The organism is Thermus sp. H19.2 (genome assembly GCF_054979525.1).
The window spans coordinates 2,061,658-2,263,014 of record NZ_CM143429.1; the positions used below are offsets into that span (position 1 = coordinate 2,061,658).

Annotated in this window: 213 protein-coding genes, 9 tRNA genes, 1 other RNA gene and 2 pseudogenes (1 of these 225 only partly in view); 97 read left to right on the top strand and 128 right to left on the bottom strand. The window is 68.7% G+C overall.

The genetic code is table 11. The annotated features are described in order from the left end of the window. Together ACY5J6_RS11145 and ACY5J6_RS11150 are read left to right on the top strand one after the other, a co-directional pair. On the top strand, positions 1-436 hold the 3' end of the coding sequence (locus ACY5J6_RS11145) for a hypothetical protein (protein ID WP_462846529.1). The gene continues 692 nt to the left of window position 1, outside the view; only the last 436 of its 1,128 coding nucleotides appear in the window; the start codon falls outside the window, past its left edge; its stop codon occupies positions 434-436. Between the two features lies 1 nt (position 437). Continuing rightward, positions 438-2,198 (top strand): ATP-binding protein, encoded by a 1,761-nt coding sequence (locus ACY5J6_RS11150; protein ID WP_462845220.1) that lies wholly within the window; start codon positions 438-440, stop codon positions 2,196-2,198. A gap of 104 nt (positions 2,199-2,302) precedes the next feature. On the opposite strand, the gene ACY5J6_RS11155 is transcribed toward ACY5J6_RS11150, so the two are convergent. The 13 genes and pseudogenes from ACY5J6_RS11155 to ACY5J6_RS11215 all read right to left on the bottom strand — a co-directional run bounded on the left by ACY5J6_RS11155 (position 2,303) and on the right by ACY5J6_RS11215 (position 10,458). Next, the gene (locus tag ACY5J6_RS11155) at positions 2,303-3,172 is read right to left on the bottom strand and encodes an NAD(P)-dependent oxidoreductase (protein WP_462845221.1); all 870 of its coding nucleotides are present in this window, start codon (positions 3,170-3,172) and stop codon (positions 2,303-2,305) included. Positions 3,173-3,181: 9 nt separating this feature from the next. Further along, entirely contained in the window at positions 3,182-3,541 is a 360-nt protein-coding gene (locus tag ACY5J6_RS11160; RefSeq protein WP_462845222.1) for a DUF3054 domain-containing protein, read from the bottom strand. After that, complete coding sequence (gene lipA, locus ACY5J6_RS11165) at positions 3,538-4,509, bottom strand: lipoyl synthase (protein ID WP_462845223.1); 972 nt, start codon at positions 4,507-4,509, stop codon at positions 3,538-3,540. The genes ACY5J6_RS11160 and lipA overlap by 4 nt, the downstream gene beginning before the upstream one ends. Then, on the bottom strand, positions 4,493-5,152 hold the full coding sequence (gene lipB / locus ACY5J6_RS11170; protein WP_462845224.1) for a lipoyl(octanoyl) transferase LipB: 660 nt from the start codon (positions 5,150-5,152) through the stop codon (positions 4,493-4,495). Before lipB ends, lipA begins: the two co-directional genes overlap by 17 nt. Positions 5,153-5,208: 56 nt before the next feature. Then, positions 5,209-5,493, bottom strand: a pseudogene (locus ACY5J6_RS11175) (corticosteroid 11-beta-dehydrogenase); the annotation flags it as partial. Between the two features lie 69 nt (positions 5,494-5,562). Beyond that, positions 5,563-6,006 carry a 50S ribosomal protein L9 gene (gene rplI / locus ACY5J6_RS11180; protein ID WP_462845225.1) on the bottom strand — a complete coding sequence of 148 codons (444 nt, stop codon included), beginning with the start codon at positions 6,004-6,006 and terminating at the stop codon, positions 5,563-5,565. A 10-nt stretch (positions 6,007-6,016) separates the two neighbouring features. Continuing rightward, entirely contained in the window at positions 6,017-6,283 is a 267-nt protein-coding gene (gene rpsR / locus ACY5J6_RS11185) for a 30S ribosomal protein S18 (RefSeq protein ID WP_054638193.1), read from the bottom strand. After that, positions 6,280-7,074 carry a single-stranded DNA-binding protein gene (locus ACY5J6_RS11190; protein WP_054638192.1) on the bottom strand — a complete coding sequence of 265 codons (795 nt, stop codon included), beginning with the start codon at positions 7,072-7,074 and terminating at the stop codon, positions 6,280-6,282. The genes rpsR and ACY5J6_RS11190 overlap by 4 nt, the downstream gene beginning before the upstream one ends. Positions 7,075-7,083: 9 nt before the next feature. After that, complete coding sequence (gene rpsF, locus ACY5J6_RS11195) at positions 7,084-7,389, bottom strand: 30S ribosomal protein S6 (RefSeq protein ID WP_054638196.1); 306 nt, start codon at positions 7,387-7,389, stop codon at positions 7,084-7,086. Between the two features lie 99 nt (positions 7,390-7,488). After that, a tRNA-Asn gene (locus tag ACY5J6_RS11200) sits at positions 7,489-7,564 on the bottom strand. 112 nt (positions 7,565-7,676) lie between these two features. Then, positions 7,677-9,029, bottom strand: a complete 1,353-nt coding sequence (locus ACY5J6_RS11205) for an NAD(P)(+) transhydrogenase (Re/Si-specific) subunit beta (protein WP_462845226.1) — start codon at positions 9,027-9,029, stop codon at positions 7,677-7,679. After that, positions 9,029-9,331: a proton-translocating transhydrogenase family protein gene (locus tag ACY5J6_RS11210; RefSeq protein WP_462845227.1), complete on the bottom strand. Its 303-nt coding sequence runs from the start codon at positions 9,329-9,331 to the stop codon at positions 9,029-9,031. Before ACY5J6_RS11210 ends, ACY5J6_RS11205 begins: the two co-directional genes overlap by 1 nt. After that, a complete protein-coding gene (locus ACY5J6_RS11215; RefSeq protein ID WP_462845228.1) occupies positions 9,331-10,458 on the bottom strand; it encodes an NAD(P) transhydrogenase subunit alpha in 1,128 nt (375 codons plus the stop codon). Before ACY5J6_RS11215 ends, ACY5J6_RS11210 begins: the two co-directional genes overlap by 1 nt. 106 nt (positions 10,459-10,564) lie before the next feature. Between ACY5J6_RS11215 and ACY5J6_RS11220 the strand changes: the two genes are divergently transcribed. The 4 genes from ACY5J6_RS11220 to ACY5J6_RS11235 are packed head-to-tail and all read left to right on the top strand — an operon-like array spanning position 10,565 to position 14,890. Then, complete coding sequence (locus tag ACY5J6_RS11220) at positions 10,565-11,452, top strand: DMT family transporter (protein WP_462845229.1); 888 nt, start codon at positions 10,565-10,567, stop codon at positions 11,450-11,452. Next, complete coding sequence (locus tag ACY5J6_RS11225) at positions 11,449-12,261, top strand: DMT family transporter (RefSeq protein WP_462845230.1); 813 nt, start codon at positions 11,449-11,451, stop codon at positions 12,259-12,261. The genes ACY5J6_RS11220 and ACY5J6_RS11225 overlap by 4 nt, the downstream gene beginning before the upstream one ends. Before the next feature lies 1 nt (position 12,262). Further along, positions 12,263-13,396, top strand: a complete 1,134-nt coding sequence (locus ACY5J6_RS11230) for an MFS transporter (RefSeq protein ID WP_462845231.1) — start codon at positions 12,263-12,265, stop codon at positions 13,394-13,396. 9 nt (positions 13,397-13,405) lie between these two features. Next, positions 13,406-14,890 (top strand): YifB family Mg chelatase-like AAA ATPase, encoded by a 1,485-nt coding sequence (locus tag ACY5J6_RS11235; RefSeq protein WP_462845232.1) that lies wholly within the window; start codon positions 13,406-13,408, stop codon positions 14,888-14,890. On the opposite strand, the gene mgsA is transcribed toward ACY5J6_RS11235, so the two are convergent. Further along, entirely contained in the window at positions 14,887-15,261 is a 375-nt protein-coding gene (gene mgsA, locus ACY5J6_RS11240; RefSeq protein ID WP_054638051.1) for a methylglyoxal synthase, read from the bottom strand. The genes ACY5J6_RS11235 and mgsA overlap by 4 nt on opposite strands. A gap of 22 nt (positions 15,262-15,283) precedes the next feature. Between mgsA and ACY5J6_RS11245 the strand changes: the two genes are divergently transcribed. Both ACY5J6_RS11245 and ACY5J6_RS11250 read left to right on the top strand, forming a co-directional pair. After that, positions 15,284-16,315, top strand: coding sequence for a M20/M25/M40 family metallo-hydrolase (locus ACY5J6_RS11245; protein ID WP_462845233.1), 1,032 nt, complete (start codon positions 15,284-15,286; stop codon positions 16,313-16,315). 2 nt (positions 16,316-16,317) lie between these two features. Next, entirely contained in the window at positions 16,318-16,638 is a 321-nt protein-coding gene (locus ACY5J6_RS11250; RefSeq protein WP_462845234.1) for a nucleotide pyrophosphohydrolase, read from the top strand. A 139-nt stretch (positions 16,639-16,777) separates the two neighbouring features. Here ACY5J6_RS11250 and ACY5J6_RS11255 read toward each other — a convergent pair whose 3' ends face one another. Beyond that, positions 16,778-18,313 carry a carboxypeptidase M32 gene (locus ACY5J6_RS11255; protein ID WP_462845235.1) on the bottom strand — a complete coding sequence of 512 codons (1,536 nt, stop codon included), beginning with the start codon at positions 18,311-18,313 and terminating at the stop codon, positions 16,778-16,780. 68 nt (positions 18,314-18,381) lie between these two features. On the opposite strand from ACY5J6_RS11255, the gene ACY5J6_RS11260 reads away from it, so the two are divergent. From ACY5J6_RS11260 to ACY5J6_RS11270, 3 genes are read left to right on the top strand one after another with little or no spacing between them, the layout of a single operon-like run. After that, positions 18,382-19,446 carry a prepilin peptidase gene (locus ACY5J6_RS11260; RefSeq protein ID WP_462845236.1) on the top strand — a complete coding sequence of 355 codons (1,065 nt, stop codon included), beginning with the start codon at positions 18,382-18,384 and terminating at the stop codon, positions 19,444-19,446. A gap of 36 nt (positions 19,447-19,482) precedes the next feature. Beyond that, positions 19,483-19,986 carry a DUF2939 domain-containing protein gene (locus tag ACY5J6_RS11265; RefSeq protein ID WP_462845237.1) on the top strand — a complete coding sequence of 168 codons (504 nt, stop codon included), beginning with the start codon at positions 19,483-19,485 and terminating at the stop codon, positions 19,984-19,986. A 13-nt stretch (positions 19,987-19,999) separates the two neighbouring features. Beyond that, entirely contained in the window at positions 20,000-20,920 is a 921-nt protein-coding gene (locus tag ACY5J6_RS11270) for a nitroreductase family protein (protein ID WP_462845238.1), read from the top strand. On the opposite strand, the gene ACY5J6_RS11275 is transcribed toward ACY5J6_RS11270, so the two are convergent. Continuing rightward, positions 20,874-21,695, bottom strand: a complete 822-nt coding sequence (locus ACY5J6_RS11275) for a C40 family peptidase (protein WP_462845239.1) — start codon at positions 21,693-21,695, stop codon at positions 20,874-20,876. The two genes, ACY5J6_RS11270 and ACY5J6_RS11275, sit on opposite strands and share 47 nt — an antisense overlap. Positions 21,696-21,836: 141 nt before the next feature. Further along, on the bottom strand, positions 21,837-22,790 hold the full coding sequence (locus tag ACY5J6_RS11280; protein WP_462845240.1) for an IS110 family RNA-guided transposase: 954 nt from the start codon (positions 22,788-22,790) through the stop codon (positions 21,837-21,839). Positions 22,791-23,125: 335 nt separating this feature from the next. Between ACY5J6_RS11280 and ACY5J6_RS11285 the strand changes: the two genes are divergently transcribed. Continuing rightward, positions 23,126-23,201: transfer RNA gene (locus tag ACY5J6_RS11285), tRNA-Trp, on the top strand. 44 nt (positions 23,202-23,245) lie between these two features. After that, positions 23,246-23,944, top strand: coding sequence for an FAD-dependent oxidoreductase (locus ACY5J6_RS11290; RefSeq protein ID WP_462845241.1), 699 nt, complete (start codon positions 23,246-23,248; stop codon positions 23,942-23,944). Here ACY5J6_RS11290 and mutY read toward each other — a convergent pair. The 15 genes from mutY to ACY5J6_RS11365 form a co-directional block, all read right to left on the bottom strand. Next, on the bottom strand, positions 23,861-24,838 hold the full coding sequence (gene mutY, locus ACY5J6_RS11295; protein ID WP_462845242.1) for an A/G-specific adenine glycosylase MutY: 978 nt from the start codon (positions 24,836-24,838) through the stop codon (positions 23,861-23,863). The two genes, ACY5J6_RS11290 and mutY, sit on opposite strands and share 84 nt — an antisense overlap. Position 24,839: 1 nt before the next feature. Beyond that, entirely contained in the window at positions 24,840-25,262 is a 423-nt protein-coding gene (locus tag ACY5J6_RS11300) for a CoA-binding protein (RefSeq protein ID WP_462846530.1), read from the bottom strand. Continuing rightward, complete coding sequence (locus ACY5J6_RS11305) at positions 25,262-25,909, bottom strand: nuclease-related domain-containing protein (RefSeq protein ID WP_462842821.1); 648 nt, start codon at positions 25,907-25,909, stop codon at positions 25,262-25,264. Before ACY5J6_RS11305 ends, ACY5J6_RS11300 begins: the two co-directional genes overlap by 1 nt. 9 nt (positions 25,910-25,918) lie before the next feature. Further along, positions 25,919-26,764, bottom strand: coding sequence for an NAD+ synthase (locus ACY5J6_RS11310; RefSeq protein WP_462845243.1), 846 nt, complete (start codon positions 26,762-26,764; stop codon positions 25,919-25,921). Continuing rightward, on the bottom strand, positions 26,751-27,629 hold the full coding sequence (locus ACY5J6_RS11315; protein ID WP_462845244.1) for a nitrilase-related carbon-nitrogen hydrolase: 879 nt from the start codon (positions 27,627-27,629) through the stop codon (positions 26,751-26,753). Before ACY5J6_RS11315 ends, ACY5J6_RS11310 begins: the two co-directional genes overlap by 14 nt. Continuing rightward, on the bottom strand, positions 27,629-29,191 hold the full coding sequence (locus tag ACY5J6_RS11320) for a 1,4-alpha-glucan branching protein (RefSeq protein ID WP_462845245.1): 1,563 nt from the start codon (positions 29,189-29,191) through the stop codon (positions 27,629-27,631). The genes ACY5J6_RS11315 and ACY5J6_RS11320 overlap by 1 nt, the downstream gene beginning before the upstream one ends. 4 nt (positions 29,192-29,195) lie before the next feature. Next, entirely contained in the window at positions 29,196-30,005 is an 810-nt protein-coding gene (locus ACY5J6_RS11325) for a [LysW]-aminoadipate kinase (RefSeq protein WP_462845246.1), read from the bottom strand. Positions 30,006-30,035: 30 nt separating this feature from the next. Next, positions 30,036-31,073: an N-acetyl-gamma-glutamyl-phosphate reductase gene (argC, locus tag ACY5J6_RS11330; RefSeq protein WP_462845247.1), complete on the bottom strand. Its 1,038-nt coding sequence runs from the start codon at positions 31,071-31,073 to the stop codon at positions 30,036-30,038. Continuing rightward, positions 31,063-31,434 (bottom strand): HEPN domain-containing protein, encoded by a 372-nt coding sequence (locus ACY5J6_RS11335; protein ID WP_462840915.1) that lies wholly within the window; start codon positions 31,432-31,434, stop codon positions 31,063-31,065. The genes argC and ACY5J6_RS11335 overlap by 11 nt, the downstream gene beginning before the upstream one ends. Then, positions 31,406-31,726 carry a nucleotidyltransferase domain-containing protein gene (locus ACY5J6_RS11340; protein ID WP_428715925.1) on the bottom strand — a complete coding sequence of 107 codons (321 nt, stop codon included), beginning with the start codon at positions 31,724-31,726 and terminating at the stop codon, positions 31,406-31,408. Before ACY5J6_RS11340 ends, ACY5J6_RS11335 begins: the two co-directional genes overlap by 29 nt. Then, on the bottom strand, positions 31,723-32,565 hold the full coding sequence (gene lysX / locus ACY5J6_RS11345) for a lysine biosynthesis protein LysX (protein WP_462845248.1): 843 nt from the start codon (positions 32,563-32,565) through the stop codon (positions 31,723-31,725). The genes ACY5J6_RS11340 and lysX overlap by 4 nt, the downstream gene beginning before the upstream one ends. 71 nt (positions 32,566-32,636) lie before the next feature. Continuing rightward, on the bottom strand, positions 32,637-32,801 hold the full coding sequence (lysW, locus tag ACY5J6_RS11350) for a lysine biosynthesis protein LysW (RefSeq protein ID WP_011229005.1): 165 nt from the start codon (positions 32,799-32,801) through the stop codon (positions 32,637-32,639). Further along, positions 32,795-33,109: a TFIIB-type zinc ribbon-containing protein gene (locus tag ACY5J6_RS11355; protein ID WP_462845249.1), complete on the bottom strand. Its 315-nt coding sequence runs from the start codon at positions 33,107-33,109 to the stop codon at positions 32,795-32,797. Before ACY5J6_RS11355 ends, lysW begins: the two co-directional genes overlap by 7 nt. Positions 33,110-33,118: 9 nt before the next feature. Beyond that, on the bottom strand, positions 33,119-33,610 hold the full coding sequence (locus tag ACY5J6_RS11360) for a LeuD/DmdB family oxidoreductase small subunit (RefSeq protein ID WP_462845250.1): 492 nt from the start codon (positions 33,608-33,610) through the stop codon (positions 33,119-33,121). Then, positions 33,603-34,853 (bottom strand): 3-isopropylmalate dehydratase large subunit, encoded by a 1,251-nt coding sequence (locus ACY5J6_RS11365; protein ID WP_462845251.1) that lies wholly within the window; start codon positions 34,851-34,853, stop codon positions 33,603-33,605. Before ACY5J6_RS11365 ends, ACY5J6_RS11360 begins: the two co-directional genes overlap by 8 nt. A gap of 39 nt (positions 34,854-34,892) precedes the next feature. Between ACY5J6_RS11365 and ACY5J6_RS11370 the strand changes: the two genes are divergently transcribed. Beyond that, entirely contained in the window at positions 34,893-35,120 is a 228-nt protein-coding gene (locus ACY5J6_RS11370) for a type II toxin-antitoxin system HicB family antitoxin (RefSeq protein WP_347240559.1), read from the top strand. Further along, positions 35,110-35,316, top strand: a complete 207-nt coding sequence (locus tag ACY5J6_RS11375; protein WP_024119512.1) for a type II toxin-antitoxin system HicA family toxin — start codon at positions 35,110-35,112, stop codon at positions 35,314-35,316. The genes ACY5J6_RS11370 and ACY5J6_RS11375 overlap by 11 nt, the downstream gene beginning before the upstream one ends. A gap of 2 nt (positions 35,317-35,318) precedes the next feature. Here the strand turns inward: ACY5J6_RS11375 and lysS are convergent, their stop codons facing one another. From lysS to pgi, 11 genes are all read right to left on the bottom strand, one after another. Then, entirely contained in the window at positions 35,319-36,449 is a 1,131-nt protein-coding gene (gene lysS / locus ACY5J6_RS11380; protein ID WP_462845252.1) for a homocitrate synthase, read from the bottom strand. 145 nt (positions 36,450-36,594) lie between these two features. After that, positions 36,595-37,386, bottom strand: a complete 792-nt coding sequence (locus ACY5J6_RS11385; protein WP_462845253.1) for an isoprenyl transferase — start codon at positions 37,384-37,386, stop codon at positions 36,595-36,597. 47 nt (positions 37,387-37,433) lie between these two features. After that, on the bottom strand, positions 37,434-38,555 hold the full coding sequence (locus ACY5J6_RS11390; RefSeq protein WP_462845254.1) for an acyl-CoA dehydrogenase family protein: 1,122 nt from the start codon (positions 38,553-38,555) through the stop codon (positions 37,434-37,436). Positions 38,556-38,592: 37 nt separating this feature from the next. Next, positions 38,593-39,159: a UbiX family flavin prenyltransferase gene (locus ACY5J6_RS11395; RefSeq protein WP_462845255.1), complete on the bottom strand. Its 567-nt coding sequence runs from the start codon at positions 39,157-39,159 to the stop codon at positions 38,593-38,595. Between the two features lie 96 nt (positions 39,160-39,255). Further along, positions 39,256-39,331: transfer RNA gene (locus ACY5J6_RS11400), tRNA-Lys, on the bottom strand. Positions 39,332-39,354: 23 nt separating this feature from the next. Next, the gene (locus ACY5J6_RS11405; protein ID WP_462845256.1) at positions 39,355-40,056 is read right to left on the bottom strand and encodes a hypothetical protein; all 702 of its coding nucleotides are present in this window, start codon (positions 40,054-40,056) and stop codon (positions 39,355-39,357) included. Between the two features lie 59 nt (positions 40,057-40,115). Then, the gene (gene ctaD / locus ACY5J6_RS11410) at positions 40,116-42,491 is read right to left on the bottom strand and encodes a cytochrome c oxidase subunit I (protein ID WP_462845257.1); all 2,376 of its coding nucleotides are present in this window, start codon (positions 42,489-42,491) and stop codon (positions 40,116-40,118) included. 11 nt (positions 42,492-42,502) lie between these two features. Next, the gene (gene coxB, locus ACY5J6_RS11415) at positions 42,503-43,516 is read right to left on the bottom strand and encodes a cytochrome c oxidase subunit II (RefSeq protein ID WP_462845258.1); all 1,014 of its coding nucleotides are present in this window, start codon (positions 43,514-43,516) and stop codon (positions 42,503-42,505) included. An 11-nt stretch (positions 43,517-43,527) separates the two neighbouring features. Further along, entirely contained in the window at positions 43,528-45,345 is a 1,818-nt protein-coding gene (locus ACY5J6_RS11420) for a heme o synthase (protein ID WP_462845259.1), read from the bottom strand. Between the two features lie 189 nt (positions 45,346-45,534). Beyond that, positions 45,535-47,124, bottom strand: a complete 1,590-nt coding sequence (gene pckA / locus ACY5J6_RS11425; protein WP_462845260.1) for a phosphoenolpyruvate carboxykinase (ATP) — start codon at positions 47,122-47,124, stop codon at positions 45,535-45,537. 43 nt (positions 47,125-47,167) lie between these two features. Beyond that, positions 47,168-48,433, bottom strand: coding sequence for a glucose-6-phosphate isomerase (gene pgi, locus ACY5J6_RS11430; protein ID WP_462845261.1), 1,266 nt, complete (start codon positions 48,431-48,433; stop codon positions 47,168-47,170). 125 nt (positions 48,434-48,558) lie between these two features. Between pgi and ACY5J6_RS11435 the strand changes: the two genes are divergently transcribed. The 5 genes from ACY5J6_RS11435 (at position 48,559) to groL (ending at position 54,557) form a co-directional block, all read left to right on the top strand. Then, complete coding sequence (locus ACY5J6_RS11435) at positions 48,559-49,506, top strand: DUF4129 domain-containing protein (RefSeq protein WP_462845262.1); 948 nt, start codon at positions 48,559-48,561, stop codon at positions 49,504-49,506. A 4-nt stretch (positions 49,507-49,510) separates the two neighbouring features. Beyond that, positions 49,511-51,757: a GNAT family N-acetyltransferase gene (locus ACY5J6_RS11440; protein WP_462845263.1), complete on the top strand. Its 2,247-nt coding sequence runs from the start codon at positions 49,511-49,513 to the stop codon at positions 51,755-51,757. Next, entirely contained in the window at positions 51,745-52,512 is a 768-nt protein-coding gene (locus tag ACY5J6_RS11445; RefSeq protein WP_462845264.1) for a TrmH family RNA methyltransferase, read from the top strand. The genes ACY5J6_RS11440 and ACY5J6_RS11445 overlap by 13 nt, the downstream gene beginning before the upstream one ends. 96 nt (positions 52,513-52,608) lie before the next feature. Beyond that, positions 52,609-52,914 carry a co-chaperone GroES gene (groES, locus tag ACY5J6_RS11450; RefSeq protein WP_054638118.1) on the top strand — a complete coding sequence of 102 codons (306 nt, stop codon included), beginning with the start codon at positions 52,609-52,611 and terminating at the stop codon, positions 52,912-52,914. Between the two features lie 11 nt (positions 52,915-52,925). Continuing rightward, complete coding sequence (gene groL, locus ACY5J6_RS11455; RefSeq protein WP_462845265.1) at positions 52,926-54,557, top strand: chaperonin GroEL; 1,632 nt, start codon at positions 52,926-52,928, stop codon at positions 54,555-54,557. A gap of 313 nt (positions 54,558-54,870) precedes the next feature. Here the strand turns inward: groL and dnaE are convergent, their stop codons facing one another. Next, positions 54,871-58,536 carry a DNA polymerase III subunit alpha gene (dnaE, locus tag ACY5J6_RS11460; protein WP_462845266.1) on the bottom strand — a complete coding sequence of 1,222 codons (3,666 nt, stop codon included), beginning with the start codon at positions 58,534-58,536 and terminating at the stop codon, positions 54,871-54,873. 54 nt (positions 58,537-58,590) lie between these two features. Between dnaE and ACY5J6_RS11465 the strand changes: the two genes are divergently transcribed. Next, on the top strand, positions 58,591-58,731 hold the full coding sequence (locus ACY5J6_RS11465; protein WP_462845267.1) for a hypothetical protein: 141 nt from the start codon (positions 58,591-58,593) through the stop codon (positions 58,729-58,731). Continuing rightward, entirely contained in the window at positions 58,728-59,291 is a 564-nt protein-coding gene (locus ACY5J6_RS11470; protein ID WP_462845268.1) for a 5-formyltetrahydrofolate cyclo-ligase, read from the top strand. The genes ACY5J6_RS11465 and ACY5J6_RS11470 overlap by 4 nt, the downstream gene beginning before the upstream one ends. Here the strand turns inward: ACY5J6_RS11470 and ACY5J6_RS11475 are convergent. The 5 genes from ACY5J6_RS11475 to dnaX all read right to left on the bottom strand — a co-directional run bounded on the left by ACY5J6_RS11475 (position 59,288) and on the right by dnaX (position 64,559). Beyond that, entirely contained in the window at positions 59,288-60,202 is a 915-nt protein-coding gene (locus ACY5J6_RS11475) for a 2-oxoacid:ferredoxin oxidoreductase subunit beta (protein WP_462845269.1), read from the bottom strand. The two genes, ACY5J6_RS11470 and ACY5J6_RS11475, sit on opposite strands and share 4 nt — an antisense overlap. Before the next feature lies 1 nt (position 60,203). Then, positions 60,204-62,054 carry a 2-oxoacid:acceptor oxidoreductase subunit alpha gene (locus ACY5J6_RS11480; RefSeq protein WP_462845270.1) on the bottom strand — a complete coding sequence of 617 codons (1,851 nt, stop codon included), beginning with the start codon at positions 62,052-62,054 and terminating at the stop codon, positions 60,204-60,206. A 69-nt stretch (positions 62,055-62,123) separates the two neighbouring features. Beyond that, on the bottom strand, positions 62,124-62,591 hold the full coding sequence (locus ACY5J6_RS11485; RefSeq protein WP_462845271.1) for a phosphohydrolase: 468 nt from the start codon (positions 62,589-62,591) through the stop codon (positions 62,124-62,126). A 107-nt stretch (positions 62,592-62,698) separates the two neighbouring features. Further along, positions 62,699-62,980, bottom strand: coding sequence for a metal-sensitive transcriptional regulator (locus ACY5J6_RS11490; RefSeq protein WP_054638838.1), 282 nt, complete (start codon positions 62,978-62,980; stop codon positions 62,699-62,701). Between the two features lie 7 nt (positions 62,981-62,987). Beyond that, entirely contained in the window at positions 62,988-64,559 is a 1,572-nt protein-coding gene (gene dnaX, locus ACY5J6_RS11495; RefSeq protein ID WP_462845272.1) for a DNA polymerase III subunit gamma/tau, read from the bottom strand. A 17-nt stretch (positions 64,560-64,576) separates the two neighbouring features. Between dnaX and ACY5J6_RS11500 the strand changes: the two genes are divergently transcribed. After that, positions 64,577-65,068, top strand: a complete 492-nt coding sequence (locus tag ACY5J6_RS11500; protein WP_462845273.1) for a hypothetical protein — start codon at positions 64,577-64,579, stop codon at positions 65,066-65,068. Further along, a complete protein-coding gene (argB, locus tag ACY5J6_RS11505) occupies positions 65,061-65,816 on the top strand; it encodes an acetylglutamate kinase (protein ID WP_462845274.1) in 756 nt (251 codons plus the stop codon). Before ACY5J6_RS11500 ends, argB begins: the two co-directional genes overlap by 8 nt. Here the strand turns inward: argB and ACY5J6_RS11510 are convergent. Genes ACY5J6_RS11510 through ACY5J6_RS11550 form a run of 9 tightly spaced genes read right to left on the bottom strand, consistent with a single transcriptional unit; the run spans position 65,797 to position 71,580 of the window. Next, positions 65,797-66,297, bottom strand: a complete 501-nt coding sequence (locus ACY5J6_RS11510) for a type 1 glutamine amidotransferase domain-containing protein (protein WP_462845275.1) — start codon at positions 66,295-66,297, stop codon at positions 65,797-65,799. The two genes, argB and ACY5J6_RS11510, sit on opposite strands and share 20 nt — an antisense overlap. Continuing rightward, positions 66,260-66,730, bottom strand: a complete 471-nt coding sequence (locus tag ACY5J6_RS11515; RefSeq protein WP_462845276.1) for an NUDIX hydrolase — start codon at positions 66,728-66,730, stop codon at positions 66,260-66,262. Before ACY5J6_RS11515 ends, ACY5J6_RS11510 begins: the two co-directional genes overlap by 38 nt. Positions 66,731-66,759: 29 nt before the next feature. Beyond that, complete coding sequence (locus ACY5J6_RS11520; RefSeq protein WP_462845277.1) at positions 66,760-67,356, bottom strand: MazG family protein; 597 nt, start codon at positions 67,354-67,356, stop codon at positions 66,760-66,762. Further along, on the bottom strand, positions 67,331-67,774 hold the full coding sequence (locus ACY5J6_RS11525) for a hypothetical protein (protein ID WP_462846531.1): 444 nt from the start codon (positions 67,772-67,774) through the stop codon (positions 67,331-67,333). Before ACY5J6_RS11525 ends, ACY5J6_RS11520 begins: the two co-directional genes overlap by 26 nt. 15 nt (positions 67,775-67,789) lie before the next feature. Continuing rightward, on the bottom strand, positions 67,790-68,539 hold the full coding sequence (locus tag ACY5J6_RS11530) for a hypothetical protein (RefSeq protein WP_462845278.1): 750 nt from the start codon (positions 68,537-68,539) through the stop codon (positions 67,790-67,792). Next, a complete protein-coding gene (locus ACY5J6_RS11535; protein ID WP_462845279.1) occupies positions 68,536-69,057 on the bottom strand; it encodes a nitrous oxide reductase accessory protein NosL in 522 nt (173 codons plus the stop codon). Before ACY5J6_RS11535 ends, ACY5J6_RS11530 begins: the two co-directional genes overlap by 4 nt. A gap of 3 nt (positions 69,058-69,060) precedes the next feature. Further along, on the bottom strand, positions 69,061-69,759 hold the full coding sequence (locus tag ACY5J6_RS11540; protein WP_462845280.1) for a nitrous oxide reductase accessory protein NosL: 699 nt from the start codon (positions 69,757-69,759) through the stop codon (positions 69,061-69,063). Further along, entirely contained in the window at positions 69,743-70,420 is a 678-nt protein-coding gene (locus ACY5J6_RS11545; protein ID WP_462845281.1) for an ATP-binding cassette domain-containing protein, read from the bottom strand. Before ACY5J6_RS11545 ends, ACY5J6_RS11540 begins: the two co-directional genes overlap by 17 nt. Then, entirely contained in the window at positions 70,396-71,580 is a 1,185-nt protein-coding gene (locus ACY5J6_RS11550) for a NosD domain-containing protein (RefSeq protein ID WP_462845282.1), read from the bottom strand. Before ACY5J6_RS11550 ends, ACY5J6_RS11545 begins: the two co-directional genes overlap by 25 nt. Before the next feature lie 82 nt (positions 71,581-71,662). On the opposite strand from ACY5J6_RS11550, the gene ACY5J6_RS11555 reads away from it, so the two are divergent. The 3 genes from ACY5J6_RS11555 to ACY5J6_RS11565 are packed head-to-tail and all read left to right on the top strand — an operon-like array spanning position 71,663 to position 72,998. After that, positions 71,663-72,079, top strand: coding sequence for a copper chaperone PCu(A)C (locus tag ACY5J6_RS11555; RefSeq protein WP_462845283.1), 417 nt, complete (start codon positions 71,663-71,665; stop codon positions 72,077-72,079). Continuing rightward, a complete protein-coding gene (locus ACY5J6_RS11560; RefSeq protein WP_462845284.1) occupies positions 72,076-72,660 on the top strand; it encodes an SCO family protein in 585 nt (194 codons plus the stop codon). Before ACY5J6_RS11555 ends, ACY5J6_RS11560 begins: the two co-directional genes overlap by 4 nt. Before the next feature lie 8 nt (positions 72,661-72,668). Then, on the top strand, positions 72,669-72,998 hold the full coding sequence (locus ACY5J6_RS11565) for a dolichyl-phosphate-mannose-protein mannosyltransferase (protein ID WP_462845285.1): 330 nt from the start codon (positions 72,669-72,671) through the stop codon (positions 72,996-72,998). Positions 72,999-73,055: 57 nt separating this feature from the next. Here the strand turns inward: ACY5J6_RS11565 and ACY5J6_RS11570 are convergent, their stop codons facing one another. Then, on the bottom strand, positions 73,056-73,823 hold the full coding sequence (locus tag ACY5J6_RS11570) for a ZIP family metal transporter (RefSeq protein ID WP_462846533.1): 768 nt from the start codon (positions 73,821-73,823) through the stop codon (positions 73,056-73,058). 108 nt (positions 73,824-73,931) lie between these two features. Between ACY5J6_RS11570 and ACY5J6_RS11575 the strand changes: the two genes are divergently transcribed. From ACY5J6_RS11575 to ACY5J6_RS11585, 3 genes are all read left to right on the top strand, one after another. Next, the gene (locus tag ACY5J6_RS11575) at positions 73,932-74,942 is read left to right on the top strand and encodes a transposase (protein ID WP_462844384.1); all 1,011 of its coding nucleotides are present in this window, start codon (positions 73,932-73,934) and stop codon (positions 74,940-74,942) included. A 164-nt stretch (positions 74,943-75,106) separates the two neighbouring features. Then, positions 75,107-76,171, top strand: a complete 1,065-nt coding sequence (prfA, locus tag ACY5J6_RS11580; protein WP_462845286.1) for a peptide chain release factor 1 — start codon at positions 75,107-75,109, stop codon at positions 76,169-76,171. After that, positions 76,171-76,638 carry an NUDIX hydrolase gene (locus ACY5J6_RS11585; RefSeq protein WP_462845287.1) on the top strand — a complete coding sequence of 156 codons (468 nt, stop codon included), beginning with the start codon at positions 76,171-76,173 and terminating at the stop codon, positions 76,636-76,638. Before prfA ends, ACY5J6_RS11585 begins: the two co-directional genes overlap by 1 nt. On the opposite strand, the gene ACY5J6_RS11590 is transcribed toward ACY5J6_RS11585, so the two are convergent. Further along, positions 76,635-77,300, bottom strand: coding sequence for a hypothetical protein (locus ACY5J6_RS11590; protein ID WP_462845288.1), 666 nt, complete (start codon positions 77,298-77,300; stop codon positions 76,635-76,637). The two genes, ACY5J6_RS11585 and ACY5J6_RS11590, sit on opposite strands and share 4 nt — an antisense overlap. Before the next feature lie 43 nt (positions 77,301-77,343). Beyond that, positions 77,344-80,328 carry a glucodextranase DOMON-like domain-containing protein gene (locus ACY5J6_RS11595; protein WP_462845289.1) on the bottom strand — a complete coding sequence of 995 codons (2,985 nt, stop codon included), beginning with the start codon at positions 80,326-80,328 and terminating at the stop codon, positions 77,344-77,346. Positions 80,329-80,360: 32 nt separating this feature from the next. Between ACY5J6_RS11595 and ACY5J6_RS11600 the strand changes: the two genes are divergently transcribed. Next, positions 80,361-81,410, top strand: coding sequence for an NADH:flavin oxidoreductase/NADH oxidase (locus ACY5J6_RS11600; RefSeq protein ID WP_462845290.1), 1,050 nt, complete (start codon positions 80,361-80,363; stop codon positions 81,408-81,410). A 65-nt stretch (positions 81,411-81,475) separates the two neighbouring features. Here the strand turns inward: ACY5J6_RS11600 and ACY5J6_RS11605 are convergent, their stop codons facing one another. The 3 genes from ACY5J6_RS11605 to ACY5J6_RS11615 are packed head-to-tail and all read right to left on the bottom strand — an operon-like array spanning position 81,476 to position 82,715. Further along, positions 81,476-81,775 carry a winged helix-turn-helix domain-containing protein gene (locus tag ACY5J6_RS11605; protein WP_462845291.1) on the bottom strand — a complete coding sequence of 100 codons (300 nt, stop codon included), beginning with the start codon at positions 81,773-81,775 and terminating at the stop codon, positions 81,476-81,478. After that, entirely contained in the window at positions 81,751-82,302 is a 552-nt protein-coding gene (locus ACY5J6_RS11610; protein ID WP_462845292.1) for a hypothetical protein, read from the bottom strand. The genes ACY5J6_RS11605 and ACY5J6_RS11610 overlap by 25 nt, the downstream gene beginning before the upstream one ends. Beyond that, positions 82,299-82,715 (bottom strand): hypothetical protein, encoded by a 417-nt coding sequence (locus tag ACY5J6_RS11615; protein ID WP_462845293.1) that lies wholly within the window; start codon positions 82,713-82,715, stop codon positions 82,299-82,301. The genes ACY5J6_RS11610 and ACY5J6_RS11615 overlap by 4 nt, the downstream gene beginning before the upstream one ends. 90 nt (positions 82,716-82,805) lie before the next feature. On the opposite strand from ACY5J6_RS11615, the gene ACY5J6_RS11620 reads away from it, so the two are divergent. Beyond that, the gene (locus ACY5J6_RS11620) at positions 82,806-83,765 is read left to right on the top strand and encodes a quinone oxidoreductase family protein (RefSeq protein ID WP_462845294.1); all 960 of its coding nucleotides are present in this window, start codon (positions 82,806-82,808) and stop codon (positions 83,763-83,765) included. Here the strand turns inward: ACY5J6_RS11620 and ACY5J6_RS11625 are convergent. Beyond that, positions 83,754-84,662 carry a carbohydrate kinase family protein gene (locus tag ACY5J6_RS11625; protein WP_462845295.1) on the bottom strand — a complete coding sequence of 303 codons (909 nt, stop codon included), beginning with the start codon at positions 84,660-84,662 and terminating at the stop codon, positions 83,754-83,756. The genes ACY5J6_RS11620 and ACY5J6_RS11625 overlap by 12 nt on opposite strands. 107 nt (positions 84,663-84,769) lie before the next feature. Here ACY5J6_RS11625 and ACY5J6_RS11630 point away from each other — a divergent pair, with 107 nt between their 5' ends. Continuing rightward, complete coding sequence (locus ACY5J6_RS11630; protein ID WP_462845296.1) at positions 84,770-86,593, top strand: aldehyde ferredoxin oxidoreductase family protein; 1,824 nt, start codon at positions 84,770-84,772, stop codon at positions 86,591-86,593. 57 nt (positions 86,594-86,650) lie between these two features. Continuing rightward, positions 86,651-87,160, top strand: coding sequence for a ubiquitin-like small modifier protein 1 (locus ACY5J6_RS11635; protein WP_462845297.1), 510 nt, complete (start codon positions 86,651-86,653; stop codon positions 87,158-87,160). A gap of 171 nt (positions 87,161-87,331) precedes the next feature. Here the strand turns inward: ACY5J6_RS11635 and ACY5J6_RS11640 are convergent, their stop codons facing one another. Together ACY5J6_RS11640 and ACY5J6_RS11645 are read right to left on the bottom strand one after the other, a co-directional pair. Beyond that, positions 87,332-88,687 (bottom strand): alanine/glycine:cation symporter family protein, encoded by a 1,356-nt coding sequence (locus ACY5J6_RS11640; protein WP_462845298.1) that lies wholly within the window; start codon positions 88,685-88,687, stop codon positions 87,332-87,334. A gap of 2 nt (positions 88,688-88,689) precedes the next feature. Next, positions 88,690-89,472: a DUF4388 domain-containing protein gene (locus tag ACY5J6_RS11645; RefSeq protein ID WP_462845299.1), complete on the bottom strand. Its 783-nt coding sequence runs from the start codon at positions 89,470-89,472 to the stop codon at positions 88,690-88,692. A gap of 55 nt (positions 89,473-89,527) precedes the next feature. Between ACY5J6_RS11645 and ACY5J6_RS11650 the strand changes: the two genes are divergently transcribed. Next, entirely contained in the window at positions 89,528-90,220 is a 693-nt protein-coding gene (locus tag ACY5J6_RS11650) for an alpha/beta hydrolase (protein ID WP_462845300.1), read from the top strand. 10 nt (positions 90,221-90,230) lie between these two features. After that, positions 90,231-90,977 carry a ZIP family metal transporter gene (locus ACY5J6_RS11655; RefSeq protein WP_462845301.1) on the top strand — a complete coding sequence of 249 codons (747 nt, stop codon included), beginning with the start codon at positions 90,231-90,233 and terminating at the stop codon, positions 90,975-90,977. On the opposite strand, the gene ACY5J6_RS11660 is transcribed toward ACY5J6_RS11655, so the two are convergent. The 4 genes from ACY5J6_RS11660 to ACY5J6_RS11675 all read right to left on the bottom strand — a co-directional run bounded on the left by ACY5J6_RS11660 (position 90,925) and on the right by ACY5J6_RS11675 (position 93,433). Continuing rightward, the gene (locus ACY5J6_RS11660; RefSeq protein ID WP_462845302.1) at positions 90,925-91,689 is read right to left on the bottom strand and encodes a DNA/RNA nuclease SfsA; all 765 of its coding nucleotides are present in this window, start codon (positions 91,687-91,689) and stop codon (positions 90,925-90,927) included. The genes ACY5J6_RS11655 and ACY5J6_RS11660 overlap by 53 nt on opposite strands. A 58-nt stretch (positions 91,690-91,747) precedes the next feature. Then, positions 91,748-91,840: transfer RNA gene (locus ACY5J6_RS11665), tRNA-Ser, on the bottom strand. Positions 91,841-91,847: 7 nt separating this feature from the next. After that, positions 91,848-91,937 (bottom strand) — tRNA-Ser (locus ACY5J6_RS11670). 77 nt (positions 91,938-92,014) lie between these two features. Further along, positions 92,015-93,433, bottom strand: coding sequence for an SWIM zinc finger family protein (locus tag ACY5J6_RS11675; protein WP_462845303.1), 1,419 nt, complete (start codon positions 93,431-93,433; stop codon positions 92,015-92,017). A gap of 36 nt (positions 93,434-93,469) precedes the next feature. Between ACY5J6_RS11675 and amrS the strand changes: the two genes are divergently transcribed. Genes amrS through ACY5J6_RS11690 form a run of 3 tightly spaced genes read left to right on the top strand, consistent with a single transcriptional unit; the run spans position 93,470 to position 95,859 of the window. Then, positions 93,470-94,519, top strand: a complete 1,050-nt coding sequence (gene amrS, locus ACY5J6_RS11680; protein ID WP_462845304.1) for an AmmeMemoRadiSam system radical SAM enzyme — start codon at positions 93,470-93,472, stop codon at positions 94,517-94,519. Continuing rightward, positions 94,507-95,298: an AmmeMemoRadiSam system protein B gene (amrB, locus tag ACY5J6_RS11685; RefSeq protein WP_462845305.1), complete on the top strand. Its 792-nt coding sequence runs from the start codon at positions 94,507-94,509 to the stop codon at positions 95,296-95,298. The genes amrS and amrB overlap by 13 nt, the downstream gene beginning before the upstream one ends. A 6-nt stretch (positions 95,299-95,304) precedes the next feature. Next, positions 95,305-95,859 carry a Uma2 family endonuclease gene (locus ACY5J6_RS11690; protein ID WP_462845306.1) on the top strand — a complete coding sequence of 185 codons (555 nt, stop codon included), beginning with the start codon at positions 95,305-95,307 and terminating at the stop codon, positions 95,857-95,859. On the opposite strand, the gene ACY5J6_RS11695 is transcribed toward ACY5J6_RS11690, so the two are convergent. The 5 genes from ACY5J6_RS11695 to ACY5J6_RS11715 are packed head-to-tail and all read right to left on the bottom strand — an operon-like array spanning position 95,856 to position 98,348. Beyond that, entirely contained in the window at positions 95,856-96,245 is a 390-nt protein-coding gene (locus tag ACY5J6_RS11695; RefSeq protein ID WP_462845307.1) for a hypothetical protein, read from the bottom strand. The genes ACY5J6_RS11690 and ACY5J6_RS11695 overlap by 4 nt on opposite strands. Positions 96,246-96,289: 44 nt before the next feature. Next, the gene (locus ACY5J6_RS11700; RefSeq protein ID WP_462845308.1) at positions 96,290-97,039 is read right to left on the bottom strand and encodes an HAD family hydrolase; all 750 of its coding nucleotides are present in this window, start codon (positions 97,037-97,039) and stop codon (positions 96,290-96,292) included. Beyond that, a complete protein-coding gene (locus tag ACY5J6_RS11705; RefSeq protein WP_462845309.1) occupies positions 97,039-97,401 on the bottom strand; it encodes a hypothetical protein in 363 nt (120 codons plus the stop codon). Before ACY5J6_RS11705 ends, ACY5J6_RS11700 begins: the two co-directional genes overlap by 1 nt. Beyond that, positions 97,398-97,913: an LOG family protein gene (locus tag ACY5J6_RS11710; RefSeq protein WP_462845310.1), complete on the bottom strand. Its 516-nt coding sequence runs from the start codon at positions 97,911-97,913 to the stop codon at positions 97,398-97,400. Before ACY5J6_RS11710 ends, ACY5J6_RS11705 begins: the two co-directional genes overlap by 4 nt. Further along, complete coding sequence (locus ACY5J6_RS11715; RefSeq protein ID WP_462845311.1) at positions 97,914-98,348, bottom strand: universal stress protein; 435 nt, start codon at positions 98,346-98,348, stop codon at positions 97,914-97,916. 50 nt (positions 98,349-98,398) lie between these two features. Here ACY5J6_RS11715 and rlmB point away from each other — a divergent pair, with 50 nt between their 5' ends. The 5 genes from rlmB to ACY5J6_RS11740 are packed head-to-tail and all read left to right on the top strand — an operon-like array spanning position 98,399 to position 101,515. After that, positions 98,399-99,115 carry a 23S rRNA (guanosine(2251)-2'-O)-methyltransferase RlmB gene (gene rlmB, locus ACY5J6_RS11720; RefSeq protein ID WP_462845312.1) on the top strand — a complete coding sequence of 239 codons (717 nt, stop codon included), beginning with the start codon at positions 98,399-98,401 and terminating at the stop codon, positions 99,113-99,115. Between the two features lie 4 nt (positions 99,116-99,119). Continuing rightward, positions 99,120-100,190: a M20 family metallopeptidase gene (locus tag ACY5J6_RS11725; protein WP_462845313.1), complete on the top strand. Its 1,071-nt coding sequence runs from the start codon at positions 99,120-99,122 to the stop codon at positions 100,188-100,190. Next, positions 100,175-100,411, top strand: coding sequence for a putative signal transducing protein (locus ACY5J6_RS11730; RefSeq protein ID WP_462845314.1), 237 nt, complete (start codon positions 100,175-100,177; stop codon positions 100,409-100,411). Before ACY5J6_RS11725 ends, ACY5J6_RS11730 begins: the two co-directional genes overlap by 16 nt. Beyond that, positions 100,408-101,316, top strand: a complete 909-nt coding sequence (locus ACY5J6_RS11735) for a glucokinase (RefSeq protein ID WP_462845315.1) — start codon at positions 100,408-100,410, stop codon at positions 101,314-101,316. Before ACY5J6_RS11730 ends, ACY5J6_RS11735 begins: the two co-directional genes overlap by 4 nt. Continuing rightward, positions 101,303-101,515: a DUF2905 family protein gene (locus tag ACY5J6_RS11740; protein ID WP_462845316.1), complete on the top strand. Its 213-nt coding sequence runs from the start codon at positions 101,303-101,305 to the stop codon at positions 101,513-101,515. Before ACY5J6_RS11735 ends, ACY5J6_RS11740 begins: the two co-directional genes overlap by 14 nt. Here the strand turns inward: ACY5J6_RS11740 and ACY5J6_RS11745 are convergent. Continuing rightward, complete coding sequence (locus ACY5J6_RS11745; RefSeq protein ID WP_462845317.1) at positions 101,477-103,120, bottom strand: hypothetical protein; 1,644 nt, start codon at positions 103,118-103,120, stop codon at positions 101,477-101,479. The two genes, ACY5J6_RS11740 and ACY5J6_RS11745, sit on opposite strands and share 39 nt — an antisense overlap. A gap of 155 nt (positions 103,121-103,275) precedes the next feature. Between ACY5J6_RS11745 and ACY5J6_RS11750 the strand changes: the two genes are divergently transcribed. The 6 genes from ACY5J6_RS11750 to ACY5J6_RS11775 are packed head-to-tail and all read left to right on the top strand — an operon-like array spanning position 103,276 to position 110,266. Then, on the top strand, positions 103,276-104,109 hold the full coding sequence (locus ACY5J6_RS11750) for a hypothetical protein (RefSeq protein WP_462845318.1): 834 nt from the start codon (positions 103,276-103,278) through the stop codon (positions 104,107-104,109). Positions 104,110-104,159: 50 nt separating this feature from the next. Then, positions 104,160-104,999, top strand: coding sequence for a hypothetical protein (locus ACY5J6_RS11755; protein WP_462845319.1), 840 nt, complete (start codon positions 104,160-104,162; stop codon positions 104,997-104,999). Continuing rightward, a complete protein-coding gene (locus ACY5J6_RS11760) occupies positions 104,996-105,484 on the top strand; it encodes a hypothetical protein (protein ID WP_462845320.1) in 489 nt (162 codons plus the stop codon). The genes ACY5J6_RS11755 and ACY5J6_RS11760 overlap by 4 nt, the downstream gene beginning before the upstream one ends. A 1-nt stretch (position 105,485) precedes the next feature. Next, entirely contained in the window at positions 105,486-108,590 is a 3,105-nt protein-coding gene (locus tag ACY5J6_RS11765; protein ID WP_462845321.1) for a hypothetical protein, read from the top strand. 21 nt (positions 108,591-108,611) lie between these two features. Beyond that, positions 108,612-109,781, top strand: coding sequence for a hypothetical protein (locus ACY5J6_RS11770; protein ID WP_462845322.1), 1,170 nt, complete (start codon positions 108,612-108,614; stop codon positions 109,779-109,781). Positions 109,782-109,834: 53 nt separating this feature from the next. Beyond that, a complete protein-coding gene (locus ACY5J6_RS11775; RefSeq protein WP_462845323.1) occupies positions 109,835-110,266 on the top strand; it encodes a hypothetical protein in 432 nt (143 codons plus the stop codon). Between the two features lie 108 nt (positions 110,267-110,374). Here ACY5J6_RS11775 and folE read toward each other — a convergent pair whose 3' ends face one another. Genes folE through ACY5J6_RS11795 form a run of 4 tightly spaced genes read right to left on the bottom strand, consistent with a single transcriptional unit; the run spans position 110,375 to position 112,929 of the window. Further along, positions 110,375-110,983 carry a GTP cyclohydrolase I FolE gene (folE, locus tag ACY5J6_RS11780; RefSeq protein ID WP_054638682.1) on the bottom strand — a complete coding sequence of 203 codons (609 nt, stop codon included), beginning with the start codon at positions 110,981-110,983 and terminating at the stop codon, positions 110,375-110,377. Between the two features lie 38 nt (positions 110,984-111,021). Then, positions 111,022-111,714 (bottom strand): gamma carbonic anhydrase family protein, encoded by a 693-nt coding sequence (locus ACY5J6_RS11785; protein ID WP_462845324.1) that lies wholly within the window; start codon positions 111,712-111,714, stop codon positions 111,022-111,024. Beyond that, on the bottom strand, positions 111,695-112,075 hold the full coding sequence (locus tag ACY5J6_RS11790; RefSeq protein ID WP_462845325.1) for an NUDIX hydrolase: 381 nt from the start codon (positions 112,073-112,075) through the stop codon (positions 111,695-111,697). Before ACY5J6_RS11790 ends, ACY5J6_RS11785 begins: the two co-directional genes overlap by 20 nt. Then, positions 112,066-112,929, bottom strand: coding sequence for a DUF1028 domain-containing protein (locus tag ACY5J6_RS11795; protein WP_462845326.1), 864 nt, complete (start codon positions 112,927-112,929; stop codon positions 112,066-112,068). The genes ACY5J6_RS11790 and ACY5J6_RS11795 overlap by 10 nt, the downstream gene beginning before the upstream one ends. Positions 112,930-112,980: 51 nt before the next feature. On the opposite strand from ACY5J6_RS11795, the pseudogene typA reads away from it, so the two are divergent. Continuing rightward, positions 112,981-114,743 (top strand): annotated as a pseudogene (gene typA, locus ACY5J6_RS11800) (translational GTPase TypA). A 393-nt stretch (positions 114,744-115,136) separates the two neighbouring features. Here typA and ACY5J6_RS11805 read toward each other — a convergent pair. After that, a complete protein-coding gene (locus ACY5J6_RS11805; protein ID WP_462845327.1) occupies positions 115,137-115,820 on the bottom strand; it encodes a hypothetical protein in 684 nt (227 codons plus the stop codon). A gap of 39 nt (positions 115,821-115,859) precedes the next feature. Between ACY5J6_RS11805 and ACY5J6_RS11810 the strand changes: the two genes are divergently transcribed. After that, positions 115,860-117,116: a replication-associated recombination protein A gene (locus ACY5J6_RS11810; RefSeq protein WP_462845328.1), complete on the top strand. Its 1,257-nt coding sequence runs from the start codon at positions 115,860-115,862 to the stop codon at positions 117,114-117,116. Here the strand turns inward: ACY5J6_RS11810 and ACY5J6_RS11815 are convergent. Together ACY5J6_RS11815 and ACY5J6_RS11820 are read right to left on the bottom strand one after the other, a co-directional pair. Next, positions 117,067-117,636: a hypothetical protein gene (locus tag ACY5J6_RS11815; protein WP_462845329.1), complete on the bottom strand. Its 570-nt coding sequence runs from the start codon at positions 117,634-117,636 to the stop codon at positions 117,067-117,069. The two genes, ACY5J6_RS11810 and ACY5J6_RS11815, sit on opposite strands and share 50 nt — an antisense overlap. Positions 117,637-117,763: 127 nt before the next feature. Beyond that, the gene (locus ACY5J6_RS11820; RefSeq protein WP_462845330.1) at positions 117,764-118,549 is read right to left on the bottom strand and encodes a carbohydrate ABC transporter permease; all 786 of its coding nucleotides are present in this window, start codon (positions 118,547-118,549) and stop codon (positions 117,764-117,766) included. Positions 118,550-118,579: 30 nt separating this feature from the next. Here ACY5J6_RS11820 and ACY5J6_RS11825 point away from each other — a divergent pair, with 30 nt between their 5' ends. Next, complete coding sequence (locus tag ACY5J6_RS11825) at positions 118,580-119,788, top strand: CaiB/BaiF CoA transferase family protein (protein WP_462845331.1); 1,209 nt, start codon at positions 118,580-118,582, stop codon at positions 119,786-119,788. 85 nt (positions 119,789-119,873) lie between these two features. Here the strand turns inward: ACY5J6_RS11825 and ffs are convergent. Continuing rightward, positions 119,874-119,968: signal recognition particle sRNA small type (gene ffs / locus ACY5J6_RS11830), an RNA gene on the bottom strand. 19 nt (positions 119,969-119,987) lie between these two features. Here ffs and ACY5J6_RS11835 point away from each other — a divergent pair. The 3 genes from ACY5J6_RS11835 (at position 119,988) to ACY5J6_RS11845 (ending at position 122,758) form a co-directional block, all read left to right on the top strand. Then, positions 119,988-120,866, top strand: a complete 879-nt coding sequence (locus tag ACY5J6_RS11835; protein ID WP_462845332.1) for an ABC transporter ATP-binding protein — start codon at positions 119,988-119,990, stop codon at positions 120,864-120,866. Next, on the top strand, positions 120,859-121,629 hold the full coding sequence (locus ACY5J6_RS11840; RefSeq protein ID WP_462845333.1) for an ABC transporter permease: 771 nt from the start codon (positions 120,859-120,861) through the stop codon (positions 121,627-121,629). Before ACY5J6_RS11835 ends, ACY5J6_RS11840 begins: the two co-directional genes overlap by 8 nt. Positions 121,630-121,783: 154 nt before the next feature. Beyond that, positions 121,784-122,758 (top strand): E3 binding domain-containing protein, encoded by a 975-nt coding sequence (locus ACY5J6_RS11845; RefSeq protein WP_462845334.1) that lies wholly within the window; start codon positions 121,784-121,786, stop codon positions 122,756-122,758. Positions 122,759-122,761: 3 nt separating this feature from the next. Here ACY5J6_RS11845 and uvrB read toward each other — a convergent pair whose 3' ends face one another. Both uvrB and ACY5J6_RS11855 read right to left on the bottom strand, forming a co-directional pair. Further along, on the bottom strand, positions 122,762-124,759 hold the full coding sequence (uvrB, locus tag ACY5J6_RS11850) for an excinuclease ABC subunit UvrB (protein WP_462845335.1): 1,998 nt from the start codon (positions 124,757-124,759) through the stop codon (positions 122,762-122,764). 89 nt (positions 124,760-124,848) lie between these two features. Further along, a complete protein-coding gene (locus ACY5J6_RS11855; RefSeq protein ID WP_462845336.1) occupies positions 124,849-127,683 on the bottom strand; it encodes an S-layer homology domain-containing protein in 2,835 nt (944 codons plus the stop codon). A 467-nt stretch (positions 127,684-128,150) separates the two neighbouring features. On the opposite strand from ACY5J6_RS11855, the gene glmS reads away from it, so the two are divergent. After that, a complete protein-coding gene (glmS, locus tag ACY5J6_RS11860) occupies positions 128,151-129,965 on the top strand; it encodes a glutamine--fructose-6-phosphate transaminase (isomerizing) (protein WP_462845337.1) in 1,815 nt (604 codons plus the stop codon). On the opposite strand, the gene ACY5J6_RS11865 is transcribed toward glmS, so the two are convergent. The 6 genes from ACY5J6_RS11865 to ACY5J6_RS11890 all read right to left on the bottom strand — a co-directional run bounded on the left by ACY5J6_RS11865 (position 129,952) and on the right by ACY5J6_RS11890 (position 134,138). Continuing rightward, positions 129,952-131,535 (bottom strand): HD domain-containing phosphohydrolase, encoded by a 1,584-nt coding sequence (locus ACY5J6_RS11865; RefSeq protein ID WP_462845338.1) that lies wholly within the window; start codon positions 131,533-131,535, stop codon positions 129,952-129,954. The genes glmS and ACY5J6_RS11865 overlap by 14 nt on opposite strands. A gap of 6 nt (positions 131,536-131,541) precedes the next feature. After that, positions 131,542-132,759, bottom strand: coding sequence for a DUF4127 family protein (locus tag ACY5J6_RS11870; protein WP_462845339.1), 1,218 nt, complete (start codon positions 132,757-132,759; stop codon positions 131,542-131,544). A 15-nt stretch (positions 132,760-132,774) separates the two neighbouring features. Next, positions 132,775-133,770: a thioredoxin-disulfide reductase gene (gene trxB / locus ACY5J6_RS11875; protein WP_462845340.1), complete on the bottom strand. Its 996-nt coding sequence runs from the start codon at positions 133,768-133,770 to the stop codon at positions 132,775-132,777. Between the two features lie 117 nt (positions 133,771-133,887). Beyond that, positions 133,888-133,963 (bottom strand) — tRNA-Glu (locus ACY5J6_RS11880). Positions 133,964-133,983: 20 nt separating this feature from the next. After that, positions 133,984-134,058, bottom strand: a tRNA-Glu gene (locus ACY5J6_RS11885). Between the two features lie 6 nt (positions 134,059-134,064). Further along, positions 134,065-134,138 (bottom strand) — tRNA-Gln (locus ACY5J6_RS11890). 71 nt (positions 134,139-134,209) lie between these two features. On the opposite strand from ACY5J6_RS11890, the gene ACY5J6_RS11895 reads away from it, so the two are divergent. Both ACY5J6_RS11895 and ACY5J6_RS11900 read left to right on the top strand, forming a co-directional pair. Further along, positions 134,210-134,803: a hypothetical protein gene (locus ACY5J6_RS11895; RefSeq protein WP_462845341.1), complete on the top strand. Its 594-nt coding sequence runs from the start codon at positions 134,210-134,212 to the stop codon at positions 134,801-134,803. Further along, positions 134,800-136,473 (top strand): hypothetical protein, encoded by a 1,674-nt coding sequence (locus tag ACY5J6_RS11900; protein WP_462845342.1) that lies wholly within the window; start codon positions 134,800-134,802, stop codon positions 136,471-136,473. Before ACY5J6_RS11895 ends, ACY5J6_RS11900 begins: the two co-directional genes overlap by 4 nt. A gap of 63 nt (positions 136,474-136,536) precedes the next feature. Here ACY5J6_RS11900 and fmt read toward each other — a convergent pair whose 3' ends face one another. The 7 genes from fmt to zapE are packed head-to-tail and all read right to left on the bottom strand — an operon-like array spanning position 136,537 to position 141,925. Then, positions 136,537-137,451 carry a methionyl-tRNA formyltransferase gene (fmt, locus tag ACY5J6_RS11905; protein WP_462845343.1) on the bottom strand — a complete coding sequence of 305 codons (915 nt, stop codon included), beginning with the start codon at positions 137,449-137,451 and terminating at the stop codon, positions 136,537-136,539. Beyond that, positions 137,448-138,023 (bottom strand): peptide deformylase, encoded by a 576-nt coding sequence (gene def / locus ACY5J6_RS11910; protein WP_462845344.1) that lies wholly within the window; start codon positions 138,021-138,023, stop codon positions 137,448-137,450. Before def ends, fmt begins: the two co-directional genes overlap by 4 nt. Positions 138,024-138,028: 5 nt before the next feature. Then, positions 138,029-138,844, bottom strand: a complete 816-nt coding sequence (locus tag ACY5J6_RS11915; protein ID WP_462845345.1) for a CdaR family protein — start codon at positions 138,842-138,844, stop codon at positions 138,029-138,031. Then, on the bottom strand, positions 138,837-139,550 hold the full coding sequence (gene cdaA, locus ACY5J6_RS11920) for a diadenylate cyclase CdaA (RefSeq protein WP_462845346.1): 714 nt from the start codon (positions 139,548-139,550) through the stop codon (positions 138,837-138,839). Before cdaA ends, ACY5J6_RS11915 begins: the two co-directional genes overlap by 8 nt. A gap of 3 nt (positions 139,551-139,553) precedes the next feature. After that, on the bottom strand, positions 139,554-140,696 hold the full coding sequence (locus ACY5J6_RS11925) for a phosphopentomutase (protein ID WP_462845347.1): 1,143 nt from the start codon (positions 140,694-140,696) through the stop codon (positions 139,554-139,556). Beyond that, positions 140,693-140,944, bottom strand: coding sequence for a hypothetical protein (locus ACY5J6_RS11930; protein WP_054638002.1), 252 nt, complete (start codon positions 140,942-140,944; stop codon positions 140,693-140,695). The genes ACY5J6_RS11925 and ACY5J6_RS11930 overlap by 4 nt, the downstream gene beginning before the upstream one ends. Positions 140,945-140,953: 9 nt before the next feature. Continuing rightward, a complete protein-coding gene (zapE, locus tag ACY5J6_RS11935; RefSeq protein WP_462845348.1) occupies positions 140,954-141,925 on the bottom strand; it encodes a cell division protein ZapE in 972 nt (323 codons plus the stop codon). 119 nt (positions 141,926-142,044) lie between these two features. On the opposite strand from zapE, the gene ACY5J6_RS11940 reads away from it, so the two are divergent. After that, complete coding sequence (locus tag ACY5J6_RS11940; RefSeq protein ID WP_462845349.1) at positions 142,045-142,302, top strand: glutaredoxin family protein; 258 nt, start codon at positions 142,045-142,047, stop codon at positions 142,300-142,302. Here the strand turns inward: ACY5J6_RS11940 and ACY5J6_RS11945 are convergent. Further along, positions 142,278-142,790 (bottom strand): DinB family protein, encoded by a 513-nt coding sequence (locus ACY5J6_RS11945; protein ID WP_462845350.1) that lies wholly within the window; start codon positions 142,788-142,790, stop codon positions 142,278-142,280. The two genes, ACY5J6_RS11940 and ACY5J6_RS11945, sit on opposite strands and share 25 nt — an antisense overlap. Before the next feature lie 140 nt (positions 142,791-142,930). On the opposite strand from ACY5J6_RS11945, the gene ACY5J6_RS11950 reads away from it, so the two are divergent. The 4 genes from ACY5J6_RS11950 to ACY5J6_RS11965 are packed head-to-tail and all read left to right on the top strand — an operon-like array spanning position 142,931 to position 147,377. Further along, a complete protein-coding gene (locus tag ACY5J6_RS11950) occupies positions 142,931-143,716 on the top strand; it encodes an enoyl-ACP reductase FabI (protein ID WP_462845351.1) in 786 nt (261 codons plus the stop codon). 35 nt (positions 143,717-143,751) lie between these two features. Continuing rightward, positions 143,752-144,972: a flavodoxin-dependent (E)-4-hydroxy-3-methylbut-2-enyl-diphosphate synthase gene (gene ispG / locus ACY5J6_RS11955; protein ID WP_462845352.1), complete on the top strand. Its 1,221-nt coding sequence runs from the start codon at positions 143,752-143,754 to the stop codon at positions 144,970-144,972. Continuing rightward, on the top strand, positions 144,972-146,129 hold the full coding sequence (gene tgt / locus ACY5J6_RS11960; RefSeq protein WP_462845353.1) for a tRNA guanosine(34) transglycosylase Tgt: 1,158 nt from the start codon (positions 144,972-144,974) through the stop codon (positions 146,127-146,129). Before ispG ends, tgt begins: the two co-directional genes overlap by 1 nt. Before the next feature lie 12 nt (positions 146,130-146,141). Continuing rightward, a complete protein-coding gene (locus ACY5J6_RS11965; RefSeq protein ID WP_462845354.1) occupies positions 146,142-147,377 on the top strand; it encodes a uracil-xanthine permease family protein in 1,236 nt (411 codons plus the stop codon). A 106-nt stretch (positions 147,378-147,483) separates the two neighbouring features. Here the strand turns inward: ACY5J6_RS11965 and ACY5J6_RS11970 are convergent, their stop codons facing one another. The 3 genes from ACY5J6_RS11970 to rpmB all read right to left on the bottom strand — a co-directional run bounded on the left by ACY5J6_RS11970 (position 147,484) and on the right by rpmB (position 149,723). Then, the gene (locus ACY5J6_RS11970) at positions 147,484-148,581 is read right to left on the bottom strand and encodes an AI-2E family transporter (protein WP_462845355.1); all 1,098 of its coding nucleotides are present in this window, start codon (positions 148,579-148,581) and stop codon (positions 147,484-147,486) included. Between the two features lie 4 nt (positions 148,582-148,585). Next, a complete protein-coding gene (locus tag ACY5J6_RS11975) occupies positions 148,586-149,281 on the bottom strand; it encodes a M23 family metallopeptidase (protein ID WP_462845356.1) in 696 nt (231 codons plus the stop codon). Between the two features lie 145 nt (positions 149,282-149,426). After that, on the bottom strand, positions 149,427-149,723 hold the full coding sequence (gene rpmB / locus ACY5J6_RS11980; protein ID WP_462845357.1) for a 50S ribosomal protein L28: 297 nt from the start codon (positions 149,721-149,723) through the stop codon (positions 149,427-149,429). Positions 149,724-149,782: 59 nt separating this feature from the next. Between rpmB and lspA the strand changes: the two genes are divergently transcribed. After that, positions 149,783-150,232, top strand: coding sequence for a signal peptidase II (gene lspA, locus ACY5J6_RS11985; protein ID WP_462845358.1), 450 nt, complete (start codon positions 149,783-149,785; stop codon positions 150,230-150,232). 188 nt (positions 150,233-150,420) lie between these two features. Here the strand turns inward: lspA and aspC are convergent, their stop codons facing one another. After that, a complete protein-coding gene (gene aspC / locus ACY5J6_RS11990) occupies positions 150,421-151,572 on the bottom strand; it encodes an aspartate/prephenate aminotransferase (RefSeq protein WP_462845359.1) in 1,152 nt (383 codons plus the stop codon). Between the two features lie 30 nt (positions 151,573-151,602). Here aspC and ACY5J6_RS11995 point away from each other — a divergent pair, with 30 nt between their 5' ends. Both ACY5J6_RS11995 and ACY5J6_RS12000 read left to right on the top strand, forming a co-directional pair. Then, positions 151,603-151,908, top strand: coding sequence for a nucleotidyltransferase domain-containing protein (locus ACY5J6_RS11995; protein ID WP_011174309.1), 306 nt, complete (start codon positions 151,603-151,605; stop codon positions 151,906-151,908). Beyond that, on the top strand, positions 151,886-152,275 hold the full coding sequence (locus tag ACY5J6_RS12000) for a nucleotidyltransferase substrate binding protein (protein ID WP_462845360.1): 390 nt from the start codon (positions 151,886-151,888) through the stop codon (positions 152,273-152,275). Before ACY5J6_RS11995 ends, ACY5J6_RS12000 begins: the two co-directional genes overlap by 23 nt. On the opposite strand, the gene ACY5J6_RS12005 is transcribed toward ACY5J6_RS12000, so the two are convergent. Continuing rightward, positions 152,272-153,189 carry a diacylglycerol/lipid kinase family protein gene (locus ACY5J6_RS12005; protein ID WP_462845361.1) on the bottom strand — a complete coding sequence of 306 codons (918 nt, stop codon included), beginning with the start codon at positions 153,187-153,189 and terminating at the stop codon, positions 152,272-152,274. The genes ACY5J6_RS12000 and ACY5J6_RS12005 overlap by 4 nt on opposite strands. 17 nt (positions 153,190-153,206) lie before the next feature. Between ACY5J6_RS12005 and ACY5J6_RS12010 the strand changes: the two genes are divergently transcribed. Together ACY5J6_RS12010 and ACY5J6_RS12015 are read left to right on the top strand one after the other, a co-directional pair. Next, on the top strand, positions 153,207-153,845 hold the full coding sequence (locus tag ACY5J6_RS12010; RefSeq protein ID WP_462845362.1) for a histidine phosphatase family protein: 639 nt from the start codon (positions 153,207-153,209) through the stop codon (positions 153,843-153,845). A gap of 20 nt (positions 153,846-153,865) precedes the next feature. Further along, positions 153,866-154,720: a GNAT family N-acetyltransferase gene (locus ACY5J6_RS12015; protein WP_462845363.1), complete on the top strand. Its 855-nt coding sequence runs from the start codon at positions 153,866-153,868 to the stop codon at positions 154,718-154,720. Here the strand turns inward: ACY5J6_RS12015 and ACY5J6_RS12020 are convergent. Genes ACY5J6_RS12020 through ACY5J6_RS12030 form a run of 3 tightly spaced genes read right to left on the bottom strand, consistent with a single transcriptional unit; the run spans position 154,690 to position 157,613 of the window. Beyond that, entirely contained in the window at positions 154,690-155,574 is an 885-nt protein-coding gene (locus ACY5J6_RS12020) for a histone deacetylase family protein (RefSeq protein WP_462845364.1), read from the bottom strand. The two genes, ACY5J6_RS12015 and ACY5J6_RS12020, sit on opposite strands and share 31 nt — an antisense overlap. A 47-nt stretch (positions 155,575-155,621) precedes the next feature. After that, the gene (locus ACY5J6_RS12025; RefSeq protein ID WP_462845365.1) at positions 155,622-156,071 is read right to left on the bottom strand and encodes a tRNA (cytidine(34)-2'-O)-methyltransferase; all 450 of its coding nucleotides are present in this window, start codon (positions 156,069-156,071) and stop codon (positions 155,622-155,624) included. A gap of 3 nt (positions 156,072-156,074) precedes the next feature. Further along, the gene (locus tag ACY5J6_RS12030) at positions 156,075-157,613 is read right to left on the bottom strand and encodes an ATP-binding protein (protein ID WP_462845366.1); all 1,539 of its coding nucleotides are present in this window, start codon (positions 157,611-157,613) and stop codon (positions 156,075-156,077) included. A 206-nt stretch (positions 157,614-157,819) separates the two neighbouring features. Here ACY5J6_RS12030 and ACY5J6_RS12035 point away from each other — a divergent pair, with 206 nt between their 5' ends. Genes ACY5J6_RS12035 through rlmN form a run of 7 tightly spaced genes read left to right on the top strand, consistent with a single transcriptional unit; the run spans position 157,820 to position 162,895 of the window. Further along, positions 157,820-159,163, top strand: coding sequence for an ammonium transporter (locus ACY5J6_RS12035; protein WP_462845367.1), 1,344 nt, complete (start codon positions 157,820-157,822; stop codon positions 159,161-159,163). Then, positions 159,160-159,510 (top strand): P-II family nitrogen regulator, encoded by a 351-nt coding sequence (locus ACY5J6_RS12040; RefSeq protein ID WP_462845368.1) that lies wholly within the window; start codon positions 159,160-159,162, stop codon positions 159,508-159,510. The genes ACY5J6_RS12035 and ACY5J6_RS12040 overlap by 4 nt, the downstream gene beginning before the upstream one ends. Positions 159,511-159,514: 4 nt before the next feature. Next, on the top strand, positions 159,515-160,417 hold the full coding sequence (locus tag ACY5J6_RS12045; protein WP_462845369.1) for an HrcA family transcriptional regulator: 903 nt from the start codon (positions 159,515-159,517) through the stop codon (positions 160,415-160,417). Beyond that, a complete protein-coding gene (locus ACY5J6_RS12050) occupies positions 160,407-161,078 on the top strand; it encodes a molybdenum cofactor biosynthesis protein (protein WP_462845370.1) in 672 nt (223 codons plus the stop codon). The genes ACY5J6_RS12045 and ACY5J6_RS12050 overlap by 11 nt, the downstream gene beginning before the upstream one ends. Next, positions 161,075-161,302, top strand: a complete 228-nt coding sequence (locus ACY5J6_RS12055; protein ID WP_462845371.1) for a hypothetical protein — start codon at positions 161,075-161,077, stop codon at positions 161,300-161,302. Before ACY5J6_RS12050 ends, ACY5J6_RS12055 begins: the two co-directional genes overlap by 4 nt. Before the next feature lie 7 nt (positions 161,303-161,309). Beyond that, the gene (locus ACY5J6_RS12060) at positions 161,310-161,849 is read left to right on the top strand and encodes a Uma2 family endonuclease (protein ID WP_462845372.1); all 540 of its coding nucleotides are present in this window, start codon (positions 161,310-161,312) and stop codon (positions 161,847-161,849) included. After that, complete coding sequence (gene rlmN, locus ACY5J6_RS12065) at positions 161,846-162,895, top strand: dual-specificity RNA methyltransferase RlmN (RefSeq protein WP_462845373.1); 1,050 nt, start codon at positions 161,846-161,848, stop codon at positions 162,893-162,895. The genes ACY5J6_RS12060 and rlmN overlap by 4 nt, the downstream gene beginning before the upstream one ends. Here rlmN and ACY5J6_RS12070 read toward each other — a convergent pair. Then, the gene (locus ACY5J6_RS12070) at positions 162,864-164,027 is read right to left on the bottom strand and encodes an acyl-CoA dehydrogenase family protein (protein WP_462845374.1); all 1,164 of its coding nucleotides are present in this window, start codon (positions 164,025-164,027) and stop codon (positions 162,864-162,866) included. The two genes, rlmN and ACY5J6_RS12070, sit on opposite strands and share 32 nt — an antisense overlap. 131 nt (positions 164,028-164,158) lie before the next feature. On the opposite strand from ACY5J6_RS12070, the gene ACY5J6_RS12075 reads away from it, so the two are divergent. Next, positions 164,159-164,860: a Clp1/GlmU family protein gene (locus tag ACY5J6_RS12075; protein WP_462845375.1), complete on the top strand. Its 702-nt coding sequence runs from the start codon at positions 164,159-164,161 to the stop codon at positions 164,858-164,860. On the opposite strand, the gene leuS is transcribed toward ACY5J6_RS12075, so the two are convergent. The 4 genes from leuS to proB form a co-directional block, all read right to left on the bottom strand. Then, positions 164,838-167,474: a leucine--tRNA ligase gene (gene leuS, locus ACY5J6_RS12080; protein WP_462845376.1), complete on the bottom strand. Its 2,637-nt coding sequence runs from the start codon at positions 167,472-167,474 to the stop codon at positions 164,838-164,840. The genes ACY5J6_RS12075 and leuS overlap by 23 nt on opposite strands. Before the next feature lie 126 nt (positions 167,475-167,600). Then, the gene (locus ACY5J6_RS12085) at positions 167,601-168,383 is read right to left on the bottom strand and encodes a YhjD/YihY/BrkB family envelope integrity protein (protein WP_462845377.1); all 783 of its coding nucleotides are present in this window, start codon (positions 168,381-168,383) and stop codon (positions 167,601-167,603) included. Between the two features lie 3 nt (positions 168,384-168,386). Further along, positions 168,387-169,625, bottom strand: a complete 1,239-nt coding sequence (locus ACY5J6_RS12090) for a glutamate-5-semialdehyde dehydrogenase (RefSeq protein WP_462845378.1) — start codon at positions 169,623-169,625, stop codon at positions 168,387-168,389. Further along, positions 169,622-170,734 (bottom strand): glutamate 5-kinase, encoded by a 1,113-nt coding sequence (gene proB / locus ACY5J6_RS12095; RefSeq protein ID WP_462845379.1) that lies wholly within the window; start codon positions 170,732-170,734, stop codon positions 169,622-169,624. The genes ACY5J6_RS12090 and proB overlap by 4 nt, the downstream gene beginning before the upstream one ends. Positions 170,735-170,792: 58 nt before the next feature. Between proB and ACY5J6_RS12100 the strand changes: the two genes are divergently transcribed. Further along, positions 170,793-173,231, top strand: a complete 2,439-nt coding sequence (locus ACY5J6_RS12100) for a PKD domain-containing protein (protein ID WP_462845380.1) — start codon at positions 170,793-170,795, stop codon at positions 173,229-173,231. On the opposite strand, the gene ACY5J6_RS12105 is transcribed toward ACY5J6_RS12100, so the two are convergent. Further along, entirely contained in the window at positions 173,199-173,411 is a 213-nt protein-coding gene (locus ACY5J6_RS12105) for a hypothetical protein (protein ID WP_462845381.1), read from the bottom strand. The two genes, ACY5J6_RS12100 and ACY5J6_RS12105, sit on opposite strands and share 33 nt — an antisense overlap. Before the next feature lie 52 nt (positions 173,412-173,463). On the opposite strand from ACY5J6_RS12105, the gene ACY5J6_RS12110 reads away from it, so the two are divergent. Both ACY5J6_RS12110 and ACY5J6_RS12115 read left to right on the top strand, forming a co-directional pair. Then, positions 173,464-173,540: transfer RNA gene (locus ACY5J6_RS12110), tRNA-Arg, on the top strand. A 53-nt stretch (positions 173,541-173,593) separates the two neighbouring features. Then, positions 173,594-174,157 carry a cob(I)yrinic acid a,c-diamide adenosyltransferase gene (locus ACY5J6_RS12115; RefSeq protein ID WP_462845382.1) on the top strand — a complete coding sequence of 188 codons (564 nt, stop codon included), beginning with the start codon at positions 173,594-173,596 and terminating at the stop codon, positions 174,155-174,157. Here the strand turns inward: ACY5J6_RS12115 and ACY5J6_RS12120 are convergent. Then, on the bottom strand, positions 174,154-174,429 hold the full coding sequence (locus ACY5J6_RS12120; RefSeq protein WP_462846535.1) for a hypothetical protein: 276 nt from the start codon (positions 174,427-174,429) through the stop codon (positions 174,154-174,156). The genes ACY5J6_RS12115 and ACY5J6_RS12120 overlap by 4 nt on opposite strands. Positions 174,430-174,508: 79 nt before the next feature. On the opposite strand from ACY5J6_RS12120, the gene ACY5J6_RS12125 reads away from it, so the two are divergent. Genes ACY5J6_RS12125 through ACY5J6_RS12165 form a run of 9 tightly spaced genes read left to right on the top strand, consistent with a single transcriptional unit; the run spans position 174,509 to position 181,509 of the window. Beyond that, a complete protein-coding gene (locus ACY5J6_RS12125; RefSeq protein WP_462845383.1) occupies positions 174,509-175,225 on the top strand; it encodes an ATP-binding cassette domain-containing protein in 717 nt (238 codons plus the stop codon). Further along, positions 175,225-176,403 carry an ABC transporter permease gene (locus ACY5J6_RS12130; protein ID WP_462845384.1) on the top strand — a complete coding sequence of 393 codons (1,179 nt, stop codon included), beginning with the start codon at positions 175,225-175,227 and terminating at the stop codon, positions 176,401-176,403. Before ACY5J6_RS12125 ends, ACY5J6_RS12130 begins: the two co-directional genes overlap by 1 nt. 10 nt (positions 176,404-176,413) lie before the next feature. Then, positions 176,414-177,277: an SPFH domain-containing protein gene (locus ACY5J6_RS12135; RefSeq protein ID WP_462845385.1), complete on the top strand. Its 864-nt coding sequence runs from the start codon at positions 176,414-176,416 to the stop codon at positions 177,275-177,277. Between the two features lie 54 nt (positions 177,278-177,331). Next, positions 177,332-177,526, top strand: a complete 195-nt coding sequence (locus tag ACY5J6_RS12140; protein ID WP_022797540.1) for a type II toxin-antitoxin system antitoxin — start codon at positions 177,332-177,334, stop codon at positions 177,524-177,526. Next, entirely contained in the window at positions 177,492-178,010 is a 519-nt protein-coding gene (locus ACY5J6_RS12145) for a hypothetical protein (protein WP_462845386.1), read from the top strand. The genes ACY5J6_RS12140 and ACY5J6_RS12145 overlap by 35 nt, the downstream gene beginning before the upstream one ends. Beyond that, a complete protein-coding gene (locus tag ACY5J6_RS12150; protein ID WP_462845387.1) occupies positions 178,007-178,774 on the top strand; it encodes a lysostaphin resistance A-like protein in 768 nt (255 codons plus the stop codon). The genes ACY5J6_RS12145 and ACY5J6_RS12150 overlap by 4 nt, the downstream gene beginning before the upstream one ends. A gap of 8 nt (positions 178,775-178,782) precedes the next feature. Beyond that, positions 178,783-179,604 carry an RNase adapter RapZ gene (gene rapZ / locus ACY5J6_RS12155; RefSeq protein WP_462845388.1) on the top strand — a complete coding sequence of 274 codons (822 nt, stop codon included), beginning with the start codon at positions 178,783-178,785 and terminating at the stop codon, positions 179,602-179,604. A 52-nt stretch (positions 179,605-179,656) separates the two neighbouring features. After that, positions 179,657-180,805 carry a gluconeogenesis factor YvcK family protein gene (locus ACY5J6_RS12160; protein WP_462846536.1) on the top strand — a complete coding sequence of 383 codons (1,149 nt, stop codon included), beginning with the start codon at positions 179,657-179,659 and terminating at the stop codon, positions 180,803-180,805. 8 nt (positions 180,806-180,813) lie between these two features. Beyond that, positions 180,814-181,509, top strand: a complete 696-nt coding sequence (locus ACY5J6_RS12165) for a glucodextranase DOMON-like domain-containing protein (RefSeq protein ID WP_462845389.1) — start codon at positions 180,814-180,816, stop codon at positions 181,507-181,509. Positions 181,510-181,670: 161 nt separating this feature from the next. Here the strand turns inward: ACY5J6_RS12165 and ACY5J6_RS12170 are convergent, their stop codons facing one another. Genes ACY5J6_RS12170 through ACY5J6_RS12180 form a run of 3 tightly spaced genes read right to left on the bottom strand, consistent with a single transcriptional unit; the run spans position 181,671 to position 185,187 of the window. Next, the gene (locus ACY5J6_RS12170) at positions 181,671-181,991 is read right to left on the bottom strand and encodes a DUF3208 domain-containing protein (RefSeq protein ID WP_462845390.1); all 321 of its coding nucleotides are present in this window, start codon (positions 181,989-181,991) and stop codon (positions 181,671-181,673) included. Positions 181,992-181,996: 5 nt separating this feature from the next. Further along, complete coding sequence (alr, locus tag ACY5J6_RS12175; protein ID WP_462845391.1) at positions 181,997-183,076, bottom strand: alanine racemase; 1,080 nt, start codon at positions 183,074-183,076, stop codon at positions 181,997-181,999. After that, entirely contained in the window at positions 183,076-185,187 is a 2,112-nt protein-coding gene (locus ACY5J6_RS12180; RefSeq protein ID WP_462845392.1) for a primosomal protein N' family DNA-binding protein, read from the bottom strand. The genes alr and ACY5J6_RS12180 overlap by 1 nt, the downstream gene beginning before the upstream one ends. A 17-nt stretch (positions 185,188-185,204) precedes the next feature. On the opposite strand from ACY5J6_RS12180, the gene ACY5J6_RS12185 reads away from it, so the two are divergent. The 5 genes from ACY5J6_RS12185 (at position 185,205) to ACY5J6_RS12205 (ending at position 190,884) form a co-directional block, all read left to right on the top strand. Continuing rightward, the gene (locus tag ACY5J6_RS12185; RefSeq protein ID WP_462845393.1) at positions 185,205-186,254 is read left to right on the top strand and encodes an MFS transporter; all 1,050 of its coding nucleotides are present in this window, start codon (positions 185,205-185,207) and stop codon (positions 186,252-186,254) included. 9 nt (positions 186,255-186,263) lie between these two features. After that, on the top strand, positions 186,264-186,923 hold the full coding sequence (locus ACY5J6_RS12190; RefSeq protein WP_462845394.1) for a DUF5639 domain-containing protein: 660 nt from the start codon (positions 186,264-186,266) through the stop codon (positions 186,921-186,923). 86 nt (positions 186,924-187,009) lie between these two features. Continuing rightward, positions 187,010-188,062: a phenylalanine--tRNA ligase subunit alpha gene (gene pheS, locus ACY5J6_RS12195; RefSeq protein WP_462846537.1), complete on the top strand. Its 1,053-nt coding sequence runs from the start codon at positions 187,010-187,012 to the stop codon at positions 188,060-188,062. Next, positions 188,059-190,413 (top strand): phenylalanine--tRNA ligase subunit beta, encoded by a 2,355-nt coding sequence (pheT, locus tag ACY5J6_RS12200; RefSeq protein WP_462845395.1) that lies wholly within the window; start codon positions 188,059-188,061, stop codon positions 190,411-190,413. The genes pheS and pheT overlap by 4 nt, the downstream gene beginning before the upstream one ends. A 9-nt stretch (positions 190,414-190,422) precedes the next feature. Beyond that, positions 190,423-190,884 carry a hypothetical protein gene (locus ACY5J6_RS12205; RefSeq protein ID WP_462845396.1) on the top strand — a complete coding sequence of 154 codons (462 nt, stop codon included), beginning with the start codon at positions 190,423-190,425 and terminating at the stop codon, positions 190,882-190,884. Here the strand turns inward: ACY5J6_RS12205 and pfkA are convergent. Genes pfkA through ACY5J6_RS12230 form a run of 5 tightly spaced genes read right to left on the bottom strand, consistent with a single transcriptional unit; the run spans position 190,861 to position 194,319 of the window. Beyond that, positions 190,861-191,829, bottom strand: a complete 969-nt coding sequence (gene pfkA, locus ACY5J6_RS12210) for a 6-phosphofructokinase (protein ID WP_462845397.1) — start codon at positions 191,827-191,829, stop codon at positions 190,861-190,863. The genes ACY5J6_RS12205 and pfkA overlap by 24 nt on opposite strands. Further along, positions 191,826-192,614: a 16S rRNA (cytidine(1402)-2'-O)-methyltransferase gene (rsmI, locus tag ACY5J6_RS12215; protein WP_462845398.1), complete on the bottom strand. Its 789-nt coding sequence runs from the start codon at positions 192,612-192,614 to the stop codon at positions 191,826-191,828. The genes pfkA and rsmI overlap by 4 nt, the downstream gene beginning before the upstream one ends. 1 nt (position 192,615) lies before the next feature. Beyond that, positions 192,616-193,104, bottom strand: a complete 489-nt coding sequence (locus ACY5J6_RS12220) for a TFIIB-type zinc ribbon-containing protein (RefSeq protein ID WP_462845399.1) — start codon at positions 193,102-193,104, stop codon at positions 192,616-192,618. 47 nt (positions 193,105-193,151) lie between these two features. After that, positions 193,152-193,679: an inorganic diphosphatase gene (locus ACY5J6_RS12225; protein WP_462845400.1), complete on the bottom strand. Its 528-nt coding sequence runs from the start codon at positions 193,677-193,679 to the stop codon at positions 193,152-193,154. 10 nt (positions 193,680-193,689) lie between these two features. Then, a complete protein-coding gene (locus ACY5J6_RS12230; protein WP_462845401.1) occupies positions 193,690-194,319 on the bottom strand; it encodes a glycerophosphodiester phosphodiesterase in 630 nt (209 codons plus the stop codon). 22 nt (positions 194,320-194,341) lie between these two features. On the opposite strand from ACY5J6_RS12230, the gene ACY5J6_RS12235 reads away from it, so the two are divergent. The 3 genes from ACY5J6_RS12235 to ACY5J6_RS12245 are packed head-to-tail and all read left to right on the top strand — an operon-like array spanning position 194,342 to position 197,258. After that, positions 194,342-194,947, top strand: a complete 606-nt coding sequence (locus ACY5J6_RS12235) for a YcxB family protein (protein ID WP_462845402.1) — start codon at positions 194,342-194,344, stop codon at positions 194,945-194,947. Then, positions 194,920-195,228, top strand: coding sequence for a ComEA family DNA-binding protein (locus ACY5J6_RS12240; RefSeq protein WP_462845403.1), 309 nt, complete (start codon positions 194,920-194,922; stop codon positions 195,226-195,228). The genes ACY5J6_RS12235 and ACY5J6_RS12240 overlap by 28 nt, the downstream gene beginning before the upstream one ends. Further along, positions 195,225-197,258, top strand: coding sequence for a DNA internalization-related competence protein ComEC/Rec2 (locus ACY5J6_RS12245; protein WP_462845404.1), 2,034 nt, complete (start codon positions 195,225-195,227; stop codon positions 197,256-197,258). Before ACY5J6_RS12240 ends, ACY5J6_RS12245 begins: the two co-directional genes overlap by 4 nt. Here ACY5J6_RS12245 and ACY5J6_RS12250 read toward each other — a convergent pair. The 4 genes from ACY5J6_RS12250 to mnmG are packed head-to-tail and all read right to left on the bottom strand — an operon-like array spanning position 197,246 to position 201,322. Continuing rightward, positions 197,246-198,052: a ParB/RepB/Spo0J family partition protein gene (locus tag ACY5J6_RS12250; protein ID WP_462845405.1), complete on the bottom strand. Its 807-nt coding sequence runs from the start codon at positions 198,050-198,052 to the stop codon at positions 197,246-197,248. The two genes, ACY5J6_RS12245 and ACY5J6_RS12250, sit on opposite strands and share 13 nt — an antisense overlap. Further along, entirely contained in the window at positions 198,036-198,770 is a 735-nt protein-coding gene (locus ACY5J6_RS12255) for a ParA family protein (RefSeq protein ID WP_462845406.1), read from the bottom strand. The genes ACY5J6_RS12250 and ACY5J6_RS12255 overlap by 17 nt, the downstream gene beginning before the upstream one ends. Positions 198,771-198,777: 7 nt before the next feature. Then, a complete protein-coding gene (rsmG, locus tag ACY5J6_RS12260) occupies positions 198,778-199,506 on the bottom strand; it encodes a 16S rRNA (guanine(527)-N(7))-methyltransferase RsmG (protein ID WP_462845407.1) in 729 nt (242 codons plus the stop codon). A 25-nt stretch (positions 199,507-199,531) separates the two neighbouring features. Further along, positions 199,532-201,322, bottom strand: coding sequence for a tRNA uridine-5-carboxymethylaminomethyl(34) synthesis enzyme MnmG (gene mnmG / locus ACY5J6_RS12265; protein WP_462845408.1), 1,791 nt, complete (start codon positions 201,320-201,322; stop codon positions 199,532-199,534). Between the last annotated feature and the right edge of the window lie 35 nt (positions 201,323-201,357).

The window sequence follows — 201,357 nt, forward strand, 5'->3', positions numbered from 1 at the left end:
GATGGCGAGGCTTTTCGCCGAAGCCGGGGGAACCTTCCTGCTCCAGGTCCCCCAGGATCTCATGGAGAAGGCTTACCGCTACGAGCGCCAGTGGAACGCCGACCTCGAAGGAGCCTTCGTCATGGGCAGGCGTTACGTGGCGCGCCTCCTTGAGGACACCTTTAGACCCCAGGAGGGGGTGGTCATCTTTGACCTCCCCCCCTACTTGGGGGAGGAGGATGCCGTTAAGGTAGCCCGAAGCCTAAGGGCACACCGGAGCGTCCTCTATGGGGGGAGTGTGGGAACGGTGGTAGAGGCCCACGGGAGGGCCTCCGTGGCCAGGTCCATCCCTCGCAGGATGGAGGAGGAGATCCTCGCTCGGTTCAGAAAGACCTTCGGTGAAGATCTCGCCAAGAAGCTCGCCGAATGGCTCAGGCTGGCAGACAAGGAGGGTTGAGATGGCCGAAAGCCCCATCGGCGTGGTGGTGTCTTCCAGGCGGAACGGCCCTTGGGCGGAGCTCACCTTAGTGCTCACCCCCCAAGAGCTGGACCAAGGCAAACGCCTTCTCCTGGGCGAGCTCGTTCGCGTCTCTTCCGGCGGGAAAGACTACGTGGGCATGGTCTTAGACGGCTACTACGAACCTGTGGGCCGCGGCGACCCCACCTATACCCTTGCTCTGGCCCACATCAATCAGGTGGACCTTGAGAAGGAGGACCCTTGGGCGCGAAAGGAAGTCAACTTCTACCACCACCGGATCGCCCTCCTAGGGCGGGTCGTGGAGGGGGGGCTCTTCGCCCCCTCCACCCGCCTGCTTCCCCCCGTGGTGGAGGCTCGGGTCTACCGCATGACGGAGGAGGAACTCCAAGGGTTGCTCACCGCCGAGGTGGGAGTTCCAGGGAGCGTTAAGGCCGAGGGGAAGAGGAGGTACGCCTTCGGCCACCTGGCCTACGGCCTAGAAGAAGGTGGGGAGTACCCGGAGGTGGTAAAGGAGGTGGACCCCGCCCTCTTCGTGGGCAGAAGAACGGCTAACTTCGGCAAGACGGGCTTCGGGAAGAGCAACGAGAACAAGGTCATCCTCGCCCTTTTGGCCTACGCCTTTCCCCAGGTAGGGATGTTGATCCTGGACCAGAACGCCGAGTATCTCCTCCAGACGGAGGCCACCACCTCCCCAGGCCTTGCCCAGGCCTTCAAGGTACTGGGGATTCGGGGCCGGATCCGCTTCTACACCGCCAGGGAGGAAGCCTGGGCAAGGAGGTTGGAGGAACACCTAGGGACGGAGTGGAGGGAGTACGTGGAGGTCTTTCCCCTTAAAGTGGACTTCTACCGCTTCCCCGACCTGGCTGTGGCCCTCGCCTACCAAAGGCGTCGCCTCCAGGGGGAAGAGCCTCCCCAGTACCTGGAGAACGCCTTTTACAACATCGAGGACTGGAGAAAAGTTCCCGACCGCATGGCCTACGTCTACGGAGCTCTTCGGAAAGCAGGGCTCGTTCCCCCCAACGAATTCAAGATAAAATACAAAAACACAGATTACGATATATCCAAAGAAAGGCCTTGGGCTCACCTTCAGGAGTCCATGGAGAGTGGCAGCCAGCAGGGGGAAGGTAAGGGAGGGGCGAGGGAACTCTACAACCGAGCCAAGGTCTTCTCTTTTCTTCGCGCGTTCCATGCACCTGGAAAGGAGACGAACTTCCTCGAGGCCATCAGAGAGGACCTCCTTGGAAAGGGAACCGAGGGAAAGGGTAAGGTGGTCATCCTTGACCTTCCTTCCCTGGGCGAGGCCGCCGACTTCTTCACCTTGCGCCTCATGGACCTTCTCTTTGAAAGAGCTGTAGAGCTCTACGGCAGACGCCAGGCCAACTTCCTGGTGGTCCTGGAAGAGGCCCACAACTTCCTGGAGGACAAGGCCGGAATCTTCTACCGCGTGGCCAAGGAAGGGAGGAAGTACGGCATAGGAATGCTGTACTCCACACAGTCCCCTGCCAGCATTCCCATGGAGATCCTTTCCCAGACGGAAAATTTTCTAGTGAAGCATCTCTCTAGCGAGGAGGACGTGAAAGTCCTCAAGAGGGCTAAAGCCCCTTTTGCCTTTGTGGCCGATTTTCTCCTCTCCGAGCCCATAGTAGGCTATTCCTACGTTTACTTTGAGCCTTATCAGCCTTTCGTAGTCCCACTGCGGGTCAAACTCCTGGAGCATGTCCTCAAAAGCCTCGGCTCGTGACGAATACCCTTTTCCCCTGTCTCGTTCGCTCGCCTGCCACAGGAAGTCTCCGTAAGGCTTTTCCCCAGGTCCCCCGTGCGGGCTTGCGCCGGCATGGGATGGTCTCAGCGGATCTCCACCCCGCCCCAGCGCTCTAAAAGCCTCAGGGCCTCCACGTGGTCCGCATCCGGGCCCAGCTCCCGCTTGGCCATTTCATAAACCTCCCGGGCGAGGCGGAGGAGGGGGCTTGGGGCTTTCTCCCCGTCCAGAACCCCCATGGCGATCCCCAGGTCCTTCACCAATAGCCCCAAGGCGAAGGTCTTGGGGAAGGCCCGGGTGAGGACCCTTTGGGGGATGAGGTTCTCCGTGGCGTTGGAGCGGCCCGAGGAGGCGTTGATGACCTCGAGGGCCTTCTCCGCGGAAACCCCCTGCTTCACCAAGACCACAAGCCCCTCCCCCGCCGCCCAAAGGTTCACGGCGAGGAGGGCGTTGTTGATGGCCTTCACCGCGTGCCCCGCCCCCACGGGGCCCACGTGGACCACCTTCTTGGCGTAGGCCAGGTAGGGCCGCACCCGCTCCACCGCCTCCTCGGGGCCCCCCAGGATCACCGTGAGGGTGCCCGCCTCCGCCCCCGAGGTGCCCCCGGAGACGGGGGCGTCCAGGTAGGTGACCCCCTTCTCCCGTAGCCTCTCCGCAAGCCTGCGGCTCGCCTCGGGCTCCCCGCTGGTGGCGTCCACCCAGTAGGTGCCCTCCCGGAGGTAGGGGTAGAGGGCCTCGGCCACCTCGTAGACCTCCCGGGTGGTGGGCAGGCAGGTGAAGATCACCCGGGCCTCGGCCACCCTCTCCAGGGGCACGGCCTCGGAGCCGAACTCCTCTTGGTGCCTAAGGGCCTTGGCGAAGGTGCGGTTCCAGACCAGGGTGGGGAAGCGCCGCGCCAGGTGCCCCGCCATGGGGTAGCCCATGGCCCCAAGACCGAGGAAGGCCACCTTTTCCATGGCTTCTTTTTACCAGAGGCGAAGCCCCTTGGCGAGGCCCCTTAGGAGAAGGAGGAAAAGGAGGCTGAACCCCATGGCCACGCCCAAAAAGACGAAGAACCCCACCCCAAAGCTTCCGCCCAGGGCCATCTGCCGAAGCCATAGCCCTGCGGGGAAGGCCAAGAGCCAGGTGAGGAGGAGGTTTTGCCAGGTGGGGTGGCGGTAGGTGCCGAGGAAGGGGCTTAGGAGGAGCCAGACGAAGAGGACGGGGAGGACGTTCCGGGCGAGGCCCCCCAAGGAGAGGGGCAGCCCGTGGGAAAGGAGCCCCGCCCCGGCGAAGAGGAGGAGGGCGAGGAGGTCCAGGAGGAAAAGGGCCGTCCCTCGGCTCATCTTTGGGTCGCCTCCAGGAAGACCCGGTCCGCCCGGTAGGAGCTTCGCACCAAGGGCCCGGCGAAGACCTCCCTAAAGCCCAGCTCGTACCCCCAGGCCGCGTACTTCTGGAAGTCCTCCGGGGGGACGTAGCGGGCCACGGGGAGGTGGGCGGGGGTGGGCCTCAGGTACTGGCCCAGGGTGAGGATGTCCACCCCTGCGGCCCTGAGGTCCCGCATGGCCTCGAGGATCTCCTCCTCCGCCTCCCCCAGGCCCAGCATGAGGCTAGACTTGGTGAGGATGTCGGGCCGGACCTTCTTGGCGTGGGCGAGGACCTTTAGGGTCTGCTCGTACCCCGCCCGGGGATCGCGGACCTTGGGGGTGAGGCGGCGCACCGTCTCCAGGTTCTGGGCGTAGACCTCGGGGTTCGCGGCGAGGACCGTCTCCACGGCCTTCAGGTCCCCCTGGAAGTCGGGGGTCAGGGCCTCCACCAAGACCCCGGGGGCCTTCTCCTTGATGGCCCGGATGGTGGCGGCGAAGTGGCTGGCGCCGCCATCCTCTAGGTCGTCCCGGTCCACGCTGGTGAGGACCACGTACCGCACCCCCATGCGGGCGATGGCCTCGGCCACCCTCTCTGGCTCCTCCGGGTCCACGAGGCCCTTGGGGTTCCCCGTGTGGACGGCGCAGAACTTGCAGGCCCGGGTGCAGATGTCCCCCAGGATCATCACCGTGAGGGTACCGTGGGTCCAGCACTCCCCGATGTTGGGGCAAAGGGCCTCCTGGCAGACGGTGTGGAGCCTAAGCTCCTGCACCATCTCCTTCAGGGCCTGGTATCTGGGCCCGGTGGGCAAAGGGGCCTTGATCCAGGCGGGCTTGTTCCGGTCCACGGGCTCGGGCCGGGCCTGGGCCAGGCCCCGCTTCACCACCTTGAGCTCAACGACCTCCCCCGTGGGGGAGAGGAGCTCTACCGTCTCAAACTTGGGCTTCATGTGGGCTCCCTTCTACGGGCCTCAGGCCGAAGACCTCGGCGAAGGCCGCCACCACCCTGGCCTTGGCCTCCTCCATGGGGACCTTCCGGCCCAAAAGCTTCTCCAAGGAGGTGACCCCCTTTCCCTTGAGGCCGCAGGGGACGATGACGGTGAAGTCGTTGAGGTCGGTGTTGACGTTCAGGGCGAAGCCGTGGAAGCTCACCCCCTCCTTCACCGCCACCCCGATGGCGCAGAGCTTGTCCTCCCCCACCCAGACCCCGGCGTAGCCCGGGGTGGGGTAGGCGGAGATCCCGTAGCCCGCAGCCACCCGGACGATGGCCTCCTCGATCTGCCTTAGGAAGCGGCGCACCTCCCGGCCCACGGGGAAGATGGGGTAGCCCACCAGCTGCCCGGGGCCGTGGTAGGTCACGTCCCCACCCCGCTCCACCCAGTAGAGCTCAAAACCGTTCTCCCGGTACCAGCTCTCGGGGAAGAGCAGGTTCTCCCCCGTGGCCTTCCGGCCCAGGGTGATGACCCTAGGGTGCTCCAGGAGGAGGAGGGTGGGGGGACGGTTTCCCGCCGCCACCTCCCGGTGCACCCGCTTCTGGTACGCCCAGGCTTCCCCGTAGGGCACCAAGCCGAGGTCCTCCACCAGGAACTCCACGGCCTAAGCATACAAGACCCCGCCCGAAGACAGGGTAAGCCCGGGAAGCCTTTTCCCTAGACCCCGAGGAAACGGGCGATGCCCCGGTCCCGCAAGGAGGCGGGAAGAAACCGGAGAAGAAGGGTTTCCCGGGCCCGGGCCGGGGGGGCCACCAGGTACCGGGCCTTGGGCCCGGCCTCGGCGAGGGCCCGGTAGACCGCCTCCGCCACCCACTCCGGGGGAAGCCCCCTCCTGGCGTTCCCCTCGGCAAGCCTCCGGGCCACCTCCACATAGCGGCCGTAGACCCCCTCGGTCCCGGGGGGCGGGGGCTCCAAATACCCCTGGGCCCGCCGCAAGGGGCGGCCCCCACCTCCTCGCCCAAGAAAACCCCCCGCCCCAGGAGGGCGGGGAGCGGCCTGCCGGTCCCCCGCTTACTGGGCCACCACGCTCACCTTGAGCTGGATGGGCACCTCGGGGTGGGGTTTGTAGGGCACCACGTACTCCCCAAGCTCCTTGATGGGCTTGGAAAGCTGCAGGCGCTTGGGGTCAAGGGTGATGCCGTGCTGGCGGGAAAGGGCCTCGGCGATGTCCTTGGCGGTGACGGAGCCGTAGATCTTGTTCTCCCCCGCCCGCACCGGGATGGTGAGGGTGAGGTTTTCCAGGATCTCCTTCAGCCTTTCCGCCTCGGCCTTCCGCTCCGCCAGGCGCTTGGCCTGGGCGCGGATCTTGGCCTCGAGGGCCCGCATGTTGCTCTCCGTGGCCAAGACGGCGAGGCCCCGGGGCAGGAGGTAGTTCCTGGCGTAGCCCGGCTTCACGTCCACCACCTGGCCCACGTCGCCCAGGTTCTCCAGGGGTTCCAAGAGGATGACCTTCACCGTTCACCCCCTACTTGCGCACCAGCTTTTCCGTGAAGGGCAGAAGCCCCAGGATCCTGGCCCGCTTGATGGTTTTGGCCAGGATGCGCTGCTCCTTGGCGGAAAGCCCCGTGCGGCGGCGGGGAAGGATCTTCCCCGTCTCCGACAGGAACCGCTTCAGCACCTCCACGTTCCGGTAGTCCCTCAGGTCAAACTCCCCCAGGGTGGCCTTGACCTTGGCCCTCCTGGAGGGGCGCTTCTGCGCCTCCTTCTTGGGTTTGGCGTCCTTTGCGCTCAAAACGGCAAATCCTCCTCCGGCGGGAAGTCTTCCAGTCCTTCGTCTATGTCCACCCCACCCGTCTGGACAGGTTGGGGCCTGCTTCCGCCGGCTTGGGCAGGCCCACGGGTGGGTCGCTCCAGCCTGAGGGCTTCCACACGGGTCTGGAAGCGCCTCTCCCCACTGGAGCTGGTCCAGGAGTCGTTCACCAGACGGCCGATGACCAAAAGCCCATCGCCCTTCCTAAGCTCCCCGGCCCACTCGGCCAGCTCGCGCCAGGCCTGAACCTCTATGAAGTGGGTTTTCTCCTCCCCCGTGCGGGGGCGGCGCTCGTTCACCGCCAGGCCCAGGCGCACCACCGCCGTCCCCTGAGGGGTGTAGCGGAGGTCGGGGTCGCGGGTGAGGTTGCCCATGAGGAGGACCTGGTTCAGGGCCCGGCGAAGCCTGGGCTGGCCCCGGGCGTCCTCCACGGTCTCCCGATGGCGGGCCTCCAAGGGGTCGATGAACTCCCCCCGCACCTGGAGCTCGCTCCGCTTCTCCCCGTCCTTCTCCCACTGGCGGTACTCCAGCCGCCCTTCCACGAAGAGGGGCTGGCCCTTCTCCAAGACATCCCCCCACATTTCCGCCTGGCGGCCCAGGAGGCGCACCCGGTGGTACCAGGGGACCTCCTTCTCCTGGCCGGCCTCGTCTAGAAGAAGGTCCTGGCCCGCCAGGCTGAGGTCCAAGACAGCCAGCCCCCCCTGGGTATAGCGCATGTCCGGGCGGGCGGTGAGGGTGCCGATGAGGAATACTTGGTTCAGGCCTCTGGCCATGAGAACAGTTTACGCCTTGGAGAGGAAGGGCTCGGCGGCCTTGACCACCATAACCCGGCGCACGTTGTCGCGGATGCGAAGCTCCCGGGCCAGGTCGTTTACCCGGTCCTCGGGCATCTCCACCTGGTAGAAGAGGAAGTAGCCTTGGGCGTCCTTGGCGATGGGGTAGGCCAGGCGGCGCATCCCCCACTCTTCCACCTTCCCCACCTTGGCCCCGTGGGCCTCGAGGGCCTTGGCGATGATCTCCTTCTCCAAGGCAAGCTGGCTCTGGTCCAGGTTGGGGTTCAGGATGACGTTCACCTCGTACTTGCGCATCTCCACCTCCCTTCCGGGCCCGGCAGGCCGCACGAAGTAGGATTATACCCCCTTCTTCCCCCAAAGAAAAGACCCAGGGGGCCCCTTGGGGCCCCCACCTGGCTCCGCGGGCAGGACTCGAACCTGCGACCAACCGGTTAACAGCCGGCCGCTCTACCTGCTGAGCTACCGCGGACCGACCGCAGAGAGCACTATACCAAAAGGTCTAAGGAAGCGTCAAGAAATCCCCAGGGGAAAACCCCACCGCAAGGCCTGCTTGCGGTGGGGCCGCCAAAGAGGAGGGGGGCTCAGAGCTTCTTCAGGGTCTGGGCGAGCTCGGTGAGGACCTTCTGGGCGTCCCCGTAGAGCATCCGGGTGTTGTCGGCGTAGAAGAGCTCGTTCTCCACCCCGGCGAAGCCCTTCCCCTGTCCCCGCTTGATGACGATGACGTTCTTGGCCTTGTCCACGTCCAGGATGGGCATGCCGTAAAGCGGGCTTCCCGGACGGCGGGCCGCGGGGTTCACCACGTCGTTGGCCCCGATCACCACGGCCACGTCCACGGTGGGGAACTCGGGGTTGATCTCCTCCAGGTCCTTGAGCTTATCGTAGTCCACCCCGGCCTCGGCCAGGAGGACGTTCATGTGCCCGGGCATCCGCCCCGCCACCGGGTGGATGGCGAACTTCACCTCCACCCCCCGGGCCTCGAGGAGGTCCGCGAGCTCCTTCACCTTGTGTTGCGCCTGGGAAAGGGCCATGCCGTAGCCGGGGACGAAGACCACCTTGCCCGCGTAGGCCAGCATCACGGCGGCGTCCTCCACGTCGATGGGCTTGAGGCTCCCCTTGACCTCGGAAGCCTCCTGCTCCACCCCAAAGCCCCCCACCAGCACGCTCCACACCGAGCGGTTCATGGCCTTCGCCATGAGCACCGTGAGGAGGGTACCCGCCGCCCCCACCAGGGTGCCCGCCACCATGAGGGCCGGGTTGCCCACGGCGAAGCCCTCAAAGCCCACGGCCATCCCCGTGAAGGCGTTGTAGAAGGAGATGGCCACGGGCATGTCCCCGCCGCCGATGGGGAGGGTCATGAGGACGCCGAAGGCCAAGGCCAGGAGGAAGAACAGGACGATGCTCGCCGTGGCGTCGTTCCAAAGGAGGGAAAGCCCCAAGAGGAAGGTCACGGCCAGGACCAGGGCGTTCAGCGCCTTCTGCCCCGGGAAGAGGATGGGGCGGCTTCGCATAATCCCCTGGAGCTTGGCGAAGGCGATGAGGCTTCCCGTGAAGGCCACGCTGCCGATAAGCCCCCCCAGGATGGCCAGGGCCATGAGCCCCGGGTTTTCAAAGGCCCCCTTCAAGAGCTCCACCGCAGCGATGGTGGCGGCGGCCCCACCCCCCATGCCGTTGTAGATGGCCACCATCTGGGGCATGTCCGTCATGGCCACCTTCACCGCCGCCCACCAGGCCACCGCCGAGCCCAGGAGAAGGGCCAGGAGCATCAGGGCGAAGTTCCCCATCCCCGGCCAGAAGAAGGTGGCGAGCACGGCCAGGACCATGCCCCACCCTGCCCAGACGATGCCGCTTTTGGCGGTGGTGGGGTGGGCCATGCGCTTCAGGCCCACGATAAAGAGGATGGCCACCACGAAGTAGGCCGCCTGGATGAGGTCCATCACTGACCACCTCCCTTGCCGGGCTTCCTTTCAAACATCTCCAGCATGCGCACCGTGACGGCGTAACCGCCCGCGGCGTTGGCCGCTCCCAGGATCACCCCCAGGAAGCCGATGGCCTTCTCCAGTCCGGTTTCCGCGTGGCCCAGGACCACCATGGCCCCCACCACCACCACCCCGTGGATGAAGTTGGAGCCCGACATCAAGGGGGTGTGGAGGATCACGGGCACCCGGGTGATGAGCTCGTAACCCAAGAAAGCCGTGAGCACGAAGATGTAAAGGGCAGACCAGAAGCCAAACTCCATCACGCACCTCCCAGAAGGGCCTTGGTGGGCCCGTGCAGGACCTCGCCCTCTTTCATGAGGAGAGCGGCCTGGACGATCTCGTCCTCCCACTTGGGGGCGAACTCGCCTTTCTCCACAAGGAGGCCGGAAAGGTTCAAAAGGTTCTTGGCGTACATCTCCGAGGCGTGGATGGAGAGCTCGCTCGGCAGGTTCAAGGGGCCATAGACCCGTACCCCCCGGACCTCCACCACCTCCCCCGGCCGGGTGAGGACGCAGTTGCCCCCACTTTCGGCGGCCAGGTCCACCACCACGGTCCCGGGCTTCAAGCGCTCCACCATGTCCTCGGTGAGGAGGATGGGAGCCCGGCGGCCCGGAACCTGGGCCGTGGTGATGAGGACGTCCATCCCCGCCACGTGGTCGCGGAGGGCCTCGTGCTGGATGCGCTTCTCCTCCTCGGTGAGCTCGCGGGCGTAGCCCCCCTCCCCCTCGGCGCTGATGGGAAGCTCAATGGGCTTGGCCCCCAAGGAGAGGGCTTGTTCCAAAGCCGCCCTCCGCACATCGTAGGCGTAGACCTGGGCCCCCAACCGCTTGGCGGTGGCGATGGCCATGAGCCCCGCCACCCCCACCCCCATAACCATCACCTTGGCGGGGCGGATGGTGCCCGCCGCCGTGGTGAGCATGGGGAAGAAGCGGGGGGAAAGCCGGGCCGCGTGGACCGCCGCCAGGTACCCCGCCACCGTGGCCTGGCTGGACAGGGCGTCCATGCTCTGGGCCCGGGTGATGCGGGGGATGAGCTCCATGGCGATCACCGTGGCCTTCTTCGCCTGTAGGGCCCGCACCAGCTCCAGGTTCTTGTGAGGCTGGACGAAGCCCACCACGATGGCCCCGGGCTCCAGGGCCTGGATGAGGTCCTCCGGGGGCGGCTGGACGGTGAAGAGGAGGTGGGCGCCTTTTAGAAGCTCCCCTCGCTCCACCACCTCGGCCCCGGCCTCCCGGTAGGCCTCGTCGGGGTGGTAGGCGCCCTCCCCCGCCCCCCTTTCCACCCGCACCCTAGCCCCCTGCTTGACCAGGCGGGCCACCACCTCGGGCACCAGGGCCACCCTGCGCTCCCCCGGTGCCCTCTCCTTAGGAACGGCGATGGTCACCATAGGACCTCCTTCCGCGCCAGTATACCAACGGGTCCACGGGCATTTGCCCCTGGGGGGTAGGCCTGACCCACTGGTCACTTCCCCGGCCCTGTGGCAGAATGCCGCCATGCGGCCCTCCGGCCTAAAGATTGCCGCCGTGCTCCTCTTGGGCATCCTGGCCATCAGCTTCGGTAGCATCCTGGTGCGCCTGGCCCTGGCCGCCTCGGGGGACAGGAGCCTGGCCTTCAGCCTGGTGATGAGCGCTGGGCGGATGGGCCTGGCCGCCCTCCTCCTGGCCCCGGGCTGGCGCAGGCCCTTGGGAAACCGGGCGGGGCTTCCCTGGGCGGTGGGGGCGGGGGCCTTCCTCGCCCTCCACTTCGCCTTTTGGATCACCTCCTTGTCCTACACCTCCGTGGCGGCGAGCACCGCCCTGGTCACCACCAACCCCATCTGGATCACCCTTCTGGGCTGGCTTTTCTTCCGGGAAGGGCCCTCCTCCCTCACCCTCCTGGGGGTAGGGGTGGCCTTCCTGGGAGGACTTCTCATCGGCCTGGGAGACGCGGGAGGAGGCGGGGGTACGAACCCCCTCCTGGGGGACGCCTTGGCGGTGCTGGGAGCGTGGGCCGCTTCGCTGTACCTCCTTTTGGGGCGGGAGGCGCAAAGGCGGGGGTTTTCCCTCTTGGAGTACGTGCGGGTGGCCTACACCGCCGCGGCCCTCCTCCTCCTGCCCCTGCCCTACCTCTTCGGCGGAGGGTACGGGGGGTACCCCTGGTCGGTCTACCTGTACCTATTCCTGATGGCCCTCCTGCCCCAACTTTTGGGCCACACCAGCTTCAACTGGGCCACCCGGCACATCCCTCCGGTCCTGGTCACCCTGGCCATCCTCTTTGAGCCGGTGGGGGCGAGCCTCCTCGCCTTCCTCCTCTTCGGGGAGGTTCCCGGAAGCCGGGTCCTCCTCGGGGCCTTGGTGCTCCTCCTGGGCGTGGCCTTGGCGGTGGTGGGGGGTAGGCGGTGATCCCCGTGGCCCTGGCCGCCCTGCTTTGGGGCCTGGGAGGGGCCCTGGCCGGGCGGTTCATGCGGGAGATCCCCCCAGAGGTCCTCATCCCCCTGCGCTTCCTCCTGAGCTTCCTCCTCCTCCTGCCCCTCCTCCTCGCCCGCCCCCCCCACCCCGCCGAAGGGCGGCGGCTCCTTGGGGTGGGCCTTGCCCTCTCCGGGGCCCAGGCCTTTTACTACCTGGCCATCCACGCCACCACGGTGGCCACGGGGATTTTCCTCCAGTACCTCGCCCCCTCCCTCCTCACCCTCTACGCCCTTCTCAAGGGGGAGAGGCTTCCCGGGAGGGCCCTTTTTGGGGTGGGGCTCGCCCTTCTTGGGGCCTACCTCCTGGTGGTGGGGCCCGAGGGGCTTCAGGGAGGGGCCTTGGGCGTGGCCTACGGGCTCCTTTCCGCCGTTTCCTTCGCGGCCTACGCCGCCCTCGCCCACGGCCTCCGCACGCCTGCCTTCGTGGCCCTCGGGGCCGCCACGGGGGTGGGAGCCTTCCTCTCCCTGTCTGTCCTCGGCCTTCACGGAGAGGAAGTGCTGGCCCTCGGCCCGGCCCAGTGGGGGGCGGTGGCCTACCTGGTCACCCTGGGCACGGTGGTCCCCTTTGGCCTCTTCCTCCTTGGGGTGCGGACCCTCCCCGCCCGCACCGCCACTTTAGTGGCCATGCTGGAGCCCCTGAGCGGGGCCCTCTTCGCCTGGCCCCTGGCGGGGGAGCCCTTGAGGCCTGGAGCCCTTCTTGGAGGCGGTATGATCCTTTTGGGCGTGTGGCTCAACCGGAGGTGATATGGCGGTCCGGGTTTTCCTTCTCTTCACCTTAGGGTATTTCCTCTCCTACTTCTACCGCTCGGCGAACGCGGTGCTCGCCAAGGACCTCTCCCAGGAGCTGGGTTTGGGGCCGGCGGAGCTGGGTTTCATGACGAGCCTCTTCTACCTGGCCTTCGCCTCGGTGCAACTCCCCTTGGGAGGTCTCTTGGACCGCCTGGGGCCCCGCCTGGTCACGCCGAGCCTCCTCCTGGTGGCCGCCCTGGGGAGCCTGGTCTTCGGCCTGGCCCAGAGCTTCCCTGTCCTGGCCCTGGGACGGGCCCTGATCGGGGTGGGGATGGCCGCGGCCCTCATGGGCTCCCTGAAAGCCTTCAGCCTGTGGTTTCCCAAGAACTACGCCACGGTCTCCACCCTCCTCGTGGGCCTCGGGGCCACGGGAGGGCTCATGGCCGCCACGCCCCTCGCCCTCCTCAAGGAGGCCTTGGGCTGGCGGGGGGTGTTCCTCCTGGGGGCAGGGGGGGTGGCCCTGGTGGCCCTCGCCCTCTACCTGGGGGTGCGGAACACCCCCCCGGGGGTGGCCTGGCCGGGAGGACAGCGGGAAGGCGGCCTCGGGGAAGTCTTCCGCAACGGGAGGCTTCTCCGGGTGGCCTTCCTGGCCTTCGCCTTCGCCGGGAGCTTCCTCGCCTTACAGACCCTTTGGGCCGGGGCCTACGCCTACCACCTGGGCCTCGAGGCCGTCCAGGTGGGGAACTTCCTCTTCCTCTACTCGGGGATGGCGGTCCTGGGCTTCCTCGTATCCGGCTACCTGGCGGACCGCTTTGGGACGGCCCGGGTCCTCCTCGCTTCGGCCCTCCTCTTCGCCCTGGGCCTCGCTTTGCTCCTCCTTAAGCTCCTGGCCCCCGCCTACGCCCTCCTCGGCTTCTTCGGGGCCTTCAACATCCTCACCCTCACCCAGGCCCGGGAGCTGGTCCCCTCCCACCTGGTGGGCCGGGGCACCACCCTGGTGAACCTCTTCGGCATCGGGGGCACCTTCCTCCTGCAGTGGGGCATCGGGGTGGCGGTGGGGGCCTTGGGGTACGGCCCGGCCTTCAGCGGGCTTCTCGCCCTCCTCCTTCTCGCCCTCGCCCTGTACCTACCCCTCCTCCGCCGGTGGTAAACTCCTTCCATGCTGGCCCAGGTGCGAAGCTACGCCCTCTTCGGCCTGGACGCGGTTCCCGTCACCGTGGAGGTGGACGTAAGCCCCGGGCTTCCCACCTACGCCCTGGTGGGCCTGCCCGACAAGGCGGTGGAGGAAAGCCGGGAGCGGGTCCGGGCGGCCCTGAAGAACGCGGGCTTCCCCTACCCCCAGGCCCGGGTGGTGGTGAACCTGGCCCCGGCCGAGCTCCGGAAGGAGGGGAGCCAGTTTGACCTGCCCATCGCCCTGGGCCTCCTGGCCGCCCAGGGGGTGGTGCCCCTCGAGGCCCTCTCGCCCTTCGCCCTCGCCGGGGAGCTCGGCCTGGACGGGAGCTTGCGGCCCATTCCGGGGGCGGTGAACCTGGCCCTGGGGGCCATGGCCGAGGGGAAGAAGCTCCTCCTGCCCGAGGAGAGCGCCAAGGAGGCGGCCCTGGTGGAGGGGGTGGAGGTCTACGGGGCGAAGGACCTTCAGGAGGCGGTGGCCTTCCTCAAGGGGGAGGAGGTCTTGGGAAGGGCCCGGCCCGAGGATCCCGTGGAGGCCCTGGAGGTCCTGGACCTCCGGGACGTCAAGGGCCAGGCCAAGGCCAAGCGCGCCCTGGAGATCGCCGCCGCCGGGTACCACCACCTCCTCATGGTGGGGAGCCCGGGCTCGGGGAAGACCATGCTGGCGCGGCGGCTTCCCTTCCTCCTCCCGCCCCTTCCCCGGGAGGCCGCCTTGGAGGTGACCCGCATCCACTCGGCGGCGGGGCAGCCCGTGCGGGGCCTCCTGAAGACCCCCCCTTTCCGCGCCCCCCACCACACGGTGAGCTACGCCGGGCTCATCGGGGGCGGGGCCATCCCCAAGCCCGGGGAGGTCTCCTTGGCCCACCGCGGGGTCCTCTTCCTGGACGAGTTCCCGGAGTTCTCCCGGGAGGCCCTCGAGGCCCTGCGCCAGCCCCTGGAGGACGGGGTGGTGACCGTGGCCCGGGCCCGGGCCAGCCTCACCTTCCCCGCCCGCTTCCTTCTGGTGGCGGCCATGAACCCCTGCCCCTGCGGCTGGCACGGGGACCCGGAAAGGGCCTGCACCTGCACCCCCCAGGCCCAAAGGCGTTACGTGGGCAAGATCTCCGGGCCCCTCCTGGACCGCTTTGACCTGGTGGTGGAGGTCCCCCGCCTCACCCCTTTAGAACTCGCCCGCACCCCCGAGGGAGAAGGCACCGAGGCGGTGCGGGAGCGGGTCCTAAGGGCCCGGGAGAGGATGCTCGCCCGCCAGGGCCGCCCCAACGGGGAGCTTTCCGGAAGGGCCCTGAGGGAAGAGGCGCGGCTCACCCCCGGGGCCGAGGCCCTCTTGCAGGCCGCCGCCAAGAAGATGCTCCTCTCCGCCCGCTCCTACGACCGCCTCCTCCGGGTGGCCCGCACCGTGGCCGACCTCCAGGGAGCGGAAAGGGTGGAGGAAGCCCACGTGGCGGAGGCCCTGGCCTACCGCAAAACCCTTTAGCCCAAAGAGCTCAGCCAGGGAACCAGGGCCTCGGCGGCGGCCAGGTTGGTCACCAGGGGCACCCCGTGCACGTTGCACACCCGCATCAGGGCCTGGATGTCGGGCTCGTGAGGCTTGGCCGTGAGGGGGTCCTGGAGGAAGACCACCGCCAGCACCCGGCCCTCCGCCACCCGGGCTCCCACCTGCAGATCCCCCCCCAAGGGCCCGGAAAGCACCCTTTCCACCTTAAGCCCCGTGGCCTCCTCTATGCGCCCCCCCGTGGTGCCCGTGGCGAGGAGGGGGAAGCGGGAAAGGAGCTCCCGGTGCCTCTGGCAGAAGGCCACCATCTCCTCCTTCTTGGCGTCGTGGGCGATGAGGGCCAAAGACCTCATGGGGGCATTGTAAGCTTGGGGCATGGACTACGCGCCCAACCTGGAGTTTCTGGAAAGGCTCCTCCTCGCCATGGGGCCCTCGGGCTTTGAGGAAGAGGCGACCCAGGCCTTCTTGGAGGAGGCCCGCGCCTTCGCCGAGGCCGAACGGGACCGCCACGGCAACGTCTACGCCCGCATCCACCCTGGGGGCAAGCCCAAGGTCCTCCTCCTGGGGCACCTGGACGAGATCGGGGTCATCGTGAGCCACGTGGAGGAGAAGGGCTTCCTGCGCCTGAAGCCCCTGGGGGGGTGGGACCCCCAGGTCCTCGTGGGCCAGCGCCTGCGCTTTCTGGGAAAGCAGGGGCACGTGCTGGGGGTGGTAGGGCGGAAGGCCATCCACGTGCTGAAGGAAGGGGAGCGCAAGAAGGCGGTGGAGCTTTCCGACCTCTTCGCCGACATCGGGGCGAGGAGCCGGGAGGAGGCCCTGGAGCACCTGGAGGTGGGGGCGGTGGGGGTCCTGGACCAGCCCCCCCGGCGGCTTCTCGGGGAGAGGCTGGTCTCCAAGGCCCTGGACAACCGCCTGGGGGCCTTCGTGGTCCTCGAGGCCCTCCGCCTCCTGAAGGGAAAGACCCCCGCCGAGGTGGTGGCGGTGGGCACCGTGCAGGAGGAGATCGGGGCCTACGGGGCCAGGACCGCCGCCTTCCGGGAGAACCCGGACCTGGCGGTGGTGGTGGACGTGCACCACGACGGCGCCACCCCCGGCATGGACAAGGCCCAGGTGGGGGAAGCGGAGCTGGGCCGGGGGGTGGTCCTGGACATCGGCCCCTTCGTGGACAAGGGGGTCTTCCGGGCCCTGAGGCGGGCGGCGGAGAAGGAGGGCCTCCCCTACGTCCTCCACGCCCACGGGCGCTGGTCCGGCACCGACGCCGACGAGGTGGCCAAGGCGCGGGAGGGGATTCCCACGGGCATCGTCTCCATCCCCTTGCGCTACATGCACTCCCCCGTGGAGATGGTGGACCTAGGGGACGTGAAGCGGGCCGTGCGCCTCCTGGCGGCCTTCGTGGAGGGGGTGTAGCCGTGGCCCTCACCTTCAAGGAGGCCCAGGCCCAGGTGGACGCCTGGATCTCCTCCTTCCAGGAGGGCTACTTCCCTCCCCTCCTCATGCTGGCCCGCCTCGCGGAAGAGCTTGGGGAGGTGGCCCGGGTCCTGGCCCACCGCCACGGCAAGAAGCCCAAGCCCGGGGAAGAGGAAGGGGACCTGGCCCTGGAGCTCGCCGACCTCCTCTTCGTCCTCATCTCCCTGGCCAACCGGGAGGGGATTGACCTGGAGGAGGCCTTCCTCAAGGCCATGGAGAAGTACCGCTCCCGGGATAGCGGGCGCTGGACCAGGAAGGGCTGATACCGCCCCATGCTGGCCCAAGCGTGGGGTGGCATTATACCCCTTTGGCGTGAATCCTTCGCCTAAGCCCAAGTACGGAAGCCCTGCGGGCCTTTTTGACCGGGGCCCCCATGCTGGCGCAAGCCAGCATGGGGTGGCATTAGAGGCCGTAGAGGGCGGTAAACTTCCGCTCCAGGTAATCCAGGAAGGGCCTGGCGCTTGGGGCCTCCCCGGTGGTCCGCTCCACCAGGGCCTTGGGGCGGAAGCGGCTCCCCTCGGCGTGGATGCGCTTGCGGCCCCACTCCAAGAAGGGCCGGAACTCCCCTTGGGCGAAGAGGGGCTCCAGGGGGCCCAGCTCGGCCTCGGCCTTCCGGAAGAACTGGGCGGCGTAGAGGTTCCCCAAGGTGTAGGTGGGGAAGTAACCGAAAAGCCCTCCGGACCAGTGGACGTCCTGCATGACCCCGTCCTTGTAATCCCTGGGGGCCACGCCCAGGTAGGCCCGGTACTTCTCCTCCCAGGCCCCGGGGAGGTCCTCGAGGGAGAGCTCCCCGCGGAAGAGGGCCAGCTCCAGCTCCAGGCGCACCAGGATGTGGAGGTTGTAGGTGACCTCGTCCGCCTCCACCCGGATGAGGGAGGGCTCCACGGCGTTGATGGCGAAGTGGAAGTCCCTAAGGGCCACGTCCTGCAGGCTGGAAAACAGCTCCCGGGCCCTGGGGAAGAAGCGCTCCCAGAAGCCCAGGGAGCGGCCCACCAGGTTCTCCCAGGTGCGGCTTTGCGACTCGTGGACGCCCAGGGAGACCGCCTCACCCCTGGGAGTGCCCCAGTGCTCCTTGGGCAGGCCCTGCTCGTAGAGGGCGTGCCCCATCTCGTGGAGGGTGCCGAAGATGCCCGCATTGAAGAAGTCCTCGTAGTAGCGGGTGGTGATGCGCACGTCCCCGGGGCCGATGGCGATCTCAAAGGGGTGGGCGGTGGGGTCCAGGCGGCCGGCCTCGAGGTCGTACCCACAGGCCCCAAGGAGCTCCAGGGCGAAGCGCCTTTGGGCCTCCACGGGGTAGGGACGGTGGAGGAGGGAGGTGTCGGGCCGCTTCCCGCTTCCCAGGATCCGGTCAAGAAGGCCCTTGAGGCCCTCCTTGAGCTCGGCGAAGAGGGGAAGGAGCTCCCGGGCCCGCATCCCGGGCTCGTACCCGTCCAGGAGGGCGTCGTAAAGCTCCCCGTAGGGGGGGTCCCCGGGGGCGGGGGGGAGGCCTTGGAGGATCTCCGCCTTCTCCTTGGTGAGGGCGTAGACCCGCTTCAGGTAGGGCAGGAAGCCCCGCCAGTCGTCCTTGGGCCTGGCCTCCTCCCAGAAGCTCTCCGCCTCGCTTTCCGCCTGGGCGAGCTCCACGGCGAGCCTTTCCGGGATGGCCCGCGCGCGCTCGTAGGCCTGGCGCCACTCCCGGACGTTCACCGCGGCGTCGGAGAAGGGGTCCTGCACCAGGGGGGAGCCTTCCACCTTCTCCAGCCACTCCCCGATCCTGGGGTCGGTCATGCGCTGGTGGAGGAGCCGGGCCAGGGCGGCCATCTGCCGGGCGCGGTGCTCGTGCCCCTTTTTGGGGATCATGGTGCGCTGGTCCCAGGCGGCCAGGGCCCCCAAGGAGGCCAGGTAGGCGGTTTCCCTCTGGAACTCCAGGAGGTTTTGGTAAGCGGTTTCCGGCGTCACGGGGCCATCTTACACCTCCCCTGTGAAAGGCCGATGGAAGGGAGGCGGCTTCCCCGTAAAATGCCCCCATGTGGCCCCTTTTCGCCCTCCTCCTTGGCCTCGCGGTGGGGTCGTTTCTGAATGTGGTCATCCACCGCCTGCCCCGGGGGGAGTCCGTGGCCTACCCCCCCTCCCGCTGTCCCCAGTGCGGCCACCGCCTGGGGCCTTTGGACCTGGTCCCCGTCCTCTCCTACCTCGCCCTAAAGGGGCGGTGCCGCTACTGCCATAGCCCCATCTCCCCCCGCTACCCCCTGGTGGAGGCCCTCACGGGGGGGCTTTTCCTCCTGACGAGCCTCTTCTATCCCCCTGGGGTAGAGGCCCTCCTGGTCTTCCTCTTCCTGGCCTCTCTGGTGGCCCTCTCCTTCATCGACGTGGACACCTTTGAGCTTCCCGACCCCCTTACCTACGGCCTCCTCTTTTTGGGGCTTCTCTCCTCCTGGCTCCTCGCCTTCCCCCTCCCCTTTAGGGAGAGCCTGGACGGGGCCCTCCTCGCCGCCGGGGGGCTTGCCCTGGTGGCGGGGTACGGGAACCTTTTCCTGAGGCGCTTCAGGGAGGGTAGGCCCGAGGTCCCCGTGGGGCCCCACCAGGTCCACATGGCGGCCCTCTTCGGGGCGCTCCTGGGGGCGGGGGTGGGGATGGCCCTGGCCTTCCTCGCCTGGGCCCTCTCCGCCCGCGCGGGGCGGGCGGTGGTCCTCCCCGACCGGCTCACCCTGCCCCTTTGGCCCCTTGCCCTTCTCCTCGCCCCCGCCTTGGGCCTTTCCTTCCTGGAAGCCTTAAAGGGAAGCCTCCTCGCCGCCGGGGGGGTGGCCCTTGCCGGGGGGCTCTACTGGGCCTTCCGCCCCGCCCCAGAGGAGGACGAGGAGCCCGTGGCCATGGGCTACGGGGACGTGAAGCTTTTGGGGGCTTTGGGAGCCTGGCTTGGGCTTTACGCCTTCCTCGCCCTCTTCCTCGGGGTCTTCGCCGGGGCCCTCTTCGGCCTTCTCCTGGGCCAGAGGAAGCTCCCCTTCGGCCCCTACCTCGCCCTCGGGGGGGTGGTGGCCTTCTTCTACGGGGAGGCCATCTGGGGGGCGTACCTGCGCTTCCTGGGCCTTTGAACCCGGAAGGGGAACCTTCTTTGCTATAAAGCGTTTATGGGACGCTCTGCCAAAGTGGCCCTTGCGGTCCTGGCCCTGGGGCTTTCGGCCTTCGCCCTTTACCTCTTTGCCTCCCCCTACCTCTTCCTCCGCGCCCTCCAGGGGGCGGTCCTCGAGGGGGACCGGGCGCGGCTGGAAAGGCTCGTGGACTTCCCCCGGGTCCGGGAGGGGCTCAAGGCCCAGGTCCAGACCAGGCTCCTCCAAGAGGTGGTCCGGGAGGCGGAGCAAAACCCCTTCGCCGGCCTCGCCTACCTCTTCGCGGCCGGGATGGCGGACCCCCTGGTGGACGCCCTGGTCTCCCCCGAGGGGCTCGCCGCCTTGGGCACGGGGCTGAGCCCCGGGGAGGCGCCCAAGGAGGCGGCGCAGGGCTGGAGGCTCGCCTACCGGGACTTCCGCACCGCCTACGTCTACAACCCCCAGGACCCCAATAGCCGCCTCTACCTGGAACGGCAGGGGCTTTTCGGTTGGAAGGTGGTGCGGATGGAGCTCCCCTTGGAGTAGTATCCTGGCCCCCGTGGAACTCCTAGACGTCTTGGCAAGAAGGCGGAGCGTGCGCCGCTTCAAGCCCGTGCCCATCCCCGAGGAGGACCTGGAAAGGCTCCTCTTCGCTCTCCAGCGGGCCCCCACCGACGCCAGCGCCCAGCTTTACTCCGTGGTCCGGGTGCGGGACCCTAGGCTTCGGGACGAGGTGGCCCGGCTTTCCGGGGACCAGGAGCACATCAGGCAGGCGGCGGAGTTCTTCGTCTTCCTGGCGGACGTCCACCGCCTGGAGCGCCTCCTCGCCCACCGGGGGCAGAGGATGGCTTTCTGGCCCCGGACCGCCCTTCACTTCGCCATCCTGGACGCGGGGATCGCCGCCTCGTACCTCGCCCTCACCGCCGAGGCCCTGGGCTACGGGGTCTGCTTCATCGGCGGGGTCTTGAACGGGGTGGAGGCCCTCACGGACCTCCTTGGGCTCCCCCCGGGGGTCCTCCCCGTGGTGGGGCTCGCCGTGGGGGTGCCCGACGAGGAAGGCCCCCCCAGGCCCAGGCTTCCCCGGAGGCTCGTGGTCCACGAGGACCGCTACCGCCCCTACGCCCCGGAGGACCTCGAGGAGGCCTACCGGGCCATGGCCCCCTACAGCCGGGTAGGGGACTGGAACCGGGTCCTGAGGCGCTACTTCGCCGAGGGGGGCACGATGGAGGCCAGGGAAAAACCTTACGGGAAGGTCCTTTCCCGGCAGGGGTTTGACCCGGATCTGCCCCAAGGGGCCCCCTTCTACTCCCTGGGGGCCCTCTTGGAGGAGGCTTTGGCGGAGGCCCGAGGGGTGCTTTTCCGCAAGGGGGAGGTCTGGCTGGAGGAGGAGGCCCGGGCCTTCCGGGGCGAGGGGAGGCCGGGGGAAGCCCTTCTCACCGCCCTGCGGAAGGCCCGGGGGGAGGTTCCGGACTGGCCATGACCCGCCGCGCCCCCCGGTAGGCCTTTTGGTAGAAGGGAGCCTCGAGGCTCTCAATCACCACCCGGCTCCCGTAGCTAGAGGCGTGGGCGAAGACCCCCCGGCCCAGGTAGATCCCCACGTGGTCCACCTCCTTGCCCCCGAAGCTGAAGAAGACCAGGTCCCCGGGGCGCGGGGCCTCCACCGGGGGGAAGGCCTGGTACTGCTCCTTGGTGGTCCGGGGAAGGGCCACCCCCAGCTCGGCGTAGACCTGGGCCACGAAGGCGGAGCAGTCCAGGGCCAAGGGGGAGTTCGCCCCGTACTTGTAGGGCACCCCCAGGTAGCGGAGCACGGCCTTTAGGAAGGGGCTTTCCGGGTCGTAGTCCTCGGGAGGAGGGGACGGCGGGGAAGCCTCGGGGGAAGGCCCCGGCGGGGCATGCGGGGCGCTTTCGCCCCCGGGCTGAGCCCCAGGGAGGAGGAGCCTCTGGCCCACCTTGAGTTCCGCCGAGGCGAGGCCGTTTAGGCGCATGAGCTCCTCCACCGTGGTGCCGTAGCGCCGGGCCAGGGAAAAGAGCGTGTCCCCCGGGGCCACCACGTGCACCCGGGCCCTCTCGGGCAGCCTGAGCACCTGCCCGGGCTGGAGGAGAAAGCTTTCCAAGCCGTTTAGGCGCATGAGCTCCTCCACCGTGGTGCCGTAGCGCCGGGCGATGGAATAAAGGGTGTCCCCAGGGGCCACGGTGTGGCTGGACTGGGCCAGGGCAAAACCCAAGGCCAGGAGCAGGGCCACCGCGCGGGGCATGGTCCCATTCTATGGCGGCCAGCTTGGGCTCACCCCCCGTTGCCAGAAGGGCCATTTGACACGACGGCGATGGGCCTTTTTCTCGCTTTCAAAAGTTGCAAACCACTTAGCCCCGTAAGGGGATTGATACTGTCTTGAGCGTCAAGCCACCCCCTGGGCTAACCGAGCGGCGTAGTACTCCCTGAGCCTCCCCATCATCCGCCTGAGGAGCTTGTGGGCCACGGCCACCAGCGCCTGCTTCTTCGTTTTTCCCCGCGAGAGCAGGCGGTGGTAGAAGGCCCGCATCTCCGGGTCATGGCGCACCGCCACCAGGGCCCCCATGTACAGCTTCCGCCGCAAGAGGGGAGGCCCTTTCTTGGAGAGGCGGCTCCTCTCCACGCTCTTTCCCGACTCCTCCCGCTCAGGGATGAGCCCCGCGTAGGAGGCCGCCCTCTTCGCCCGGCCCCAAAGCTCCGGGGGCAGGAGGGCCAGCACCGCCGCCGCCACCTGGGGCCCCACCCCGGGCAGGCCCATCAGCACCTCCGCCTCGGGGAGGGCGGCGAGGAGGGCCTGGACCCTGGCCTCCACCTCCCCAAGGAGCCCCTTCACGCACGCCAGCTCCCTCTGGAGGAGGGCGAGGACCTCCTTGCTCCCCGCCCATTCCGCCGCCTCCAGCTGGTTGAGGATGGCCCGCTCCCGCCCGGCCAAATCCTCCCGGTAGCCCACCAGGGCCTTGAGCTCCTGGAGGGCTTCTGGGGGGAGGGTGTAGGCCCGGAGGCTTTCCCGGTAGACCCGGGCGTAGTGGGCGAGGAGGAGGGCGTCCTGGCGGTCGGTCTTGTGGCGCTCTCCCGCGGCCCGGCGGAAGGCGGCCAGGTGGTAGGGGTTGACCAGGGCCACCTGGAGGCCCTTCTCCGCCAGGAGCTTGAGGAGGGGGAGGTGGTAGGCGCCGGTGGGCTCCAGGGCCACCCAGGCGGGGCGGAGGTGGGCGAGGGCGGCGAGGAGGGCTTGGCGGCCTTCAGGGGTGTTGGGGAAGCGGAAGCGGATGGGCTTGGCGGTGCCGGAGACTAGGGCCAGGTCCAGGTGGGGCTTGCTGACGTCAATACCTGCGCAGAGCATGGTCTTTCTCCCTTGGGTAGACTGAGGGAGGTGGCCACCCGGCCCCGTGGGCCTTCCATGTGGATGCGGTCTTTGACGACCGGGATACTGTGCGGCGGGGAGGCCGGGGCGGGTGGCTACCCATCAATCCCGCGGGCGTGGTGGCCCGGCGACCGGAGCGGTAGGGCCTCCCTCAGGGGGCAAGATACATGCGACATGAACTCCAGGGGCGCGACCGTTGCGAGGACGGCGACCCCGGTTGCAAACCACTTAGCCCCGTAAGGGGATTGATCCATCCCTTTCGGCCCCACCCCTTGGCCTAGGGGGCAAGGTGTGCTACAATTCCTGGGGAACGGGGGCCGTTAGCTCAACTGGCAGAGCACCGGTCTCCAAAACCGGGGGTTGGAGGTTCGAGTCCTTCACGGCCCGCCAGAACACCCCCCAGGCCTTGGCCTGGGGGGTTAGGCTTTTAGCGTATGGCGGCGTACCAGGTCCTCATCGTGGGCGCGGGGTTCTCCGGCACCGAGGCTGCCTTCCGCCTGGCGCAAGCGGGGGTGCGGGTGGGCCTCCTCACCCAGAGCCTGGACTCGGTCATGATGCCCTTCCTGCCCCCCAAGCCCCCCTTTCCCCCGGGAAGCCTTCTGGAGAGGGCCTACGACCCCGAAGACCCCCGGGGCTGGGCCTTCCACGCCCGGGCCAAGTACCTTCTGGAGGCCGAGAAGAACCTCCACCTCTTCCAGGCCACGGCCACGGGGCTTCTGCTGGAAGGGGGCCGGGCGGCGGGGGTCAGGACCTGGGAGGGCCCCCCGGCCCGGGCGGAGAGGGTGGTGCTCGCGGTGGGAAGCTTTTTGGGGGCGAGGCTCCACGTGGGCGAGGTGGTGGAGGAGGCGGGAAGGCTTTCCGAGGCCAGCTACCCCGACCTCCTGGAGGACCTCTTGCGCCTGGGCTTCCGCTTCGTGGAGCGGGAGAGGGAGGTGCCGGAGACCCCCTCCACCCCCGGCTACCGGGTGCGCTACCTGGCCTTCCACCCCGAGGAGTGGGAGGAGGCCACCTTCAGGCTCAAGCGCCTGGAGGGGCTTTACGCCGTGGGGCTATGCGTCCTCGAGGGGGACTACGCCCGCATGAGCCAGGAGGGGAAGCGCCTTGCGGAGCACCTTCTCCATGAGCTTGGGTAGGGGCCTCTTCCAGGGGTCCTCCCCCTCCCCCGGCCAAAGGGCCCCCCACACCTCCACGAAAAGCCTCCGGTGGGTGAGGGCGTGGCGCACCTCACCGAGGCGCCTAGACCTCACCCCGAAGGCCGCCTCCCTTAGGGGAAGCTCCTCTGGAGGGAAGAGGGGGACGCCGTAGAGGCCCGAAAATCGCCCCTCGAGCCTCTCCAGGTGCACCCCCTTCCGCCCGAGGAGGACGAGGGCGACGAGCCTTTCCTCCTTCACCTGGCGCCTTCTGGGCCCGGGGTAGCGCCCGGGGTTTTCCCTACCCTGGCAGAAGGCCGCTAGAGGACAGGCTTCGCAGAGGGGGTTCCGGGGCAGGCAGACCGTGGCCCCGAGCTCCATGAGGGCCTGGTTCCACATCCCCGGGTCCTCGCCCTCGGGAAGGAGGCGCTGGGCCAAGGCGAAAAGCTCCTTCTCCTTGGGGGTTTCCCGGGCGAAGAGGCGGGCGAGGACGCGGCGCACGTTCCCGTCCACCGCCGCCACCCGTTCCCCGAAGGCCATGGAGGCCACCGCCGCCGCGGTGTAAGGCCCGAGGCCGGGAAGCCCCTTAAGCTCGGCGAAGCTTCGGGGAAGCTCCCCCACGCTTTGGGCCAGGCGGTGAAGGTTTGCCGCCCGCCGGTAGTAGCCCGCTCCCTGCCAAACCCTCAGGACCTCCTCCAGGGAGGCCGCGGCCAGGGCCTTTAGGGTGGGAAAGCGCTCCAAAAAGCGGTGGTAGTAGGGGATGGCTTGCGCCACCCGGGTCTGTTGCAGGAGGACCTCGGAGACCAGGAGGCGGTAGGGGTCCTTCTCCCCCCGCCAGGGAAGGGGGCGGGCGTGCCGGCGGTACCAGGCCAGGAGGACTTCCTGCCAGGCTTCCACGCTAGAGGGGGAGGGGGCCCCGGAAGAGGCGCTTGTGCTCCACCATGAGGCAGCGGTCGGCCACCACGGGGATGCCCGCCTCTTCCAGGGCCCTTTCAAACTCCGGGTGGCGGATCCCCAGCTGGAGCCAGACCAGGCCGGGCCTCAGGGCGAGGACCTCCGGAAGGTGGTCCATGAGGGCGGACGAAGGACGGAAGACGTCCAGGATGTCCACGGGGCTCTGAAGCTCCAAAAGGCTCGCCACCGCCTTTTCCCCGAAAAGCACCTCCCCTTGGAACCTGGGGTTCACGGGGAGGACGCGGTAGCCCTGCTCCCGAAGGTATTGGGGCACGTAGCGGGCGGGGCGGGAGGGGTCCTTGTGGGCCCCGAGGACGGCGATGGTCTTGGCCCGGGCCAGGCGCTCCTTGAGCCAGGCGTCCTCCATCATCGCACCCTCCTCTCCAAAACCGCCATCAGCTTACGGGCCTCCTCAAAGGCCAAGCGGTGGGGCTGGGCTTTTAGGTAGCCCAAAAGCTCCTCCTCCCCCAAAACGGGGAGGCGGCCCACCGCCCCCTTCAGCCGCTTCCCCACGAACACCAAGACGGGCTGGACCTCCACGCCTAGGAGCTCTTTGAGCTTGTGGGCCTGGCGCCAGGCCTGGCGTACAAGGTCGTCCCGCCTGCTTCCCCGGACCCAAAGCCCATCGGGGCGCACCTCTATGGGGCCACTATAGTTTTTCACCTCCACGTTGAAGACACCGGGAGGGCCCACCACCACGTGGTCGGCGTTCTCACCCCCTAGGTCCACGTCGTGGAAAATCCGCCAGCCCATAGGTAGGCCAGCGAGGACCTTGCCCACCCGTGACTCGCCCCGGTAGCCCCGCGCCTTGGCCACCACCTCGCGCTCCACGTCCCTGTCCTGAAGCAAACGCGCCACGGCCAAGAAGGCGAGGGGAAGGGCCAGGGCCCCCATCCAGGGGACGAAGAGCTTGACCAAGAGCCAGACCACGAAACCGAAGCCCAAGACCACGGCGGCCAAGCGCCAAAGCTTCCGGGAAAGGGTCTTGCCTGCCTTACCCACCTCCCGCGCCATACTGCCTCCTCAAGGGCGGTAGTCCAAAGGCCTCAGGTAGAACTCCCCTACGCCTGTGGAGGAGAGGAGGGCCACGGTGGGGAGGGCCCGTTTCCAGTGGGTGCGGTTCACCCGCTCCTTCACCCGCCTAAGCTCCTCCTCGCTGAAGCCCAGGCCCAGAATGTACTGGTCGGAGTAGCCCTTTAGGTAGTGCTCCAGGATCACGTCGGCCCGGAGGTAGCGCACCCCGAGGTCGGCCTCGTCCGTCTGGCCGGGGATGAGGTCGGCGGTGGGGGGCTTCCTCACCACCTCCTCCGGCACCCCCAGGTGCTCGGCGAGCCGCCAGACCTGGGTCTTGTAGAGGTCCCCCAGGGGGTTCACGGGGGGCGTGTCGTCCCCGTGCCAGGTGAAGTAGCCGAAAAGCCTTTCCGTCTTGTTGCCCGTGCCCAAAGGAAGGGCCCCGTAGGCCTGGGACTTGTCAAAGAGGACGATCATCCGCGCCCGGGCCATGACGTTTCCCTTGCGGTGGGGGGTGAGGTCCGGGGTGAGGGCGGCGTAGGCCTCCACCATGGGGGTGATGTCCACCTCCTCCAGGGCCACGCCGAAGGTCTCGGCCACCAGGTAGGCGTGCTCCCGGGAGGTGGGGCTACTCTCCCGGTGGGGCAGGAAGAGGGCGTGGACCCCTTCCCTCCCCAGGGCCCGCACCGCCAGGGCCAGGGTGGTGGCCGAGTCCACCCCGCCGGAGACGGCCACGAGGGCCTTCTCGTAGCCCCGCCAGGAAAGCTCCTCCCGGATAAACCGGGTGAGGAAGTCCACCACCAGGGGCCAGTTGAGCTCCAGAACCTCCTGGGCCTTGGGCGCCTCAAGAATCCGCATCCCGCCTCCCTAAGACCCTTTGCAAATCGGGCAGAAGCAGGGGCAGGCCCGCCTCGAGGTCGGAGAGGAGGGGGCTGTCGTAGCGCACCGGGGGGATCCGCTCCCGGTCCAAGGCGAAGAGGAGGGCCGCCTCCTCAAAGAGGGGGGCCTCGGCGAGGACCCGCCCGTCCGGCCCCACCACCAGGCTCCCCCCGCTCATCCCCTTCCCCCCCTCAAACCCCACCAGGCTCGCCACCACCACGTAAAGCCCGTGCTCCGCCGCCACCGCCTGGGCCAGGGTGCGCCACCTCTCCACGTTCTCGGGCCGCGCCCCCTGGAAGCCCCTAGCCGGGCTCGCCGCGGGGATGTAGATCACCTCCGCCCCGTCCAGGGCGGCGATGGTGGCGGTGAGGGAGTGCCAGAAGTCCTCGCAGATGAGGAGGGCCGCCCGGCCGAACCGGGTCCTAAAGGCCTCCACCCGCCTCCCCCGGGCCAGGTAGCGTTCCTCGTCGAAGACCCCGTAGGTGGGCAGGAAGACCTTGCGGTGGACGTGGACCACGCGGTGGGGAAGCTCCAGGTAGGCGGCGCTGTTGTAGTAGGCCCCCTCGTCCCGCTCGTAGAAGCCCACCACCACGTCCAAAAGCCCTTCCCATCCCACCTTCTCGTACACCCCCGCCAAAAGCTCCAAAAGCTCAAACCGGGTGAGGGCGAGCTCCCTTACCCCCCCTTGCAGGAAGTAGCCGGTGAGGGCGGCCTCGGGCAGGACCACCACCTGGGGGGCGTGGGAGCGGAGGGCCTCGAGGTGGGCCTTTAGCCGCTTCAGGCTCTCCTCAAGCCGGCTCTTCTCGGGGCGGAACTGGAGGACGGCGTGGCGCACCTCCTGCATCAAGCCTCCTGGGGAAGGTAGAGGCGGGGGTTGGCCTCTGGGAAGGGGTTGTCCCGCTCCTCCAAGGCCCTAAGCTCCTCCGGGGAGACGCCCTTGAGGAGGTGGAAGAAGGCCCGGGCGTGCTCCTCGTACCGCTCCTTGGCGTAGGCCTCCGCCTGCCCGGTGTCCATGAGGAAGGGCCAGTCGGAGGCCTCCAAAAGGAGAAGCTCCCGCATGGCCTGCTGCAACACCCCTGGGGGGAGGACCCCCTGCCGCACCGCCTCCCGCATGGCCCCCTCCGCCCGGTAGACCTTTTCCCAGTAGTCCAGGGTCTTCTCGTTGAGCCAGACCCGGTGGTCCCCGCCCCGGCCCCAGGAGCCCTCAGGCAAGGCGGTCCGCACCGCGGGGCCCTGCACCGCCTCCCGCGCGGTCACGGGCCGCACCTTGGGGCTTTGGGCGAGAAGCCTCAGGACGGCCTCGAGCCAGGCCACCCCCTCGTACCACCAGTGGCCGAAGAGCTCGGCGTCGTAGGGGGAGAGGATCACCCCCTCGGGGTGCCGCTCGGCGAGGCGCTCCACGAGCTCCAGGAAGTGGCGGGCGTGCTCCTCCGCCTTGGCGAAGGCCGCCTCGGGGTCGTAGGGGGCCTTCTCCGCGAGGTCGGCCTTGCGGTGGGTCACCCGCCAGTGGTGGAGGCCGGAGAGGGGGTCCTTGCGGTGGAACTCCCGGTAAAGCCCCTCCCCCGGGTAGCCGTAGTCGGCGCTCCACACCTGGAGGGCGGTCTCCGGGTTGCGGGCGAGGACCCGAAGGCCCGACTCCAGCTCGTGGACGTGGTAGGTGGCCTCCTGGCTCTCCACGGGGCCCAAGGCGGCCTCCCCGTAAGGGGAGAGGGGCTCGCCCCCCTGGACCAGGTGGGCGTCCACGAAGGTGTAGCGGATCCCGGCCCGCATCAAAAGCTCGTCCACCCCGGCCCTAAGGCCTTCGGGAGGGCCCGCCACCGGGGGCTTCCAGAAGCCTTTAGGCCGGTAGGCCATCTCGGGAAGCCAGAAGCCCGTGGGGTCCTTGGCGAAGTGGCGGCGGTAGGTGGCCACCCCGGTCTTGATCTGGGCCCAGAGGGCCTCCTCGTAGCCCAGAAGGGGGGAGTAGCCGTGGGTGGCGTTGGAGGTGAGGAGCTCTATCTGCCCCCTTTCCTGGGCCCGCCGGAAGGGGCCCAGGAGGTCCCCTCCCAGGTGGTGGAAGTGGTCCAGGGTGAGCTCAAAGAAGGCCACCTGGTGGCGGGCGCTCTTTTCCAGCTCGGTTCCCCGGTAGCGCAGGTAGTCCCTCTGGGCCCTTTCCAGGCGGTCCCTGGCGTAGGCCAGAAAGCCCTCTCGGACCCGGGCGTCGGCCAGCTGCTCTGCCAGGATGGGGGTGATCCCCAGGGTGAAGCGGGCCTCCACCCCCTCAGCGTGAAGCCGCTCCAAGACCCGGAGGAGGGGCAGGTAGGTCTCGGCCATGGCCTCGTAGAGGGTCTCCTCCCCAAAGGGCCACATCCCGTGGGCCCGCACGTAGGGGAGGTGGGCGTGGAGGACCAGGGCGAAGCGCGCCATGGCCCTAGCGTACCACGGTGCCTTCCCCGGAAAGGGCCCGCCTTATGGGGTTTTCCACCCGGGCGTCGGCGAAGACCACCCGCTTGACCCCGCCCCGCACCGCCTCCACCGCTCCCATGACCTTCCGCTTCATCCTCCCTTGGGCCAGGGCCAGGTACTCCGGGTCCTCCACCCTGTCCACGGGGATCTCCCGCACCAAGGAGGCCTCGTCGGGGTAGCGGGCGAGGAGGCCGGGGACGTTGGAGAGGTAGACGAGGGCCTCGGCCCCGTAGGTCCGGGCGAGGAGGGCGGCGATCTGGTCCCCGTCGGTGTTGATGGCCTCGTTCTCGTAGCTTAAGGCGGGCGGGGTCAGCACGGGGAGGTAGCCCGCCTGAAGGAGGAGGTCCAAAAGGGCCTTGTTCACCTCCTCCACGGTCCCGGTGTAGTCCCCCCGGTGGATCTTGACCTTGCCGTCTTCCACGTACTTGACCGCCGTCTTCCTCCGGCCCAAAAAAAGCCTTCCGTCCAAGCCGGAAAGGCCGATGGCGTTCGCCCCCTCCTTTTGCAGAAGCTCCACCAGGCGCTTGTTCACCAGGCCGCAGTAGACCATCTCAAAGATCTCCAGGGTCCTCCGGTCGGTGAGGCGGCTCACCTGCCCCCCGGGGTGGGTGAGGAAGCGGGGCGGGTGGCCCAGGGCCTCGGCCACCTTGTTGGTTTCCGCACTCCCCCCGTGAACGAGAAGGAGCCTCACCCCCTCCTTCCACAAGGAGGCCGCGTCCTTGGCCACGGCCTCGTAGTTGATCCCCTCGGCGCCTCCCACCTTGACCACGATCACAAGCTCACCTCCCCTGCCAAGCGGTTGGCCTTAGGGGTGAAGCCCCGGGAAGTCCAACCCCAGGGTCTCGGGCCAGCCCATGCGGAGGTTTAGGGCCTGGAGGGCGTGGCCCGCGGTGCCCTTCACCAGGTTGTCAATGGCCGTCATGACCACGAGCCTACCCGTGTCCTCCTCCAGCTCAAAGCCGATGTCGGCGTAGTTGGTGCCCTGGACAAACCGGGGGTCGGGGTAGCGGTGGATGCCCTTCTTCTGCTTGACGAGGCGGACGAAGGGCTCCCCGGCGTAGACCTCCCTGTAGGCCTGCCAGACGTCCCTTTCGCTCCAGCCGTCCTGGAGGAAGCACTGGGCGGTCATGAGGATCCCCCGCACCCGGTCGGTGGCGATGGCGGTGAGGTGGACCTCGGGGCGGCCCGGGAGGTTTTCCACCACCTCGGCGGTGTGGCGGTGGCCCGTGGGCTTGTAGACCCGGATGGACCCGGCCCTTTCGGGGTGGTGGCTCGCCGGGCTGGCCTCGGCCCCCCCCGCCGAGGTGGAGATGAGGAGGGTGACGAAGATGGGAGCGGGCTTCAGGACCCCGGCCTTGAGGAGGGGGTAGAGGCCGAGGAGGGTGGCCGTGGCGTTGCACCCGGCCCCGGCGATCCAGTCCGCCCCCTTAAGGGCCTCCCGGTAAAGCTCGGGCACGGCGTAGACGAAGCGGCCAAGGAGGTCGGGCCGGGGATGCTCCCCGTAGTACCTGCGGTAGAGCTCGAGGTCCTTCAGGCGGAAGTCGGCGGAGAGGTCTATGAGCACCGGGGCGAGGGCGCTGTAGCGGTCAAACTCCCGGGCGAAGACCCCGTGGGGCAGGGCCAGGACCAGGATGTCCGCGGGCTCCAGGGCCTCGGGGGGGACGAACTTGAGGTTCGTGCGTCCTCGGAGGTTGGGGTGGACGAAGTGGACGGGCTCGCCTGCGAAGCGCCTCGAGGTCACCTGCTTCACCTCCAGATGGGGGTGGGAAAGGGCGAGCCTTAAGAACTCCCCCCCGGCGTACCCCGAGGCCCCCACGATGGAAAGGGTTTTCTTACCGGTCATGGAGCCACCTCCTAAGCTCCTCCACCAGGGCTTGGGCCAGGGAAAGGGCTTCCCGGGCCTCTTCCGGCCGAACTTCCAGGTCAGGGTAGCGGGCCTGGACGCCAAAGCGGGTCAGAAAGTCCAGATGGTCGGGGTTCAAAGACGCCTTCACCCTATCCTCCACCTCTTCCCAAAGGTAGGCCAGGTCGTGGGTGCGGGGTGGAAGGAGGCCAAGCTCTACCCAGACGGCCTTCAGCGCCTTTTCCACCGCCTGTTGCGCCAGAAAGGCCAGGACATCGGGGTGGCGGGAGGCCTCCAGGGAGAAGGCCGCGTCCAGGTCCTCGAGGGCCCGACTAAGCCACCTTTCCGCTTCCCCGCGCATAGAGGCACCGCCCCTCCCGGAAAATCTCCCGGAGAAGAAGGCTCCCCTCCCCGAGCCTCTGCTCCACGAGGGCACGGGGGTAGACCAAGAGGTCCAGGGGAAAGCCCCGCCCCCTCAGGACCCTGTACCCCCGGAGGGTGAGCTCCTTGGGATCCCCTTCGTAGGGCACCACCACCAGGAGGTCCACGTCCGAGTCCGGCCCGGCCTCCCCCCGGGCCCAAGAGCCGAAGAGCCAGACCTCCTCGGGGGCCAAGGCCGCCACCAACCGCTCCACCGCTTCCCGCAAGGTCATGAGGCCAGGCTCCAGGTGTACTTCAGAATTTCCCCGGGGATGTCCACCCCGGTGGTGTGCACGGAGTTCTTGAACTCCATGGTGTGGTTCACCTCGTTGACGAGGAGGCCCCTCGGCGACTCCAAGAGGTCCACGGCCACCACCCCGCCCCCCACGGCCTCCGCCGCCCCCACGGCAAGCCGGGCGATCTCCTCGGTGAGGGGGCAGTTTTCCGCCTCTCCGCCCCGGGCGGTGTTGGTGATCCAGTGGGGGCTTTTCCGGTAGATGGCGGCGATGGCCCTCTTCCCCACCACGAAGACCCTTATGTCCCGCCCGGGCTTCTCCACGTACTCCTGGATGTAAAAAAGCTGGTGCTGGAACCCCCCCAGGACCTCCTTGTGCTCCAGAAGGGCCTCCGCCGCAGCCCGGTCCGTGACCTTGGCGAGGAGGCGGCCCCAGCTCCCGATCACGGGCTTCAGCACCACGGGGTAGCCGAAGGCCTCCATGAGCCTTAAAGCCTCCTCCCGGTCCGTGGCCAAGGCGGTCCTTGGCTGGGGAAGGCCCGCCCGGGCCAAGGCCACGCTCGTGGCCCACTTGTCCCCGCAGACCTCCATGACCTCGGGGCGGTTCACCACCGGGATGCCCAAGGCGGTGAGGTAGCGGGCGGCGGCGAGGCCCCGGCTTTGGCTCACGCACCGTTCCAGGGCCACCGTGACCCCCTCCAGCTCCTCGGGCCTCTCCCCCAGGACCATGGGCAGGGCGGGGACGTAGACCTTCTTGTAGGGGAGGCCCAGGGCCTCGGCCCGCTCAAAGAGCATCCGCTCATCGGGGCGGATGCGGTCGTAGAGGATGGCCAGCATCTAACCTCCAGAAAAGGGGTACTAGGCCCTGCCAGGAGCCCTCATACCCACCAGGCCGGCGTGGGGCGGTATTACTCCCCCCAGTCTTCTGCCTCCTCGGGGGCGGGCTCGAGCCTCAAGGGGTCAAGCCCCACCACCTCCAGCTCCGCGCCGCAGTCCTCGCAGACCACAAGTTCGCCAAGCTCTGGGTTTTCCAGCCGAAGCTCCGCGCCGCACTCAGGACAGGTCCCTACCATTCCTCATCCTCCTCTACCTCGCTCCAGTCGGGGACAAAGCGGAAGCCGCACTCGGGGCACTCCACCTCCTGGCCCTGGTCCTCCTCGGAAACCTCAAAGGTGTGGCCGCAGCGGGGGCAGTCCACGAAGAAGCCCTCCAGGCCCTCCTCCGTCACCTCCACCTCCAAGGGGTCCAGGGAGACCACCTCCAGGAAGGCCCCGCAGGCCTCGCACTCCAGCACATCCCCGACCTCCAGGGTCTCCAGGTCCTCCGCCAGCACCAGGCTGGCCTCGCCGCACACCGGACAGACGATCTCCAGGTCCTCCATGACTAGAGTCTACTCCCCCGGGAAGCGCCCGTGCTTCTTGTAGTAGTCCAGGAGGGAGCCCTCCTTGAGCGCCTCCAGGAGGAAGGGGGGCGGGGGACGGAGGGCAAAGCGCTCCTCCCCCCGGGTGAGCACCCCGCTTTCCAGGTCCAACTCCACCTCGTCGCCGTCTTTTAGCGCATCCACCACCTCCTCCGACTCAAAGGGGACGATCCCCAGGTTCACCAGGTTGCGGAAGAAGATGCGGGCGTAGCTTTTGGCGATGACGGCCCGGACGCCGAGGCGCTTTAGGGCCTCGGGGGCGTACTCGCGGCTAGAGCCGAGCCCGGCGTTCCGCCCGAAGACCAGGATGTCCCCGGGGCGCACCTCCTCCGCGAAGCCGGGCCGTAGGTGGGCGAAGGCGTAGAGGTGGAACCGGTCCTCCCCCACCATGAAGGGGGCGTACTTTCCGGGAAGGATGTCGTCGGTGTTGATCTGGTCGCCGAACTTCCAGACCCTAGGCATGGGCCTCCTCCAGCTCTTCGGGGGTGGTGAGGTAACCCGCCACGGCGCTGGCCGCCGCCACGCGGGGGCTTGCCAGGTAGATCTCGGCGTCCGGGGCTCCCATGCGACCCCGGAAGTTGCGGTTGGAGGTGGAGACGCACACCTCTCCGGGGGCCAAGACCCCCATGTGCCGCCCCATGCAGGGGCCGCACCCCGGGGTGCCGAGGGTGGCCCCGGCCTCGAGGAGGGCGAGGAGGGTGCCGTCCCTGGCCGCCTCCTCCAGGACCTGGGCGCTCGCCGGGACCACCAGAAGCCGCACCCAAGGGGCCACCTTCCTCCCCCTTAGCACCTCCGCCGCCGCCCGGAGGTCCTCAATGCGGCCGTTGGTGCAGGTGCCGATGAAGACCTGGTCCACCCGCTTGCCCTTGACCTCGGCCACCTCGTGGACGTTGTCCACGTAGAAGGGGACAGAGACCCTGGGGGTGAGGGCGGAAAGGTCTATCTCCACCTCCTTGGCGTAGCGGGCGTTGGGGTCGGGGTAGAGCCAGTCGGGCACCCGGTACATCTCCAGGATCTCCCCGCTCGGCACCACGAGCCCCGCCTTGGCCCCCGCCTCCACGGTGAGGTTGGCGAGGGTCATGCGTTCGCCCCGCGTGAGGGCCTCCGCCCCGTCCAAGAGGTGGATCTCCACCGCCATGTAGGTGGCCCCTTCGGCGGTGAGGAGGCGGACCATCTCCAGGGCGGCGTCCTTGGCCGTGACCCCCTTGGGGAGCCTTCCCCGGAAGACCACCTTGACGCTCTCGGGCACCCGAAGCCAGGTGCGCCCGCTCGCCGCCGCCAAGGCGATGTCCGTGGCCCCCATCCCCGTGCCGAAGGCCCCCACCGCCCCGTAGGTGGTGGAGTGGCTGTCCGAGCCCACCACCACCCACCCCGGCTGGGCCAGGCCCTCCTCTATGAGGACCTGGTGGCACACCCCCCTCCCCACGTCAAAGACCCGGATGCCGTGCCGCTTGCCCCACTCCCGGATCTCCTTCTGCGCCTTGGCCACCTCCAGGTTCGCCGCCGGGGCCACGTGGTCTATGACGATGGAGACCCTTTCCGGGTAGCGGGGGGTGGCCTGGAGGTACTCCAGGCGCTTGAAGAAGCTCCCGGCGATGGAGTCCACCACCATCACCTGGTCCACCTCCACCACCACAAGCTCCCCCGCCCCCACGGGCCTTCCCACCTTGTGGGAGAGGATCTTTTCCGCTAAGGTTTGGGGCATCTTCGTCCTCCCTTACCTTCCTTTGCCTATAATGCGGCTATGGGCCGGTATTGGATCCGGGTTTACCCTGATCCCGAGGAGCCCGGGGTTTGGCTTGCCGAGGTCCCTGCGGTACCCGGGGTGCGCTCGGACGGGGACACGCGGGAAGAGGCCATCCAAAACGTCCGGGAAGCCCTCGAGGCCATGTTGGAAGCCCTTCGGGCCAGAAACCTCCCCATCCCCGAACCCGACGAGGAGTGGGTGGAAGTCCAGGTGAATGCCGCCTAGACCCGAAGAAGTGGTGCGCAAGCTGAAGCGCTTGGGTTTTGAAGAGGCCGGGGGGAAAGGTAGCCACCGCGTCTTCCTGCACCCCGACGGGCGGCGCACCGTGGTCCCCTTCCACCGCAAGGAGCTTAAGAAAGGCACTTTTCTAGGCATTCTCAAGGACATCGGCCTCACCGAGGAGGAGTTCCGGAACCTCTAGCCTCATGCCGTGATCCACTCCCTAAGGATGCGGTCCAGCTCCTCCAGGGTGAGCTGGCCCCGGTCGGCCAGGGCCTTGATGTGCTGGGTGACCCGGTGGAGCTCCTCCTCCCCGTAGTGGAGGCCGAGCTCCTCCGCCCGCGCCTTGATGGCGTGCCGCCCGGTGAGCCTCGAGGCGATGATGAGCTTCCGCCGCACCCCGAAGACCTCCGGGGGGTAGGGCTCGTAGGACTCGGGGTTGATGTAAATGGCCTTCAGGTGCATCCCCGCCTTGTGGCTGAAGGCCGTCTCCCCGGTGATGTAGTTGTTGAAGGGGATCTCCACCCCCACCATCCTGGCCACCATCCGGTCCAGCTCGGGGAGCATCTCCAGCCTGTACTTCCCGCGCACGTACTCGGGCTGGAGGGTGTACATGCGGGCGAGGAACCCCCCTAAGGGGGTGATGCCGTTTCGCTCCCCGATCCCCAGGATGGTGGTGTCCACGTGGGTGGCCCCGGCTTCGATGGCCTCAAAGGCGTTGGCGACGGCGCACCCGGTGTCGTTGTGGCCGTGGAACTCGATGTCCACCCTGGGCCCCACCACCCGCCGCACCTCCCGCACCAGGGCGTAGACCTGCCGGGGCGTGGCCACGCCCACGGTGTCCGCCAGGCCCACCCGGTCCACGTAGGGAGCGATGGCCTGGTAGATGGCCAAAAGGTCGTGCTCGTCCGAGCGGAAAGTGTCCTCGGCGGAAAAGCGCACCTCCACGTGGGGGGCGTTTTCCCGGATGTATTGGATCACCTCCTGGGCCTCGGCGATGATCCGGGGAATGTCCCGCCCGTGGGCGGCCCTTAGGTACTTGCTGGTGCCGAAGAGGAGGTCAATCCCCTGCACCCCGGTCTCCACCGCCACCTTGGCCGCGTCCAGGCGGGTCTGAATGTGGGTCACCACCTTGGCCTTGAGGCCCAAGGAGGCGAGGACCTCGGCGTCCCTGCGGGACTGCGGCGAGGCCACGGGGGTGGTGACCTCGATGTACTCGATGCCGAAGGCGTCCAGGGCCTTGGCGATCTCTATCTTGTCCTGGGTGGAGAAGTTGGCCCGTTCAAACTGCTCCCCTTCCCGTAAGGTGGAGTCTATGATCTTCCATTCCCGCATACGCCCCTCCCCTAAAAGAAAACCGGCCCGAACTCGGGCCGGGGGATAAGGAACCCTTAAGAGGGCTATCCTACCCCCCGGCGGCCGAGTTTTTTCTCGCGGGCCAGCATCTTGTCCGTAAGGGTATACGAAAACCCGCAACTTGTCAACGCCCAAACCGCCTTTCGCGGGCCTGGTAGCTCCTTAGGGCGCGCAGGAAGTCAATCTTTCGGAACTCGGGCCAGAGCACATCGGCGAAGTAAAACTCCGAGTAGGCGGACTGCCAGAGGAGGAAGCCGGAAAGCCGGATCTCCCCCGAGGTGCGGATGATGAAGTCGGGGTCGGGAAGCCCGGCGGTGTAGAGGTGGCGGGCGATGTCCTCGGGGGTGAGGCGTTCGGCCACCTCCTTGGGGGAAAGGCCCTGGGCCTCCGCCTCCAGAAGAAGCCGCTTTACGGCGTCCACGATCTCCTCCCGCCCCCCGTAGCCCAAGGCGATGTTGAGGAACATGCCCTGGTGGGCCCGGGTGCGCTCCTCCAGGCGCTCCAAAGCCCGGAGCACCTCCTCGGAAAACCCTTCCCGTCGGCCGATCACCCGCACCCGCACCTGGTTCTCCAGGATGCGGTGGTCCTGGGCCATCCTCTCCGCCTCGCGCACGAAGAGGCCCATCAGGGTCTCCACCTCCTCGGGGGAGCGGCGGAAGTTATCGGTGGAGAAAACCCATACGGTGACGGTCCGGATGCCCATCTCCAGGCACCACTCCAGGACCTCGTAGGCCTTCTGCACCCCGAACTCGTGCCCCTTGGTGGGGGAAAGGCCCAAGGCGCGGGCGTAGCGGCGGTTTCCGTCCAGGATGAGGCCCAGGTGCCGGGGCATGGGGCCCCGCTTCACCTCCTTCAGGAGGCGCTTCTCGTAGAGCCAGTACAGGGGCCGGGAGAGGGAGAGGAGGCGGCGGACCATACCCTTCCCACCCTAAGGAAGAGGCATGAGAAAAGGAAGGGGTGGCCTCAAGAGGAGTAGAGCTCCCGGGCGATGACCAGGCGCTGAATCTCCGAGGTCCCCTCGTAGATCTCCGTCACCTTGGCGTCCCGGTAGTAGCGCTCCACCCGGTAGTCCCGGTGGTAGCCATAGCCTCCTAGGACCTGGACCGCCTCCCGGGTCACCTCCACGGCCACCTGGCTCGCGAAGAGTTTGGCAGCGCTGGCCTCGAGGGTGAACCGCTCCCCCCGGTCTTTCTTCCTGGCGGCCTCGAGGACCAAGGCGCGGGCGGCGGCGATCCTCACGTGCATGTCGGCGATCTTGAAGGCGATGGCCTGGTGCTCGCGGAGCTTCTTCCCGAACTGCTCCCTCTGGTCGGCGTAGGCCTTGGCGATCTCGTAAGCCCCGCGGGCGATGCCCACCGCCTGGGCCGCCACCCCCACCCGCCCCGAGTCCAGGCCCGCGAGGGCATAAGCCAGGCCCCGCCCCTCCTCCCCCAGGAGGTTCTCCTCGGGGACGAAGACCTCCTCGAGGCGCACCTCGGCGGTGTGGGCCGCGTGGAGACCCATCTTCTCCTCGGGGCGGCCGAAGGAAAGCCCCGGGGTGCCCTTCTCCACCAAAAAGGCGCTGATCCCCTTCTCCGTGCGGGCCATGACCACGTAGAGGTGGGCGTGGCCCGCGGAGGTGATCCAGCTCTTGACCCCGTTCAGCACGAACCCGCCCTTGACCCGCCGCGCCTCGGCGCGGAGGCTTTTGGCGTCGGAGCCCGCCTGGGGCTCGGTGAGGCAGAAGGCCCCGATCCACTCCCCCCGGGCCAGGGGGACGAGGTAGCGCCGCTTCTGGGCCTCGCTCCCGAAACGGAGGAGCATGTACTGGGGGAGGCCGCTGGTCACGGAGACGATGACGGCCACGCTTGGGTCGGCGGCGGCGATCTCCTCCAGGGCCAGGACCCAGGTCACGGAGTCCAGCCCCACCCCGCCCCACGCCTCCGGGGTGGTCATGCCGAGGAAGCCGAGCTCCGCCAAGGCCCGAAGCTGGGGCCAGGGGTACTCCCCCTTGCGGTCGTACTCGGGGGCCAGGGGATAGAGGATCTCCTTGGCCACCTGGCGCACCGTGTCCAAGACCAGCTTCTGTTCCTGGGTGAGGGTCATCGGCCCTATCGTATCACCGCAGGTCGGTAAAAAAGCGTCATTCCTCACCCCACCTCTTGGCGCGCTTTCCGGGAAGGCCCAGGTGGTCCAGGATGCGCTGGGTGATGAAGCCCAGGAGCTCGGAGATCTCCTTGGGGCGGTGGTAGAAGCCGGGGCTCGCCGGGAGGACGGTGGCCCCGGCCTCCGCCGCCTGGACCATGGCCCTGAGGGTGGGGAGGGAGAGGGGGGTCTCCCGGGGCACCAGGATCAGGGGGCGGCGCTCCTTCAGGTGCACGTAGGCCGCCCGGGTGAGGAGGGTGTCGGCGAGGCCATAGGCCACCTTGGCCAGGGTGGTGGCGGAGCAAGGGACGACCACCATCCCCCGGGTGGGGAAGGAGCCCGAGGCGATGGGCGCCCCTAGGTCCTGGTCCTTGTAGACCCGGGCCGCCAAGGGGTAGAGGTCCTTGGGGCTTAGGCCCATCTCCTCCCAAAGCACCCTCTTGGCCCCCTGGGAGATCACCAGGTGCACCTCCGCCACCCCCCTCAAGGCTTCCAGGAGGTCCAGGGCGTAGGGCATGCCGCTCGCTCCCGAAAGCCCCACCACCACCCGCGCGGGCTCCGCCATGCCCTCCATCCTAAGGGCCCGCACCGGGTTCCGCAGCCCGATACCACCCCATGCTGGCAAAACCCCCTCCGGCCGGGAAGCCGGAGGGGGCAGGTCTGGTGGGCCGTGCAGGATTCGAACCTGCGACCTACCGATTAAAAGTCGGTTGCTCTGCCAGCTGAGCTAACGGCCCAAAGCCTTCCCGATTATAGGGGGCTAAAAGGCCCTGCGCAAGCTTTCCATGATGAAAAGGCCCAAGGCCTCCTCCCCCGCCCGCCGCCTCAGGGCCTCCAGGTCAAAGGGCCGGGGAGAAAGGGCCTCGAGGGCCCGCTTGAGGAGGGGTGCCTCCTCCAGGAGGGCGAAAAACCCGGGGTCGGCCCAAGGGGGCACCCAGGCCCCGCTCCGGCAGAGGAAGACCCGGTGGAACTCCCCCGGAAGCTTCCCCCCGGGGTCCACCTCCCGGGCCAGGGGCACCTTTGGCTCGGGCTCTAAGGAGGGGTCCCGCCAGGGGGGGTAATAGACCCGAAGCCTTACCCCCTGGCGGTGGTAGAAGACCATCCAGTCGTCGCAGGCGGGGACTTCCCCCAAGGGGCGGTAGCCCGCGTCGTGGTGGGCGTCCAAGAGGACCACCTCCTCCACGCCCCGGCGCACCTCGGGGTGGAAGGCGAGGGCGTTGCTTTCGGCGTAGTAGAGCACCGCCCCCGGGGCGAAGGCGAAGCGCCCCCAAAACCCCTCCCACCCCCGGGCCTCGGGCAGGGGAAGCCCCCGGAGGAGGAAGGCCAGGGCCCTTTCCTCCCAGGCCTCGAGGAGGTAGTAGGGGGTCTCAAAGTGGGCCCAGGCGAAGAGGGGCGCCAGGGGGTCCTTGGGGTCCTGGGGCACGGGGAAGAAGTAGTCGAAGTCCACCACCAAGAGCCGCATCCCCTACTTATCTATAGCCAAGGCCCCCGCCCGCAGGCAGGGGCCCTGGGCAAGAAGGGCTACCAGAGGTAGAAGATGGTGACGATGAAGAGCCAGACGGCGTCCACCAGGTGCCAGTACATGCTGGCGGCCTCGAGGGTGCCGTGGTGGTGCGGGGTGATCTTGCCCCTGAGGGCCTGGAGGTAGGCGAGGACAAGGCCAAAGCCCCCGATCACCACGTGCAGGCCGTGGAGGCCCACGACGGTGAAGAAGGCCGCCGTCCACAGGTTCTCCTGCCAGCTGGAGTGGTGGTGGAACTGGTAGAACTCCCAGGCCTGGAAGAGGAAGAAGAGCACCCCGAGGAGGATGGTGACCAGAAGCCCGAAGCGGAAGGGGTTGAACCGGCCCCGGCGGAGGTCGTGGTGGGCGAAGTGCACGGTGAAGGAGGAGCTCACCAGGAAGAAGGTGTTGAGGAGGGCGAGCCACAGGGCGGGCCTTTCCTCAGGGGGCGTGGCCGCCCCGGAGAGGCGCAGGTAGAGGTAGCCGGCGATGAGGACGGCGAAGAGGCCCACCTCGGAGACGATGAACCAGGCCATCCCCATCCAGGCGTTGGACTTGCCCGTGACGGTGTGGTGCTCCACCGGGTGGCTGTACTCGTCCTCCAGGGCCCAGCGCACGAGGCCGTAGGCGAAGAGGGCCAGGAAGACCCACATCCAGACGTTGGGCACCGGCAATGCGGCCACGCTCACGAAGAAGGCGAAAAGGGTGGCCGCCGCGTAGAAGGGCCAGAAGGAGCTGTTGGGCAGGTGGATGTGGCCCGGGTCCTCGGGCTTGAGCTCCACCCCCTTCTTCTTCCAGTCGTAGAGGGGCCTTTCGGAGGGGAACTCGGCGGGAAGCTGGGCGTCAAAGTTGTGGGCCTTGGGGGGCGAGGCGGTGAGCCACTCCAGGGTGTAGCCGCCCCAGGGGTTCTCGGGGGCCTTGGGGCCAGAGCGCAGGCTCTTCCACATGGCGTAGATCCAGACCAGGCCGCCCAGGCCCAGGATGTAGGCCCCGAGGGTGGAGAGGAGGTTGAGCTCGGGCCAGCCGGCAATGTCGGCGTTGTAGGTGTAGTAGCGCCGGGGCATGCCCAGGTAACCCAAGACGTACTGGGGCAGGAAGGTGAGGAGGTAGCCCACCAGGAAGAGCCAGAAGTGGAGCCGGCCCAGCCTCTCGTCGTACATCCGGCCCGTCATCTTGGGCCACCAGTAGTAAAGCCCGGCGAAGGCCCCGAAGCCCGAACCCGCCATGAGGACGTTGTGGAAGTGGGCCACCACGAAGTAGGAGTCCTGGAAGTGGTAGTCCAGGGGGGTCATGGAGAGCATGACCCCGGTGATGCCCCCCAGGAGGAAGTTGAAGATGAAGCCCAAGACCCAAAGGAGGGGGGTCTTCATCTGGAGGTGCCCGCCCCAGAGGGTGCCGATGATGTTGAAGAGCTTCACCCCCGTGGGCACGGCGATGAGGGCGGTGAAGAAGGCGAAGGCGATCTGGAAGAGGGTGCTCTCCCCCACGGTGAACATGTGGTGGGCCCAGACCATGGTGCCCAGGACCACGATCCCCATCTGGGCCCAGACCATCTGCCGGTAGCCGAAGAGGGGCTTCCTGGCGAAGGTGGAGGCCACCTCGGCGAGGATGCCGAGGTAAGGGAGGAGCATCACGTAGACCGTGGGGTGGGAGTAGAACCAGAAGAACTGCTGGAAGAGGACGGGGTCCCCGCCGATGTCCGGGTTGAACCAGGTGAGGCCGATCTTCCGGTCCAGGAGGACGAGGAGGGTGGCCGAGGTGAGCCCCGCCAAGGAGAAGAGGTTGAGGACGCTGGCGGCGAAGACGCTCCAGACGTAGATGGGCATCTTCCAGAGGCTCATCCCCTGGGCCCTCAGGTTATAGATGGTGGCGATGAAGTTGGCGTTGCCCAGGAGGCTGGAGAAGCCCAGAAGGAGGATGGCCGCCATGTAGAAGCTCACCCCGCTTCCCGACTGCACGGAGAAGGGGTAGTAGAAGGTCCAGCCCACCGCCGGGGCCCCGCCGGGGAAGAGGTAGCTCATCAGGGCGAGGAGGATGGCCCCCAGGAAGGCCCAGTAGCTGAAGGCGTTCACCCGGGGGAGGGCCACGTCCCTCGCCCCCAGCATCAGGGGCACCACGAAGTTGCCGAAGCCGGTGAGCCCGGCCTGGATGATGAAGAAGAAGAGCATGGTGGCCCCGTGGAGGGTGAGGATCTGGTTGTACTGCTCCCCGGTGAGGAAGTGGTTGTTGGGCACCGCCAGCTGGGTGCGGATGAGGAGGGAGAAAACCCCCGCCAGGGCGAAGGCGAAGAAGGCGGTGGCCGTGTACATGAGGCCGATCTTCTTGTGGTCTACCGTGGTGAGCAGGTCCCAAAGGAGCGCCCAGAAACCGGTCTTTGGCTTGGTGGCGATGGCCATCTCCTAACCTCCTAGAACTTGGGAAGGGCCTTGAAGTCCACGCCCTCCACCTTCAGGCCCTCGAGGTAGCGCACCAAGGCGTCCAGTTCGCCTTCGGAAAGCTGAGGGAAGCCGGGCATCTTCGCCCCGGGCTTCAGGGCGGTGGGATCCTTGATCCAGGCCTTGAGGTTTTCCGGGGTGTTCTCCACGATGCCCGCCGCCAGACTGGTGCGGTTTCCGAAAAGCCCCAGCTCGGGTCCGATGACCGCAGGGGGCATGCTCCGGGCCACGCCGTGGCAAGCCGCGCAGTTCTGCTGGAAGACTTCTTGCCCCTTGGCGTCGGCCACCGGGGCTGGGGAGGCCTTGGCCGCCTCCACGAAGCGGTCAAACTCCTCCTTGGGGAGGACCACCACGCGGAAGAGCATGCGGGAGTGGCTTGGCCCACAGAGTTCGGCGCAGAAGCCGTAGTAGTTGCCGGGCTCCTTGGGGGTGAAGTGAAGAAGAGTCTTTTGTCCCGGAATGGCGTCCCGCTTGCCGGCAAGCCCCGGCACCCAGAAGGAGTGGATCACGTCCTTGGAGGTGATCTCCAGCTCCACGGGCACCCCGGCGGGGAGGATGAGCTCGTTGGAGTTTCTAAAGCCGAGCTCAGGGTAGTTAAAGTCCCACCAGAACTGGTAGCCCGTGACCTCCACCTTGAGGCTGCCGGGGATGGGCCGGTTCACCTGGACGAGGGCCTTGGCCGTGAGGCCGAAGAGGACCAGGATGATGGCCAAGGGGATCAGGGTCCAGACCACCTCGAGGCGGTCGTTCCCGTGGATCTGGGGAGGCTCCCCTTCCTGGCCCGGCTTCGCCCGGAACTTGAGGACCACATAGGCCAGGGCCCCGGCCACCACCAGGAAGACCAAGAAGGAGAAGAAGTAGACCCAGGGGTAGAGGAAGGCCACCTCCTGGTTGTAAGAACCACCGGGATGGGTGATGGCCACCCGGTGGGCCTCCTGGGCCAGGGCCAAACCCCCTAGACTGAGCGCCGCAAAACCTCTCTTCATCCACTCCCTCCCTATACCACCCGATCCACCGCCATGGCCGCGAAGAGGAGGGCCAGGTAGAGCATGGAGTATTTATACAGCGAAACCGCCGTCCTCCGCTCGGGCTGGCGGTAGAGGGCAAGGCTCTTAAAGATAAGCAAGCCGTTAAGGAAGAGGCTCGCCACCAGGTACAAAAGGCCGAGCTCCCCCAGGGCCAAGGGCATGAGGGAGATGAGGGCGGTGAGGAGGGCGTAGAGGGCGATCTGCATCACCGTCACCCGCTCGCCCAAGACCACGGGGAGCATGGGCACCCCCACCGCCCGGTAATCCTCCTGGATCATGAGGGCCAGGGCCCAGAAGTGCACCGGGGTCCAAAAGAAGATGAGGGCGAAGAGGTACCAGGCGAAGAGGCTGAGCTCCCCGGTCACCGCCGCCCAGCCCACCAGGGGCGGGAAGGCCCCGGCGGCCCCGCCGATGACGATGTTCTGCCAGGTGCGCCGCTTGAGGTAGAGGGTGTAGACCAGCACGTACCAGATGAGGCCCATCAGGGCCAGGGTGGCGGCGAGGAGGTTCGCCCCCCAAAAGAGGACGGCGAACCCTAAGACGGCAAGGGCCAAGGCGAAGAGGAGGGCGTCCCGGCTGGAGACCCTCTGGGTCACGGTGGGCCTCTTGGCGGTCCGCTTCATGCGGGCGTCGATGTCGCGGTCCACCACCATGTTGATGGCGTTGGCCGCCCCCGCCATCATGTACCCTCCTAGGGCCACCACCAAGAAGAGCTCGAGGCCGGGCCAGCCCCGGGCGGCGATGAAGGTGGCGAAAAGGGCGGTGAAGAGGAGGAGGCTGATGACCCTGGGCTTGGTGAGGGCCAGGTAGTCCCGCCAGGTGGCCCCGCCCGTGCCCCGGTGGACCTCCGCCCCCCCTTCCCCCAGCTCCACCCGCCTCGCCCCCCGCGCCAAGGCGGAGGCGGCGAGGAGGACGAAGAGGAGCCACACGGCGTAGGCCAGGAAGAGGTGCAGGATCTGCATAAAGACCGGGGCCTTGAGGAGCACGTTCAAAAGCCCCGCCAGAAGCTGCGCCCCGTAGAGGTAGGCCAGGGCGTGGGCCAGCCGCCGGGTGAGGGAGGAGGGGCGCAGATGGGCCACCAGATACCCGGCGAAGACCACGTAAAGCCCCACGCTCACGGCGATCAAGGGGTGGAGGACCCTGAGGCGCACCAGGAAGTGCTCTCCCGGGGTCAAGGAGCGCTCCAGGGCCTCGAGGGTGTTCCGCACCGGGAAGAGGAGGTCGCCCAAGGCGGTGACCGCCCCGCTCATTCCCAGGAAGAGGAGGGCAAGAAGCCCAAGGAGAAGGGCGAGGCCCACGGCTCCCTGCCCCTTTAGGCGCAAGGGCGCCCCCCCGGAGGCCCACCAGGCGGTGAGGGCCAAGGCGGCCAGGAGGAAGTAGGTGTTGGCCAGGTGGACCATCTGGACCACGGCCCGCTCGGGGCTCACGTTGTGGGCCGTCCAGCCGAAGAGAACCAGGGAGGCCCCCACCAGGCTCTCCGTGACCATGAAGAAGAGGGCAAGCCCGGCGCCGAAGCGGGCCGGGTGCCCCTTGGGGAGGAAGCGGAGAGCGAGAAGGAAAAGGCCCAACACCGAGAGAAAGGCGAGCCCCGAGGTGGCCCGGTGGGTGAACTCGATGAGGGTCTCCACCTGGGGCGCGCGGGGGAGGATCTCCCCGTTGCAGGTGGGCCAGTGGGAACCGCACCCGGCCCCCGCCCCCGTGGCCCGCACGTAGGCCCCCCAAAGGGCCACCAGCACGTTCCAGAGGAGCACCCCCCAGGCGTAGCGGCTAAGCGAGGTCTGGCTCATAGAAAACCCGTCCCCCAGACGGTAACGCCTACCATTCTGCCAAAGGAACCCCAAAGGAGGCAAAGTACATTTGTCCCTTCCGTTTCCACCAGTTAGGAGCCTAATACCCCCGGCCCCTATTTGGCAAGGCCCGGGCCTGGCCTAAGTACCCCGCCGCGGCTTTCGCCGCGGCGGGAGCGCGCCTCAAAACTACCCTACCCGGGGCCCCGCCTGGCGCACGGCTTCCGAGACCCCGTCGGCGTACTTCTGGAAGTTTTCCTGAAAGAGCGCCGCAAGCTTTTGCGCCTGGCGGTCGTAGGCCTCCTTGTCCGCCCAGGTTTCCCGGGGATCCAAAAGCTCTTTGGGGACCCCGGGGGCCTCGAGGGGCACCTCAAAGCCGAAGAAGGGGTCCTTCCGGTAGGCCACCCCCTCCAGGGCCCCGGTGAGGGCCGCCCTCAGGAGGGCCCGGGTCACGGATAGGGGGAAGCGGTGCCCTACCCCGTAGGGCCCCCCGGTCCAGCCGGTGTTCACCAGGTAGACCCGGGGACCGTGCCTCTTGATCTTTTCCCCCAGCATTCCGGCGTAAACCCCGGGGTGCATGGGCAAGAAGGGCGCCCCGAAGCAGGCGGAGAAGGTGGCCCTGGGCTCGGTGATGCCCCTTTCCGTCCCCGCCACCCGGGCGGTGTATCCGGAGAGGAAGTAGTACATGGCCTGTTCCGGGCTTAGGCGGGCGATGGGGGGAAGGACCCCGTAGGCGTCCGCCGAGAGGAAGAAGATGGCCCTGGGGTGCCCCGCCATCCCCGACTCCACCACGTTCTCCAGGTGGGCGATGGGGTAGGAGGAGCGGGTGTTTTCGGTCTTGGAGTCGTCGTCCCACTCCACCCGGCGGCTTTCCGGGTTCACCACCACGTTTTCCAGGATCGCCTCAAACTGGTTGGAGGCCCGGTAGATGAGGGGCTCGTGCTCCGGGGAGAGGCGGATCACCTTGGCGTAGCACCCGCCCTCAAAGTTGAAGACCCCCTCCTCGCTCCAGCCGTGCTCATCGTCGCCGATGAGGGGGCGCTCGGGGTCGGTGGAGAGGGTGGTCTTGCCGGTGCCGGAAAGGCCAAAGAAGACCGCCACGTCCCCGTCCTTCCCCACGTTGGCCGAGGCGTGCATGGGGAAGACCCCCCGCTTGGGCATGAGGTAGTTCATGACGGTGAAGATGCTCTTCTTGATCTCCCCGGCGTACTTGGTGCCCACGATGAGGACAAGCCTCCTCTGGAAGCTGATGCCCACGAAGACCTCGCTCCTCGTCCCGTCCCGCTCGGGGTCCGCCTGGAAGTGGGGGGCGTGGACCACGGTGAAGCCCGGCTGGAAGCGCTCCGCCTCGTCGTCCTCGGGGAAGCGGCGGGGCAGGAGGAACATGTTGCGGGCGAAGAGGGCGTGCCAGGGGCTTTCCGTCACCACCCGCACCCCCAGGCGGTAGCGCCGATCCGCCCCGGCGTAGAGGTCCTGGACGTAAAGGTCCCGCTCGGAGAGGTACTGGACCACCCGCTGGTAGAGGGCCTGGAAGGCCTCCGGGGAAAAGGGCTGGTTCACCTCGCCCCACCAGATCTCCCCCTCCACCTCGGGCTCCCGCACCACGAACTTGTCCTTAGGGCTTCTCCCCGTGTAGGGGGTGGTGTCCACCACCAAGGGCCCCTTGTGGGCCAGGAAACCCTCTCCCCGGGCCAGGGTGTGCTCCACCAGGATGGGAGAGGCGGTGTTCCAGAAAACCTGCTTTTTCGGCGTTATACCCAGATAGCTCAGGCGGTCCATAAGGCCCTCCTCCCGCCTATCATAAGGGATTTCCACGCTTCCATTAGCCCTCCCCGTAGCCGGGGCGGCCGAGGAGGGCGAAGGTGAGGCGCTTGCCCAGCTCTACCCCGGGCTGGTCAAAGGCGTTTACCTCCCAAAGCTCCCCCAGGAAGGCGGTCTGCCACATGAGGTGCTGCATGAGCCAGCCCACGGCGTAGGGGGAGATCTCGGGGAAGAAGAGGGCGTAGACCCTCTGCCCCGCCTCGGCCAAGGCTTGGTAGGTGGCCTCGGCCTCCGCCTTCAGGAGCTGGAAGAGGGTCTTGCCGAAGAGGTAGGAGGCGGCCTCGAGGCCCTCCACTTCCGGGATCTCCACGTCCTCGAGGGAGGCCTCGGGGATGACCAGGGCGAGGAGCTTGTCCAGGGGGCCCTCGCGGAAGAGCTGGACCTGGGCGTGCTGGTCCTTGGGGCCCAGGGCGGGGACCGCGGTGGTGCCCACCCTTTGGCCTTGGCGGTCCACCTTCCCCAAGGACTCGTCGTGAAGCTGGACGAACCAGCTGGGGAGGTGGCTTAGCCTCTCCGAGTAGACCATGAAGACGTGGACGGGGAGGTGGCGGTGGAGGTGGAGGAGGAGGGCGGTCTTCAGGGGAAGGCTCTCCTCGAGGGGGGCGAGGGCGGTCTCGTTGGCCTTACGGGCCCCCATGAGGAGGGCGTCCAGGTCGGCGCCGGCGAAGGCCAGGGGCAGAAGCCCCACGGGGGAGAGAACGGAGAAGCGCCCGCCCACCTCGGGGGGGATGGCGAAGGCCTTGAGCCCCTCCCGCTCGGCGAAGGCCCGCAAGGGGCCCTCCTTGGGGTCGGTGGTCACCACCAGGTGCCGCCGCCAGGCCTCCCCCAGGTGCGCCCTAAGCCACTTCAGGAAGACGGCGAGGCCCGCCAGGGTCTCCGCCGTGGACCCCGACTTGGAGACGGCGTTCACCAGGGTCTTCCTGGGGTCCAGGGTTCGGAGGAGCCTGAGGACGGGCTCGGGCTCCACGTGGTCCAGGTAGTGGAAGCGCACCCCGCTCTCGTTGAAGGCGGCCTCGAGGGCCTTGGGCCCCAGGGCGCTTCCCCCGATGCCGATGAGGACGAAGTCCTCCACCCAGGGGTTCGCCTCCCGGTAGCGGCGGACCTCCCTTAGGGTCTCCGTGTCCTCGGGGAGGTCCATCCAGCCGAGCATGCTCCCGGGGGTCTTGCGCTTGGCGAGGAGGCGCCCCCGGGCCTCTTCCAAAAGGGAGGCGTGCTGGCGCAGGGCCTCGGGAAAGCCCTCTAGGAAGCGGATGTCCAGCCGGAGCATGGAGTGCAGTTTACACCCTTGCGGAGCTTCCTCTACCGGAGAAAACTAGGCCTTAGCCCACGCCCGTTCGGGCGCCCAGGCAGAAAGGAGGGCACCTTCTGAGGTACGCCTTATTCGGCTTTCTCTTGGGCTGGGCCCTTCTCCTCCTGGCCCTGGGGACCGGCCTTCCCGCCCTTCTCGGCCCTCCCCTCCTCCTCCTCGGGCGGAGGCTTTACCCGGAGGGCTTCCTGTGGCTCGCCTTCCTGCCGGGCTTCCTCCACGCCCCCCAGGCGGGCTGGCCCCTTCTTTGGGCCAAGACCTCCTTGGCCCTTCTCCTCTTCGGGCTCTACCTGGGCCGGGAGAAGGGCCTCTGGACGACCCTTTGGCTCCTCCCCTTGGCCCTTTACCTAGGACCTTGGGGCCTCGGCCTCTTGGGCCTCCTCCACGGGTTCCACCTCCTGGCCCGGGCGGAGGGGGTGGGGCTCAGGCCCCTCCTTCCCCTTCTCCTCGCCGCCTTGGGGTTCGGGCTCGGCCACCTCTCCGTGCCGGGCCTCCCGGCGCTTTCCCTTTCCGCCCCCGCGCCCACCCTCCGGGCAAATCCCGGGGAGGCCGGGGGGGCGGAAGGAGGCACGGTCTACGCGCCCCCCGAGGAGGGCTTTCCCCTCTGGGTGGAGGTGGTGGACCGCCTCCTGGCCTACGCCTTTCCCCTGGCCCTCCTTCTCCTCTTCTCCCTGGGGGTCCTCCTTTGGGGACGGGGGCGCAAGGGCCTCCCCCTCTTCCGCGGCCTCCACCTCCTCCCCCTCCTCCTCGCCCTGCCCCTCCTCCTCGGCCTCTTCTTCCTGCTGGGAAGCCTGGGGGGCGGGGAGGGGGCTGGAGGCCAAGGGGGAAGCCCTCCCTCGCCTTCGCTCCCACCCCAGGGCCCCGTGGAGAGGGTGCCCGGGCCCAGGGCCCTGGGGGAGGTGGGGGTGGCCTTGGCCGGGCTTTCCGCCCTCTTCACCCTGGCCCTCCTCCTCGCCCTGGCCCGCTTCCTCCGAGGGCGGGAGGGGGTGCGGCTTAAGGTGGTGCGGGGGCACGAGCCCTTTGGGGGAAAATGAGGGCATGGGCTACGTCCCGCCCCCCACCCCCCAGCACGGCCTCGAGGAGGGCCCCGTCCTCCTCAAGGACGGGCGCACCGCCCTCCTCCGCAGGGCCTCCAAAAAGGACCTCCCCCTTTTCGTGGAGTTCCTGAGGCGCCTTTCCCCCACCTCCTTGCGCATGCGCTTCTTCTCCCCCATCTCCCCGGAGAAGGCCGCCGAGCTCCTTCTCTCGGCTAAGCCCGAGGAGGAGAAGGTGACCTTGGTGGTCCTCCTGGGGGAGCCCCCCAGGATCGTGGCCACCGGGGAGTACGTGCGCGTCAAGGGGGAGGACACCGCCGAGGTGGCCTTCCTGGTGGACGACGCCTACCAGGGGAAGGGCCTCGGCACCCTCCTCCTGGAAAGGCTCGCCCTCCTCGCCGCCAAGCGGGGGGTGCGCCGCTTCCAGGCCTTCGTCTTGGCGGAGAACAAGCAGATGCTGAGCGTCTTCCAGGAAAGCGGCTTCCGCGTCCGGGCCCACCGGGAGGGGGGGGAGGTGGAGGTGGAGTTTGAGATCCTCATGGAGGAGGAGACGGCCCGGCGCTTTGAGTGGCGGGAGAAGGTCTCCACCCTGGCCAGCCTCCACCCCTTCTTCTTCCCCCGGGGGGTGGGGGTGGTGGGGGCGAGCCGCGACCCGGAGAGCATCGGCTACCGCGTCCTGGAAAACCTCATCTTCGGCCGCTTCCAGGGGCCGGTCTTCCCGGTGAACGAGGCCATCGGGAAGGAGGGGGGCACGGTGGGGCCCCTCCTCGCCTACCCTGGCCTCGAGGCGGTGCCGGGCCCGGTGGACCTCGTGGTGGTGGCCGTGCCCAAGGAGCGGGTCCCGGAGGCCCTCGAGGCCGGGGGGCGCCGGGGAGCGCGGGGGGCCATCGTCCTCACCACGGGCTTCACCCAGCAAGAGGCCCAGGCCCTGGCGGACAAGGCGAGGCGGCTAGGGATGCGCCTTTTGGGCCCGGGCTCCTTGGGCTTCGTCCACACCCACCCGGGGGTGCGCCTGGCGGCGGGCCTTGCCCCCTTGCCCAAGGAAGGCCCCCTGGCCCTCTCCAGCCAGTCGGGCACCCTGGGACGGGCGGTCATGGCCTACGCCGAGGGCATGGGCCTGGGGATCTCCAGCTTCGCCTCCTTGGGGGCCAAGGCGGACATCTCCTCCAACGACCTCCTGCAGTTCTGGGAGGAGGACGAACGCACCGGGGTCATCCTCTTGTACCTGGAAAGCTTCGGCAACCCCCGGCGCTTCTCCCGCCTGGCCCGCAGGATCGGGAAGAAAAAGCCCATCCTGGCGGTCCACCCCTCCCGCGACCCCCTGGTGCGCACCCTCTTCGCTCAGGCGGGGGTGGTGCGGGCCAACAGCCTGGAGGAGGCCTTTGACGTGGCGGCCCTCTTCGCCCTGGGGCGCCTTCCGGAGAACGGGCGGGTGTGCCTGGTCTCCAACGCCTCCGGCCCTTCCAACCTGGCCCTCGAGGCCCTGAAGGAAGGGGGCCTGGAGGTGGAGCACGTGGACCTGGGCTCGGAGGCCCGGGAGGAGGACTTCCGTAACGCCCTGGAAGAGGCCCTTAGGGGAGAGGCGGGAAGCGTCCTTCTCCTTTACGTGCCCATGGGCTTTGCCCGGGAAGAGGCGGTGGTGCGCCTGGTCCAGGAGGCCAGGGCGGAAAAGCTCCTCCTCGCCTGCTTCATGGGCCAGGAGGGGCCCCGGGCAAGGCTTCTGGGCCAGGCGGTCCTCTACCGCTTCCCCGAGTCGGCGGCCATCGCCCTCGCCCGGGCCTGGGCTTACCGGCGGTGGCGGGAGGAACCCCTCCTCTTCCCCGACTTCCAAGACCTAAGGCTGGAGGAGGCCCGGAGGCTCCTGGAAGGGAAAAGGGCCCTGAAGCCCGAGGAGGCCGAGGCCCTCTTACGGGCCTTCGGCCTGCCCCTGGGAAGGGAAGACGGCCTCCACCTCAAGCTCCACGCCGCCCCCCACCCCCTCTTCGGCCCCGTCCTCACCCTCCTCCTCCCTACCCCCCTGGGGGACCAGACCCTGGGCCTCCGCCTCACCCCCCTCACGGAAGGGGACGCCCGGGAGCTCCTGAGGCCCCTGGAGGGCCATGGGGACCCGGGGCCCTACCGGGAGATCGTCCTCCGGGTTTCCCGCCTGCTGGAGGAGTTCCCCCAGGTGGAAACCTTAGAGCTGGAGCTCCAAGGTCCCAGGGTGGCCCGCCACCTCCTGGTTCTGGCGGAGGGCGCATGGAGATCCTGAGCCCCAAGAACCCCCGGGTGAAGGCCTGGGCGGCCCTGAAGGAGCGCAAGGAGCGTGAAAGGACGGGGCTTTTCCTGGTGGAGGGAAGGCGCGAGGTGGAAAGGGCCCTCGAGGCCGGGCTGGAGCCCGTGGCCCTGCTCCTTGGGCCCAAGGCGGGCCCGGAAGCCATCCCCTCGGGGAAGGCCGAGGTGGTGCGCCTGGGGGAGGCCGCTTTGGAGCGGGTATCCACCCGGGAGAACCCGGCCCAGGTCCTGGGGGTCTTCCGCATCCCCCGGAAGGACCTCTCCCGGGTGCCCCTTCCTCCCCATCCCCTGGTCCTGGTCCTTCTGGGGGTGGAAAAGCCGGGGAACCTAGGGGCCATCCTACGGAGCGCCGATGGGGCCGGGGCGGACCTCGTCCTGGTGGCCGAGGGGGTGGACCTCTTTAGCCCTCAGGTCATCCGCAACTCCACAGGGACGGTCTTCTCCCTCCCCGTCTTCCCGCTCCCCCAAGAAGAGGCGGCCCGCTTCCTGGAGGAGAAGGGCCTCTTCCTGGTGGCCGCTACCCCTCAAGGGGAGAAGGTCTACTGGGAGGAGGACTACCGCAAGGGGGTGGCCTTCCTCCTGGGCGCAGAGGACGAGGGCCTTCCCCCAGGGTGGCTGGCCCGGGCCCACACCCGGGTGCGCGTCCCCATGCGGGGGGTGGCGGACAGCCTCAACGTCTCCGTCACCGCCGCCCTCCTCCTCTACGAGGCCCTGCGCCAGCGCTCCTTATAAGGGTCCCCTCAACCCCCTTGACAAAGGCCCACCCGGGCAGAATAATGACCCTTGGTTGACACTCTCGCCCTTTGAGCGTCAAAGGAGGGAGTGCGTATGGCTGCGGAGGTGAAGACGGTGATCAAGCCCCTAGGCGACCGGGTCGTGGTGAAGCGGATCGAAGAGGAGCCCAAGACCAAGGGCGGCATCGTCCTGCCGGACACCGCCAAGGAGAAGCCCCAGAAGGGCAAGGTGATCGCGGTGGGCACGGGCCGCGTCTTGGAGAACGGCCAGAAGGTGCCCCTCGAGGTCAAGGAGGGGGACATCGTGGTCTTCGCCAAGTACGGCGGCACCGAGATCGAGATCGACGGCGAGGAGTACGTGATCCTCTCCGAGCGCGACCTCTTGGCGGTCCTGCAGTAAGGAGGTGAACCATGGCGAAGATCCTGGTATTTGACGAGGCGGCCCGTCGGGCGCTGGAACGCGGCGTGAACGCGGTGGCCGATGCGGTGAAGGTGACCCTTGGCCCCCGGGGCCGGAACGTGGTCCTGGAGAAGAAGTTCGGCTCCCCCACCATCACCAAGGACGGGGTGACGGTGGCCAAGGAGATTGAGCTGGAGAACCACCTGGAGAACATCGGGGCCCAGCTCCTCAAGGAGGTGGCCTCCAAGACCAATGACGTGGCCGGGGACGGGACCACCACCGCCACCGTATTGGCCCAGGCCATCGTGCGGGAGGGCCTGAAGAACGTGGCCGCCGGGGCCAACCCCCTCGCCCTGAAGCGGGGCATCGAGAAGGCGGTGGAGGCCGCGGTGGAGAAGATCAAGGCCCTGGCCATCCCCGTGGAGGACCGGAAGGCCATCGAGGAGGTGGCCACCATCTCCGCCAACGACCCCGACGTCGGCAAGCTCATCGCCGACGCCATGGAGAAGGTGGGGAAGGAGGGGATCATCACCGTTGAGGAGTCCAAGAGCCTGGAGACCGAGCTGAAGTTCGTGGAGGGGTACCAGTTCGACAAGGGGTACATCTCCCCCTACTTCGTCACCAACCCCGAGGCCATGGAGGCGGTCCTGGAGGACGCCTTCATCCTCATCGTGGAGAAGAAGGTCTCCAACGTGCGTGAGCTCCTCCCCATCCTGGAGCAGGTGGCCCAGACCGGCAAGCCCCTCCTCCTCATCGCCGAGGACGTGGAGGGCGAGGCCCTCGCCACCCTGGTGGTGAACAAGCTCCGGGGCACCCTGAACGTGGCCGCGGTGAAGGCCCCCGGCTTCGGTGACCGCCGCAAGGAGATGCTCAAGGACATCGCGGCCGTCACCGGCGGCACCGTGATCTCCGAGGAGCTCGGCTTCAAGCTGGAGAACGCCACCCTCTCCATGCTGGGCCGGGCCGAGCGGGTGCGCATCACCAAGGACGAGACCACCATCGTGGGCGGCAAGGGCAAGAAGGAGGACATCGAGGCCCGGATCAACGGCATCAAGAAGGAGCTGGAGACCACCGACAGCGAGTACGCCAAGGAGAAGCTCCAGGAGCGCCTGGCCAAGCTGGCGGGCGGGGTGGCCGTGATCCGGGTGGGCGCCGCCACCGAGACCGAGCTCAAGGAGAAGAAGCACCGCTTTGAGGACGCCTTGAACGCCACCCGGGCGGCGGTGGAAGAGGGCATCGTCCCGGGCGGCGGCGTGGCCCTGCTTCGGGCCATCAGCGCCGTGGAGGAGCTCACCGCCAAGCTGGAAGGGGATGAGGCCACCGGGGCCAAGATCGTCCGCCGCGCCCTGGAGGAGCCCGCCCGCCAGATCGCCGAAAACGCCGGCTACGAGGGCTCCGTGGTGGTGCAGCGCATCCTTTCCGAAACCAAGAACCTCCGCCTGGGCTTCAACGCCGCCACCGGGGAGTACGTGGACATGGTGGAGGCCGGGATCGTGGACCCCGCCAAGGTGACCCGCTCCGCCCTGCAGAACGCCTCCTCCATCGGCGCCCTCATCCTCACCACCGAGGCGGTGGTGGCCGAGAAGCCCGAGAAGAAGGAGTCCACCCCCACTCCCGCGGGCGCCGGGGACATGGACTTCTAATACCACCCCACGCTGGCCTACGCCAGCGTGGGGGCCCCGGTACCATGCCTGGGCTTGGACAAAGGGTTCACGCATAGGCCGCTGGAGGCCAAGGGGCCGGGCAAGCCCGGCCCCTTTTTATACCACCCCATGCTGGCTTGGGCCAGCATGGGGGCCCCGGTCCAAAAGGCCCGCAGGGCTTCCGCACTCGGGCTTAGGCGAAAGATTCACGCCAAAGGGGTATTACGCACCTCCGTTTCGCAGCGTGGGCGCCTGAACCCGGGCCAGGAGAAGGCTCTCTTGGGGCCCCCACCGCGGTGGGGTACTTCGGGCCCTAAAAGGGCACCGCCTCTTCCCTTCCTCCTCCATTCCCCCCTTCCAGGAAGGCCTCCCGGTCGGGCAGGAGGTAGGCCCGGAACCCCTCGGCCTCGAGGGCCCCCAAGGCGCCCTCCCCCACCCGGGCCTCCCGGAGGGCGAAGAGGGCCTCCCCGAAGGGACCCTGGACCCGCACGTAGAGGGGCAGGGGCCCGGGGTGCTCGTCCAGGAGGCTCTTGAGGAGGGCCACCCCCTTTTCGTCCAAGAGGGCGTGGTCCACCTCCACCTCCAAGGCCCTAGGGGCCTCCGCCACCTCCTCGTAGGTCCACACCGCCTGGGCGATGACCCGAAGCCCGCCTTCCTCCCGCTCCACCTCGGCCAGGACCAGGAGGGGAGTGTCCTCCTTGAGCTTGGGGGAGACCCCCTCGTAGGCCCGGCCAAAGGCCACCGCCTCCAGCGCCCCGGTCTCGTCGGAGAGGGTGAAGCGGGCCATCATGCCCCCCGAGCGGGTGGGTTTGCGCACCACGTCCTCCACCATCCCCGCCAGGAGGACCCGGGAACGGGGAGGAAGCCCCCGGACGAAGTCTTCCAGCTCCTCCAGGATGCAGCTCGCCGCTTCCCTCAGGCCCGGGTAGCGGAGCACGGGATGGCCGGAAACGTAGATGCCCAAGGCCTCCTTCTCGTAGCGGAGCCGGGTGATCTCGTCCAGAGGCTCCGCCTCCAGGAGGGGCGGCTCCTCCACCTCGGCGAAAAGCCCCCACATCCCCGAGCGCTCCCGTTCCCGGACCCCCGCGGCCCAGCGGAGCAGGGGGTCCAAGGAGGCGAGGAGCCGGGCCCGGTCCCCGAAGGCGTCCATGGCCCCCGCCTTGATGAGGGACTCCAGGGTGCGCTTGTTCACCACCTTTTCGTCCAGGCGCTTGAGGAAGTCCCCAAGGCTCTTAAAGGGGCCGCCCCGCTCCCGTTCCTCGAGGATGGCCAAGGCCGCCCCCTCCCCCACGTTCTTCACCGCCGAAAGCCCAAAGAGGATCTCCTCCCCCACCACCTTGAAGTCAAAGCCCGAGCGGTTGATGTCGGGAGGAAGGACCTCTATGCCCATGGCCCGGGCGTCCCGGATGTACTCCGCCACCTTGTCGGAATCCTGCCGCTCCACGGAGAGGAGGGCGGCCATGAACTCCACGGGGTAGTGGGCCTTCACGTAAGCCGTCTGGTAGGAAAGGAGGCTGTAGGCCGCTGCATGGCTCTTGTTAAAGCCATAGTTGGCGAAGGCCTCCAGCGTGTCAAAGAGGCGGTTGGCCTCCTCCTCGGGCACACCCCTTTCCTTGGCCCCCCGGACGAAGCGCTCCCGGTGCTTCTGCATCTCCTCCAGCTTCTTCTTCCCCATGGCCCGGCGGAGAAGGTCCGCCTCCCCCAAGGAGTACCCCGCCACGGCCGAGGCGATCTGCATGATCTGCTCCTGGTAGACGGGGATGCCGTAGGTCTCGTCCAGGATGGGCCTCAGGTACTTCTCGGCGTGGGGGAACTCGCCGTAGCTCACGGGCTCCAGCCCGTGGTGGCGGCGGATGTAGGTAGGGATGTGCTCCATGGGGCCCGGGCGGTAAAGGGAGACCAGGGCGATGATGTCCTCCACGCGCCTGGGCTTTAGCCCCCGCACCGTGGCCGTCATCCCTCCCGACTCCAGTTGGAAGACCCCCTTGGTCTCCCCGCGGGAAAGGAGGGCGAAGGTCTTGGGGTCGTCCAGGGGGAGGGCGTCGTAGTCCAGCTCCACCCCCCGGGACTCCTTGACGATGCGCTTGGCCTCGTCTAGGAAGGTGAGGGTGCGGAGGCCCAGGAAGTCCATCTTCAAAAGCCCCAAGGCCTCCACCGCCCCCATGTCGTACTGGGTCACGGGCCGCCCCTCCTGGTCCCGCATGAGGGGGACGAGGTCCGTGAGGGGCTCGGCGGCGATCACCACCCCGGCGGCGTGGACGGAGGCGTGGCGGTTCAGGCCCTCCAGGCGCATGGCCACCTCGAGGACCTCCCGCACCTTGGGGTCCTTCTCCATCTCCGCCCTAAGCTCCGGCACCGCCTGGATGGCCTCCTGGAGGGGCTTGGGCTTGCCGAACTGCACGGGGATGAGCTTGGCCAGCTCCTCCGCCTTCTTGTGGGGGATGCCGTAGACCCGGGCCACGTCCTTGAGGGCGGCCTTGGAGGCAAGGCTTCCCAGGGTGCCGATCTGGGCCACCTTGTCCTCGCCGTAGCGCTCCCGCACGTACCCGATCACCCGGTCCCTTTCCCGGTCGGAGAAGTCGGTGTCGATGTCGGGCATGGAGACCCGCTCCGGGTTCAGGAAGCGCTCAAAGAGGAGGCCGAAGCGCAGGGGGTCGATGTTGGTGATCCCCACGGCGTAGGCCACCAGGCTCCCGGCGGCGCTCCCCCTGCCGGGCCCCACGGAGACGCCGTTTTTCCGGGCCCAGTTGATGTAGTCCTGCACGATGAGGAAGTAGCCGGGAAAGCCCATGCGCTCTATCACGGAAAGCTCGTAGAGGGCCCGGTGGAGGATGGCCTCCGCCCCCCACTCCCGCACCCCTTCCAAGGGGGGAAGCCCGGCCCTCAGACCCGCCCAGGCCCCCTCCTCCACCTGGGCCAAGGCCTCGGCCAAGGCCTCCCCGTCCCCGTGGGGCGGGAGCTTCCCGAGCCTCCGGAAGACCTCCCGGTAGAAGCCCTCGGTGATGCGGTCCGGGTAGCGGCGGAGGAGGCCCTTGAAGGTGAGCTCCCTGAGGTACTGGGCCTCGGTCCGCCCCTCGGGGAGGGGAAAGCGGGGGATGCGGTAGACCATCCGGTCCCCGATGGGGAGGTCCACGTTGCAGAGGCGGGCGATCTCCACGGTGTTGTCAAAGGGCTCGTCCCCCCACTCCGCCTCGGGGAGCATGGCCCGCATCTCCTCGGGGGTCTTCACGTAGAACTCGTCGCAGGGGAAGCGCCAGCGCTCGGGGTCGTCCAGGGTGCTCTTGGACTGGATGGCGAGGAGGACCTCGTGGGCGCGGGCGTCCTCCTTCCTCACGTAGTGGCCGTCGTTGGTGGCCACCATCCCCAGGCCGTACTTTTTGGCGAACTCCTTGAGGACCTCGTTGACCTTCTTTTGCTCAGGGAGGCCGTGGTTCTGGATCTCGATGAAGAAGCGGTCCTTGAAGATGGAGAGGTACTCCTCTAGGCGGGCCTCCGCCAGGTCCAGACGGTCCTGGAGGATGAACTGGGGGATCTCCGCCCCGAGGCACCCCGAGAGGGCGATGAGGCCCTCGGCGTGCTCGCGCAGGATCTCCCGGTCGATGCGGGGCTTCTCGTAAAAGCCCTCCAGGTAAGCCCGGCTCGCCAGGCGCACCAGGTTCTGGTACCCCGTGAAGTCCTTGGCGAGGAGGGTGAGGTGGAAGTAGCCCCCGTCCAAGCCCTTGCCCCGCTTGCGGTCAAAGCGGCTTTCCGCCGCCACGTAGGCCTCGTAGCCCAGGATGGGCTTGATGCCCATTTCGGTGGCCTTCTTGTAGAACTCCACGGCCCCGAAGAGGTTGCCGTGGTCGGTCATGGCCAAGGCGGGGTCCTCGGGGGTCGTTTCCTTGACCCACTTGAGGAGGTCGGAAAGCTTGGCCGCCCCGTCCAGGAGGGAGAACTGGGTGTGCTGGTGGAGGTGGGCGAAGCGGAGCTTGCGGCCCATGGCCCCCAGTTTACCTTGCGGGAAGGGGCCGGGGCGGGTAAACTAACGCGTGAAATGATGCGTCGCAAACGCACCCTGGCCGAGGGGTTTCAGGGAGCTTTCTGGACCGAAGACAAAAGGCTCTGCCGAAGCGCCCTCGAGGGCCAGGTCCAAGGCCTCCTCCCCGGCGTTTCCCTTCACCTTCTGGAAGCATGACCCTGGGTGAGCTTCGGGAAGAGGTCTGGAACGCCCTGGCCCGCTACGACCTCGCCCTCCACCCCACGCCCCCCCACGGCCACCACCCCAACTTCCTGGGGGCGAGGCGGGCGGCGGAACGGCTTTTGCAGACCCCCGAGTTCCAAAGGGCCAGGCGGGTCCTGGCGGGGATGGACGCCGTCTTAAAGCCCCTAAGGGAGGAGGCGCTTCGCCAAGGGAAGGAGCTCCTCCTTCCCCACCCCGACCGGCCAGGGGAGTTTCTGCTCCTAAAGGACCTGGACCCCAGGAGGCTCAAGCGGGTGCGGGAGGCCTACCGCTTCGGGGCCCGGGTGGGCCTGGAAGGCCTCCCCATAGACCTGGTGCTCATCGGGGCGGTGGCCGTGGACGAGGAGGGGGGCTGGGTGGGAAAAGGCTACGGTTTCCCCCAAGAGTGGCTAAGGGTGGAGGCCCCCTTCGCCACCCTGGCCCACCCGGTGATGGTCTACCCCAGGCTTCCCGTGGAGCCCGAGCGCCGGGTGGACCTCATCGCCACCCCTCAGAGGCTCCTCCGGTTTCTCTAGAGGGCGAACTCCTGGAGGAGGCCCTCGAGGTCCAAGGCTTCCCGCGGCCCCTGGGCGGGGTAAACCTCGGGGTAGCGGGGCAGGTAGGCCCTAAGCCGCTCCTCAAAGGTGGGCACCTCCGCCTTCCAGAAGACCCCCACCGGGATCCGCTCCCCCCACTCCAGGGCCCTCTCTTGGAAAAGTGCCATCTTACGCTCCAGTTCCTCTGGGGGGAGCCCTTCGGGCACGTGGGGGTCATAGCCCTCTTCCTGGAGCTTGTAAAGCCTGGGAGCGAACCACTCCTTGGTGTGCAGGTCGTTGTAGGTGGGGCAGGGCTGGAGGACGTGGAGGAAAGCCAGGCCCTTGTGCTCGAGGCCCTCCTTGATGAGCTCCTTTAGGCCCTTCACGTCGTAGGCGTAGCCCCGGGCGATCCAGGTGTAGCCTGCGGAGAAGGCCAAGAGCAGGGGGTTGAGGCGGCTTTGGGGGTTGGGTTTGGGAAGGCTTTTGGTCTTCTCCCCCAGGCCCAAGGTAGGCCCCGCCTGGCCCTTGGTGAGGCCGTAGACCTCGTTGTCGTAGAGGATGTAGAGCATATCCACGTTCCTGCGCCCCGCGGCCACGAAGTGCCCCGCCCCGATGCCCAGGCCGTCCCCGTCCCCGCCCACGGCCACCACGGTGAGGTGAGGGTGGGCCAGCTTGGCTCCCTGGGCCACGGGGAGCACCCGGCCGTGGAGGGTGTGGACCCCGTAGACGTTGAGGTAGTGGGGGGTCTTGGCCGAGCAGCCGATGCCCGAAAAGACCGCCGTCTGGCTGGGATCCCGCTTCAGCTCGAAGAGGGCCATCTGGAGCGCGGAGAGGATGCCGTAGTCCCCGCACCCCGGGCACCAGTCGGGCTGCTTTTCCGCCTTGTAGTCCGCAAGCTTGAGCTCCAACATCCTAGACTCCCTTCCTAAGCACGAGCCTTTCCGGGGCCTGGCCCTTCTTCACCGCCTCCAGGGCTTCCACGGCCTCGTCCAGGGTGATGGGCCGGCCGTTGTACTTCACCACCCGATGGTGGACCCGCTTCAGGGTTTCCTGCTGCACCAGGTCGGCGAGCTGCCCCGAGTAGTTGTGCTCCACCGTCACCAGGGTCTTCCCTTCCAGGAGGTGGGCGATCTTGGGGAAGGGCCAGAGGAGGCGGAGGTGGAGGTACCCTACCCCAGGAAGGTGGTCCAGGGCCTCCAGGAGGGTGCCCTTCACCGTCCCCCAGCCCAGGACCAGCACCTCCCCGTCCCGGAAGAGGGTGTACTGGTCGGAGAGGGGGATCTCCTTTCGGGCAAGCTCCAGCTTCCCCATGCGTTTTTCCATCTGGAGCTCCCGCAGCTCCACGTCCTCGGTGATGTGGCCCAGGGGGTCGTGCTCGTCGGAGGTCATCCAGTAGAAGCCCCCAGGGGTGCCGAGGGGGATGAAGGGGGAAAGGCCGTCCTCCCCCGGGGCGTAGCGCTCATAAGGCCCGAAGCCCTCCCGGGGAGGGAGGCGCTTCTCCCCGTCCAGGGAAAGCGCCTTCAGGGCCTCCTTGGGCAGGCTTTGGGCCAGGGAGGCCAGGAACTTGTCCATGAGGTGGACCACCACCGTCTGGTAGCGCCAGGCCCAGGCCAGGGCCTTCTGGGCGTCCAAAAAGGCGTCCAGAACATCCCCCGAGGCCAGGACGAGCCTGGGGTACTCCCCGTGCCCGCCCCTTATGGCGAACATCAGGTCCCCCTGCTCCGTGCGGGTGGGAAGCCCGGTGCTGGGCCCTCCCCGCTGGTAGAGGGTCACCACCAAGGGGGCCTCCACCATCCCGGCAAAGCCCATCCCCTCGGCCATAAGGCTGAAGCCGGGGCCGCTGGTGGCGGTGGCGGCCCTAGCCCCCGTGAGGGCCGCCCCGATGGCCATGGTCACGGCGGCGATCTCGTCCTCGGTCTGCACCACGGCCACATCGGCCCCCTGGAAAGCGGTGTGGGCCTCGAGGTAGACGCTCTCGTCCGTGGCCGGGCTGATGGGGTAGTAGGTCTGGAAGCGGAGCCCCCCGGCGAGCTTGCCCAGGGCAGCCGCCTGGGCCCCGGTGAGGTAGACCCGTCCCGGCTCGTAGCCGTTCGCCTTTAGGTTCAGGGAAAGCCTCGGAACCTCCTCTTTGTAGACCGCCTCGGCCACCTTTTGGTTGAGCTCCAAGACTTTTCCCCTAAACTGCAGGGCCAGGGCCTCCAAAAGGGGCTCCAGGGGGTAGCCCAGGAAGTGGAGACTGGCGGCCACGGCGATGGTGTTCAAGGTGCGCCGGGCTTGCAGGGAGGGGACCCCGAGCTCGGCCCCGATGCGGTCCGCCACCTCCTCGTAGGGGTACGGAAGGGGCTGGACCCCTGCTTCCACGTAGGCCTGGAGGACCTCCTTGAGGCCCGGATCGGTTTTGCCGAAGCGCCGGGAAAGGGCCTCCGCCACCCGGTGGTCCAGCATGGGGAGCTTGTGGACCGTGAGGTCCAAGACCTTGGGGTCGTAGAGGAGCACCCCCCCCTCCCGTACCTCCCCCAGGTGGCGGGCCAGGGTCTCCCCGTCCAGGGCCACCAAAAAGTCCACCTTCTCCCGGAAGGCCTGAACCGGTTTTCGCGAGAGCCGCACGTCCAGGTAGGAGTGCCGACCCATGATGTTGGAGTGGTACTCCCGCTTGGTGGCCACCCACCACCCGCCCTTGCCCATGGCCCGGGCGAAGAGGGTGGCCGCCGTCTCTATCCCGCCCCCTTGGGGGCCGCCCACGCGCCAGGTGAAGTCATCCATAACCCCTCCTTCGCTCTCCGATACCCTACTCCTTATGGGGCGGGGTTGACTAGGGGCGTTTGTACAGGGCTACTCCTCCTGGTCGGCCCGGTGCAGCCTACGCCCCCAGAGGCTTCGGGGCGCGTGGTGCTCCAGGACCAAGGCCCTGACCTCGGGATCCCCGATGCGCTCCGCGGCGTAAAGGGGGTGGTGCCGGCGCACCTGAAAGGCGCCCATAAGCCCCCGGCGCAAAGGGTAAGGGGGCACGGGCGGGGCGTAGAGCCCGGTGAGGACCCGCTCCAAGGGGCGGTAGGGCCTCAAGGCCTTCCCGGCATCGTGGAGGAGGGCAGCCCGCACGGCGGAGGCGGGGGCCTCGGGGTAGCGGGCAAGGAGCCTCTTGGCCACCCGCACCCCGTGGGCCCGGTCCCGGGGGTCCATGGCGAGGTAGAGGGACCGCTCCTCCCCCACCAAAAACCCCAGGGCGAAGGCGTCGTCAGGGGTTTCGCGGGCCAGGAAGGCCCGCAGAAGGCGCCCAAGCCGCCGGAGAAGCCGAGGCATCCCGGACCAAGCACCCCACCGCGGCTTTTGCCGCGGCGGGGGCCCCAAAAGAACCTCCTCCCAGCGCTGGTTCGGGCGCCTCATGTTGCGAAGCTAAGGCGCGGGTACTAGATGAACTTCTTCAGCATGGTGGCGATTTCCTCGGGCTTCTTGGGGTCCACCTTACCCTCGGAGACCTCGGCGGCGCAGACGTTCAGGAACTCGTGCAGGATGAGGGTGGCCGCCGCCTCCATGGCCTTTTTGGTGGCGGTCATCTGGGTGAGGACCTCGTCGCAGGGGCGGCCCTCCGCCACCATCTTCTGTAGGCCCCGCACCTGGCCCTCTATGCGCCGAAGCCGCTTCAGGATGTTCTCCACGGTCTCGCTTCCCAGCTCGGTGGTCCGGGTCATGGGAGCATTATATACCAGTACCCCCTATGCTTTCCTCGCTCAGCGGTTCCCCAGGCTCCGAGTCCTCCCTAGGCCGGCGCACCCAAAGGAGCCTCCCCCCCAGGAGGCGGGCCAGGCGGGAGAGGACCGCCTGGGGGTCCTCCTCGAGGGCTTCCCCCTCAGGCTCCAGGGGCGGGTCCGCCTCCCCGGGAGAGGGGGGTGGGGGTACCCCGGGGGGGACGGAGGGCGGGGCCTTAGCCTCTAGGCTTTTTTTTTCCAGGAAAAAGGCCAGGTCCTCCACCCCGAGGTGGGCCCGGGCCAGGGGCAGGAGGACCTCCTTTTGCTCCTCGGCCTTTTTGTGGTGGAAGGCCTTGTTCTCGGGGAAATAGAGGAGGAGGGTGGCGCCCGCCACCTCCGGCCTCGCCTCCCGCACGAAGGCCCTGAGGGTGGGTTTCAGGGCCTCCAGGAAGGCCCGCCACCGGCCGCCGAGGTCCACCGGGGCGGCCTCTTGGGGCCTAGGGGACGGGGTGGGGGCCAGGGGACGGAACTCGGGCAGAGGGTCCTCCTTGGGCCCGGGCGGGGAGGCGGGAAAGGCCTGGAGGAGGGCGGCCTCGAGGCTAAGGAGGTCGGAGCGCCTGGCGAGCCTCTCCAAAGACTCGTCCAGGGAGGTGAGGGCCTGGAGGAGGGCCTCGGGGGAGGCGGGTAGGGCCGCGCCCCCAAGCCCGTAGGCGGCGTAGAGGCCCTCCCGCAGGACCTCCATGAGCCCATAGACCAGGCTCCTCGGGGCGAAGCCTTGGCCGTAGAGCCTCCGGGCTTCCCCCAAAGCCTCCCCCATCCGCCCCCCGGCCAGGGCCTGGGCCAGGCGGGAAAGGGCCTCCTTGGGGGGTAGGCCCAGGGCCTCCTCCACCCTGGCCCGGGTGAGGGGGCCCGGGAGGAGGAGGAGGCGGTCCAGGAGGCTTTCCGCATCGCGCATGGCCCCGTCCGCCAGGCGGGCCACCAGAAGGAGGGCCTCCTCTTCGGCGCTTCGGCCGAGGTCCTCCAGGATGCGCCTCAGCTTCCCCGCGATCTCTTCCTCCGTGAGGCGGCGGAAGCGGTAGTGCTGGGTGCGGGAGAGGATGGTGGGGGGCATCCTCTCGGGCTCGGTGGTGGCGAAGACGAAGAGCACGTGGGGCGGGGGTTCCTCCAGGGTCTTGAGGAGGGCGTTGAAGGCGCTCTTGGAGAGCATATGGGCCTCGTCCAGGATGAACACCTTCCTGGGGGCGGAAAGGGGGGCCAGGAGGATCCTCTCCCTCAGCTCCCGCACGTCCTCCACGGAGTTGTTGCTGGCGGCGTCGATCTCCACCACGTCGGGGTGAGCCCCCCGCTGCACCGCCTGGCAGTGGGCGCAGGCCCCGCAAGGGCGCTCCTCGGCCTCGCACCCCACCGCCATGGCCAGAAGCCTGGCCGTAGTAGTCTTGCCCACGCCCCGGGGCCCGGAGAAAAGGTAGGCGTGGGCGAGCCTCCCCTCCCGGATGGCCCGGAGGAGGGGTTCCTTCACGTGCTCCTGGCCCACCACCTCCTGGAAGGTGAGGGGACGGACCCGGCGGTACAGGGCGCTCACAAGGGCTAGTATAGGGCGTGGTGCGGAGCTTTTTCTCCCTTCACGTGGAGGCCCCCCTGAACAGGGTGGCGGCCTGGGCAAGGGAACGCACGGGAGGGGCCGGGGTCTACCTGGTACCCGACCCTCCCTGGACGAGCCTTTACCACGAGGCCCTCGAGGCCCAGGAGGACCTCGAGGCGGTGCGCTCCTTCCTGAAAGAGCTCTCCGGGCTGGGCAAGGCCCTGGCCTTCTGGGTCCAGGCGGAGGAGGACCTCCTTTTCCTCCTGGCGGAAGGGAAGGAGGTGGTGGCGGAGCTTCGGCAAGGCCCGGAGCTTGGGGCAGCCCTGAAGGCCCCAGAGGACCTAAGGCCCCTCCTGGAAGGGGCCCAGGCCCTGCCCCCAGAGCACGCCGTCCGGGCCTTGGCCACCTTCTTTGGCCTCCACCCGGACCACGCCCTCCTGGGGTTCTTAGACCTCCTGGAGGCCGAGGAGGAAGGGAGCCTCCCCGAGGAGGTGGTCTACCTTGAGTGAGGCCCTTTTGGTGAAGGTGGGAGGAAGCCTGAAGGGGGCGGAGGGGCTTCTTTCCGAGCTCGCCCTCTACCCGGGCCCCCTGGTCCTGGTCCACGGAGGGGGGCCCGAGATCGGGGCCTGGCTGGCCCGGCTGGGGATGGAAAGCCGCTTCGTGGGGGGCCTGAGGGTCACCCCGCCCGAGCAGGTGGAGGTGGTGGAGATGGCCCTCTACCTCACGGGGAAGCGCCTGGCCTCGGGGCTTTCCCAAAGGGGGAGGAAGGCCGTCGCCCTCTCGGGGCGGGACGCCCTCTGCCTACGGGGAAGGGCCCTTCCCGGGCTCGGCCGGGTGGGGGAGGTGGTGGGGGTGGAGGCAAGGCTCCTCCTGGACCTCCTGGAGAAGGGCTACACCCCCCTCCTCGCCCCCATCGCCTTGGACGAGGAGGGCCCCTTGAACGTGAACGCCGACACCGCCGCGGGGGCCGTGGCCGGGGCCTTGGGGTGGCCTGTGGTCTTCCTCACCGACGTGGAGGGGGTCTACCGGGACCCCAAGGACCCGAGGACCCGCTTTCCCCGGCTTACCCCCAAAGAGGTGGAGGCCCTGAAGGAGAAGGGCGTGATCCAGGGAGGGATGGTCCCCAAGGTGGAGGCGGCCCTATCCGCCCTGCGGGCCGGGGCCCCCTGGGCGGCCATCGCCAAGGGGGAGAAGGGGGTGCTGGAGGCCGTCCGGAGGGGGGAGGCCGGAACCCGTTTCACCCGGAAAGAAGCTTAAGGAAGGCCTTCATGAACTCCGGGAGGTCCTTAGGCCCCTGGGCCGTCACCAGGTTCCCGTCCACCACCACCCCTGCCTCCTGGTAGAGGCCCCCGGCGTTGGTAAGGTCGTCCCGGATGGAGAAAAACCCCGTCACCTTCTTCCCCCGCACCACCCCGGCGCTCAGCAGGACCCAAGGCCCGTGGCAGATGGCCCCTAGAGGTTTCCCCTCCCCCGCTACCTTCCGCACCAGGGCGAGGACCTCGAGGCTCCGCCGCAAGTAGTCGGGGGCGAAGCCCCCGGGAACGAGGAGGGCGGAAACCTCCCCCGCCTCCTTGGGGCCTACCTCCGCCTTCCAGGAGAAACCCGACTTGGCCCGGTACTCCTTGGCCTCGAGGCCGATGACCACCGGGGTGTACCCCGCCTCCGCTACCCGGTAGTAGGGGTAGAGGAACTCCCGCTCGTCAAAGAGGTCCGCAAGAAGAATCCCCACTCGCCTCACGCCACACCTCCAGGAACTCCTTGAGGATATTCCCCGTCACCCCCCAGATGTCCACCCCCCTCCAGGGGAAGTGCCAGACGGTCCGGCCCAGGCGCACCTCCTTCCAGGGCTCCACCTCTAGAAGCTCCCCCAGGGGGGCGAGGAGGATTTGGGCCACCTCCTCGGGGTTGGGCTTCAGAGGGGGCAGGTCTTCCCGGAAGACCACCACGGGCTGCACCAGGAAGCCCTGGGGGGAGTAGGTGGGGGAGAGGAAGCCTAAAGGCTCCACCCCCTTTAGCCCCACCTCCTCCCAGGCTTCCCTCAGGGCCGCCTCCACCACCTCCTCCCCCGGCTCCACCACCCCCCCGGGGAAGCTCACCTGGCCGGCGTGGGTGGGGAGGCGGGGGCTCCTTAGGGTGAAGAGGAGGCGCTCCCCCAGAAGGGGCACGGCCACCGCCGCCAGGCGGAAGCCGGGCGGGGGCTCTAGCCCTCCCGGCAGGCTTTGAGGGAGCGCTTCCTTAAGGCGCTCTCGGGGTCCATCCCCTTCTTGGCGAAAAGCCCCACCAGGTGCCAAAGCGCTTCCTCCAGGTCGCCCGCTTCCAGGGCCTTCCTCAAGCCTTCCTCGTTTCCCGGGTCTATCCCCTTCCTCTGGAGCTCGTAGGCCCGAAGCAGGGTGGGAAGCCCCTGGGGCAGGCCGCAGGGGTCCTCCTTCTTGCCCTCCTGGGCCTTCAGGTCCTCCCAGCGGGCCTTCACCTCCTCCGGGGTCTTGGCCTCCGCCTCCCCGAAGACGTGGGGGTGGCGGCGGATGAGCTTCTCCACGATGGTCCGCTCCACGTCCCCGTAGGTGAAGCGGCCCTCCTCCTCGGCGATGACGCTGTGGAAGGCCACCTGCAAGAGGACGTCCCCGAGCTCCTCGGCCATCTCCTGGGGGTTTCCCTCAAGGAGGGCGTCCGCCGCCTCGCTGGCCTCCTCCAGGAGGTAGGGCACCAGGCTCTCGTGGGTCTGGGCCCGGTCCCAGGGGCACCCCCCCGGGGCCCTGAGGCGGCGCATCACCTCAAGAAGCCTTTCCATGCCCCCCATTCTCCCCTAGAAGGAGCCCCCCCGCCAGGGAGAGCCCCACCAGGAGGAGGGAGAGGGGGTCCAGGGGGGCGGGCTCGAGGACCCACCCACCGGGCCCCGGGGCGGGGAGGCCGGTGGTGCGGGTGAGGAGGAAGAGGAAAAGAAGCGTCCCCACCAGGTAGCGCCCCGCCCTCACCCACCCTTTCTCCGGGCGCACCTCCAGGAGGGGAAGGAGGAGGAGGGAAAGGCCAAAGCCCAGCTCCAAGGCGAGGAAAACCATGAAGAGGAGGCCGTACCAGAAGCCTGGGGTCTTCAGGGCGAGGCCCAGGTCCTGCACCCGGAAGACCTCCCCGCAAAGCCCCCCGCCCAAGGGGGTGTCCCCCAGGCCCAAAAGCTGGAGGAAGAAGGGGAGGGCGAGGAAAAAGCCCGCAAGCCTCAGGCGCACGGCCCCATGCTACCGGTCCCTGAGGGCGAAGACCAGGGCGGCCAGAAGGGCCAAGGCCCCGCCGAAGCCCACCAGGTAGAAGAGGCCGAGGAGGGGCCCCACCGCCCCAAGCCGCTCCGCCACCAGGTAGCCCAAGGGGCCCGTGAGGACGGGGGCCTTCAGGGCGGAGAGGAGCCCCACCCGGTGGACCTCCTGGGGGTTCAGCAGGAGGGCGAGGGCGAGGAAGCCCTCCAAGGGATGGTCCTTAAGCCGCACCGCCAGGGCCACCACCAAGGGCCCGTAGAGCACGTTGAGGAGGCCAAAGAGGGCAAAGCCCAGCCCCAAAGCCCGCCTTTCCTCCAGGAGGAGGGCGGAGAGCAGGGCCGCCACCCCCACCCAGAAGAGGAGGACCCCAAGCCCGGAGAGGAGGAGCCAAAGCCCCGCCCTGGGGGAAAAGCCCAAAAGTCCCGCCCCCAGCAGAAGGCCCAGGAGGAGGGGCGAGGCCAGAGCGAGGAGGACCCCCAGGACCCCTTCCAGGAAGGCCCTTCCCGGCCGGGCGGGAAGCCCCAGGAGAAAGGCCCACTCCTCCCGGGAAGCCAGAAGGGGCACGGCCAGGGCCAGGGCCAGGGGGGGCAGGAGGAGGAGAAGACCCGAGTACAGGCCCACCAGCCCCACCCCTTCCCCCCGTCCCTGGAAGCCCCAGGCCAGGAGGGGGGGCAGGAGGAGAAGACCCGCCGCCCAGGGGTTGCGGGCCACCTCCCTGAAGAAGAAACCGGTCATGGAGCCTTAGGGGGAGGCGGGAAGAAGTCCGTGGGCACCCAGGGCCTTTTCTTGCCCTCCTCCAGGGCCTCCTTCCAGGTGAGGAGGCGGCCGCCCCGCCGCTCGGGCCGCTCCTTGAGGTGGGCCTCCAGGGCTTCCCGGCTCCCGAAGGCGAGAAGCCCCGAGCCCATGGGGGTGCGGATCCTGGGGTTGTGATAGAGGAAGGCCTTTTCCGCCTCCACCCAGAAGGCCTGGGCCCTTTCGCTCCGGCCGAAGTCCGCCAGATAGACCTCCTTGGCCCGAAACTCAGGCCCCCCCCAGCCGTTCAGCTGGTCCAGGAGGCAGGCGGGGTCATCGTAGAAGAAGGCCTTGCCCTGAGGGTTCAGGGCCTGGGCGGCGTGGCGGGCGTCCAGGATGGTCATGAAGCAGTAGGGGCAGGCCTCCACCCCCACCCGGAGGGGTTTAGGGGCGGCCTGGGCCCGCGGGAGGAAGGCCAAAAGCCCTCCCGCCGCGAGCCTGAGCAGGTCTCGGCGTTCCATGGGCTAATGGCTGTGGCCCATCCCCTCCCCGAGAAGCCCCGCGTGCCGGGCGAGGAGGGCCACCAGGTTCATCTCCGGCAAGGGAGCGAGGTCCCAGAGGGTCTGGAAGCTATAGAAGTGCTGGCGGCCGTGCTGGGCCTTGTTCCGCTCGGCGAACTCCTGGGCGGCCCCCAGGCTGGCGAAGGCCAGGAGCTTGGCGTTCATCACCACCATCATCCTCTCCCCCCAGTAGTAGGTGGCGGAGCGCGCCGGGATGAGGCGGACCGTCTCCTGGGGGCGCCCGGGGTCGTAAGCCCCCCGGTCCGTCACGTAGAAGGTGGCCCCTTCCCCGTCCCTTAGACCGTGGACCCAGGCATAGTTCACCATGCAGGCGATGCTCTCAAAGTGGAGAGCGTCCACCACCTGTTTGGGGTCGTGGGGGGCGGGGCGGGGCTCGGCGAAGGCGATCTGGCTGTAGGTCTGCTCAAAGAAGCCCTTAGGGAAGGTGCGCCCCCGCCACTGCCCCTCCGGGGTCTTGATGGGCATCTCGCAGAAGGCGCAGCTCCCCGTGTCCCAGGGAATGAGCTTGGGGGGCACCAGGGACCCCTTGGCCGGGGCAGACCCCATCCCCGCGCCGTGGTCCCCGTGGCCCATGTGGGCCAGGACGGGGGAAGCGAGAACCAAACCGCCCAAAGCCTTAAGGACCTCACGCCGATTCCTCATAGAGCACCTCCATTAGCCAGGGGAGGCGTTCTCCCCTTGGGCCCAAAAGCTTGGCGGGGGGGCCTTCCTCCAAAAGCCTTCCCCCCTTGAGGAGGACCAGGTGCTGGGCCGAGGCGGCCTCCTCCAGGCTGTGGAGGGCGAGGAGGGCAAGCCCCTCTTTCCTGGCCCCCACCCAGGCCCAAAACCGCTCCCTTCCCTTGGGGTCCAAGGCGGCGGTGGGCTCGTCCAGGAGCCACACAGGAGGGTTCCCCATGAGGCTTGCCGCCAGGGCCAGGCGCTGGCGCTGCCCCCCCGAGAGGAACCCCACCCGCTTCCCCAGGAAGCCCTCGAGGCCCATGCGGTCCACGGCCTCCTCCAAAGCCTCCCTCCCTAAACCCTTGGCCTTCCGGGAAAGCTCCAGGACCTCCCTCCCGGTGAGGTGGGGAAAGAGCCTGGGGCTTTGGGGCAGGTAGGCGCGTAAGGGGAAGACCCTCGGGTCCCTGGGGGAGCGCCCCAAGAGGAGGGCCTTCCCCCCGTCCGGGCGAAGCCTGCCGGCGAGGAGGGCGAGGAGGGTGCTCTTCCCCGCCCCGTTGGGACCGAGAAGGCCCACCACGCCCCCCTCGAGGCCCAGGGAGAGGCCCTCAAGCCTCCCCCGCTTTACCACCTTCTCCAGCGCCACCACAGCGCACCCCCTACCCCCCCGAGGAGAAGGGCCCAGACCGAGGACCCGCCCTCCTTGGGCAGGGGCCTGGCCTCGGGGTCGGCCAAGGAAAGGAGCCTGAGCTCCGGTACCTGGGCCTCCACCGCCTCCCACAGGACCACCCCCGGGGATAGGGCGAAAAGGGAAAGCTCCGGCTGCCGGGCTAGGAGCAGGGCAAAGGTGGAGGTGGGGAGGTGGGGCGCCGGAAGACCGGAGGCCCGGTCGTAGGCGTTGCCCACCACCTGGGTCTTGGCCTCGGGGTCGTCCACCAGAAGGTCGTAGAGGTTGCCTGCAAAGAGGTTCCCCTCCACCCGCGCCGAGTTCCCCCCTCGCTCCCGGGTGACGCGCAAGGCGGTGCCGTTTTGCCGGAAACGGTTCCCTGAAACCCCCACCCCTTGGGCGTCCATGAGGACGAGGCCCAGGGTGTTTTCCTGGAAGAGGTTAGCCGAGACCTCCGTGCCTCTCTCGTCTTGGACCAAAAGGCCGTAGCCCACCGGGCTCTTGTGGCCCAGGAGGAGGTTTTGCGCCACCCGGTTCCCCGCCCCGTGCATGACGGCGTTGCCCACGGCGTTGGCCCAGCTCTGGTTCCCCTCTACCCGCACCTCCCAGGAGAACATCACGTGGAAGCCGTAGCGGCCGTTATCTGCCAAGAGGTTGTCCCGGATGGCCATGCCAGGGCTGTACTCCACGTAGATGGCGTCCATGTAGCCCGAAAGGCGGCTCCTCTCCACCCTTATCCCCGGGCTCCGGTAGGCCAGGACCCCCGGGGAAGACCCCAGGCCCCGGGCCCGAAGGCCCAGAATCTGGGCCTGGGGGGAGTCCTCCACCCGCACCGCCGTGGGGGCCCCCTCCACTTCCACGCCCTCCAGGAGGCATCCCCGGCACCCCTGGAGGTAGATGGCGGCGTCGGGCTCAAAGAAGTCGTCCTCGAGCCCAGCCCCCAACACCTTGAGCCCCCGCACCCGGATCCCCGGGGCCAAAAGGGAAAGGGTGTGCCCCTCCTTTCCCTTGAGGACGGCCCCAGCCCCCTCCACCACCGTCCCCGGGGTGCGTAGGACCAACGGCCCCTCCACCTCCCCTTGAAGGCGCACCACGGGGCCGGCCAGGACCAGGCCTAGGAAGGGGAGGAGGAAGGCCCGCATACGCCCTCAGGGTAGGGGGAAAGGCCAGGACATTTGTACTTTCCGAGGCCATACCCCCTTTGCCTCTGCTAGGCTGGAAGCCGTGAGGCTTGCCGCCCTTCTCCTCCTCCTCGCCCCCGCCCTAGCCCAGGTGGTGGCCACCCCAGGCTGGGTGCGCCTGGTGCCCCCGGTGGTACCGGACACCGCCGCCTACCTCACCCTGGAAAACCGGGGTAAGACCCCCGTCCACCTGGTGGGGGCCACGACCCCCATCGCCCAGCGGGTTTCCCTCCACCGGGATTACCGGCAAACCCGCGGGGGGCAGGCGGTCCTTGGCATGCGCCCCCTCCCCTACGTGGACATCCCCCCAGGGGCCAAGGTGGCCTTCAAGCCTGGGGCCTACCACCTGATGCTGGAAGGGCTTAAACGCCCCCTTAAGGCCGGGGAAAAGGTGGAGGTCACCCTCCTCTTCCAAGACGGAACCCGGCTTAGGGTGCTCTTGCCGGTGGAGATGCGATGAAAAGGTTCCTGCCCGCCCTCTTTTCGGTTTTGGCGCTTCTGGTTTTGGCCTACCTCCTCCTCCCCCGGGGCCACACCTTCTACGGCACGAGGCTCCTCAACCCCAAGCCCGTGGACTTCGCCCTGGAAGGCCCCGAAGGCCCCGTGCGCCTCTCCCAGTTCCAGGACAAGGTGGTCCTCCTCTTCTTCGGCTACGTCCACTGCCCCGACGTCTGTCCCACCACCCTGCTGGCCCTCAAGCGGGCCTACGAGAAGCTTTCCCCCAAGGACCAGGAACGGGTACGGGTGGTCTTCGTGAGCGTGGACCCCGAGCGGGACCCCCCGGAGGTCGCCGACCGCTACGCCAAGGCCTTCCACCCGAGCTTCCTCGGGCTTTCGGGAAGCCCGGCGGCGGTGCGGGAGGCGGCCCAGACCTTTGGGGTCTACTACCAGAAGACCCAGTACCGGGGCCCGGGGGAGTACCTGGTGGACCACACCGCCACCACCTTCGTGGTAAAGGAGGGGAAGCTGGTCCTCCTCTTCAGCCCCGACAAGGTGGAGGCCACGGAGAAGGTGGTGGCGGACCTAAAGGCCCTTTTGTAAACTAGGGTATGGACCCCAAAGGATTCCTGGAAAGGGCCAAGGAGCTCACCCGCTCCGCGGCAACGGAGGCGGAAAGGAGGCTACGGGAGCTTAAGGAAAGGTTGGACCAGGACAAGGACGGCCGTCCCGACGTGCTGGAAAAGGCCCTGCGGGAGGCGGAGAAGGCCCTGGAGGAGGCCAAGGCCAGGCTGGCCGAGCTGGACCAGGACAAGGACGGCGTGCCCGACAAGCTCAAGGAGCTCTCCGAGGCAGCCAAAAAGGCGGCCGAAGCCGCCAGGGCCAAGGCCGAGGAAGCCGCCCGCCTCCTCAAGGGGCGCCTGGGGGGCAAGGAGGGGTAACGCCACCCCATGCTGGCCCAAGCCAGCATGGGGGGCGGGATGCCCCGGGGTAAGCCCTTATCCAAGGGCCACGTCCAGGGCCATCATCAGGGCGAAGCCCGTCATGACCCCGAAGGTGGCGAGGTCCCCGTTGCCCTCTGCCTGGCTCTCGGGAATCACCTCCTCCACGATGACGAAGACCATGGCCCCCGCCGCCAGGGCCATGAGGTAAGGGAGAAGGGCCAGCATCTCCTGGACCAGAAGCGCTCCCAGAAGGGCCCCCACGGGCTCCACGATGGCGGAAAGTTGCCCGTAAAACCACGCCAGCCCCGCCCCCACCCCAGCCCGGCGCAGGGGCCAGGCCACGGCCAAGCCCTCGGGCAGGTTCTGGAGGCCGATGCCCAAGGCGAGGGCCATGGCCCCGCCCAGGGTGGCGGCCCCCGTGGGGTCCAGCCCCACCGCCCCGAAGGCCACCCCCACGGCCAGGCCTTCGGGGAAGTTGTGCAGGGTGATGGCGAGGATCAAAAGGGTGGTGCGCCGCCAGGGCGTGGCCAGCCCTTCCACCGAGGCCTTGGGGTCCAGGTGCGCGTGGGGAAGGAGCCGGTCCAGAAGGCGCAAAAGGCCCCCTCCCAAGAGGAACCCCACCACCGCCGGCACCCAGGGCACCATGCCCTGGGCCTCGGCCATCTCCATCCCGGGGAGGAGAAGGGAGAAGACGCTGGCCGCCAGCATCACCCCGGCGGCGAAGCCCAGCATCCCGTCCAGGAGTTTGCGGCTGGGCTCCCGGGTGAGGAAGACGCTCGCTGCCCCCAAGGCGGTGAGCCCCCAGGTGAAAAGCCCCCCCATAAGGGCGTGGAGGATAGGGGATTCCACGCCCCTATTTTAGGTATACCTAAAATCCTGGGCAAGCCCCGGATGCTGGCCTCCCCCTTTTGGTTCGGACATCATGTAGGCATGAGGAGGTTACCCTTTGAGCCAGAGGCTTTGAGGCCCTTTGTGAGCCCTTTGCTGGACCCGTGGCTTTGGCGGTGGGAAGACAAGGTGGCCCGTTTGCTGTGGTCCATCCTGGCCTCGGGCTCGGCTCGGAAGAGCGACTGGGCCAGGGCTTACCGGGAGGAGGCCAAGGAGGAGGCCAACTACAAGGCGATAGACCGCCTCTTGCCCCTCTTGGAGCCCAAGCGCTACCTCCTGCGGCTTCTGGACCCCAAGACGCCCTTTCTCCTGGTGGACCCCACGGAGGTCCCCCGTCCCCAGGCCAGGCGCACCCCCTACGTGGGACGGCTTTCCGATGGCAAGACCCTGGGTTTTTGGGCGGTGGTCTTTGCCCAGCCTTACGGGGGCCGGGCGGTGCCGGTGTACGTGGGGAGCTACTGGGAGGGGAAGGGGGAGGGGAGGAACCGGACCTGGGAGGGACTGGTGGAGGAGGTGGTGGAGTACGTGGAGGAGGGGACGGTGTGGGTGTTTGACCGGGAGTTTTCCTTCGGGGGGTGGCTGGAGGCCCTGGAGCGGTGGGGGGTGAGGTACGCGGTGCGGTTGAACCTGGGGACGAGGCCCAGGCTTTTGTGGCGTGGGGAGCGGCTTATTCCCTGGGTGGACCGGGGTCGGGAGGTGAGGTACGAGGGGGTGTGGTACCGGGGTGAGGTGGAGGTGAACCTGGTGGGGGTGTGGCGGGAGGGGATGAGGGAGCCCCTTTGGGTGATGGGGAACCTTCCCCCGGAGGAGCTTTTGCGGGTCTACGAGGAGCGGATGAAGATTGAGGAGGGGTTTAGGGACCTGAAGGGGCACCTGGGGTTGGGTGGGGTGATGAGCAAGGGATGGGAGGCCATGGAGAAGACCCTGGCCCTGGTGGCCTTGGCTTACGGGGTAGGGTTGATGGTGGGGGAGGAGGCGCGGGGGCGCCTGAAAGGGGGGGCTCAAAGGGGAGGCGGAAGTGGGGGGCTTACTCCGGGCTCTTTGTCCTCTTGAGGCAGCCGGTGCGCTTTTCCCCAGAGGAGTGGGTAGACATCCTGCGCCGCGCCCTGGAAGCCTGGCTGCAAAGGTTGTTCCCTACCCCCGTTTCCCCCGGGCAGGGGGCAGATGTCCGAACCTAAAGGTGGAGCTCAGCCGGATGGAGTATCCTGGAATCAGGTATGCTGGATAAGCTTAAGCGCCTAGAAGACGAGTACCGGGAGCTGGAGGCCCAGCTTGCGGACCCCGGGGTCCTCAAGGACCCCAAGCGCTACCAGGCCCTCTCCCGGCGCTACGCCGAGATGGGGGAAATCCTCGGCCTCATCCGCGAGTACCGCCGGGTGCTGGAGAACCTGGAGCAGGCGGAAAGCCTTCTGGAAGACCCGGAGCTGCGCGAGGTGGCCAAGGCGGAGAAGGCGGAGCTGGAGGAACGGAAAGGGATCCTGGAAAAGGAGTTGGAGCGCCACCTCCTGCCCAAGGACCCCATGGACGAGCGGGACGCCATCGTGGAGATCCGGGCAGGGACGGGGGGGGAGGAGGCGGCCCTCTTCGCCCGGGACCTTCTGGAGATGTACCTGCGCTTCGCCGAGGAGATGGGCTTTGAGACCGAGATCCTGGACTCCAACCCCACGGACCTAGGCGGCTTTTCCAAGGTGGTCTTTGAGGTGCGGGGGCCTGGCGCCTACGGCACCTTCAAGTACGAAAGCGGGGTCCACCGGGTGCAGCGGGTTCCGGCCACCGAGACTCAGGGGCGCATCCACACCTCCACGGCCACGGTGGCCGTACTGCCCAAGGCCGAGGAGTCCGACTTCCAGCTCAACATGGACGAGGTGCGCATAGACGTCATGCGGGCCTCGGGGCCTGGGGGCCAGGGGGTAAACACCACCGACTCGGCGGTGCGGGTGGTCCACCTGCCCACGGGGATCATGGTCACCTGCCAGGACTCCCGTAGCCAGATCAAAAACCGGGAGAAGGCCCTCATGATCCTCCGTAGCCGCCTTTTGGAGATGAAGCGGGCGGAGGAGGCGGAAAAGCTCCGCCGGACCCGCCTCGCCCAGATCGGCACCGGGGAGCGCTCGGAGAAGATCCGCACCTACAACTTCCCCCAGTCCCGGGTCACGGACCACCGCATCGGGTTCACCACCCACGACCTCGAGGGCGTCCTCTCAGGGCGCCTCCAGCCCCTTCTGGAAGCCCTCAAGCGGACGGATCAGGAGCGCCAGCTGGAGGCCATGACGGAAGCGTGATGCGCCGGGAGATTCTGGTGGTGGCGGCCATCCTCCTGGACCGCCAGGGGCGGGTGCTCTTGGTGGGCAACGACTGGAGCCGAAGGGGCCAGGTGCGCTACACCCTCCCCGGGGGCACCGTGGAGCCCGGGGAAACCGTGCTGGAGGCCCTGGTGCGGGAGGTGGGGGAGGAGACGGGCCTCCGGATCAAGGCCATCGAGCACCTGGCCTACGTCATCCAGGTGGAGGACCGCCGCAAAAACGAGCGCACCTTGGCCATGGCCTTCCGGGCGAGCTACGAAGGGCTTTTGAACCCCAAAGACCCCGACGGCCACATCGTGGAGGCCCGCTTTTTCACCTTAGAGGAGGCCGCCCAAAGGCTGGCCAACCACCGCCCTCTTCAAGAACCCCTGTTGGACTACCTGAAAGGGGAGCGGGGGCGCTTCTACGCCTACCCGGGGTGGGGCCCCCCGGGGGTGCGGGTCTAGGGGCCGAGCTTGCGCCTGAGGTAGGCCATGAGCTCCTCCAGGGTCCTGCGGAGGGCCCTTTTCTCCTCGGCCAGGGCCTCGAGGGGGTCTTTGGCGGGCTCCAAGCCCGAAAAGGTCTTGAAAAGCAGGGTGGCGTTGCCGCACCTGGGGCAGACCACCTCCGCGGGCCGGACCGAGGGCGCGTAAAAGACCCGGGTGCCGCACCGGGGGCAGAGGAGGTACTTGGCCCCCAGGGCCTCCCCCCTGCGCACCACCTCTTCCAGCTCCATGGCCTCCTCCCGGGGGAAGCCCAGGAAGTAGTCCTCCCCCACCTTGAGGGGGCCCAGGCTCGCCTCGGTGCTCCTCAAGTCCCCTCGCTTCCCCTCCGGCACCTCCCAGGTGAACCCGTTCCAGCGGAAGTGGCGGAGGTGCTTGCGCCCCTCCAGGTCCTCAATCTCCAGGATGAGCTGCAGGTGGGGGTCCTTGGGGTAGTAGTAGAGGCGCACCGCCTGGACCCCGGAGAGGGCCTTGGTGCGGGGGAAGGTGTAGGTCAGGGGGCCTTCCCCCTTGGCGGGGTAGCCCACCAGCCGCTCCACGTCGTAGACGGTGAGGCCCGGACGGCTCACGTCCCCGAAGAGGAGGCGCTCCACGTACTGGAAGGCGGCCTCGAGGCCCGGATCCATGGTAAAAGTCTACTCCGGAGTCCGCCTCCGGGGTAGATCGGCGCTAAGGCCAGGTGACGCAGTAGGGCCTGAGCACCGCATACTTCCCGTCCCCGTACCGGGAAAGCATGGCCTCCTGCACCCCCTTCTCCGGCCAGAGGTAGTCCACCACGAGGGGTGCGTCCTCGTTCTGGGCCCCGCCCAGGTTCCAAGGCCCCGCCTCCTTGCCCACGGGCCGGAAGTGGTCGGGGCCGTAGCCGTCCTGGCTGCCCACGAGGACGTAGAAGCAGACCCGTTGCCCCGAGGCGGGGTGGAAGTGCTTCTTGCCCAGCTGGAGGATCACCTGCTTGTCCGCGGGGTTGCTCCCCACCGTGATCCCGTCGGCGGTGTCCGTGCCGTCGGGAAACCCCACCCGCTGCCCGTACTGGGGCCAGCCCGCCGCCTTGAGGAAGAGGTCCCAGGGGTGCTCGGGGTCAAAGGCCACCTTGGCCCCCTTGGCGAAGGGGTCGGTGCGCCCCCCCTCCTTGAAGTCCAGGTAGAGGTTGAGGAGCTGGTGGCTGAAGCCCGCCGGGGCCCCCCAGGGGTTGGTCATCTCCTTGAAGGTGAAGACGAAGGTCCAGGTGGCCCCGCCGTCCAGGACCCGCATCTCCAGGAGGTCAAAGAGGCCTTGGAAGGGGGCGAAGGCCTGGTCCTTGGGGTAGGTGTAGGTCCCGGGGCCGTGCTCGTCTCCCTGGGGATCCTTAAGGACCAGGACCTCTCTTCCGGCCAGGCGCTGGGGCAGGGCGAGGGAGAGGGGATTGGCGTTAGGGGCGGTGTCCACCACCCGCCCCTCCCGCTCCAGGACCACGGCCAGGCGCAGGGTGTCCCCGGCCTCCGCCTTGAGGGTGGTGTAGGGAAGGCGCATCTCCACCACCTCGCCCACGTGGGCCCGCCGCCCCTGGAGATCCGCAGGAGAGCTGGCCAGCCTCCAGGCCCCGTCCCGGTAGGCGTAGCGCACCGGCACCGCCTCCCCATCCCGCACCTGGTCCAGGTCCAGGGTGATCCTTTGTTGCAGGGGGAAGCCCAGGGAAACCCGGCCCCCCTCCGGGAAGGCCGCCCCGCCCTCCTCCCCGGGCGTGGTGGCGTAGACGTGCAGGCGGAAGCCCCGGCCCAAAAGGTCCGCCGCCCTCATCCCCTCCCGCAGGTCCACCCGCAGGTAGACGTTTTGCTCGTCAAACCCTAGGTAAACCCCTCGGAGGAGGTCGTCTTGGGTCTGCATGGCGGCGCCCTCGAGGTCGGGGAGGTAGGCGGCGCCCCTCCACTCCTCCGGGGGGTCCACCCGGCCGTCCAGCTGGGGCCTTATCCGGCCCGGGGCGCCCTGGGGGGCCACGGGGGGCCGCACGGCGATGAAGAGCTCCTCGGGGGGTTTCTTCCCCAGGGCCTCGTAGACCGCCCGGAGGAGGGCGCGGAAGCCCTCGTCAAAGGGCGGGTTGTTGGGGAAGGCGGTGTCCTGGCCGTACCACCAGAACCAGTCGGAGGCCTGGGCGGCGTAGATGAGGCTCATGGCCCGCTCCGCTACCTTGGGGTCCCCGCCCGCCTCCTTGTAGGCCAGCACCGCCTGCCGGGCGCGGCTCAAGCGGTCCCAGGCCTCGTTCTCCTCAGGTTCTCCGGCCCACATGGCGAAGTCCCCGGCCCAGCCCCCGGTGGCGAGGCGCGGAAGGGCCACCGAGGGAAGGTCCAGGACCTCGGAGAAGCGCACGGTTTTGAGGGTACCCTTCCTCTGCTCCTCGGAAAGGCGCCGGTAAAGGAGGCGGCGGAAAGCGTTGCCGTTTTCCGGGTAGTTCTCCCAGGCGTTTTCCCCGTCCAGGGCGATGGTGAGGACGGCCTCGGGGTTCTCGCGGATCACCTGGCGGCGGATCTCCAAAAGGGTGGCCACGAAGTCCTCCACCGCCTGCTCGGGGGGCATTTGGCTGTAGCTAAAGCCGATCCGGTCCGAGAGGTCCCGGTGCCGGAAGAAGAGGACCAGGCGCTTGCCGTCCTTCTCCACGTGGTAGGGCCGGGTGAGGGTGAGGGGGTTCACGGGGAAGCCGCTTTTTCCAAGAACGGCCTCGTCCGTCACCAGGAAGCGGACGCCTTCCTCGGCGTAGAGCTCCGCGGCCTTCTGGCCCACCGCCCCCTCGGGGGGCCACATGCCCAAGGGCGCCTTCCCGAAGAGGGCGTGGAAGTACGCCTTCCCGGCCCGCACCTGCCAGCGGGCGTCCTCCGGCCAGGCGATGGGCTCCTTGGGGAGGGCCAGGGTGGGGTTGGACTCCCGGACGGCCTCCTTGTCCAGGAGGATGGGGAGGATGGGGTGGTAGTAGGGGGTGGTGAGGAGGTCAATCCGGCCCTCCTCCCAGAGCTTCCGGTGCAGGGGGAGGATGGTGGCCATGAGCTCCAGGTGCTTCTTCAGGACGTAGTCCAGGTCTTCCTGGGTGAAACCCCGGTCCTTTGCCCGAAGGGCCTTCAGGCCGGGGTCGCGGTCAATGTAGTCCCGGTTGATCCAAAGGAGGTTCCAAAGCACCCGGAGGTCGGTGAGGTCCTGGTCGGTGAAGGCCTCCCCCCGGTTCTTTTTGGCGAGGAGCTCCTGGTAGCGGGGGCTTTCCGCCACGAAGCGGGGGTTGATGTCAAAAAAGCGCTCCACCACGAAGGCCCGCTCCTCCGGGGTGAGGGCGCTCGCGGGCTTCTCTGAGACCCGCCAGTAGGCGTCCTTGGCCTTGCCGGAAAGGTAGTCCTGGATCTGCTTGAGGAGGGTGGAGGTGTAGTCAAAGTTGACCTTGACCTGGGGAAACTCCAGGAGGACCTCGGCCATCCAGGGGTAGTCGTTCACCCCGTGCATGCGCACCCAGGGCCCCTCGTACTGGCCCGTGAGGGGGTTCTCGTAGGGGGGCTGGTGCTGGTGCCAGAGGATGGCCACCTTGAGGGGCTGGGCCAGGCCTGTAGCCAGAAGGAAGACCGCCGCCCAAAAGCGTTTCTTCACGGCATCACCCCCATAGGGCTCCTCTTGGAAAGGCTTCCAGAGGCATGCCCTCATTCTACACGGGCTCCCCCGGGGATAATGGTCCCATGGCGCTCCTCTTTACCCCCCTTGGGCTCCGGGACGTGCGGCTGAAAAACCGCCTGGCCATGTCCCCCATGTGCCAGTACTCGGCCACGGAAGGGGGAGGGGTCACGGACTGGCACCTCCTCCACTACCCCACCCGGGCCCTAGGTGGGGTGGGGCTCGTGATGGTGGAAGCCACGGCGGTCCTTCCCGAAGGGCGCATCAGCCCCTTTGACCTGGGCATCTGGTCCGAGGACCACCTCCCGGGGCTTGCCGAGCTCGCCCGGCGCATCCGGGAGGCGGGGGCGGTGCCGGGGATCCAGCTCGCCCACGCCGGGCGCAAGGCGGGGACGGCGAGGCCCTGGGAAGGAGGGAGGCCCCTGGGCTGGAAGGTGGTGGGGCCAAGCCCCCTCCCCTTCGCCGAGGGCTACCCCGTGCCCGAGCCCCTCACGGAGGAGGGGATGGCCCGGGTCCTCGAGGCCTTCGTGGAGGGGGCCAAGAGGGCCATCCGGGCAGGCTTCCAGGTCCTTGAGCTCCACATGGCCCACGGCTATCTCCTCTCCTCCTTCCTCTCGCCCCTTGCCAACCGGCGGACGGACGCCTACGGGGGAAGCCGGGAGAACCGCATGCGCTTCCCCCTGGAGGTGGCGAGGGCGGTGCGGGAGGTGATACCCCCTGAGCTTCCCCTCTTCGTGCGGGTCTCGGCCACGGACTGGGCGGAAGGGGGGTGGGGCCTCGAGGACACCCTGGCCTTCGCCGAAAGGCTCAAGGCCCTGGGGGTGGACCTCCTGGACCTCTCCTCGGGGGGGGTGGTGCCGGGGGTGAGGGTTCCCGCGGCCCCGGGCTTCCAGGTGCCCTTCGCCGACGCCGTGCGGAAGCGGGTGGGGTTGCGGACGGGGGCCGTGGGGCTCCTCACCACCCCCGAGCAGGCGGAGGCCGTCCTCCAGGCGGGAAGCGCCGACCTCGTCCTTTTGGGCCGCGCGCTCCTCAGGGACCCCTACTTCCCCTTGCGGGCGGCCCAGGCCCTGGGGGCGGAGGCCCCGGTTCCGCCCCAGTACCAGAGGGCCTTTTGAGGACCTCTCCTGGGCCCCCTTGCCCGGGGGCGAGGAAGGGAATCCGGAACAAGGGGGCCTTTGGCCTACCCCTCGCCTCGCAAAAGCTCCAGGAGGGCCCTGCGATGCGCCTCGTAGGCCGCCCGGCCCTGGGGGGTGAGCCGGACCCAGGTCCTGGGCCTTCTGCCTTGGTACCCCTTTTCCACCCGCACGTACCCGGCCTCCTCCAGCTTGGCCAGATGGCTGGAGAGGTTGCCCTCCGTGAGGCCCAGGGTGTCCTTGAGCCAGGAGAACTCCACCTGGGCCCCCTCCCCCAGGGCATGGAGAAGGGCCATGAGCCGGAGGCGGGTCTCCTGGTGGATCACCGGGTCCAGCGCCAAAGGCACACCCCCCCGTAGACCAGGGCGAGAAGGCCCGTGGCGGCCATACCCAGGTGGAAGAGGCCGGGGAAGAGGCGGAAGAGAAGGAGGTCCAGGGCGAAGAGGCCGAGCCCTGCCCAGACCATCCCCGGGAGGCGCCAAAGGATCCCCATGTAGGCGTAGGCGAAGGCCACCAGGCTCACCAGAAAGCTCTCCCCCGCCAGGGTCCAGGGGGGAAGGAGGGGGATCCAGTGGAGAAGGGCAAAGAGGGTGAGAAGCCCCCATAGGGCGAAGGTCTGGAACCCCATGAGGCTTTGCACCCGGCCGCCCTGCCGCACCCCCAGGTAAAAGGAGAGGGCCGCCCCCAGGGGGCCCGCCACGGTCCAGAACCTCTCCCCTGCCTCCGGGGACCAGGCGAGGAGGAGGCTTCCCACTCCCCAAAGCCCTCCCCAGAGGACGAGATACCACCCCCCGAGGAGGGCGAGCTTAAGCCGCGCTTCCTCTTCCGCCCGCGTGGCCGCCTCCAGCAGGGCCTTGGCTTCCTCCGGCTTCACGGCCTACCTCCCCCGAAGGCCAGGCGCACGTACCACCCGCCCCCGGAAGACCCCAGGGGCAGGGCGTACCCGGCGCCCACCCCAAAAAGCCAGCCCCCTTCCTCCCGGAAGAACCAGAAGCCCCGCACCCCGAGGTCCAGGAGGAAGCCTCCGCTTTCCCCGCCCAGGCCCAGGGCGGGGAGGAGGAAGACCCCGGGGCCCACCGGAAGCCAGGCCCCCGCGAGGAAGACCCCCCCGTACCCGTTCGGGCCGCCCCAGGACTCCCCGCCCAGGGCCACCCCTTGGAAGGTCCCGAAGCCGCCCCCACCCCCCTGCCAGGTCCCCTGGAAGCCCAGGAAGCCGTACCCCAAGGAGCCCCCTAGGGCCGGGGCGAGGAGGAGCCAGATCCAGACCAACGTCCGCTTGGCGTTCATACTCACCTCCGCCAATAACTTTGTAGTGCAAACTTATTGGCATGTCAAGAGGTGGCCTCGAGGCCGCCCGTCTGGGTGTAGACTCTCCCCATGCGGGCCATACGGGTGCACGAGGTGGGCGGACTGGAGGTCTTGAGGCTTGAGGAGCTTCCTACCCCGGAGCCTGGGCCCGGGGAGGTCCTGGTGAGGCTTTCCGCCATCGGGGTCAACTACATCGACACCTACAAGCGGAGGGGCCTCTACCCCGTGCCCACCCCCTTCACCCTGGGGGAGGAGGGGGCCGGGGTGGTGGAGAAGGTGGGGGAGGGCGTGGTGGGGGTGAAGGCGGGAGACCGGGTGGCCTTCGCCAACGTGCAAGGCTCTTACGCCGAGTACCAGGTGGTCCCGGCGGAGCGGCTCGTCCCCGTCCCCGAGGGGCTGGACCTGAGGCTCGCCGCCGCGGCCCTCCTCCAGGGGATGACGGTCCACTACCTCCTCAAGAGCACCTACCCCGTGGCCCCCGGGGACCAGGTCCTGGTGCACGCCGGGGCCGGGGGGGTGGGGCAGCTCCTCATCCAGTGGGCCAAGCGCCTGGGGGCCACGGTCTACGCCACCGCCAGCACCCCTGAGAAGCGCCGGCTCTGCCTCCAGGCGGGGGCCGACTACGCCCTGCCCTACGAGGGCTTCGCCGAGGCGGTGAGGGCCCTCTCGGGGGGCGGGGTGGACGTGGTCTACGACGGGGTGGGGAAGGACACCTTCCTGGGAAGCCTCGAGGCCCTCCGTCCCCGGGGGATGCTGGTCCTCTTCGGCCAGTCCTCGGGGCCGGTGCCGCCCCAGGACCCCCAGATCCTCAACCGCAAGGGAAGCCTCTTCCTCACCCGCCCCACCCTCCACCACTACACGGCAAGCCGCAAGGAGCTCCTCTGGCGGGCCGGGGAGGTCTTCCGGGGGGTGTTGGAGGGGTGGCTCAAGGTGCGCGTTGGCGCCGAGTTCCCCCTGGAGAAGGCCGGGGAGGCCCACGAGGCCCTGGAGGGGCGCAAGACCACGGGTAAGGTCCTCCTAATCCCCTAGGAAGCGCCCCTTCCAGGCCCCAAGCCCCTCCTCGGGAAGCCCCGCTCCCCGCACGGTGCAGGCCAGGGCGGAGAGGGCCACGGCCCCCTTTAGGGCCTCCTCGAGGTCCTCTCGGGAAAGGGCCTCCAGGTGGGCCTTGCCGTAGCCCCGCCGGAGGAGAAAGGCGAGGAAGGCGGCGGTGAAGGTGTCCCCGGCCCCCACGGTGTCCACCACCGAAACCCTCTCCCCAGGCACCCGCACCTCCTCTTCCCCGAGGAAGGCCATCGCCCCCTCGGGGCCCAGGGTGAGGACCTTTAGGGGGATGGGAAGGCGCCTTACCCCCTCCAGGGGGCCTTCGGGAAAGAGGAGGCGGGCGTCCTCTAGGGAGAGCTTCAGGAGATGGACCTGGGCCAGGTAGTCCGCAACCAGGCTTCGCTCCCCTTCCGTGGGGGGATGGCGGAGGTTGGGATCGTAAGAGACCAGGGCCCCTTCCCGGAGGGCCTCCTGCAGGAGGCCCTTTATCCCCTTTGCCGCGCGGGCCTCGAGGGCGAAGAGGGAGCCGAAGTGGAAGGCCTCGGCCCCCCTCAAGGCCCCGGGCTCGGGGCGGAAGGCCTCCTGGAAGGGGCGGTGGAAGCTGTAGCGGGCGTTTCCTTCCGGGCCCAGGCGCACCAGGGCCAGGGGCATGGGGCCAGGGTGGCGGAAAAGCCTGGCCTCGAGGCCCCGCCTGGCCATCTCCGCCTCGCTCCAGGCGGAAAGCCAGTCCGTCCCCACCTCCGAGAGGAAGCGCACGGGAAACCCGAGCCGGGCGAGGGCGCTCGCCGTGTTCAGGACCGACCCCCCTAACGCCCCCGCGAAGCGCAAGGGGCTTTCCCCTTCCAGCACCAGGTCCACCAAGGTCTCCCCGGCCAGGACCAGCATGATGCCCCACTTTACATTCCCCCCGGGACCTGGTGGTATAATCCCCCTGAAAGCTAAGCGAAGTCCCTATCCCGTCGCGCGGCGCGGCCCATCTAAGGAGGTGCAGGATGCTCGGAGGATATGCCCACAGGCTCGCCCGTATTGACCTCAGCACCGGCCAGGTGGAGTACTTCGCCCCCGACCCCAAGGACCTGGAGATGTACGTGGGAGGAAGGGGCCTCGGGGTGAAGTACGTGTTTGAGAACGGCCCCCAGGTGGACCCCCTGGGCCCGGAAAACCTCCTCTGCATCATGAACGGCCCCCTCTCCGGCACCCGGGCCAAGATGTCGGGAAGGCTCGCCGTGGTCACCAAAAGCCCCCTCACGGGCACGGTGACGGACAGCCACATGGGGGGCTGGACCGCGGCCAAGCTCAAGTGGGCGGGGTTCGACGGCCTCCTCATCAAGGGGGCCGCGGACAAGCCCGTCTACCTCCTGGTGAAGGACGGGGAGGTTTCCATCCACGACGCCACGGACCTCTGGGGCAAGACCACCCACGAGGTCCACCGCATCCTCCGGGAGCGGCACGGGGAGGAGGCCGACGTGATGGCCATCGGCCCCGCCGGGGAGAACCTGGTGCGCTTCGCCAACTGGATCAACAACGACGAGCGGGCCGCGGGCCGGGGCGGCACCGGGGCGGTGGCGGGGAGCAAGAAGCTCAAGGCCATCGTGGTGGTGGGCCACCACGACAAGACGCCCCAGCCCAAGGACCCCGAGCTCTGGAAGGAGGCGGACCGCCTGGCCTCGGCCACCATCAACGACCCCAAGAACGTCACCGCCCCCAAGAAGGGCGGGCTTTCCCTCTACGGCACCAACGTCCTCATGAACATCACCAACGTCATGGGGGCCCTGCCCACCTATAACGCCCAGCACACCTGCATCGAGGGGGCGGAGAAGATCTCCGGGGAGTACATCCGCGAGCACCGCCTCATCAAGGACAACACCTGCCACGCCTGCCCCGTGGCCTGCAAGAAGATGGTGGAGGTCCACATCAACGGCAAGACCATCCGCTTTGAGTCCTACGAGTACGAGTCCGCCTGGGCCTTGGGGGCCCACTCGGGCCACACGGACACCGACTGGACGGGCTACGCCATCTACCTCTGCAACGCCTACGGCATGGACACCATCGAGGCGGGCAACGCCATCGCCGTCCTCATGGAGGCCACGGAGAAGGGCTACTACCAGGGCCCGGACGGGATCCGCTTCGGGGACAAGGAGGGGGAGGTTAGGGTCCTCGAGGCCATCGCCCACCGCAAGGGCGTGGGGGACATGCTGGCCGAAGGCCCGGCCCGCTTTGCCAAGGCCATCGGCCACCCGGAGATCGCCCTGGAGGTCAAGGGCCAGTCCATCCCCGCCTACGACCCCCGGGGCCTCAAGGGCATGGGCATCGCCTACGCCACCTCCAACCGGGGGGCCTGCCACCTTCGGGCCTACACCCCGGCCTCGGAGATCCTGGGCGTGCCCTACAAGACCGACCCCCTGGCCTGGGAAGGCAAGGGCAAGCTCACCAAGCTCTTCCAGGACCTCTCCGCCTTCACCGACTCCCTGGACCTCTGCAAGTTCAGCCAGTTCGCCGAAGGGCCCGAGGAGTACGCCAAGCAGCTTGCCGCCTACTGGGGCCGCCCCGTGACCCCCGAGGAGATCCTCCGCATCGGGGAGCGCATCTACAACCTGGAGCGCTACTACAACAACCTGGCGGGCTGGGGCGAGGGCTCGGACTACCTGCCCGAACGCTTCCTCAAGGAGCCCTCCGACTGCGCCGGCTCCAAGGGGCAGCTCACCGAGCTGGACCGGATGCTGGAGGAATACTACAAAGAGCGGGGCTGGGAAAGGGGCGTGGTGCCCCCCGCCAAGCTCCAGGAGCTGGGCATCCTCTCCCAGGCCGCCGACTAGCCCTCCCCAGGGTGGCCCCGGCCTTTGGGCCGGGGCCTTCCCTTAGACTCAGGGGGTATGCCCAAGGTGAACCTTTACGCCACCTTCCGGGACCTCACGGGGAAAAGCCAGCTGGAGGTGCCCGGCGCCACCGTGGAGGAGGTTTTGGCCAACCTGGTCCGGGCCTACCCCGCCCTGAAGGAGGAGCTCTTTGAGGGGGAGGGTCTGGCGGAGCGGGTATCCGTCTTCCTGGAGGGCCGGGACGTGCGCTACCTCCAGGGCCTCGCCACCCCCCTTTCCCCCGAGGCCACCCTGGACCTCTTCCCCCCGGTGGCGGGGGGCGGGCTTGCCCAGACCTTCGGGGCCCTTCCCCCCTGGCTCCTTGAGCGCTACCTGGAGGAGTGGGGCGGGGTCAAGGAGGGGGAAGGGGCCTACCGCCTTCCCGGTGCCCGGGTGCGCTTCCGGGAGGTGGAGCCCTTAAGGGTGGGAAGCCTCGCCATCCCCCAGCTCCAGGTGGAAGTAGAGGGGGAGGCGGCGGAAGCCTGGTTCCACCGCATCGCCTTCGCCGCAAGCCGGGGCGGGGGCTAATACCACCCCATGCTGGCCCAAGCCAGCATGGGGGCCCCGGCCCAAAAGGCACGCAGGGCTTCCGTACTCCGGCTTAGGCGAAGGATTCACGCCAAAGGGGTATAAGTGCCCGCGCCTTAGCGTCGCAACACGAGGTGCCCGAACCAAGGCTGGGAGGAAGCCCTTTTGGGGCTACCGGGGCGGCACCCAAGGCTCCCCGCGGAAAAACCCGTACACCAGCCGCCCCACCACGCCCCCCAAGAGCACGAGGCCCAGGAGGTTGGGCAGGGCCATGAGGCCGTTTAGGGTGTCGGAGATGGCCAAGAAGGCCTCGAGGCCCCCCAAAGGCCCCACGAAGGCCAAGGTGGCGAAGGCGAGGCGGTAGGGCCAGCGGATCCCCTCCCCGAAGAGAAAGGCCGCCGCCTCCTCCCCGTAAAATCCCCAAGAAACCATGGTCCCGAGGGCGAAAACGGCCACGGTGAGGGCCAAGATGGCCCCGCCCAAGGGGTGGGCCTGGAAGAGGGCCTGGGCGGCCTCGGCGGCGCTTCCCCCCTTCTGCCAGAGGCCCGAGGCGAGGAAGGTGAGGGCGGTGAGGCTGGTGACCAGGAAGCTCACGAACATCTCCGTGACCCCCCAGAAGCCCTGGCGCACCGGGTGGTCCACCTGGGCCTGGGCGTGGGCGATGGGGGCCGAGCCCAACCCCGCCTCGTTGGCGAAGATGCCCCGGCCAAGCCCGGCGTTGAGGGCGGCGAAAAGGGTGTAACCCGCAGCGCCCCCCAAAGCCGCCTCCGGGGTGAAGGCGGCCTGGAAGACCAGGGCCAGGGCCTCGGGGATCCGGGCCCCGTAAAGGACCAGGAGGGGCCCCACCGCCACCAGGAAGAGGAGGAGCTTCAAGGGCACCACCAGCTGGGCGAACCGGGCCACCCACACGATCCCTCCTCCCAGGACCACCCCCACCAGAAGGGCCAGGAAGAGGCCCACCAGGGCCGGGGGAAGCCCCAAGGGGACCAAGGCCCCCCCCACCGCCCCCGCCTGGGCGAGGTTGCCGATGCCGAAGGCGGCCAGGGCGGCGAAGAGGGCGAAGAGGTGGCCCAGGAAGCGGAGGCGGGGAAGCCCCCGGGAGAGGTAGTACATGGGCCCGCCGGACACCGAGCCGTCGGCGAAGCGGCGGCGGAAGTGGACGGCCAGGGTGGCCTCGGCGAACTTGGTCCCCGTGCCGAAGAAGTAGCCCACCCACATCCAGAACACGGCCCCCGGTCCCCCCAGGAGCACCGCCGCCAGCATGCCCAGGAGGTGCCCGGTGCCCAGGGTAGCGGAAAGGGCCACCATGGTGGCCTGGAAGGGGGTGATCTGGCCGCCGAAGCCATAGGCCCGCTCCCGGATGGCCCCGAAGGTCTCGGCGAAGGAAACCCGGAGCATCCGGAGGGGGGCTTGGAACCATCTTATCTGGAATATAACTAGGTAAGCCCCCACCAGGAGGAAGACCAGCTTCATGGGGAAGCCGTAAACGATGCGGTTCAGATACTCGTTCAGGGCCAGGATATCCATACCTACACCTCCGGCACCGCCTCCACCCTATCCCCCCGGCGGAGGCGGAGGCGCCTCAGGTCTTCTTCCAAAAGCCCAAGCCGCCCGGGAATATTGGGCCTGGGGCGGACCTCCATCGTCGCTTCCCGCCCCAAAAGGCGCAGGCGGAAGCCGTGACGGATGGCCCGGGCCCACTCGGCGTACAAGGCCTCGTCCACGTAGGCCACCCCAGAGCCCGGGCCGTAGATGGGAAGGACGATGAGAAGGGCCGGGGGTACCTCCACCCGGGGGACGGCCTCGAGGGCCTTCACCTGCAAGAGGGTGTGCAGGACCCGGGCCAGGCGCAAGACCCCCGGGGCCACGAGGACCTGAGCGATGGGCTTCCCCTCCACCTGGGCCAACACCTGTAGGGTCTCGGGGGAAAGCTCCACTTCCGCGCCCTTCGGGTTCAGGCGGAGCACGTACCCCCAGTCGCTGGGAAGGCTGAGCCCCTGCCACGCCGCCTGGGCCTCGGCCAGGCGGGCGGGTACGGCGAGCCCCCCCAAAAGGGTAGTGTGGGGCGGCAGGGTCTCGGGCTCAAAGGTGAAGGGGGCCCGCCTAAGGCCCGCCAAGAGGTCCAGGGCCTCTTCCCCCTCCAAAGACCGCTCCCCCGCCTGGACTTTGGCGTGCACCACCTGGCCTCCCCGCAGGTAGACCTCCGCCTCTAGAAAAGGGGGCTTAAGGACAAGCCGCCCGGTGCGCCCGGCGCTCATGAGGGCGCCCACCAGGGCGGGAAAGGGAAACTCGGCGAGGTTGCCCGCAAGCATTCTCCCCCGTTTTACCATGCTCCCCTACCGGCGTCCAGGCGGGGTATGCTGGAGTATGCACCTTCTGCTCCTCCACGGGTTCACCTCCCACCCCGTCCTCACCCTGGGCCCCCTGCCGAAAAGCCTTAAGGAGGCGGGCTTCAGCATAAGCCAGCCCGCCCTCCCCGGCCACGGCACAAAGCCCGAGGACCTCCTTGGGGTACGCTTCCAGGACTGGCTCTTGGCGGCGGAAAAAGCTTACCTGGAGCTCCCCGAGCCCCGGGGGGTGGTGGGGCTTTCCATGGGGGGGCTCCTCGCCGCCCATCTGGCGGCCCGACACCCCACCGAGGTCCTGGTGGCCCTGGCCCCCGCCTTGGCCCTGAGAAACCCCTTGGCGCCCCTGGCGCCCTACCTCCACCGGCTCATCCCCCGCTTTCCCGGCCCGCCCTCCATAGAGGACCCCGAGCTCAGGAAACAAAACCCCAACTACCCCTACTTCCCCACCAGGGCGGTCCTGGAACTCCTCGCCCTCATCCGAAAGACCCCGGAGGTCCTGCCCCGGGTGAAGGCCAAGGCGCTCGTGGTGGAGGCGGGGAAGGACCGGGTGGTGAAGGGGGTGCGCCGTTACCACGAGCTCTTGGGAAGCCCCAGGAAGGACTACCTGGTCTTTCCCCATAGCGGCCATGATCTCCTCCTGGACCGGGACCGGGAGGCGGTGGCCCGGGCCGTCCGGGATTGGCTAGTTACGAACGATAATCGTTTGCAATAGTATAGAGGCCATGGACGCCTTGCCCGTCTCCCCCCTAAGCGTTTTCCTCTATGCCCTCCTCACCGCCATCGCCACAGGCCTTGGGGCCCTCCCCTTTCTCTTTACCCAGAACATCCTAAGCCGACACCTGGGCCTGGCCAACGCCGCCGCCGCCGGCCTCATGCTGGCCGCCAGCTTTGGCCTCATCTACGAAGGGGTCCATTACAGCCTGGGCCGAGCCCTTCTTGGGGTCTTGCTGGGGCTTTTCTTCATCCAGCTCTCCCACCGCTACCTCGAGGGCCGGGAGGTGAACTTCGGCACCCTAAACGGCCTGGACGCCCGCAAGGCCCTTATGATCGTGGGCATCATGACCCTCCACTCCTTCGCCGAGGGGGTGGGGGTAGGGGTGGCCTTCGGGGGCGGGGAGGCTTTGGGGGTCTTCATCACCCTGGCCATCGCCGTGCACAACATCCCCGAGGGGCTGGCCATCAGCCTGGTGCTCATCCCCCGGGGGGTGAGCGTGCTGGGGGCCGCCCTGTGGAGCGTCTTCTCTAGCCTACCCCAGCCCCTCATGGCCGTGCCCGCCTTCCTCTTCGTGGAGGCCTTCAAGCCCGCCCTGCCCGTGGGGCTCGGTTTCGCCGCCGGGGCCATGATCTGGATGGCGGTGGCGGAAATCCTCCCCGACGCCCTTAGGGAGTCCGAGGCCGAGGGGGTGGCCACGGTCCTCACCCTCTCCGCGGCCCTGATGGTGGCCTTTCAGATCCTCCTCGGGGGCTAAGCCAGACCCAGGGGAGGGGGGCCTCGAGGCGGAGGGCTTCCAGGGTGGGGCGCACCCGGAAGGCGAGGAGCCGGACCCCGGCCCCCAGGGCCTCCCTGGCCGCCTGGAGGAGGGCCCGGTCCTCGGGGTCCAGGGCGAAGGCCTCCGCCAGGGGGTGCTGGACGACCCAGACGGCGAAGGCCCCGTACCCTTCCCGAGCCAAACGGGCAAGAAGCCGGAGGTGCCGGGCCCCCCTTGCGGTGGGGGCGTCGGGGAAGAGGGCGAGGCCTTCCTCCACGCGGTTGCAGTTCTTGGCTTCCAGAAAGGCCTCCTTTCCCCCAAGCCTCGCCCAGAAATCCAGGCGTTCCCCCGCCACGGGAGCCTCCCTTTTCAGGGCCTCCAGGGGGCCGAAGAAGCCCCCTCGGAGGAGGGCCTCGAGGACCCGGGCGGCCAGGGAGGCGTCCACCCCCACCAGGACCCCTCCCCGCTCCACCAACACCAGGCGGCCCAGGGTCTTGGGGGTGGGCCTGGGGTGGTAGTGGCACGGGGTGCCGGGAAGAAGGAGCTCGGCCATGCGCCCGCTATTGGGAAGGTGCAAAGGCCCCACGTCCGCCTCCACCAGGAAGCGGTTTGGCCGCCTCAAAAAGCGGCAAGGGGAAAGGGGGGGCAAGGCCAGGCTTAGCCAGGATGGGGACTCCGGCTCTTCTGGCCTCGCCTCGGGGGGAGGGTCCACGGGAAAAGGGTACAAGGGCATCGCCGCCAAGGAAAAGGCCCGGGAAACCCCGGGCGCTTGGCGGAGAGGGCGGGATTCGAACCCGCGGCACCGGTTTTCCCGGTGCAACACCTTAGCAGGGTGCCGCCTTAGACCACTCGGCCACCTCTCCAAGCCTCTGGCGGAGGGTGAGGGATTCGAACCCCCGGTGGGGAAAACCCCACAGCGGTTTTCAAGACCGCCGCCTTCAACCGCTCGGCCAACCCTCCAAGGTATGGCCGCAAGCCTTACTATGGGGCAAGACCCCCTCTCTGTCAAGGGCTAAGAAAGCGCTCCCGGCCCTCTTTCATGAGCCCTCGGCGAGAAGGGGGGCCAGGGCTTCCTTTAGGGCCGGGCGGCGGGGGTAAGCCTCGAGGAGGTTTCGGGCCAAGGCCCTGGCCGCCTTGGGGTCCAGGCGGGAGGCTTTCCCGAGGAGCCTCGCCGCCTCCTGGTAGGCCTTGCGGGTGCCCTTCTCCACCTCCCGCGCCGCCGCCTCCAGGTAAAGCCGCACCGCCTCTTGCGGAAGCCCCGCCTCCAAGGCCTCCGCCAAGGCGGGGTAGGCCTCCGGGGGAGCCCTTTGGAGGAGGCGGTCCAGGGCCTTCCAGTCCTCCTCCAGGAGGAGGATGCGGGCGAGGAGGGCAGGGTCTTGCACCTGCCGGAGGAGGCGGGGCCTCTCCTCGGCGAAGGCCCGGCCCAGCTTGGCCTTGAGGGCCAGGTAGTCCTCGAGGTTAGGCCTTAGGAGGAAGCGGGCCCGGTGGTCCTCGGGGCTTCCCCGGTGGGCCACGAGGAGGTCCAGGAGGGGAAGAAGCCTCGGGTCCTTGCCGAACCAGGCCACGGCCTCCTCGGCGTACTTCAGGGCCTCCTCCCGCCTACCCAGGGCCAGGAGCCGTCCCACGAAGGCCAGGTAGTCCTCCACCCCCTCCAGGCCTTCCCGGAGAAGGGCCAGGCCCTCCTCCTCCCTCCCCAGGGCGAAGAGGAGCTCGGCCCTGAGGGAGCGGGCCAAGGGGGAGCGCTCCTTCTCCAAAAGGGGGAGGAGGGCCTCAGGCCTCTCCCTCCCCAGGGCGAGGAGGGCCTCCTCCAGGGAAGGGGAAGGGGCCCTGAGGTAGAGGCGGAGGAGGAAGGCGGGGTCGCCCCGGACTTCCAGGTAGCGGGCCAGAGCCGCCCTGAGGTAGGGCTCGGGGTCAAAGGGGGCCTCGAGGAGGGCCTCCATAAACCGCCCCACCTCCTTCTCCCCCGCCTGGGAAAGCCGCAAAAGGAGCCGCCTCGCCTCCTCTTCCCCCCCTCCCAGGTGGAAGGCCCGCCTGAGGGCCCTTACCCCTTCCAGGAAGGCCTCCTGGGGAAAGAGGGCCTCGGCGAGCCAGAGGGCCGCCTCGGGAAGCTGGGCCAGGGCCTTGAGAAGGCCCTTGGCCTCCTCGAGGGAGAGGCGGTCCAAGGCCTGGAGGAGGTCCTCCTTGGGCCTGTGGGCCAGGTAGGCGTAGAGGAGGGCGGCGGCGTGCTTGCAGGGAAAGAAGGGGTAGGGGCAGGTACAGGCCCCCGCCATCCCCGGCCCCACCTCCACCCGGTAGGGCAGGGGCTCGGAGCCCTGCACCTCCCCCAAGAGCCGCTCCCCCACCCGATAGACCCTTAGGACCCGCCCTTCCTTAGCGTAGGCCAGGCCCCGGGCCAGGACCTCCTCGGGGAAAAAGGGGGCGAAGTCCTCCTCCTTCTCCGGGGGGAAAGGGGCCACGGACCCAGTTTGCTACAATGAGGTTAGCGGTATCAAATGCTCGCCGCCACCCTGAGGGAAGCCGACCTCTTCCGCCCCCTCCCCAAGGGCTTTGTGCAGTGCCGGGCCTGCGCCCACTATTGCGCCGTCCCCGAGGGTGGGACGGGGAAGTGCGGCGTGCGGCGCAACTTCGGAGGCCGGCTCTACCTGGTCACCTACGGCAAGGCCGCCGCGGTCCACCTGGACCCCGTGGAGAAGAAGCCCCTCTACCACTTCCACCCCGGGGAGGGGATCCTCTCCGTGGGCACCGTGGGGTGCAACCTCTTCTGCGTCTTCTGCCAGAACTGGCCGATCTCCCAGTTCCGGGAGTTCCGGGTCTCTCCAGAGGGCCTTTTGGACCGCCCCATCGGGGAGGACTGGCCCCCAAAGCGCCTGGTGGCCGAGGCCGAGGCCCTGGGGGTGAGGCTCCTCGCCTACACCTACAACGAGCCCGCCGTCTGGATAGAGTACGCCCACGACACCGCCCGCCTGGCCAAGGCGCGGGGCATGAAGAACGTCTTCGTAACGAGCGGCTTTGAGACCAAGGAGGCCTGGGACCACATCAGGCCCTACCTGGACGCGGCCAACGTGGACCTCAAGGGCTTCACCGAGAGGTTCTACCGGGAAATCTGCGGGGCCCGGCTCAAGCCCGTGCTGGAGAGCCTGGAATACCTGGCGGGAAGCGGGGTCTGGGTGGAGGTCACCACCCTGCTTTTGGAGGGGTACAACGACTCGGAAGGGGAAATCCGGTCCATGGCCCGCTTCCTCAAGGGGCTTTCCCCCGAGATCCCCTGGCACCTCACCGCCGCCCACCCCGACTACCGGATGCTCCACCTCCGGCCCACCCGGCACGCCACCCTGGTGCGGGCCTATGAGATCGCCAAGGAGGAGGGCCTGCGCTTCGTCTACGTGGGAAACGTCCTAGACGAGGAAAGGGGCTCTACCCACTGCCCGGACTGCGGGAGGCTTCTCCTGAGGAGGCGGGGCTTCCGGGTGGAGGCCCGCTGGGAGACCCCCGGGGTCTGCCCCGGGTGCGGGAGGAGGGTCCCCGGGGTATGGACCTGGTAAGGCCCCCCGCCGTGGCCGGGCGCTTCTACCCGGGGAAGCGGGAAGCCCTCCTCGGGTGGGTGAAGCGCCTTTTGCAAAGGGCCCAAACCCCGCTTGAGCCCCGGGCCCGCGGAGCCCTTTCCCCCCATGCAGGCTACCGCTACTCGGGAAAAGTGGCCGCCGAGGCCTTCCGGGCCCTCTCCGCTTGGCAGGGAAAGGCCACGAGGGTCCTCCTCCTGGGCCCGAGCCACTTCGTGCCCTTTAGGGGCGTGGCCTTCTTCCCTTACCGCTCCTGGCGCACCCCCTTGGGGGAGGTGGCGGTGGACCTTTGGGGCGGGGAGAGGCTTCTCGCTTTGGGCCCTCCCTTCCTGGCCTACGAGGCCCCTTTCCGGGAGGAGCACAGCCTCGAGGTCCTCCTCCCCTTCCTCCAGGTGGCCCTCCCAGGGGTCCCCATCCTCCCCCTCCTCTTCGGGGAAGCGGACCCCGAAAGGGTGGGGGAGGCCCTCCTCGGGGAGCTCGGCCCCAAAGACCTGGTGGTGGCCTCCAGCGACCTCTCCCACTACCATCCCGACCCCCTGGCCAGGGAGATAGACCGCAAGACCCTGGGGGCGGCCCTGGCCCTAGACGCCGAGGGCCTGGCCCGAAGGGAGGCCTGTGGAGCCCTTCCCTGGGCCAGCCTCACCGCCTTGGCCAAGGCCCTCGGGTGGCGGCCCAGGCTCCTCGCCTACGCCACCAGCGCCGAGGCCGGAGGGGGAAGGGAGCGGGTGGTGGGGTATGGGGCGTTGGCCTATCTAGAATGAAGGAAGATGACCCCGGTGCGTCGGCGCTTCAGCGTGGAGGAGTTCCACCGCATGGCCCAGGCGGGCCTCCTCGGGGAAGACGACCGGGTGGAGCTCCTGGAAGGGGAGATCTGGCAGATGAGCCCCATCGGTAGCCGCCATGCCGCCTGCCTCCGCCGCCTCCGCCGCCTCTTCACCCCCCTGGAAACCCAAGGCCTATGCCTCCTCGCCGTGCAGGACCCCCTGCGCCTAAGCCCCCACAGCGAACCCCAGCCCGACCTCCTCCTCCTCAAACCCCGAGAGGACCTCTACGCCGAGGCCCACCCGGGCCCCGAGGACGTCCTCCTCTTGGTGGAAGTGGCCGATGCCTCGGGGTCCTACGACCGTGAGGTGAAAGCTCCCCTCTACGCCCGGCACGGGATTCAGGAGGTCTGGGTGGTGGACCTCGCGGAGGGGAGGGTCCACCGCTTCCTGGAACCCTCCCCCGGGGGCTACCGGGAACACCACGTCCTGGGCCTCGAGGACACCCTCTCCCCCAAGGCCTTCCCCCAGCTTCGGGTGCCGGTGGCCTCTCTCCTCTAAAGCCGCACCAGGGGCCGGAACCAGGGGATGGAAAGGAGAAGCACCCCTAGGGCCAGGGCGAAGAGCAGCCTAGCCCCGGGCCTCCCTTTCCGCGCCCGGGCCAGCCCCGCGTGGGCCAGGCCCAGGGCCACAAGCCCCCCCACCCAGTGCTCGGCCACGAAAAAACGGGCCTCCCCCGGCGTGGCCACGGCCGCCTCTAGGCTCGCCAGGGCCCCTTGCACCAGGGGGCTCAGGAAAGCCAGGACCACCCCCAGGACCACTTGCAGGGTGAGGGCGTGGGCGAAGAGGGCCCCGGGCCGGGGTTCGGGCCGCCCCAAGGCGTAGAAGCCGAAAGCCAGGACCAGCCAGCGCACCAGGTTGTGCAGGAAGAGCAGGGCCTCGTGCATGGGGAAAGTCTACCGGCCAGGCCCCCCTCTTTCCCGGAAGGAGGTCACGAAAGGAGGAGGGCCTCCCGCAGGTCCTTCACCTCCAGGTGGGCGGGGTAGCGGGGATCGGGCTTGCGGTGGCCCCGGTCCACGAAGACGGCCCGTATCCCCGCGAGGAGGGCCCCCTGGACGTCCCTTTCCGGGTTGTCCCCCACCATCACCGCCTCCTCCGGCCCCACCCCGAAGGCCGCGAGGGCCATGCGGAAAAGCCTGGGGTCGGGCTTGCCCAGGCCCACCTCACCGGAGATCAGGGTGAGGGCAAAGGCCTCCCCCAGCCCCGCCCCGAAGAGCTTTTCCCGCTGCAGGTCGGGCACCCCGTTGGTGAGGAGGACGAGGGCCGCCCCCCTGGCCCTCAGGGCCTCGAGGAACTCCGGCACCTCGGGGAAAAGGGGATAGCGCCGCCTTTCCCGGAAGAAGGCCTCGGCCAGGTCCCGCGCCCTTTCCTCGGGCCCCCCGAGGCGGGAGAGGGCCTCCCGGAAAACCCGTTCCCGGAAGGGCCAGGCCCACTCCGCCAGGGCCTCGAGGCCCGGGGTGGTGTAGCGGGCCCAGAGGGCCTCCAAGGCCGAGTGGCCGATCCTTTCCGCCCAAGGGTAGAAGGGGGCTTCTCCAAAGAGGGCCTGGGCCCGCTCCCTCACCGCCCCGAAAAGCCCCTCCACCCCCACCTCCTCCCCCAGGCCCTCGAGGACCCTTTGGGTCACGGCGTGGTCCTGGAGGAGGGTGTCGTCCAGATCTAAAAGCCAAAGCCGCGCCGCCACTACCCCTCCCGCACCAAGACCGGGTTCTCCCCCGGGTCAAAGAGGAGGAGGTGGTCCCCCGCCTCTAGGAAGGCCAGGCCGTACTTGGCAAGGCGGAGCTTCTCGTGGGAAAGGCTATCCACCCAGAAGACGATCCGGCCCGCCTCCAAAGCCAGCCGGGCGAAGCCCTGGCCCTCGGGCCTGGGCCTTTGCGGCCCCCGCCCCACCCCTCCCGCGCCGGGCCTCAGGAGGAGAAGCGGGCCCTCCTTGGGGGCGAGGAGGGCCTCCCCGGGGAGGAGCTCCTCCAGGGCTAGGCCCAGGGCCTGGTAGAAGCTCACCCCCTGGCCCAGGTCCGGCACGTGGACCAAAAGGGTCTCGCTCATAGCCTCCTCAGGAAGCGGCGCAGGTCTTCCTCCTCCCGCACCACCTGGAGGAGGGCCAGGTCCTCGGGGGCGATCTCCCCGTGGGCCTTGAGGAGGCCAAGCCAGTAGGGGTCCACCGCCAAGGGCCGCCCCAGACCCCGCCTGAGGTAGAGGAGGTTCCAGGCCAAAAGGAGCTCCGCCAGGGTCCCCACCCCCCCGGGCAGGGCCAAATACCCCGCCCCCAGGTCCAGAAGCCGGCCGATGCGCTGGGGCAAGGTGGCGGCGGGGAGCTCCAGGTCCACGAAGGGGTTGGGGGCCTTTCTCTCGGGGAAAAGGGCGGGGGCCGTGACCCCCACCACCAGGCCGCCCTTGGCCTTCACCCCCCTGGCCAGGGCCTCCATCCCCCCCTGGTACCCGCCGCAGGCCAGGCCGAAGCCCTCCTCGGCCAGGACCTCCCCATAGCGCACCAGCCTGGCGTAAAGGGGATCTTCAGGGGAGAGGCGGGAGGAAACAAAGACGGAGAGGAAGCGCATCTAGCGGCAGCGGACCACGAGGACGGGGACGGAGACCCGGTGCAGCACCCCTTCCGTCACCGAGCCCAGGAGAAGCTTGTCCAGGCCCGTGCGCCCGTGGGTGCCCATGACCAGGAGGTCAAAGCCCTTGGCCACCTCCACGATGGTGGGGATGGGCACCCCTTCCTTCACCTCCCCCGTGGCCTCCACCCCCTTCTCCCGGGCCAGGGCCAGGGCCTTCCCTATGGCCTCCTCCCCGGCCTTCTTCAGGTCCTCCAGAAGCTCAAGGCCGTAAGGGACGCTTTCTGGAGCGATCCAGATGGCCTGGGCGGGGTTTTCCAGGACGTAGAGGAAGTGGACCTTGGCCCCTAGGGCCTTGGCCAGCCCAAGGCCGTGCTCCAGGGCCTGGAGGCTGCAGGGGCTGCCGTCGGTGGGCATGAGGATGGTCTTGTACATGAACACCTCCTTGGCTCCCATCATACGGCAAGGGGCTTTAGACTCGGGCCATGTGGATCTACGGCAGGAACCCGGTCCTCGAGGCCCTCAAGGCGGGCCAGGTGCGGCGGGTGCTGGTGGCCAAGGGGGTGGAAGGCTGGCTCCTTCGGGAGCTAAAGAGGCTGGGAGCGGACTACACCCTGGTGCCCCGCATCGAGCTGGACACCCTCCTCCGGACCACCCACCACCAGGGGGTGGCGGCGGAGGTGGAGGAACCCTCCTACGCCACCCTGGAAGACGCCCTCCGCCTGGCCGAGGCCCGGAAGGAGATGCCCCTTCTGGTGGCCCTGGACGGGATCACCGACCCCCGGAACTACGGGGCCATGATCCGGAGCGCCCTGGCCCTGGGGGCCCACGGGGTGGTCTCGGAGGAGCGCCGCTCGGCTCCCCTCTCCCCCCTGGCCCTGAAGGCCAGCGCGGGGGCCGCCCTCAAAATCCCGGTGGTCAAGGTGAAGAACCTCCCCCGGGCCCTAGGGGACCTCAAGGAGCGGGGCCTTTGGGTCTACGGCCTGGACGTGGGGGGAGAGAAAACCCCGGGGGCGCTGGACTTCAGGAGGCCCTTGGTCCTGGTGGTGGGCTCGGAGGGAGAAGGCATGCGAAGGCTGGTGCGGGAGGCCTGCGACGAGCTTTTCCGCATCCCCATCCGCCCTGAGGCCGAGTCCCTGAACGCCTCCGTGGCCCTGGGCATCGCCCTCTACCAGGCGGGCCTCGCCCGGGGTGTAGGATAGGGCCGTGGACTGGGTCAGGCTCCTCTCCCGCCTCCTCCAGGCGGAAAGCCTTCCCGGGCAGGAAGGGGAGGCGGCGGCCCTCCTCTTGGAAGCCCTCAAGGGGATGGGCCTCGAGGCCGGCCTGGACGAGGCAGGCAACGTGGAGGCCCTCCTGGGCGAAAAGGAGCCCGAGGTGGTCCTCACCGGGCACCTGGACGTGGTGCCCACAGGCGACCCCGCCCGCTGGCCCTACCCCCAGGGGGCCGTGGCCGAGGGGGCCCTCTGGGGCCGGGGGGCGGTGGACATGAAAGGCCCCCTGGTGGCCATGCTCCTGGCCCTGGAAGCCCTTTCCAAGAAACCCTTGAAGGGGCGGGTGCGCTTTTTGGCCGTGGTGCAGGAGGAGGTGGGGGGCCTGGGAAGCCGCTACGCCGCGGGGAGGCTTGCCCCCTTGGCCTTCGTCCTGGGGGAGCCCTCGAGGCGGAGGCTCATGCGGGGGCACAGGGGCCGGGCGGAGGTGTGGGCGGACTTCGAGGGGGAAGAGGCCCACGCCGCCCTCGCAGGGCCGGAAAACCCCCTCTTTGACCTGGCGGAATACCTCCTGGCCCTAAGGGAGCTTCCCCTCCCCCAAGGGGTGAAGCTCACCCCCACCCGGGTGGACACCTACCCCGGGGCCAGGAACCAGACCCCCGGGGTGGTGCGGCTCTACCTGGACGCCCGCTACGAGCCGGAGGCCGACTTAGACGGGCTTCTCGCCGCTTTGCGCACCCTGGGGCGGGCCTCGGTCTACGTGCCCGAGGAGGAGCGGGCCTCGGGGGAGGTGCGGATGACCCTCCCCGCCCTCTGGCCCCCCTACCGCCTCCCCGCGGACCACCCCCTCCTTCAGGCGGCCCTTGGGGCCCTGGGGCAGGAGGAGGCGGGCCTTTGGCCCTTCACCACCGACGCCCCCTACCTGGGGGCCAAGGCCCCGGTGCTGGGCTTTGGCCCCGGGGACCCCGCCCTAGCCCACACCCCCAAGGAGCACATTCCCCTGGCCGAGGTGGAGGCCGCAGGGAGGGAGTACGCCCTTCTGGTGGAGGCCTTATGGAACGCCGCCTAGTGGCCGGAACCCCCTACCTTAAGCTCCTCACCGCCCCCAGGCCCGTGGCCGAAGGGATCCGGGCCCGCCTGGAGGCCAAGGGCATCCCCGTGCTCTTGGAAACCCCCTTTGCCGGCCTCCCCGAGGCCGCCTTGGGCACCTACATGGGGGACGTGGCCCTCTTCGTGCCCCAGGCCCTTTGGGGCGAGGCCGAGGCCCTTTTGCGGGAGGAAGCCCCATGACCGTGGTGGGCCTGGACCTGGGGGGCACCAAGATCGCCGCCGGCGCCTTTGACGGGGAGAGGCTCCTTTCGGAGGTGGTCCTCCCCACCCCCAAGGAGGGCGGGATGGAGGTGGTGCGGGCCCTGGCGGAAGCGGCGCAAAAAGCGGAGGAGAAGGCGGGGGTGCGGGCGGAGGCCCTGGGCCTTGGCACCCCGGGGCCCTTGGACTTCCGGGAAGGGGTCATCCGCTTCACCCCCAACATCCCGGGGCTGAAGGACTTCCCCATCCGCCGCCTTCTGGAGGAGGCCACGGGGCGGCCCGTCTTCCTGGAAAACGACGCCAACGCCGCCGCCCTGGCCGAGCACCACCTGGGGGCGGGGAAGGGAGAGGAGAGCTCCCTCTACCTCACGGTCTCCACCGGCATCGGGGGGGGCGTGGTCCTGGGAGGGCGGGTGCTCCGGGGGGAAAGGGGCCAGGGAGGTGAGCTCGGCCACATGACCCTCCTTCCCGGGGGGCCCGCTTGCGGGTGCGGGCTGGAAGGCTGCCTCGAGGCCCTGGCCGCGGGCCGCGCCCTGGAGCGGGAAGCCGCCTACGCCTACCACCGCCTTGTGGACACCCGGGAGCTCTTCCGCCTCTTCCAAGAGGGGGACCCCAAGGCCCGGCGTCTCCTCCTGCAAGCCGCCCGCTACGTGGGGATAGGCCTCGCCAGCCTGGTGAAGGCCTTTGACCCCGGGGTGGTGGTGGTGGGCGGGGGCATCGCCCTGAACGCCCCCGAGGGCTACTGGGAAGCCCTGGAGGCCGCCTACCGCCACTACCTCCAGGGCTGGGAGGCCCCGCCCTTGCGCAAGGCCCTGCTGGGGGCCGAAGCGGGGCTTCTGGGGGCCGCCCTCACGGCCTTCTTGGAGGTGAAGGATGGAGGTGGGTAAGGTCCTGGTCTACGCCGGGCTTTTCCTGCTCCTCCTGGGGATCTTGCTCCTCTACTTCCCCAAACTCTTCACCTGGTTCGGCCACCTGCCGGGGGACATCCGCATAGAGCGGGAAGGCCTCAAGGTGTACCTTCCCCTTACCTCGTCCCTCCTCCTTTCCCTACTCCTTTCCCTCCTCCTCCATCTCTTCCGGCGTTAGGTCCAAGGCCTCCTCCGACCCGGGGCGGGGGAGAAAGCCCTTAAGGGTGAACTCCGCCACCCCCAGGCCAAAGAAGCGCAGGCTGAAGGGGCCCTGGGGCAGGAGGTAGCGGTGAAGAAAGGTCTTCTCCAGCCTCACGCAAGCCCTTCTTTTCAAGGTGCGCACCTCCAGGAAGAGCCCTAGGGCGTCCTGGGGGCTGTAGGCCTCTCCCCCAGCCTCCAGAAGCAGGGCCTCTTCCCCAGGCTCCAGCGCTAGGAAGGCCTCCTCTCCGGGCTCCAAAAGCGCCAGGGCAAAGCCTTTTCCCAGGGGCAGAAGGCCTTCCTGGACCCGAGGAAGCAACACCCGTTCCCGGCCCAATCCCAAGGGGACCCTTTTTGGACCCTCCCCTTGCAGGGCCTCGCGCAGAGGAAGGGAGAGTATGGACCCCACCTCCTCCCCCAGGGCCAGGCGGTGCAGGGCCTCTTCCCGGGGACGGCCCGAAAAGGCCAAGGCGGTGGCCGCCCGCTCGTGGAGCTCGTACCGCTGCCCCGGGGCCAGGGTAGCGTAAAGCAGCCTTCTTTCCGCCTCCTTGCTGAAGCGGTACCCCTCCCGGTAAGCCAGCCACCCCTTCCGCTCCAGCTCGTCCAGGTGGGGGAGGACCCCGAGGGCGTCCAAGACCTCCTCGGGTATGGGACCTGAGGCCACGGAAAGCCGCTCCAGAGCAAGCCGAGCGGGCTCGCTAAGCAGGCGGGTTTGCAGGCGAAGCTGGGCTAAGGGGCGCTTGGGGTCCTTGGGGCAGGCTTGCCAGTCAGGGATCCACTCCGGCTGGCCCCCGGCGAGGAAATAGGCTTGGGCCGCCTCCGGAAAGGCCACGCTGGCCAGCAGGCCCCTTCTGGCCTCGAGCCAGGTAAGGGGAGGCAGGTCCAGCACCCGGACCCGGTCGGCGGGGTACTGGGCCCGAAGCTCTAGGAAGAACCGGGGCTCCTCCCCGGGGTCCAGACGCAGGACCAGGAAGGCCCGGGAACGCAAAAGCTCCCTCACAGGCACCTGGGGATAAGGGGGGGCCAGGTAGACCAGGCCCTCCGGTCGGAGGGTCTCGTGAAAGGCCAGGCCCAGCACCCCCGCCAAGGCCCGGGCGAAGGCCCGCTGGCCACCCCCGAGCCGCCCCTTGAGCACCAGGAGAAAGGGTGGGCGCAGAGCGGAAAGGGTTTCCAGAAGCCGCTCCCGCCCCAGGGCCTCCGGCGAAACCCGGTAGCGCTCCCGCACCCCCAGCACCCAGTCCTGAAGTTCCCCCACCTCCTCCAGGCCCTCCAGGACTTCCCCCTCCCCTTGGGCCTCGAGGCGGACCCAATCCGGGAGAGCCAAGGGGTCCTGCCCCTTGGGGAAGACCTCCCACCCTAAGGCTTCCTTCAGGCGGTGGACCTCCACCCGGAGGTTCTGCAGGCTGGCCCCATGCCCATAAAGGAGTTCCGCCAGGTGGGCGCGGGTGGTGGGGCCCTCCAGGGCCAGGAAGTAGAGGAGGGCCAGGCCCTTCCTAGGCAGGCGCACCTCCCTCCCCTGGCGAAGGAGGCGGGGCCTGCCGAAAAGGGGCAGGGCGTGAAGGGGAACGTTAAAAGAGCGTGACAAGGAGTTACCTTCCTTGTCCCTAGGCTACCACATGGGGAAGGCTTGGGCCTAAGAAAGGCTCCTCTAAAGGTAACGCCCCCGTAACGACCTTAAGGGTACCGTGAGGACGTCCTCAGGAAGCCACCACTTCCTTAAGGGCGGATTAGGAGGGCATTATGCGTAAAGGCATTCTGGCAGCGGTATTGGCATTGACGCCCTTGGCTCTGGCCCAGGCGCCCACGGTCTCCCCCACCCAGGGCAACGGCCCCGACGCCTACGCCAAGGGGCAGGACTCGGCGGCGGTGAACCAGACCATTGAGCTCATCCTTCCCAAGGCCACGGCCCTTCACCTGGACGTGACCACCCTCACCTTTGACCTCACGGGGCTGGACGGGGCCCAGTGGCCCAACTCCACGCCGGACTTCGGAGGGAAGATGGTCTGCGTCTACGGGCTCAGGGACCAAGACGTGCAAACCCAGCTGGGGAACAACTTCTACAACCAAGTGCAGACCCTCCCCTTGGGTACCAGCTACAGCACGGCCACCTGGCCCAACATCGCCATCAACGGCGGCGGGGCCGTGACCGCCTACCCGCCCATCAAGCTGGACAAGAACGGGGAGCTGGTCCCGGGAAGCAAGAACTACTTCGTCTGCTACCGCACCTTCATCCTGCAGAAGTTCTCCAACGGCAAGCAGTGGCACCTGACCGTGAACCGCAACGACCCCCAGGACGCCCAGGGCATCCAGCACCTCTACATCCAGGACAACCCCTGCGACACCTTTGGGGCGGCCACGGGCCTCTACGAGCTTCCCAACGGGGCCACCCTGGAGCTCGTGCCCCGGAACCTGCAGGCCGGGCCCACGGGCACCCGCTCCGGCAACAACCCCGAGCGGTGCGGCTACAAGAGCTGGCTGGATGACCTGGTGGTGGTGGCCGTCAAGGTCAACAGCGACCTCTGGGGGAAGAGCACCGCCAACCTGACCTACACCCTCGCCACCACCGCCTGGTAGCGGGCTTGGAGCCTGGCCCCTATGGGCCAGGCTTCCCCTTTGGGAGAACCATGAAGCGAGCCCTTCCCCTTTTCCTCACCCTCGCCCTAAGCGCCCTGGCCCAAAGCACCCTGGGGGTGGAGCCCCCCGTCCTCCTCAAGGAGACCAAGCCGGGGGAAAGCCTCACCCAGACCCTCGTGGTCTACAACGTGGGCACCCGGCCGGTGCGGGTCCGGGTAAGCCTGGGGGACTGGACCTACGACCCCATGGGGAAGATTCAGTTCCTGCCGTTAGGCGCCCTCAAGGAGAGTGCGAGCCCCTGGACCACCTTCGCCCCGGCGGAGTTTTTGCTGGAGGCCAAGGCCTCCCGTCCCCTTACCTACACCCTCACCGTGCCCAAGGAAGCCGCCCCCGGCACCCACTGGGGGATTCTCTTTTTGGAGTCCGAGGACCCCAACCCCCCGCCCGGGGTACCCCTGGCCACCTTTAGGGTGCGCATGGCCCACGTCTTCTACGTGAACGTGCCGCCCCTAAAGACCTCGGGGCGCATCACCGGCATCGTGCCCAGCGCCCCCCAAAGGCCGGAAGACCCCTTCCGCTTCGCCCTGCAGTACCAAAACACCGGCAACACCGCCCAGAAGCTCTCGGGGCGCTTTGAGGTGCGGGACGCTTCGGGGCGGAAGGTGGCCCAGGTGGAGGTGGAGGAGGTGGTGGTCCTCCCGGGGCAGGTGCGGGTTCTGCCCGTCTCCCTGGTGGGGCCTTTGCCCGCGGGGAACTACACCGCCTTGGCCGTCCTCAACTACGGCGACCCCAACAAGGACGTGGCGGCGGACCTGCCCTTCGCCCTGCGCGTCCCCTTGGCCGCCCCGCCCGCCCCTCCCCAAGAAGGGGAGAAAGGAGGAACCCCATGAGAGCCCTTTTGGCTGGCCTCCTTCTTTGGCTAGCCCCCGCCGTGGCCCAGGCCACCTGGATCGTGCAGACCCTGATCCCGGAAACCATCGCCATCCGCACCCCCACCACCCAGATCGCCTTTGAGCTTAAGGACTACCCCCCCAAGGCCTTCCCCGCCACCTACCCCGCCAGCAACCTCGAGGGCGGCATCCTCCCGGTGCAGGTCTACTCCAACGCCCCCGGGGTATGGAGTCTCCTCCTCCAGATCCCCGACCTCCGGGATCCCAACGGAGAGGTCCTTTTGCCCGCAAGGCAGGTGCTTTACCGGGTCAACGGGGGGCTTTGGCTTCGGGCCGACGGCACCCCCCAGATCCTCTACACCCAAGCCGGTCCCACGGGGGACTGGCTGGAGATCCGCCTGGAGTTCGCCTTAGAGCTTCTCGGCAACGAGCGGGCCGGAAGTTACGTGGTCCAGGCTTTGGTCACCGCCTTGAGGCAGCCTTAAGATGCGCCTCCTCGCCCTTTCCCTCCTTCTGGGCCTGGCCCTGGCCCAGGTCCGCTTCCTGCCCGCCCCGGGCCTGGCGGGCGCCCCGGGGGAGTACCTCACCCTGAGCCTAAGGGCGGAGGGAAAGGGAAGCGTGCGCTTCCTCCTAACGCCCCCGGAGGGCTGGCAGGCCCTTTCCACCGAGCGGGTGGCGGTGCTGGAGGAAGGGCCGGAGGTCCTGAGCTTCACCCTTAGGGTGCCCCCTCTGCCCGCCGGCACCCGGGGTCTGGCCAGGGTGGTGGCCTACCAGGAGGGAAAGGAGGTGGCCCAGGCCGAGGTGGAGCTTCGCGTGCTCCCTCGCACGGAGATCGCCCTCTCGGCCCCCAACGGCCTCGAGGCCGAGCTGGGCGGCCCCTTCGAATTCCCCGCTTACGTCACCAACCGCTCCAACCAGCGGGAAGAGGTACTCTTGGAGGCCCAGGCGGCCATGGCCCAGATCTTCCTCACCCCGGCAAGCCTCAGCCTGGCCCCGGGGGAAACGGGGGTGGTGCGGGTCCTGGTAAACCCCGAGGGCCAGATCTCGGCGGGCTACCGTTTCTACCTCAAGCTCCGGGCCACCCCCAAAGGGGAGGCCGGGGCCCGGAAGGAAGCGGGGATCATCGTCCTCTTCAAGGACCCCCTCCTGGGCCAGGGCCGGGGCAAGGACCCTGAGCTTACCCTTGGCCTCGGCCTGGCCCTAAGCCTGGGGGGAAGCCTCACGGGAGGGCAGGTCCAAGGCCAGCTGGGCTACCAGGTGACCACCAACCTCACCGGAGCTCTCTCCGACTACGTGAGCGCCACCCTGGCCCCAAGCCCCCTAAGCGGGGACCTGCAAGACCCCTTGCGCCTTCCCCAAAGCCTCACCCTCAGCCTCAAGGGGGAGGGTTTTGAGGCCCGGGCCCAGGGAAGCGCGGGGGGGTTAAGCCTGGCGGGAAACCTCCGCTTGCAAAGCGTACGCCTGGGCCTTGAGGGAAGCTACCAGCCCCAGGCCCTGGGCCTGCGGGCCAGCGGGGTGAGCTTGGACAGGGGCCTGGACCTTCAGGGAAGCCTGAGCACCCAGGCCACGCCGGGCGGCCGGCAAGACGCCCTCAGCCTCCGCTACCGCCTGCCCCTGGAGGCGGGCCTAAGCCTGGGCCTGGGCACCGACCTCACGGGCCAGGCGGTGGGAGGCTACCTTCTTTCCTTTGGCCTGAGCCAGAGCCTTACCTGGCAGACGCAGGAGCTAGAGCTGGTGCAAAGCTATAGCGGCGTACCCCTTTCGGGCCTCCACGCCCTGGGCCTGGCGGGAGGCACCCGCAACCTCTACCCCCTGGGGCTCCGGGGAAGCACCAGCCTACAGCTGGGCTCTCCGGGGGGGCTTTGGCAGAACCAGCTCACCCTTTACTACCAGCCCCTGGCCGGGGCCTTTTTCAGCCTCACAGGAAGCTACCGCCAGCAAGGGGAAAACCGGGGGTTCGGCCTGGCCCCAAGCCTCAGCCTCAGCTTTGGGGAACCCGGGGTCTACTCGGGTAGCCTGGGACTTGGCTACGGCTTCCAGCGGGCCCTTTCCGGGGAAGCCCTGGAAAACCAGAGCTACCAGGGGAGCTTCTCCCTGGGCACCTCCGACCTGAGCCTCTCCGGCCTTCTGCGCTACATCAACCAGGCCACGCCCCTCTTAGAGGCCAGCCTTCTCCTGCGCTACGCCCTCCCGGGGGGAAGCCTCGAGGGTCGGTACCTCGCCAGGCAGGGCACGGATAAGGACCTCACCCTCTACGGCGCAGCCTGGAGCCAGCTTTGGCCGGGTAACCTGCAAAGCCGCCTCTTCTACGAGTACCGCCAGGAGGGGGAAGCCAACCAGCGGCTTGGCTTCTCCCTGTACCAAAGGAACTTCCTGGAACCAGGCCTGGCCCTGGGAGCCGGCTACACCCTCATCCTCCAAGGAGGGGAGGCCCGCCACGACTTTGGCCTCACCCTGGCCTACGCCCAGGCCCTCACCTTCACCACCCCCAAAGAGGTGGTGGACCTCTTCGGCGGGCGCAAAGGGGGGGATGTGGGGGGCGTGGCCTTCCGCGACGAGAACCTCAACGGGCGCCAGGACCCGGGGGAAGCCCCCTTGGCGGACCTTCGGGTGTGCCTAGGGAACTCCTGCGCGCTCACCGACGCCGAGGGGCGTTACCGCCTCCTGGCTCCCGTGGGCCCGGGACAGCTCCGCTTCCCCAACCTCCCGGCCACCCTGGCCCTGGTGGGAGAAGAAGCCCTGGAGGTCAAGCTCAACGCCCAGATCACCAAGCCCCTCCCCTTCGCCCCGGCCACGAGCCTGGCGGTGACGGTGGAGGACGCAGAAGTTGGGAAGGGACTAGCCTATGCCGGGGTCTGCGTCCAAGGGCCCGTAGCCCGGTGCACCCGGGCTGACGTAGACGGGAAGGCCGTCCTTAGCGGGCTTTTCGCCGGAACCTACCGGGTCTACCCCGACGCCCGCTACCTGCCCGAGGGGTACCGGGGGGTGGAGGCGGTGGAGGTGCGGGTGGGCCTCCAGGGACCCCCTCCTCCCGTGCGGGTGGCGGTGGCGCCGCCCCGGCGGGAGGTGGAGGTGACCTACACCGCCGAGCACCTGAGCCTGGTGGCCACCCTGGACCCCTCCGTCCCCATCGCCGGGGCCGAGGTGGAGGTAAAGGCCCTGGTCCAGGGCGAAGCTCAGGAAGTCTGGCTGGACCTCCCCACGGGGCCCGTCCCCCTCAAGCCCCAAGGGGGAAACTACTACACCGCCCGCCTACGCCTTCCCCTTTCCCCCGGCTTCCACACCCTCGTCGTACGGGCCCGGGGAAAGGAGGCAGCGGAAACCCCCCTTTTCCTCCAGACGGTGGCGGGCCCCCTTTATACCCCCAAGACCCTGGAGGGTCCCAAGGTGCACCTCACCCTGCGCTTCCGGGCCAGGGAAGTGGCCCTGAAAGGAGACGGCCGGTCCTTCGCCCTTCATAGCGAGGACGGCTACACCTGGACCGGGGAGGTAGCCCTAAGCCCCGGTCAACACACCCTTTTGGTGCTGGCCGACGGGGAGGCTTTGGGCTCAGTGGACCTGGGCTCCCCTCCGGAGAGCGCGAACCACTGATTCAGGAAAGGAAGGGATTTTATGCGGCATTGGTACGGCGTTCTTTTGGTCATCGGACTCCTTGCGGCCTGCTCCCAAAGCCCCCAAGGGGTGAAGCCGCAGGTAGCCGCAGGCCCTGCGGTCACCGTGGAGAAAACGGCGAACCCTAGCTTTACCCGCGCCTACACCTGGACCATCCAAAAGCGGGTCACCGACCCGGCCACGGGGTCTCTCCTCCTCGCCCCGGGGCAGTCCTACCTGGTGAGGTACGCGGTAGACCTGATGGGCACTCCCCAGGACAAGGACTTCAAGGTAGAAGGTACCGTCACCATCAAGAACACCGGGGTCGGAACCGTGGTGCTCCAGGCGCCCACCGACACCCTTTCCACGGGGGAAAGCGTGAACCTAAGTTGCGGGGTGAGCTTCCCCTACACGCTTCCCGAAGGGGCAAGCCTGGCCTGCACCTACAGCCAGGCCCTACCCGATGGACGAAGCAGGACCAACACCGTGGCCGTTCCCTGGGGCACCGACGGCGCCACCTTTCCCAACACTGCCTCGGCCGAGAAGGCCTTCAGCTTCACCACCCCCACCACGGTGGTGGACGGGGACGTCACCGTGAAAGACCCCTCGGCCACCCCTACCCAAGCCATCAGCGGCATCACCCCGGAGGGAGCCATCTCCCGGACCTACTTCTTTGAGCGCTGGGTACGCTTTGAAACTTGCGGGGAATACCAGGTGGAGAACACCGCCACCTTCACCACGAACACCACCCGCACCCAGGGGAGCGCCTCCGCCACGGTGGCGGTGTCCGTGCCCTGCCAGGGCGGCTGTACCCTCACCCAAGGCTACTGGAAGACCCACTCCTCCTATGGCCCCGCTCCCTACGACACCACCTGGGCCCAGATCGGCGAGAACACCCCCTTCTACCTCTCTGGCCAAAGCTACTACCGGGTCCTTTGGACCTCTCCTTCGGGGGGTAGTGCCTACTACATCCTGGCCCACCAGTTCATCGCCGCCAAGCTGAACCTCCTCAAAGGCGCCTCCTCCACCCCGGAGGTGGACGCAGCCTTAGCTTGGGCGCACGGGTTCTTTCAGACCTACAAGCCCAGCGATACCTTGAGCAAGACCCTGGCTAACCAGGCCAAGGCCTACGCCGCCACCCTGGACCAGTACAATAACGGCCTCATCGGCCCCGGACACTGCTCGGAGTAAGGACCAACCCCCGGGCAGCCCTACCCTGCCCGGGGGCCTCCAAGGAGGAAAAGATGCAAAGGACCCTTTTGCTCAGCCTGGTTCTCCTCGCCGCCTGCTCTGCGCCCCAAGGGATCCGGACCACGGGAAACCTCCGCATCCAGTCGGTCCAGCCCGACGTGGTGGCGGGGTGCACGGTGCGGGCAGGGGACTGGATGACCCTCAAGGGCAATGCCTTTGGCACCCAGGCCGACTGGGACACGGGGGTCAACCACGCCCTCTTTCCCCCGGAGCCCGGTCTTCCCGCCGAAAGCCCCGAGATCACCCGGGCGGAAAACCCCGCCACCCTCATGTTCCGCGTGCCCCAAGGGGCCCAAAGCGGCACCCTCCACCTGCACGTGGAGGGCGTGGGGGAAGCGGAGATCCCGGTCACCGTCCAGCAGGTGGCCCCCCAGATGGCGGTGCCGGGGTGCGAGGTGCCGGCACCTCCGCAAACCCCGGAGTAACGGCGAACCCCCCCCCAAGGCGGGGGGTTTCGTACCATCCCATGCTGGCTTGGGCCAGCATGGGGGGCCCGGTACCACGCTTGGGCTTAGGCGAAGGATTCACGCCAATCACTTGAGGTGGCTCAGGAACTCCTCCCGGGTCTTCTGGCTTTCCCGGAAAACCCCCAGCATGGCGCTGGTAAGGGTGCGGGAGTGTTGCTTCTCCACCCCCCGCATCATCATGCAGAGGTGGACCCCTTCCACCACCACCCCCACCCCCTGGGGCTTTAGGACCTCCTGGATGGCCTCGGCGATCTGGACCGCCAGGCGCTCTTGCACCTGGAGCCTGCGGGCGAACATGTCCACGATGCGGGCGAACTTGGAGAGGCCCAGGATCTTGCCGTCCGGGATGTAGCCGATGTGCACCTGGCCGAAGAAGGGAAGCAGGTGGTGCTCGCACATGGAGTAGAACTCTATGCCCTTCACCACCACCATCTCGCTTCCCTCGGCCTGGAAGACGGCCCCGTTCACGATCTCCTCGAGGCGCTGGCGGTAGCCCCGGGTGAGGAAGGCCCAGGCCTTGGCCACCCGCTCCGGGGTCTTCAAAAGGCCCTCCCGTCCAGGGTCTTCCCCGATGACCTGGAGCCACTCGGCGGAGAGGGCCTGAAGGCGCTCCAGATCCAGCTCGGTCTCAAAGGTCAGGCCGGTTTCCTCTATCTCCACCATCTTGCGCTCCATGATGCCCCCTGCGCTCCCCTTTCTATGTGGCCCCGGGCTCACTCCGGAACAACAAGCCCTTCCTGCAAAAGGGGCAAGGCCTCCTCCGGGCCCAGGGGAAAGCCCTGGGCAACCCGCCTCAGGGCCTCCAGGGCCTCCTTCTTGGTGCGCTTCAGGCGAAGGTGCACCTCGCTGAAGGGGTTCAGGGCGTCCTGGCCCCTTAGGGTGAGGCGGTAGCGCTTGGGAGGTTCCGCAGGGAAAAGGGCTTTCCGGTAGCGCTCGGCCAGGGCGCGGTAACGGGGAGCGTTTCCCGGAGGGTCCACGGGGCGCACCACCTTGGCCGGCACCCCTAGGGCCAGCATCCCCTCGGGGACCTCCATCCCCGCCGGCACCACCGCCCCCGCCCCCACCACGGCGTTTTTGCCGATGCGGGCCCCGTTCAGCACCACCGCCCCCATGCCGATGAGGGCTCCTTCCTCCACCACCGCCCCGTGGACCACCGCCCGGTGGCCCACGGTGACCTGGGGCCCGAGGAGGCAGGGAAAGCCGGGGTCGGCGTGGAGGACGGCCCCGTCCTGGACGTTGGCCCCGGGACCCACCACCACCCTTTCCAGGTCCCCCCGGACCACGGCGCCGAACCAGATGGAGGCTCCTTCCCCCACCTCCACCGCCCCCACCACGTAGGCCCCAGGGGCGATGAAGGCCGTGGGGTGGACCCTGGGAACCTTCTCCTCAAAGCGGTAGACGCTCAAGGGCCACCTCCAGAAGCCCCAGGTCCTCGGGGAAGGCCAGGAGGGCCCGGGCCTCCTCGGGGGAAAACCACCCCGCCCCGGTCATGCCCTCCTCCAGGCGGGGCGCCCCCTCCCCCCGCATGAGGAACCAGTGCACCTCCCGCTCCACCCCTCTGGGGTTCACGTAGCGGGTGGGGTAGAGAGGCAGGAGGACCTCGGCCCGGACCCCCGCCTCCTCCCAAACCTCCCGCGCCGCCGCCTCCTCCAGGCTCTCCCCCGGCTCCAGGTGGCCCTTGGGGAAGACCCAGAAGCCCATGCGGTCCCGGAGGAGGAGGACCTCCCGCTTGGCGTTAAAGACCACGCCCCCGGCCCCTAGCTCCATCCGTACCTCCCCTTGAGGTAGCTTAAGGTGGCCTCGTCCACCTCCGGCCCGCCCTGGTAGCGCTCCTCGAGGTTCTCCATGCCGATCAGGGCGAGAAAGGCGCGCTCCGTGGCCTCGTCAAAGACCCCGTGGACCTCCCCGGCGTAAAGCCCCTGGCGCCGGAGGACCCCCTGGAGCCAGCGCACTTCTTCCTCGGTGAGGGGGCGGCGCTCCTTGGGCCTCTCAAAGAGGAGGCGGTGGAGGGAGAGGAGCCGGAAGAGCTCGTCTATGGGCTCGAGGTGGTCGTCGGCCCGGAGGTCTATGTACCGGTCCCAAAGCCCCCCGTACCCCTTCCCCTCCCCCACCACCAAGAGGGCAGCGGACTGCTTTCCCCGCCTATCCCCCCCGGCCTCCTCCCCCGCCTTCAGGGCGAGGAGGAGGCGCTCGGGAAAAGGGGCCTTGGCGGTGAGGAAGGCCTCCGCCATGGCCTCCACCACCTCCCTTCCCGCAAGGAGGTTTCCCTGGGCGGCGAAGCCCTCCCCGGCGATCCCCCCGGCCCAAGGGTGGCACTCCCCTCCGGTGAAGGTGAGGCTTTCCCCCGTGGCCGCCACCAGGCCGAACTGCCGCTTTCCCAGATGGGGGTCGGTGCGGCGGAAGGCCTCCAGGACCCCTTCTGGGCTCGCCCCCGCCTCGAGCAAGGCTAGCCCCTGGGGCCCAAAGCGGGGGTTGGCGTAGGACTGGGTGGCGAGGACCCCCACCCCGGCCCGGGCGAAGGGCACCACCGCCCCCACCGCCAGGAACTTGCTGGCCACGGCCACGCCCAAATCCCCGGTTTCGGGATCCCGGGCCACCAGGGAAAAGGTCGCCACCCGCATACCCTTATCCTAAGGGCCTTCCCGTGGTAGAGTGGGGGGATTGGTGCGCCCATGGAGATTCGGAATATCGCCATCATCGCCCACGTGGACCACGGCAAAACCACCCTGGTGGACGCCATGCTCCGCCAGGCCAAGGCCCTCTCCAAAGAGGAGGGGGAACGGATCCTGGACTCCTCTGACCTGGAGAAGGAGCGGGGCATCACCATCCTGGCCAAAAACACCGCCGTGACGTGGAACGGGGTCAAGGTGAACATCGTGGGCACCCCCGGCCACGCCGACTTCGGGGGCGAGGTGGAGCGGGCCCTCTCCCTGGTGGACGGGGTCCTCCTCCTGGCGGACGCCGCCGAGGGCCCCATGCCCCAGACCCGCTTCGTCCTCAGGAAGGCCCTGGAGGCCGGCCTCAAGCCTCTGGTGGTCCTGAACAAGGTGGACAAGAAGGAGGCCCGCCCCGATGAGGTGCTGAGCCAGGTCTTTGACCTCATGGTGGCGCTTGGGGCCACGGAGGAGCAGCTGGACTTCCCTACCTCTACGCCATCGGACGCGAGGGGCGGGCCTGGCGGGAGGCCCCCAGGGAGGACCTCTCCGAGCTCTTCCAGGCCATCCTGGAGCACGTGCCCCCGCCCCAGGTCAGCGAGGGCCCCTTCCAGCTTCTGGTGGCCAACCTGGACCACTCCCCCTACCTGGGCCGGGTGGCCATCGGCAAGGTCTTCCGGGGACGGGTGCGCAAGGGGGAGGAGGTGGTCCTCCTCAAGGAGGAGGGCAGGGTGGCGGCCAGGGTGGCCGCCCTCTACACCCACGAGGGCCTGGAGCGGGTAGAGGTGGCGGAAAGCCTCCCCGGGGACATCGTGGCCCTGGCGGGCCTCGAGGGGGCGGAGATCGGGGACACCGTCGCCGCCAAGGAGGCCCCGGAGGCCCTGCCCCGCCTCCGGGTGGACGAGCCCACCGTGGCCCTCACCTTAAGCGCCAACACCTCCCCCTTCTCGGGGCGGGAGGGGAAACACGTCACCGGGCAGAAGCTAAAGGAAAGGCTTTTTAGAGAACTTCGCACCAACGTGGCCCTGCAGGTGGAGGAGGTGGCCCCCGAGGTCTTTGAGCTCAGGGGCCGGGGGGAGCTCCACCTGGCCATCCTCCTGGAGACCATGCGCCGGGAAGGGTACGAGTTCAGCGTGGGCCAGCCCCGGGTGCTCGTGAAAGACGGCCTCGAGCCCTACGAGCTCCTGGTGGTGGAGGTGCCCCAGGCCCGCTTCGGGGTGGTGATGGAAGCCCTGGGATTTCGGCGGGGGGAGCTTACCCACATGGAGGTGGGGGAAAGGGTGCGGGCGGAGTTCGTGGTCCCGGCCCGGGTCCTGTTTGGCTTCCGGAGCCTTTTCCTCTCCCTCACCGGGGGGGAGGGGGTTTTGAGCCACACCTTCCACGGCTACGGGCCCCAAGCTGGCCCCATCCCCACCCGCACCACGGGGAGCGCCGTGGCCATGGAGGCGGGGGTGGCCACCGCCTACAGCCTCCACCGCCTGCAGGAACGGGTGCAGTTCTTCATTGAGCCGGGCACCGAAGTCTACGTGGGTATGATCGTGGGGGAGCACGTGCGGGAAAACGACCTGGAGGTGAACGTCACCATCGCCAAAAAGCTCACCAACGTGCGCGCCGCGGGCTCCGACGAGAACCTCCGCCTCATCCCGCCAAGGAGGCTTTCCCTGGAGGAGGCCCTGGAGTTCTTGGCCGAGGATGAGCTCCTGGAGGTTACCCCCAAGGGCCTCCGCTTGCGCAAGAAGGTTCTGGACCCTTCCCAGAGGAAGCGCCTGGTGGGGAGGTAAAGGCTGGACCGAAGGCGGCCATTCGCCTTCGGTCCCGCGAGGGTTACGCTCTCCGGAAAGCTTTTCCGGGGCCCCATGCTGGCCCAAGCCAGCACGGGGTGGTATCACTCTTCTTCCCGTTCCCCGTAGGTTTCCAGGGCCTCCTGCCACGCCTGGCTGATCTCCTTGGCCTGTTCCATGGTGGACCTCCTAAGGCTAAGGGTAGGGCCTGGGGTGGAGGGAAAGGCCAAGGTAAGGGGGCTTCCCGTACACCCGCAAACGGTGTAGTCCCCGGGGGCTACACCGGACTCATACCCCTTTGGCGTGAATCCTTCGCCCAAGCCCAGGTACGGAAGCCCTGCGGGCCTTTTTGGCCGGGGCCCCCATGCTGGCGCAAGCCAGCATGGGGTGGTATCAGAACTGCAAGAGGGCCTCGGCCTCGAGGCGCGCCAGCACCCTCTCCAGGCTCCCCCCCTGCCAGCGCTCCACGGCGTAGGCGGAGAGGGGAAAGCGCTCCTTCAGGCGCCTCAAAAGCCCCAAGGCATCCTCCGGGCGGCCCGCCTGGAGGGCCAGGAGGTACCCCCCCTGAAGCCGGAAGGCCAGGTCCCCGCGGCGGAGCTCCTTTTCCAGGGCCTCCGGGGAGACGGCGGTGGCGAGGTAGACCAGGACCAAAGGCCGCCTCAGGGCCAGGCCCTCCAGGGCCCCCGCCAGGCGTAGGAGGTCCTCCCGCGTCCCCACCCCCGGCAGGGGGGGAAGGAGGGGGGCCTCTTGCCCCGTGCCCAAGAGGAAGGCCACCCCCAGGGCCACCGCCCCTAGCACCCCTCCCATGGCGGCGTACTCAGGGGCCCGGAGGCCGGTGAGGAGAAGGGCGCTTTCCAAGGAGAGCTGAAAGGCGAGAAGCCCAAGGCCCAAAACCAAGGAGAGCTGCACGGGAAAGGCCACGGGGAAGCGGGAATACAAGCTCCCCACCGCCGCCAAAAGCAGGGCGGCTAGCAGGAGGCCCAGGCCCCGCCCCACCTCCCCCAGGGGGTCCATCTTGGCCAAGGGGGTGAGCCCCAGGAGGAACAGGCCCCACGGCAAAAGGAAAAGCGCCCGCATTCCCTCCAAGCCTACCACAGGCCCCTTTACCATGGGGAGGTGGAGCCCCTGGCCGAGCGCCTCCGGCCCCAAACCCTGGACGAGGTCCTGGGCCAGCCCCACCTCACCGGCCCTCAGGGGCTTCTAAGGCGGATGCTGGAGGCGAAGCGGCTCTCCTCCATGGTCCTCTTCGGCCTCCCGGGCACGGGCAAGACCACCCTGGCCCGGCTCCTCGCCGAGGGGGTGGGAAAGCCCTTCCTCCGGCTCTCGGCGGTGGAGGCGGGGCTTAAGGAGGTGCGCCAGGCGGTGGAGAGGGCCAGGGCGGAAGGGGGCCTCGTCCTCTTCCTGGACGAGATCCACCGCTTCAACAAGGCCCAGCAGGACGCCCTCCTTCCCCACCTGGAGTCGGGCCTCCTCACCCTCATCGGGGCCACGGCGGAAAACCCGGCCTTCGCCCTCGTCCCCGCTCTCCGCTCCCGCCTCCGCTTCTTTCCCGTGAGGCCCCTCACCGAGGCCGATCTTCTCGCCCTCCTCAAGCGGGCCCTCGAGGACCCGAGGGGCCTCCCCGGCACGCCCTACCAGGAGGAGGCCCTAAGGCTCCTGGCAAGGGCGGCAGGGGGCGACGCCCGCTTCGCCCTGAACACCCTGGAGCTCGCCGCAAGCTTCGGCCAGGTGGACCTCAAAAGCGTGCGGGAGGCCCTGGGAGCGGAGCGCTTCGGCATGGACCGGGAAGGGGACCGCTTCTACGACCTGGTCTCCGCCCTCCACAAGTCCCTGCGGGGAAGCCACGTGGACGCCGCCCTCTACTACCTGGCGAGGCTCCTTCAGGGCGGGGCCGACCCCCGCTACCTGGCCCGCAGGCTCATCCGGGTGGCGGTGGAGGACGTGGGCCTCGCCGACCCCCTGGCCCTCCGCCTCGCCGTGGCCGCCAAGGAAGCCTACGAGGCCCTGGGAAGCCCGGAAGGGGAACTCGCCCTGGTGGAGGCCGCCGTCTACCTGGCCCTGGCCCCCAAGAGCCATAGCCTCTACGCCGCCTGGAAGAAGGCCCAAGAGGCGGCGGAGGCCCACCCCGAGGCCGAGGTCCCCCTGAACCTGAGAAACGCCCCCACCGGCCTCGCCCGGGCCCTGGGGCACGGGGAGGGCTACGCCTACTACCACGAGGACAAAGAAGGAAGCTTCGCCCAGCCGTACCTCCCCGAGGGCCTGGAAGGCCTCACCCTCTTTGAGGCCCTGGGGGAGGGGTGGGAGGAACGGGTGCGGGCAAGGCTCAAGGCGCTAAGGGAGAGGTTCCAAACCGCCAGGCGGCGGAAAGGCTGAGGAGCACTCCTGACCCCCCAAACCCGCCGAGGACGCCTATCTCCCCCAGCCATTCTCCGCCGTACATCCCCGCCGAAAGCTGGTAGGCCAAACCCCACTCCCGCCCCGGAACCCCCAGGAGATGGAGCCTGGGCGAGAGGTAGTACCCTCCCCCACCCAGGATGACCCCCCCGTCCAGGACCACGGGCACCCCCTGGCTCCAGTCCGCCCCCTCGCCGAAAGCGGGCGGGAGGGTGAGGCCCGCGTCCAGGGCCACCCCGGGGGCCAGGCCCACCTTAACCCCGCCCCGAAGGCCCCACTGGAGGGAGAGGTTGTACTCAAAGGTCCCGTCCCCCTGGGCAAAGGCCAGGTAGGGCAAGAGGAGGACGGGCTGCTGGCCGCCGAAGGGGTTCGACATCAGGGTCGCCCCCAGGGAAAACTCCGCCCCCCGGGTAGGCTCCGGGGGCCGTAGCATGGCCACGGGAAGGCAACCGGAAAGGGCCAGGACAAGCGCCAGCGCCAAGGCGCGCACGGCCTTCACCTCCTTTTCCTACGCCCCCAATATAAGCGCCCGCACGTTGGTTTCGCAACACGGGATGCCCGAAATGGGGCTAGGAGAGGGCCTTTTGGGGCCCCCACCGCGGCTTTCACCGCGGTGGGGTACTTGGCTACCCCTTCAGCCCCTCCTCAAAGGTGGCCACCACCCGCCTTTCAAAGAGGAGGTAGAGGAGGGCGATGGGAAGCACGGAAAGCAGGGCCGCCGCCGAGAGGAGCCCCCAGTCCGTGGGGTACTTGCGCTGCAGGTCGGTGAGCCAGGTCTGGACCGTCCAAAGCCCCGGGTCGGAGACCACCACCCGGGGGTAGAGGACCAGGTTCCAGTGGGCGGCGAAGGCCAAAACCCCCGCCGCCACCAGGGTGGGGCGCACCAAGGGAAAGAGGATGCGGAAGAGGAGCACCCGGTGCCCCGCCCCGTCCAGCCGGGCCGCCTCCAAAAGCTCCTCGGGCACCCCCCGCATGGCCTGGTAGACCAGGTAGAGGACAAAGGGGCTGGCCGCAAAGGGCAGGACCAAGGCCCAGACGGTCTCCAAAAGGGCTAGGTTCTTCAAGATGCCGTAAAGAGGGACCAAAAGAAGCTCCGCCGGCACGGCCATGAGCACCAGGTAAAGGGGCAAAAGCCCAAGCCCAGCCCGAAGGGCGTAGGCGGCGAGAAGGGCGGTGAAAAGCTGGAGGAGCACCACCCCCGAGGAAAGCCCCAAGGAGAAAAGAAGCCTTCCCCAAAAACCCTCCTTCCCCAAGGCCCTCACGTTCTCCGGGCTGAAGCCCACCCGGGAGAAGAGCTCCCCCGAGTACACCGCCTCCTTGGGCATGAAGGCGGCGTAGGCCATCCAGAGGAAGGGGAGGAGGACGAAAAGGAGCACCGAAAGCACCAGGACGTGCCTGAGGACGCGGCCCACCCCACCACTATACCGGCGTAAGATGCCCTCATGAAGCCCCTTTCCGGCCTCAAGGTCCTGGACCTCTCCCGTGTTCTCGCCGGCCCCCTCTGCACCATGATCCTGGCCGACCTGGGGGCGGAGGTGGTCAAGGTGGAGCCCCCCTGGGGCGACGAGACCCGGGCTTGGGGCCCCCCTTTCCTTCAGGGGGAAAGCGCCTACTTCCTGGCGGTCAACCGGGGGAAGCGGAGCCTGGCTCTGGACCTCAAGGCAGAGGAAGGCCAGGAGGCCATAAGGCGCCTCGCCCAGAGGGCCGATGTCCTGGTGGAGAACTTCAAGACCGGGGACCTGGCCCGCTACGGCCTGGACTACGCAAGCCTAAAGCCCCTAAACCCCCGCCTCGTCTACCTCTCCATCACCGGCTTCGGCCACACGGGACCGAGGGCCAAAGAGCCTGGCTACGACGCCGCCCTACAGGGCTACACGGGCATCATGTCCGTGACCGGGGAGCCCGAGGGCCCGCCCATGAAGGTGGGGGTGGCCTGGATCGACGTGATGACGGGGATGATGGGGGCCTTGGCCGTGCTCGCCGCCCTTCTGGAGCGGGAGAAAAGCGGGGAAGGCCAGCACATAGACCTTTCCCTCTTCGACGTGGGCCTCTTCGCCCTGGCGAACCTGGGGGAAAGCTACCTTCTCACGGGAAAGCCCCCCAAAAGGCTCGGCAACGCCCACGCCCAGATCGTCCCCTACGGGGCCTTCCCCGCGGAGAACGGCTGGCTCATCCTGGCGGTGGGCAACGACGAGCAGTTCGCGAGGCTCTGCCAGGTTGCGGGGCTTCCCGACCTCGCCCTCCGCTTCCCCACGAACGCCCTCCGGGTGGAGCACCGGGAGGAGGTGGTGGAGGCCCTTTCCCGGGCCCTAAAGACCCGCCCCCGGGCCTACTGGCTGGCGAGGCTCAAGGAGGCGGGCGTCCCCGCCGCCCCCGTGAACGACCTCAAAGAGGCCTTCCAGGACCCCCAGGCGGAGGCCCGGGAAGCGGTCTGGACCCTTCCCCACCCCCTCCTGGGCCCCCTTCCCACCCTGGCCAACCCCTTGCGCTTCCTTTCCCGAACCCCCGCGGAGCCAGGCCTCCCCCCGCCCCTTCTGGGAGAGCACACGGAGGAAACGCTCCTCGAGGCGGGCTACACCCCGGAGGAAGTGCAAAGGCTTGTGGAAAAGGGGGTGGCGCGCAAGGCCAAAGCCCCGGACCCCGGGGAGTAAACCGCCTTGGGAAGGGGCTTTTTTCACCCAAGTTCGTGAAGGGAGCGCAAAAGGGCCTGTGGATAACCCTGTGGACAAAGCGCCCCCGGCTACCCAGCGGCGCCCGACCCGGAGCGCTTAGGGCTGCTTCCTTCCGGACCTGACCCGGTTCACGCCCGGACCGCCGCGCTGGACCGGGGGCTTGGGTAGTATAGCACCCATGGAAGCCCTAAGGCTAGAGGGCCTGGGAAAACGCTACGGGCGGAAGCCCATCCTTTCCGGGGTCAGCCTTTCCGTGCGCCCGGGGGAGGTCTACGCCCTGGCGGGCCCCAATGGAAGCGGCAAGACCACCCTCATCCGCTTGGTCACCGGGCTGGCTTTCCCCACGGAAGGGCGGGCCCTCCTCCTGGGAGAGGACGTGCACAAAGCGCCCGCCGCCCGGCGCCACCTAGGGGCGGTGGTGGAGGCCCCGGCCGCCTTCTACCCCTACCTCACGGGCCGGGAGAACCTGCGCCTCCACGCCTACCTCGCCGGGGTGCGGGAGGAGGCCCGCATCGCCGAGGTTCTGGCCCGGCTGAAGCTCCTGGCCGTGGCCGACCAGAAGGTGGGAAGCTACTCCCTGGGGCAGAGGCAGCGCCTGGGCCTGGCGGCGGCCATCCTTCCCCGGCCCAAGGTCCTGGTCCTGGACGAGCCCACCTCGGGCCTGGATCCCGAGGGGGTGGAGCTGGTGCACGGCCTCCTTCGGGAACTGGCCCAAGAAGGGGTGGCGGTGTTCCTCTCCACCCACCACCTCCCCGAGGTGTCCCGCTACGCCCACAAGGTGGGCATCCTGGGCGGGGGAAGGCTTCTGGACGAGGTGGTCCTTTCCGGGAAGGAGGCGTACCGCCTCGAGGCCCATCCCCTGGAAGGGGCCCTCGCCCTCCTCAAAACCCTGCCCCAGGTGGCCTCGGCCAGGCTCCAGGGCGGGGCCATCCTCTTTGAAGGGGATCGGGAAGCGGTGCTCAAGGCCCTTCTCCGGGAGGGGTACCGGGTGGAAGCCCTCGTGCCCCACCGCTTTGACCTCCTAAGCTACTACCAGGAGAGGGTGAGGCATGCTTAGGCTCTTCCTTTTTGAGGTCTTCAAGCTCTTCCGCCTCCGCTCGGTGGGGCTTGGCCTTCTTTCCGCCTTTCTCCTCCCCTTCCTTTGGGCCTTGGCCCCCGGGCTCAAGGAGGTCTACGGCCTGGTCCTGGCCTCGGGGTGGCAGGTGGTCTCCCTGAGCCTGATGGCCGGGATGGAGTTCCTCTTTCCCTTCCTGGTGGTGATGGCGGCCAGCGAGTCCCTGGGAAGCGAGGTGGCCCAGGGCACCCTCAAAAGCCTCCTCCTCCGCCCCTTGCCCCGGACCGGCCTCCTCTTGGCCAAGCTCATGGCCGCCCTCCTCTACCCCTTCGTCCTCCTTTCGGCAAGCTTTCTGGGAGGGCTTCTGGCCGGCCTGCCCCATGGCCTTGGGGCCTTCTATGGGGGCACGGGCCTTGGGGAAGGGGGGTTTGCCGGCGTAGGCCTCCTCACCCCGAAGGAGGCCCTCCTGGAGCTCCTCCGGGCCCACCTCCTGGCGGGGGCGGTGCTCATGCCCCTCGCCTCCCTGGCCCTTTTCTTTGGCACCCTCTTCCTCTCCACCACGGCGAGCGCCTTGGCCGCCGTGGCCACCCTCCTCCTGATGCGCCTTCTGGTGGCCTTCCCCGCCCTTGAGCCCTTCCTCCTCACCACCTACCTGGACCTGCACCTGAGGCCAGAAGCGGCGGGGCTCGGCCTCTCCCTCCTCCTCATCTACACCTTGGGCTTCGCCTTCCTGGGGGCCTTGGTCTTTGAGCGCAAAGACCTCTGATACCCCTCTTGGCGTGAATCCTTCGCCTAAGCCCAAGTACGGAAGCCCCGCGGGCCTTTTTGACCGGGGGCCCCCATGCTGGCTTGGGCCAGCATGGGGTGGTATAAATCCCGTGTTGTGTAAAGGAGGTGCGGGCACTTATCATAGGAGCAAGATGGCCGAACCCAAAATCACGCCCCTGGCCCGGCGCCTCGCCGAGGAAAACGGCATAGACTGGCGAAACCTCCAAGGCACGGGCCCCGACGGGACCATCGTGGAACGGGATGTCTTGGCCTTTCTGGCCAAGCTGATGGCCGGGGAGGTGGACCTCCCCCCCATGCCGGAAGCCCCCCCGCCCCTGCCCCCGGAGGAGGAGCTTAAGCGGGCCCAGGAGGCCTTGGGGAAGGAGGGGGTGGACCTCGAGGACCTCATCCCCAAGGCCCCCACCCTCCAGGTGGAGGAGGTGGCGGAGGAGGAGCTGGACCTGGACCTAACCGAGGTGGACCTGGACCTCGAGGAGGAGGAAGCCCTCCTCCTACCCGAGGAAGCCCCAGCCCCCCTGGAGGCGTGGGAGGAAGACCTCCTCGCCCCCGAGCCCCCGGAGGAAGACTTCTCCGAGGAGCTCCTCCAGGCCCCGGGGGAGGCGGAACCCCCTCTGGCCCCCGAACCCCCCCCGCCCCCGGCGGGCGCCCCCGCCCTGGGCGTGGCCCCTGCGCCCGCTCCCCCGGCCGCCCTCCGGGTCTACCGGAAGCGGGTGGAACCCCGGGGGCTGGAGGAGGCCCTGGCCCTCTTCGCGCGGGTCCACGGGGTGCCCAAGACCCCCCTGCCCTTCCTCCTCCGGGCGGCGGAAAGGGCCCTGGCGGAGCTGGAAATCCCCTTGCGGCCCCTCGTGGGCCGGGTGGAGGGCGAGGAGATGCGGGGGCTTAAGCCTTCCCCCACCTTCCTTGCCCTCTTCCGGGAGGCGGACGGGGAGGAAGGGGAGGGCCTCCTCTGCTTCTACGGCGAGGAGGAGGTGCACACCGGCCGCCCAAGCCTCTTCCTCACCCCGGAGGGCCTCCTCACGGCCTCGGGGCTGGAAGCCCCCGTGGCGGGGAAGCTCCTGGAGCGGGTGGCCCTTTACCTGGAAAACCCCCTCCTCCTCCTCGCCTAGGGGCTACCTTCTCTTCCGCTTCCTTCGGCCCCCGGGAACGGGCTCAGGAGGTTTTAGGCCCTGGAGGCGGGCCTCGAGGGCCCTTATCTCGTCCCGAATCCGGGCCGCCCGCTCAAAGTCCAACGCCTCCGCCGCCTGCCACATGAGAAGCTCCAGCTCGGCGATCCTCTCCTTCAGGTCCTCCCCGGCGATCTCCGGCAGGGGGGCCTCCTCGTACCCCTCGGGGCGGATCACCGCCCGCACCTCCTTCCGCACCGTCTCCGGGGTGATGCCGTGCTCCTGGTTGTAGGCCTCCTGGAGGGCCCGCCTCCGGTTCGTCTCCTCTATGGCCTTCCGCATGGCCTCGGAGACCCGGTCGGCGTAGAGCCAGACCTCGCCCCGGGCGTTCCTCGCCGCCCGGCCAATGGTCTGGATGAGGCTCCGTTCGCTCCGCAGGAAGCCCTCCTTGTCGGCGTCCAGGATGGCCACCAGGCTCACCTCGGGGAGGTCCAGGCCCTCGCGGAGGAGGTTGATCCCCACCAGGCAGTCGTAGTGGCCAAGCCTGAGGTCCCGGACCAGGGCCTGGCGCTCAAAGGCGTCCAGCTCGTGGTGGAGGTAGCGGGCCCGGATCCCGTGCTCTACCAGGAAGCTCGTGAGCTCCTCCGCCATGCGCACCGTGAGGACCGTAACCAGGGTGCGCTCGCCCCTTGCCGCCCGCTCCCGTATCCCCTCCATGAGGTCCAGGACCTGGTTCTCCGTGGGCTTGACCCGCACCAGGGGGTCCAACAGCCCCGTGGGCCGGATGATCTGCTCCACCACCCGTCCCGAGTGTTCCAGCTCAAAGGGCCCCGGGGTGGCGGAGACGAAGACTATCTGAGAAACCCTCTCTAAAAACTCCTCAAAGCGAAGGGGCCGGTTGTCCAGGGCCGAGGGCAGGCGGAAACCGTAGTCCACCAGGGTCTTCTTCCTCACGTAGTCCCCCCGGTACATCCCCATGAGCTGGGGCACGGTCACGTGGGACTCGTCCAGGAAGACCAGGAAGTCCTCGGGGAAGTAGTCCAGGAGGGTGTAGGGGGGCTCCCCCGGGGCCTTCCCCGTGAAGTAGCGGGCGTAGTTCTCCACCCCGGGGCAGGTGCCCATGACCCTTAGCATCTCCAGGTCGTAGAGGGTGCGCTCCTTGAGGCGCTCTGCGTAGAGGGCCTCTCCCCTTTCCTCAAAGTAGCGAACCCTCTCCCAGAGCTCCTTCTCAATCTCCTTCAGGATCTCCTCGAGGCCTTCCGGGGAGAGGTAGTGGGTGGCGGGGAAAAGGACAAAGCCGGGAAGCTCCCGAAGCCTTTCCCCAGTGATGGGGTGGACCTGGAGGATGCGCTCCACCTCGTCGCCAAAGAGCTCTACCCGGATGGGCTCGGTCTCGTAGGCGGGGAAGATCTCCAGCACCTCCCCCCTGGCCCGGAAGCGCCCCGGGGAGAGGTCCAGGTCGTTCCGCCCGTAGCCGAGCTCCAGAAGCCGCGCCAAGAGAGCCTCCCGGGGGTAGGGCTTGCCCCTTTCCACCACCAGGTTCCTGGCCCGGTACTCCCTCGGGTCCCCGAGGCCGTAGATGGCCGAGACCGAGGCCACCACGATCACGTCCCGCCGCGTGAGGAGGCTTCGGGTGGTGGAGTGCCTCAGGCGCTCGATCTCGGGGTTGATGGAGGCGTCCTTCTCTATGTAGAGGTCCTTCCCCGGGACGTAGGCCTCAGGCTGGTAGTAGTCGTAGTAGCTGATGAAGTACTCCACGGCGTTTTCCGGGAAGAGCTCCCTAAACTCCGCCGCGAGCTGGGCCGCCAGGATCTTGTTGGGGGCGAGGACCAGGGCGGGCCTTTCCAGGGCCTCTATGACCCTGGCCATGGTCACCGTCTTCCCCGTGCCCGTGGCCCCGAGGAGGGTGACGAAGCGCTCCCCGTCCCTCAGGGCCTCCACCAGCCCGGCGATGGCCTTGGGCTGGTCCCCCTTGGGCGCTGGCCCCCGGTAGCGGAAGGTCATCCTTACCCAGTATAGGGGCCCCCTTCCGGGTTCAAGGATGGGGAAGCAAAACCCCCCGCCCTTAGGCGGGGGGAAAGTTTCCCTAGAGCCTAGAAGTTAACGTTGTAGGTGATCTTGAAGGCCCGGCCGTAGGACTGGAAGGTCCCCGCACCGTCCAGGAGGATGGCGTCCAGGTAAGCGACGGTGAAGTTGTAGTAGTTAGCCTCCAAGTAAATGCCGTCCACGCCGCCGGACTGGCTACCCGCTCCGGTGGTAAGGTTCCAGGGGAACACCACCTCACCGGGGTAGGTGAAGAGGCGGTCCGTGCCCGCGCTCAGGGAGTAATCGCCGTAGCCCCGGGTGAGGAAGCTCCCGGCGGGGTCCACCACGTTCTGCCCGCGGTAGGAAGCGTAGCCCACCTTGAGGGTAGCCTTGGGCACCAAGAACTCGTTCAGGGTGAGGCCCGCGCGCCAGTAGGTCTCCTGGGCATCGTTAGAGGAGCCACGGGTGATGTCCGTGGAGCGGGCGGCGTAGACCCCCTCTAGCCCGGGCTTCAAGGGGATGTCCAAGGGGTCCGTGGCCACCTTCACCCCATACTTAAGGGTGGTGTAGTCGTAGGTAGTAGCGCTGGCGCTGGCGTCATTAAAGGCGTGGTAGCGCACGTAAGGCTGGAGGCTGAGGAAGCCCAGCTTGCCCTGATAGGAGGCGCTGGCCAGGATGTCCTCGTAGGGGTAACTCCCGCTCCCGTCGTCAAACCTCTGGTAGCCCAGGGTGATGCCGAGACCAGAGATAAGGGCATCCTGGGCCTTGGCATCGTGGGTCAGCTTGACACCGAAGCCCGTGGAGTAGCGGGAGTCAGGGCCGTTGTAGTAGTAGAGGTTGTAGTTGCCGTAGGCGCCCAGACCGCCGCTACCGGGTTGGACGGCACCGCCGATGGTCAGTTGGTTGTAGAAGGGATTCAATGCTAGACCGCGGAAGAGCTTGAGGGTAGCGCCCACGCCCCAGGCCACCTGCTCGCTGGCCGGAGCGCCGGCATAGTTGGTGGAGTCGTCGTAGTAACCCCGGATCTCCAGCCCACCCAAGAGGCCGAGGCTCACCTTGGCGTCCACGCCGAAGCCCTTGTTGTCGGCGGCGAAGGGCGCGTTGCCGTTTCCGCCCACGCCGAAGTAGAAGAAGTGGTAGTTAGAGGACATCCCGGCCACGCCGTTCTCGTACTGCGGGTCAATGGCCCGGTAGTTAGCGGAGAGGGAAAGGGGGCCAAGCTTAACCTCGGCCTTGGCGTAGTAGGCCCAATCGGAGAGGGTGTTGTCAAAGAAGTCGGCGAAGGGGCTACCGGGGGCCTGGGAGGAGACCCAGAGCCCAGAGAGGCTCACCGGGCCCAGCCCCAAGCCGCCGTCCACCCCGATGGCCGAGCGGGTGCCCAGGTTGGTGGCGTAGTTTAGGGCCAGGCTGAAGCCCTCAACGGGCTTGAAGGCGGTGCGGATGCCGAAGTAGTCGCCCTGGAGCACCGCCGGACCCCCGTTGTTGTTGGCCACGCCGGCCACCACGGTGACCTCAGGCCTGAGGGGGAAGTTGGTGCCGGAGAAGGTGGCCACCATGCCCTGGCGGGTGGTGGCGGGGTAGCTGTCCTGGTCGTTGGCGAAGAGGTAATCGTTGAAGCTGAAGGAGCTGGTGCTGGAGCTGTAGACCACGCTGAAGGCCTGGCCGTCCACGTTCCCCTTGACACTGGCGTCGGTGAGGTAGGCCTTGGTGTCGTTGAGGCTGCTGGAGCCGAAGGCGTCCACGGAGAGGGAAGCGCTGGCCTCGGAGACGTTCACCCCACTCGTGCCGGGCTGGGCCACCTTGACCCCGAAGGTGAGCGCGGCAGAGCCTCCAGTGAAGGTCTGGTCAAAGTCACCCCGGCGCTGGGCCACCCGGTTACGGTAGGGGCCGCCGCCGTAGTCCTGCTGGCCCGAGCCCGAGGAAACTTGGTTACCCGGGAAGAGGCGGTCAATGTCAAAGTTGATGCCGGTATTGGTAGCCGTGCCGTAGGTGGCGGAGAGGGAGCCCTCGATGGAGTACTGCACCTTGGAGAGGTCGGCCACCTGGCCTTCTAGCTTGGAGACCTTCTCGGAGAGGCCCACCAGGTCGGAGCGCAGGGCGGCGGCGAACTCCTGGACGGCGGCCACGTCCTCCTTGGTGGCGAACTGCTCAAAGTCCACCCCCTGGAGGTCGGCGAGGCCCTTCTCCAGGGCGGTCACCCGGTCCTGGAGGGAGAGGACGTCCTGGTTGAGGAGGACGGCGAGCTCGTTCAGGGCCTGGATGGCCTGGGCGTTGGCCTCCACCTGGGTGGAGAGGGCGGCCACGTCGCCCTTCACGCCCTCCACGTCCTGGGCCAAGGCGTCCAGCTGCTCGGCCAGCTGCTGGGCCTGGGCGAGGGCGGTGTCGGCGGCGATGGAGGCGGCCTCCACCCGGTCCATGAGGTCCTGGAGGGCGGCCTGGTCCATGCCGGGCTCCACCTGGGGCATGGGCTGGGCCTTGAGCTCCTCGATCATGGCCTCGAGGCGGGCGATGTCCTCCTTGGTGGCGGCGCTGTCCTCCAGGGCCGAGACCCTAACCCCCAAAGCGGCGAGCTCGGCGGCGAGCTCCTGCACGGCGTTCTTCAGGGCCTCGAGGTCCTCGGAGGACATAGCCTCCATGGTGGGGGACTCTCCCTTGGCCTTCAGCTCCTCCTGAATCTGCTGCAGGAGGCGGTAGATGATGAGGGCGGCCTGGTAGCGGGTGAGGGTTTCGTTGCCCCGGAAGGTGCCGTCGGGGAAGCCCACGATGATGCCCTTGGCCGCCAGGGCCTCCACGGCCTCCTTGGCCCAGTGCCCGGCGGGCACGTCGGAGAACTGGGCCAGACCGAAGCCCATAGAGAGCACGGTCAGAAGCCCTGCCAGTAGCGTCACGAGCCTTTTCTTCATACTCCTTCACACCCCCTTCAGGGTCTTCCGGGAAGAGGGTGCGGGCGAGTTTCCGCGTTTCCTCTCCCACCCAGCTTCCCGGGATGCAGGGCCCAACCCAAGCTTTTAGGGCCGGTTTTCCCCTTGCATCCGGGGCTATCATAAAGGCCTCATGCCTGGGGTGTCAAGCCCTCCCGCCTTTAGGTTTGCTATACTCCGGCGGGGGGTGAGAGGGCGAAAAGAGAAGCCGGTCCAGGAAGGCGGGAAGCGCAGGGGGCCTTTGGGCCTGACGAGGTGGCGGACCCTTATAGGGATAACCGGCTGGGGCCGGGAAAGGTCGAGGAATCCGCGGATGCCGCCCGGGGTGTGCCCGCCCCGCCCGCCTGAGAAAAGCCCCAAGGGAAAGCCCTAAGGAGGGACAACCGAGGGGCAGGGCGCTAGGAGGGTTTCTGGACGGGCCCAAAGTGGGCCCGCCTTAAGGGGCAAACATGTGCGGAATCGTAGGCTACATCGGCTTTCGGAACGCCACGGACGTCCTTTTGGACGGCCTGAGGAGGCTGGAGTACCGGGGGTACGACTCGGCTGGGGTGGCGGTGCGCACCCCGGAAGGGCTAAGGGTGGTGAAGCGCTCGGGGAAGCTTTCCGCCCTGGAGGAGGCCCTTAAAGGGACGGGCCTGGAAGGTCCCTTGGGCGTGGGCCACACCCGCTGGGCCACCCACGGGGCCCCCACGGACCCCAACGCCCATCCCCACACCACGGAGGACGGGAAGATCGCCGTGATCCACAACGGCATCATCGAGAACTACCTGGAACTCAAGGAGGCCCTACAGGCCAGGGGGCACCGCTTCGCCTCGGAGACGGACAGCGAGGTCCTGGCCCACCTGGTGGAGGAGAAGTACCGGGGGGACCTCTTCCAGGCCCTGAGGGAGGCCCTGGGGGAGGTGCGGGGGGCCTACGCCGTGGTGGTGGTCCACGAGGACCACGAGGAGATCGTGGCCGCCCGCACCGTGAGCCCCCTGGTGGTGGGCCTGGGGGAGGGGGAGAACTTCCTGGCCTCGGACGTCCCCGCCCTTCTGCCCTACACCCGGAGGGTCATCTTCCTCCACGACGGGGACGTGGTGCGCCTCACCCGGGAGGGGGTGGAGATCACCGACCTGGAGGGCAGGCCGGTCCAGAGGGAGGCGGTGGAGGTGGACTGGACCCTCGAGGCCGCCGAGAAGGGGGGCTTCCCCCACTACATGCTCAAGGAGATCTACGAGCAGCCCTGGGTCCTGGAGAACACCCTGGGGGGCCGCCTGCGGGAGGAGGAGGGGGACGTGGAGCTGGGCCTCGCCCTGGACCCCAAGGAGGTGGACCGGGTCCACGTGATCGCCTGCGGCACGGCGAGCTACGCCGGGCTTTACGGGAAGTACCTCCTGGAGGCCCTGGCCCGAATCCCCACCGAGTGGGACGTGGCCAGCGAGTACCGCTACCGCGACCCCGTGGTGGATAGGAAGACCCTGGCCCTCGCCATCAGCCAGTCGGGGGAGACCATCGACACCCTGGAAGGGCTTCGGGAGGCCAAGCGCAGGGGAGCCCGCTCCCTAGGGGTCATCAACGCCAAGGGGAGCACCCTCACCCGGGAGGTGGAGGAGGTGCTCTACATCCACGCCGGGCCGGAGATCGGGGTGGCCTCCACCAAGGCCTACACCGCCATGCTGGCGGCCATGGCCCTGCTGGCGGTGCGCTTCGGCCGGGCCCGGGGCACCCTGGAAAAGGGGGAGGCGAGGGGGCTGGTCCACGAGATGCGCAAGCTTCCCCGCCTGGTGGAGGAGGTCCTGGAAAGGAGGCCTCTGGTGGCCCACCTAGCGGAGAAGTACCACCAGGCCCAGGACTTCCTCTTCCTGGGGCGGCACGTCCAGACCCCCACCGCCTACGAGGGGGCCCTAAAGCTCAAGGAGATCAGCTACATCCACGCCGAGGCCTACCCCGCCGGGGAGATGAAGCACGGGCCCATCGCCCTCATCGACGAGCGCCTGCCAGTGGTGGTCCTGGCCACCCAAGGTCCCCTCTACGAGAAGACCCTTTCCAACATCCAGGAGGTGCGGGCCCGGGGAGGGAAGGTCATCGCCATCGCCACCGAGGGGGACGAGGAGATAAGGAAGCTCGCCCAGGACGTGATCTACGTCCCCCAGGTCCACCCCCTCCTCGCCCCCATCGTGAGCGTGGTGCCCCTGCAGCTTCTGGCCTACGAGATCGCCGTCCTCCTGGGGCGGGACGTGGACCAGCCCCGCAACCTGGCCAAGAGCGTCACCGTGGAGTGACGCGGTCCAGCCCCAGGAAGGCCTCCACCACCTTCGGGTCCAGGGTCCGGCCCGCCTGGGCCCGGAGCTCCTCCCTGGCCCTTCCTGGGGGCCAGGCCGGCTTGTAGGGGCGCTCGGAGACCAGGGCGTCCCACACGTCCACCACGGCGAAGATGCGGGCCTCGAGGGGGATCTCCTCCCCCTTGAGCCCTTTAGGGTAGCCCGAGCCATCCCAGCGCTCGTGGTGGTAGAGGACCACGTTGAGGGCCGTCTGGGGAAGGAAGGGCAGGTCCCGAAGGATTTCAAAGCCCACCTCGGGGTGGGTCTTGACCAGCCGCCACTCCCCGGTGGTGAGGGCGGCGGGCTTCTTGAGCACCTCGTCGGGGAGGGCCAGCTTCCCCAGGTCGTGGAAGTAGGCCCCCAGGCGCAGGCCCTCGAGGTCGGGAAAGCCCAGCTCCCGCCCCAGGCGCACGGCGAGTTCCGCCACCCGCTCGGTGTGCCCCTGGGTTTCCAGGTCGCGGTGCTCCAGCACCCGGGAAAGGGCCTTCAGGGCCGCTTCCCGGGTGAGGCGAAGGGTATTCAGCTGAAAGAGGCGCTCCAGGGCTTCCTCCAGCCTCCTGGCCACCAGCTTCAGGAGGGCCTCGTCCTCCTCCCGGTGGGGCACCCGCTCCCCAAAAGAGCCCAGGGCCAAAACCCCGTAGCGCCTCCCCTCCGGCTTCAGGGCCACCAGGAGGGCCGAGCGCAGGCCGCTTTCGGCAAAGGGCTTCAGGGCCCCGGGGAAGGCGGCGTAGTCCTCCACGTACACCGGTTTCTCCCAGAGGGAGGGGTGGCCCAAAAGCCCCTGGCCGAAGCGGATGGGGTGGGCCTCGTAGAGCCGGGGAAAGCCCTCCGGGTAGCGGCCCGCCATCACCGCCGGGCGCACCACCCCCTCCTGGAAGAGGTAAAAGGCGCCCCCGTGGTAGGGGGTGAGGCGGAGGAGGGTCTCCAGGGCTTCCTGGGCCATGGCCAGGGGGTCGCGGGAGGCCTCGAGGGCCAAGGAAAGCCCCAGAAGGGCCCTATGGCGCTCCGCCTCCCTCCTCGCCTCCTCCAGGGCGGCGATGCGGGAAAGGACCATCCCCGCCGCCTCCGCCAGGGCCTCAACCCAGAAGCGCTCCTCGGGGAGGATCTCCCCCACCCCCCCGGCGGTGTCCATGGAGAGCACCCCCAGGACCTTGCCCTCGGGGCTCCGCAGGGGCACCCCCAGGTACACCCCGGGCTGCACCCTCCCCGTAAGGAAGACCACCTGAGGGTCCTTGGAGACATCCGGGATAAAGAGGGGCTCCCCCGACTCCAAGACCCGCCAGGACACCCCCTTGCCCCGGGGAAGGCGGAAGCCCAGCTTATCGGCGGAAAGCCCGGCTGCGGCCACCAGCTCCAGGGCGTCCTCCTCCGGCCGGTAGAGGTAGAGGAGGACCGAGACCGCCCGGGTGGTCCCCTTGGCCGCCTCCACCACCTTCCGGTAAACCGCCTCCCGCTGGGTGAGGGGGGCCAGGAGGCGCCAGGCCTGGACCAGGGCCTCGAGGCGCCTTAGCTCCAAAACCTCCGGCGCCATAGGGGCTTATTCTACCGGCGTCGGCCCCCGTGCGAGGGGAAGGAGCTCCAAAAGGGGCTCCGCCTCAAAGGCGCGCCGCCAGGGAAAGCGGACCCCCTGGAGGTCCAGAAGGCGGCCCTCCAGGAGGGCATGGGGCCAAAGGGCCACCACCCCCCGGGCCTCCTCGGGCAAGGGCTCGGGGAAGCGGGCCCTCACCCAAGGCCTCCCCACCTCCCCCCACCAGTGCTGGAAGTAGGCCTCGGCGAGGCGCATAAGCCTTTCTTCCTCCCTCCCCAGGAAAAGCCCCCCCTGGGCCAGGGCGCTTCCCAGGTTGTTGGCCGGGGTGCCCCAGGAGGCGTAGGCGGCCAGCCGTTCGTAAAGCCCCAGGTCCCGCAGGTAGGCCATGAGGCCGGCATCTCCCCGGTTCACCCGGGAGAGGTCCGCCAGGGCCACGGGGTGGCGGGCCATGAGGTCCATAAGCCTCAGGGCCGCCCGCCTGGAGTCCCCGCCCCCGTGGAGGTAGAGGACCAGGTGGGGGCCCTCCTCAAGGCCCACTTCCTGGGCCCCGCCGCTCCCCAGGACCCCGGCCACGGTCCTCCCCAAGGGCACCCCCTCGTAGGGGGTGACCCGGTCCGGGGAAAGGCCTTCCCCGTAGGCCACCGCCACCCGAAGCCCGGGCCTTAGGGCCCGGAGGAGGAGGACCTGGCCCGCCTCGTCGGCCCCGGGGCGGCTCGGGTAGGGGAGGGCGCGGGCCTCCCGGGGCGCGGGGGAGTTCCTTAGGGCATCGTCCCAGACCGCCTCCAGGTACACTCCCCGAAGGGCCCCCCAGGAGGCCAGGGCCTCCAGGACCTCCAGGTTCCGCTCCCTCCGGGTGGCGTCCCAGCGGGGCACCACCCCGAAGAGGTAAAGCCTCCCCCCGTGGCGCGCCTGCCAGGAAAGGAATGGGGCGAGGCGGGCCAGGGCGTCCTCAGGGGAAAGGGGGAGGTGGCGGCTCTGGAGTAGCCCCCCATAGGCCAGGGCGTCCAGGCTGGCCACCAAGCCCTCCCCCGGGGTGGAAAGGAGCCAGGCCCTGAGGGCCGCCAAGTCCGCGCCCTCCGGGCCCCGGTAGGCCTCGCGGGGCGGGCAGAGGACGGACCCCCAGGCGCACGGGGCCCAGTTGGGGGGGCGGTCGTCCAGGGGAAGGTAGAGGAGGGGGCCGGCGAGGGCGGCGGAAAGGAAGAGGAGCCAGGGGAGAAGCCGCCGCATACCCCAAGGGGGCCCTCAAGAAGGCAGGGCCCCGGGGCTTGGCTCCTTGGCCTCCTTCTCCGCCAGGTACTTCTCCGCCATCATGGCCGCCCGGGTGCCCGCCCCCACGCTGGTGGTGAGCTGGCGGTAGATGGGGTCGGCCACGTCCCCGGCAGCGAAGATGCCGGGGACCGAGGTGAAGACCTCGTCCCGCACCGCCACGTAGCCATCGGCCCTGAGCTCCACCACCCCCCTTAGGAAGGCGGTGTTGGGCTCGTGGCCGATGAAGACGAAGACCCCGTCGGTGGGGTAGACGTACTCCTCCCCCGTCTTCAGGTTCTTCAGGCGCACCCCCGTCACCTGCTCCTCCCCCAGGATCTCGGTGACGATGTGGGAGAAGAGGAAGCGCATCTTGGGGTTCTGGAAGGCGCGGTTCTGGGCCACCTTGTTGGCCCGGAGCTCGTCCCGGCGGTGGACCAGGGTCACCTGCTTGGCGAACTTGGTGAGGTAAAGCCCCTCCTCCACCGCGGCGTCCCCTCCGCCCACCACCACCACCTCCTTGTCCCGGTAGAAGAAGGCGTCGCAGGTGGCGCAGGTGGAAACCCCCCGGCCGTAAAACCTCTCCTCCCCGGGAACCCCCAGTTTCCTGGGGTTGGCCCCGGTGGCGACGATGACCACCCGGGCGGGATAGCTCCGCTCAAACCCCCGCACCAGGAAGCCCTCCTCCGTCTTCTCGATCCCTTGGACCTCGTCCATGACGATGCGGGCGCCGAACTTCTCCGCCTGTTGCACCATGCGGGCCGCCAGCTCCGGCCCGGAGATGCCCTCGGGAAAGCCCGGGTAGTTCTCCACCTCCTCCGTCTGGGCGATCTGCCCCCCGGGGAGGCCCTTTTCCACGATCACCGTCTTGAGGCCGCCCCGGCCCGCGTAGATGCCGGCGGTAAGCCCGGCGGGACCCCCGCCGATGATGACCACGTCGTAAAGCTCCTCCTGCGCGCCGCTTCCTGCAAGCCCCGTAAGGGTGAACTCCATGGACACCTCCCTGCCATCAGGCTACACCCCTACATACCCAGTAGGGGTATACAACGCTCCCCAGTTTGCGGGAAGGGGAAGGCCCTGTCAAGAAAAGGAAGGCCCTCCGAGGCGCCCTGGTGACCCCAGGGGGATTCGAACCCCCGTCTCGGCCTTGAGAGGGCCGTGTCCTAGGCCTCTAGACGATGGGGCCGCGCGCGGCTCGGAGGGCTTTGGTGACCCCAGGGGGATTCGAACCCCCGCCGCCGCCTTGAAAGGGCGGTGACCTAACCGCTAGTCGATGGGGCCAAAGATTGGCTGGGGTGCGTGGACTCGAACCACGACCGGCGGATCCAGAGTCCGCTGTCCTGCCGTTAGACGACACCCCAGCGAAGGCGCCCGAACCCTCGGGCAGAGGTTATGGTACACTCTGAGGGGCGGATTGGCAAGCCCCTTGGCTATGGAAGAAAGCCTTTTGCAACTCCTAAGCCAGTACGTTTCCCGCCGGGCCGCAGAAAGCCTTTTGCGGAAGGCCCTGGCCCAAGGGACGCCCTCCCACCCCGGGGCGTGGGCCAGGCTGGCCGAGGAAGTGATCTGGCCCGAGCTCAAACGGCTTCTGCCCTTCAAGGAGATGCCCCCGGAGCTCAAGGCCTGGGTGCGGGAGCTCAAGACCCTAGCCCCCCCGGAGCTCGAGGCCGAGGAGGAAGAGGAGGAGGCCGCCCTCCTGGAGGCCGTGGACCTCGAGGACCCCGCCTCCCGGGTCCGCCTGGCCCAGCGCCTGGCCCGGCTGGAAGGCGTGGTGGGGGTGGTGGTGGCGGGCCAAGGGGGAAAGGAAGCCCTCTTCGCCGGAGAACCCATTTCCCTGGATATGATCCATCTTTTTTTGCAAAGGCAGGGGTACCGAACCTTTTATGCGGTGATGGCGGGCACGGTGGTGGCCCTCCGCGCCCTGGACCGGGGGTTCGTGGGGGTGCTGGCGGGCAAGGAGACCAACGTGGGCCGCCTTCTGCACGGGCTTAGGCGGCTGGTGAGCAGCGCGGAGGTGGAGGGATGAGAGGATGGCTCTTCGGGTTGGCGTTCCTCGGCTTGGCCCTGGCCGCGCCCCTTCCAGAGCTCTACGACCGGCTGGAAGGGACCTTGGCCCGCGTGGGAGGGAGCAACCCCGACCAGGCCTTGGCCGCTTTGGACCAGGCGCAAGGCCTCCTGCGCCGGGAGGGGGAAAATTTGCCCCCGGTCCTGCGGGATGCCGCCCTTAGCAACCTCCAGGAGGCCCGGCAGGCCGTGGTGCGGAAGAGCCAGGCGGACCTCGAGGCCCGCCTCCTCCTGGTGCGCCACCTCGTGGGCAAGGCCCTCTACGACGGCTATTTCCGGGCTCCCCCTGCAGAGAAGGCCGCCTATCTCGCCCGCCTGGTCCGGGCCACGGGGCTCGGCCCGAAGGTGGGGGAGGAGGTGGCGGGGTTGCCCCCCGAGGAGGCCCGGAGGCGCCTCGAGGTCCGCTACCTGGAGCTTATGGCCCAGGACCTGGCCCGGGCCCTTTCCGCCTCCTCCCGCCCCCAGGCCTACCTGGCCCTGGCCCGGGCCTACGCCCGCTACCTGGTGGTCCAGGACAGCCCCCAGAGCACCCTAAGGGCCCAGGACTTCGTCCAAGCCCTGGCCAAGGTCTCGGGGGGCGAAGCCTTCCGGGGCGAGGTCCAGGAACTGCAGAAGAAGGCGGCCGCTTGGCAAAAGGCCTTGGCAGGGCAAGGGGAAACCGCCCCCGCCCCAAGGAGCACCCCCGCTTCCCCGTCTCCACCCCCCGCCGCCTCCACCCCGAAGCCCCCTGCCCCTCAGGCGGCTACCCCGGCCACCCCCGGAACCGGGGAGACCCCGGTGGAGACCTTCTACGTACCCCCCTGGATGGACCCCGCCACCGCCCGGGCGGTGAGGGCCCAGGCTTACGCCTTGGGGTACCAGTACAACTTTGAGCTACTGGAAGCGCTCCAAGAGGTCCAGAACGAGGTCGGCTTGGCGGTGACCGCCCTGGGCCAGGGGGACGCCAACCGGGGACGGTACCACCTGGACCGGGCCCTGTGGAAGTTCCGCGCTGGGGTAGAACCCGTCTTTTCCCAAGCGGACCCCGCCTTGACGGAGAAGGTTTCTCAGGGGCTTATCCACCTTTCCAGCGCCACGGGCCTACGCACCCTGGACGCCCTGACCCTTTACGAAGCCCTGGACGAGCTCCGCCAACGCTTCAGCCAAGGCCCCAGGGCCAACCCCTGGCTGGATCTGAAGCTGGCCCTGGTCCAGACGGCGGGCATCCCTCGGGCGGTTTTCTTCCTTCTGGCCTCGGCGTTGGCCTTCTTCCCCCTCTACCTCATCCGTCTCACCTTTGGCGGGCGCAACGTTTACTGGAACCTCTTGGGCCTGGCCTTCCTCTTTCTCTTTCTGCCCATCCTGGCGGAAGGCCTCTCCTACTTCGGCTCCCTCATGGCCGACTACGGCAACCTTCCCTTGCTCGCCGTCCTGAGCAACCTGTCCATCGGGCAGGGGCTGGTGCCCTACCTGGCCTGGGGCTTCACGGTGTTCGTGGTGGTGGCCCTGGCCGGGGCGGGGCTCCGGGGCATCGCCGCCCAGTTCGGCCTCCTCAAGGAGCGGGGGGCCGAGGTAACCGCCACCGGGGTGGAGGGAAGGCCCGCCACCACCCTCACCAGCGAAACCATCGTGGAGTGGGACGAGGAGTTCTAATACCACCCCATGCTGGCTTGCGCCAGCGTGGGGGCCCCGGTAACCTTGGCCGGGATGCGGGGGCTACTCCAAGCGGGTTCCCGGACCCACCCCGTACCCCCGGGCCCAGTCCGCGGCGGGCATGGGGCGCTTTCCCTCGGGCTGGACCTCCAGGAGGCGGATGAGCCCCTCCCCGGTACCCACCAGGACCCCCTCCCGGTCCACGGCCTGCACCACCCCGGGGGTTCCTTGTCCGGGCTCGGGGCGCATCCTTCGAACCTTCACCCTCTTGCCCCCGTGAAAGAAGTAGCTCCCGGGCCAGGGCTGCACCCCCCGGTGGCGGTTATAAATGGCCTCCGCGCTCTCCCCGAAGCGCACCCTCCCCTCCTCCTTGGCGAGGAGGGGGGCGTAGCTGGCCTCCCCCTCCTGGGGGGTAGGGGTGAGGCGGGGAAGCTCCGCCAGCACCTTTAGGAGGAGTTCTATGCCCTTGTCCCGGAGCCTTTCGGAGAGGGCCACCGCGTCCTCCTCGGGAAGGATTTCCGTGCGCCAAAGGGCGTAAAGGGGACCGGTGTCCAAGCCCTCCTCCGTCTTCATGATGGACACCCCTGTCTCTTTCTCCCCGCGGATGAGGGCCCACTGCACGGGGGCGGGCCCGCGGTACTTGGGGAGGAGGGAGGGGTGGAGGTTGAGGAAGCCGTAGGGGGGAACCTCCAGCACCTCTTTGGGCAGGATCTTACCGTAGGCGGCGGTGACGGCCACCTCGGGGGCGGCCCGCTTGAAGGCCTCCAGGAACTCCCGGTTTCCCTTGAGCCTGTTGGGCTTGAGCAAGGGAAGGCCGTGGGCCTCGGCGTACCGGGCCACGGGGCTTGGGGCGGGCTTCAGGCCCCTCCCCTGGGGCTTGTCGGGCTGGGTCACCACCAAGACCACCTGGTGGTGGCGGCTCAAGGCGTCCAGGACGGGCACCGCCCAAAGGGGCGTGCCGAAGAAGGCCACCCTCATCCTTGGGAAAGCTCCTTTAAAAGGGCGCGGGCTTCCCTTTGAAAGCGGGCGAGCTCCGAGCGGTTTTCCTCCAGGAAGGCTTCCCGCTTGGGCTTGGGCAAGCGTTCAAAGAAAAGGATCCCGTCCAGGTGGTCGATCTCATGCTGGAAGACCCGGGCCAGGTAGCCCTCCAGCTCCAGGGTTCTTGGGGTTCCCTCCTCGTCCTGGTAGCTCACCCGGATGCGCTCGGCCCGGGGCACTTCCTCGGAGTAAAGGCCGGGCAGGGAAAGGCACCCCTCGGTGCCCTCCAAAAGCCCCTCCCGGTGGGTGATAACGGGGTTCGCTACCACAAAAACCCGGCGCACCAGGTCGCGCAGGGGTTTTTCCTCCTCCTCGGGCTCGTCGGCGTACTCCACGGCCACGAAAAGCCGCTGGGAAAGGCCGATCTGGGGGGCGGCGAGGCCCACCCCCCGGGCCTCAAACATGGTTTCCAGCATGTCCTCGGCGAGCTTTTTCAGCCCGGAAAAGTCCTGCACCGGGCGGGCCTTTCGGCGAAGCACCGGGTCCCCGTAGAGGCGGATGGGGTAGATCATCCTGTTCATTCTAGCGCAAACCGCGCCCTTCCCAGAACCTGGCCCAGGGGGCGCACCCCTGGGGGGAGGTCCAGGGCCCAGGGGCCGGTCACCTCCCCGGGGCGGAAGCCCCCTTGGGGCCTGGCCTCCACCGCCTCCAGCCCCTCCAAGGCCTCCTTGGGTCCCACCACCTCCAGGGTCTTAGGGGTGTAGTCCAGGACCTTGAGGCCCGGGGGAGGCTTCAGCACCAGGGCCACCTCCTTGCGGAAAAGGGCCTCCTCCCGGGCCACCACCTTGACCCTCGAGGGGGAAACCTCCACCCCAGGGAGGGGGCCTTCCGGTCCGAAGGCGGTGAGGGCCACCTCCCCCGTGCCCAGGTCCATCCCCAAGGCGCTCACCGCCACCTCCACCTGGCTCCTGGGGCCCTTAGCCTGCACCCGGTCGGGCTCGGTGCGCACGAAAACCCCCGGGGCGTAGACCTCCACGGGTAGGGTGCGGGTGAGGAGGGCCTCCACCCTCCCCTCCACCCGGGCCGGGCGCACCTCCAGCACCTCCACCCCCTGGGGCACGGACACCCGCACCTCCCGGGAGAAGGGCCCCTCCACCCCGGAAAGGTCCAGGTAGGCGGAGATGGGTAGGTTCCGCCCCTCCACTAAGGGCGCGGGCCCCCGGACCCTGAGGAAGACCTCCCTGGGCACCCCCTCCGCCACCCCCTGCCCCAGGCCCACCACCTGCAGGGGCGCGCTCAGGGCCCGCTCCACCACGGGGGCCCTTTCCCGCAGGGAGTACCAGACGGCCAAGGCCGCAAGCAGGGAGAGGAGCCAGGCGGGCCAGTCACGCATGGGCCACCCCCTTGAGCCGCTCCCGCAGGGCCTCGAGGGAAAGGGGCGGGGAAAGCCTTCCCCCCTCCGCCACCCTTATGGCCCCCGTCTCCTCGCTCACCACGATGACCAGGGCGTCGGAAGCCTCGGAAAGCCCCAGGGCCGCCCGGTGGCGGGTGCCAAGGCCCAAGTGGGCCTCGGAAAGGGGAAAGACGCAGCCTGCGGCGAAAAGCCGCCCTCCCCGCAGGATGGCCCCGCCGTCGTGGAGGGGAGTGCCGGGGTGGAAGAGGGTGACGAGGAGCCGGGCGGAAAGCCGGGCGTCCAGCACCTCCCCGGTGGCGGCGTACTCCCCCAGGGGGGTGCGCCTTTCCAGGGCCAAAAGGGCTCCGTAGCGCCGCTCGGCCAGGCGGGAAAGGCCTAAAAGGAGCTCCTCCAGGGCCAAGGAAGGCGCCCTGGGCCCCTGGGTCCGGCCCAGGCGCTCCAAAAGCCCCCGGAGTTCCGGCTGGAAGACCACGATGAGGGCGAAGGCCCCCAGGGTGGCGGCGTTGCCGAGAAGCCAAGACAGGGCGGAAAGGCCCAGCACGCTGGCCGTGAACCAGACCAGGAGGTAGACCAAAACCCCCCGCACCAGGTTCAAGGCCCGGGTGCCGGCCATGAGGCGGTAGAGGTAGTAAAAGAGGACCGCCACCAGGAGGATGTCCAGAAGGTCGCGCCAGGTGAAGGGCATGGCCTAGAGGAGGCTTGTTCCGGGGCCGTCCCAGGATAGGCCAAAGAGCTTCGCCCAGGTGGCCCCTAGGTCGGCGAAGGTCTCCCGGGTGCCCAACTCCCCCTCCACCCCCGGCCCCACCCAGAGGAGCATCCCGTACTCCCGGGTGTGGTCCGTGCCGAAGAAGGTGGGGTCGTTGCCGTGGTCGGAGACCAAAAAGAGGTGGTCCTTAGGCCCCAAGGCGGCGAGCAACCTGGGAAGGAAGGCGTCCAGCTCTAAAAGGGCCCTCCCGTACCCCTCGGGGTCGCGGCGGTGGCCGTACCGGCTGTCAAAGTCCACGAGGTTGACGAAGACGAGGCCCTGGAAGTCCTCCCCTAAAAGGGCCAGGGTCTTTTCCAGGCCGTCTTGGTTGCTCTTGGTCTTCACCTTTCGGGTAAAGCCCCGACCCGCGTAGATGTCGGGGATCTTGCCCACCCCCACCACCTCGAGGCCCCCCTCTTTAAGGACGTCCAGGACATTCCTGGGGGGCTCCAAGGCGAAGTCCTTCCGGAGGTGCTCCAGCCGGTAAAACCCCCCCGGCTCCCCGGCGAAGGGCCGGGCGATGACCCGGGCCACCTGGTGCTCGCCGCGGAGCATCTCCCGGGCCACCTGGCAAAAGCGGTAAAGCTCCTCCGGGGGCACCACGCCCACGTGGGCCGCCACCTGGAAGACGCTGTCGGCGGAGGTGTAGACGATGGGGAAGCCCGTCTTGAGGTGGGCCTCCCCGTAGTCCCGGATGGCCTCGGTACCGGAGTAGGGCTTGTTCAGAAGCCATCCCCCGACCCCGATGGCCTGGGTCCAGGCCTTGAGAAGCTCCTCCGGAAAGCCTTCGGGGTAGGTCCGGAAGGGCCTTTCCAGAAAGACCCCCACGAACTCCCAGTGCCCGGTGGTGGTGTCCTTCCCGGGGTTCACCTCCTTCATGCGGCCAAAGGCCCCCTGGGGCCTTACGCGGGGCAGGGTGTGGACCCCCTGCACCCACCCCAGGCCCAGGGCGGCCAGTTGGGGCAGGGCGACCCCCGTTTTGAGCACGGTGTGGTCCAGGGTGTCCGCCCCCTCGTCGCCGAAACGGGGAGCGTCCGGCAGGTAGCCCAGGCCCACCGAGTCCAAAACCACGGCCACCACCTTCAAGACCTGAGGCCCTCCTCGTCCTCCTCTTCGGCCAGGGCCATGAGCTCCTCCGGGGTCATCTCCGAGAGGGCCCGCACCGCCTGGAACTCCTCCACGAGCCCCTGGATCTCCTCCATGGCCTCCTTGAGGGTGAGCTCGCCGTCCTTGTACTCGTCCAGAACCTCTTCTATGGCCTCCAGGATCCCCACCGCGGCGCTCGCCTGGGAGAGGGCCTGGGCCAGCTCCGAAAGCCTTTCCGCCAGGTCCATGCCCCCATGCTACCCCAAAAGCTCGGCCAGGCGGGAAAGGGCCCGGCCGTACTTCTTGGCGAAGGCCCCGTGGCGGTAGTCCTCGGGGAAGAGGCGCTCCAAGGGCTCCCCCGAGGCCACCAAGCCGAGGCCGAGGTTATAGAGCTGGTCCACGAAGTGGACGAAGCGCAGGGCATCGTTCTGGTCAAGGATGGGCTCGAGGCCCCTAAGGTAGACCACCTCCAGGCCGTCTAAGAGGTGGCGGTAGCGGATGGGGTGGAGGGTGCGGAGGTGGGCGAGGAGCTCGGGGAAGGCGTCTAGGCTCTTTCTCCTTAAGTCCCGGCGATAGGCCTCTAGAAGGGCCTGGTGGGTGAGGGGCCTGGGGAAGCGGCCGGGGTGGCGGTGGCGGAAGTCCTCCCCCTCTATGCGCTCCACGGCGAAGCGACGGGCCAGACCCTGGATCTGGTGGCGAAACTGCTCGGCGTTGAACCGCCCCTCCCCCAGGGCCCCCGGGGGGGTGTTGGAGGTGGTGGCCACCCGCAGGCCCCGCTCCATGGTGAGGGCCAGGAAGTGGGTCGCCATCTGGGCGTTCCCCGGGTCGTCCAGCTCGAACTCGTCCAGGAAGAGGTAGCGAAGCCCGGAAAAGCGCCTGGCCCCCTCCTTCAGGCCCAGGAGGCCCAGGGCGTAGGTGAGCTCCTCAAAGGTGAGGAAGGCCTTGGGGCCCGGAGCCTCCCAGTAGGCCGCCACCAGAAGGTGGGTCTTCCCCACCCCGAAGCCCCCGTCCAGATAGATCCCCTGGGGCCCGAGCATCCTCTTCCGCAAGAAGCCCTGGGGACGGTCGTGCACCCATCGTCGGAGCCTTTCCTTGGCCAGGGCCTGGGAGGGGTAGCGGGGGTCGGGACGGTAGGTCTGGAAGGTGGCTCCCTTAAAGCGGGGAGGCGGGGCGAAGCCCTGAAGGAGCCTTTCCAGGTCCACCTCGGGGTGGCGTTCGGCGAGGCGCATGGATTAGAGCTTAGCGCACCGCCCCCGTGTCCGGGAAAAGGCCTGCCCTCGAGGGCCCACAGGAGGCGCAACCCCAAGGGGTTGGGCAAGCCCCTACCCTTTTGCTACCCTGGGAGGGTATGGTGCGGCTTTACGGCATCCCCGGATGCGGACCCTGCGAGATCGTGAAGATGTTCCTGGCGCAAAAGGGCATCCCCTTTGAGTTCGTGAACGCCCGGCAGGACCCAAAGGCCGCCCAGAAGATCGCCGAGCTGGTGGGAAGCCCCACCGCCGGGGTGGTGCTGGAGTGGGACGGCAAGACCGCGGCCATCCGCGGGGTATCCCCCGCTACCCTAAACGCCTGGTACACCCGCTACCGGGAAGAGAGGGCCTCCTGAAGAGCCGTTAAATGGTGGGCCTCGTGGTAGGCGGCGGCCCTAAGCCAGCCCAAAGGGTTAAGCTCCCCGAAGAAGGGGTGGGGGAAGGTGGCGGGGTTTTGGGGGCCCGCCTGGGCCGCCTCCTCGAGGAGGAAGGCCCGGGCCCTGCCCAGAAGGGCCAGGACCTCCTCCAGGGAAAGACCTCCCTTGGGCCTAACCCCTTCCGGGGCCTGGGGCTTGCCGTCCTTGAACTCCCCGGGCTTTACGGGAACAGGGGGAAGGTTCTCCCCGGCCGCCACCCGGCGGAGGCGCCTTAAGACCCGGGCGGTGGAGTCCTCCACCAAGGCGACGTGCTCCGCCACCATGAGGGGGGTCCAGGCCCCTTCCCTTAAGGGGGTGGAAAGCCAGGCGGGGTCCGCCTCCCGAAGCAGGGCGAGGAGGGCCTCGCGGCTCGCCTCGAGCCGCTTTAGGGCCTCGTCCCAGGTGCCGTAGTCTTCCAACCGGACCATACCTCAATATAAACCGGCCGAGAAGGCCTCCGCCGATACGCGAGCGAGGCCAAAAGCCGGGGCCCGTGGCCCGCCTCAGCCTGGCCCTGGGCTTTGGAGGTTCGTCGCGATGGGCCCTTCGCCTTCGGTATAATCCCCCCATGCTCACCGTGGACCTTTCGGGCAAAAAGGCCCTGGTCATGGGGGTCACCAACCAGCGGAGCCTGGGCTTCGCCATCGCCGAGAAGCTCAGGCGGGCGGGGGCGGAGGTGGCCCTAAGCTACCAGGCGGAAAGGCTCCGCCCCGAGGCGGAAAAGCTCGCCGAGGCCCTGGGGGGCGCCCTCCTCTTCCGGGCGGACGTGACCCAAGACGAGGAGCTGGACGCCCTCTTCGCCGGGGTGAAGGAAGCCTTCGGGGGGTTGGACTACCTGGTCCACGCCATCGCCTTCGCCCCCAGGGAGGCCATGGAGGGGAGGTACATTGACACGCGGCGCCAGGACTGGCTCTTGGCCCTCGAGGTCTCCGCCTACTCCCTGGTGGCCGTGGCCCAAAGGGCGGAGCCCCTCCTTAGGGAAGGGGGAGGGATCGTCACCCTCACCTACTACGCCAGCGAGAAGGTGGTGCCCAAGTACAACGTCATGGCCATCGCCAAGGCGGCCCTCGAGGCCAGCGTCCGCTACCTGGCCTATGAGCTTGGGCCCAAGGGCGTGCGGGTGAACGCCATCTCCGCGGGGCCGGTGCGCACCGTGGCGGCGAGGAGCATCCCCGGCTTCACCAAGATGTACGACCGGGTGGCCCAGACCGCCCCCCTCAGGCGCAACGTGACCCAGGAGGAGGTGGGCAACCTGGGCCTCTTCCTCCTCTCCCCCCTGGCGAGCGGCATCACCGGGGAGGTGGTCTACGTGGACGCGGGCTACCACATCATGGGGATGGAGCTGGAAGGGTAGGCCACCCCCCTTTTCACCACCGGGCCTCGGCTAGCATGGAGGGGATGAGGCGACCTACCCCCACGGTCTATGTGGGCCGCGTCCCCATAGGGGGCGCCCACCCCATCGCCGTGCAGTCCATGACCAACACCCCCACCCGGGACGTGGAGGCCACCGCCGCCCAGGTCCTGGAGCTCTATCGGGCGGGAAGCGAGATCGTGCGCCTCACGGTGAACGACGAGGAGGCGGCGAAGGCCGTGGCCGAGATCAGGAGGAGGCTCCTGGATGAGGGGGCGGAGGTCCCCCTGGTGGGGGACTTCCACTTCAACGGCCACCTCCTCCTGCGCAAGTACCCCAGCATGGCGGAGGCCCTGGACAAGTTCCGCATCAACCCGGGCACCCTGGGCCGGGGGCGGCACAAGGACGAGCACTTCGCCGAGATGCTCCGCATCGCCATGGACCTGGGGAAGCCCGTGAGGATCGGGGCCAACTGGGGAAGCTTAGACCCCGCCCTCCTCACCGAGCTCATGGACCAAAACGCCCGGCGCCCTGAGCCCAAAAGCGCCCACGAGGTGGTCCTCGAGGCCCTGGTGGAAAGCGCGACGCGCGCCTACGAGGCCGCCTTGGAGATGGGCCTCAGGGAGGACAAGCTCGTCCTCTCCGCCAAGGTCTCCAAGGCGCGCGACCTGGTGTGGGTCTACCGGGAGCTCGCCCGCCGCACCCAAGCCCCCCTCCACCTGGGCCTCACCGAGGCGGGGATGGGGGTGAAGGGGATCGTGGCCTCGGCCGCCGCCCTAGCCCCCCTCCTCCTGGAGGGGATCGGGGACACCATCCGGGTCTCCCTCACGCCGGCCCCGGGCGAGCCCCGCACCAAGGAGGTGGAGGTGGCCCAGGAGATCCTCCAGGCCCTGGGGCTTCGCACCTTCGCCCCCGAGGTGACGAGCTGCCCCGGGTGCGGCCGCACCACCAGCACCTTCTTCCAGGAGCTCGCCGAGGAGGTTTCCCGCCGCCTCAAGGAAAGGCTTCCCGAGTGGAAGGCCCGCTACCCCGGGGTGGAAGGACTGAAGGTGGCGGTGATGGGTTGCGTGGTGAACGGCCCCGGGGAGAGCAAGCACGCCCACATCGGCATCTCCCTCCCGGGGGCGGGGGAGGAGCCCAAGGCCCCGGTCTACGCCGACGGCAAGCTCCTCACCGTCCTCAAGGGGGAGGGCATCGCCGAGGAGTTCCTTAGGCTCGTGGAGGACTACGTCAAGACGCGCTTCGCCCCCAAGGCCTGATGGACCCCTTCCGCTTCCAGGTGGAGGCCCGCGCGGGCAGGGCCCGGGTGGGAAGGCTTTTCACCCCCCACGGGGCGGTGGAGACCCCCCTCTTCATGCCCGTGGGCACGGCCGGCTCGGTAAAGGGCCTCATGCCCAAGGACCTGAAGGCCATCGGAAGCCAGGTCCTCCTCGCCAACACCTACCACCTCCTCCTCCGCCCGGGTCCCGAAAGGGTGAGGGCCCTCGGGGGGCTTCACGGCTTCGCGGGGTGGAAAGGCCCCTGGCTCACGGACTCCGGGGGCTTCCAGGTGATGAGCCTCGGGCACCTGCGCCGCATTGACGAGGAGGGGGTGGTCTTCCAAAGCCACCTGGACGGGCGCCTCATCAAGCTCACCCCGGAAAGGAGCATCGCGGTGCAGGAGGCTTTGGGGGCCGACCTCATCATGGCCTTTGACGAGTGCCCCCCCTACCCCTCCCCCCGGGAGTACCTCGAGGCCTCCCTGGAGCGCACCCTCCGCTGGCTGGAGCGGAGCCTCAAGGCCAAGACCCGGCCCGACCAGGCCCTCTTCGGCATCGCCCAGGGGGGGACGGACCCCCAGCTCAGGAGGCTCTCCACCTTGGAGACCCTCCGGTTTGACCTCCCGGGCTACGCCATCGGGGGCCTGGCCGTGGGGGAACCCAAGGAGGCCATGTTCGCCATGGTGGAGCTCTCCACCCGCCTCCTCCCCGAGGACCGCCCCCGCTACCTCATGGGGGTGGGCCACCCCGAGGACCTGGTGGCGGCCATGGGGCTTGGGGTGGACCTCTTTGACTGCGTCTACCCCACCCGCACGGGCCGCTTCGGTAGCGCCCTGGTCCTGGAGGGGCGGCTCAACCTGAAAAACGCCCGCTTCCTCGAGGACAAGCGCCCCCTGGAGGAGGGGTGCGACTGCTACACCTGCCGGACCTTTAGCCGCGCCTACCTGGCCCACCTGGTGCGCGCCGGGGAGATGCTCGGGGGGATCCTCCTCTCCCTCCACAACCTGCGCCACCTCCACCGCCTCACCGAGGCCGCCCGGCAGGCCATCCGCGAGGGGCGCTACGGGGACTTCGCCCGAGAGTTCGCCAGGAGGCGCTTCGGCAAGGAGGTGCCCCCCTGGTTCCGCGAGGCCCTGGCCGCCGGGGGCCACGGGTAGAATGCTCCCGGTATGACGCCAAGGCATCTTATCCTGGGCCTCCAGCACACGGTGGCCATGTTCGGGGCCACCGTCTTGGTCCCCCTCCTCACCGGGCTCAACCCGGCGGTGGCCCTCTTCACCGCCGGGGCAGGCACCCTGGTCTTCCACCTGGTCACGGGGCGGATGGTCCCCGTCTTCCTGGGCTCCAGCTTCGCCTTCATCGCCCCCATCCTGGCGGCCAAGGAGGCGGGCTTCTCTTTGAGCGCCATCGGGGGCGGCATCGCGGCCGCGGGGCTCGTCTACGTCCTCTTCGCCCTCCTCGTCCTCCTCATCGGCTCCGAACGGGTGCGCCAGGTCTTCCCCCCCGTGGTCACGGGCCCCGTGATCGTGGTCATCGGCCTCACCCTGGCCCCCGTGGCGGTGGAGATGGCGGGCAAGGACTGGCTCCTCGCCACCTTCACCTTCCTGAGCGCTGTGGTGAGCGCCGTCTTCTTCCGGGGGCTTTTCCAGATGATCCCCGTGCTCCTCGGGGTAGGGGCGGGCTACCTCCTGGCCCTCCTCCTGGGGCGGGTGGACCTGAGGCCCTTGGCGGAGGCTCCGTGGGTGGGCCTTCCCGCCTTCACCCTGGCCACCCTGGAGTGGGGGGCGGTTTTCCTCATCGCCCCCGTGGCCTTCGTCACGGTGATGGAGCACATCGGGGACATCCTCACCAACGGCCGGGTGGTGGGGAAGGACTTTTTCGTCAAGCCCGGCCTTCACCGCACCCTCCTCGGGGACGGACTGGCCACGAGCCTCGCCGGGCTTTTGGGCGGCCCGGCCAACACCACCTACTCGGAGAACACCGGCGTCCTGGCGGTGACCCGGGTCTACGACCCCCTGGTCCTGCGCGTGGCCGCGGTCTTCGCCATCCTGCTTTCCTTTTCGCCCAAGCTCGCCGCCCTCCTTCAGACCCTGCCCCAGGGGGTTCTGGGCGGGATCTCCATGCTCCTCTTCGGGATGATCGCCTCCATCGGCATCCGCACCCTGGCGGAGGCGGAGATTGACTTCACCCATAGCCGCAACCTCATCGTGGTCTCGGCCATCCTGGTCCTGGGCCTGGGCGGGGCGGTGGCCAACCTGGGGACCATTCAGGTGGCGGGGGCGGAGGTGCCCCTCAAGGTAAGCGGCATGGCCCTGGCCGCCCTGGCGGGGGTGGTGCTGAACCTCCTCCTGCCCAGGCAGCTGGAGCCGGAGGAGCTGGCCACAGAGGAGGAGCGGCTTCCCTAAGTACCCCGCCGCGGCGGGGTACTTGGTCGCGGAAGTTTCCTCCTTCCTGTTTTCTTTTGGCCCCGGGAGGCCCCCCGAGGCCTTTGCCGGGGCCCCCATGGAGTGGTCAGCCCTCCTGGTAAAAGCGGCTCTTCCGGTAATAGTCCTCCAGGAGCACCTTGAGGAAGGCGGCTGTGGGCACCCCCAGGAGGGCGCCCCATAGGCCGAAGAGGCTCGCCCCCACCAGGAGGGCGGCGATGGCGGTGATGGGGTGGAGCCGGGTGGCCCGGCCCACGATGAGGGGGCCCAGGAGGTTGCCCTCCAGCTGGTTGGCCAGCCAAAGCACCAGGAGGGCGAGGAGGGCTTTAAGCCACCCCCCTGTGGCCGCCAAAAGCAGGGCGGGCACCCCGGAGACGATCACCCCCACGAAGGGGATGAGGTTGAAGACCCCCGCCAAAAACCCCAGGCTCGCCGCCAGGGGCACCCCCACCAGCCAAAGCCCCACCCCCACGATCATCCCCACGAAGAAGGCCACCAGGAGCTGGCCCCGCACGTACCCGCCCACGCTCCGGTCCAGCTTGGCCGCAAGCTCTCCCACCAGGGGCTGGTAGGGCTCGGGGAACACCCTCAAGGCCGCCCGGCCCAGGCGGGGCAGGTCGTAGAGGAAGTAGAGGGAAAGGGTGAGGGCGGTGAGGAGCTGGAAGAGCCCGCCCACCAAGGAGGCGAAGAAGCCCAGAAGGTTTCCCCCTTGGGCGAAAAGCCCCTGTAGCCAGCGAACCAAGGTTTCCAGAAAGCTTTGCAAAAGCCCCTGGAGGTTGCGGGTGGCCTCGGCCAGGATGGGCTCGAGGCCCCGGGGCACGGGCACGGACCGCACCCGATCGGGCAAGCCCGCAAGCCAGGCCAGGAGGGGCTCCAGGAGCCGGGGAAGCTCCTGGGCCAGCCGGGTGAGCTCCACCACCGTCTGGGCGGTGAGGAAGGAGGCCAGGCCCAGGAAAAGGCCCAGGCCCAGGTAGACCAAGACCACCCCCAGGACGCGGGGAAGGCGCCTGGCCTCAAAAAAGCGCACCAGGGGGTGGGTGAGGTAGGCGAAGGCGAAGGCGGCGAGGAGCACGGAGAGGGCCGGCCAGGCCCGGACCAGGAGGCGGTAGGCCAGATAGAAGAGGAAGAGGTAAACCAGAACCCGGACGTAGGGGTTCTCCCAGACCCGGAGGAAGGCCTCCCGCATGGGGCTATTCTAAGCCGAAGAAGGCCTTGGCCTGGCGGAGAAGGGCCTCGCCGGCGAGGCCCTGGAAGAGGAAGGGGCTCCGGTCAGGCTCCCCCTCCCAGACCTCGAAGAGGAGCCTGGGCGCCCCGCCCTGGAGGCCGGTGTTCCCCAGGTAGCCGATGGGGTCCCCCCGGTGGACCCGGCTTCCCACCCTAAGCCCGGGGTAGGGGGCCTGGAGGTGGGCGTAGACGCTGGTGCGGCCGTCGGGGTGGCGGAGGTGGACCTCGAGGCCCCGAAGCCGGTCCATCTCCTCGGGGGAAGCCCCCTCCTTCACCCGTTCCAGCAGGGCCCGAAAGGCCTCCGGGCCGGGCTCCTTATAGTCCAGGTCCACCTTCACCACCTCACCCCCCTGGGCGGCCACCACCCCCATCCCCCGCACCACGGGTACGCAGGCGTCCCCGTTCCGGAACACAAAGCCCGCGCTCACCCCCTTGCGGTAGGGGCGGGGAGCGCCGGGCAGGTTCTCGGGGCGCCTAGGGAGGCAAGCCCCGGGAAGGGGCAGGAGGTAGCCCTCGGGAACCCACTGGGCCTTGGCCCGGTAAACCGCCACCTCCTGGCGCAAGGCCGCCACCTGCCGCCCCCGGGAGATAAAGGCCAGGGTGGCTACCAGGGCGTAGAGGCTCAAGGCCAAAAGGAGGTAGTGCCCCGGCTTCCAGCCCACGGGGCCATCCTAACAAAAGCCCCCCCTTAGGGGATAAGTGCCCGCACCTTGGTTTCGCGACATGGGACGCCCGAAATGGGGCTAGGAGAGGGCTTTTTGGGGCCCCCACCGCGGCTTTCGCCGCGGTGGGGTACGTTAGATGGCCTCAGAGGAGCTTGAGGAGCGCCTTCTTGATCTCCTTGGCGGGAAGGCCTTCCAGCTTCAGGCCCTTGGCCCGCTCCAAAAGCTCGTAGACCTTGGGGATGTGGCTTGCCGCCACCCGGAAGGTGACCTCCTGCCCCGCCACTTGAACCCGCACCTTCTGCAGGTTGGGGTACTGGCGGCGCTTGGAGATCCCCGTGGTCTTCTTGCCCACGCCCCCTTGCCGCTTGGCCTTACCCCGCCTTTCTATGCTGTTGGCCACGATGGGCCGCTTTCCGCTGATCTCGCACACCTTGGACATGGCACCCTCCTGCCCGAAGGCAAACCCTTTGGAGTATAGCACAAGGTAGACTCTTGGGGATGCCCACGGTGCTCGTGCCCCTGCTTCTGGCCCTGGACCAGATCCTCAAGCTCTGGGCCCTGGAAAACCTCTCCCCCGTGCCCAGGCCCTTCCTCGGGGACCTCCTCTACCTCACCCTGGTGCGGAACACGGGAGCGAGTTTCGGCCTTCTGGAGGGCCGGGCCTACCTCCTGGGGTGGTTGAGCCTCCTGGTGGGGGGGGTCCTCCTCTTCCTCCTGGCGAGGCGGCCCTACCCCTTCTGGCAGGCCCTGGCCCTCTCCCTCCTCGCCGCGGGGGCCTTGGGCAACGGCGTGGACCGCCTGGGCCGGGGATGGGTGGTGGACTACCTGGACCTGGGCACCTCCATCTCCTTGGTGGCCCACTTCCCCGTCTTCAACCTGGCGGACGTGTGCGTGACCCTGGGGGCGGTCCTTCTCCTCCTTGTCCCCAGGAAGCGGCGCCGCTACTAATACCACCCCATGCTGGCTTGCGCCAGCATGGGGGCCCCGGCCCAAAAGGCCCGCAGGGCTTCCGTACTTGGGCTTAGGCGAAGGATTCACGCCAAAGGGGTATAAGTACCCCGCCGCGGGGGCCCCAAAAGGGCCTCGCCCCAACCCGAGCCAGGGATTCCACCTTGCGAAACCCAAGTGGGGAGTACTTAAGCCAGAGCCCGGGCGAAGCGCTCCAGGGCCTTCCTGAGGTTTTCCTCGCTGGTGGCGTAGGAGAGGCGCACGTGGCCCAAGGCGGCGAAGTCCGTGCCCGGCACCACCGCCACCCCCGCCTCAAGAAGCCGCTCTGCCGCCCGCACCTCGTCCGGGGCGAAGGGCGCCGTGTCCATGAGGACGTAGAAGGCCCCGCTAGGGCGCACGGCCTTCAGGCCTATTTGCGCCAGACCCTCCAAGAGGAGGTCCCGTCTCCTGCGGTAGGCCTCGCGGGCCATCTCCACGAAGGCCCGGGAGGCCTCCAGGTTGGTGAGGGCCTCGAGGGCCGCCCACTGGGCGATGGTGTCGGGGCTGGTGGTGGACTGGCTGGAGACGGAGACCATGGCCTTGATGACCTCCCTGGGCCCGCAGGCGTAGCCGATGCGCCAGCCCGTCATGGCGAAGGCCTTGGCCGCCCCGTTCACGGTAATGGTGTGCTCGGGGGCCACCCTTCCTGGGGAAAAGTGGACCCCTTCGTAAACGAGGTGCTCGTAGATCTCGTCGGAGACCAGGTAGAAGTCGTGCTCCAAGGCGAGCTCCGCCAGGGCCTTTAGGACCTCCTCGGGGTAGACCGCCCCCGTGGGGTTGTTGGGGGAGTTGACCACCAGGGCCTTGGTGCGGGGAGTGATGGCCCGGCGCACCCTTTCGGGGTCGGGGACGAAGCCCTCCTCGGGGAGGGTCTCCACCTCCACCACCACCCCTCCGGCGAAGCGCACCATCTCCGGGTAGCTCACCCAGTAGGGCGCGAGGACGATGACCTCATCCCCGGGGTCCAAAAGGGCCTGGAAGAGGTTGAAGAGGGCCTGCTTTCCCCCCACGGTGACGATGGTCTCCTCAGGGGTGACCTGGAGGCCGTTTTCCCGGCGGAACTTCTCCGCCAGGGCCTCCCGAAGCTCGGGGATCCCCGCAGGGGGGGCGTATTTGGTCTTGCCCTGGGCGAGGGCGCGCCTGGCCGCCTCCTTCACGTGCTCGGGGGTGTCAAAGTCGGGCTCCCCGGCGGTCAAGGCCACCAGGTCCACCCCCCTTCGCCTTAACTCCAGGGCCTTGGCGTTCACCGCCACCGTGGCCGAGGGCTTCATGGCCTGGACCCTTTGGGAAAGGCCGCGCATAGCTTAAGTATACGCGGGTAGAATGGGCCTGTGACGGAAGGCGAGGTCCTAGAGGAGGTGAAGCGCCGGGTGCGCACGCGGCTCAAGGGGCGGCGCTACCGCCTCTACCTCTTCGGTTCCCGGGCGAGGAAGGAAGGGAGTCCCCGCTCGGACTACGACCTGGCCCTCCTCGCCGACCCTCCTCTGGACCTCGCCACCCTGGCGGAGCTTAGGGAGGCCCTGGAAGGCCTGCCCATCCTCCAGCCCCTGGACCTGGTGGAGCTCTCCTGGGCGCCGGGGCTCAAGGAGGTGGTGGAAAGGGAAGGGATCCTTCTTGACGAGGGAAGAGAAGCTTAGGGTGCAGACGGCCTCCCTGGCCCGGGCGGTGGAGCGGCTAAAGGGCGCCTTGGAAAGGCCCAAGGACGAGTTCGTCCGGGACTCGGCCATCCAGCGGTTTGAGTTCACCTTTGAGCTGGCCTGGAAGACCTTGAAGACCTTCTTGGAGCTTCAGGGCCTCGAGGCCCGCTCCCCCCGTTCGGCCATCCGGGGAGCCTTCCAGGTGGGCCTCCTCCCCGAGGACCCCTTCTGGCTGGAGATGCTGGAGCTGCGCAACCTCACGAGCCACACCTACGACGAGGCCTTGGCCGAGCGCATCTACGCCGAGTTGCCTAAGGCCCTAAAGCGCTTCCAGGAGCTCCTTCGCCGCCTGGAAGAAGCCCTCTAGGCCCCTGCAGGCCTAGGCGAAAGCGCCCCCTTCTGGACGCCGGCCCGGCCCCCCACCACCCTCAGGCCTAAGGGCCGCACCTCGGCCCGGTAGACCGAGGCCTCCGGGAGGAGCTCCCCGTCGGCGTGGGCAGGAACAGGCTGGGCGAACTCCACCGCCACCTCCCGCCCCGCGTAGGACCGCACCTGGGGATGGGACAGGTGTCGGCCCATAAGGAGCCTCGGCAGGATGAGGACCACCCCCATCCGGGAAAACTTCCCCGCCAGGACCACGGAAAGCCGCCCGTCCCGCGGGTCGGCCATGGGGGCGATGGGGATGCCCCCGCCGTACATGGGCCCGTTCATGGCGGCGAGGAGGAGCATCTTCCCCCGGTGGACCTCTTCCCCGTCCACGAGGACCCTGGCCTCCGGCAGGCTGAGCTCCCTGAGCACGGCGAAGAGGGCGTAGAGGTAGCGGGGCATCCCCCGGAGGAAGGGGGGGGCAAAGAGGGCCTTCTTGGCCACCAAGGCGTCAAAGCCGATCCCCAAGGAGGCCCCGAAGGGCTCCCCGTTCACCCACCCTAGGTCCACCGCCTCCTCGGGGGCGTGGAGGGCGAGCTCCAGGGCCTTGGGCCAGGAAAGGCCTCTAAGGCCCAGCATCCGGGCGAAGTCGTTGCCGCTTCCGATGGGCACCACCCCCAGGACCTTCCCCGTGCCGGCGAGGCCCTTCAGGACCTCGTGCACCGTGCCGTCCCCCCCCACGGCCACCACCCGGGCTCCCTCAGGGGCCCTTTGGGCGAGCTCCGTGGCGTGGCCCGGCCCCTCGGTGAGGAAAGCCTGGGCCCCCTCCTCACGGGCCGCCTTCAGGATGGCTCCGGAAAGCCTCCCCACCTTGCCGCGGCCCGCGGCGGGGTTCACGATGACCCACTTCTCCACCCCCGTATTCTACGGGCATGGGCCTCCTCGCCCACTTCCTCAAGGGACCCCACCCGAAGACCACCCTCCTCCTCACCCGGGCCGGGCCCGTGGAAAACCCCCGCCATGCGCTCTACAGCCACCCCGGGCTTCCCCTTGCCCTCGAGGGCCGGGAGGCCCTCCTCGCCCTCCTCCCCCTCCTTAGGGGCTTTCCCGTGGCCCACGTCTACGCCGCCGATAGCCTGGCGGAGGCCGAGGCGACCCGGCTTTTCGCCGAGGCCCTAGGGGTGCCCCACACCCTTCTCCCCGAGCTCCGGGAGAGGGCCTGGGGCGCCTGGGAGGGGCTTTCCTTCCCCGAGGTGGAGGCCCGTTTCCCCGGGGCCGTCACCTCCTGGACGGCGGACGAGGCGGGCTTCGCCCCGCCCGGGGGGGAGAGCGTGCGGGAGGCCTGGGAGCGGGGGAAGCGGGCGGTGAAGGCCCTCCTCGGGAAGCACCGGGGCCAGGCCATCCTCGTGGTGGGGAACTGCACCCTGAACCGGGCCGCCCTAAGCCTCGCCCTTCCCCTTCCCCCCGAGGAGGGCCTGAGGCTGGAGCAGGACTACGCCAGGCTCTCCGTGGTGGACTTCTACGGGGAGGAAGGGGTGGTGAAGGCCCTCAACCTGGCCCCATGCCCCTAGGGAAGGGGTAAACTAAGGGCATGATCCGGCCCGTGGCCAGAAAGGACCTGCCGGGGCTTTTAGCGCTCCTCCGCCACATGGACCAAAGCCCCGAGCGGGGGGTCCTGGCCCCGGAGGCCCGGGACCTCGAGGGCCTGGCCGAGGAGCTGGAAGACGGCCTGGTCCTGGTACAAGACGGGGAGGTAACGGGGTACGTGGGCCTCTACCCCTTCTGGGACGGGGCGGCCCTGGAAGGCCCCTTGGCCTACCGGAGGGAGGACCTCCCCTCCCTCCTCAAAGCCGCCGAGGAGCGGGCCCAAGGGCTTGGGGTGGAGAGGCTCTACGCCTTTCCCCGCGAGGAAAACCAAACCCTCCGGGAGGTCCTGGAGGCGGCCGGGTACGACCTCCTCCACCTCACCTACTTCTTCGTGAAAAACCCCCAGGGCCTGGACTACCCCACCCCCGAGGGGGTGCGGATCCAAAGGGGCTTCCCGGGCCCCGAGGTCTACCGGGGGCTCTACCGGGAAAGCGAGGAGGGTTGGGCCCTGAGGCTCAAGTGGACGGACGAGGAGCTTGAGGAGCACTTCCAAAACCCGGCCGTGCACCTCCTGGTGGCCTACCGGGGAGATAGGCCCGTGGGGATGGCCGAGGTGGAGCTGGAGGGGCGGGAGGCGAGCGTGGCCTACATCGGGGTCATTCCCGAGGCCCGGGGTCAGGGCATCGGCCGCGCCCTCCTTTCCGAGGCCGCCAAGCTCGCCAAGAAGAAGGGGGCGACCCTCTTCCGGGTGCGGGCCCACGACCACGAGAAGGGGGCCCTGGAGCTTTACCGCAACCTGGGCTTTAGCCTCGAGGAGGCGGTGGCCACCTACGCCAAGGAGCTCAGGGCCAGGCGGTAGGTGGCGGCGTGGGCCTCCACGGTGAGGCGGGGGTCGCGGTTGTACCCCCCGCCCATCACCACCACCAGGGGGACGCCCAGGGCCTTCACGAAGCGGAAGACCCGCTCGTCCCGCCTTCTAACCCCTTCGGGGCTTAGGGCGAGGCGGCCGAAGCGGTCCCCCTTCAGGACGTCCACCCCGGCGTTGTAGAAGACGAGGTGGGGCCGGAAGCCCTTAGCCCGCTCCAGGGCCTCCTCCAGGGCCCAGAGGTAGGCCTCGTCCCCCGTCCCATCGGGGAGGCCCACGTCCAGGTCGCTCCTTTCCTTCTTCAGGGGGTAGTTCCGCTCCCCGTGGAGGGAGAGGGTGAAGACGGAAGGGTCCTTTTGGAAGAAGACCGCCGTGCCGTTCCCCTGGTGGGCGTCCAGGTCCACCACCAGGACCCGGCCCGAAAACCCCTCCTTGGCCCGGAGCCAATGGACGGCCACGGCCACGTCGTTGAAGAGGCTGTACCCCTCGGCCCGGCCGGGGAAGGCGTGGTGGGTGCCCCCGGCGAGGTTGAGGCCTAAGCCCCTCTCCAAGGCGTCCAGGGCCGCGGCCAGGGTCCCCCCGGCGGCGTGGAGGGCCCGCCGCAGGAGGGGCTGGCTGAAGGGGAGGCCAAGCCTCAAGGACTCCTCCCGGGTAAGCCCCTCCCCAAAGAGCTTCTCCAGGTAAGGGGCCTCGTGGGCCAGGAAGAGGGCCTCCCGGGGCACCTCGGGGGCGGGGAGGACGGGAAGGAGCCCCTTTAGGGCCTCCGCCACGCCCCCGTACTTGTAGAGGGGGAAGGGGTGGCCCTCGGGCAGGGGCAGGGAGAGGTGGGCCGTGGTGTACGCCCGCACGCCCCTATCCTCACACCTTTCTGCCCAGATGAGGGTGGTCCACGCCCTCATCGCCCTCCGAGCTGGCGGTAGGCCTCGTAGGCCGCCACCCCCACGGCCACGGCCAGGTTCAGGGAGCGCACCGGCCCCGGCATGGGGATCCTCAGGGTGGGAAACCGGGTGAGGACCTCCTCGGGAAGCCCCCGGCTTTCGGGACCGAAGAGGAGGAAGTCCCCCTCCTGGAACCGGGCCTCGTAGAGGGAGGCTTCCCCCCGGGCGCTGAAGGCGTAGACCCTCGCCCCCCTAGGCAGGGCCTCGAGGAAGGCCGCAAAGGAGTCGTGGAGCCTCAGGTCCACGTGGGGCCAGTAGTCCAGGCCCGCCCGCTTGAGCTTGGGGCTGGAGAGGAGAAAGCCCAGGGGGCGAACGAGGTGGAGGGGCCACCCCAAGGCGGCCGCGGTGCGGGCCACGTTCCCGGCGTTTTGCGGGATCTCCGGCTGGTAAAGGACGAGGTGGACCACGGCCTACCCCTTGCGCCGGTAGCGGGTGGCCGCCCCCCGGCCCACCCTTTCCACCCGGCCCTCCCGGACGAGGCGGTGGAGAAGGGCCAGAACCCCTCTTCGGGAAAGGCCCAGGGCCCCCTCCAGCTCCCGCCTGGGCCTGGGGCTTTCCAAAAGGCTTAGGGCCCTTTCGGCCAAGGGGTCTTTGCGGGCCAGGTGGTACCTGCCTCCCTCCTTGCGGAGAAGCCCCATGCGCTCCATGCGGGCGAGGACCCGCCTCGAGGCCTCCTCGGGAAGCTGCAGGGCGCGGGAAAGCTCCCCTAAGGTGGCCTCCCCCACCCGCCTCAGATGGGCCACGGCGATGAGGTGGTCTAGGCTGAAGGCCCCGAAGCGCTCCTGGGCCTCGGCCAGCTCCCGCACGAAGGCCTCGTCCAGCTCGGGGTTGTAGAGGACGAGGGTCAGGGCCTCCGGGAAAAGGCGGTACTCCGGGGGCTCCTTGCCGTACTTGAGGAGGAGGCGGTACATCTTGTCCACCCCGCTTCCCGCCCGCTCCACGTAGCCCAGGCGGTAGAGGGCCTCGGCCAGGCGGGGGTTCCGCCGTTTGGGGGGGTGGCGGAGGACGTTCTCCGGGGTGATCCCCGGGGGGAAGCCCCCGGGGTTGGAGACCTCGAGCCGGTCCCGGTGGTGGTGCACCTGGATGGCGTCCTGGCTCTGCCAGTCCCGGTGGACCAGGGCGTTCAAGAGGGCCTCCCGGTAGACCTCCTGGTCAAAGTCCCAGACCTCGAGGCGGAAGAGCCCCACGGTGAGGTAACGCACCCGGTTGCGGGCCTGGATGAGGTCGCGAAGCCTCTCCAGGAGGGCGGGGATGGGCCGGAGGAGGTCCTCCCGGAAGCTGTACCCCTCCTCGGCCTCGTGGAAGTAGTAGCTCACCTCCGCCTGGGGAAGAAGCCGCCTCAAGGCGAGGGACGTTCCCGCCAGGAGGAGGCCCGCCACCGTGGGGCGCTCCTCCCCTTCCACCCGCTCCAGGAGGCCCAGGGCGAAGAGGAGCTCCAGGTCCGGCAAGGCCGCCAGGTTGCTCCCCCGCTCTTCCAGGATGCGCCTTAAGCGCAGCACCTCCACCGGGTCCAGGTCGGAGAGGCTGGCCGCCGGCAGCACCTGGGCGGTGAAGTCGGGCTCGGGCAGGGCCTGGCCCACCCTGAGCTCCGTGAGGCGCTTCCCGTCCCAGAAGGGCACCCGCCCCGCCCCCACGGCGATGGCCGCCGGGCTTTGGGGCACGTGGAGGGCCAAAACCCGCCCCTCGGGGCCCTCCACCACCTCCACGTAGGGCAGAAGGAGCCCCTGGGTGAGCTGGAAGAGGGCGTGGGTGATCTGCAAGGGGTGGATTTCCGCCACCCCCAGGACGCGCCCCTCCCGGCTCACCCCCAAAAGGAGCAACCCCCCTCTGTGGTTGGCCAGGCCCGCGGCGTGGCGGGCGAGCTCCTCCGGGGAAAGGTCGGGGGGCAGGAAAAGGGTGCGCTCGTCCTGGCCCTGGGCCAGGCGTTCTGCCAGCTCCTCCCACGTCACGGGCTCCAGTTTACGGAAGCCGGGGAAAGGGGAAAGTATGTGCAAGTCGTCAAACAAACGCTTGACAAATGTTGCGATAATCCGCGACGCTATACCAAGAAAATGGGTTTTATTCGGGTTACCGTACCGGTAGTATTTGCTTACTGTCAGCACAATACTTGACATCTTGCACGGGATGTCCTACCCTTTCCCCCAAGGGGGTGGGCATGCGGAACCCTGGTTACAGGTTGGGCATAGCGGCTCTAGGACTCGCCGGCGGGGCTTGGGCGCAGGGCCCAAGCGGGGCGGACACCGCCTGGATGCTGGTGTCCACGGCCCTCGTCCTCCTCATGACCCCGGCCTTGGCCCTCTTTTACGGGGGGCTGGTGCGGAGCAAAAACGCCTTAAACACCATGATGATGAGCTTCGCCGCCCTGGGCTTCGTGGGCGTGGGCTGGGCCCTTCTGGGGTACACCCTGGCCTTCGGGGACGGCGGCCGCTTTCTGGGCAGCCTGCAGCACCTCTTCCTCAAGGGGGTGGGCCTCGAGGCCAAGGGCGCCATCCCCCACGTCCTCTTCATGGCCTTCCAGGGCACCTTCGCCATCATCACCGCCGCCCTGGTCTCGGGGGCCCTCGTGGAAAGGATGCGCTTTTCCGCCTACCTGGCCTTCCTCACCCTCTGGGGGCTTCTCGTCTACGCCCCTCTGGCCCACTGGGTCTGGGGCGGGGGGTTCTTGGGGGCCCTCGGCACCCTGGACTTCGCCGGGGGGACGGTGGTGCACATCAACGCCAGCATCGCCGCCCTGGTGGGGGCCTTGGTTCTGGGCGCCCGGAAGGACTTCGGCCGCCAGGCCATCCTGCCCCATAGCGTCCCCCTCACCCTCCTGGGGGCGGCCCTGCTCTGGTTCGGCTGGTTTGGCTTCAACGGGGGAAGCGCCCTGGCCGCCAACGCCTCGGCGGCCCTGGCCTTTGTGAACACCATGCTGGCCCCCGCGGCCACCCTCCTGGTGTGGACCCTTCTGGACCTCCTCCGCACGGGAAGGGCCACGGCGGTGGGCCTGGCCACGGCCATCGTGGTGGGCCTGGTGGCCGTGACCCCGGCAGCGGGCTTCGTCTCCCCCCTCTCTGCCCTCCTCATCGGGGCCCTTGCCGCCTTCCCCAGCTACTACACCCTCCTCTGGCGGGCCAGGACCCGACTGGACGACAGCCTGGACGTCTTCGCCGGCCACGGGGTGGGGGGCATCACCGGCGCCCTCCTCACCGGGGTCTTCGCCGAGAAGGCCTGGAACGGGGTGGCGGACGGCCTTCTCTTCGGCAACCCCGCCCAGCTCGTCATCCAGGCGGTGGCGGTCCTGGCGGCGGTCCTCTACTCGGCCCTAGGCACCTTCCTCCTCCTCAAGCTGGTGGGCCTCTTCACCCCCTTGCGGGCAAGCCCCAAGGAGGAGGGAGCGGGCCTGGACGTGACCCAGCACGGGGAGGAGGCGTACACCTCGGGGGAAGGGGCCATCCTGGTGCTCTCCGAGAGCCCACCCCCCGCCCCCAAGGGCAGGCTGGTGGGAGGTGAGGCGTGAAGCTCATCGTGGCCATCGTCCGCCCGGAGAAGCTCAACGAGGTGCTGGAGGCGCTCTTTAGGGCAGAGGTGCGGGGGCTCACCCTAAGCCGGGTCCAGGGCCACGGGGGGGAGACGGAAAAGGTGGAGACCTACCGGGGCACCACGGTGAAGATGGAGCTTCACGAGAAGGTACGCCTGGAGATCGGGGTCTCCGAGCCCTTCGTCAAGCCCACGGTGGAGGCCATCCTGAGGGCGGCCCGCACCGGGGAGGTGGGGGATGGCAAGGTCTTCGTGATCCCCTTGGAGAAGGTCTACCGCATCCGCACCGGGGAGGAGGACGAAGCCGCCGTAACCCCGGTACAATAAGGGCGTGACGGCCAGGCAGCGGCGCATCCTCCACCGCCTGGTGGAGGAGTACATCCGGACCAAGGCCCCGGTGCCCTCGGCGCGGATCGCCGAGGGCCTGGGGCTTTCCCCCGCCCTGGCCCGCTACGAGCTCATCGCCCTCGAGGAGATGGGCTACCTCACCAAGCCCCACGCCTCCGCCGGGCGGGTGCCCACCCGGCAGGCCTACCGCCAGTACTCCCTTTCCCTCCTCCCCCCCAAGCCCCTCCCCGAGGCCACCCAGGCCCGCCTGGAAAAGGCCCTGGAGGGGGCCAGGGAGCCCGAGGCCTTCCTGGTGAAGATGGCTTCCGGGCTTTCCGGCTACCCGGCCCTCCTCCACCTCAGGCCCAAGAAAGCCCCCAGGGTCCTCCAGGTCCACCTCTCCCCCTTGCCCGAAGGCACCCTGGCGGTCCTGGTGCTGGAGGGGGGGCGGTTGAAGGAAGCCCGGCTTCCCTTAAGCCTCTCCCCCGAAAGGCTCCGGCAGGCGGAGGAGGCCCTGGCCCGCCCCTTCACCCCCCCGGCCCAGCCCCCCCCGGGCCTGGAGGAGCTTTTCGCCCTTCTCCAGAGGGCCCTGTCCGGCGGGTTCTTCCTCACCTACCGGGAAGGCCTCTCCCAGGCCCTCAAGGAGCCCGAGGCCCAGGACCCGGGCTTCCTGGAGCGCCTGGTGCGCCTGTACGAGGCAGGGGGCGAGGACCTCCTCACCCCTCCCGGGGGCGTGGACGTGCGGGTGGGGGAGGTGGAGGGGCTTGCCCAGGTGCAGGCGGGCTTCCAGAAGGGGGAATGGCTAGGGGAGATCGTCCTCCTGGGGCCCATGCGCATGCGCTACCCCGAGGCCCTCTCCGTGGTCCTGGGGCTCACCCAGGTCTATACTGGGAGCCATGCGCGTTGAGGTCCGCCTCTTCGCCCTTTACCGGGAACAGGCCGGAAAAGACCGCCTCTTTTTGGAGCTTCCCGCGGGGGCCCGGGTCAAAGAGGCCAAGGAGGCCTTGGAAAGGCTCTTCCCCGGGCTTCGCCTGGAGGGGGGCATGGCGGCGGTGAACCAGGCCCTGGCGGGGGCGGAAACCCCCTTGAAGGAGGGGGACGAGGTGGCCTTCCTCCCCCCGGTCTCGGGAGGGCAGGATTCCTACGGCCTCACCCGGGAGGCCCTGGACCTAGGGGCCCTGGTGGCCTGGGCCACCGCCCCCGAGTACGGGGCGGTGGTGAGCTTCCTCGGCACCACCCGAAGCCCCAACCGGGGCGAGGAGGTGGCCCATTTGGAGTACGAGGCCTACCCGGAGATGGCGGAGAAGGTGATGGCGGAGATCCTCGCCGAGATGCGCGCCCGCTGGCCCCTAGGGCGCATCGCCCTCTGGCACCGCCTGGGCCGGGTGGACCCCGGGGAAGCCTCCATCGCCATCGTGGTCTCGGCCCGCCACCGCAAGGAGGCCTTCGCCGCCTGCCAGTACGCCATAGACCGGGTGAAGCAGGTCCTTCCCGTCTGGAAGAAGGAGTACCGCAAGGACGGGAGCTTCTGGGTGGAGGGCTTCGCCCCGGAGGACAAGCGGCTTTGACCTCCTTCGCCGCCATCGCCGGGCTCCTTCTCCTCGCCCTCTTCGCCCTACCCCTCCTCCTGGGGTTCCTTGCGGGAAGGGCCTTCCGGGAAGGCCGGGGCCGGGTGGGCCTGGGCCTCCTCCTCTTCGGGGCTTTCCTGGGCCTTTTGGCGAGGCCGAGGCCCTTGGGGCTCCTTCTCCTCCTCATGGGCCTCCTTTTGGGCTACGGGAGGCTTCGGCTATAATGGGGGGATGACCGAGCGGGCCCTGCGCCCCCTGACGGAGGAAGAGTACCTGGCCCTGGAGAGGGAAAGCCCCCTTCGCCACGAGCTTCTTGGGGGCCTTCCCTACGCCATGGCGGGGGCCAGCCTGGACCACAACCTCCTCGTCACCAACCTGGTGGCCCTCCTCAAACCCTTGGCCCGGGCCAAGGGGTGCAGGGTTTACAGCGAAACGGTGAAGCTCAAGCTCTCCGAGGACACCTTCTACTACCCTGACGTCATGGTGGTATGCGGCCCCAAGGCCCACCCCCTGTACGAAACCTCCCCCTGTCTGGTGGCGGAGGTGCTTTCCCCGGGCACGGAGGTCCAGGACCCGCGGGAGAAGCTTTCCCGCTACCTTCGCCTCCCGAGCCTTCTGGGCTACCTAATCTTGGAAAGCGGGCAGCCGGGAGGGGTTCTTTACCGGAGGACCCCGGAGGGGTTCCGGGAAGAGGCCTTAGGGGAAACCCTGGTTCTGCCCTGCCTCGAGGGAACCCTCCCCCTCGCCGCCCTCTACGAGGGGGTAGCATGAGGCCCATCCTGGAGCTCCTTCCCGAGGAGCTTCCCGGGGAGGGCTTCCGCAAAACCCAGATCGCCCACTGGATCTATGCCAAGGGGGTCTTGGACTTCTCCGCCATGACCGACCTCCCCAGGGACCTGCGGGAGGCCCTGGACCGGGAGTGGCGCCTCCTGGAGTTCTCCCTGGTCCAAGCCTACCCGAGCCAAGACGGGAGCGTGAAGTACCTCTTCACCCTCCTGGACGGCCAAAGGACCGAGGCCGTCTACATGCCCTACGAGAACCGCAAGACCGTCTGCCTCTCCAGCATGGTGGGTTGCCCCGCGGGGTGCAGTTTCTGCGCCACGGGGGCTTTGGGCTTCGGCCGCAACCTCACCGCGGCGGAGATCCTCTCCCAGCTCCTCGCCATCGCCCACCACCAGGGGATCTCCCCCCGGGAGATCCGGAACGTGGTCCTCATGGGGATGGGGGAGCCCCTGCTCAACCTGGGCAACGTCCTCAAGGCCATCCGCATCATGCTCCACAAGAAGGCCCTCGCCCTAAGCCCCAGGCGCGTCACCCTCTCCACCGTGGGCATCCCCAAGGGGATCCACCGCCTCGCCGAGGAAGACCTCGGGGTGCGGCTCGCCCTCTCCCTCCACGCCCCCGACGACGAGACCCGCAGGAAGATTATCCCCACCGCCCACCGCTACCCCATCGCCGAGATTCTAGAGGCGGTCCGCCACTACTACGCCAAGACCAAGCGGCGGGTCACCTTTGAGTACACCCTGCTCAAGGGGGTGAACGACCACCCCTGGCAGGCCAGGCTCCTCGCCAAGCTCCTCAAGGGCCTGAGCGCCCACGTGAACCTCATCCCCTTCAACCCCTGGGAAGGGGCCCCGGTGGAGGGCACGCCCAGGGCGGGCATCCTGGCCTTCGCCGAGGAGCTTAGGCGCCTTGGCGTCCCCACCTCCATAAGGTGGAGCCGGGGGCAGGACGTGGGGGCGGCCTGCGGCCAGCTCGCCCTCAAGACCCCCAAGCCCCTCGCCCTCACACCGCTTCCAGAAGGCGCCGGGCGATGACCAGCTTCAGGATCTCACTCGTCCCCTCACCGATGCGGGTCAGGCGGGCGTCCCGCCAGTAGCGCTCCACGGGGTAGTCCTTGATGTACCCGTACCCCCCGAGGACCTGGATGGCCTCGTCGCAGGCCCTCACCGCCACCTCGCTGGCGAAGAGCTTGGCCTGGGCGGCCTCGAGGGTAAAGGGCCTTCCCGCGTCCTTGAGCTCCGCCGCCTTGAGGTAAAGGAGCCTCGCCGCCTCCAGCCCCGTGGCCGCCTCCGCCAGCTTAAAGGAAACCCCCTCGAACTCGGCGATGGGCCTGCCGAAGGCCTCCCGCCCCTTGGCGTAACGGAGGGCGTAGTCCAAGGCGGCCTGGCCCAGGCCCACGGCCATGGCGGCGATGCCGATCCTGCCCCCGTCCAAAACCTTAAGGACGTCGTAAAAGCCCTTCCCCCGCTCCCCCAGAAGGGCCTCCTCGGAGAGGAAGAGGTCCTCCAGCACGAGCTGGACGGTGTCCGAGGCGTTGAGGCCAAGCTTCTCCTCCTTCCGCCCTACCCTTAGCCCCCGCTCGGGGCGGAAGAAGGCGAAGGCGGAGATGCCCTGGTGCTTCCGCTCGGGGCTCGGAGGGGGGTCGGTGCGGGCCACCACCACGTAGACCCCGGCCACGCTCCCTTGGGTGATGAACTGCTTGGTGCCATTGAGCCGCCACCCCCCCTCCACCTTCTCCGCCTTGGTCTTGAGGGCGGCGGCGTCCGAGCCCGAGCCCGGCTCCGTGAGCCCCCAAGCCCCCAAGGCCTCCCCGGAAGCGAGCTTGGGAAGGAAGGCCTCCTTCTGCGCCTCGCTCCCCGCGAGGAGGATGTGCCCCGTGGCCAGGGAGTTGTGGCTGGCCACGGTGAGGGCGAGGGCGCCGTCGTGGTAGGCGATGGCCTCCACCATGCGGGCGAAGAGCCGGGTGGAAAGCCCCGCTCCCCCGTAGGCCTCAGGCACCACCGCCCCGAAGACCCCGAACTGGGCCAGCTTCCGCACCAGGTCCCAGGGGAAGGCCCCGCTCCGGTCCCTCTCCCCCGCTCCTGGGGCCACCTCCGCCTTCAGAAACTCCCGGAAAGGCCCGAGCACCTGCCTTTCCTCCCGGCTTTCCTCAAACCACAGGGCCATGGTGGGTTCAGTATAACCTTTTTCCGCCCATAGGCAAAAATGCGTCATGCCCTTTGGCGCGAACCCTTCGTCCAAGCCCAGGCGTGGTACCGGGGGCAGCATGGGGTGGTATTAAAGTGGTCTCTCGGAGGATGCTCCTCCTCGCGGGCCCCACCGACGCGGGCAAGACCACCCTGGCCCTTCGCCTTCTGGAGCGGGCGGGGGAAGCCTACCTCCTGGATCTGGACCCGGGGCAGGGAGCCCTTCCCGGCACCTTCAGCCTCTTTCGCTACGGGAAGGGCCGCCTCTTTCTGGTGCGCCGGGCCCTGGTGGGGGCCCTCTCCCCCGTGGGGGTGGAGGCCAAGGCCCTGGTGGCCGCCCTGCGCCTAGCCCGCCTCATCCCCCCGGGAAGCCCGGCGGTGGCGGACACGGACGGGCTTCTGGACCCGGAGTACCGCCTCCTGCAGGCGGACGCCCTTAGGCCCACCGAGGTTCTGGTCCTGGGGTCCGAAGCCCTCTACCGGGCCCTCGCCTGGCGGGAGGACCTCCGGGTGCGCCTCGCCCAGGCCCTTCCCGAGGCCCGGAGGAAGCCCCCCGGGGAAAGGCGAAGGAACCGGCTGGAGAAGCTTTTCGCCCACTTCCAGGAGGCCAGGCCCCGGGCCTTTCCCCTCGAGGCCAAGGCCGAGCCCGGAAGGCTCTTCGGCCTTCTGGACGCCGAGGGCTTCTTTCTGGGCTACGCCAGGCTCCTCCTCGTGGAAGGGGAACGGGGCCTCTTCCTCACCCCGGTGGCGGGGGAGGTGGCCCGCCTCGAGGCCACCCGCCTCCTCCTCCCTACCCCCGCACTACCAGGTTGAGGATCTTCCCGGGGACGTAGATCTCCTTCACCACCTCCTTGCCCTCCAGGTGGGCCTGGACGTTCCGCACCTTAAGGGCCTCGGCCCGCGCCACCTCCAGGGGGGCGTCCTTGGGGATTTGGATCGTCCCCCGCACCCGCCCGTTCACCTGGACGGCCACCTCCACCAGGTCCTTCTCCAGGGCCTTCTCGTCCAGCTCGGGCCAGCCCGCCTGGAAGAGGCTATCGGGCCAGAACCAGTGCCAAAGCTCCTCGGCCAGGTGGGGGGCGAAGGGGAAGAGCATCTGCAGGTAGTAGCGGAGGGCGGTGCGGTAGACGGGGGTTACGGGGCGGTCCTTGCGGTACTCGTAGAGGGCGTTCAGGAACTCCATGAGGGCGGCGATGGCGGTGTTGAAGCGCAGGGCCTCGAGGTCCTCCGTGACCTTCTTCAGGGTCTCGTGGAGCTTCCGGTAAAGCTCCCGGTCCTTCCCCTCCAAAGCCTCCGCCTGGAAGACCCCGCTCGTCTGCAAAAGGGTCTCCCGGTCCTCGGCCACCCGCCTGTAGACGCGGTTCAGGAAGCGCCAGGCCCCCTGGACCCCCTCCTCGGTCCAGACCATCTCGTTCTCGGGGGGCGCGGCGAAGAGGATGGTAATGCGGGCGATGTCCGCCCCCTGCTCCTTCACGAAGGGCCCCACCATGACCCCGTTGCCCTTGGACTTGCTCATCACCGCGGGCTTCCAGAGGTGGAGGGTCCCGTCCTCGTGGGCCCTGAGCTCGGCCCCCATCTTCCGCACGTCCTCCAGGGAAAGCTCGCTTTGGGGAATCTCCAGGCGGATCCGGGTGGGCTCGGGGAGGCGCACCACGCTTCCTTCCACCCCCACGGGGCCGAAGTCCGTCCAGGCCAGGACCATCCCCTGGGTGAAAAGCCCCTGGAAGGGCTCCTCCACCTTCACCATCCCCAGGTCGTGGAGGAACTTGGTGAAGAAGCGGCTGTAGAGGAGGTGGAGCACGGCGTGCTCCACCCCGCCGATGTACTGGTCCACGGGCATCCAGAAGTCCGCCTTCTCGGGGTCAAAGGGAAGGCGGTCGTTATGGGGATCGGTGTAGCGCAGGTAGTACCAGCTGGAGTCAAAGAAGGTGTCCATGGTGTCCGTGTCCCGCCTGGCGGGGCCGCCGCACCTGGGGCAGGTGGTCTCGTAGAACTCGGGGTGGGCCTCCAGGGGGCTTTTCCCCTTGGGGCGGATGTCCTCCACGTCCTTGAGGTCGGGGAGGAGGACGGGAAGCTCCTCCTCGGGCACGGGCACCACCCCGCAAGCCTCGCAGTGGACCATGGGGATGGGGGTCCCCCAGTAGCGCTGGCGGCTTATAAGCCAGTCCCGGAGGCGGTAGGTGACCCGGCCCTTCCCCAGGCCCTTCTCCTCCAGCCAGGCGATGACCTTCCTCTTCCCTTCCTCGCTTTCCGTCCCGTCAAAGGGGCCGGAGTTCACCATGATCCCGGGCTCCTCGTAGGCCCTTTCCAGGGGCTCGGGAAGGGGCTCGCCGGGCCGCTCAATCACCTTCTTGATGGGGAGGCCAAACTTGGTGGCGAACTCAAAGTCCCGCTGGTCATGCCCGGGAACGGCCATGATGGCCCCGGTGCCGTAGCCATAGAGCACGTAGTCGGCGGTCCAGATGGGGATCCTCTCCCCCGTGGCGGGGTTCACCGCGTAGGCCCCGAGGAAGACCCCGGTCTTCTCCCTCCCCTCCGCCTGGCGCTCGATCTCCGTCTTGCGCTTGGCGGCCTCCACGTAGGCCAAGACCTCTTCCCGCCTCTTGGGGTCGGCAAGCTCCAGGGTCAGGGGGTGCTCCGGGGCGAGCACCAGGAAGGTGGCCCCGAAGAGGGTGTCGGGGCGGGTGGTGAAGACGGGGATCTTCGCCTGCTTCCCCTCCACGGGGAAGAGGATCTCCGCCCCTTCCGAGCGGCCGATCCAGGCCCTTTGCATGGCCTTCACCTTCTCGGGCCAGTTGAGGCCCTCGAGGTCCCGAAGAAGCCTCTCGGCGTAGGCGGTGATGCGCAGGTACCACTGCTCCAGCTCCCGCTTCTCCACCGGGGTGTCCTCGTGCCGCCAGCACCGCCCCTCCACCACCTGCTCGTTGGCGAGGACCGTCTGGCACTTGGGGCACCAGTTCACGAGGCCCTTCGCCCTATAGGCCAGGCCCTTTTCCCACATCTTGAGGAAGATCCACTGGTTAAAGCGGTAGTACTCGGGCTCGCAGGTGGTGACCTCCCGGTCCCAGTCGTAGAGGATGCCCATGAGCTCGAGGCTCTCCTTGGCCTGGCGGATGTTCTCGTAGGTCCAGTCCTTGGGGTGGACGCCGAACTTCAGGGCGGCGTTTTCCGCCGGCAGGCCAAAGGCGTCCCAGCCCATGGGGTGGAGGACCTCGTAGCCCTGCACCTTGCGGAAGCGGGCCAGGACGTCCCCCATGGTGTAGTTCTTCAGGTGGCCCATGTGCAGGTCCCCCGAGGGGTAGGGGAACATGACCAGGACGTACTGCTTGCCCCGTTTCCCCGGGACCTCCTTGGCCTTCATGAAGCCCTTCTCCTTCCAGAAGCGCTGCCACTTGGGCTCTATGGCGTGGGGGTTGTACTTCTCCATGCTTCCTCCTCAAAAAAGCCCTTCCCCTAGGGGAAGGGACGGCCAGGCCCCTTCCCGCCTCAGGGGGCTAGCCTGGCCCGGCGCATAGGCCTATCCTACTCCTTTTAGCATCCGGGAGGAAAGGCGCTACCCCGAAAGCTCCTGGGCCACCACCGCCCCCAAAAGAAGGGCGAAAAGCACCAGGTAAAGCCCCAAAAGGGCGAGGACAAACCCCGCCAGGGGACCGTAGAGGAGCTCGTACTGGGAGCGGGGAAGAAGCCTCGGCAGACCCAGGCGCACCCCCTCAAAGAGCGAGGCGGCGGCCGCCGCCCCGGCCGTTAGGGGAAGGAGGTCCTTAAAGCGGCCCACCCCCCGGAAGAGGGCGTAGGTGAGGAGGAAGAGGGAAAAGGCGGCGAGGAGGGAAAGAAGGCCTTCCAGGGGCCCGAGGAAGCCCCGCCAGGCTTCGGGCACGAACCGGAGGAAAAACCCCAGGGCCAGCCCCCCCAGGGCCAGGAGGATGAGGCCAAGCCCCAAGGCCAGGGGCATGAGGAGGCCCAAGAGGCGGTGGCGCAACCCCAGGGCCCGGCCGAAGACGAGCCCCAAGGCGTAGCTCAAGGCGGCGAAGAAGTTGCTGGCCGACCAGAGGAGGAGGAGGCCGCTCCCCAGGGTGAGGGGAAAGGCCCCCCGGGTGAGGAAGTCCAGGAGGCTTTGTGCCATCTCTGGTCGGGCGGGGAAGAGGGCCAAGGTGAGCTCCGTGAGGGCCTGGAAGACCTGGGCCCTGAGGAGGGGGTTTCCCGAGAGGAGGAAGCCGAAGAGGCCCACCAGGAGGAAGAGAAGGGGCATGAGGGAGAGGAGGGCGTAGTAGGCTAAGGCGGCGGCGAAGAAGGGGACGTGGGCCTCCTGGTAGCGCCGGTAGAACCGCCTAAGCAAGCCTTACCCCCGTTCCTGCCCCTCCCCCAGGGCCACCCACTTAAGGGTGGTGAGCTCCATGGGGCCCATGGGGCCGTAGGCGTGGAGCTTGGAGGTGCTGATGCCGATCTCCGCCCCAAGGCCCAGCTCAAAGCCGTCGTTGAAACGGGTGGAGGCGTTCCAGAGGACCAGACTCGCGTCCACCTCCTCCAGGAAGCGCCAGGCCGCCTTGGGGTCCTCGGTGCAGATGGCCTCGGTGTGCCGGGAGCCGTAGCGGGCGATGTGGGCCAGGGCCTCTTCCAGCCCCGAGACCACCTTGACCCGGAGGATGAGGTCCAAATACTCCCGGTCCCACTCCTCCTGGGCGGGGACCGCTTCTTTGAGGTAGGGAAGGGCCCGCTCGCAGGCCCTGAGCTCCACCCCCTTTTCCCGCATGGCCCTTTCCAGCCTGGGGAGGAAGGCCTCCGCCACCTTCTCGTGCACCAGGACGGCCTCGAGGGCGTTGCACACCGCGGGGCGCTGGGTCTTGCCGTTTAGGGCGAGGCGGAGGGCCATGGAGAGGTCCGCCTTCTCGTCCACGTAGAGGTGGTTCACCCCCTTGGCGTGGGCGAGGACGGGAACCCGGGCCTCCTTTTGCACGAGCCTTATGAGCTCCTCTCCCCCCCTCGGGATGAGGAGGTCCAGAAGCTCCAGGCGGCACATCTCCAAGACGGCCTCCCGGTGGGTGGTGGGGACGAGGGTGACCGCCTCCTCGGGAAGGCCCGCCTCTCCCAGGGCCTCGTGCCAGAGGGCCACCAGGGCCTGGTTGGAGCGGAAGGCCTCCTTGCCCCCCCTGAGGAGCATCGCGTTCCCCGCCTTCAGGGCCACGGAGACCGCCTCCACCGTGGCCCCGGGCCTCGCCTCGTAGATGAAGCCGATGAGGCCCAGGGGCACCCGCATCCTGCCCACCCTCAGGCCGTTCGGCCGTTTGGCCAGGCCCTCTATGCGCCCCAGGGGGTCGGGGAGGCGGGCGATCTGACGGAGGCCTTCCGTAAGGGTCTTCAGGTCCTTCTCCTTAAGGGCCAGCCGGTCCAGCTTGGCCCTGGGAAGCCCCGTTCTTTCCGCCTCCTCCAGGTCTTCCCGGTTGGCCCTCAGGACCTCGTCCCAGCGGGCCTCGAGGAGGTCCGCCATGGCGAGAAGGGCCCGGTCCCGGTTCCCCTTGGCGATCTCGGAAAGCCTCTTCCTCGCCCTTTCTGCCACTTCCCAAAGGCTCTGCGCCGTCATGCTTCCTCCCTCAGGGCCAGGTGGTCCCGGTGGACCACCTCCTCGGTGTAGCGGTAGCCCAGGATCTCCTCAACCTCTGCGCTTTTTCTGCCCTTAATGCGGACGATCTCCTCCGAGGCGTAGTTGGCGAGGCCCACCCCCACCTCCTCGCCCTCCTCCGAGAGGAGGCGGACCGCCTCACCCCGGGAAAACCTGCCCCGCACCTCCTTGACCCCGGCGGGAAGCAGGCTCGCCCCCCGCTCCTTTAAGGCCCGCACCGCCCCCCGGTCCAAAACGAGCTCCCCCTTGGGGCGGAGGAGGCCGAAAAGCCAGGCCTTTTCCCCCCGGTAGCGCCGCCTCGCGTGGAAGTAGGTGCCCAAGGGGGCCCCGGAGAGGGCCTCGAGGAGAACGCCTGGCCGCTTTCCGGGGAGGAGGAGGGTGGGGATCCCCACCCTTCCGGCGATGCGGGCGGCGAGGAGCTTGCTCCGCATCCCCCCGCTCCCCAAGGGGTTCCCCTCCCCGGCGTGGGCCAAGACGGCCTCCACGGACTCCACCTCGGGGATGGGCCTAGCCAGGGGGTTTTTCTTGGGGTCCTCCTCGTAGAGGGCGTCCACGTCGGAGAGAAGGGCAAGGAGGCCCGCCTCCACCAGGGCCGCCACCCGGGCGGAGAGCTGGTCGTTGTCCCCGAAGCGGATCTCCTCAAAGGCCACGGTGTCGTTTTCGTTGATCACGGGTACGACCCCCAGGTCCAGAAGGGCCCTTAGGGTGGCCTTGGCGTTCAGGTAGCGGCTTCTAGAGGAGAGGTCCTCGGCGGTGAGGAGGACCTGGGCCACAGGAAGGCCGAAGGGGGCGAAGGCCTCCTGCCAATGGGCCATGAGGAGGGGCTGGCCGAGGGCGGCGAGGGCTTGCTTTAGGGGCATGTCCTTGGGGCGCTCCCGAAGGCCCAGCCGCCGCATCCCCGCCGCCACCGCCCCCGAGGAAACCAAAACCACCTCCCGGCCCTCTTCCCGGAGCCTGGCGACCTGGCGGGCGATCTCCCCCAGAACCGCCCGGTCCAGCCCCCCCTCTCCGGCGAGAACGGCGCTCCCCACCTTCACCACCAGGCGTTTCGCGGAAAGCCCCGGCCGCATTAAGGCCTAGGATAGCACCTCTCATCCCCTCGCCCGCAGGCCCTGCTAGGGTGGGAGGGTGGGTCTTAGAACCCTCCTCCCCCTGGTTTGGGTCAGCCTCTTTGCGGCCTGCTCCGGGCCTTGGGTTAACCAGCCCCCAAAGCTCACCGCTTTTCAAGCCGGTCCCTCCGAAGGGGAGGCCCCCCTTACGGTGCGCTTCACCTGGAGCGCCCAGGACCCAGAGGGGGATGCGTTAAGGTGCGTCCTCGAGCCCGGAGATGGGGCAAGGCTGAGTCCAAGCCCCTGCGGGACGAGCTACACCTACACGTACACCGCCCCGGGGGACTACCGCGCTCGCTTACAGGTTCAGGACAAGAAGGGGGCCAGCGACTACCGAGAAACCCTGGTGCGGGTGTACGCCAGGAAAGACTTCACCCTCTCCCTGAATCCCACCAGCCTCACGGTGCAGCAGGGGTCTAGCGGCACCACCACCCTCACGGTAACGCCCCAGAACGGCTTCACAGGAACGGTGAACCTTAGCCTGGTGGCGGGGCAGGACCAGGTCCCAACCGGGCTTGACCTCTCCCCCAAGAGCGTCCAGGTCTCCGGGGCGAACCCCGTGTCCCAGAACCTCACCCTCAGCGCCCCTTCTTCCACCCTCACAGGCACTTACCGCCTGAAGGTACGGGGGACCTCGGGAAACCTCACCCGGGAGACGGAGCTCACCCTGGCCCTGAAGGCCTCCAGCGGGGACTTCTCCTTGGTCTTGGAAGGCTCCTTCCTCTCTGTTGCCCCAGGAAGCTCAGCCTACGTGCGACTCTCGGTCACGGGCACCTACACTGGGCAGGTAGACCTCTCCCTGGTGGACGATAGCGGCAACCCCTTCCGCGGGGTAAGCCTTTCCCCCACCAGCACCCCCGTACCCTCGGCGCCCATGCTGGAGCTCACCGCCTCCCCCAGCCTGGCCCAAGGAACCTACAGTCTGAAGGTGCGGGGCTCCGGTGGGGGTCTCGTGCGGGAAGCCCCCCTGACGCTCCAGGTTTCCGCCGCCTCCCCCCAAAACCTCCGCCTGGTCAAGACCGCGTGGGGGCAGACTGTCCTGAAGGAAAACCTGCGCCTGGTGGCGGGCAAACCCGCCCTCCTGCGGGTCCACCTGGTGGCGACGCCCAACCCCATCCCCCTGGCGCAGGCGCTCTCGGGCGCGGTCTACCTGGGAAACGCCTTCCAGGGCAACCTGACCTTCACCTGCCCCAACCCCATCCCCCTCGCCACCGAAGAGGGCAACCTCGCCACCACCTGCAACGCCACCCTGCCCGAGGCCTGGGTGGCCCCCGGGCTTCGGGTGGAACTCCGGGCCGACCCCAACAACCAGGTGGTGGAGACCGAGGAAAGCGACAACGCCCTCACCCTGAACCCCTCCGTGGGCCCGGGAACCGCCCTGTTCCTTACCGTGGTCCCCGTGGTGCACCAGGGGCAGACGGCGTCCGTACCCGGTTTCGGCCAGACCCTCTGGCGCGTCTGGCCCTTAAAGGAAACCCCCTACACCACCCGGGCCCCCTATACCTTCTCCGGCACCCTCTCAGGCCAGGACGCCAACGCCTGGAGCCAGCTCCTGGACGAGCTACGTCTCTTGCGCCAGGCGGACGGGAGCGGGCGCTACTACTATGGGTTCGTAAAGGTAGGCTACACCTCGGGCATCGCCGGGATCGGTTACATCGGCTACCCCGTGGCGGCGGGTTGGGACTACTCCCAAAGCGCTCCGGCGGTGATGGCCCACGAGCTCGGGCACAACTTCGGACGGGAACATGCCCCTTGCGGTGTAGGCGGGGACCCGAACTACCCCTACGTGGGCGGGAAAATCGGCACTTGGGGCTACGACCTGGCCAACAAGACCCTGAAGGATCCGGACCAGCACTACGACCTCATGAGTTACTGTGGTCCGCAGTGGGTCTCCGACTACAGCTACGAAGGGGCCCAAAGCTTCCTGGAGAACAACCCTCCAAGACCCCAGTCCCTCCCAGAAGCGGGCCTCCTCTTCTCGGGCCGCATCCGGGGGGATGAGGTGGTCTTCAACCCGCCCCTCTGGCTGAGGGCGGCCCCCGAAGGAAGGGCCTCCCCTTACCGCCTCGAGGTGGATGGCCTTTCGCTTCCCGTCTACCTCCTGGAGGACTCCGAGGGCACCCTGCACTTCCAGGCCCTGGCTCCGGTGGCCCCGTTCCGCCGGATCGCCCTCCTCCGGGACGGCGCCCTGCTTAAGGAGCGGGTCCAGGGTCCAAGGCCCCAGGCCGAGCCCCGGGTGGAGCTTCGGGAAGAGGGCCCCTCCCTGGTAGTCCGCTGGCAGGGTGACCCCTTCCTCTCGGTGTTCCACGTGGCCGGGGACGGGACCCGCACCGCCTTGGGCCTGTGGCACACGGGCGGGGAAGCCCGCCTCGCCCTCCAGAACCTCCCCCCCGGGGGGGCCTTTGAGGTCCAGCTCTCGGACGGGCTAGGGGTCCGGAGACAGCTCTTCCCCCGCTAGCCGGAAGCGCCCCCCCTCAAAGGCCACCCGCCCCTCCCGCCTGAGCCGCACCAGAAGGGCGAAGAGGCGGGCTTTGGTGAGGCCCGGGTGGAGGGGCCTGAGATCGGCGTGGAGCTCCTCCAGGGTACGTTCCCGCGCCAGGGCCTGAAGCAGAAGGGCTTCCAGGCGACGTTCCCGCACGCTGTCATTATTGACAAGCCCCCTTGGGGCGTGGTATGTTTGAGCTTGGCTTGGGCCCGTAGCTCAGTTGGATAGAGCGGCTGACTACGGATCAGCAGGTCAGGGGTTCGAATCCTCTCGGGCCCGCCAAGGAAAAGTCCCGGGTTGCTCCGGCGCCCGGGGCCTTTCCCTACAATGGGGCCATGAAGATCTACACCAAGACCGGGGACGCCGGCGAGACGGGGCTTTACGGGGCCGAGCGGGTGGTGAAGGCCCACCCCCGGGTGGAAGCCTACGGCACCGTGGACGAGGCCAATAGCGCCTTGGGCCTCGCCCGAAGCCTCCTTCCCAGGGAACACCTGGACCTGCAAGACCTCCTGGAGCGCATTCAAAACGCCCTCTTTGACCTGGGGGCCGACCTAGCCACCCGCATGGGAAGCCCCTACGAGAAAAACATCGCCCGCATGGACGCCGAGGACGTGGAGGCCTTGGAGAAGGCCATAGACCGCTACCAGGAGGAAAGTCCCCCCTTCCGGGGCTTCGTCCTCCCCGGGGGGCACCCGGCGGCGGCCGCGCTTCACCTGGCCCGCACCGTGGTGCGCCGCGCCGAGCGCAAGGTGGTGGCCCTAAGCCGGGAAGAGCCCGTGAACCCCGAGGCCATCCGCTACCTGAACCGGCTTTCCGACCTCCTCTTCGTCCTGGCCCGGGTGGTGAACGCCCGGGAAGGGGTTAAGGAAGAGGGGTGGCTGGTGAAGAAGCGCCGCTAGGGCCAGGGCTTGCCGTAGACCCGGACCTCGGAGTGGGGAAAGGCGGTTTCTAAAAGTTCTTTCAGGAACTGGGTGGCGCCGGGCAGAAGCCCGCCGCAGGGCCCTTCCATGTAGAGGAAAAGATAGCGGGGCCTCCTGGGGGACTGGGAAAACCCCAGGCACCCCTCGTACTCGGGGAAGTACTCGTAGAAAAGCTCCAGGAGGTCCTGCACCAGGTCCTTGGCCTCGGGCAGGGCCTCTATGGAGCTTTGGGGCTTGACCCAGAAGGTCATGGCCTTCACACCCCCATTATCGCCCCTCCGAGGGGAAATGGGTACTTGCAAAATGATATCACAATGCTATAATACCCTCGTGATCCGAGCGGAAGGGCTGTCCAAGCGCTACCGCCAGAGGGTGGCGGTGGAAGGGCTTTCCTTCCGTGTGGAGCCCGGGGAGGTCTACGCCCTTCTGGGCCCCAACGGGGCGGGAAAGACCACCACCTTGCGCATGCTGGCCACCCTGGTGCGCCCAAGCGGCGGAAGGGCCTATGTGGCGGGGTTTGACGTGGTGCGGGAGGCCCTTTCGGTGCGCCGCCATCTGGGCCTCGTGAACGGCGGGATGCGGGTCTACGAGAGGCTTACGGGAAGGGAGGTACTGGCCTTCTTCGCCGCCTTTTACGGCCTGAAGGGGCAGGCTTTCAGGCAAGCCTTGGACTGGGTGGTGGACCTCTTGCAAATGGAGGAAACCCTGGACAGGAAGGTGATGGAAATGTCCACGGGCATGCGGCAGAAGGTGGTCATCGCCCGGGCCATCCTCCACCGCCCCAAGGTCCTCCTCCTGGACGAGGCCACCGCTGGCCTGGACGTCTTCGCCCGCAGGGCTCTTCTGGACTTCGTGAAGGCCTACCGGGACCTGGGCCACGCCGTGGTGTACTCCACCCACGTCATGGGCGAGGCCGAGGAGGTGGCGGACCGGGTGGGGTTTCTGCACCAGGGGCGGCTGGTCTACGAGGGAAGCCGGGACGAGGCCCTGGCCCTAGGGGAGGGCAGCCTGGAGCGGGCCTTCGTCCGCGAGGTGGGGAGGGCGTGATGGAAGCCATCCTTAGGATTTTCCGGAAGGAGCTGGTCCAGGTCCTTCGCGACCGGAAGCTGGTCTTTTCCACACTGGTCCTACCCGTCCTGCTGATGCCACTTTTCATGTTCGGACCCAGCCTCTTCCTAAGCCGGCTCATGCAGGGAGCGGCGGAGAAGGTGCAGGAGGTGGCGGTGGCGGGGCTTCCCGAAGGGGCCCTAAGGGCCCTCGAGGCCGCCCGGCTCAAGCCCGTGCCGGTACCCGACCCCGAAGAGGCGGTGCGGGAAGGTCGGCACCCTGTGGGGGTGGCTTTCCGGGAAGAGGTTTACCGGATCTACGGCCGCCTGGCCTCCGGGCTCACGGAAAGCCAGGTGGCGGTGGAGAAGGCCAAGGGGGCCCTCCAAGCCCTCAAGGAGGCCCGGGTGGCCGAGGCCCTAAAGGAAGCCGGCCTGCCCCAGGAGGTTCTTTCCCCTTTCGGGGTGGAGGTGGTGGACGCCTCTCCCCCAAAGGAAAAGGCCGGGGGGCTTTTGGGCTTCCTCCTCCCCTTTTTCCTGGTGGTCTTCGTCCTCTCCGGGGGCCAGGTGGTGGCGGTGGACGCCACGGCGGGGGAGAAGGAGAAGGGGACCCTCGAGGCCCTTTTGGCCGCCCCTGTGCCCCTCCTGCAGATCGCCCTGGGGAAGACCCTGGCCACGGTGGCCATGGCCCTCCTCTCGGGGGTGGCGGGGCTTTTGGGCCTGGCCCTAGGGGGGGCCTTGAGCGCCCGCTTGGGCGGGGGCCTCCTCACGGAGAGGGGTGAGACCCTGGTCCTGGGAGGGCAGGTGAGCCTGGACGGAGGGAGTTTCCTCGCGCTCTTCCTCACCGCCTTTCTCCTGGCCCTCTTCATGGGGGCGGTGATGGTGGCCCTGGGGCTTTACGCCCGGAGCTTCAAGGAAGCCCAAAGCTACATGGCTCCCCTACAGCTTTTGGCCCTTCTGCCCCTCCTCTTCCTGCAGTTTAGGGGCTTTCTGGAGCTAACCACCTGGCACCACCTCCTTCCCCTCTTCAACGTGGCCCTCCTTATGGACGCCCTTCTAAAGGGAAGCGCCACCCCCCTGCAGGCGGGCCTCACCTGGGCCTCCACCCTGGCCTACGCCGCCTTGGCCCTGGGCCTTGCGGTGTGGGCCTTCGGGCGGGAAGAGGTGGTGTTCCGGAACTAGGAGGACGGGTATGCGCGAGGTAAAGGAGTTTCCGGCGTGGCGGGTAAGCGGCTTTTGGGGGCTTCTTCTCCTCCTTCTGGGCCTCCTCTGGCTCCTCTGGGCAGGAGCGGGGCTTTTCCGGGAAAAGGAGCTCTTCTACTTGTGGCACCTTGGGCCGGCCCTCCTGGCCTGCCTGCTCCTTTTGGCGGGCCTCTTCACGGTCCAGCCCAACGAGGCCGTAGCCCTGGTGTTTTTGGGAAGGTACGTGGGGAGCGTCCGGGAGGAGGGCTTCCACCTCGCCAACCCCCTGGCCCAGCGGAAGCGGGTCTCCCTCAGGGTCCACAACTTCACCTCGGACAAGCTCAAGGTGAACGACGCCCACGGCAACCCCATTGAGATCGCCGCAGTGGTGGTCTTCCGGGTGGTGGACACGGCCAAGGCCCTCTTTCAGGTAGAGAACTACCAGGCCTTCGTGGCCATCCAGTCGGAGGCGGCCATCCGGGCCCTGGCGAGCCGCTACCCCTACGACGCCGAGGGGAAGTCCTTAAGGGGAAGCCCGGAGGAGGTGGCGGAGGAGCTCAAGGCCGAGCTGGAGGAGAGGCTTAAGGTGGCGGGGGTGGAGGTCCTCGAGGCCCGCCTCACCCACCTGGCCTACGCCCCCGAGGTGGCCCAGGCCATGCTCCGCCGTCAGCAGGCCCTGGCGGTGGTGGCCGCCCGCAGGCTCATCGTGGAGGCAGCGGTGGGAATGGTGCGGGAGGCCCTATCGGGCCTGGAGGAGGCGGGGCTTTCCCTGGACGAGGAAAGGAAGGCGGCCATGGTGAACAACCTCATGGTGGCCCTGGTCTCCGAGGCCCAGGCCCAGCCGGTGGTGAACGTGGGCACCCTCTACGCCTAACCCCACCCCCGCCCCCCGCGGGAACAGGCAAAAGGTCCTGGAAAAGAGCGAAAGGTGAAGGGGAAACCGGAGGGAAAGAAGGCGTTTTTGCTGAGGCTGGACCCGAGGCTTTATCGGGTGCTGGAGAAATGGGCCCAGGACGAGCTCAGGAGCGTGAACGCCCAGATAGAATACCTCCTCAAGGAGGCGGCGAGGCGGGCGGGGAGGTGGCGGGATGAGGCTAACCCCGAAGAGGGACGGGAACCCTAGGGGGCTCTTCCGGGCCCTCTATTTGGCCTCCCTCGCGGCGCTTTTGGCCGTGGCCGCCACGGCCGAGGCCTCCGAGAAGCCCCTCTTCCTCGCCCTGGTGGCAGCGGATGGGCTCCTTATGGGAGCCCTCTTCCTCTGGCTTGCGAGCTTCCCGGAAAGGCTCTTCTACGAGCTTCAGGGGCCCTTCTTGGAGGTTCACCACCCCTTGGGGAAGCGCCAGGTCCACCGCTCGGAGGTGGCGACCGCAGGCCTCACGGCCTACGCCCTGCCCCTCCTCGCCTTCGGACCCAAAGCCGAGATGCCCGGATACTACCGGGTGCGCTTCCGCCTAAGGACAAAAGCCTTCCCCCAGGGGCTTCCCGTGGAAGCCTTCGTGGGGGCGAGGCGGGGGGAAGGGGTTCTCCTGGTCCTTAAGGACGGCACGGGCCTCCTCCTGAACCCGGAGGATCCCCGTCCCCTCCTCGCCTGGAAGGAGGGAGGATGAGGGCCCTCTACCTCGCCTTCGGCCTCTCCTGGACCCTGGCCCTTCTGGGCTACGCCCTAGGGGTGAGGCCGGGGACGCCCGTATACCTGGTCCTGGGAGGGGCCTACATGTGGATTCCGGGCCTCGTGGCCCTGCTCTTCGCCCGAAAGGAAGGGCTTTTTCTTCCCCTTTCCTTCCGCCCAAACCGCTTCTGGCTCTTTGCCTGGCTCTTCCCCGTGACCTTCACCCTCCTCTCCATCCCCCTAAGCCTTCCCTTCGCCCCCTGGAAAGGCCTGGCCTGGGCCTTTCCGGAGGGGCTTCCCGAAGTCGCCCTCTGGGCCCTGGTCCTCCTCCAAGGGCTCCTCGCCGGGGCCACGGTGAACCTCTTCTTCGCCCTGGGGGAGGAGCTCATGTGGCGGGGCTACCTTTGGGAAAGGTTACGGGGCCGGGGCTTCTGGCCCGCAAGCCTGGAGATCGGCTTCCACTGGGGGCTCTGGCACGCACCCCTGGTCCTTCTTTTCGGCCACAACTACCCCCACCACCGCCTCCTGGGGGTGGGCATGACGGTCCTCTTCGCCCTGGCCCTCACCCCTGCGCTCCTCTACGCCCGGGAGAAAGGGGGCTCCCTGTGGGCGCCCGCCCTCCTGCACGGCACCCTGAACGCCGTAGGGGGTCTTTCTCTCCTGGCGTTGGAGCGCACCCACGACGGGCTCGTGGGGGTGGTGGGGCTTCCCGGGCTCTTTCTCCTCTCCCTTTTCAACCTCTGGCTCAGGCGGCGGGTATAGTCAGGGAGATGGGCTTTCTGGTGCTTTCCGGCCTCTCGGGGGCGGGCAAGACCACGGCCAAGGGGTTCCTGGAGGACCTAGGGTATTTCATGGTGGACAACCTCCCCCCAAGCCTCTGGAAGCCCCTTCTGGAAGAGCTCGCTGCCCGGGGGGTGGAGCGGGCGGGGGTGGTGCTGGACGCCCGGGCCACGGCCTTCTTTGGTGATCTGGAGGGGGTCCTAGAAGAGCTTAAACCCACGGTGATCTACCTCGAGGCCCGCCCCGAGGTGCTCCTCCGCCGCTACAACCTCACCCGGAGGGTCCACCCCCTGGGGGCGGGCAACCTCCTCAAGGAAATCGGCGAGGAGCGGAAGATTCTGGCCCCTTTGCGGGAGAAAGCCCACCTCGTGCTGGACACCTCCGAGCTCTCCCCTAGGGCCCTTAAGGAGGCCCTTTCCCGCTTCCTGGGGGAGGAGGGGGGGTTTTTGCTCCGCCTTCTCTCCTTCGGCTTCAAGTGGGGGCCGCCCCAGGAGGCCGACCTCGTCCTGGACGTGCGACCCCTGCCCAACCCCCATTACGACCCCGCGCTACGGCCCAAAACCGGCCTGGACCCCGAGGTAAAGGCCTACGTCTTCCGGGAAGAGCAGGAGCCCTACTACCGGGCCCTCCTCGCCGTGGTGGGCCTGGCGGCGGAAGGGGCGAGGCGGGAGGGCCGGGCCTTTTACACCGTGGCCGTGGGGTGCACCGGGGGGCGGCACCGGAGCGTGGCCGTGGCGGAACGGCTCGCCGAGGAGCTGGCAAGCCGCTTCCGGGTGGAGGTGAGCCACCGGGATGTGGAGAAGGGGACCTAGCCCGGCGAAGGTCCTCCGGCGCTTCCCCGCCTTGCGCTGGCTGTACCCGGGGATGCGGGTCAAGCGCTACGCCGCCCTGGCCGGGCTGGGAGCCTTTCTGCTCTCCTGGGGGCTAGGCCCCCTTTTCCCGCCCCCTCCCCTTCCCGGCCCCCTCCTCTCCCTCCTGGGCCTCGGCCTCCTGGTGGGGGGTATCCGGGCCATGAACCGGAGCATGCTTTCCGCCTTCACCCGGCCCGAGGAAGTTCCGGAACGGGTTTACGTGCGCCGCAGGCTGGAGGGGGGCCCCAGGGTGGTGGCCTTTGGCGGGGGCACGGGCCTCTCCCGGGTCCTCAGGGGTCTAAAGGAGCACACCGCCCACGCCACCGCCATCGTGGCCGTCACCGACGACGGGGGGTCCACGGGGCGGCTTAGGCTGAGCTTCGGCCTTCCCGCCGTGGGGGACCTGGTGGACTGCCTGGCGGCGCTTTCCGACCACCCCGCCCTGCCCCGGCTTCTGGAGCACCGCTTTGACCGGGGGGAGGTGCGAGGGCACACCTTCGGCAACCTCTTCCTGGTAACCCTCAACGAGGTGGCGGGGGATTTCGCCGAGGCCATCCGGGAGGCCAACGCCATCCTGAACCTAAGGGGACAGGTCCTCCCCAGCACGCCGGAGGCGGTGCGCCTCCGGGCCCGCTTCCAAGATGGGGCCGAGGTGGAGGGGGAGGTGGCCGTCCGCGCCCGTGGGGGCCGGATCCGGGAGGTCTTCTTGTGGCCCGAGCCCCGGGAGGTGATGCCGGAAGCCCTCCAGGCCCTCCGCCGGGCGGAGCTTCTGGTGCTGGGGCCAGGAAGCCTCTACACCAGCGTGATTCCCAGCTTCCTGCCCCTCAAGGAAGCCCTGGCCCGGGCCAAAGCGCCCTTGGTCTACGTGGCCAACCTCATGACCGAGCCCGGGGAGACCGACGGCTACACCGCCTACGATCACTACAAGGCCGTGGCCTACCACCTGGGCCGAAGGCCCGAGGTGGTCCTGGTCCACACCGCCCCCATCCCCGAGGAGGTGCGGGCCCGCTACGCCCAGGAGGGCCGCTACCCCGTGGCCTTTGACCCGAGGCCCTTCGCCGTGGACGGGGTCCGGGTCCTCACCGGGGACTTCCGGGAGGAGGGTCCTTTGGCCCAGCACGACCCCAAAAAGGTGGTGGAGGCCCTCCTTTCCCTGGTATAAAGGTGGGCGTGCTCTTTCTCTTCCAAGACCCTTTAGGGGACGACCGGGGCCTGGCCTACCAGTACCCCCAGGCGGGCCTTTACCGGGAGGCGGGAGAGGGCTTCGCCGACCTGGTGGCGGTGGGGGGGGAGGCGCAGGAAGGTCGTCTCCTGCTGAAGGTGCGCCTCGCCCGCTACCCCAACCCCCTAGGGGGCCCCTTGGGCTTCAGCCTAGCCACGGTGGTCCTCTTTCTGGACACGGGAAACGGGGGGAGCGAAGAGCTGGTCCCCGGCCTCAAAACCCCCCCGGGGGAGGGCTGGGAGGTGGGCTTTTTCCTCACGGGCTTCGGGGTGGAGAGGCGAACCTCCTCCGGGGAAAAGTCCCCGGCCAGGGCCTGGCGGGAAGGGGAGTGGGTGGTGCTGGACACCGGCCTTTCCCCAGGGGACTACGGGGTGTACGCCGGGGTGGGCCTCTTTGACCCCTTTGCCCCCGGGTACCTTCGCCCCGGGAACCCTTCCGGTGGACCCTGGACCCTCCTCGCCCCTCCGGGAAGCCCCCCCCTGGTGGACCTGCTGGCGGAAAACCCCCTGGACCAGACCCGGGCTTACGAGAACGGCATTTTGAAACCCTCGAGACCCAAGCGCCTCCTCCTAAGGCGGGAAAGCCTCCTGGCCTTCGCCCTGGGAGGGGTTTCCCTGGTCCTCGCCTTTCTCTTAAGGCGCTAAGCGCCCGCGCCTTGGTTTCGCAACATGAGGTGCCCGAACCAAGGCTGGGGAAAAGCTTTTACCCCTTTGGCGTGAATCCTTCGCCCAAGCCCAGGTACGGAAGCCCTGCGGGCTTTTTGGGCCGGGGCCCCCATGCTGGCTTGGGCCAGCATGGGGTGGTATTAGAGGGGGCGCAGGTCCTCCAGGAGGAGCCAGCCCGTCCCCTGGGGAAGGGCCTCCAAATGGGCCTGCAAGGCTTCGGCCACCGCCTCGGCCAGGGGCTTGAGGGCCTCGGGGGGCTCCTCCGTGAGGAGGAGCAGGGTGAGCTGGTAGAAGCGCTGGGTGTGGGTGGGGGTGCCGTCCTCAAAAAAGGGCGTGGGGGGCGGCACCTCGTCCAGGAGAAGCCTGGCCCCCTGGAGTTCCCGGGGGAGGGAGGCCCTAGGGTCCAAGGAGGCCTCCTTGGGGTGCCAGAGGTAGCCCTGGAAGAGGCGGACGGCCCGCATGGCCCTCAGTCTACCTCCTCCAGGACCTCCCCCTCCAGGAGGTAGCGCCGGGGAAGCCTGCGGGAAAGGTGCACCGCCACCTCGTAGGGGATGGTCCCTCGGGCCTCGGCCCAGGCCAAAAGCCCCGTGGGGCCGAAGTCGGGGGAGAGGACCTCGAAGACCGCCTCGAGGCCCACAGGCCCCGGGAGCGCCACCGTGGTCTGGTCCATGGAGATCCGCCCGGCCACAGGGCAAAGGGTCCCCTCCGGCCCCTTCACGAAGCGCACCGCCCCCCGAGGAAGCCCGTCGGCGTAGCCCACGGGCAAGGTGGCGAGCCACTCCCCGCCCCGCGCCACGTACTCCCCGCCGTACCCCACCCGGTCCCCCGCCTTTAGGCGCTTCACCAGGGTGGGCTGGGCGAGGATTCGGAGAAGAGGCCTCAGGCCAAAGCCCGGGATAAGGCCATACAACGCGAGGCCCACCCGCACGTTCTCCCCCCCGTGGAGGAGGAGGCCCAAGGAGTTCTCCAGGTGGTAGAAGTACCCCTCCCCCAGGGCCCTTCTTACCTCCTGGAAGCGGCGCCTCTGCACCTCCACGAAGGCCTCCTCCTCCCCGGCGGTGGCCAAATGGCTGTAGATTCCTTCCACCCTTACCCCCAGGGCCTCCGCCGCCCGAAGGGCCTCCCTAGCCTCCTCCCAAGGGAAGCCCACCCGGTTCATGCCCGTGTCCACCTTGAGATGGGCCTTGGGAAGGAGGCCCAGGGCCCTCGCCCTTTGGGCCAGGGCCTCGGCGGCCTCGAGGGTGGAAAGGCTCGGGGTGAGCCCCCACCGCAAGGCCTCCTCGGCCTCCAGGGGGTGGAGGCTTCCCAGAAGGAGGACCTCCCCCCGCACGCCCCCCCGCCGCAGGGCCCGCCCCTCGGCCAGGGTGGCCACGGCGAAACGCCCCACGCCCCTGGCCTCCAGGAAGCGGGCCAGGGGCAGGGCCCCGTGCCCGTAGGCGTCGGCCTTGAGGACGGGGATGACCTCCCCGCGGGCCTTTTCCCTCAGGAGGAGGTAGTTCCCCCAGAGGGCGCCGAGGTCCACCTCTATCCAGGCTCGAGCTTCCATCAGTCCTCCAAAAGCCCCACGAAGCGGTGGGGGTCGGGGTCCAGCCGGAACTTGCGCCGGTCCAGGTGGGAAAGGAGGGCCTCGAGGCGCTGGGTGGTCCCCTTGAGGAGCAAGTGGTAGAGGTAAAACCCCTTCACCCGGGGAACCGGGGCGGGGGCCGGGCCCAGGACCTCCCCCTCCTCGGCCACGCCCTCCAGGGCCGCCTTCAGGGCGAAGGCCGCCTCCAGGGCCCTCTCCTCCCGCCGGTGGCGCACCTCCAGCTTCACCATGCGCACCTTGGGGGGGTAGTCTAAAGCCTCCCGCAGGGCCTTTTCCGCCCAGGGGAAGGCCTCCACACTCCCCTCCAAAAGGCCCTGGTGGGCGGGGTGGTCGGGGGTGTAGGTCTGGAGGACAAGGAGAGGGCGCCTTCCCGGCCTGAGTTCCGTGAGGGCCCAAAGGAGCCGGTGGTACCGCTCCGCCGCGCGGAAATCGCTCTCGTAAAGAAACCCGTCGGCGTAGGGCAGGAGGACGAGGGCGAGCTCCGGCAGGGTGGGCCCCCGGAGAAGGGCCGTGGTCCCCAGCACCACCCCGGGCTCCCCCTGGAGGAGGGGGGAGAGGTCATCCTTGGCCTCCTTGGCGTAGCGAAAAAGGGGAAGGGAAAGGCGCGCCTTTAACTCCTCCCAAAGCCACTCCAGCCCGGGCCCCTTGGGCTCCAGAAGGGGGGAGTGGCACCGGGGGCAAAGAGGGGGCGGAGGCTCCTCGTGGCCGCACTGGTGGCAGAGGAGGCGGCTTGGGCGGTGGTAACGCAAAGGCAGGGCGCAGTGGGGGCAGGAAGGCTTGTAGCCGCAGTCGGGGCAGAGGAGGAAGGCGCTGTACCCCTTCCGGGGCGCCAGGACCACCGCCTGCCTTCCCCGCTCCTCCACCTGCTTCAAAAGGGCCAGGGCCTTTCCCGCGAAGGGGTACCCTTTCTCCCGCCTGAGGTCCAGGAGGAGGACCCGCGGCCTGGGCACAGGGAAGGTGAGGCCGGGCTTCTCCAGCACCTCCACCGCCGGCACCAGGGAAAGGTAGGTGAGGGGCACCTTGAGGAGCCTGGCCCGAAGCTCGGCCAAAGGGGGAAGGAAGGCCCGGCTCCCCGAGGGGAGCTTATAGCTTTCGCTCCCCTCCTCCACCACCACCAAAGAACGGGGGGTGAAGGGCAGGAGAAGCCCCCCGTAGGTGGCGAAGACCAGGCCCTGGGGGTTTTGAAAGAAGGCCTCCCGCTCCTTCGGGGAAAGCCCCCCGTGGTAGGCCCTGGCCTCGGGGAAAAAGGCCAGGAAGCGCTCCAAAAGGCTCACCTCGGGGAAGAGGACCAGGTGGTCCCCCTCCGCCACCAGGCCCTTTAGAAGACGGAGCCTTTCGGAGAACCTACCCCCGTTCAGGCGCTCGGGACGCTCGGGCAAGGGAAGGGGCTCCAGGGAAGGGCCGGAAGGGCGGGGCTTGGGGGGAGGTCCCTGGCCGATGTACCCCTCCTGCAAAAGGCGCCTCACCCTCCCCACCCCCACCCCCGCCGCCCGGGCCAGGGCCGCCTGGCTTTCCGCGTGGCCCAGGGCCCAGAGCACCTGGAGCACCCGGCCCATCTCGGGGTCGGGGTGGGCCTCCTTTAGGGGGAGGAGGACCGTTCTTCCCTCCTTGAAGGCCACCTCCTCCTCCAGGACCCCCGCCTCCCGCAGGAGGTCCAAAAGCTTGGGGTCAAAGCCCTTGGCCTCCTGCCATTCCGCCAGGGCCTCGAGGCCCCGGGGAAGCACCCTGGGGTCGGCCCCCGGATAAAGCCGCACCCGGTGGCGCACCTCGGGAAAGGGGGGCAGGAAGTCCGCCAGGACCTGGCCCAAGGGGGCGAAGAGGTACCTGGCCGCCTCCTCCAGGAAAGCGATCTCCTCCCGGCGCAGATAGGGCCTAAGGTCCAGGTAGGCGATGGCGTGGCGCAGGGCGTGCCCCTTATGGGCCTCCTCCTCCCCCACCACCACCCCGAGGCGCACCTCCCCCCGCCAGGGGACGGCCACCCGCCGCCCCACGCCCTCCCCCTCCTCCCCCAAGGGAGGCAGGTAGCTCATGGGGGGCAAGGGCAGGGGAAGGGTCACCCGGAGGGCCCGCATACCCCTAGGATAAGGGCGTGCGCCTGGCGGTGCTCTTCTCGGGAGTGGCCCTGTACAGCGCCCTTTACGCCGTGGTCCCCCTCCTCCCCCTCCTGGAGCGCCTCTTTCAAGCCGCCCCGGGGGCGGCGGGGCCCGGGATGGGCCTGCCCCTTTTCCTCCTGGTCCTCCTCTCCCCCCTGGTGCCCAGGCTTCCCCTTCCCGCAGGGGCCCTCCTGGGCGGGGGGCTTCTTTTGGTGGGGTTAGGGGGACTTCTGGGGGCCGTAAGCCCAAGCCTTCTCCTTTGGACCCTCTTCCGCCTCCTCCAGGGGGTGGGGGCGGCCCTAGTCCCTACCCTGGCCATCGCCCTCATCCCCCTCCTTTTCCCCCAAAGGGCCCTGGAGATGGCCGGAGTCTACATGGCGGGCAACGTCCTGGGCGGGGGGCTGGGCCGGGTACTGGCGGGGCTTTTGGCCGAGGCCCTGGGGGTGCGGGAGGCGCTTTTCCTCCTCTCCCTGCCCGCCTTGGGCCTGGGGCTTCTCCTCCTCAAAGCACCGGGCGGGCTACCCTCCCTGGGGACACCCCGGTACGAGCTTTGGGCCTGGCGCCTCTACCTGGTGGGAAGCCTTCTCCTCTTCCTCAACCTCTTCCTGGCCAACCTCCTTCCCTACCGCCTCCTGGAGATGGGCTTCCGCCCGGGGGAGGTGGGGCTCGTCTACCTGGCCTACCTCTTCGGCATCCCGGGAAGCGCCCTCTCGGGGGTACTGGCGAGGCGGTTTGGGGCGGTGGCCACCTTCCGTTCGGCCTTCCTCGGGGTGCTTTTGGGGATGGGCCTCCTCCTCCTGGAACCCCCCTATCTGGTCCTGGGGTTTGTGCTCTTTATGGCCGCCCTCTTCACCGCCCAGAGCCTGGCCTCGGGGGCCGCCGGGCGGCAGGGGGCGGGGGTGAGCGGCGCCTACGTGGCCAGCTTCTACCTGGGGGGGACCCTGGCCGGCCTCCTCTACCCCTTTTTCCTCCACAGCTTCCCCCTGGCCGTAGGGGTGGGGATGGGCCTGGCCCTCCTCGCCCTGCTCCTCGCCCCCCTTCGGTAGCATGGGCCCATGGAGGTCCACGCCGCCGACCAGTACCTGGTGGCCCCGGGGGAAGCGGGCCTCCTGGAGGTCTACCAGGTCCTCCGGGGCAGGGGGCTTTACCCCCCCTTCCCGCCGGTGGAGCTCCCGGGGGGGGTGGGAGGGCTTTTGGCCCGGGGCGGTTTCGCCCAAACCTTCTTCTTCCCCGCGGAGGTCCTGGGCCTCACCTTCCGTACCCCCAAGGGCCGGGTGGTGCGGGCGGGGGGGGTGGTGGTGAAGAACGTCCAGGGCTACGACCTGGTGCGCCCGTTCGTGGGAAGCTTCGGGCTTTTGGGGGAGGCTTTGGAGGTGGTCTTCCGCCTGCGGCCGGGGCGGGCCTTTAGCTTCCTCCGCCGCCCCTGGGAGGGAGGCTTTCCCAGGCTTACCCCTTCCCCCCGCTTCCTCTTCGCCCTGCGGGAAGGGGAGGTGGCGTGGCTTTACGCCTTCCACTTCGGCCACGAAAGGGAAGTGGCCCGCTTCCGGGAGGCCTTCGGCGGGGAGGAGGTAGGGCCTTTGGACCTCCGTTCCCTTTTCCCTTCGGGGATGGGGGTGGGGGAGGGGCCCCTTTGGGACCTGCGCTTTTCTTGGAAGGACGGGGGGGAAAGGCCCCCCGTCCCAGAGGCCTTCCTCCGGTTGGCGGAAGCCCTCTAGTACCACCCCGTGCCGGCTTGGGCCAGCTTGGGGGCGCCCAAGGAGGGGACGGGCGGGATAAGGGTATTCTTTAGGGGATGGAGGCGCTGGAACGGGAAGCCCTAAAGGCCATCCAAGAAGCCCGGGACCTCGAGGCCCTCAAGGCCCTCCGCGCCCGCTACCTGGGCAGGAAGGGCCTCCTCACCCAGGAGATGAAGGCCCTGGCGGCCCTGCCCCCGGAGGAGCGGCGGGCCCGGGGGCAGGCCTTAAACGCCCTCAAGGAAACCCTGGAAAGGGCCCTGGAGGCCAGGGAGCGGGCCCTGGAGGAGGAGGCTCTGCGCCGGGCCCTGGAGGCGGAGCGCCTGGACGTTTCCCTACCCGGGGCGCGCCTTTTCTCCGGGGGCCTCCACCCCATCACCCTCATGGAGCGGGAGCTGGTGGGGATCTTCCGCTCTTTGGGCTACCAGGCGGTGGAGGGGCCGGAGGTGGAGAGCGAGTTCTTCAACTTCGACGCCCTGAACATCCCCGAGCACCACCCGGCCCGGGACATGTGGGACACCTTCTGGCTCAGCGGGGAGGGCTTTAGGCTGGAAGGCCCCCTGGGGGAGGAGGTGGAGGGGCGGCTTCTCCTCAGGACCCACACCTCCCCCATGCAGGTCCGGTACATGGTAGCCCACACTCCCCCTTTCCGCATCGTGGTCCCGGGGCGGGTCTTCCGCTTTGAGCAGACGGACGCCACCCACGAGGCCGTCTTCCACCAGCTGGAGGGCCTGGTGGTGGGGGAAGGGATCACCATGGCCCACCTCAAGGGGGCCATTTACGAGCTCGCCCAGGCCCTCTACGGCCCCCATTCCAAGGTGCGCTTCCAGCCCATCTACTTCCCCTTCGTGGAGCCCGGGGCCCAGTTCGCCATCTGGTGGCCCGAGGGAGGGAAGTGGCTGGAGCTGGGTGGGGCCGGGATGGTCCACCCCAAGGTCTTCCAGGCGGTGGACGCCTACCGGGAAAGGCTCGGCCTGCCCCCCGCCTACCAGGGGGTCACGGGCTTCGCCTTCGGGCTCGGGGTGGAGCGCCTCGCCATGCTCCGCTACGGCATCCCCGACATCCGCTACTTCTTCGGCGGCAGGCTTAAGGTGCTGGAGCAGTTCCGGGGGGTCCTATGAAGGTGCCCTTCTCCTGGCTCAAGCAGTACGTGCCCGAGCTGGAAAGCCCCGAGGTCCTGGAGGAGCGCCTGGCGGGCCTGGGGTTTGAGACGGACCGGATGGAGCGGGTCTTCCAGATCCCCGCAGGGGTAGTGTTCGCCCGGGTCCTGGAGGCCCACCCCATCCCCGGCACCCGGCTTAAGCGCCTGGTCCTGGACATGGGCCAGGCGGTGGAGGTGGTCTCGGGGGCGGAAAACGCCCGAGAAGGCGTGGGGGTGGCCCTGGCCCTCCCCGGGACGGAGCTTGAAGGCCTCAAGGTGGGGGAAAGGGTCATCCAAGGGGTGCGCTCCTTCGGCATGGCCCTTTCTCCCAGGGAGCTCGGGGTGGGGGAGTACGGCGGGGGGCTTCTGGAGTTCCCCGAGGACGCCCTTCCCCCCGGCACCCCCCTGGCGGAGGCCTGGCCGGAGGAGGTGGTGCTGGACCTCGAGGTCACCCCCAACCGCCCGGACGCCCTGGGCCTTTTGGGCCTCGCCCGGGACCTCCACGCCCTGGGCTACGCCCTGGTGGAGCCCGAGGCCGCCCTGAAGGCGGAGGCCCTTCCCCTCCCCTTCGCCCTCGAGGTGGAGGACCCGGAGGGCGCCCCCCACTTCACCCTGGGCTACGCCTTCGGCCTAAGGGTGGCCCCAAGCCCCCTCTGGATGCAACGGGCCCTCTTCGCCGCCGGGATGCGCCCCATCAGCAACGTGGTGGACATCACCAACTACGTGATGCTGGAAAGGGCCCAGCCCATGCACGCCTTTGACCTGCGCTTCATCGGGGAGGGGATCCTGGTGCGCCGGGCCAGGCCCGGGGAGCGGCTTAGGACCTTAGACGGGGTGGAAAGGGCCCTCTTTCCGGAGGACCTGGTGATCGCTGGCTGGCGGGGGGAGGAGAGCTTTCCCTTGGGCCTCGCCGGGGTCATGGGCGGGGCGGAAAGCGAGGTCAGGGAGGACACGGAGGCCATCGCCCTGGAGGTGGCCTGCTTTGACCCGGTCTCCATCCGCAAGACCGCCCGCCGCCACGGCCTGCGCACCGAGGCCAGCCACCGCTTCGAGCGGGGGGTGGACCCCCTGGGCCAGATCCCCGCCCAAAGGCGGGCCCTAAGCCTCCTCCAGGCCCTCGCGGGGGCCCGGGTGGCCGAGGCCCTCCTCGAGGCGGGAAGCCCCAAGCCCCCAAAGCCCATCCCCTTCCGCCCCGAGTACGCCAACCGCCTCCTGGGCACGGCCTACCCCGAGGCCGAGCAGATCGCCATCCTCGGGCGGCTCGGCTGCCGGGTGGAAGGCGAAGGCCCCGCCTACCGGGTCACCCCGCCTAGCCACCGCCTGGACCTAAGGCTGGAGGAGGACCTGGTGGAGGAGGTGGCCCGCATCCAGGGGTACGAGACCATTCCCCTGGCCCTCCCCGCCTTCTTCCCCGCCCCGGACAACCGGGGGGTGGAGGGGCCTTACCGCCGGGAGCAGGCCCTGAAGGAGCTCCTGGCGGGGCTCGGTTTCCAGGAGGTCTACACCTACAGCTTCGCCGACCCCGAGGAGGCCGCCCTCTTCCGCCTGCCCCCGTACCCCTTGCGCCTGCAAAACCCCCTGGCCCCCGAGAAGGCCGCCCTCAGGACCCACCTCTTCCCCGGCCTCCTCAAGGGGCTCAAGGGCAACCTGGCCCTGGACCGGCCAGGAAGGGCCCTCCTCTTCGAGATGGGCCGGGTCTACGGGGTGGAGGGGGACCGGGTGGCGGAGAGGACCCACCTGGCGGGCCTCCTCTTCGGGGAGGGGGTGGGGCTCCCCTGGGAGAAGAAGGCCCTGGGAGGGTTCTTCCTCCTCAAGGGCTACCTCGAGGCCTTCCTCGCCCGGCTGGGCCTGGCCCTCGAGGTGGAGGCCCACCCCTACCCCTTCCTCCACCCAGGGGCCTCGGGGAGGGTGCGGGTAGAAGGGGAGGAGCAGGGCTTCCTGGGGGAACTCCACCCGGAGATCGCCCGCGCCCTGGAACTTCCCCGGGTGTGGCTCTTTGAGCTCCGCCTGCCCCTGCCGGAGGCCCCCTTCCGCTTCCAGGACCCTTCCCGCTACCCCCCGGCCTTCCGCGACCTGGCGGTGGTGGTCCGCGAGGCCACCCCCTACGGGGAGGTGAAAGGGGTCCTCCGGGAGGCCGCAGGCCCCCATCTGGAGAGCCTGGAGCTCTTTGATCTGTACCAGGGCCCGCCCCTCAAGGAGGGGGAGAAAAGCCTCGCCTTCCACCTCCGCTTCCGCCACCCCGAGCGCACCCTCACCGACGAGGAAGTGGAGGGGATCCTTGAGCGGGTGGTGGCGGCCTTGAGGGCGCGGGGCTTCGGCCTTAGGGAGTAGACTCTAGGCATGCTCACCTGGGTGGACCTCCTGGCCCTTTGGAGCCTGGCCTTGGGGATGGCCCTGGGCTACCGGGCCGGGCTGCCCTTGGCCTTCGCCGGGCTTGGGGGGGTCCTGTACCTCCTCCTCGCCCAGCTGGGGCTTTCCGGGGTGGGGTGGGGCCTGGGGCTTGGGCTTCTTGCGGGCCTTCTGGCCAAAAGCCTTCCCTTGCCCCCCCTTTCCCGGGGCCTCGAGGGCCTCCTCGGCTTGCTCGGGGGTACCCTCCTGGGGCTTTTCCTGGCCCTGGCCCTCTGGACGGGCTTCCCCTGGGAGGCGGTGGGGGGTAGCCTGCGCTACCCCTCGGTAAACCTCCCCACCCCCATCTACCAGGGGGTGGGCCAAAGCCCCTTCGCCCGGGAGGCCTTCCGCCTGGCCTGGAAGACCCCTTGGTTAAGGAAGGCCCTGGCCCTAGAGGGCCAACACCCGCGATAGGGCGAGGAGGCCGCGGTGGATGTCCTTCCTGCGCTCCACCGCCTCCTTGAGGGGGGTGAGCTCCACCTCCCCCGCCACCTCCCCCACCATGACCCCGCTGGTCCCCCCCACCAAGGCCTCCACCGCCGCCGCCCCCAGGCGGCTCGCCAGGATGCGGTCCTTGGCCGTGGGGCTTCCCCCCCGCTGGATGTGCCCTAAGACGGTGACCCGGGCCTCCACCCGGACGTGCTCCTGGATGGCGGCAAGAAGCCCCGCCGCCCCCCCAGGGTAGGCCCCTTCCGCCACCACCACGATGGAGCTGGTCTTGCCCCGCCTTTGCGACTCCAAAAGCCCCTCGGCGATGGCCTTGGGGTCCACGGGGGCCTCGGGCACGGCGATGACCTCCGCCCCGCCCGCAAGGCCCACGTCCAGGGCGATGAAGCCGGCGTGGCGGCCCATGACCTCTATGAAGAAGACCCGCTCGTGGCTCGCCGCCGTGTCCCGGATGCGGTCGATGGCCTCCAAGGCGGTGTTCACCGCCGTGTCAAAGCCGATGGTGTAGTCGGTGCCGAAGAGGTCGTTGTCGATGGTGCCGGGAACCCCCACCACCGGCATGCGAAACTCCTCTATGAGGCGTATGGCCCCGCGGAAGGTACCGTCGCCCCCGATGGCCACCAGCCCCTCAACGCCCGCCTCCTCCAGCTTGGCCACGGCCTTGGCCCGGCCCTCCTCCGTAAGGAACTCCTGGCTTCGGGCGGTGAGGAGGATGGTCCCCCCCCTCTGGAGGATGTTGGCCACGTCCCGCACCCCCAAAGGGAGCATCTCCCCTTGGATCATGCCCGCATAGCCCCGGCGGATGCCGATGACCTCCACCCCCAGGGCGTAGGCCTGGCGCACCACCGCCCGGATGGCGGCGTTCATGCCCGGGGCGTCCCCCCCGCTGGTAAAGACCCCGATTCGCTTCATGGCTCCTCCACGCTGAGGCGGTAGGCCTCGTTCCGAGGAATTCCGGCTTCCACCAGGGCCCGGAAGAGGGCCTTTCCGGAAAGCCCTTGGGCGCGAAGCCTCCTCATGAGCTCCTCCCCTTCCGGAGGAGGGGCCTCCTTGGGTCCCAGGACCAGAACGAACTCCCCTTTAGGCTCAAGAAAACGCTCCCGGGCCTCCCGCAGGCTTCCGCGAAAGACCTCCTCGTGGAGCTTGCTGATCTCCCGGGCCACGGCCACGGGGTGGTCCGGCCCGTAAACTTCTTGGAGGTCCTCCAGGGTCTTCCTCAGGCGGTGGGGGCTCTCATAGAGCACGGCTGTCCTCCCTTCCCGGGCCAGGGCCAGGATCCGCTCCTTTCGCTCCTTCCCCCCTTTGGGCAGGAAGCCCTCAAAGGTAAAGCGGTGGGTGGGCAGGCCCGAGGCCACCAGGGCGGGGATGAGGGCGGTAGGTCCAGGAAGCGCTTCCACGTGCCAGCCCCATTCTAAGGCCTGGCGCACCAGCTCGGCCCCGGGGTCGGAGATCCCCGGGGTACCGGCGTCCGTGGCGTAGGCCACGTAGGCGTAAGGGGCGAGGAGCTCCCGGGCCCGGCCCACCGTGTGCTGGTCCAGGCGCAGGGTGGGGGTAGGGATGCCGTAGTGCCGGAGGAGGAGGCCCGTACGCCGGGTGTCCTCGCAGGCCACCACCTCCGCCTCCCTCAAGACCCGGAGGGCCCTTAAGGTGATGTCCTCCAGGTTGCCGATGGGGGTGGGCACCAGGACCAGGCGCACGCTAGAGGAGGGGCTTGAGCGTCCTCACGGCCTGGCGAAAGGGCAACTCGTAAAGGGAGCCGGAAGGCAGGGTGAACTCCAAAAGGTCCGGGGCCCCGGGGAAGAGGAGGCGCCTGAGGACCACGGGGCCGCGGTCGCTTTCCAGGTGCACGGTGAGGTAGTCGGGCTCCAGGTTGGGCTCGTCCTCGGCCTCCTTGGGGGGTTCCTCCCCCACGCCTTCCTCCAGGCGCCTCAGGGCCTCCAGAAGGCCCGCCCTGGGCAGGCGCACCTCCTCTTCCAGGGCGCCCTCGGAGAAGCGGAGCACCACCTCCTCCCCCTCGGGGAAGGCCTCGAGGCCCCAAAGGGGCTCCTCCCCCTCGGGCACCTCCACCACCTCCAAGGAGCCGTCGGAGAGGAGGCGGAGCACCGCCCCACAGGCCTCGCAGTCCAAAAGGTCCCCGGCCTCGTACCCCTCCAGGTCCAAGGCCTCTCCGCAGACCGGGCAAACCATAAACCACCCCCTGAGGGGATTCTACCCCCACCCTCGCCAAAGGGCCCTTAGCCCCCGTAGCGGGCCATGCAGGCCCGGACCTCCTCCAAGGCCGCTTCCCGGCCCCGCCAGCCCGTGACCTTCACCCACTTGCCCTTCTTGGCCTCCAGGGCCTTGTAGGTTTCAAAGAAGTGCTGGATCTCCTGCTTGACGCCCTCAGGGATCTGGTCGATGTCCCGGATGTGCTCCAGGCGCTGGTCCTCGTGCACCACCGCCAGGATCTTGGCGTCAGAGCCCTTCTCGTCCTCCATGAGGAGGAGGCCCACCACCCGCGCCTCCACCACCACGCCGGGAAGGAGGGGATAGGTGGAGAGCACCAGCCCGTCCAAGGGGTCCCCGTCCTCGGCCAAGGTGGAGGGGATGAAGCCGTAGTCCCCCGGATAGAACTGGGCTCCCGGCAGGACCCTGTCCAGCTTGATCGCCCCCAACTCGGGGTCGTACTCGTACTTGTTGCCCGAGCCGCGGGGCACCTCGATGACCATGTGGACCACCTCGGGAGCGCCCTTGCCCACGGGAAGGCTCTTCAGGTTCGCCATAGCCCCCCCATTATACGAGGGCCTCCGCCCGGTCCGTGACCAAGGCCTCCACCCCCCAGGCCGCCAGGGCCTGGGCCCGGGCCCTTTCGTTCACCGCCCAGGCCAGAACCCGGTAGCGGGCCCGAAGCCGGGCCACCTCCTCCGCCGTGAGGAGGGCCTCCCAGGGGTGCACCCAGGCCACCCCCAGGCAGGGGGCGAGCTCCAGGGCCTCGGGCTTCTCGTAAAGGAGGCCCAGGGGGCCTACCCCCAAGCCGCGGAGGCGCACCAGGGCTAGGGGATCGAAGGAGCTCACCCACACCCGCGGGGAAGGGTATCGGGCCAGGAGGCGGGCCAAGGCCTCCTCCCGGCCGTCGGTCTCGGGGGGGAGGCTCTTGAGCTCCACGTTGATCCAGGCCTGGGGAAAGGCTCTCAGGACGGCCTCCAGGGTGGGCACGTAGGCGGGAAGCTCCCTTAGGGTCAGGGAAGCCAGGGGAACGCCCTCCAGGACGAAATCGTGGTGGACCACCAGCGCGCCGTCCCGGGTGAGGTGGACGTCCAGCTCAAACCCGTCCAGGCCGGCCTCGAGGGCCTTGGCGAAGGCCTCCAGGGTGTTCTCCCGCACCCCCTGGGCGAGTCCGCGGTGGCCTAAGCGAAGGGGCACGGGGGCAGTATACAATGGGGCCATGGGCAAGTATGAAGAAACCTTTTCCCGCACGGGGGAACAGGCCCTGGCCCGTTTGGAAGGGCCGGGGGGGTTCTTGGCCGTGACGGAAGCCCATCTGGTCTACGTGGACGACCAGGGGGTCCAGCGGCTGGACCTCGCCCGCATCCGCCGGGTGGGCCGGGGGGAAGGGGGGACCCTCCTGGTCCAGGGGGAGGAAGCCTCCTTGTCCATCCCCCTGAAGGCCTTCCCCCTGGAGGAGCTGAAGGCTTTCCTGGAAGGCCTAAAGCCCCACGTGGCCCGGGCCCGCAAGGCCACCAGCGCCCCTAAGCCCGCCCCCCAGGCCTCGGTGTGGGAGGAGGAGGCCCCGCCCTCCCCTCCCCGCCGGGCCTCGGTGGAGCTGGCCCCCGAGCCGGAACCCCCTCCCCCACCCCCCCCTCCGGAACCCCAGAGGAGGCGGAACCCTTTGGCCCTGCCCCTCAAGGTCCTCGCCCTCCTCACCCTGGGCTACACTGCGGCCTTCGCCGCCCTGAACCCCGGGGCCGACCCCTGGGCCCTGGTGGGGGTGGTCCTCGGAGGATTGGGCCTGGCCTTGACGGAGTGGTCCTTGGCTACCTCCTCCTCGTAGCCCTCCTGGCCCTCCTTGCCCTCTGGCCCAAGCTGGCCCCAAGCCCCGGGCCCATCAGGGTAGAGGCCTTCGCGGAGGCCTCCTTCACATCCCCTCTCCCAGAACCCCTAAGCCTCAACACCGCCACCCTGGAGGAGCTGGAGGCCCTCCCGGGGGTGGGGCCGGTCCTGGCCCGGCGCATCCTCGAGGGCCGCCCCTACGGGCGGGTGGAAGACCTCCTCCGGGTCCGGGGCATCGGCCCCGCCACCCTGGAACGCCTCCGCCCCTACGTGCGGCCATGAGGGAGACCCTTCGCGCCCCCGGGGTAGCCCTAGGTCTGGGCGGACTCCTGGGAGCCTTGGGGCTCCTAGAGCCCTGGGTCTTTTCCCTAGCCCCTCTCCTACTCCTCTGGTACCGCCTTCCCCTGGCCCTAGGGGCGGCCCTGGTCCTCCTCCGGGGCCTCCTTTTCCCCCTCCCGGAGCCCCCTTACGGGCTCCGGCTGGAGGGAAGCTTCGCCGTCCGGGAGGGCTTCACGGAATGGGAGGGGCACCCCCTGCGCGTGAAGGGGTTCCCCCCGCTACCCGACGGGGTGTACCGCCTCCAGGGCCACCTGGCCCCGCCCGAGCCCAAGCGCAACCCCGGGGGTTTTGACGAGAGGACCTGGCTTCTGTCCCGGGGGGTGCGGGGGGTGTTTCACGTGGAACGGGCGGCGCCCCTCGCCCCCCTGGCCGACCCCCGGGGTCCCTTTCGGGAGCGGCTGGGCCAGGGGCTTTCCCCGCCCTCCCGCGAGGTGCTGGAAGGCCTCCTCCTGGGGGATAAAAAGGGCCTCGAGGAAGCCTACGCCCTCTTCCAAAGGGCGGGCCTCGCCCACCTCTTGGCGGTTTCCGGCCTCCACGTGGGCTTCCTGGTGGGGGCGGTGGCCCTTCTCCCCTTGGGGCGGTGGCGCTACCTCCTGGCCCTCCTCCTCCTGCCCCTCTACCTCCTTCTGGCCGGGCCCAGCCCCTCCCTGGTACGGGCGAGCCTCATGGCAGGCCTTTCCCTCCTGGGCCTCTTCCTGGGCCTGGGGGGGGCGGGGGTGCTCCAGGGCCTGGGGCTGGCCCTCTTCCTCCAAGTCCTCCTACGCCCCGAGGCGGTCCTGTCCTTGGGCTTCCAGCTCTCCCACCTGGCGGTCCTGGGCCTGGCCCTCGTCCTGCCGGCCCTCAGGCTCCCCCCAGGGCCCAAGGGCTACCTCCTCGGGGGCCTGGCCGCAAGCCTCGCCGCCCAGGCGTTCCTGGTGCCCCTCCTCCTCCACCGCTTCGGCTTCCTGCCCCTTCTCACCCCCCTTACCAACCTCCTGGCCTTGCCCCTGGTGGCCCTATTGGTCCCCTTGGGTTTCCTCAAGCTCCTCCTAGGAGGCCTCCTCGCCCCCCTGGTGGAGCCCTTGGCCCAGGGCCTCCTGGCCCTGGCCGCCTGGGCTGCCCAGGGACCCCTCCTCCGCTTTGGGGAGATCTCTCCCCCTGGCTTCGCCCTCTACGCCCTGGGGCTTTGCCCTCTCCTCCTCTCCCTCCACCGCCGGCTTCCCTGGAAAAGGGGCCTCCTCCTCGCCTCTTTCCCCGTTCTGGCCAGCCTCCTCACCGCCTGGCCCAAACCCCTGGACCTCTTCCTCCTGGACGTGGGCCACGGGGACGCCCTCCTCGCCCGGATGGGCGGGGCGGAGGTCCTGGTGGACGGGGGCAGGCCGGAAAAGGGGGAGGAGGTGGTGCGGGCCCTAAGGGCCCTGGGGGTGGAGGCCTTGGAGGTCCTGGTGGCCACCCACCCCGACGCCGACCACTATGGGGGGCTTCTCCGGGTGGTGGAGGAAATCCCCGTGGGCCTCGCCCTCCTCTCCCCGGCCTTTCCCCGGGACCACCCCCTGGTAGAGGCCCTCCAGGCCCGGGGTGTGCCCTTCCGCTTCCCGGGGGCGGGCACGGCCCTCGCCATAGGCCGGGGGAGGCTTGGGGTGCTCTGGCCCCAAGCCCTAAGCGGGGACGACAACAAGGACGGCCTGGTCCTCCTCCTGGACTTCGGGAGGGCCCGGGCCCTTCTTCTCGCCGACGTGCCCGAGGAGGTGGAAAGGGCGCTACCGGTAGGCCCGGTACAGGTCCTCAAGGTGAGCCACCACGGGTCCCGGAGCGGCACCTCCGAGGCCCTGTTGCGAAGGACCCGGCCCCAGCTGGCCCTCATCGGGGTAGGACGAAACCCCTTCGGCCACCCTCACCCCGAGGTGCTGGAGCGCCTCCAGGCCCATGGTGTCCGGATCGCCCGCACCGACCGCATGGGGGCAGTGCGGGTCCTCTTCGGCTACGCCTGGTAGCCCAGGCGGCGCAGGAGGGCTTCCAGCTCCTCCAGGGAGCGGTAGTGAATGACCACCCGGCCCCGCTTCCCCCCCACTACCCGCACCGGCAAGCCCAGGTGCCGGGAAAGCTCCAGGGAAAGGGGTGCGTCCTCCCTGGGGCGCTTTTCCCGGCGCAGACGCTCCGGCAGGGCCTCTGCCTGGCGCACGGAAAGCCCCTTGGCCAGGATCTCCCCAAGGCCCCAAAGGCGGTCCTGGGGCTCCAACATGAGGAGGGCCCGGGCGTGCCCCGCCGTGATCTCACCCCGTTCCAGGGCCTGTAGAACCTCCTCGGGAAGCTGCAGGAGCCTCAGGGCGTTGGCCACGGTGGAGCGGGCCTTGCCCACCCGTTTGGCCACCTCCTCCTGGGTGAGCCCCATGGCCAAAAGGGCCTGGTACCCCCGGGCCTCCTCCACCGGGGAAAGGTCTTCCCGCTGGAGGTTTTCCACCAGGGCCAACTCCAAGGCCTCCTGATCGGTGAGGTCGCGGACCACGGCGGGAACCTCGGTCAGGCCCGCCATCTGGGCCGCCCGGAAGCGTCGCTCCCCGGCCACCAGCTCAAACCCCTCCCCCCTGGGCCGCACCAGGAGGGGCTGGAGGAGTCCTTTTTCCCGGATGGAGGCGGCGAGCTCCTCCAGGGAATCCTGGGCGAAGCGCCTCCTGGGCTGGTGGGGGTTGGGCCGGATGGCCGCGAGGGGCAGGCGCACCACGCTTCCGCTTCCCTTGGGGAGGAGGGCCTCGAGGCCCCTCCCTAGGCCGCTAGCCTTCTTGGACACGGGCCATCACCTCCTCGGCCAGGCGGCGGTAGGCGTGGGCCCCTGGGGAGGTGGGGGCGTGCTGGGCGATGGTCCGGCCAAAACTGGGCGCCTCGGCCAGACGCACGCTCCGCGGCACCACCGTCCAGAACACCTTTTCCCCGAAGTGGCCCCTGAGCTCCGCCTCCACCTGCTGGGAAAGCAGGGTGCGTCCGTCGTACATGGTGAGGAGGAGGCCCAGAAGCCGCAAGGCGGGGTTCAAGCGCCCCCGGACCTCCTCCAGGGTGGAAAGAACCCCCACCACCCCTTCCAGGGCGTAATACTCCGCCTGCACAGGCACCAGGACCCCCTGGGCCGCCCCCAGGGCGTTCAGGGTGAGGGGGGAAAGGCTCGGAGGAACGTCCAGAAGCGTGAAATCGTACCCATCGTCCTCCAGGGCCTTGGCCAGGGCCAAGGGGTCCTCCGCCAACTCCAACGTGGCCCCCACCAGGTCGGGGGTGGCGGGGAGAAGGTGAAAGGTGTCCACCGGCCGGACCAGCCTCTCCAGAGGCTCCCCCTGGAGCAGGTGGTACACGCCCTCCTTAGGGCGCAGACCCAAGCCGCTGGTGGCGTTCATCTGGGGGTCCAGGTCCACCAGGAGCACCCGCTTGCCCATCCGGCCCAGGTAAGCCGCCAGGTTGATGGCGGTGGTGGTCTTTCCCACCCCTCCCTTCTGGTTCACCAAGGCGATGCGGCGCACCTCGCCCTTAGCATAAGGGTTTTTTCTCGGGAACCCCCGGGCGGCGGGGGTAGGCCCCAGGGGTGGGGGCCACCTTGGCCAGCACCACCAAGGCCCTCTCCTCCTCCAAAAAGGGGAGGCGGAGGCGGTGAAGGCCCCCCAAAGCCCCTCCCAAGGGGGAAAGGACCCGGGGCAAGGGCGCCAACTCCTCCTCTACCCGGGGGCCCTTCTGGGCCACCAGGTACCCCCCCACCCGCAAAAAGGGAAGGCCCAGCTCGGCCAGCACGCACAGGGGGGCCACCGCCCGGACCACCACCCGGTGGTAGCCCTCCCGGTGCTCCGGCAGGTGGGCCAGGGCCTCGGCCCGGCCCCAAAGGGGGTAGGCCCCTTTCAGCCCCAAGGCCCGCACCGCCTCCTCCAGGAAAGCCACCTTCTTGCGAACCGCGTCCAGAAGGACCACCTCCAGCTCGGGCCGCACGATCTTCAGAGGAAGGCCGGGAAACCCCGCCCCCGTGCCCAGGTCCAGCAGCCGCAAGGACCCCTCCCAGAGGGGAAGCTGAAGAAGGGTCAGGGAGTCCAGGAAGTGCTTCACCACCACTTCCCGCTCGGTGCGGAGGGCGGTGAGGTTGACCTTCTGGTTGGTGGCCATGAGGAGCTGGTAAAGGAGGGAAAAGGCGGGAAGGTGGGGCCTCAGGTCCAGGCCCAGGGCCCGTCCTCCCTCCAAAAGAAGCCTCTCCCCTTCCTCCGTCAAGCCCATCCCGCCCCCTGTTTCCCGTGAAACACTACCCCCACCTCCTCAGGTGGACCAAGAGCGCGGTGAGATCGGAGTCCCGTAGCCCAGGGATCCGGGCGGCCTCGGCCAGGGTGCGGGGCCGGGCCCGGGAAAGCTTCTCCACCGCCTCCCGGGAAAGGCCGGGCACCCTCGGGTAGTCCAGGCCCTCGGGGATGCGGTGGGCCTCGAGGTCCCTCATCCTCTCCCGCAGGCGCTCCTGCCGTTCTATGTAGCCCGCGTACTTGGCCCGGATCTCCACCTGCTCCGCCTCCTCCGGGGAGAGGGGGGAAGGGGGCGGGAAGCGCTCCGCCAGGGCCCGGTAGGTGTTCTCCGGCCGCCTGAGCCACTGCAGGCCGGAGACCCCCTCCACCCGCAGGGCCTGAAGGCGCCCAAGCTCCTCCTCCACCCTCCGGTACTTGGCCCGCACCCTCTCCAGGTCCTCCTTGGGCCTCAGGCCCCAGGCCACCGCCAGGGGAACGAGGCGCTCATCGGCGTTGTCCGCCCGGCAGAGAAGCCTGAGCTCCACCCGGGAGGTCATCATCCGGTAGGGCTCGTCCGTCCCCCTTCCCACCAGGTCGTCCACCAGGACCCCGATGTAGCCGCTTTCCCGAGGGAGGTGGACCTCGGGAAGCCCCAGGGCGAACCGGGCGGCGTTGAGCCCGGCCAAAAGCCCCTGGGCCGCCGCCTCCTCGTAGCCCGAGGTGCCGTTCACCTGCCCGGCGCTGAAAAGGCCGGGGAGGAAGCGGGACTGGAGGCCCCGGGTGAGCTCCCTGGGGTCCAGGCTGTCGTATTCCACGGCGTAGGCGTAGCGCTGGATCACCGCCCGCTCAAACCCGGGGAGGCTCCGCACCATCTCCTCCTGGAGCTCAGGGGGCAGGCTGGAGGAAAACCCCTGGAGGTAGACCTCGCTGGTGGAAAGCCCGTCCGGCTCCACGAAGAGGAGGTGGCTCTCCTTGTCGGCGAAGCGCACCACCTTGTCCTCAATGGAGGGGCAGTACCGGGGCCCGATGCCCTGGATGTCCCCGGCGTAAAGGGGAGAAAGGTGGAGATTCTCCAGGATAAGCCGATGGGTGCGCGCCGTGGTGCGGGTCTGCCAGGTGGGGAGCCTGGCGGCGTGGGGCCCCGGGTTTCCCGTGAAACTCCCCGGGGGCACCTCGGGGGGAACCACCTCCAGCTCGGAAAACGCCACGCTGTCCGCCCGGATGCGGGGCGGGGTCCCCGTCTTGAAGCGCCTCAGGGTGTGGCCCACCGCCTTTAGGCTTTGGGAGAGGAAGCGGGCCGGGGGTTCCCCCTGGCGCCCGGCGGGGCGGCTCTTCCTTCCGTACCAGACCACCCCGGAAAGGAAGGTCCCCCCCGCCACCACCACCGCCTTGGCGGAAAGGGCCCGCCCGTCCACGGTGCGCACGCCAAGGAGCCTCCCCCTCTCCACCCAGAGGGCCGCCACCTCGCCCCGCAGCACCTCCACGGGCCTTTCCGCGAGGATCTCCTGGGCCTTAAGGGCGTAGAGGTCCCGGTCCACCTGGACCCTAAGGCTCTGCACCGCAGGCCCCTTGGAGCGGTTGAGGACCCGGGTGTGGATGGCGGTGGCGTCCGCCGCCCGGCCCATGAGCCCCCCCAGGGCCACCAGCTCGGCCACCAGCTGGCTCTTCCCCGGCCCTCCCACCGCGGGGTTGCAGGGCATCATGCCGATCCGGTCAGGGTTCACGGTCACCAAGGCCACCCGGACCCCCAGGGCGGCCGCCGCCCAGGCGGCCTCGAGGCCCGCGTGGCCCCCACCCACCACCACCACGTCGTACCCCATCCCGCCCTCCACTTTACCGGAGCCCCTGGCGTAGA

What these genes read in the sequence shown, in the direction of transcription:
- ACY5J6_RS11150 (WP_462845220.1), top strand. Translation starts at nt 438, where the DNA reads ATGGCCGAAAGCCCCATCGGCGTGGTGGTGTCTTCCAGGCGGAACGGC.
- ACY5J6_RS11155 (WP_462845221.1), bottom strand. Translation starts at nt 3,172, where the DNA reads ATGGAAAAGGTGGCCTTCCTCGGTCTTGGGGCCATGGGCTACCCCATG.
- ACY5J6_RS11160 (WP_462845222.1), bottom strand. Translation starts at nt 3,541, where the DNA reads ATGAGCCGAGGGACGGCCCTTTTCCTCCTGGACCTCCTCGCCCTCCTC.
- lipA (WP_462845223.1), bottom strand. Translation starts at nt 4,509, where the DNA reads ATGAAGCCCAAGTTTGAGACGGTAGAGCTCCTCTCCCCCACGGGGGAG.
- ACY5J6_RS11190 (WP_054638192.1), bottom strand. Translation starts at nt 7,074, where the DNA reads ATGGCCAGAGGCCTGAACCAAGTATTCCTCATCGGCACCCTCACCGCC.
- rpsF (WP_054638196.1), bottom strand. Translation starts at nt 7,389, where the DNA reads ATGCGCAAGTACGAGGTGAACGTCATCCTGAACCCCAACCTGGACCAG.
- ACY5J6_RS11205 (WP_462845226.1), bottom strand. Translation starts at nt 9,029, where the DNA reads ATGGACCTCATCCAGGCGGCCTACTTCGTGGTGGCCATCCTCTTTATC.
- ACY5J6_RS11210 (WP_462845227.1), bottom strand. Translation starts at nt 9,331, where the DNA reads ATGGAGTTTGGCTTCTGGTCTGCCCTTTACATCTTCGTGCTCACGGCT.
- ACY5J6_RS11215 (WP_462845228.1), bottom strand. Translation starts at nt 10,458, where the DNA reads ATGGTGACCATCGCCGTTCCTAAGGAGAGGGCACCGGGGGAGCGCAGG.
- ACY5J6_RS11220 (WP_462845229.1), top strand. Translation starts at nt 10,565, where the DNA reads ATGCGGCCCTCCGGCCTAAAGATTGCCGCCGTGCTCCTCTTGGGCATC.
- ACY5J6_RS11230 (WP_462845231.1), top strand. Translation starts at nt 12,263, where the DNA reads ATGGCGGTCCGGGTTTTCCTTCTCTTCACCTTAGGGTATTTCCTCTCC.
- ACY5J6_RS11235 (WP_462845232.1), top strand. Translation starts at nt 13,406, where the DNA reads ATGCTGGCCCAGGTGCGAAGCTACGCCCTCTTCGGCCTGGACGCGGTT.
- mgsA (WP_054638051.1), bottom strand. Translation starts at nt 15,261, where the DNA reads ATGAGGTCTTTGGCCCTCATCGCCCACGACGCCAAGAAGGAGGAGATG.
- ACY5J6_RS11245 (WP_462845233.1), top strand. Translation starts at nt 15,284, where the DNA reads ATGGACTACGCGCCCAACCTGGAGTTTCTGGAAAGGCTCCTCCTCGCC.
- ACY5J6_RS11260 (WP_462845236.1), top strand. Translation starts at nt 18,382, where the DNA reads ATGTGGCCCCTTTTCGCCCTCCTCCTTGGCCTCGCGGTGGGGTCGTTT.
- ACY5J6_RS11265 (WP_462845237.1), top strand. Translation starts at nt 19,483, where the DNA reads ATGGGACGCTCTGCCAAAGTGGCCCTTGCGGTCCTGGCCCTGGGGCTT.
- ACY5J6_RS11275 (WP_462845239.1), bottom strand. Translation starts at nt 21,695, where the DNA reads ATGCCCCGCGCGGTGGCCCTGCTCCTGGCCTTGGGTTTTGCCCTGGCC.
- ACY5J6_RS11280 (WP_462845240.1), bottom strand. Translation starts at nt 22,790, where the DNA reads ATGCTCTGCGCAGGTATTGACGTCAGCAAGCCCCACCTGGACCTGGCC.
- ACY5J6_RS11290 (WP_462845241.1), top strand. Translation starts at nt 23,246, where the DNA reads ATGGCGGCGTACCAGGTCCTCATCGTGGGCGCGGGGTTCTCCGGCACC.
- ACY5J6_RS11300 (WP_462846530.1), bottom strand. Translation starts at nt 25,262, where the DNA reads ATGGAGGACGCCTGGCTCAAGGAGCGCCTGGCCCGGGCCAAGACCATC.
- ACY5J6_RS11305 (WP_462842821.1), bottom strand. Translation starts at nt 25,909, where the DNA reads ATGGCGCGGGAGGTGGGTAAGGCAGGCAAGACCCTTTCCCGGAAGCTT.
- ACY5J6_RS11310 (WP_462845243.1), bottom strand. Translation starts at nt 26,764, where the DNA reads ATGCGGATTCTTGAGGCGCCCAAGGCCCAGGAGGTTCTGGAGCTCAAC.
- ACY5J6_RS11315 (WP_462845244.1), bottom strand. Translation starts at nt 27,629, where the DNA reads ATGCAGGAGGTGCGCCACGCCGTCCTCCAGTTCCGCCCCGAGAAGAGC.
- ACY5J6_RS11320 (WP_462845245.1), bottom strand. Translation starts at nt 29,191, where the DNA reads ATGGCGCGCTTCGCCCTGGTCCTCCACGCCCACCTCCCCTACGTGCGG.
- argC (WP_462845247.1), bottom strand. Translation starts at nt 31,073, where the DNA reads ATGACCGGTAAGAAAACCCTTTCCATCGTGGGGGCCTCGGGGTACGCC.
- ACY5J6_RS11335 (WP_462840915.1), bottom strand. Translation starts at nt 31,434, where the DNA reads ATGCGCGGGGAAGCGGAAAGGTGGCTTAGTCGGGCCCTCGAGGACCTG.
- ACY5J6_RS11340 (WP_428715925.1), bottom strand. Translation starts at nt 31,726, where the DNA reads ATGACCTTGCGGGAAGCGGTGGAGCGGTTGGTGGCGGCCTTGGCCCCC.
- lysX (WP_462845248.1), bottom strand. Translation starts at nt 32,565, where the DNA reads ATGCTGGCCATCCTCTACGACCGCATCCGCCCCGATGAGCGGATGCTC.
- lysW (WP_011229005.1), bottom strand. Translation starts at nt 32,801, where the DNA reads ATGGTAGGGACCTGTCCTGAGTGCGGCGCGGAGCTTCGGCTGGAAAAC.
- ACY5J6_RS11355 (WP_462845249.1), bottom strand. Translation starts at nt 33,109, where the DNA reads ATGGAGGACCTGGAGATCGTCTGTCCGGTGTGCGGCGAGGCCAGCCTG.
- ACY5J6_RS11360 (WP_462845250.1), bottom strand. Translation starts at nt 33,610, where the DNA reads ATGCCTAGGGTCTGGAAGTTCGGCGACCAGATCAACACCGACGACATC.
- ACY5J6_RS11365 (WP_462845251.1), bottom strand. Translation starts at nt 34,853, where the DNA reads ATGCCCCAAACCTTAGCGGAAAAGATCCTCTCCCACAAGGTGGGAAGG.
- ACY5J6_RS11370 (WP_347240559.1), top strand. Translation starts at nt 34,893, where the DNA reads ATGGGCCGGTATTGGATCCGGGTTTACCCTGATCCCGAGGAGCCCGGG.
- ACY5J6_RS11375 (WP_024119512.1), top strand. Translation starts at nt 35,110, where the DNA reads ATGCCGCCTAGACCCGAAGAAGTGGTGCGCAAGCTGAAGCGCTTGGGT.
- lysS (WP_462845252.1), bottom strand. Translation starts at nt 36,449, where the DNA reads ATGCGGGAATGGAAGATCATAGACTCCACCTTACGGGAAGGGGAGCAG.
- ACY5J6_RS11385 (WP_462845253.1), bottom strand. Translation starts at nt 37,386, where the DNA reads ATGGTCCGCCGCCTCCTCTCCCTCTCCCGGCCCCTGTACTGGCTCTAC.
- ACY5J6_RS11390 (WP_462845254.1), bottom strand. Translation starts at nt 38,555, where the DNA reads ATGACCCTCACCCAGGAACAGAAGCTGGTCTTGGACACGGTGCGCCAG.
- ACY5J6_RS11395 (WP_462845255.1), bottom strand. Translation starts at nt 39,159, where the DNA reads ATGGCGGAGCCCGCGCGGGTGGTGGTGGGGCTTTCGGGAGCGAGCGGC.
- ACY5J6_RS11405 (WP_462845256.1), bottom strand. Translation starts at nt 40,056, where the DNA reads ATGCGGCTCTTGGTGGTGGACTTCGACTACTTCTTCCCCGTGCCCCAG.
- ctaD (WP_462845257.1), bottom strand. Translation starts at nt 42,491, where the DNA reads ATGGCCATCGCCACCAAGCCAAAGACCGGTTTCTGGGCGCTCCTTTGG.
- coxB (WP_462845258.1), bottom strand. Translation starts at nt 43,516, where the DNA reads ATGAAGAGAGGTTTTGCGGCGCTCAGTCTAGGGGGTTTGGCCCTGGCC.
- ACY5J6_RS11420 (WP_462845259.1), bottom strand. Translation starts at nt 45,345, where the DNA reads ATGAGCCAGACCTCGCTTAGCCGCTACGCCTGGGGGGTGCTCCTCTGG.
- pckA (WP_462845260.1), bottom strand. Translation starts at nt 47,124, where the DNA reads ATGGACCGCCTGAGCTATCTGGGTATAACGCCGAAAAAGCAGGTTTTC.
- pgi (WP_462845261.1), bottom strand. Translation starts at nt 48,433, where the DNA reads ATGCTCCGGCTGGACATCCGCTTCCTAGAGGGCTTTCCCGAGGCCCTG.
- ACY5J6_RS11440 (WP_462845263.1), top strand. Translation starts at nt 49,511, where the DNA reads ATGGGCTACGTCCCGCCCCCCACCCCCCAGCACGGCCTCGAGGAGGGC.
- ACY5J6_RS11445 (WP_462845264.1), top strand. Translation starts at nt 51,745, where the DNA reads ATGGAGATCCTGAGCCCCAAGAACCCCCGGGTGAAGGCCTGGGCGGCC.
- groES (WP_054638118.1), top strand. Translation starts at nt 52,609, where the DNA reads ATGGCTGCGGAGGTGAAGACGGTGATCAAGCCCCTAGGCGACCGGGTC.
- groL (WP_462845265.1), top strand. Translation starts at nt 52,926, where the DNA reads ATGGCGAAGATCCTGGTATTTGACGAGGCGGCCCGTCGGGCGCTGGAA.
- dnaE (WP_462845266.1), bottom strand. Translation starts at nt 58,536, where the DNA reads ATGGGCCGCAAGCTCCGCTTCGCCCACCTCCACCAGCACACCCAGTTC.
- ACY5J6_RS11465 (WP_462845267.1), top strand. Translation starts at nt 58,591, where the DNA reads ATGATGCGTCGCAAACGCACCCTGGCCGAGGGGTTTCAGGGAGCTTTC.
- ACY5J6_RS11470 (WP_462845268.1), top strand. Translation starts at nt 58,728, where the DNA reads ATGACCCTGGGTGAGCTTCGGGAAGAGGTCTGGAACGCCCTGGCCCGC.
- ACY5J6_RS11475 (WP_462845269.1), bottom strand. Translation starts at nt 60,202, where the DNA reads ATGTTGGAGCTCAAGCTTGCGGACTACAAGGCGGAAAAGCAGCCCGAC.
- ACY5J6_RS11480 (WP_462845270.1), bottom strand. Translation starts at nt 62,054, where the DNA reads ATGGATGACTTCACCTGGCGCGTGGGCGGCCCCCAAGGGGGCGGGATA.
- ACY5J6_RS11485 (WP_462845271.1), bottom strand. Translation starts at nt 62,591, where the DNA reads ATGCCTCGGCTTCTCCGGCGGCTTGGGCGCCTTCTGCGGGCCTTCCTG.
- ACY5J6_RS11490 (WP_054638838.1), bottom strand. Translation starts at nt 62,980, where the DNA reads ATGACCCGGACCACCGAGCTGGGAAGCGAGACCGTGGAGAACATCCTG.
- ACY5J6_RS11520 (WP_462845277.1), bottom strand. Translation starts at nt 67,356, where the DNA reads ATGGGGGGCATGGAAAGGCTTCTTGAGGTGATGCGCCGCCTCAGGGCC.
- ACY5J6_RS11530 (WP_462845278.1), bottom strand. Translation starts at nt 68,539, where the DNA reads ATGACCGGTTTCTTCTTCAGGGAGGTGGCCCGCAACCCCTGGGCGGCG.
- ACY5J6_RS11535 (WP_462845279.1), bottom strand. Translation starts at nt 69,057, where the DNA reads ATGGAACGCCGAGACCTGCTCAGGCTCGCGGCGGGAGGGCTTTTGGCC.
- ACY5J6_RS11540 (WP_462845280.1), bottom strand. Translation starts at nt 69,759, where the DNA reads ATGAGGAATCGGCGTGAGGTCCTTAAGGCTTTGGGCGGTTTGGTTCTC.
- ACY5J6_RS11550 (WP_462845282.1), bottom strand. Translation starts at nt 71,580, where the DNA reads ATGCGGGCCTTCCTCCTCCCCTTCCTAGGCCTGGTCCTGGCCGGCCCC.
- ACY5J6_RS11560 (WP_462845284.1), top strand. Translation starts at nt 72,076, where the DNA reads ATGAAAAGGTTCCTGCCCGCCCTCTTTTCGGTTTTGGCGCTTCTGGTT.
- ACY5J6_RS11565 (WP_462845285.1), top strand. Translation starts at nt 72,669, where the DNA reads ATGGACCCCAAAGGATTCCTGGAAAGGGCCAAGGAGCTCACCCGCTCC.
- ACY5J6_RS11570 (WP_462846533.1), bottom strand. Translation starts at nt 73,823, where the DNA reads ATGGGGGGGCTTTTCACCTGGGGGCTCACCGCCTTGGGGGCAGCGAGC.
- ACY5J6_RS11575 (WP_462844384.1), top strand. Translation starts at nt 73,932, where the DNA reads ATGAGGAGGTTACCCTTTGAGCCAGAGGCTTTGAGGCCCTTTGTGAGC.
- prfA (WP_462845286.1), top strand. Translation starts at nt 75,107, where the DNA reads ATGCTGGATAAGCTTAAGCGCCTAGAAGACGAGTACCGGGAGCTGGAG.
- ACY5J6_RS11585 (WP_462845287.1), top strand. Translation starts at nt 76,171, where the DNA reads ATGCGCCGGGAGATTCTGGTGGTGGCGGCCATCCTCCTGGACCGCCAG.
- ACY5J6_RS11590 (WP_462845288.1), bottom strand. Translation starts at nt 77,300, where the DNA reads ATGGATCCGGGCCTCGAGGCCGCCTTCCAGTACGTGGAGCGCCTCCTC.
- ACY5J6_RS11595 (WP_462845289.1), bottom strand. Translation starts at nt 80,328, where the DNA reads ATGAGGGCATGCCTCTGGAAGCCTTTCCAAGAGGAGCCCTATGGGGGT.
- ACY5J6_RS11600 (WP_462845290.1), top strand. Translation starts at nt 80,361, where the DNA reads ATGGCGCTCCTCTTTACCCCCCTTGGGCTCCGGGACGTGCGGCTGAAA.
- ACY5J6_RS11615 (WP_462845293.1), bottom strand. Translation starts at nt 82,715, where the DNA reads ATGAACGCCAAGCGGACGTTGGTCTGGATCTGGCTCCTCCTCGCCCCG.
- ACY5J6_RS11620 (WP_462845294.1), top strand. Translation starts at nt 82,806, where the DNA reads ATGCGGGCCATACGGGTGCACGAGGTGGGCGGACTGGAGGTCTTGAGG.
- ACY5J6_RS11625 (WP_462845295.1), bottom strand. Translation starts at nt 84,662, where the DNA reads ATGCTGGTCCTGGCCGGGGAGACCTTGGTGGACCTGGTGCTGGAAGGG.
- ACY5J6_RS11630 (WP_462845296.1), top strand. Translation starts at nt 84,770, where the DNA reads ATGCTCGGAGGATATGCCCACAGGCTCGCCCGTATTGACCTCAGCACC.
- ACY5J6_RS11635 (WP_462845297.1), top strand. Translation starts at nt 86,651, where the DNA reads ATGCCCAAGGTGAACCTTTACGCCACCTTCCGGGACCTCACGGGGAAA.
- ACY5J6_RS11640 (WP_462845298.1), bottom strand. Translation starts at nt 88,687, where the DNA reads ATGGATATCCTGGCCCTGAACGAGTATCTGAACCGCATCGTTTACGGC.
- ACY5J6_RS11645 (WP_462845299.1), bottom strand. Translation starts at nt 89,472, where the DNA reads ATGCTTGCGGGCAACCTCGCCGAGTTTCCCTTTCCCGCCCTGGTGGGC.
- ACY5J6_RS11650 (WP_462845300.1), top strand. Translation starts at nt 89,528, where the DNA reads ATGCACCTTCTGCTCCTCCACGGGTTCACCTCCCACCCCGTCCTCACC.
- ACY5J6_RS11655 (WP_462845301.1), top strand. Translation starts at nt 90,231, where the DNA reads ATGGACGCCTTGCCCGTCTCCCCCCTAAGCGTTTTCCTCTATGCCCTC.
- amrS (WP_462845304.1), top strand. Translation starts at nt 93,470, where the DNA reads ATGCTCGCCGCCACCCTGAGGGAAGCCGACCTCTTCCGCCCCCTCCCC.
- amrB (WP_462845305.1), top strand. Translation starts at nt 94,507, where the DNA reads ATGGACCTGGTAAGGCCCCCCGCCGTGGCCGGGCGCTTCTACCCGGGG.
- ACY5J6_RS11690 (WP_462845306.1), top strand. Translation starts at nt 95,305, where the DNA reads ATGACCCCGGTGCGTCGGCGCTTCAGCGTGGAGGAGTTCCACCGCATG.
- ACY5J6_RS11695 (WP_462845307.1), bottom strand. Translation starts at nt 96,245, where the DNA reads ATGCACGAGGCCCTGCTCTTCCTGCACAACCTGGTGCGCTGGCTGGTC.
- ACY5J6_RS11705 (WP_462845309.1), bottom strand. Translation starts at nt 97,401, where the DNA reads ATGAGCGAGACCCTTTTGGTCCACGTGCCGGACCTGGGCCAGGGGGTG.
- ACY5J6_RS11710 (WP_462845310.1), bottom strand. Translation starts at nt 97,913, where the DNA reads ATGCGCTTCCTCTCCGTCTTTGTTTCCTCCCGCCTCTCCCCTGAAGAT.
- ACY5J6_RS11715 (WP_462845311.1), bottom strand. Translation starts at nt 98,348, where the DNA reads ATGTACAAGACCATCCTCATGCCCACCGACGGCAGCCCCTGCAGCCTC.
- rlmB (WP_462845312.1), top strand. Translation starts at nt 98,399, where the DNA reads ATGTGGATCTACGGCAGGAACCCGGTCCTCGAGGCCCTCAAGGCGGGC.
- ACY5J6_RS11730 (WP_462845314.1), top strand. Translation starts at nt 100,175, where the DNA reads ATGGAACGCCGCCTAGTGGCCGGAACCCCCTACCTTAAGCTCCTCACC.
- ACY5J6_RS11735 (WP_462845315.1), top strand. Translation starts at nt 100,408, where the DNA reads ATGACCGTGGTGGGCCTGGACCTGGGGGGCACCAAGATCGCCGCCGGC.
- ACY5J6_RS11740 (WP_462845316.1), top strand. Translation starts at nt 101,303, where the DNA reads ATGGAGGTGGGTAAGGTCCTGGTCTACGCCGGGCTTTTCCTGCTCCTC.
- ACY5J6_RS11750 (WP_462845318.1), top strand. Translation starts at nt 103,276, where the DNA reads ATGCGTAAAGGCATTCTGGCAGCGGTATTGGCATTGACGCCCTTGGCT.
- ACY5J6_RS11755 (WP_462845319.1), top strand. Translation starts at nt 104,160, where the DNA reads ATGAAGCGAGCCCTTCCCCTTTTCCTCACCCTCGCCCTAAGCGCCCTG.
- ACY5J6_RS11760 (WP_462845320.1), top strand. Translation starts at nt 104,996, where the DNA reads ATGAGAGCCCTTTTGGCTGGCCTCCTTCTTTGGCTAGCCCCCGCCGTG.
- ACY5J6_RS11765 (WP_462845321.1), top strand. Translation starts at nt 105,486, where the DNA reads ATGCGCCTCCTCGCCCTTTCCCTCCTTCTGGGCCTGGCCCTGGCCCAG.
- ACY5J6_RS11770 (WP_462845322.1), top strand. Translation starts at nt 108,612, where the DNA reads ATGCGGCATTGGTACGGCGTTCTTTTGGTCATCGGACTCCTTGCGGCC.
- ACY5J6_RS11775 (WP_462845323.1), top strand. Translation starts at nt 109,835, where the DNA reads ATGCAAAGGACCCTTTTGCTCAGCCTGGTTCTCCTCGCCGCCTGCTCT.
- folE (WP_054638682.1), bottom strand. Translation starts at nt 110,983, where the DNA reads ATGGAGCGCAAGATGGTGGAGATAGAGGAAACCGGCCTGACCTTTGAG.
- ACY5J6_RS11790 (WP_462845325.1), bottom strand. Translation starts at nt 112,075, where the DNA reads ATGGAGCTAGGGGCCGGGGGCGTGGTCTTTAACGCCAAGCGGGAGGTC.
- ACY5J6_RS11795 (WP_462845326.1), bottom strand. Translation starts at nt 112,929, where the DNA reads ATGCGGGTGGCGACCTTTTCCCTGGTGGCCCGGGATCCCGAAACCGGG.
- ACY5J6_RS11805 (WP_462845327.1), bottom strand. Translation starts at nt 115,820, where the DNA reads ATGCGGGCGCTTTTCCTTTTGCCGTGGGGCCTGTTCCTCCTGGGGCTC.
- ACY5J6_RS11825 (WP_462845331.1), top strand. Translation starts at nt 118,580, where the DNA reads ATGAAGCCCCTTTCCGGCCTCAAGGTCCTGGACCTCTCCCGTGTTCTC.
- ACY5J6_RS11835 (WP_462845332.1), top strand. Translation starts at nt 119,988, where the DNA reads ATGGAAGCCCTAAGGCTAGAGGGCCTGGGAAAACGCTACGGGCGGAAG.
- ACY5J6_RS11840 (WP_462845333.1), top strand. Translation starts at nt 120,859, where the DNA reads ATGCTTAGGCTCTTCCTTTTTGAGGTCTTCAAGCTCTTCCGCCTCCGC.
- ACY5J6_RS11845 (WP_462845334.1), top strand. Translation starts at nt 121,784, where the DNA reads ATGGCCGAACCCAAAATCACGCCCCTGGCCCGGCGCCTCGCCGAGGAA.
- uvrB (WP_462845335.1), bottom strand. Translation starts at nt 124,759, where the DNA reads ATGACCTTCCGCTACCGGGGGCCAGCGCCCAAGGGGGACCAGCCCAAG.
- ACY5J6_RS11855 (WP_462845336.1), bottom strand. Translation starts at nt 127,683, where the DNA reads ATGAAGAAAAGGCTCGTGACGCTACTGGCAGGGCTTCTGACCGTGCTC.
- glmS (WP_462845337.1), top strand. Translation starts at nt 128,151, where the DNA reads ATGTGCGGAATCGTAGGCTACATCGGCTTTCGGAACGCCACGGACGTC.
- ACY5J6_RS11865 (WP_462845338.1), bottom strand. Translation starts at nt 131,535, where the DNA reads ATGGCGCCGGAGGTTTTGGAGCTAAGGCGCCTCGAGGCCCTGGTCCAG.
- ACY5J6_RS11870 (WP_462845339.1), bottom strand. Translation starts at nt 132,759, where the DNA reads ATGCGGCGGCTTCTCCCCTGGCTCCTCTTCCTTTCCGCCGCCCTCGCC.
- trxB (WP_462845340.1), bottom strand. Translation starts at nt 133,770, where the DNA reads ATGGAGTTCACCCTTACGGGGCTTGCAGGAAGCGGCGCGCAGGAGGAG.
- ACY5J6_RS11895 (WP_462845341.1), top strand. Translation starts at nt 134,210, where the DNA reads ATGGAAGAAAGCCTTTTGCAACTCCTAAGCCAGTACGTTTCCCGCCGG.
- ACY5J6_RS11900 (WP_462845342.1), top strand. Translation starts at nt 134,800, where the DNA reads ATGAGAGGATGGCTCTTCGGGTTGGCGTTCCTCGGCTTGGCCCTGGCC.
- fmt (WP_462845343.1), bottom strand. Translation starts at nt 137,451, where the DNA reads ATGAGGGTGGCCTTCTTCGGCACGCCCCTTTGGGCGGTGCCCGTCCTG.
- def (WP_462845344.1), bottom strand. Translation starts at nt 138,023, where the DNA reads ATGATCTACCCCATCCGCCTCTACGGGGACCCGGTGCTTCGCCGAAAG.
- ACY5J6_RS11915 (WP_462845345.1), bottom strand. Translation starts at nt 138,844, where the DNA reads ATGCGTGACTGGCCCGCCTGGCTCCTCTCCCTGCTTGCGGCCTTGGCC.
- cdaA (WP_462845346.1), bottom strand. Translation starts at nt 139,550, where the DNA reads ATGCCCTTCACCTGGCGCGACCTTCTGGACATCCTCCTGGTGGCGGTC.
- ACY5J6_RS11930 (WP_054638002.1), bottom strand. Translation starts at nt 140,944, where the DNA reads ATGGACCTGGCGGAAAGGCTTTCGGAGCTGGCCCAGGCCCTCTCCCAG.
- zapE (WP_462845348.1), bottom strand. Translation starts at nt 141,925, where the DNA reads ATGCGCCTCGCCGAACGCCACCCCGAGGTGGACCTGGAAAGGCTCCTT.
- ACY5J6_RS11940 (WP_462845349.1), top strand. Translation starts at nt 142,045, where the DNA reads ATGGTGCGGCTTTACGGCATCCCCGGATGCGGACCCTGCGAGATCGTG.
- ACY5J6_RS11945 (WP_462845350.1), bottom strand. Translation starts at nt 142,790, where the DNA reads ATGGTCCGGTTGGAAGACTACGGCACCTGGGACGAGGCCCTAAAGCGG.
- ACY5J6_RS11950 (WP_462845351.1), top strand. Translation starts at nt 142,931, where the DNA reads ATGCTCACCGTGGACCTTTCGGGCAAAAAGGCCCTGGTCATGGGGGTC.
- ispG (WP_462845352.1), top strand. Translation starts at nt 143,752, where the DNA reads ATGGAGGGGATGAGGCGACCTACCCCCACGGTCTATGTGGGCCGCGTC.
- tgt (WP_462845353.1), top strand. Translation starts at nt 144,972, where the DNA reads ATGGACCCCTTCCGCTTCCAGGTGGAGGCCCGCGCGGGCAGGGCCCGG.
- ACY5J6_RS11965 (WP_462845354.1), top strand. Translation starts at nt 146,142, where the DNA reads ATGACGCCAAGGCATCTTATCCTGGGCCTCCAGCACACGGTGGCCATG.
- ACY5J6_RS11970 (WP_462845355.1), bottom strand. Translation starts at nt 148,581, where the DNA reads ATGCGGGAGGCCTTCCTCCGGGTCTGGGAGAACCCCTACGTCCGGGTT.
- rpmB (WP_462845357.1), bottom strand. Translation starts at nt 149,723, where the DNA reads ATGTCCAAGGTGTGCGAGATCAGCGGAAAGCGGCCCATCGTGGCCAAC.
- lspA (WP_462845358.1), top strand. Translation starts at nt 149,783, where the DNA reads ATGCCCACGGTGCTCGTGCCCCTGCTTCTGGCCCTGGACCAGATCCTC.
- aspC (WP_462845359.1), bottom strand. Translation starts at nt 151,572, where the DNA reads ATGCGCGGCCTTTCCCAAAGGGTCCAGGCCATGAAGCCCTCGGCCACG.
- ACY5J6_RS12010 (WP_462845362.1), top strand. Translation starts at nt 153,207, where the DNA reads ATGGGCCTCCTCGCCCACTTCCTCAAGGGACCCCACCCGAAGACCACC.
- ACY5J6_RS12015 (WP_462845363.1), top strand. Translation starts at nt 153,866, where the DNA reads ATGATCCGGCCCGTGGCCAGAAAGGACCTGCCGGGGCTTTTAGCGCTC.
- ACY5J6_RS12035 (WP_462845367.1), top strand. Translation starts at nt 157,820, where the DNA reads ATGCGGAACCCTGGTTACAGGTTGGGCATAGCGGCTCTAGGACTCGCC.
- ACY5J6_RS12050 (WP_462845370.1), top strand. Translation starts at nt 160,407, where the DNA reads ATGCGCGTTGAGGTCCGCCTCTTCGCCCTTTACCGGGAACAGGCCGGA.
- ACY5J6_RS12060 (WP_462845372.1), top strand. Translation starts at nt 161,310, where the DNA reads ATGACCGAGCGGGCCCTGCGCCCCCTGACGGAGGAAGAGTACCTGGCC.
- rlmN (WP_462845373.1), top strand. Translation starts at nt 161,846, where the DNA reads ATGAGGCCCATCCTGGAGCTCCTTCCCGAGGAGCTTCCCGGGGAGGGC.
- ACY5J6_RS12070 (WP_462845374.1), bottom strand. Translation starts at nt 164,027, where the DNA reads ATGGCCCTGTGGTTTGAGGAAAGCCGGGAGGAAAGGCAGGTGCTCGGG.
- ACY5J6_RS12075 (WP_462845375.1), top strand. Translation starts at nt 164,159, where the DNA reads ATGCTCCTCCTCGCGGGCCCCACCGACGCGGGCAAGACCACCCTGGCC.
- leuS (WP_462845376.1), bottom strand. Translation starts at nt 167,474, where the DNA reads ATGGAGAAGTACAACCCCCACGCCATAGAGCCCAAGTGGCAGCGCTTC.
- ACY5J6_RS12090 (WP_462845378.1), bottom strand. Translation starts at nt 169,625, where the DNA reads ATGACGGCGCAGAGCCTTTGGGAAGTGGCAGAAAGGGCGAGGAAGAGG.
- proB (WP_462845379.1), bottom strand. Translation starts at nt 170,734, where the DNA reads ATGCGGCCGGGGCTTTCCGCGAAACGCCTGGTGGTGAAGGTGGGGAGC.
- ACY5J6_RS12115 (WP_462845382.1), top strand. Translation starts at nt 173,594, where the DNA reads ATGAAGATCTACACCAAGACCGGGGACGCCGGCGAGACGGGGCTTTAC.
- ACY5J6_RS12120 (WP_462846535.1), bottom strand. Translation starts at nt 174,429, where the DNA reads ATGACCTTCTGGGTCAAGCCCCAAAGCTCCATAGAGGCCCTGCCCGAG.
- ACY5J6_RS12130 (WP_462845384.1), top strand. Translation starts at nt 175,225, where the DNA reads ATGGAAGCCATCCTTAGGATTTTCCGGAAGGAGCTGGTCCAGGTCCTT.
- ACY5J6_RS12135 (WP_462845385.1), top strand. Translation starts at nt 176,414, where the DNA reads ATGCGCGAGGTAAAGGAGTTTCCGGCGTGGCGGGTAAGCGGCTTTTGG.
- ACY5J6_RS12145 (WP_462845386.1), top strand. Translation starts at nt 177,492, where the DNA reads ATGAGGCTAACCCCGAAGAGGGACGGGAACCCTAGGGGGCTCTTCCGG.
- ACY5J6_RS12150 (WP_462845387.1), top strand. Translation starts at nt 178,007, where the DNA reads ATGAGGGCCCTCTACCTCGCCTTCGGCCTCTCCTGGACCCTGGCCCTT.
- rapZ (WP_462845388.1), top strand. Translation starts at nt 178,783, where the DNA reads ATGGGCTTTCTGGTGCTTTCCGGCCTCTCGGGGGCGGGCAAGACCACG.
- ACY5J6_RS12160 (WP_462846536.1), top strand. Translation starts at nt 179,657, where the DNA reads ATGCGGGTCAAGCGCTACGCCGCCCTGGCCGGGCTGGGAGCCTTTCTG.
- ACY5J6_RS12170 (WP_462845390.1), bottom strand. Translation starts at nt 181,991, where the DNA reads ATGCGGGCCGTCCGCCTCTTCCAGGGCTACCTCTGGCACCCCAAGGAG.
- alr (WP_462845391.1), bottom strand. Translation starts at nt 183,076, where the DNA reads ATGGAAGCTCGAGCCTGGATAGAGGTGGACCTCGGCGCCCTCTGGGGG.
- ACY5J6_RS12180 (WP_462845392.1), bottom strand. Translation starts at nt 185,187, where the DNA reads ATGCGGGCCCTCCGGGTGACCCTTCCCCTGCCCTTGCCCCCCATGAGC.
- ACY5J6_RS12190 (WP_462845394.1), top strand. Translation starts at nt 186,264, where the DNA reads ATGGAGGTCCACGCCGCCGACCAGTACCTGGTGGCCCCGGGGGAAGCG.
- pheT (WP_462845395.1), top strand. Translation starts at nt 188,059, where the DNA reads ATGAAGGTGCCCTTCTCCTGGCTCAAGCAGTACGTGCCCGAGCTGGAA.
- ACY5J6_RS12205 (WP_462845396.1), top strand. Translation starts at nt 190,423, where the DNA reads ATGCTCACCTGGGTGGACCTCCTGGCCCTTTGGAGCCTGGCCTTGGGG.
- pfkA (WP_462845397.1), bottom strand. Translation starts at nt 191,829, where the DNA reads ATGAAGCGAATCGGGGTCTTTACCAGCGGGGGGGACGCCCCGGGCATG.
- ACY5J6_RS12220 (WP_462845399.1), bottom strand. Translation starts at nt 193,104, where the DNA reads ATGGTTTGCCCGGTCTGCGGAGAGGCCTTGGACCTGGAGGGGTACGAG.
- ACY5J6_RS12225 (WP_462845400.1), bottom strand. Translation starts at nt 193,679, where the DNA reads ATGGCGAACCTGAAGAGCCTTCCCGTGGGCAAGGGCGCTCCCGAGGTG.
- ACY5J6_RS12235 (WP_462845402.1), top strand. Translation starts at nt 194,342, where the DNA reads ATGGGCAAGTATGAAGAAACCTTTTCCCGCACGGGGGAACAGGCCCTG.
- ACY5J6_RS12245 (WP_462845404.1), top strand. Translation starts at nt 195,225, where the DNA reads ATGAGGGAGACCCTTCGCGCCCCCGGGGTAGCCCTAGGTCTGGGCGGA.
- rsmG (WP_462845407.1), bottom strand. Translation starts at nt 199,506, where the DNA reads ATGGGCTTGACGGAGGAAGGGGAGAGGCTTCTTTTGGAGGGAGGACGG.
- mnmG (WP_462845408.1), bottom strand. Translation starts at nt 201,322, where the DNA reads ATGGGGTACGACGTGGTGGTGGTGGGTGGGGGCCACGCGGGCCTCGAG.